Genomic DNA, 213,529 nt, shown 5'->3' with positions numbered 1-213,529 from the left:
AATCAGAAATATCTAAACTAGAGTCCGAAAATCTAGCAAAGCCAAACACCAGCAAATCAAAATTCGCTGTTGTTTTTCAATGTCCAACCTCCCACGACCGGGGGTACGCGAAGGTTGGAACCAATAATAATATTGGCACTGACATTCATCGACACACTATTGAGTTCTCAAAGAACACACGCACACACTCCTACCCACAACTACTCGTCGGGGTTTCGGTGAAGCAAGAGTTCCAACATAGCCCAAGCACACCGCCGGAAGCAAGTTCCGCACCGTGTAGCCCTGAACACATGATCAGTCAGGCGCTCAACGTCCTACCTCGTTGTCCCGGTCACTGTGTGTCCGGGTCGCCGTCCGTGTCGCTCTGACTCGAATAAAGTTACGTGCCGGGAATTACAAAGTCAAATCCGCTGGTCGGGCGGGGTTTTCGGCGTTTGTGGATACCGGCCGACACCATTGTCGGCCGGTACGGTTGCGGCCGCAAGGGATGCGACAGCAATGGGAGGGACCGAGCGGTGGCCGAGGAACACAAGGAAAGGCGTGGGCGGTTGCGTCGCGTTATGAAGGCGGCGCTGGTGCTCGTCGGCGGCTTGGTGTTGGTGACGGCCGGCGCGAATGCGACCACGTGGGCGTTGTCGTCCGGTCATCGCAGTGACGTTGCGGACGCGCCCGGCGCTCCGGTGGTGATCGTGCCGGGGGCGAGGGTGGCGCCCGACGGGACGCCGATGGCGTATCTGCGGGGGCGGCTCGATGTCGCGATCGAATTGGTGGCCGCGGGCACAGTGCGAGAGATTCTGCTGTCCGGGGACGCCGGCGGCACCTCCGGCGACGAGATCGCGTCGATGACCGCCTATCTACTGGAGCACGGGATCGATCCGGCCATCGTGCGGGCCGACGGCGCGGGGCTGTCCACTCGGCAGACCTGCGAGCGCGCACGGTCGGAGTTCGGGATCGAGCGCGGGATCATTGTCAGCCAGTATCAGCACCTGCCGCGAGCGGTGGCATTGTGCCGGGCCGCCGACATCGATACCGACGGTGTGGTCGCCTATTGCGAGTGCAGGCGGGCGACCGAGGTACGCAACAACTTCCGTGAATGGCTGGCGGCACCGAAGGCCGTCGCGGAGATGCTGTTGCGCTGAACGCCGGCTGCAGAGGAAAAGCCCAGCGCCGATGGCCTCGCCGTGCGCGACGCGAGCACCGGGGTGCCACGTCGAGGGAATCGCGATCACGTACCGTGGTGCGAGTTGTCAGCGTGCTGGCCGACGAAATGGGGTGCATCGTGAGCGGGTCCGAGCATGCCGGGCGGCTCGTGCGTTTCTGGCGGACCTTGGAGTTGTTCGGTCCGCAACTGGTACCTGAGGCCGGAGCCTGTCCTGAATCAGGCGGGCTGGTGGTGGAACTCGGTGCCGACGAGCTCGCGCCGTGGGAGAACACGAACACTTTGCCTGCGCTGAAACCTGGGCGGGTGTGGCAATTCGTGGTGTACGGCGGGCTGTTCGGGGTCGGCCGGGCGCGTGAAGCGCTGATCCGGACCTTCGGTGAGGACCAGCTCGAGGCCGATGCCCGGCGGGGCGGCACCACAGCGGCTTTCGCGGTGACCCTGACCGATGACGGAGTCGTGGTCCCAGAGTCGGCGACGCTGTCGGGTCTGGCGTGGGCGGTGAACCGGTTGCGCTCCCCCGGTCCGGCCGACAGCGGCTGGGCCGACGGGTACGAGCACGATTCCACCGCCTTCACAGCGGCTTTCGACACCCTCACACAGGAAGCGGTGCCCCCGGAACCGGATACCGAGCAGGTAGGCCCGGCGCCACGGTGGCGGGCGTTGGACGTGGCCGGTCGTGGTGTCGCGGCGTCGGTGATCGCCGCGGGCGCCGACGGGGTGATCTCACCGGGCTTGGCCGGCATGTCGGCGCTGGCTTTCGCCGAGCGGCTCACGGCCGACGACGAATTCGATGCGCCCCGGCTGACCGGACGAGACCTGCATACCTTTACCGGTGAGCTGTGCGGCGCGCTCGGGATCCGTTCCGAGTTGCGAGCCGGTGGCGTGCGGGTGGCGTGCGTGCAGGTCGCGACCCGCGATGCCGACACCACTGCAACCGAAGACCGGTTGAACAGTGGGCTCGGTGCCGACCTCGCCGAGCTGGCGGCGGCGGTGGAACGCGGCGACATCGGTGCCGCCCTGCGGGATTACCTCGCGGCGACCGAGGAACTGCCGGTCGACGAGCGCATCGACGTGCGCGAACGACAGGATGTGGTCGTCGAGGGCCTGCTCCCCCACCTGCTTCCGGACGGGCGTTGGCCCGGGGACCCGCTGGTATCGGGCCAGCAGTTCGCGGTCGATCGGGCGATGGCGCAATTGCGCGACGACGCGGGGATCTTCGCGGTGCACGGTGCGCCGGGCACCGGCACGACGACCATGCTGCGGGACCTGCTGGCCGGAATCGTGGTCGAACGAGCCGGGCAGCTGGCTGCCTTCGACGACCCGATGACGGTGTTCACCGGGATCACCGAACAGGTGCAGGTGGCGAAGAACTACACGGTCGGCGCGCATCGCCTGACACCCGCTGTCACCGGCTTCGAGGTGGTACTTGCCACCGGTAGCGACGAGACCGCGGCCGATGTGGTCGCCGAGATCCAGCACCGCGAGGCGATCGATCGCCACGTGCAGACCAACCACTTCACCGAACTCGCCGAACTCGTGAGCGGGCAACCCGCCTGGGGCCTGGTCGCCGCGGCCCTCGGCGGTACCCGCCGCACCTTCGGCGAACAGTTCTGGTTCGGTGACCGATTCGCCACCGACCGCAAGACCCAGGCGAGTTCGGGCGGGATGCTCGACATCCTCAAACACGCCGAGGCCGACCCGGATTCGCTGCCGGACTGGCAGACCGCGGTGCGCGACTTCGCGAGCCGCCGGGCCGAGGTGCGCAAGCTCGCGCAGCAACGCCAGGACGTCGCCGACGCGGTGGCCGGACTGCCCGCCATGAACGACGGCCTGCTGTCGATGTCGGCCGAGATATCCAACGCCGATGCCGCCCACGCACATTGGCGGGAACGCCACCAACTGGCCACCGAACATCTGCGCGCCGCCCAAGCCGCCCATCACCGGATCGGCAAGTTGCTGGGTGAACACGGTGGGCAGAAGCCGGGGTTCGTGGCGTCGCTGTCGACGGGATTCCGGGCGGGGCGGCGGTGGAGCGCGCGCAGTAATGAACTGCTGCGCGAACGGCACATCGCCGAGTCGGATATGCGGCGGCGCCAGACCGAGGTCGACTACACGCGTGAGCAGTGGGCCCAGGCCGCCGAGCACGGGCGCACCCTCATCCGTGACCACGTCGAGTTGACGAACCGGCGGACCGACGCACTCGACATCATCGAGCGGGCGCGCGAGAACTGGGCGCACACCATCCCGTTCGGCGATGTGGCCGGTGACGACGAACAATTCCAGCTGTGCAATCCGTGGGCCGATGAGCAGTACTGCACGGCACGGCGCGAGCTCTTCCTGTCGGCGTTGCGTCTGCACCGGGCGTTCCTGCTCAATGCCGCGCCACGTGTTCGGGACAATTTGATCGTCGCCATCGCGCTGATCCGCGGTGAGCTGGCCACGGCACCGAAACCTGAAACCGTTGCCGCGGCCTGGCAGACGCTGTTCCTCGCGGTGCCGATGGTCACCACCACGTTCACCGCGCTGCCCAGGCTGTTCGAGGGGCTGGGTCGCGAAGCGCTGGGCTGGTTGTTCGTCGACGACGCCGGCCAAGCCGCGCCGCAATCGGTGGCCGGTGGACTGTGGCGGGCGCGGCGGGCGGTGATCGTCGGTGATCACCGTCAGCTCGGACCTGCCGAGGTGCTGCCGACGTCGGCGCAGGAGGCGCTGGTGCGCCAGTTCGGACTCGAACCCGAATGGCTGCCGGATCGGGCCTCGGCTCGGCAGGCGGCTGATCGCGCGGTGCGGTTCGGAACATGGCTCGCACCGGCCGATTACGACGAACCGGTGTGGGTCGGCACGCCGCTACGGGTACATCGGCGCAGCGACCTGCCCATCTTCGAGCTGACCCACCGCATCGCCTACGACGAGGACCTGCTGGTCTTCGGTACTCCCCAGCGGACGGATTTCCCCGGCCACGATCGTTGGATCGATGTGCGATCCGCACGGGCCGAAGGGAACTGGATTCCGGGCGAGGGTGCGGCGCTCGCCGCGTTGCTCGCGCAACTGGCCGAGGACGGCATCGCCCCGACCGACATCCGGGTTGTCAGCCCGTTCCGGGATGTCGCGCGGGGCGCACGGGCGGTCGCAAACGAGGTGCTCGGGGCAGAATTCGCCGCGAGCCAGGTGGGAACCGTGCACGCGATGCGCGGCCGCTCGGCCGAGGTGGTGGTGCTCATCCTGGGTACCTCGCCCGCGGCGGGCGGATCGCGCCGCTGGGCGGCGGCCAATCCGAGCGTCCTCAATGCGGCCGTGTCGCGCGCGCGGCGGCGGGTCTACGTGATCGGCAACTACCGGTTGTGGAGCAGCCAGCGGTACTTCGACGTACTCGCCGAGCACTGGCCGGCCGACAGCGACCAGCTGGTCCAGGAAACGGTCAGCCATTAGGCAACGGCCCGGACGAAGATAACGGTTCGTCGCGCGGTCAACGATTCGATCTCGGGCCTACCGGTTGCCAGCAGTTCGGAGCAGGCTTGGCGGGGGTTCCAATGATCGGAGTCACTATGAGACCGGCCGCACTTCTCGGATCAGCTGCTTGCGCCGCGATCGGCATAGCCATCGCCCTGCCGACGCAAGCCGGCGCTGATCCGGTCACCGACCTGCTGTGCAACAGCGGGTCGAGTCAGTTCTGCCCACCGCCACCGCCTCCACCTCCGCCGGGCGGGGAATGTCACCCGTCTTACGACCCGTGTGTGCCGATCACCAGCGACGTCGACTGCGAGGGCGGCAGCGGAGACGGGCCGGTTTACGTCGGGCGGGTTCGGGTGATCGGGCCGGATGAGTACGGGCTCGATCACGACAGCGACGGGATCGGCTGCGAGACCAGCTGATACGTGCCTGATCTGTCAGGGCGAATCGAACAGTAGGGCGCCGTTGTCCACTTCGTTGCCGATGGTGTCGGCGTGGACCGAGTCCTTGGCGGAGTCCATGACGACGACCGGGCAGATGACCGAGTAGCCGGTGGCGGCGATCTCGGTGGGGTCGAAGGTGACGATGGGGGCGCCGGCTTCTACCGTGGCGCCTTCGCTTGCCAGTAGCTCGAAGCCTTCGCCCTTCAGTTTCACGGTGTCTATGCCCAGATGGACGAGGACGCCGACGCCGCTGCCGAGGATCACGAAGGCGTGCGGGTGGAGTTTGAGGATCTTGCCCGCGATCGGTGCGGTCACCATCAGGGTGCCGCGGGTGCGGTCGGGATCGATCGCGACGCCGGAGCCGACGATCTGTTCGGCGAAGACCTGGTCGGGGACATCGGAGAGGCCGATGATCTTGCCGGGCAGCGGTGCGAGCACCGGGATGCTCACAGGATGTCCTCGATGTCCTCGGCGAGGGTGTCCGCCTCGGGTCCGACGATCACCTGCACGACCGAACCGGCCTTCAGCACGCCGTGGGCGCCCGCGGCCTTGAGCGCGGCCTCATCGACCTTGGCGCCGTCGCGCACCTCGGTGCGCAAACGGGTGATACAGGCTTCGATCTCGACGATGTTCTCGGCGCCGCCCAAACCCTTGACGATCGCTGCTGCTTTGGACATCTGCGTTCTCCCTTTCCGCGGTGGTTGCCGGTTCCAGTATGGGAGCCTCGGATGTGCGCCACGTCATATTTCGCGGTTGACATCCGGCGACCACCTGGTCAAACTTACAACTGGTTATGACCGGACAGTACCCGTCGCGGTCACTGGTTCACAAGAGTTACACCGGATCGGCCACGAAGTCCGACCGGCTCGCCGAGACCGCCGGAGACCCGGCACGAAGAGGTCGACATGACTGCCGTTACGGACAGCCCCAAGAAGGAATCGAAAACGTTCGCGGGACTACAGCGCCTGGGTCGCAGCCTCATGCTGCCGATCGCGGTGCTCCCCGCGGCGGGCATCCTGCTGCGCATCGGACAGGACGACCTCCTCGGCCGCTTCTCCGCATTGGAAAGCACCGCCGCCGTGATCTCCGCGGCGGGCCAAGCCGTGTTCACCTGGTTGCCGCTGATCTTCGCGGTCGGCATCGCGATCGGCTGGGCCAAGAAGGCCGACGGATCGACGGCGCTGGCCGCGGTGGTCGGCTACATGGTGATCGACGGCGTGTTCACCGCGATGTCGCCGATCGTGCTGGCCGGCAAGACCGACCCCAAGGGTGCGCAGGCGCTGATCAACTACGGCGTACTCGGCGGCATCGTGATGGGTCTGCTCTCGGCGATGCTGTGGCAACGCTTCTACCGCACGAAGCTGCCCGACTTCCTCGGCTTCTTCAACGGCAGGCGGTTGGTGCCGATCCTGACCGCGGTCACCGGTCTTGTCGTGGGCGTCGGGATGGCGTTCCTGTATCCGGCGTTCAACTCCGCGCTCACCTGGGTGGGTCAGTCGGTGGCGGACAACTCCGTAGTCGGCGGCGGTATCTATGGCGCGGCCAACCGGCTGCTCATCCCGACCGGGTTGCACCACATCCTGAACTCCACGGTCTGGTTCCTCGTCGGTGACTACACCGACGCCTCCGGGCAGCTGGTTCGCGGCGACCTCAACCGGTTCTTCGCCGGTGACCCCTCCGCGGGCACCTTCATGACCGGCTTCTTCCCGATCATGATGTTCGCGCTGCCCGCCGCCGCCTTCGCCATCTGGCGCAATGCCCGGCCCTCGCAGAAGAAACTGGTCGGCGGGATCATGCTCTCCACCGGTCTCACCGCGTTCGTCACCGGCATCACCGAGCCGCTGGAGTTCTCGTTCATGTTCGTGGCGTGGCCGCTGTATGTGGTGCACGCGATTCTCACCGGTACCTCGCACGCACTGGTGAACGCGCTCGGAATCCATGACGGGTTCACCTTCTCCGCCGGGGCGATCGACTATCTGCTGAACTTCGGTAAGGCGACCGATGCGTGGCTGCTGATCCCGATCGGGCTCGGTTACGCGTTGATCTACTACCTGCTGTTCAGCTTCGTGATCAAGAAGTGGAACCTGCGGACACCCGGTCGTGAGGCCGAGACCGATGTCGAGACCGAGTCGCCCGACGCGGCCGAGAGCGAAGCCACGCCCGCGGTGGCCGCGACCGGCGATACTCGAAACGGGCCCGATGCCGAAACCAAGCTGGACAAGAAGCCGGAAGGTGAGTGAGCCATGGCCGAACAGGTGATCCACGGGCTCGGGGTGAGCCCCGGGGTGGTGTGCGCGCCGTGGTTGCGGTTCGGCACGCAGCTCGCGACGTCCGCGCAGGATCCGGTGGGCGGCACCGTCGAGCAGGAGCTCGCCCGGGTGAAGGACGCGCTCGGCGGGGTGGCCGACGAAATGCTGAACCGGGCGTCGCGGGTGAGCGGTGTGGCGGCAGAGATCCTTTCGATGTCGGCGACGATGGCTCGGGATCCGGGCATCGTCGCCGCAGCCGAGAAGGAACTGGCCGCGGGGATGCCGACCGCCCACGCCGTGCATCTCGCGTTCGAGGGTTTCTGCGCCAAGCTCGAGGCACTGGGCGGGTACATGGCGGAGCGGGTCACCGACCTGCGCGACATCGGTGGGCGCACCGTCGCGGTGCTGCTCGGTGAGCCGATGCCCGGTATCCCCGAGCCGGGGTATCCGTTCGTACTGGTCGCGCGGGACCTCGCGCCCGCCGATACCGCGATGCTCGGCGACAGCGATGTGGTGGGCCTGCTCACCAGTGAAGGCGGTCCGACCAGCCACACCGCGATCCTCGCGAAATCGCTCGGTCTGCCCGCGGTGGTGAACTGTCCCGACACCGATCGGCTCGTCGACGGCACGCCGGTGCTGGTGGACGGCACGACCGGGGAGGTGGTGATCGATCCGACTCCTGGCCGCCGGCAGGCCGCCGTCGAGCAGGCGGCAGCGGACAAGGCGCGCATCGCCGCGGCGAGCGGGCCGGGACACACCGCCGACGGGACGCCGGTGCATCTGCTGGTGAACATCGGCACGGTCGAGGACGCGGCGAAAGCTGGGCCGGTCGACAGCGAGGGTGTCGGGCTGTTCCGTACCGAGTTCATGTATCTCGGCAAGTCGTCGGCGCCGTCGTTGGATGAGCAAACCGCCTCCTACACATCGGTTCTCGAACAGTTCGCCGGGCGGCGCGTGGTGGTGCGCACGCTCGATGCCGGCTCGGACAAGCCGCTGCCGTTTCTGGACCTGGGGACCGAGGAGAATCCCGCGTTGGGGGTGCGTGGCCTGCGGATCGGGACGGTATTCCCGGAAACGCTCACCACTCAGCTCACGGCACTCGCTCGGGCGGGTGCGGCGACCGGTGCCGACCTGTGGGTGATGGCGCCGATGGTGGCCACCGCGGACGAGGCCGCCGGATTCGCGGCGCTGGCACGGGAGGCCGGGCTGCACAAGGTCGGGGCGATGATCGAGATTCCGGCGGCGGCGTTGCGGGCCGCCGATCTGCTCGCGCACCTGGACTTCGTCAGCATCGGCACCAACGACCTGAGCCAGTACACCTGCGCGGTCGACCGGATGGCCGGTGGCCTCGCGCAACTGCTCGATCCGTGGCAGCCGGCGGTGCTCGACCTGATCGCGATGGTCGGGGCGGCGGGTACCGCGGCGGGGAAGCCGGTGGGTGTGTGTGGTGAGGCGGCCTCGGATCCGACCCTGGCGCCGGTACTGGTAGGGCTCGGCGTGACGAGCCTGTCGATGTCGGTTCCGGCGTTGCCCGCGGTGCGGGCGGCGCTGGCCGCGGTCGATATCCAGCGATGCCAGGATGCGGCGGACGCGGCCTGTGCCGCACGGGATCCGCAGGCGGCGCGAGCGGTGGCCGCGGCGATTGTCGGTCGGGTGTGAGCGTGGGTGCCTCGGGGCGTCCGGGCGAGTCGGCAGTCCGGCGCTCGGAGACCCCACGCCGGGCGAGTGTGGGGCTCTCGGCATGGCCGGGCCGTGAGTCGGCCGGGCACACGGGTATCCGGCATCGGATGGTGTGGGTGCCGTGAACGTGGTGCGTGGGCAGGTCGTCGGAACGGTGGGCGGCGAGATCGCCGACGGGGTGGTCGAATTTGCGGACGGCCGGATCACCTGGGTGGGCCCGGCGGCGGATCATCCTCGTGTGGATCGTCTTCCGCCGGCCACGAACGAGCTCGTGCTGCCCGGCCTGCTCGACATGCACTGTCACGGCGGGGCCGGGTTCGGGTTCCCCAATGCCGACGGGGCGGGTGCGCGGATCGCGGCGGCGCATCATCGGCGGCACGGAACCACCGGGCTGATGGGGAGTTTGGTGTCGGCCCCGCCGGAAGTGCTCATCGAGCAGGCCGCGGTGCTGGCCGAGCTCGTGACCGATGGTGAACTGCTCGGAGTGCATCTCGAGGGGCCGTTCATCAACGCGACCCGGTGCGGGGCACAGGATCCCGCGGCGATCGTGCCCGGCGATCCAGCGTTGTTCGAGCGAGTGTGCGCGGCAGCTCACGGCACCGTTCGATCGATGACATTGGCGCCGGAGACCGCGCGGTTCACCGAACTGCTCGCCGCGATGCGCGGGCACGGCGTGCTGCCCAGTCTCGGACACACCGATGCCGATGCCGCGACGACATCGGCCCGCATCGCGGAAGCTGCCGGGGCACCGATCACCGCCACTCACCTGTTCAACGGGATGCCCGAACTGCACCACCGCTCCCCCGGACCCGTCGCCGCGTGCCTGGCCGCAGCGGGCCGGGGGGACATGGTGGTCGAATTGATCGCCGACGGTGTGCACCTGGCGCCGGCCACGGTGGCGATGGTGTTCGACACCGTCGGCGCCGAACAGATCGCGTTGGTCTCCGATGCGATGGCGGCGGCGGGAATGCGCGACGGCGACTATCGGCTGGGTGCGCTCGATGTGCAGGTGCACGACGGTGTCGCCCGGCTCGCGACCGGCGACGGTACTCGCGGTGCCATCGCCGGCGGCACGGCCACACTGCTCGATGTGCTCCGGTGGACGGTTCAGCATGCGGGCGTCCCGCTCGTCGACGCGGTGATCGCGGCAACCCGCACGCCCGCACGCGTGCTCGGACTGCTCGGCGAGCGGGGCAGTCTGACCGTCGGCGCCCGCGCCGATCTGCTCGTCACCGACCAGTCACTGCAGCTGCGGCGGGTGTTCGTCGCCGGAAGGGAAAGTACCTGATGGAAATCGTGATCCGGGCCGACGAACACGAGGTGGCCACGACGGTTGCCGACATCGTCGGCGGTTACGTCGACCGCGGCAATGCCGTTCTCGGGCTGGCCACCGGGTCCTCGCCGCTGGGCAGCTACCAGGAAATGGCGCGCCGCTACCGTGCGGGCGAACTGGACTTCTCGACGGCGAGCGCGTTCCTGCTCGACGAGTACGTGGGACTGCCGAGAAACCATCCGGAATCGTATTTCTCGGTGATCCGCGCCGAGTTCGTCGACCAGGTGAACCTGGATCCGGCCCGGGTGCTGAGCCCTAACGGGGAGGCAGGCGATGTCGCCGGTGAGGGCAGGCGCTACGACGCCGCGATCGCCGCGGCCGGCGGCGTGGACGTGCAGTTGCTCGGCATCGGGACCGATGGGCACATCGGGTTCAACGAGCCCGGTTCGGCGCTGACCTCGCGCACGCGGGTGAAGACGCTCACCGAGCAGACGCGCAAGGACAATGCCCGCTTCTTCGACGGCCCCGACGACGTGCCGCACCACGTGCTCACCCAGGGTTTGGGCACCATCGGTGAAGCCGGGCACCTGGTGATGATCGCGCTGGGCGCGGGCAAGGCCGACGCGATCGCGGCCGCCGCCGAGGGGCCACTGTCGGCGTTCTGCCCGGCCTCGGTCATGCAGTGGCATCCGCACGTCACCGTGGTGATCGACGAGGCGGCGGCGAGCAAGCTGAAACTGGCCGACTACTACAAGTACGCACTCGCGAACAAGCCTGCCTGGCAGTCGTTCTGAGATGACTGCGCTCGAGTTCGCGGTACAGGATGTGGCGGGCGCGCTCGACGCCCGACGGGTCGGCGCGGACCGGGTGGAATTGTGTGCGGCGCTGGGCCGTACGGGTGGGCTCACCGCGAGTATCGGGATGATCGAGGCGGCGGTGGGCACCGGGGTGGCGGTGCACGCGCTGATCCGATGCCGGGCAGGCGGGTTCGTGTACACCGATGCCGAGATCGCGGTGATGAACGCGGATGCGCGTGCCGCGGTTTCGGTCGGGGTACAGGGACTGGTGGTCGGAGCGCTCACGCCGGATCGTCTGGTCGACATCGAGGTCATGCGACGCGTCCTCGACGGTGTGCCGGTCGACGCGGTGGAACTGACCTTTCATCGCGCCATCGACCAGATCGCCGACCGGGCGGGGGCACGTGTGGAATGACCCGGGTGCTCGCTTCCGGTGGTGGTCTCACCTGCGCCGAAGGTATCGACGAACTCGCCGCGATGGTGCAGTACGCGGCCGGTCGCCTCGAGATCATGGCCGGTGGCGGAGTCGCTGTCGACGACCTCGCGGCACTACACGGAGCAGGAGTCGACGCGATTCACCTCTCGGCCCGACGGGTCATCGCAGACGACGGCGGGCCGGGCGGTGGGGGGAAGGCCGGGCACGAGCACCTCGACAGCGCGCTCGCGAGTGCGGCGGCCTCCCGGCTCCGCGCGCTGGACGAGGCGCACACCGTGCGCGGACCGGACCCGGCGTAGCGGGGACCGGTCCGCCGCAGACCGCCGTATCCTCAGCAGTTCTCGAAGTAGTGACTGAAGCGGGACGGAACCCAGTCGGCCTCGGCCTGCGCCCAGCAGATCGAGTGTGGGAAGGCCGTGTAGGTCGTCCACGAGCTGCCGTCGGTGCGGATCAGGCGCAGGTTGTCGCCCGGTGAGGTCGGCCAGTCGATCAGCGCCCATTCGCCTGCGCAGGACTGCACCCGCGCGGGGACATCGGCGAGGTAGTCGAGGCGATCGGTCAATGTGTTCGCCACAGTGGTCGGGTCGCAGTCGGTGGGTTGGGCCTGATCCTCGAACTGGATGACCACCGTGTTCGCTTTGTCGCGGTCGAGCAGGAAAAAGCTGCGTGCGGCAGTGTCGACCGGCACCGCGTCGCCCGGCGGCGACAGGGTGTATTTGTAGCAGCCGAAGGGCAGTTCGGTGTAGAGCTCGCCCCGGTCGTTGGTGGAAAGATCGTATTGACCGGTCGGCTTCGCATCGGCCGGGAAACCCGACTGTGGGCCGGTGCCGTCGCACGGGGCGAACCGGACCGCGTGCACGATGACCGAGCCCACGGGAGTGCCTGTGGTGGTCTTGGTTCGGATCACTGTCTGCGCCCATGGCTCATGATCGTCGATCGGCACACCCGGGTCCGGCGCTGGGGTGGGACCGGTTGCATCCGGCGGCATCCACGGCTGCGTCGTCGGTGAGCCGGTTGCCGCCGTCGAGCCGAGGTCCGGGTCGGTGCAGGCGGCGGTAGCGAGACCGAGCGCGATTCCGACGATGACCAGTGCTCCGCGAACCGAACGCATAAGTGATCCTCCCCCGCGCCGTTTCGACGCGATGTCAGCGAGCAGCATGTTGCCCTCACCGGTAGTTCGCCCCCACGAGCCACACCCGTTAACAACTGAATGAACAGCGCTGCAGACCCTCCGCTGCGGCTGCCCATCGGATGGCCTTCGTACGGACCGCCCGCCGCCGCGGCTGGTGGCGTATACCCATGACCAGCGTCCGGTCATCTAAGCGGCGCGCCAGAGCCACCACTGTCGGCCGGCATCGGCGCTGCGGTCAGGCGCGCTCGGCGAGAATGCGTTCGGCTTCGCCCGGGTCGCAATCGAAGGCGGTTTGTACTGCCGCGACCGCCTTTGCGTGCTCGCCTGCCGCCGCTAAGTGGTCGATCTCGGCCCACTGGTCCGACGGTGGCATTACCGACAGGTCGAGGCGGGTTTCGAGGCGTTGCCACATGCGCGCCACGGTCGGGTCGCCGGGGAGCAAGTCGGCGAGGTGAGCTTTGAAAGTGGGATGTTCGGTGCGGTACATGCCCATCCAGCTACTGCCGGGTGGGCTGGCTTCGGCGTTGGCGGTGCGGTCGGCGAGTTTGAGGATCACCGCTCGGGGATGGGCGGCGATCTTGGTGTAGGCGTCGAGGTTACGGGCCTTGCGGTCGGGGCCGACGCCGGTGACCGCCCACACCAGATCGAGAACCGCACGGCCGAAGCGTGATTCGATCTCCTCGGTGGTGACGGGAGTGTCTTCGACGACATCGTGGAGCCAGGCGGCCAGGGCGAGGTCGCCGCTGTAGCCGAAGTCGTCGAGGACAGCCCGCACCGCCGTCAGGTGTGTGGAGTAGGGACGGTCACCGAAGCGTTGGTCGCCGTGGGCCGCGATGGCGAATTCCCGTGCCTCGGTTTCGAGCTGATCGAACTCCATGCCGCACCCCCGTGCTCGATTCTGATCGTGTGGGACCGACCCTAGCCGAGGGCACCGACAGGTTTACCGGATCAGCTGTGCGCGGTCGTGATCGCGGGTTTCACGCCGGTGAGGATGCCGGTCTGGTACCGGCTCCGGTGGTAGGTGAGGTCTGTGAAACCCACCGCGCGCAGCCCTTCGGTGTAGCGCCGGATGTCGACGCCGGCGAAGGGATCACCGCCGCCGAGCAAGGGCCTCAGTACCCGCCGCAGCCACGGTGCGGGCGCCGCGTCCGCCAGCAGCACACGCCCACCCGGGCGAACCACCCGCCACATCTGCGCCAAAGCCGCCTCGCGGTGTTGTTCCGGGATGTGGTGCATGACGAAAGTGCAGGTAACGGCATCGAATTCGGCATCGGCGAAGGGCAGTTCCTGTGCGGGTCCCCGCTCGTAGCGATGGTGGGCCGCGCGGTCACGCCGACGGCTGTCCGCGATCGCGGCGGCCGACGGGTCGACTCCGACCGCTTCGCCCGCCGGCCCCACCGCGGCACCCAGTGCCCGAACGAGTTTGCCCGGACCGCAGCCGATGTCGAGGGCACGCTCGCCCGGTGACGCCCCGGCGGTGGTGACGAGTTCGGCGAGCAGGCTGCGATGCCTGCCGAGGAAGAACACGCTGGTGAACACGTTGTAGCGGCGTAGGCCGGCGATCACCAGGCCGGTGTCACCGTCGTGGACGAACATGGGGATGAGAAGCTGGTTTTCCGACATGGGTCCATGGTCGGATGCGGACAGCCGCGCGGACCAGGAGCAGAATCCGCGGATTCGTCCGTTTCCGGACGGATCCGCGAGAATTGTCCCGTGGAGGAACGATGGCCGAGCACTCCGATCGCCGGGTTCGTCGCACCAGGGACAACCTGCACCGCGCGTTGATCGAGCTGATGATCGAACGCGACTACGACCGGGTGACAGTCAGCGACATCATCGACCGCGCCGACGTCGGCCGCTCCACCTTCTACGCGCACTACCGCGACAAGGACGACCTGCTGCTGGTCAGCTGCACCGAGTTCCTGCGGCGCGAGATCACTCGCACGCCCACAGCCGGTTCACCGCTGAGCCCGCTGCGGGTGCTGTTCCATCTGGCCGCGCAATATCCGCAGGTGTACCGGCCGTTGATCGGGCCGAAAGCCGCCACCACGGTATTGCACGCCTATCAGCGCGGTGTCGCCGAGCTGATCGCCGAACTGTTCGAGGAGTTGCCCGCGCCCACCGTCGCGTTCCTGTCCTGGGGGCTGCTCGGCGTGCTCGGCACCGTCATCGATCCAGTTGCCGGGCTACCACCCGGACCGGCGTGGCAGCGGTTCGAGGCATTGGCGTTGCACGGGATCAGCCTCGGTGACGCAGGTCCGGCCACGGCGGGCGACGCAGCACCGCCAGCGCCGCGATCACCCCGGTGAGCAGGCCGATCCACTCCCCCAGCTGGGCGATTCGATTGGCGTCGACCGCGGGTGTCCAATGGGCGCGGCCTTCGTGGATCACGAACACCCCTACCGGGCGGGCCGGGCGCCCGAATCCGCCGCCGCGTGCCACGGTGATCACGGTGGCGCCGTCGGGCGTTTCCATCGGTTCGCCGAACACCACCGGCGGCTCGGCGACCACTTGCTCGAGCCGATCCCTGATCGTCATCCGTACCCCCGTTGGCGTCGACGCGGCATTGCCGTCGAAGATACGCCAGAGACCATCCCGGCTGCCATGATGAGTTCGGCAAGCCGTGACGAGAGACGAGGACTGATGAGCATGCCGCCCGAAGGTGATTCGATCCTGTCGACGACCTGGTCACGTGCGCTCCGGTTGAGTGTGCCCGTCGTGAACGCTCCGATGGGCGGTGCCGCGGGTGGTCGGCTGGCGGCGGCGGTCACCGAGGCAGGCGGGCTCGGCATGATCGGGATGGGGACCGCCGGATCCGCCGAAGCCCTGCGACGCGAGCTGGCCGCGGCCGGCGACGCCACGATCGGGATCGGGTTGGTCGACTGGGTCCGCACCCGTGAGCCCGAGCTGCTCGACACCGCGATCGCCGCCCGGCCTCGTGCCCTGTCGATCAGCTTCGGCACCGATTTCTCCTGGGTGCCGGTGGTGCAGGCGGCGGGGATCCTCGCGATCACCCAGGTCTACGACGTGCCCGGGGCACATCGGGCCCAGGATGCGGGCATCGACATCATCGTCACCCGAGGGAGCGAAGGCGGCGGCCACGGCGCCGACCGGCTCGCGCTCATGCCGCTGCTCGATGCAGTCCTCGAGATCGCCACCGTCCCGGTCCTCGCGGCGGGCGGCCTCGGCTCCGGACGGGCGCTGGCCGCGGTGCTGGCGGCCGGCGCCTCGGGGGTCTGGCTCGGCACCTGTCTGGCCGCGGCGGAGGAATCGCTGCTGTCGGAGAACGCCCGGCGCGCCATGCTGGCCGCCGACTCCACCAGCACCGTGGTCACCACTGCCTTCGACGAAGCGCTCGACCTGCCGTGGCCGCCGATCTATCCGGCCCGGGTGCTGCGCAACGAATTCACCGATCCGTGGACCCGGCCGGAAGGTGACGAGAACCCGCCGAGCAGCGAAACGCTGCGCACGGCGATCACTTCCGATGACCCGCGGATCGCTCCGGTCGATGCCGGCCAGGGCGTCGGGTTGGTCACCCATGTCGAGCCGGTCGCGCGCACGATCACCCGGCTCTGCGCCGACGCCGCCCAGCTACTGGGCTCTGCCTGAGCCTTCGCCGCCGGCATCCGGGCCAGCTCGTATGTGCGACGGTTTCGGTGAGTTTCGCGTCGAGTGCGGTGGGTTCCGAGTCCGGGCAGGATCATGGTCCGGTCACCACAGCCGGTGCGCTGGGCATACCCGATCAGTGGAATCGCTGTTGCAGAAATATGACGACCGGTCTATCTTTGACGTATGGGCGCAAAAGGAGCGGAGACGCGGGGCAACCTGATCAGGACCACCCGGTCGCTGATCGAATCGCGCGGCTACTACGGCACCGGACTGAATCAGATCGTGCAGGACAGCGGAGCACCACGCGGTTCGCTGTACTTCCATTTCCCGGGCGGCAAAGACGAGTTGGTGACAGCGGCGCTGATCGAGAGCGCGGGCGAGATGGCGCAGATCATCCGCAGCATCGAGGCCGCCGATGCCCGGGAATTCGCGCGCACGATGCTCACCGCGCTCGCAGACCAACTGGAGCGGTCGGACTGGACGATCGGCTGCCCGGTGGCCGCCGTGGCACTCGATACGGCCGCCACCAATGACGCTGTGCGGCAGGCTTGCTCGACGTCCTACCGCCTCTGGGAGGACGCGATCCGCGAACGGCTGACAGGATTCGGTCATCCCGAACCCGAACGTGTCACCACGGTGGCCCTCGCACTGATCGAAGGCGGGCTCGTACTGGCCCGCGCCCATCGTGACCGTCGGCCGTTGCAGCAGCTCGCCGACACCATCGACCTGCTCGTCTGATCCAGCCATCTCGCCGGAGCACACTCGGCGCCACAAAATATATCAACCGGTCTACTGAAAGTAGGACAACTATGGTTCACACCGACTCGATCGTTTTCGGCGCCGCCGGGTTCATCGGCCGTGCACTGGTCGCGGAACTGTTGCGCACCGGGCACACGGTCACCGCGGCGGTGCGGGCGGGCACCCAGGACCGGCTCCGCACCTGGCTCGCCGGACAAGACATCGACACCCGCGCCCTGACGATCACCACCACCGATATCGGCGAACCCGATCTCGCCCTGGGCGATACGGTCGAGGGAGTGCGTGATGTGTACAACGCTGCCGCGCTGATGAAGTTCGGCCTCGACGCCCACGTGGCGCGACGGGTGAACCTGGACGGCGCCATGCACGTGCTGGAATGGGCCGCGCGGCAACCCGATCTGCGCAGGATCGTGCACATCACCGGCTACCGCGCCGAGGCCGGACACACCGACTATCGCGCGGGCGCCTACGAAGCGTCGAAGGTCGAGGCCGACGCACTGCTGCGGAAAACGGCCGCGGCGCGCAACATTCCGTTGACGTTCGCCAACCCCGCCAGCGTCATCGGCCCCGGGCAGTTCTTCGGACTCGCCGGGGTGATCGATCCGCTCTGGCGCGGCGAGCTGCCTGTGCTGCCGGGCTCGGCCGACACCTTCCTGCCAGTCGTCGACCTGGACTACCTGGCACGGTTCACCGTGGGACTACCGACGCTGCCCGACACCGCGGGCCACTCCTACCCTGTCCTGGACCCCACCACGCCGAATCTGCCCGAACTGGTCCGGCTCGTCGCCGACCACCTACGCGTCGCCGCTCCACGATTCACGGTGCCGACCGCGCTGTTGCGACTGCTGCCGCAGGCGTTGACGAACACCGACCCCGAAACGCTGTCGTTCATCAGCAGCGACCGGTACGACACCTCGGCGAGCGAGGAAGTCGCCCAGCGGCTCGGGATCAGTCAACCGCCGGTCGACGAGCTGCTACGGACCTACGCCGATGGCATCGTCGCCAGCCGCAACGGTGCGGTCGAGGGCGCGCCGGCGGCCGGATTCCGCGACGGCACGTGGCTCAGCGGCGACCGAACGCACCCGGAGTACGTGCTGCTACACGGCCTTCCACTCAACGCCGACTCCTGGACCGACGTCACTCGACAGCTCGACGCACCGGTCCTCACACCCGACCTGCCCGGTCTCGGGCGGTCCGCGGAGTCGAACGACGGCTGGACCGACGAGCTGATGGCGCCGGTCCGCACCCGGCCGGTCCTCGTCGGGCACTCACTCGGCGCCGGGTTCGCCATCGACTTCGCGTTGCGCCACCCCGACCGCGTTTCGCGACTCGTCCTGATCGCGCCCTGGTTCTTGCAGGCCCCGGCCGCTCGGCTCACGACATCGCCGATTGCCGCCGAGGTGGTGAAACGTCTCCCCGCGTCGCGACTCGCCGCACAGCTCGACATCCCGGCCGGGCCGGCGATCACGTCAGCCGTGGCCGACCTCCGTCGACCAGGAGTAGCCCGGCGCACGTTCGCGGTACTGCGCAACGTCGGTCACGCGGACCACCGTGCCGACCTCGCCGCGAAACTCGCGCGGATCACGGTCCCTGTCGAGATCGTCATCGGCGCAAACGACGCTCTCATCGACTCGACCGAGCACCCGGTCACCACGGTTCCCGACACCGGGCACTTCCCCCAGCTGACCCACCCTGATCGAGTAGCACAGATCATCCGTGGTGTACTCCCGGCCGACACATCGCTCTCCGGCCGAGGCGAAGTCACCGCTGACTGCGGAGCGTACGCAGCCGAGCTCTGAACCTCCGACCGGCGGGGAGTCCGGGCTACGAGCAGCGTTGGCGCCTGTCCGAGCGTCGCCTTCAGCGGTCCGACTCCGAGCGGCGACGGCCGCATACCACCGGTCACGCGATATACCACCCTGAACTCACCGAACACCCGCAGCGGGCGTCATTCATCGCAGCCCTCGCGCGACCTGAGGTTCGGCCGTCGTGAGTCGAAAGCGACGTTCACTCACGCAGGTGGGACAGGCAATTCGATGCGCAGGGCGGGGTCGTTCAGCATCGCCTGACCGAGTTCGACCGTTTCCACACCGCGCCAGCGCGCGTGCCAGGTGGGCACGCCACCGGGCAGGTTCGGCCCGCGTGGGGTGGTGAGCAAGGGCAGGTCGAGGCGGGCCGAGGTGACGGTGACGTGCGCATTGGTCGGGGTATGCGACCAGACGTCGTCGACCACATCGGTGATGCGCACACCGAGCCGGTGACCGGCGGCCAAGCGGGCGTCCTGCCACAGGAACCGGACGTCGGCTTCGGTACCGACCGGGGCGATGCCGCGGGTCATCACGGTGGCACGGCCGTCGGGGGCGATGTCGTAGAGCTCCAGGGCGACAGTCGCTTCGGGCGGTCCGGACAAGGTCAGGGCGGCGGTGGCGCGACCGGCCAGGTGGACCGGCTCGGCCAACGGGTCCGAGATCGACCAGATCTCCCGGTCGGCGCCGGGCAGCAGGCCGCGGTCGGTATAGGAGCCGGTGCGCAGTTCGACTGTCGTGCGGCGGGTGTCGGCGGGCGGCCACACCGCCTCGCCGCGCCAGCCGCCGTCGAACTGGCCCACGGTGACCGGTGGGCCGGGCACCTCCACATCGGCGCCCGCCACATGCCGGTCCAGGAACGCGTAGAGCTCCGCGGCGAAGTGGGGTGTGTCGCATTTCTTGCTGCAGTCCGAGTGGCCCCATTGGCCGAACCAGGCGCGGTGTTCACCGGGGCCGCGGGCTTCCCACACTTCGAGAACCCGATCCGCGCGGGTGTTGGAATCGAGAAAGCCCTGGCCGAGGAACAGCGGGGTGGTGTTGCCGCGCAGGTCGTCGACCATGTCGCGATCCTGCCAGCCCGGGTTGGCACCGTTGTGGTCCATGGTGAGGTCCAGGTAGCCGTCGGCGCAGGCCTGGGTCATCGCGACGGCGTTGGCCTTGTACTCGTCGCTGTCGGCCCAGTGACCGGGGGTCGAAGCGATGGCCAGGTGCTCGCCGCCCGCCATGTCAGCGGGGCGGACCCCGTCCTCGGTCAGCGGTTTACCACCGAACTTCCAGGACGTGCCCTGCATGTAGAGATACGAATACGGGTCCACCACCGGTGCGAAGGCGGCCACGGCCGCCAGGCCCTTCGGCCGCTCCGCCAGCGCCATCATCCCGGTCCAGCCCTCGTAGGAGGTGCCGATCATCCCGACCCGGCCCGTCGACCACGGCCGGCTCGCCGCCCACTCCACCGCGGCAGCCACATCCGAACGCTCACCCGGACCGCCGTAATCGGGGCAACCGTTGGATCCACCGAACCCGCGCAGATCCACGATCACATACGTGTACCCGGCGTTCAACGCCCACTCGACCGGCAGGTTCTCCGTCGAGGGACCACCCTCCGGGCGCGGCACACTGAGATAGGCCAGATGCGCCCGATACGGGCTGGCCGTCAGCAGCACTGGTGTCCGCGTATCCGCCGCCATCCCGGCCGGTCGCAACACATCCGCATGCAACCGGGTGCCGTCCGGCGCATCCAGATACTCCTGCGTCCAGGTGAACTCCACGCCCACCGGCTCCGCCGACACCGGCGCCGCCATCGCGCACACCAACGCCACACCGGCCAACGCCCGCACCATCACCGAACCCCATCGCACCCGAGCACTATTACCGCTACCGGCCCCGACGTCCAGCCCCGACAACCGGGGGCACGAAAACGTCGCAGCCCTCATTCAGAACCGCAGGCACGGGCCGGCCGGTTACGAACCTTCGGATCTGGCCGACAAGTGTGTCGTTTCACGGCTTCTCGGCTCGAACCAGGGTGCGAGCGGAGTGCGCGAGGAACGGGCCGTGCTGTTGGATCTGATCGTGGAGTTGGTGGAGGCGATCGAGATGGGCGTCGACGGTGAATCCGGGGACGATCCAGATGACCTTGCGCAGGAAGTACACGACCGCACCGATGTCGTTGAACTCCATGCGTAGCCGCTCGCTGCGCAGGTCGACGATCCGCAAGCCGGCGGCCGCCGCATCAGCGGCTTCGTCGTCGGGATGGCGTTCGCGCCGAGCCTCGGGCTGCGGACCCAGGAAATATTCGACCAGTTCGAACACGCTGGCAGGTCCGACGTGCTGAGCAAGGTAGTTTCCGCCGGATCGCAGCACTCGCGCGATTTCGTGCCACCAAATGGTGGCCGGATGCCTGCTGGTAACCAGGTCGAACGCCGCGTCGGCGAACGGCAGGGGCGGCTCGTCCGGATCGGCGACGACGACCGCGCCCCGCGGGTGCAGCAGCGCGGTAGCTTCAGCGATGTTGGGTGGCCACGACTCGGTGGCAACCATGGTCGGCGGAAACATCGCGGCTCCGGCCAGGACCTCACCACCACCGGTCTGGATGTCGAGGGCGGCGGTGGCGGCCCCGAGCCGGGCACTCATCAGCCGCTGATAGCCCCACGACGGCCGCTGCTCGGTGGCCCGGCCGTCGAGCCAGGAGAAGTCCCAGCCCGCCACGGGTGCCGCAACGGCTTCGTCCAGCAATTCCTCGAATGACCGTTCCATGCGGCGCAGTGTGCCAGCCGCCGTACGGGAATATCGACCCATTTCCCGTCCCATCACACAAGCGTCTACGTGGACTCGACAGGCTGGGTCTTTGACCTACGGGCATCTGTAGCCGGACACAGACGAGTCCACCCGTTCCGCAATCGATGAAGCGATCGCGGAACGGGTGGACTCGGGTACTGCTACTGCGGACGAACTGCGGACAGAGGATCCGGGTCGGACACTCAGCCGCAGGTCACGCCACCGGTACCGATCACACGTCGTAGTAGAGCTCGAACTCGTACGGGTGCGGGCGCAGGTTCACCGGGGCGATTTCCTGGTCGCGCTTGATCTGGATCCAGGTCTCGATGAGGTCCTCGGTGAAGACGTTGCCTTCGGTGAGGTAGTCGTGGTCCGCCTCGAGGCGGTCGATGACCGTGGCCAGGCTGGTGGGGGCCTGCGGGATGTTCTTGGCCTCCTCGGGCGGCAGCTCGTAGAGGTCCTTGTCGACCGGAGCCAGCGGCTCGATCTTGTTCTTGATGCCGTCCAGGCCGGCCATCATCATGGCGGCGAAGGCCAGGTACGGGTTACCCGAGGAGTCCGGCGCGCGGAACTCGATGCGCTTGGCCTTCGGGTTGTTGCCGGTGACCGGGATGCGGACCGCGGCCGAACGGTTGCGCTGCGAGTACACCAGGTTGATGGGGGCCTCGTAGCCCGGCACCAGACGGTGGTAGGAGTTCACGGTCGGGTTGGTGAACGCCAGCAGCGACGGGGCGTGGTGCAGGATGCCGCCGATGTAGTGACGCGCCATGTCCGACAGGCCGCCGTAGCCGGCCTCGTCGTGGAACAGCGGCTTGCCGTCCTTCCACAGCGACTGGTGCACGTGCATGCCCGAGCCGTTGTCACCGAAGAGGGGCTTGGGCATGAAGGTGACCGACTTGCCGGCCTTCCACGCGGTGTTCTTCACGATGTACTTGAACAGCTGCAGGTCGTCGGCCGCGGTGAGCAGCGTGTCGAACTTGTAGTTGATCTCGGCCTGACCGGCGGTGCCGACCTCGTGGTGGCCGCGCTCGAGCACGAAACCGGCGTTCTGCAGGTTGGTCGAGATCTCGTCGCGCAGGTCGACGTAGTGGTCATAAGGCGCGACGGGGAAGTAGCCACCCTTGTTGCGGACCTTGTAGCCGAGGTTGCGGCTGCCGTCCGGGTTGAACTCCTTGCCGGTGTTCCACGAACCCGAGACGGACTCGATCTCGTAGAACGAGCCGTTCATCTCCGAGCCGTAGCGGATGCCGTCGAAGATGTAGAACTCGGCCTCGGCACCGAAGAAGGCGGTGTCGGCGATGCCGGTCGAACGCAGGTACTCCTCGGCCTTGCGCGCGATGTTGCGCGGGTCACGGGAGTAGGCCTCACGGGTGAACGGGTCGTGCACGAAGAAGTTCATGTTGAGCGTCTTCGCGGCACGGAAGGGGTCGACCCGGGCGGTGCTGTAGTCGGGAAGCAGGAGCATGTCCGACTCGTCGATCGACTGGAAGCCACGCACCGAGGAGCCGTCGAACGCCAGTCCCTCTTCGGCCAGGTCGGCGGTGAACGCCTTCGCCGGGATCGAGAAGTGCTGCTGGACACCGGGAAGGTCCGAGAAACGGATATCGACGTACTCGATGTCCTGTTCCTTGATGTACTGGATGACCTCTTCGGCCGTACTGAACGTCACTTGTTCTCCTTACGGATCGGTTCCCAGCCAGTCACGATGCATGGGTTCGTCGCGATCTGACGCTAAGGACGCGGTGTTTCCCTACAGTCAAGGCTGTGTTTCGCCAGTGTTACGCGTGCCTGAGATGAGGTGATGTCTGTCATCCGGGCGCGTCCTGCTCGTCAATTCTCCCATCCGCACCGACTCGGCCTCACGTGACCTCCACTAATGCGGTCGGGGGCGGACTCCGGGTCGGCTCTATCCTGGATCCCATGGCGCGTATTACCGGCACATGGCTCTCCGGCGAACCTGCGGACCCGGGTGGTGCGGCAACCTCGAGCTACCCCGGCGAGCTGTACGGGTTGCCGCGCGAGGGCGCGGGCTCGCTGGCCCCGACGTGGCGCCGCGTCGTGGCGTTGTTCGTGGACTGGTTCATCGCGTGCGGTATCGCGGCCGTGATCACCGGCAGCCTCGACTCGTCGTCGGTGCCGCTGCTGGTGTGGTTCGTGATCGGGGTGGGCGCGGTGACGCTGTTCGGCTTCACTCCCGGCCAGTACTTCCTGCGGCTGCGGGTGCTGCGCATCGACGCGCCCGTCGGGGTCGGGTTCGTGCGCGCGCTGGCCAAGCAGGTACTGCTGGTCTTCGTCGTGCCGGCCCTGTTCACCGACGCCGATGGCCGCGGCATGCACGACCGGGCCACCGGAACCGCGCTGGTGAACGCGCGCTGAGCCGGACGCAGCGCCGGAAATAGGTCCGGCCCGCACTCCTGGGAGCGCGGGCCGGGGGTGCCGATCGGTCAGCGGCGACGGATCGCGCGCTGCATGCCTTTCATTTTCGCGCCGGGCGGCATCGGGCCCTTCGGCATCGCGGGACCGCTGCGCGAGCTCAGGGCCGACAGCCGCCCCTCGATCTGCTCGATCCGCTTGACGTCGATGTTGCGCGGCAGCTTGGTGAGGAACTTCTGCAGGCCCTTCAGCGGGACCTGACCTTCCTCGTTGCCGACGATCACCTCGTAGATGGGGGTGTCTCCGACCAGGCGCGCGGTGCGCTTCTTCTCCTGTGCGATCAGCGACTTGACCCGCTGCGGGGAACCTTCGGCGACGAAGATCACGCCCGGCAGGCCGATGACGCGGTGCACGGCGTCGAGCTGGGTGGTCGCGGCGACGCCGTTGGCGACCCGCCACTTGCCCTGCAAATTCTCCAGCACCCACGCCGCCGCGCCCGCCTGCCCTTCGGCCTTGCGGTAGACGTTCTTCTGCACGCGGCGCCCGAAGATGATGAACGCGAACAGCACGCCCAGCAGCAGACCCAGCGGCAGCAGGAACCACTGCATGTCGAAGATCAGGCCGACCAGGAAGAAGACCACTGTGGTGGCCACGAGCGCGCCGATCATCAGCGGCAGCAGCGCCTTGTCTTCCTTGCGCTGCATGTTGAACGCCTGCCACAACTGCTGACGTCGCTCGCGTGATGCCTGCTTACGGGCCGCTTTAGCCGCGGCCTTGGCTTCCTTCGACGGCTTGCCGCCCTTGCCTCCTGCCATGTGTGTCAGCTTAGATGGCCCGCCGCGAGCGGGTCGGACCGCATGACACACCGACGTCGAATACGGCGATTCGGGCGTCTTGCCGGGCACGGTCACCGCGCAGCGAGCACAATGACCGGGATGCGCCCGAGCACCGAGAACCCGGCCCACTCCGCTGTCACCGATGGCGTCGACGACGAGGTCGCCGAACGGCTCGCAGCCGCGCTGCGCTGTGCGACGGTCTCGGTCGAGGACCCCACCCGCACCGCCGACGCGGAGTTCGCCCGCCTCGCCGACCACCTCGAGTCGTCGTTTCCGCTGGCCCACGCCGCGCTCACGCTCACCCGGTTCGGGCACAGCAGGCTCTATCGCTGGGACGGCGCCGAGCCCGGGGTGGCGGCCATCCTGCTGGCGCACCAGGACGTGGTCCCGGCCGACGACCCACAGCGCTGGACCCATCCGCCCTTCGCCGGTGTGGTCGACGCGGAATTCATCTGGGGTCGCGGCGCGATCGACGACAAGAGCCGTGTGCTCGCGCTGCTCGAGGCCGTCGAGTGGGCACTGGCGGCCGGGCTGCGTCCGCGCCACACCCTGTTCCTGGCGTTCGGTCACGACGAGGAGGTCTTCGGTGACGGCGGCGCGGTGCGGATGGCCGAGCATCTGCGCGACCAGGACGTGCGCGCCGAACTACTGCTCGACGAGGGCGGCGTGATCACCGACGGTGTCGCCGACGGCGTGGACCGACCGGTGGCCAGCATCATGCTCGGTGAGAAGGGCTATGCGACGGTGCGGCTCTCGGTCACCGAGACCGGCGGGCACTCCTCGATGCCCGGGCGCCAGACCGCGGTCGGACGGCTGGCACGTGCAGTCGCGCGGGTGCAGGACCATCCGATGCCGCTGCGGTTGACGCCGGTGATCGCCGACATGCTGGCCCGGATGCGGGTGGCGTTGCCAGCGGCGCGGCGGCGGCTGCTCGAGCTCACCGGCACGCGGCTGCTGTCCACCCTGACCGAACCCTTGCTCGCCCGGATCATGGCGGCCGGGCCGACTACCGAGGCGCTGGTGCGCACCACCACCGCGCCCACGGTGATCCGCGGCGGTGTCAAGGCCAACGTGTTGCCACAGAGCGCCGAGGCCCTGGTGAATTTCCGCATCCTGCCCGGGGATTCGGTGGCCGCCGTGCTGGCGCACTGCCGCCGGGTGATCGATGATCCCGGCGTGGCGGTCGAACTCGTTGGGCCCACCTCCGAGCCCTCTCAGTTGGACGGTCCGGGCCCGGCGTTCGACCTGATCGCCGAACTCGCCACCGGCGTGGTGCCCGGCATCGTCACCACCACCGGCATCGTGCCCGGGGCCACCGACTCCCGCCACTACGACGGTCTGGCCCGGACCCGCTGCAACTTCGCGCCGATCGTGCTCACCGCGACCGATCTCGAGCGGATCCACGGAACCGACGAGCGCATCTCACGACTGAACTACGCTCGGCTGATCGAGTTCAACCGGCGCCTGCTCGAGCGGTTCGCGGTGGCGCCCGAGCGGACAGGAACGCGGCGATGACGACCGACACCGGCGAATTCGCGGGCCATGGCGGCCGAATCGCCTGGCGCGCATGGCAACCCGACAACGCACCGCGGGCGGTGGTGGCGCTGGTACACGGCGCCGCCGAGCACTCGGGCCGCTACGAACACCTCGGTGACGCGCTGGCCGGGGCCGGTTTCGCGGTGTACGCGCTCGACCACATCGGACACGGCCGTTCCGACGGCACCTCGGCCAACATCGGTTCGATGCAGGCCGCGGCCGACAATGTGGCCACCCTGCTCGAACTCGCGAGCGCGGCCCATCCCGGTGTGCCCCGGTTCCTGCTCGGGCACTCGATGGGCAGCCTCGTGGTGCTGCACCTGGCCACCCGCGCACCGATCGACGTGGCGGGCATCGTCGTGTCGGCGCCGCCGCTCGACATTCCGCTGGGCAATCCCGTTCAGCGCATGGCCGCACCGCTACTCACCCGATGGGCGCCGAATCTCGGTGTGCTGACCTTGGATTCGGCCGCGATCAGCCGTGACCCCGAAGTGGTGCGCGCCTATGACGACGACCCGCTGGTGTTCCGCGGCAAGCTGCCCGCCCGTACCGCGGTGGAGATCCTGCAGCATGCCGCGCTGGTGAAGCAACGCCTGGGCACGCTCACCGCGCCGTTGCTGGTGCTGCACGGCAGCGCCGACGAGATCGCCGCGCCGTCGAGCGCCGATGTCATCGAACACGGCGCCGGCTCGGCCGAGGTGAGCGTGCGGCGCTACCCGGGGTTGTTCCACGAGGTGTTCAACGAACCCGAGCGCGCGCAGGTGATCGGCGACCTGACCGAATGGCTGTCCACCCATATTACCGGTCGGTAGCATTCGGGCTAGTACACTCCTGCCATGGGAAATACCTCTACCGGCGCCGTCGCCTTCATCCGTGCCTCCTGGCACAGCAACATCGTCACCAGGGCACACGAGGGCTTCGTCGCCGAGTACGCCGATCTCGGGTTCGACCCGGCGCTCATCGAGGTCTTCGACGTCCCCGGCGCCTTCGAGATCCCGCTGCACGCCCAGCGCCTGGCCCGCACCGGCCGTTACGAGGCGATCGTGGCCGCCGCGCTGGTCGTCGACGGCGGCATCTACCGGCACGACTTCGTCGCTTCCGCGGTGATCGACGGTCTGATGCGGGTGCAGCTCGACAACGACGTGCCGGTGTTCTCGGTGGTACTCACCCCGCACCACTTCCACGAGCACAGCGAACACGTGGACTACTACACCAACCACTTCGTGACGAAGGGAGCCGAGGCTGCCCGCGCGGTCGCGAACACCCTCAGCTCCCTGCAGATCCTGCCGACTTCCGAACCTGCCTAAGCGAACGCGGTCAGGCAGGCCTGCTCGCCTTCGAGCACGCCGGTGCGGAACGCCTCGAGGCGCTGATATCCGCTCGGCACCACCTTGCCGTCGACGTCGCCGGCGGCCAGTCCGTCGGCGAGCAGACCGGAGACCGCCTCGTCGAGATCGCCCGCCGACAGACGCGGATCACTGCCCGGCTCACTGAGTTTCGTGGTGAGCACGCCCGACAGGCACGCGGTGCGCAATCCGGCGGAATCGGCACCGGTCAGCGACAACCCCCGGTCCTGCTGCACCGCCAACGCGTAGCGGGAGACGAAGACCACTGCGGCGTTGTAGTCGCCGGTGACCACCGCCGACAGCGGTTCGTCTGCCTCGCTCGCGCCCTCACCGGCCAGTTCGGCCAACGCGGCCACATCGGTGCCGACGGTGTTCGCCGCCGGGCAGTAGGACACCGGCTCGGTGGTGGTGGTCGACGCGCAATCGCGGGTGACACCGGAGTAGTCGAACTCCGGGGCCTCGCGCACCGGCATCGACTTGCCCAGCTGCTGAGCCAGCGTGCGCAACGTCTCCTCGGTCACCGGGAGCTGCTGGTCGCGTTCGCCTTCTTCGAAGGTGACCGGCAGGCCCGCGCGACGGCTCTCGATCTCGGCCTCGTCGATGTCCTTGCAGGACTGGGCGCCCTGCGTGTAGCCCACCTGCACCGCGGTGATCCGCTCGAACGCCGAACCGTGCACCGCGTCGGGGTCGTTGGGATCGCGGTCGCGTACCGCTACGGTCGCGCCGAGCACCCCGTTGAGCCCATCGGTGGTGTTGAGCGTGAAGTGCCGCGAATCACCTTCTGCCACATGCCGAAGGAACACTCCGGCCAGGCAGTCGGCCTGCTGCTCCTTCACCAGGGCGTCGGTGGTGAAACCACGCAGCAGATCGGACTGGGACTGGATGGCGTGACCGTACTCGTGGGCCAGCACCATCACCACCGACATCTGCTCGTACTTGTCCACCAGCAGCGGCAGCAGCACACTGCGGTCCCAGCCGATGGTGTGGTTGAGCGGGCAGTACGCCGCGTTGATCAGCTTGTAGGTGCTGCCGAAACAGAAACTCACCGCTTCGGACTCCGGCGCCTTCGCCGACCAGGAGATGTACTTCGAAGCGGGCTTGAAGTCACCACGGAAGGTCTTGGAATACTCGGTGCGCCAGAAGTCTTCGATATCGGCGATGGCGTTCATCGCCAACGTGTCGATCGGGCCGTTGTCGGTGTTCTCGGCCTTCTTGTCGGTGTCGGGCACACCCGAGCGCGGCCCGCTGGGGCCCGAGCTGGTCGTCGCCCCCGCGACTTCCCACGGATTGTCCTGCACCGCAACCGCTTTGTCACTGGCCACGGTGGTCGCCGAACAACCCCCCACCAGCAGACCGACACTTGCCACGGCCGCGGCCACGGCCGTACCGAACCGACGTCTTCTCATGCACTGTCCTCCCCGGGAATGACTCGGACGCCGAGCGGTCCGATGTCGAGCGCTCACATGGTAATCGGCCCGGCGTCAACGGTCCATGCGCACAGTGGCCAGCACCGCGCGGTGATCGGTGCCCGGCAGGGTGAGCGTGCGCACCCGCTCGGCCACCCCACCCGCGACGAGGACATAGTCGATTCCGATCAGCGGACCCCACCGGCGATCGGCGGGATAGGTGAGCAGGATGCCGTCTCCGGTCTGGTCGGCGGCCGAGGCGAACGCGCCGTCGAGCAGGGACCGGTAGGCCGAATGACTCTGGGTGGCATTGAAATCCGCGCCGACGACCGCGGGCCCTTCGGTTGCGGCCAGGATTTCGTCGACCCGGCGCATCTCGGCCGACCACGCCGCGAAATCGATGGTCGGCGGGATGGGGTGGAATGCGAACACCGAAATCGGGCCCCGCTGTGGGTGTTCCATCGTCGCGGACACATTGCTCATGATGAAACCGTCGTATTTCACGGTGTCGCGCAACGGGTACCGGCTGTAGATACCGGTGCCACCGCCGCCCGACTGCGCCGGCTCCAAGTAGAAGTGCGGCAACCGGTCTTCCAACCCGGCCCCCCGCAACCCCGTGATCGCGTCGACGGTGAGTTCTTCGACGGTGAACACGTCGACATCGTTGTCGCGCACGGTCGCGACCACCGCTGCCGGATCCGCCTGCCCGAAGAGCAGATTCGACTGCAACACCACCAGTTCGGGCCCGTCCGCTGCCCTGGCCTCCGGAACATAGGACGGTGCCACCAACCACAACACCCCGGTCAGCACCACCCCCGCCGCTGCCGCACTGCGCCATCCGCGCGCCACGAGCAGCAACACCAACCCGACGACCGCCCCGAGCATCAACCACATCGCCCCCGACGCCAGCAACACCATCGACTGCCGCCGCCAGTCCCCGAGATGCAACACGATCCCGATCACCGCCGCGACCACCGCGCCCCACCCCAGGACGAGCAACACCCGCTCCATCCACTCACGCATCATCGGACCACCCTAAGCACCACCTCTTTCAGCACCCTTGTGGCAAGCTTGCGGATTCCCTGAGGTATGAGTCGCACGGCAGAAGGAGGTGGCCGTGTACATCGATGAATTCACCGCCCTGAGCGCGTTCGTCACGACAGTCCAGCGCGTGACTTCCTCCATCGAGTCGCGCGATTCGCAATGATGGTCCGGGTAGCATTCCGTCCATGACCGTGCGTGCGAAGATCTGCGGTATCCGCTCGACCACCGACCTGCAGATCGCCGTGGACGCGGGCGCGGACGCGGTGGGGTTCATCTCCGGAATCACGCACTTCAGCGAGGACGGGCTCAGCGCCGATGCGGCACGGCAGCTGGCCGAGGCGGTGCCACCTTTCATCAACAAGGTACTGGTGACCCATCTCGAGAATGCCTCCGAGATCATCGCTCTGGCTGATGAGATCGGCGTGGACACCATCCAGGTACACGGCCTGGTGTCGATGGAGACCCTGCGCCAGGTCAAAGCCCAGGCTCACGGCCGTACCGTCTTGCGCGCGGTGCACGTCACCGGGACGAACGCGGTCGCCGAAGCCAGGACCGTGGCAGCCAACTGCGATGCGGTACTTCTCGATTCACGCACCGAGGAACGGTTGGGCGGCACCGGCCGCACCCACGACTGGTCGATCAGTGCCCAGATCGTGTCCGAGCTGTCGGCTCTGGGATGTCCGGTGGTACTGGCAGGCGGACTGACGGCATCGAATGTCGGCGAAGCGATAGCTGCGGTGAATCCGTTCGGTGTGGACGTCAACAGTGGTGTCGAGGACAACGACGGAGACAAATCAGTACAGGACTGCGTCGGCTTTGTCGCTACCGCACACGCCATGCCCGCTGCGAATACTGTTCCATCGCCACCGCGCTGAGGACCAGTGCCGCAGCCACCACCGCACCGACGGTGACCCGGCCGTGCAGCATCGCCGCCCCGATTATCGACGCGACAACCGCCTCGTTCAATCCGATGATGCTGGCGGTGGTCGCGTCCAGAACTCGCAGCGCAGCCCAGTACAGCGCGAAACCCGGCCCCAGCAGGAACACGCCGATCACGACCATCTGAGCTGCTCCTGCCCACGTGGGCGGATCAGCCACAAGCAGGACACTGCTGAGCAGACCGGCGAAGACCAATTGCAGCCCGGCCGAGGTCGGCGTTGTACGGGAGCGCGCTTCCTTCGCGACGGTGCTCACCAGAACGGCCACACACACCGCGCTCGCCAAAGCGAGCGCGCACCCCACGATCGTGCGTAGCTGATCTCGCGCATCGCCCGGACCGGCCGAACTGGCAAGCAGGATCGCCACCGCCACCAGGCCCACCTCCAGTGCCACCACCGCACCGCCTCGGCGAGTTCCGCGCACGATCTGCGCACCGATCAGCAACAGCGGTGTGGTGAGGTGCAGCGCGACGACGATCGGCAGCGGTCCGATCCGCAACGCAGCGGCGAACAGGATCAGGTTGGCGGCTTCCAGCACCCCGAGTCGGACGTAGAGTCGCGGCGCCTCGCTGAATGTCCGCCGGGCGCTGCCACCGGTTGCCCGCGCGAAACACAACAGTGCGATCCCACCGCCGAGCGCGGCCAGCGACACGGCGGTGGGCGCCCCCTCGACGCGCGACATCGCCGCGCTGGAAACACCCCACAGGCAAGTTGCCGCGATCAGCAGCAGGACCGAAGTCACGGCCTCACCGCTTACGACAGCAGGAACGTGACCACCGGCAGCACCACGGCGGTGAAGCCCGCGAAGACGGGTGCGGCGACACGGGTTCTCGACACCGATGGAAACCGGGTGATCAGCGCGACCAGGGCGCCGAGCGCAATCAAGAAGGTGCCCCACACGACCAGCACCCGGCTACCGGCCTTCGGCAGGCTGTCGTCCATGCCGACAGCGAGTAGAGCGATGCTCAGGCCGGCCGCCGCGCACACTCCGAAGAATGCCGCCCCCGCATGGCTGTTGAGCACTATCCGGCGGTGACGCCCGCCGACGACGCTGCGGGCGTCGCTGTGGTGGGCACCGTCGGTGCGGCAGACGATCTCGAACACCCGGCCCGGATTCACCGCGCCACCGAGTGCCTGCCGAACCCGAGCCATGGCCTCGATGGCCAGTGTCGTCGCGTACGAGGTGACGAAACCTTCCGGCGATGTTCTGAATCCGCCACGCCGGGTGTGCATCGGTGTCATCTCCTGCAGGCCGAGCAGTTCGGTGAGCGAGCGGCGCATCGCCGGATCGAATACCGCCGAAGGCTCCACACTCACCACCGCTCCCACCGCGAGATGCAGACTGAGATGTCGCCAGGTGTCGGCCATCTCGCCCCGGCGGAATGCTTCTTCCTCCACTCGGTCATCGTCGCGGCCCAGCCCGGTCAGCATTCGGTCGACCGCTTGTTCCAGTGCTCGCCGGGTGCGCTTTCCGCCGACCGACACGAATTCGGGGCGGATCAGCACCGAGGAAATCGAGGCCATCGCATACATGGGCTGCGCCCGAACGTCATCGTTCAACACCGAGACAGCGAGAAACGACACGCCGCGCAAGACGCTGTCGGCGATCTCGTCGCTGGTGGTGGCCACTCCGGCCAACGCCTGCATGGCCGCGGCAGTCGCGGTGATCGAGACCGGACCGACGCGCCCCGACATGCGCCAGCCACCGGATTCGGTGTCCTGGGTGTCGCGTAGTTGGGTCACGCACCACGCCACGTCCGTATCGTCGGGTGCGGCGCCCATGACCAGCAGGGCCCGCAGTCGCCAGGCGATATCGATCGGGGCATCGAACTCCCAGGAGTCGGCTCCGTGTTGTACGGTGCGGCGCCGCAGGAGAACCGAAACCTCGTCGGCACGGGGAATCGGCTGCTCGACCGACGCCAGCGCGCAGACCACTTCGGCAGTGTTCTGCGGATTCGGCGGCACATCGTCGACCCAGCCCCAACCGGACCCACCGAGTCCGTCGGACTTCTGATTCTGTGTGAGCCAGTGCACGGCAAGGTCTATCCGCTGGTCCAAACCGGACATCGTCCCCCCGAACTATCCGTTCATACACTGCCACAACAGTTCCCGGCCGACCCTACGCTCGATCGCACCGCACAGAATTGGTGATCGGGCAACTGATCGTACCGTCACCTGCCGCTTCTCAGAGCGGCATTCCGGCTTCGATCCAGTTGTAGGCTTGGATCTTTCGGGAGGCGGGGTCGTTGACGACCTGGTTGATCAGGTCGTTGATCTGGTCGGTGGACAGGGGGTAGCCGTAGTGTTCGGCGGCGCCTGCGGAGGCCCAGAGGGAGGCGAAGAGGGCGGGGCCGCCCAGGATGTGGGTGAGGGCGGTGGCCACCTCGTCGACGGTTTCGAGGACGCCGTGGACCAGGGCGATGGCGATGTCTTCGTCGCCGGGGGTGGCGCCGGGGGCCAGGGCGCCGGATTCGACGGCGCGGCGGGCCAGCCAGTCGCGTGGGATCAGCGGGTGCGGGCCGATGGCGTCGCCGAGGTAGTAGCGCCATTCGCCGGGGTTGCCCTGGTCGAAGGCGTGGATGTAGAAGGTGCGGGTCAGCGCCCACAGGGCGATGTAGCGCAGGGCGACCTGTTCGGGGCTCAGTTCCGCATCGGGACCGTTGGCCCGGTCGTTTTCGAGCTGCCTCCAGGAGTAGGTGAACCAGACCAGTTCGGAGTTGCCGACCCAGGTGGCGGGCAGGCGGTCCGCCAGGACGGCGACGTCGGCGGCCGGACCGTCGAAACCGGGCGCGCCGGATGCTTCGGCGCGCAGGTTCTCGACGTAGCCGCGCAGGGCGTCGACGGAGGTGAACACCGCGTAGCCGAGCTGGGCGAAACGGGTCAGGTCGGCGTCGGCCGGTTCGAGCAGCAGCACCACCGGCATACCGACGCCCGGCTGCAGGCCGTCGGGCCAGAACGCTTCGGCGACAGCGAGTTCGCGCCCGGTGATCGGGTCGGAGACCTCGCTGTCGAGCAGCGGGAAGCCGAAGCCGTCGGCGATCAGGTCGTCGACGAGGGCGTTGACCTGGTCCACCGCCGGGTCACCGACGGTCGTGCCGGCGACACCCATGGTCACCAGGGTCGGGCGGTGCAGGGTGCCGGTGCGCAACTGTTCGAGGAACGCGTCGGCCGCCCGGGACAGCAGCATGCGCCGTGCCCGCAGGAACTCGCGATAGTTCTCCACCCGCCACAGCGCCGGGTCGGTCGGAATCCACTGGGAGGCCAGCACACCGGGGTTGCGCCGTTCCAGTTCCGCGAAGTAGTCGGCGGGTTCACGCTCGCCCAGCTCGGCCTCCGAACCCGGGCTCAGGAAGCAGAAGTTGGCGATCGCGTTGATCTCGTTGCGCTCGTAACCGGCATCGCGCAGCAGGGTCTTCGGGAACAGGTAGTGCACCTGCACCGGCGTGCGGTCACCGAACTGTTCGATGCCCAGCTCCGAACCGGTGCCCAAGTCGCGCGAACCGTCCACGCGGGTCAGCAGGTACAGCAGCGGATAGAACCGGGAACCGCGGGTGGCGCCGGCGAAGTCGTCGGCGCACAGGTCGAGCGAACCGCCGCGCAGCCGTTCCAGCGACGCGATGAGACCGTCGATACCGCCGCGTTCGAGCGTGTCGTAGTCCTGTTGGAGGAAGGTTTCGGTGGAGCCACTGAAGCGCCCCCACAGCGCTGAGTGCACGTACCAGTACAGCACCCGGTCGCGGTGCAGGTCGTTGTCGAAGTCGCCGCCGTTGAGGAACAGCAGCCGGGTGATGACCGGAATCGCGTAGCGCCCCATCAGGACCCGGTCGTGATCGAGCCCGAGGCGGCCCGCCACGGTGTCGAGGAAGGTGTCGACCTGGCGGGCGGTGTCGCTGAGCGCCTGCTCGAATTCCGCGGGTGTCAGCTCACCGAGCGCGTCGAAGTGCGAGCGGCCGTTGCCGACGGCGATGACGTTGCGCAGCAACCAGTCCAGGGTGAAGGTGTAGCCGTCCTTGTCCCAGCGGATCAGATGGTCGCGCAGATTGCCGCGGGCCTGCGGCCATTGCGCGCACAGGGTGGCCAGCGCCAGGTCGCCCTTGGACAGTTTGGTGCCGCCGGAGTTGACCCGGTTGAAGATGTCGACCACCTCGTCGACGGTGCGGTCGGACCCGGTGATGGTCTCGACGTTGAACTCGCGGTGGGTGATCTCGCGCAGCTTGTTCAGCCGGCTCAGGTAGATCGCCAGCGTTTCCGGTGGCTGCTCGGGGAACCGGGACAGATAGTGCATCGGTCCCTGCGCGAACAGTTCGGTGATGTCGATCCAGGTGGGACTCAGGTCGCGGCCGGGCACTTGGAACTCGAAAAGCTCACGGTCGACATCGAAATGCAGTCCGGTGAACGCGATGGGGTCGCCCTCGAAGAACGACGGTGCGGTGCCGCGCACGATCCCGTAGAGCGTGCTGATCCGCTGCTGACCGTCGAGCAGCAGCTGGCGCAGCCCCGACCCGCTCGTCGCGCCGCGTACCGCGATCTCGTCGGATCCGGTCTCCCACACCAGCAGACCACCGACCGGGTACCCCAGGTACAGCGAGCGCATGAGCCCACGGACCTGGTCCCGGTTCCAGACGTACCCGCGCTGGAATTCGGGCAACAGCACAGCACCGGAATCGATCTGGTCGAGCAAGGTGGACAGACGTGTCACGGCAGCCTTTCGATCGCGAGCTGGTAGCGGCGAACCACCCCATCGTTGCACGGATCGTACCGACAGACTCCGACATACCAGCGGCCGAACAGGACTGGCGCGCCGACGCCTCCGCTACCCTGTGCCGGCCACCGCGGCACGGAAGGCATCGGAGGCGTAGAACGGGGCCAGCCTGCGCCGCAACACGGCATCGAGATAGCCGCGCTCGTCGAGCTTTTCGAGCACCGGCGGGCCGAAACGCAGTGCCTCCTCGAGCATGTCCGCGCGGCCGACGCCGAGCTCGGCGAGCAGCTCGGCGAGCGGGGTCGAACCGTACTTGTCGAAGACGTGGTCGATGCCCTCGTCGAGCAGGGCGTGGAAGTAGTCGGTGTCGCGGAAGGTTCGCCAGAATTCGAAGGTGAGCACGACGGCGTCCTCCACATCGCCTTCGGAGACCAGGTCGCGGAACGAGCCGACCGAATCGCCCGCGTGCTTGCGCCAGGTCTCGCGGGCGGTGCCGAACAGCACCTCGTCGGCGTCGGTGCTGTTGCCGCGCAACACGAAGCGCGCACCGGTGCGGGTGAGGTGCCCGAGGCCCTGCTCGATGGCGGGCATGGCCGGTTCGGCCAACCGGGCCAGCGCCCCGCGTAGCGAACCGGCCAATCCGGCGCTTTCGACGTGGCGGCCGTCGTCGACGGCGGTGACGACCGCGCGTTGCACGGCCTCGACACAGGCGTCGACGGTGACCGGGCTGTTGAGCACCAAGCGCACCAGCCGGTGGGTGACACCCATGTCGGCGACCGCGTCGACCAGTTCGTCGAAGCGGCGGCTGTCGACCACCTCGCCGACTTCGGTCTCGTCGTTGGCGCGATGGTTGTACAACCGGTTCGCGATCTCGCCGACGAGTTCCGGGATCGCCCCCTCAACCGGAATCTGCACCGCGTATTTGTGGGCGACCGCCTTGATCTGTTCGCGCGTGACCGCCTCCGCCAGGGTCAGCTCCGCGGCCTCGCCGAGCAGGCCGTCCACTTCCTCGGTGACGAACTCGACGAACCCCGCCGACTGTAGCAGCTGCTGTTTGGTGAAGGCGACGTGTGCGTCGAGCACCCGCATCGCGACGTCCATGTGAGCGCCGTGCCCCTCGTTCTCACCCATGCCGCCCAGATTGGCACACTTCGTACCGGTAGGCGGCGGTGCGTCCGATTTCACCAGCCCGATGGCGCGACACGCCGACCGATCACCATGAACGCAGCCCACATCGCGGTGTGACGCACGCCGCTGCACGGTTTGCCGACGAGTGTGGCATACTTGGTGGCTGAGACTGGGCTGATCGCAAGTGATCGCCGTGGCTCACCTACGGAAAAGACTTTCAAAAACATGACTCAAGGCACTGTTAAGTGGTTCAACGGCGAAAAGGGCTTCGGCTTCATCGCCCAAGACGGAGGCGGCCCCGACGTCTTCGTGCATTACTCGGCCATCGGCGGCTCGGGCTTCAAGTCCCTCGAAGAGGGACAGCGAGTCGAGTTCGAGGTCGGCCAGGGCCAGAAGGGCCCTCAGGCTCAGGACGTTCGCGCCATCTGATTTCGGCGTGAACTCGAAAGGCCCCGCACCACTGGTGCGGGGCCTTTCTCATGCCTGCCCTCCGAAGACCCGCTCCACCACGGCCTTGGCGCGACGGGTGATGCGCATGTAGTTGTCGAGGAACTCGCTGCCGTCGTCGTTGGGCCAGCCGGCCACCCGCGCGACCGCGGACAACTGCTGACCGGGACCGGGCAGCTGATCGGTCGGTTTGCCGCGCACCAGCACCAGCGCGTTGCGGGCCGCGGTGGCGGTGATCCACGATTCCCGCAGCAGCGCGACATCCTCGGAGTCGAGAATGCCCTCGGCTTCGATGACGTCCAGCGTTTGCAGCGTCGAGGTGTTGTGCAGGGCGGGCACCTCGTGGGCGTGGCGCAACTGCAGCAGCTGCACGGTCCATTCGATGTCGGCCAGCCCGCCACGCCCCAGTTTGGTGTGCGTGGCCGGATTCGCCCCGCGCGGAAGCCGTTCGGAGTCGACGCGTGCCTTGATCCGGCGGATCTCGCGGACCGCGTCGCCCGACACTCCCCCGGCCGGATAACGGATGGGGTCGATGACGTGCAGGAACCGCACGCCCAGCTCCTGATCACCGGCCACCTGATGCGCGCGCAGCAACGCCTGCACTTCCCATGCCTGCGCCCACTGGGCGTAATAGGCCTGGTAGGCCGCCAGCGTGCGCACCAGGGCACCGTTGCGGCCCTCCGGACGCAACCCGGCGTCGACCTGCAGCGGCGGATCGACACTGGGCGCCCCCAGCAGCCGCTGGACCTGCTCGGCGACACCGTTGGCCCATTTCACCGCCGCGGTCTCGTCCTGGCCGGGCCGCGGGTCGCAGACGAACAGCACATCGGCGTCGGAACCGTAGCCCAGCTCCATGCCGCCGAGCCGGCCCATGCCGATCACCGCGATGTCGGCGGGCGCGGGTGCCCCGCGTTCGGCTTCGGAGGCCCGGATGACCGCGCTGAGCGCCGCCTCCAGTACCGCCACCCACACCGAGGACAGCGCCACGCACACCTTCGGCACGTCGAGCAGGCCGAGCAGATCAGCCGAGGCCACCCGGGCCAGTTCGTGCCTGCGCAGCGACCGGGCCGCGGCCACCGCGCGTTTCGGATCCCCGTAGCGCGCCGCGGCGGTCTGGATGCCGCGGGCCACATCCTCGGGTTGTGGACCCAGCAGCAGCGGCCCGCTCGGGCCGTCGGCGTACATGCGGATGGTCTCGGGGGCGTTGATCAGCAGGTCGGGCAGGTACTCCGAGGAACCGAGCACGATCATCAGGCGCTGGGCGATGGCACCCTCGTCGCGCAGTTCGCGCAGGAACCAGATCTGGTCGTCGAGACCTTCCGACACCCGCCGGTAGGCGAGCAGGCCCGCGTCCGGATTCAGCGTGTCACCGAGCCATTCGAGCAGTGTGGGCAGCAGTAGCGCCTGGATGCGGCCCTTGCGGGAGACCCCGCCGGTGAGCGCTTTCAGGTGCCCGAGCGCGTTGGCCGGGGCGGCGTAACCCAGCGCCGCGAGCTGGCGGACGGCGGCGTCGGGGCTCAGGCGCAGCGCGTCGGAATCCATCCGGGCCACCGCGTCCAACAGCGGCCGGTAGAACAACTTGGCGTGCAGCCGGCGCACCCGCACCGAGTTGCGGCGGATCTCGGCGTCGAGTACCCCCGCCGCGTCCTTGCGCCCGTCCGGACGGATGTGGGCCGCGCGAGCCAACCAGCGCATGCCCTCCTCGTCGTCGGCAGCGGGCAGGGTGTGGGTGCGCTTGAGCCGCTGCAACTGCAGGCGGTGCTCGAGCAGGCGCAGGAATTCGTAAGAGGCGGTCAGGTTGGCGGCGTCCTCGCGGCCGACGTAACCGCCCGCGGCGAGCGCGGTGAGCGCCTCCACCGTGTTGGTGACGTGCAGCGACTCGTCGACCCGTCCGTGCACCAATTGCAGGAGCTGCACGGCGAATTCGACATCGCGCAGGCTGCCCGCGCCGAGCTTGAGCTCACGCTCGCGCAGATCGGCGGGAACCAGGTCCTCGACCCGGCGGCGCATGGCCTGCACATCGGCGACGAAATCCGGGCGCTCGGACGCGGCCCAGACCATCGGCATCAGGGCATCGCGGTACTGCTTGCCCAGTTCCAGATCACCGGTCATCGGGCGGTTCTTCAACAGCGCCTGGAACTCCCAGGTGCGTGCCCACCGCTTGTAGTAGGCCAGATGCGCATCGAGGGTGCGCACCAGCGCGCCCGCTTTGCCTTCGGGGCGCAGGGCCGCGTCGACCTCGAAGAAGGCCGAGCTCGCCACGCTCATCATCTCCGCGGCCAAGCGGGTCGCGGTGGCGTCGGCGGGTTCGGCGACGAACACCACGTCGACATCGCTGACGTAATTCAGTTCGCGCGCACCGCATTTTCCCATCGCGATCACCGCCAGGCGCACCGGCACCGGACCGTTCTTGCACACCCTGGCCACCGCCACCGACAGCGCGGCGGTGAGCGCGGCGTCGGCGAGATCCGACAGGTGCCTGCCCACCACCAGATACGGCGGCACCGGCTCGTTCTCCACGGTGGAGGCCAGGTCCACCGCGGCCAGCAACATCAGCTGATCGCGATACCTGCCGCGCAGCAAGGCGATCGCCTCGGGGCCGGCGACCCCGGCCCGGAACAGCATCGGCCCCGCGTTCGGTCCGGTCTCCGGTGCCGCGTCGACCGCGTCGAGCAGGTCGGCGATCAGCTCCGCGCGATCGGGGAGCCGACCGGCGCGCAGGATCTTCCACGCCTGCGGCGCCGCCACGAGATGATCACCGAAGGTGGTGGAGGAGCCGAGCAAACCGAACAGCCTGCCGCGCACCCGGGTATCGGACCGGATCGCCGAATCCAGTTCCGCCCAGTCGTTTCCGAGCGATTCGCGCAACCGCACCAGGGTCGACAGCGCGAGATCGGCGTCGGGAGAGCGCGACAGCGCCCACAGCACGGGCACGCCGTCGACGTTGTCCCAGCCGAGCTGGTGCAGGGAGTCCGCCGCCGCCGGCTCGAGCAAACCGAGCCGGCCGACGCCGGGAACAGCGGAACGGGCAGTCGGTGGCCGGGCCATACCGTAAAAACTACAGGCTCAGGTACTCCTTGAGTTCCCACGGGGTGACCTGGCCGCGGTAGTCGGCCCACTCCCGGCGCTTGTTGCGCAGGAAGAAGTCGAACACGTGCTCACCGAGGGTTTCGGCGACCAGTTCGGAGCGTTCCATCGACTGCAGGGCCTCGTCGAGGGTGCCGGGCAGGGCGCGGAAGCCCATGGCGCGGCGTTCGGCGTCGGTGAGCGCCCAGACGTCGTCCTCGGCCTCGGGCGGCAGATCGTAGCCCTTTTCGACACCGCGCAGACCCGCGGCCAGCAGCACCGCGAAGGTCAGGTACGGGTTGCAGGCCGAGTCGGGGCTGCGGATCTCGACGCGCCGCGAGGAGGACTTGTTCGGCGTGTACATCGGCACCCGCACCAGCGCCGAGCGGTTGGACCGGCCCCACGAGGCCGCGGTGGGGGCCTCGCCGCCGTGGATCAGCCGCTTGTAGGAGTTCACCCACTGGTTGGTGATCGCACTGATCTCGGGGGCGTGCTCGAGGATGCCCGCGATGAACGAGCGGGCGGTGCCCGAGAGGTTGTTCGGGTCGTCCGGGTCGGCGAAGGCGTTGGACTCGCCTTCGAACAGGCTCATGTGGGTGTGCATGGCCGAACCGGGGTACTGGGAGAACGGTTTGGGCATGAACGTCGCGCGCACGCCCTCGTCGATCGCCACCTCCTTGATGAGGTAGCGGAAGGTCATCACGTTGTCGGCCATCGACAGGGCATCGGCGTAGCGCAGGTCGATCTCCTGCTGGCCCGGGGCGCCTTCGTGGTGGCTGAACTCGACCGAGATGCCCATCGACTCGAGCGCGTCGATGGCGTGGCGGCGGAAGTTGGGGGCCGCGTCGTGCACGGCCTGATCGAAGAAGCCGCCGTTGTCGGCCGGTGTGGGTTCGTAGCCGTCCTTGAGCAGGTTCTTCAGCAGGAAGAACTCGATCTCGGGGTGCACGTAGCAGCTGAAGCCGACGTCGGCGGCCTTGTTGAGCTGGCGGCGCAGCACGTGGCGCGGGTCGGCCCACGACGGCGAACCGTCGGGCATGGTGATGTCGCAGAACATGCGGGCCGAGTGCTGGTGGCCCTTGGAGCTGGCCCAGGGCAGCACCTGGAAGGTCGAGGGATCGGGCCGCGCGACCATGTCCGCCTCGGACACACGCGCGAAGCCCTCGATGGCCGACCCGTCGAAACCGATACCTTCCTCGAAGGCGCCTTCGAGCTCGGCGGGGGCGATGGCGACGGACTTGAGGTAGCCCAGCACGTCGGTGAACCAGAGACGCACGAAGCGGATGTCCCGCTCTTCGAGCGTCCGCAGCACGAATTCCTTCTGGCGATCCATACCGGCGAGCGTAAGCACCCGGCGTTAAATCCGTGTTACATCCGGGATCGGGTTTGCCGGGTGCTCGCCTCGTTCGCCCATCTCACCGGGCACGACCCGGCGAGAGGCGCCGCTTTCGGCTCTCAGCATATGAGACCGGGTTCGGGTGCGGCGAGCCCGACGAGGTAGTCGACCACGGCGCTGTCGAGGCAGCGGTCGCCGGCGACGAACGCCGCGGTGTGCCCGTTGCCGCGGAAGGTGATCAGGGCCGCGCCCAGCTGCTCGGCCAGATCGACACCGGCTTGATACGGCGTGGCCGGGTCACCGGTCGTGGACACGACCACGGTGGTGGGCAGACCGGGCGCCGAGATCCGGTGCGGAGTGCTGGTGTTGGGTACCGGCCACGAAGCGCACAGTTCCAACGGGGCGGCGCCGGTGCCCTTGCCGTCGTCGAGGAAGGGTGCGGCCATGCGGTATTCAGCGTCCTGGCGGGCGGCGACGGCGGGGTCGGTGACGCGCGGATCGTCGACACAGCGAATGGCGTTGAACGCGTCCTGGGTGTTGCTGTAAGTGCCGTCGGGGCGGCGATTGAGATAGCTGTCGGCCAGCTCCAGCAGGGTGTCGCCCTCACCCTCGCGCAACTCGGTCAGCCCCTGGGTGAGCTGGGGCCAGAACTGCTCGCTGTAGAGCGCCTGCTGCACACCGGTGATCGCGTCGTTGTAGCTGAGGCCACGTGGGTCGGTGGTCGCGGCGGGCGCGGTCATGAGCGGGTCGACCAGTTCCCGGAACCGGGCCACGGCCTGCGCGGGATCGGTGCCCAGCGGACAGTCCGGCCTGGTCGCGCAGTCGGCGGCGTAGGCGTCGAACACACCCTGGAAACCCGCGGCCTGGCGCAGCGATTCCTGCACCGGATCCTGCGAGGCGTCCACCGCGCCGTCGAGCACCATCGCGCGCACGTTCTGCGGGTACTTCTCGGCGTAGGCCGCGCCGAGGCGGCTGCCGTAGGAGTAGCCGAGGTAGCTCAGTTTCGCGTCACCGAGCGCCGCGCGCAGCACGTCCATGTCCTGGATCACCTCGCGAGTGCCGACGTGGGCGAGCAACTCGGCACCGGTGCGCTCGACACAACGCTGGGCGTACTCGCGGTTGTCGGCTTCGGCTTCGGCGATACCGGCCGGGGTGTTGTCCGTCGGCGGCTCGGCGCGTTCGGCGTCGGCCTGCGCCGCGGTGAGGCACTCGATCGCGGGCAGCGAAGCGCCCACCCCGCGCGGGTCGAAACCGACACGGTCGAAGTTCGCGGCCACCTGGGTGCCGTTGCCGATGGCCACCGTCGACAGGCCCGAGACCCCGGGTCCACCCGGGTTCAGCAGGAGCGAACCGATCTTGTCACCGGTGGCCGGGATCCGCGACAGCGCGATCTGGGCGGTGGGACCGTCGGGGCGGGCGTAGTCGACGGGCACGTTCACCCGCGCGCACTCGGTGTTGGGTGGCAGTCGCTGGTCCGAGCCGCCGTACCCCTGGCAGGACCCCCAGTCGACCTCCTGCTCGTAGAAGGCACTCAGGCCCGGCGGCGGCGGGGGCAACTCGGCGCGCGGCGCACGCTCGGCCGTACCGCATCCGCTGAGGAGCAGAGCGCAGATCGCTCCGAGACCGACGACGAGCCTGCCTCGCTGCACAGTGGGCCCACCCTTTCCGCGCCTCCCGGCGCAATACGATGCGCCCGAATGGGCTCGCCATCACGGTAGCCGAACCACGGGTGTGACCGATCACACCGGTCGGGCCCTTAAAACGGCTCAGCCGGAGGTGGCACACTGAAATCGTCACAAAAACCCGGGGACCCGATTACGGGCCTCGAGGAACCAGACGAAAGGGACGATGATGTCCGTATCCGATGAGCAGACCCCTGCCTACGGTGCCGCTCCCGCCACTGACCGGCCTCGCCGCAAGACCCGTGTCCAGCATCTACAGCAGATGAAGGCCGAGGGGCAACGCTGGTCGATGCTGACCGCCTACGACTACTCCTCGGCTCGGCTGTTCGAGGAAGCGGGCATTCCCGTGCTGCTGGTCGGCGATTCCGCCGCCAATGTCGTGTACGGCTACGACACCACCGTGCCGATCACCGTCGACGAACTGATTCCGCTGGTCCGCGGTGTGGTGCGCGGCGCGCCGAACGCCCTGGTCGTGGCCGACCTGCCCTTCGGCACCTACGAGTCCTCACCGCAGCAGGCCCTGGCCACCGCGACCCGGTTCATGAAGGAGGGCGGCGCGCACGCGGTGAAGCTCGAGGGCGGCGAACGAGTCGCCGAGCAGATCGCGCTGATCACCGCCGCGGGCATCCCGGTGATGGCCCACATCGGTTTCACCCCGCAGAGCGTGAACACGCTCGGCGGCTTCCGGGTGCAGGGCCGCGGCGACGCCGCCGAACAGCTCGTGGCCGATGCGCTCGCGGTGCAGGAGGCCGGGGCGTTCTCGGTGGTGATGGAGATGGTGCCCGCCGAGCTGGCCGGCCAGGTCACCGGCAAGCTCACCATCCCCACCGTCGGTATCGGCGCGGGCGCCGAATGCGACGCCCAGGTGCTGGTGTGGCAGGACATGGCCGGATACACCAGCGGCAAGACCGCGAAGTTCGTCAAGCGCTTCGGCAATGTCGGTGATGAACTGCGCTCTGCTGCCGCTGCTTTCGCGGACGAGGTGCGGCAGGGGACGTTCCCCGGGCCCGAGCACAGTTTCTGAGATCACGGTGGGGCCGGCCCGGTGATCAGCGGGCCGAGCCGGCAGCGTGTGGCGATCTTCGGTGGATGGCAAACTCGGTGGTGACTGTCGTCTACTGAGCAGAGGTGCCGATGCCACAACGACCCGCCCCTCCGGTGCTGTGATGCGTGGGCTCTACCCCGAGATCGAGCCGTTGGAGCACGGCCTGCTCGATGTCGGCGACGGTCAGTCGGTGTACTGGGAGCTCAGCGGGAATCCCGACGGCAAGCCGGTGGTGTTCGTCCACGGCGGCCCGGGCGGTGGCACCGGCCCGCTGCAGCGGCGCTTCTTCGATCCCGCGGTGTACCGGATCGTGCTGTTCGATCAGCGGGGGTGCGGAAAGTCGGTGCCCCACATCGCCGATGGGGCGAGCCTGGCCACCAACACCACCGCGCACCTGATCGCCGACATGGAGTCGCTGCGCGAGCACCTCGGCATCGACCGCTGGCAGGTGTTCGGTGGGTCGTGGGGTTCCACCCTGGGCCTGGCCTACGCCCAGGCCCACCCCCGCCGGGTCACCGAACTGGTGTTGCGTGGCATCTTCCTGTTGCGGCGCAAGGAGATCGACTGGTACTACAACGGCGCGGCGGGCAACGTCTACCCCGCCGAGTGGGCGAAGTTCCTCGCACCGGTGCCCGTCGAGGAGCGCGGTGACGACCTCGTCGAGGTGTATCACCGGCTGCTGCACTCCCCTGATCCGCAGGTCGCGCTCGACGCCGCGATCGCCTGGTCGACGTGGGAAGGGGCGACCAGTTCGCTGCTGCCGCAACCGGACCGGGTCGCCGAAACCGGTGAGGCCCGCTTCGCGCTGGCGTTCGCCCGGATCGAAAACCACTATTTCCGGCACGGCGGATTCCTCGACGAGGGACAGTTGTTGCGAGACATCGATCGGATCGCCGACATCCCCGGCGTGATCGTGCAGGGCCGCCACGACATCGTGTGCCCCGCGGTGAGCGCCTGGGATCTGCACACCGCGTGGCCGGGTTCGACCTTGCACATCGTCGAGGACGCCGGTCACAGTGCGCAGGAGCCCGGCATCACCCACCAACTGGTGGAGGCGACCGACGCGTTCGGAAAGTGAGGCTCGACCATGACGACCGAGGCCGGCCAAGCAGTTGTCACGGCACTGCGCGAGGACATCGACCGGCTCTCGGCCGCTGAACCCGAGGTACGCACCGACGCCGACGATTCGGTGCATCAGATGCGGGTGGCGACGCGCCGGCTGCGCAGTGTGCTGCGTTCCTACCGCGAGCTGTTCGACACCGGCGCGGCGGCCGACACCGTGACCGAGCTGAAATGGCTGGCCGAGTTGCTCGGGCGCGCCCGCGACGCCGAGGTCCGAGCCGCTCGGTTCGCCGACCTGCTCGCCGCCCACGCCGCGGTGCCCGCCGCGGTCACCGACACCCTGGTCGGCGCCGCACGCGCGGAATACGCCGCCGCCCACGCCGAGATCCTGACCGCGCTCGACAGCGAACGCTACCGCCGCCTGCGCGAGGTCCTGACCACCTGGCGCACCGACCCCCCGCTCGCACCGGGCGCGGCCGGTGCCGACGCGGGCGAGGCTTTCGAGCGGGTGCTGCGCCGTGACCGCAAACGCCTGCGCAAAATGGTCTTCGCCGAACCCACCGCCGCACCCGCCGAGCGGGTGGAGCTGCTGCACGATATCCGCAAGGGCGCCAAGCGTTTACGGTACTCGTGTGAAGCGGCGGGCGCCGTGCTCGGCGCCGATGCCACCGCCCTGGGCGCGCGCGCAAAACGCCTGCAATCGGTGCTGGGCGACCACCGCGACGCCGTCGAGTCGCGCGCGGCGATCACGGCTGTCGCCACGGGACCGCACGCCACGTTCTACGAAATCCTCGCCGACACCGAGGAAGCCGCCGCGGGCGCGGCCATCGCCCACTACCCGGCCGCCGCCGCATTCATCTCCGCGGCCGGCTGACCAGGCGGTCGTTCATTCAGCCGGGATAGGTGAAGGTGACCGTGCGACTCTCGGCGTCGGCCACCGTGAGCCGCACCGAGACCCGCTCCCCCTCCGGCGGTTCGCCCGCGCAGCGCCCGAGAATGGGCGGGTCCTCGACGAAGATCTCGGCGGGGCGCGAACCATCGGCGCCACGCAGGACCATCGCGGCGAAATCGGTGCCGACGCGGGGCGCGAGCAGTGTCGCCTCGGTGAGGTCGATGCAGGCACGATCCACCTTGCCCGCCACGCCGTCGGTGCGGCGCATCGTTTCGGCGGCGCCCTTCAACCCGTCCGCGACCCACTGCGGCACCTCGGTACCCGCGCAGTGTGCCAGGCAGATCTCGGTGGTGAAGCGGTCGGCCAGCCGTCGCAGCGGCGCCGTCACGTGGGCGTAGGGGGCGCCGATCGCGCTGTGGGTCAACTGGTCGGGGGCGGGGTCGTCGAGTTGGTCGAGCAGTGTGTAGCCGGCCCCGCGCAGCAGGCCGGTGGACTCCGACATCAGCACCAGCGCGGCGGGGGTGTTGACGTCGAGACCGGCCAGCATCCGGCCCACCGGCATCTCGGCCGGCCAGTCGAGGCCGAGCAACTCGGCGGTGTGGCGCATCGATTCGATCGCGCTGCGCGACGGTGGCGGCATGGTGCGCAGCAGGCCGAGACCCTTGTTTTCCACCATGATTCGCGCCGCGCACATGCCGGTGAGCAACGAGACCTGCTCGTTCCAGTCATCGGCGGCGGTGCGTGGTTCCAGCTCGAGTCGCCAGCTGTCGCCGTGGGACACCACCTCCTGAGCGGGTAGCCGCAGCGAGATCGCACCCCGGTCGAGGCCCGCCTCGATGCGCAATCTGCCGAACTCCGGCAGCGCGGCGATGGCGGGGTGCGGGGTGCCCGCGTCGGCGGCGGCCTGGACCTGCGCGTAATCGAATCGTTCGCGGGAGCGCACCAGCGCGCGCGTCACCGTGCAACGGTGTGGCACAGCGGAATCGTCGAGTTCGATCGTCCAGAGGGCGGCGGGGCGGTCGCGGCCGGGTAGCAGGCTCGCGGTGTCCTCGGACAGCACCTTCGGGTGCAGTGGGACGGTGCCGTCGGGCAGATAGTAGGTCTGCCCCCGGGTTTCGGCTTCCCGGGCGAGCGCACTGCCCGGCACGATCACGGCACCGAGATCGGCGATGGCGTAGTGCAGGGTGAACCCGGTGGGCGTGCGCTCGAGGTGCAGCGCCTGGTCGAGATCCATGGCGCCGGGCGGGTCGATGGTCACGAATTCGATATCGGTGCGGTCGACCCGGGTGCCCGCGAACGCGTCGACCGCGTCGCGGGCTTCGGAGACGGCCTCGGCCGGATAATCCGAGGCCAGTCCGAATTCGGAACGGATGGCGTCGAAGTCGACCGGCGCCGAGACGATCCGCTGATGGAGGTCCATCCTGGCAGATTAGCTGTTACTGCAGCGCCAGCATGGTGCCGTTGAGCTGATCGATGGGACCGAACACCGTGAAGGTGACCCGGCCGCCCGGTACCGCCGAGGACACGGTCGCCGCCGCGTCCAGGGCCTGCCCGAACGAGGCCGCCGACGGATGCGGCAGACCCGCGATGCCCATGCCGATCCGCGACTGGTGTACCCAGGCGGTGTCGGCGGGGCTGAGGTCGACCTGAACTCCGCCCGGCAGCGGGGTCACCGCGACCGCGCCGGCCGATCCGGCACCCAGCGAAGCGATTACCGCAGCGGCTCCGGCGATCAGTGCACCGGCGACAATGGAACGAACTACCCGCATGTAAATGTGACCTGCTTCCGCGATCGAAATGTGTTGAGCCCGCAACCCGCGGTAGCGAGCCTTGCCGACGGCCAACACTCTATGACCTCGCTCACCTTCCCGGCGGATTCCAGCACATTTTCCGCCGTCGACATGCTCGGCCCCGGCCGGACCGCCCGATGGGAGGTGCCATGGTGCCCGAGGCGCTAGCATCGCGCTGCGTGAGAAGAACTACCGCCGCCATCGCGGCAGGCACCACCGTGTTCGTCCTGTTCCTGAGCGGTTGCGGCGAGGACACCTCCGTCGCCGCCGACCCGACATCCACCACCCCTGCCGTGCAGGTCGACCCGGGCAAGGCCGCCATGTTCGTGGTGAGCTACCGCAACGCGTTCCCGAAGCTGGCGCAGGACCGCGACGACGCGGCGGTACGCGGGGTGCTCGACCACACCTGCTCCGATGTCGCGGCGGGCGTCTCCGAGGCCGACACCGTGGCCGGCGTGGTGCGGCGCACCGAGAACGGCGCCACCACCGCCACCCAAGAGGAGGCGCAGGCAATCTATGAAATGGCCGAGCTGATGTGCTGAGCCGGCGGGCGAGGCGGCGGAACCCTCACGGGGTCCGCCGCCTCGTCGCTTCCGGGCGGAGGAGCCGGCCTGTAAGCCGGATCCTGTCCCCGATTCGCATCGGGGGGCGACCATCCATCTGGACACACCGTTGCCGGGTGCCTCGAGCGGTCCACCCGCAGGCTCGGGCGAGCAGCCCTCGAACACCTGCGCAGTCGCACCGCGAAGTGCGACCTTCGACCTTGCTCCGGGCGGGGTTTACCTAGCCGCCCCGGTCACCCGGGGCGCTGGTGCGCTCTTACCGCACCGTTTCACCCTTACCGCACCTGCGTGCGGCGGTCTGTTTTCTGTGGCACTGTCCCGCGGGTCGCCCCGGGTTGCCGTTAGCAACCGCCCTGCTCTGTGGAGTCCGGACTTTCCTCGGTGCCGGGCAGCGGCGCCTGCGCGCCCGTTCCCGTCACCGCGGTCGCCCGGCCGACTCATCCGCCGCTCCATGGTACTCGGTACCGTAACCACTCATGGAACGTGTCGACGTCAGTTTCCCTTCGGGTGACCAGCAATGCGCCGCGTGGCTCTACCTGCCTGACGGCGCGCCGAGGCCGCGACCGCTGGTGATCATGGGACACGGGCTGGGGGCGACCCGCGAGATGGGGTTGGATCGGTATGCGCGACGTTTCGTCGCGGCGGGAATGGGGGTATTGGCTTTCGACTACCGGCATTTCGGCGCCAGCGAGGGTGCGCCGCGCCAACTGCTGCACATCGCCAGGCAGCGCCAGGACTGGAAGGCCGCGATCGCCTACGCGCGCAGCATCCGTGGGTTCGACGCGACCCGGATCGCGTTGTGGGGCACATCGTTCGGCGGCGGGCACGTGCTCTCGGTCGCGCCCGACGACGACTACCTCGCCGCCGTCGTGGCACAGGTGCCGTTCACCAGCGGCTGGGCCTCGGCGATGGCCAAGGGCCCGATCAGCCTCACCAAGGTGGCCACGGTCGCGGTGACCGATGTGCTGTTCGGTCCGTTGCGCCGCAAACCGATCCGCATCCGATTGGCGGGCCGCAAGCGCGCCGCCGCGCTGATGAGCGCCGCCGACGTGCCGGAGGGAAATGGCCGGCTCGCCGAGGAGAGCGTCACCTACGAGCCGAAAGTCGCGGCGCGCGTGGCCTTCTCGACCCTGTTCGACAGACCGGGCCGCCGCGCCAAGGCACTGAAGATCCCGGTGCTGTACACCATCGCCGAAAACGATTCGATCGCACCGGCCGGCCCCACCCGCAAGGCCGCAGGCCGCACCAAGCACGCGGTGGTCAAGCAGTACCCGGTGGGCCACTTCGACGTCTATTTCGACGACGTCTTCGAACAGGTGGTGCGCGACCAGACCGATTTCCTGGTCTCGATCCTGCGGCCCTGACACTGCCTCGCGGGCAATGGCCACGGCGGCGGCCGGGCTTGCCCTGAGACGACGAGGGGCGCAGCACCGGACAGTGCTGCGCCCCTCGCGGTTCAGGTGCGGATCAGATGGGCTGGAACCCCGCGCCGACACCGCCCGCCCGGTTCACCACGTCCAGGATCACCTGGATCGGCTGGAAGTAGGCGGGCGAGTGGATGGGGTTGACGCCACCGGTGCAGGGCACGTTGAAATCGATGGGGCCCAGGCCGGTGAGCCGGCCCTGGTTCATCCCGACCAGCTGGTCACCGACCACGACCGGGCCACCGGAATCACCCGGCTGCGAGCAGTACTGGTTGATGGAGGTGCCTTCGAGCTCACCCCACACCACACCGCAGCTGCGGCCGGTGGTCCGCCCGTCCGAGCACACGGTGGTGCCCGCGCCGGGCAGGCCGCCGATACCGGCCACGGTGGTCTCACCGATCGTGCGCGTGGGAATCACCTTCGACGCGTCCAGTTGCAGCACAGCGAAATCCAGGTAGGCACCGTCGTCGGAGAAGGCGACGGTACCGATCACGCCCGCGTCCAGCGCCTGCTCGGCAGCCACCCGGGCACCGGTCGGTGCGCAGTGGCCGGCGGTGAGACCGACGAGCCGGCCCGCGTTGTCGTGCCCGATCGCGGTGAGCGAACAGCCGGCGTCGTTGTCGAAGACGATGCCCGATCCGGCGCCCAGCACCACGCTCGGCTCGGCCGAGACGCTACCCGCACCGGTGGACGCGGTGAGCGCCCCCGCGATGGCCGCCGCGACCGCCGCCATCCGTAGAAACCTCATCAAGTACCTTTCTCGATGGCCGCGGGATTCCGCGCGCCCGAGAACTTTTCGGGCGTTCGGGCGCTGTCGTTACGCCGCCCTCAGCCGGGGCGACCGTACCGTGCCCGGGTGACACAAGGCCAGCTCAGAGGTAGGAGGTGTCGTTGACCAGGCGCACCGAGGCACCGCCGTCGGGATAGAACTCGGCGATACAGAGCGAGGCCAGGTCCAGGTGCAGGCGGTAGAGCAGTGACGGCCCGACACCGAGTGCCAGCTGCAGCAACGTCTTGATCGGCGTGACATGGCTGACCACCACGATGTTCTCGCCGGGATAGAGCCCGACCAGATCGCGGCGGACCCCTTCGACGCGCTCCCGCACCTGATCGAAGCTCTCCCCACCGGGCGCGGGGATCGACGGGTCGCCGAGCCAGTCGGCATGCAGGTCCGGATCCCGCTGTGCGGCTTCGGCGAAGGAGAGTCCCTCCCACTCGCCGAAGTCGGTTTCGGTGAGACCGTCGAGAATGCGCAGTGGGACGTCGAGCGCGGTGGCCGCGGCTTCGGCGGTGGCCCGGGCCCGTTGCAGTGGCGAGCTGAGCACGGCGGCGATACCGCCTTTGGTCGCGAGCATTTTCGCGGCGCGCTCGGCTTGTTCTCGGCCGAGTTCGGTCAGCGGGGGGTTGCCGCGCCCGGAGTAACGGCGTTCCACCGACAGCTCGGTCTGGCCGTGCCGCAGCAGCAGCAGTCGCGTGGGTTTGCCGATCGCGCCGGTCCAGCCGGGAGCGGCATGCGAAACCCGCTGGGACGCGGTGGGTTCCGCGGGTAGCACCGGGTCGTCGGGTGAGGACACGGGCGTGGCGATCACCTGGTCGCCCGGTGTGTGCCCGGCGGCGACGGTCTCGCGGACCATCCCCACCACGGCGCCGTCGTCCATCGCCTCGTTCGCCAGCCGGTCGGCATGGGAGTTCTCGGCGCGCGGAATCCAGGTGAAACTCACCTGGTCGAAACCGGCGACCAGGGCCCGCGCCTGTTCGGCGAGCGGGATCATCGAGGCGTGCTTGATCTTCCAGCGTCCCGACATCTGCTCGACGACAAGTTTGGAGTCCATCCGCACCGTCACCACGCGGGCCCCGAGCTCGGCGGCAGCCGCCAGACCCGCGATCAGCCCTCGGTACTCGGCCACATTGTTGGTGGCGACACCGACGTACTCCTTGCGTTCGGCGAGTACCCGAACGTGGTCGTCGGCGAAGACGACCGCGCCGTATCCGGCCGGGCCGGGGTTGCCGCGTGAGCCGCCGTCGGCTTCGACGATCACCCGCATCGGCGCACCGTCACAGGCCCGATTCCTTGGTGCGCACCATGATCGCGCCGCATTCGGGGCACCGCACCACGGCATCGGGGGCGGCCTTGGCGATGCGCTGGATCTCGCCTCGGTCGATCTCGATGCGGCAGGCACCGCAGCGGCGGGCCTGCAGCAGTGCCGCGCCGACACCGTTGGCCGTGCGCTGCTTGTCGTAGACGGCGAGCAGTTCGTCCGGGAACTGGCCGATCAGGGCTGCGCGGTCCTTCTCACAGCGCTGCTGGGCCACCTCCAGATCAGCCATCGCCTCGTCGCGCAGGCGTTCGGCGTCGTGGAGTTCCTCGTCGGCCCGGCTGAGCCGGGCACCCGCGTGATCATGGTCGGCGGCCATGGCTTCGCGCTGCTCCATCACACTGAGCAGCTCGTCCTCGAGCACCGAGCGGCGACGCTCCAGGCTGCCCAGTTCGTGCTGCAACTCGGAGAGCTGCTTGGCCGCCACAGTGCCCGCGGTGAGCATGGCGCGGTCGCGGTCCTCGCGCTTGCGGACGGCCTCGACCTCACCCTCGAGCTTGCGGATGTCGCGGTCCAGGTCGTCGATGCCGATCTCCACGGCCACGGCCGCGTCCTTGTAGCCGTTGCGTTCGGCCGCCAGCCGCGCCACCTCCTGCTGCTCGGGCAGCGCGGTGCGGCGATGCGCGATCCGCGTCAGCTCGGCATCGACAGTGGCGAGCTGCAGCAGCTTGGACTGGACCGACGGTTCGACATTCAACGCGCACGAACTCCTGAACACAGTGGACGGATGGATCGATCAACCGTACCGCGCCGCGGGAGGCGAACATGCCATGACCCGAAGACCCGGCCCGGCCCGGTCAGCCGGTGACCGTCCACGGGTCGGTGCGCAGGGTCGAGACACGGGTCGTCAGGTCGGGCAGGGACGCGATGACGACCGATTCCGCCTGCGCGCACCACGGGAACTCGGTGGCCCAGTGGGCGGCGTCGATGAGGGCGGGGCCACCGCGGCGCAGGTGTTCGTCGACGGGGTGGTGCCGCAGGTCGGAGGTGAGGTAGGCGTCGACTCCGGCACGGATGGCCGCATCGAGGTAGGAGTCGCCCGCACCGCCGCAGACCGCCACTCGCTCGACGACACGGTCCGGGTCGCCCGCGGCGCGCACGCCCCAGACGGTGCGGGGCAGGCCGGCGCCCACCCGCGCGGTGAACGCGCGCAGAGTTTCGGGCTCGGCGAGCGCACCGATACGGCCGATGCCGAGCGAGGACGGCAGCGCGGCGCGTTCGGTGACGTGGTAAGCGGGTTCCTCGTACGGGTGGGCCGCGCGCAGAGCAGCCAGTACGGCCCGGCGCGCGGACGGCGGGGCGACCACCTCCACGGCGTCCTCGGCGACGGTTTCGACCGTGCCGATCGCACCGATGGCCGGATTCGCGCCCTCGACGGGGCGGAACTGTCCGGTGCCCGCGGTGTACCAGGCGGCTTCCCGGTAGTCACCGACCGCGCCCGCGCCCGTGGTGAACAGCGCCGACATCAGCGCGGCGGTGTGGGTCTGTGGCACCTGGATGACCCACTTGTCCATGGGGGCAACAGGTTTCGGATCGAGTGGGCCGGCAACGGTGAGGCCCACAGCGGCGGCCAGGGCATCGGAGACGCCGGGGTCGGCGGAGTCGGCGTTGGTGTGCGCGGAGAACAGTGCGCAGCCCGCGCGGATCAACCGGTGCAACAGTGCGCCCTTGGGCGTATCGGCGGCGACGGTGTCGACACCGCGCAGCAGCAGCGGGTGGTGCACCACCAAAGCCTGCGCGCCCCAGCCGATCGCCTCGTCGACCACGGCGGCGGTGGCGTCGACGGCGAACAGCACCTTGGTGACCTCCTGCGCCGGATCACCGCAGACGAGGCCGACCGAATCCCATGATTCGGCCAGCTTCGGTGGGTATGCCGCGTCGAGCACGCTGATCATCTCGGCCAGGTCGGTCACACCGTCTCCTTCGTATAGCTTCGCGTAACAACGGTTTCAGTAGCGGAAGGCTCGGTCACCACAGCGTCGCTCGCAGTCCGTCGATCAACTGGTCGACCTCGGCCGCGCCCCGCACCGCTACCCGCAGGTGGTCGGGTCCGAGGCCGGGGAAGGTGTCGGCGCGGCGGACCGCGATGTGACGGTCGGCGAGGCGTTTGCGCAGCAGGGCTCCGTCGGGGACGCGCAGCAGCAGGAAGGGCCCGGCGGCGGGCGTGTGCACGTCGATCCCGAGTGCGCTCAGCCGGTCGATCATGACGGCCCGGTCGGCGGCGATCCGGTGTGCGTGCCGACGGGACTCGGCAACAGCGGCCGGTTCTGCGGTGGCGATGATCGCCTCGAGTTGCAGGGTGCCCAGTGGCCAGTGCGGACGCCCGTGCGCGAGCCGCGACAGCAATTCCGGCGCGCCGAGCAGGTAACCGCATCGCAGTCCGGCCAGCGCCCAGGTCTTGGTGAGGCTGCGCAACACCAGGATGTCGGGGGCGCGGAGCCCGGCCAGCGATTCCGGTTCGCCCGGACCGGCCGCCGCGCCGTCGCAGTCGGGCACCGGCCGAGGTTCCGAATCGGCGCGGCCAGGCTCGGGCGCCGTGGCCTTCCGGTCGTCCACCGCGGGCCCATGCCGGGTCGGCGCTGCGGCGGGCTCCGCTGAACCGCCGGAAGCCGCGGCGGCACCGAGCCCCACTCGCCGGGCGGCCGACACCACACCCTCGGGGGTGCCACCGACCACCGCATCGGCGAAGGCTTCGTCGACGACGATGATCCGGCCCGGGCGGCGTAACGCCCGGATGGTGGCTGCCGCGTGCAGGACCGAGGTGGGATTGGTCGGGTTACCGAGGACCACGAGGTCGGCTTCGTCGGGGACGAGGGCGGGATCGAGGGTGTACGGCGGTGCCAGGATCACCCGCGTCACCGGCACGCCTGCCTCGCGCAACGCCAGTTCCGGCTCGGTGAACGAGGGGTGGACGACGGCGGCCAGGCGCGGGGCCAGGCGCGGCAGCATCGCGAAGCCTTCGGCGGCGCCGGCCAGCAACAGCACCTCGTCGGGGGTGCGGCCGTGCCGGGCGGCGACGGCGGTGCGGGCGGTGCGGTCCTCGTCGGCGTCCGGGTAGCGGCCGAGGTCGGTGAGGCGGGCGGCCAGGCGCGCGCGCAACCAGGCGGGCGGGGCCACACCCTGGACGTTCACCGCGAAATCGAGCATGCCCGGGCGGGCCTCCACGTCACCGTGGTGGCGCAGCATCGCGGGGTCGATGGAGTCCTCGAACACAACTGAACACCCTACGTGGCGGCGGGTCGGCGGCTCGGGCGACAATGGGTCGCGTGGGTCCACTTCATGTCTCGTTCGTTTGTACAGGCAATATCTGCCGGTCGCCGATGGCCGCGAAGATGTTCGAAGCACATCTGTACCGCGCCGGACTCGCGAACCGGGTGCGGGTGAGCAGCGCGGGCACCGGATCGTGGCACGTCGGCGATCCCGCCGACCCGCGGACCGAGGCGACGCTGCGCCGCGCCGGGTACCCCACCGAACACGTGGCGGCCACGTTCGGCGCCGAGCATCGCGACGCCGATCTGATCGTCGTCCTGGATACCGGGCACGATCGGGAACTGGCGCATCGCGGTGTGCCCACCGAGCGGCGCCGGTTGCTGCGCAGCTTCGACCCCGCCGCCGACGGCGTGGACGTGCCCGACCCGTACTACGGCATCCAGGCCGACTTCGACCTCGTGCGCGACCAGATCGAAGCCGCGATCCCCGGCCTGCTCGACTGGGTGCGCGCCGAACTCGAGGCCCGCGAACCCGCGGATGCGCGACGCTGATGCGAAAACTCACGTTCCTGCTGCGCCCGAGCTGGCTGGTCCTGGCGCTGATCGTCGCGGCGTTCGCCTATCTGTGTTTCACCATCCTGGCGCCGTGGCAGCTGAACAAGAACTCCAGCACCGAGCACCGCAACCAGCTGATCGCCGACTCGGTGCGCGCCGATCCGGTCACCGTGGCCGAGGTGCTCGACGGCGCCGCCGGTCCGCACACCGAATGGCGAAAGGTCACCGCGACCGGCACCTTCCTACCCGATTCGACCGTGCTGGTGCGCCTGCGCCACCTCGACGGCGCCCCCGGTTACGCGGTGCTCGGGGCGTTCCGCCTCGACGACGGGCGCACCCTGCTCGTCGACCGCGGCCTGGTCGCCGCCACCGACGGCACCCGTGCGCCCGCCATCGACGAACCGCCTGCGGGCCCGCAGCGGATCGAGGCGCGGGTGCGGGCTTCCGAGGGCGTCGTCCCCGACAAGACTCCGAGTACCCAGGACGGCTATCGCCAGGTGTACACGATCGACATCGCCCAGGAATCCGACGTCCTCGACGTCGCACTCACCCCCATCCCGACGGGCACCGACATGGGCGGCTACCTGCAGCTGGCCGAAAATCAGCCCGGCGCTTTCACCCCCGTCCCACTCCCCCAGCTGGACGCCGGCCCCTACCTCTCCTACGGCCTGCAATGGCTGGCCTTCGGTGTGATGGCACCACTCGGCCTCGGCTACTTCGTCGTCGCCGAACTCCGCGCCCGCCGCCGCGACCGCGCCGACTCCGCCCCGGCCGCCCCCACGACGGCGACGCCCACCGAGCCCGCTGTGCCCACCACGCAGGCCCGCCTGGCCGACCGCTACGGCCGTAACCGCTGACCCAGCTCACCTTGCCGCGCCCAGTCGACCACTACAGCCAGACCCCGACCCGGCCCATGCGACTCGCCCCGCGACTACCGGCCACGGTTCGGCAACCACCGCGAGCGTCCGCGCTCGCGGTCGGACACTCGCCGCCGCAGCGACCGCACTCTCCAACGCTCGCACCCGAGCGACCGGTCGTAGCTCCGAAAAATCAGCGGCGGAGCACAGCCACGGCTACCGCACTCACCAACGCCCCTAGCTGAACCGCCTCCGACATCACCACCGCGCGCCGTAAGTCAGCCGCTCCCGGGGCGGGCCCATCTCCCAGCGTCGGCCGCGTCTCGACCCCGTGCCGGTACTGCGTCAACCCGCCCAACCGCACACCCAGCGCGCCGGCCATCGCCGCCTCGACCACCCCGGCGTTCGGGCTCGGGTGGGTGCCGGCATCGCGACGCCAAGCCCGCAGCGCCGCGCCCGCGCTCCCACCGACCACCGGCGCCAGCACAGCCGTGAGCAACCCGGTCACTCGGGCGGGCACCAGATTCGCCGCATCGTCGACGCGCGCCGCGGCCCAGCCGAAGCGCAGGTAGCGCTCGTTGCGGTAGCCGATCATCGCGTCGAGAGTGTTCACCGCGCGGTATCCGAGCAATCCCGGCACCCCGGCGACCGCACCCCACAGCAGGGGCGCCACGGCGGCGTCGGAGGTGTTCTCCGCGATGGATTCCAGGGCGGCACGCGCCAACCCGCCGGCCTCGAGCACGGCAGGGTCGCGGCCACACAGTGACGGCAGCAGTTCGCGGGCGCCGTCGATGTCGCCGGCGTCGAGCCGGTCGGCCATGGCGTGGCCGGCGCGGGCCAGACTGCGTCCGCCGAGTACGGCCCAGGTCGCCAGCGCGGTCGCGAGCACCCCGCCGCGCACCGCGAGGGCACCGACCGCGACGACCGACCCGACCGCCACCGCCTCGTGCACCGCTCCGGCCCGCCGATCGTCGGCATAGGTCTTGCGTTCCAATGCCGCTGCCGCCGAACCGAACCCGGCCACCGGATGCCAGCGGCGCGGATCGGCGAACACCCGGTCGAGCGCGAAACCCAGCACCAGCCCGGCCGCGGTCGATATCCCCTTCTGCACCGAGCGAGGTTAACCGGTGCGCGGAATCGTCACACTCGGCGTGGTTGTTTCGTCATCACGTCGACAACGCCCCTACACTCGGCCCCCTATCCCGGCCAGACGACCGAACGGCGATCACGATGACCGACGCACCACAGCAACTCGATCAGGCCGAACTGGCCCGCCGCTTCGAGGAACACCGCGATTACCTGCGCCGCCTCGCCTACAGCACCCTCGGCAGCCTCAGCGACGCCGAAGACGTGGTGCAGGACGCGTGGCTGCGCCTGCAACGGCACTTCGTCGCGGGAAAGGCGGGCGAGATCGACAACCTGCGCGCCTGGCTCACCACTGTCACCAGCCGCCTCGCCCTCGATCAGCTCGGTTCCGCGCGCGCCCGCCGCGAACAGTACGTCGGCGAATGGCTGCCCGAACCGCAGGTCACCGCCTGGGACGACCCGGCCGACCGGATCTCGCAGGACGAGCGGGTCACCACCGCGCTGCTGGTGGTGCTCGAATCGCTCTCACCGGCCGAGCGCACCGCCTTCGTGCTGCAGGATGTGTTCGGGATGAGCGGCCCGGAGGTCGCCGAGGTGGTCGGCCGTACCCCGGCCGCGGTCCGTCAGCTCGCCTCGCGCGCCCGCAAGCACGTGGAGAGCGGCACCCCGCGCTTTCCCGCGTCTCCGGCCGAGCAGGAGCAGGTGGTCTCGGCGTTCTCCCTGGCCTGGCGCTCCGGTGATCTGCAGTCGCTGCTCGGTGTGCTCGACGAGAACGTGGTGCTCACCGCCGACGGCGGCGGCAAGGTGCCCGCCATCCGTCAGCCCATCCGCGGCGGCGAACTCATCGGCAAGATCCTGCTCGGCTGGTACCACGCGCCGTCGGCGGCGGGCGGCTGGGGCCGGGCCGTGCTGGTCAACGGGGCCCCCGGGCTGGTCGTGTTCGACGGCGCCACGATCGGCGTGTTCTCCTTCGTCGTCGACAACAGCCGCATCGTCGCGATCAATATCGTGCGCAATCCCGACAAACTGCGTGACCTGCCCACCGATGGCGCACCGGACTGGTACATGGGCCAGTGACGGCGGGCTAGGCGCCGACCGAATACCCGTGTGCCGCGGCGACTTCGGTCGCGAGCAGCTTCCCGTCGTCGGCGGTGAGTCCGGCCGCCAGGCCCGCATCGGCGGTGCACGCGCCCCGCCAGCCGTTGTCGGCGATGGCGAGCGCGTAGGGCAGGGTCGCGTTGGTGAGCGCCACCGTGGCGGTGTGCGGCACCGCGCCGGGCATGTTCGCCACGCAGTAGAACAGTGAATCCGCCACGCGGAACGTGGGATTCGCGTGCGTGGTGGGACGCGAGGAGGCGAAGCAACCGCCCTGGTCGACAGCGATGTCGACCAGCACCGACCCCGGCCGCATCCGCGCCACCAGTTCGTCGGAGACCAGCTTCGGCGCCTTCGCGCCGGGCACCAGCACCGACCCGATCACCAGGTCGGCGGCGAGCACGGCCTTGTCGATCTCGAGCGCGTGCGAAGCGAGCGTGCCGACCCGGCCGGCGAAGCGCGCGTCGAGCTCACGCAGGCGCGCCAGGTTGGTGTCGAGCACGCACACCCGGGCGCCCATCCCCACGGCCACGCTCGCCGCGTTGGTCCCGGCGACCCCGCCGCCCAGCACCACCACGTCGGCCGGCCGCACCCCGGGCACCCCACCCAGCAGCACGCCTTGCCCGCCCAGCGGCGCCATCAGGTGATAGGCGCCCACCTGGGCGCTCAGCTTCCCGGCCACCTCACTCATCGGCGCGAGCAGCGGCAAGGAGCCGTCGGCGGCTCGCACGGTCTCGTAGGCGATCGCGGTGGTGCCCGAGGCGAGGATGGCGTCGGTGCACTCCTTCGATGCGGCCAGGTGCAGATAGGTGAACAGCACCTGATTGCGGCGCATCAGCGAATACTCTTGCGCGATCGGCTCTTTCACCTTCAGCACCAGGTCGGCGCCGGCCCAGACCTGCTCGGCGGCGGTGGCCGGGCGCGCACCGGCGGCGCGGTACTCGTCATCGGCGAAGCCCGAGCCCGCGCCCGCACCGGTCTGCACGAGCACCTCGTGCCCGTGCGCGACGAGTTCGGCGGCGCCGGCCGGGGTGAGCGCCACCCGGAACTCCTGCGGTTTGACCTCCGTCGGCACCCCGATGGTTACGCCCGTTCGCGTCATTGCGCCAGCCTAGGACCTGTGCCGGCGCGCGGCAGCCGTATCGATCGCGTGTCGAGCCGACGCCGCTTTCACCGCCCAGCGCGCCCGGCGCCGGCCGCCGACGCCATAATCACCCCATGATCATCAAGGTGACCGGATTCGCGCCGGAGATCGACGACACTGCTTGGATCGCGCCGAACGCGACCGTGATCGGCCGGGTACACCTGGCCGCCGAGGTCGGCGTCTGGTACTCGGCGGTACTCCGCGGCGATCTCGAGCAGATCACCGTCGGTGCGCGCACCAACATCCAGGACGGCTGCGTTCTGCACGCCGACCCCGGCTTCCCGCTCACCGTCGGTACCGGGGTCTCAGTGGGTCACAACGCGATTCTGCACGGTTGCACCATCGGCGACGACGTCCTGGTCGGGATGGGCGCGACGGTGCTCAACGGGGCGGTGATCGGCGCGGGCACCCTGATCGCGGCCAACGCGCTGATCCCCGAGGGCGCTCAGATTCCGCCCGGGTCGCTGGTGGCCGGTGTCCCGGGTAAGGTGCGCCGCGAACTGACCGAAGCCCAGCAAGACGGGATCAAGCTCAACGCGGCTGTTTACCTGCACAATCTCACCAACCACCGCGGCGCCGAGGTGTTGTGAACCCTCACATTGAGCAAATGACCAGTTGGGTTACCTGATAGCATTTGTCCTGCGTATCGCGTCCGGCCATGAGAGCGGCGGTCGGCGGCGGGTACGCGAGGCAGGAGGTATCACGGTGGCATACATGCACTCCGGTGTGCACCGAGCAGGGGGCAGGCTCAGCGTGGCCGATATCGCGGCCCAACCGGGCGGCATCGAGGCACTGATGTGCCGGGTTCACGAATTACGTTCCCGCGGTGTGCATTTCGCAGCCAACGCGATCGAGCAGGAGATGGTCGCGCTCGATCTTTCGCCACGGGGATAATGGGGCGATGCCTACCGTCTCGTCCATCCTCGCGCGGATACTGGAAAAGCCCGGCACCGGCGGGGAGAAGCTGCTCGACAGTGCCCTGTCGGCGTTTCTCGATTTCGGTATCAAACGCACGAGTATGGGCGAGATCGCACGGCGCGCCGGTATCAGCCCGGCCACCCTGTATCGGCGCTTCGAATCCAAGAACGACCTGGTCGAGGCGGTCAGCGTGCGCGAAGCCCAGCGCTACGTGGCCGAGATCGACGAGCGGGTGCGCGCGGTCACCGAACCCGAGGACCAGCTCGTCGAGATCTTCGTCGCCTTCGTCACCACCATCGCGGGCAATGAACTGCTGCGGCGGCTGCTGGGCACCGAACCGGAGATGATTCTGCCCCGCCTGACGACCGACGCCGGGCCGGTCCTGGCGGTGGGGCGCGGCTACCTCGCCGAGAAGCTGCGCGAACTACAAGCCAGCGCCCCGGTCCCGGAGTTCGACCCGGATCTGGTCGCCGAGATCATGGCCCGGCTGGCCTTGTCACTGGCACTGACCCCCGACGGGCTGATCCCGCTCGACGACGCCGAAGCGGGCCGCGAGTTCGCCCGGCGCACACTGCTGCCGATGGTCGGCATCCGCGGCGCTCACTGAGCCGGCACCCCGAAAGCCGCGGCCACCGCCTCGTCGATTCCCGCATCCCGCACTGCCACAACGCCTTCCACCAGCGCCCGCACCCGAGCCACGATCTCGGCAGCCGCGGCGTTCTGCGGATCGGGCAGCGGCAGGCGCGCGACGTACTGGGTGATCCAGCGGCGCCTGCCCGAATACAACCGATTGCCGCACACCGCGTCGTAGAACCGCAACCCCAGGGCCGAATTCGCCACACCCATCAGCAGATACGCCAGATCTGTCGAGGAGGCGCGGGGACCGAGATCGGTGAGCGAGATCCAGTAGCAGTCGCCGTTGACCACCGCACCGGACCGATCGAGAGCGAACCTCGGTCGTTCACTGATGTCGGGAAACACCAGCTTCGGCGCACACCACAGATGCGGACGCTGCGGAACCCAGATCTCGAACCACTTCCGCCCGCCGTCGACCACATACCGCCGACCGGAAAGCACCTGCTCGTGCGCGCGCAAATACGCTGCCGCACCGGGGTATCGGCTGAGATCGATCGGGGTGCGACGGGGTTGCAGCAGGTCATAGGGGTAGAGCACCCGGGTGCCACGATCCATGGATACCCGCCAGGGCTCCAGATCGTGGTGGGTGATCAACTGCTGCAACAGTTCCGGTTCCGGGGTGGGATCGAACTGCTCCCAGCGATCGGAGATGAACACGCGATCGGCGGTGGTCTTGATCCCCACCCGGATACGGGCGGTTTCGCCGAAGGAACGCCAGGTGCGCTCCGCGATCCGGTTCAACCACCGGTCCAGCGCGGGCCGCGACATCCGCCAGGCGTCGTCATCGTGGGGTTCGACACGCGCACCACCACGGGCCACCGATGCCCGCCCGCGCGGGTCCCGCCGCCGATCCCTCGCAGACGGTGCCGAACCGGACAACACGGCCGAGCCCGACCCCTGCTCCGGCACGGCCCCCGGGCGCTGTTCGGGCACGATCCCCGGGCCCTGTTCCGGCTCGAACCCAGGGCGTGGCCCCACTCCCTGTCGTGCGCTCGGATTCGGGGTGACCAACACACCCACCTCGACCGCGAACACCCGCCCGCCCGCTTCGACCAGGCAGCCGTCCTCTCCTGCCAGCGCATCGAACAGCGTGGCCGAGGAATTCGGTTCGGCTCCGGATTCTTCGTAGACCGACACGTACCGACAGCCGCCGGAGCCGACGGCGCGAGTAGCGATCGTGATCGCCGGTAGCACCGCGGCGGCGAAGAGTTTCGTGTCACCGAGGTCGTAGAGTTCGACCGGGGTCAGCTCGCTGGTCAGGATACGGCGCAGGTTGCTGCCGGCCTTGGTGGTGAGAAACCGGTTGGCGCACAGCAGTCCCAGCACCCCGTCGGCGGCGAGCAACCGGGGTGCGACGGCCACGAACGGGTGGGTGAGGTCGATGCGGCCGCGCAGACCGAATTTCCGGCTCAGCAGTTGGGCGGTGGTCCCGCCGAGTTGCTGGGTCCGCACGTAGGGCGGGTTGCTGATGATCAGGTCGAACGAACCGGCCCGCAGCCGAGCCGAGGCGGCGAGGAAGTCACCCGCACGGCAATCGATCTCGACGCCTTCAGCCGCCGCGCGCCCCGCTGTCTCGGTGACCGCCCGCCGGTCCAGGTCGTATCCGGTCAACCGCACCTCGACCTGCGGCGCACTCGCGGCCATCTCCCGATGCACTGCGAGCAGGAGTTCGCCGTCCCCGCACGCGGGATCGAGTACCCGCAGCTCACCACCGCCGCGCACGTGCCGCAGTGCGCGCCGCGCCAGGAACCGCGCCAGCTGGGGCGGTGTGTAGTGCCTGCCGTGCCGTTTACGCTCCTGCGCGTCGCGGGCCTGCAAAGCCATGCGCTCGATTGTGCCCCGCCCCCGGCCCGATCCGCGGCAGGCACGAACCTTTCCGTGGCACCCGGACCGGTGCGGCAAGAATTACGCCCTATCACGGGGAAGGGCCCGGATTCGCGGTGTCGGCGGGTTCCGCATGCGGGGACCCGATGCTAGATTGGTCTCAAAATGAGACTAGTTCTCCGTACCAGAGGGAGCCGCGCGATGGCGCCGACCGAGCACGACGACAACGACTTCGCCACCCTGCAGCGCCTGGCCGACGAACGCTGGACCTGTCGTCAGTTCACGCCCGAGCCGGTCGAGCGCGCGACGATCGAGCGCCTGCTCACCCTGGCCCAGCGCACCCCCTCGTGGTGCAACACCCAGCCGTGGCAGGTCGTGGTCACCGCGGGCGAAGGCACCGAACGGTTCCGCAAGGAACTCCTGAACCACATCCAGAGCTCCGGCAGCACACCGGATTTCGAGTTCCCGGCCGCCTACGAAGGGGTCTACCGCGACCGCCGCCGTGCCTGCGGATTCCAGCTCTACGACAGCGTGGGCATCGTCAAGGGCGACCGTGAGAAGACCATGCGGCAAATGGTGCGCAACTTCGAACTCTTCGACGCACCGCACGTCGCCATCGTCACCTCGGAGGCCGACCTGGGCATCTACGGCGCCATCGACTGCGGGCTCTGGCTCGAGAACTTCCTGCTCGGCGCCCAAGCCCTCGGTCTGGGCGCGGCGCCCCAAGCCGCCCTCGCCTCCTACTCCCCCTTCATCCGCGACTACTTCGCCCTTCCCGACACCCGCAAGGTCGTCTTCGGCGTCTCCTTCGGGCACCCGGATCTCTCCCACCCGATCAACACCTTCCGCACGGCGCGGGCTCCCCTCGAAGATCAGGTGAGCTGGCATACGTCCTGAGCGGATTCGGGACGGTGTAATCCTGCGATCCAGCTCGACAGGATCAGTTGTCTGACCGGAACTCGTCGAATCGCACGATCACGCCGGGGATGCCGCTTGGGGATCGATGTCGCGCGCGGTGACATCGGCACCGCATTCGTCGCAGGTCAGGTGGACGTGCGCTTCACCGGAACAGTTGTGGTGGCGATATTCGACCGGCGGGCCGCCCGGCGCCATATAGGTATCGCCCCAGTCCCGTATCGCCATCAGGATGGGGTAGACGGCGTGCCCCTTCTCGGTGAGGCGGTACTCCTCGTAGGCGCCGTCGTCGACGGGGCGTTTCGCCAGGATCTCGTGTTCGACCAGCCGGTCCAGCCGGTCACGCAAGCGGCTGCGGGAGATGCCGAGCGCACTCTGGAAAGCGTTGAAGCGGCGGACACCGGCAAAACAGTACTTGAGGATCAGCAACGTCCACCGGTCCCCGAAGATCACCAACGGCCGGGTGATCGAGCACGGCACGTCAGCAAGTTCCTCGTAGCGCACCCTGCCATTATGCGCGCCGGGTACCACCCCGGCGCCGATCCATCGACGGCCACGGCATCGGAAACACTTCGGGCCCCGGTGGCGTACCGGGGCCCGAAGCCGACAATGTCGAGTTCACATCACAGCGGGATGTTCTTGTGGTGGCTCTTACGCGCCGGTGCCGAGGCCAGGGCCGCGGCGATGGTGCTGCGGGTTCTGGCCGGGTCGATCACCTCGTCGACCACACCGATGGCGACCGCGCGTTCGACGCCGCCCGCGATCTGCTCGTGCTCGGCGGTCAAGCGGGCGTGCAGGGCCTCGCGCTCATCGTCGGGCGCGGCGGCCAGGGCCTTCTTGTGCAGGATGCCGACCGCCGCCTTGGCACCCATGACAGCGACTTCGGAACCGGGCCAGGCGTAGACGGCGGTGGCGCCGAGGGCACGGGCGTTCATGGCGATATAGGCGCCGCCGTAGATCTTGCGGGTGACCAGGGTGACGCGCGGAACCCGGGCTTCGGCGAAAGCGTGCAGCAGCTTCGCGCCGCGGCGCACCACGCCCTCGAGTTCCTGGCTGACGCCGGGCAGATAACCGGGGACATCGGTGACCACGATCAACGGGATGCCGAACGCGTCGCACAGGCGCACGAAACGGGCGGCCTTCTCGGCGCTCTCGGAGTTCAGGCAACCGCCCAGGCGCAGCGGGTTGTTGGCCAGCACGCCGACGGTGCGGCCGCCGAGGCGCCCGAGACCGGTGACCATGCTGCGCGCGTAACCGCCCTGCAGTTCCTCGAAGGAGGACTCGGTGTCGCCGTCGGGCGATTCCACGTTGTCGAGCAGTTCGTTGATGATCGGCTTCACGTCGTAGGCGCGCTTGGCCGACTCCGGCAGCATCGCCTTGAGGTCGACGTCGCCGTGCTCGGCCGCGATCAGGTCGAATTCGCCCTGTTCGGCGAACATCGAGACCAGCCGGCGGGCGCGGTGCAGCGCGTCGGGCTCGTCGTCGGCGGCGATGTGGCACACGCCGGACTTCTTGAAGTGTGTGGTGGGACCACCGAGGGTCGCCATGTCGACGTTCTCACCGGTCACCGAGCGGACGACATCGGGCCCGGTCACGAACACGCGGCCTTCGGGCGCCATGATCACGACATCGGTCAGCGCGGGACCGTAGGCGGCGCCACCGGCGGCGAAACCGAGGACCACCGAAATCTGTGGGACGAGCCCGGACGCGCGGACCATCGCCTCGAAGACCAGCCCGACCGCGTGCAAAGCCTCGACGCCCTCGGCCAGGCGCGCGCCACCGGAGTGCCACAGGCCCACGACCGGAACACCGGAGTCGATGGCGGTGTCGATCGCGTCGACGATGTGCTTGCAGCCCTCGACGCCCATCGCGCCACCCATGACGGTGGCGTCGGAGCAGTAGGCGACGGTGCGCACACCGTCGACCTCACCGATCGCGGCCAGCACACCGGAGCGGTCGCGCGGGTGCAGCGGCAGGATGGTGCCGGGGTCGAAGAATCGTTGGAGCCGACCCAGCGGGTCGCGCGGATCTGTGGTGGTGTCTTGAAACGCGGGAGCAATGATGGTCATCGCGCTCACTCCTCATAGGTAAAGAGATTGCCGCTACGGCGGCTGCTGTGGCGAACCGCCGGTGGGGGTCGAACCATTCAGTTGGCACGACCCCCACCGGGGACCGGATGTGCAGTCGGTACCGCTCGGGCGCTATGCCCGACCGAAAGCGAGCGCGACGTTGTGCCCACCGAAACCGAAGGAGTTGTTGATCGCGTACTCGATTTCCTGGCGACGGGCTTCCCCGTGCACCACATCGAGATTGATCTCCGGATCCTGGTTTTCCAGGTTCAGTGTCGGCGGAACGATGCCGTCCCTGATAGCGAGCACGGTGAGCACGGACTCGAGCGCGCCGACGGCGCCGATCGAGTGGCCCAGTGCCGACTTCGGTGCGTACACCGAAGGGTGGTTACCCACGGCCAAGTTGATCGCGTTGGACTCGGCGGTGTCGCCGATCGGGGTCGCGGTCGCGTGGGCGTTGATGTGGGTGATGTCCTGCTTGGTCAGACCGGCGGTCTGGATCGCGCGGGTCATCGCCCTGGCCGCACCGGTGCCCTCGGGATCGGGGGCGACCAGGTGGAAGCCGTCGGAGGTGATACCGGCACCCAGCAGTCGTGCGTGGATGGTGGCACCGCGCGCCTTGGCGTGTTCCTCGGTCTCGATGACCATGAGCGCACCCGCCTCGCCGAAGACGAAGCCGTCGCGATCCTTGTCGAACGGTCGCGAGGCCCCCTTCGGATCGTCGTTGCGGGTGCTCATCGCACGCATCATGGAGAAGGCCGCGATCGGCACCGAGTCGATGAAGCCCTCGACACCACCGGTGACGACGATGTCGGCGTCACCCATCACGATCATCCGCCATGCGTTGGCGATGGCCTCCGAACCCGACGAGCACGCCGAGACCGGAGTGACCACTCCCGCCCTGGCCTTCAGCTCGAGACCGACGACGGCCGAGGGACCGTTCGGCATGACCATCTGAACAGCCAGCGGCGAGATCTTGCGGTAGCCACCGTTCTTCAGCTTGTCGACCGAGTCGATCAGGGCGTCGCCGCCACCGAGACCGGTACCGATCGCGACACCCAGACGGTCGTTGTCGACCTCGGGGCTGCCCGCGTTCTTCCACACCTCACGACCGAGGACGGTCGCCAGGCGCTCGACATACGCCATGCGGCGGATCTCGACCCGGCTCAGCAGCGTGTCAGGGCTGACCTTCAGGTGACCGCCGATTCGCACCGGCAGGTCGTATTCCTCGATGAAGGAATCCTCGAGAACGTCGATTCCGCTCTCACCGTTGAGGAGTCCCTTCCACGTCGCATCGACATCACCCGCGATCGACGTGGTCGCCGCCATGGAGGTGACGACAACGTTGGGGAAATTACCGTTCAAGGTTGACGGAGCAGGAGTGGTCATGGGTACGCAGCCCTACTCGCCTGCGCTGTCGAACTTGGCTTTGAGCTCAGCGGCCACGTCGGCGTTCTCGGCCTCGAGCTTCTGGACGTAGGCGACGGAGTCACCGACGGTCTTCAGGCTGGCCAGATCCTCGTCCGGAATCTTGACGCCGTACTTGTCTTCCATCTGCACAGCGATCTCGACCATGGACAGCGAGTCGATGTCCAGGTCGTCGACGAAGGACTTCTCCAACGTCACCTCAGAGGGTTCGATACCCGTAACCTCTTCGATGATCTTGCCGAGTTCTTCGACGATCTGTTCCTGGGTCAGAGCGGCCACTTTGGTGGCTCCCTTCTTGTTTCTCATTTGTGGGGTCTTGGAACGGCCGGCGCACTTCGTCGTGCGTCGACCGCCGGAGGGAAAGCTAGCCCGAGATGGTCAGCTGGACCAACGCGGGGAGGTCTTCGGGTGTCTTGAGGGCGAGGTTGGGGGTGCCCTTCAGTTCCCGCTTGGCGATACCGACGAGGGTGCCTGCCGGTGGCAGCTCGGCCACGGCCGAGACGCCGGCCGTGCGGACGGTCTCGTTGCACAGGTCCCAGCGCACGGGCCGGGTGACCTGCGCGGCGAGCTTATCGATCGCGTCGGCGCCCGAGGTGACCGGCTTGCCGTCGAAGTTCGACAGCAGGGTCCGGATCGGGTCGCTCGGCGAGATCTGGGCGATGGCATCGGCGACAGCTGCCTGTGCCGGGGCCATGAAGGCGGTGTGGAACGCACCGGCGACGGGCAATGCGCGGACCCGTGCCTTCTCCGGCGGATTCGCGGCGAGCTCCGCCAGAGCTTCCAGTCGACCCGCCGCCACGATCTGGCCCACCGCGTTGCGGTTGGCCGCGACGAGATCGAGCTCGGCGAGCCGTGCGAGCACGGTGGCTTCGTCACCACCGAGCACCGCGGACATGCCGGTCGGTTCCTCCGCACACGCCTTGGCCATTTCCCGGCCACGGATGGCGGCCAGGCTGACCGCCTCGTCGGGCGTGATGACGCCGGCGACGGCGGCGGCGGCGAATTCACCGACCGAGTGTCCGGCGATGATGGTATCGGCCGGAACCGATTCGGGGGCGATTTCGGCGAATGCCAGCAGTGCGGCCGCGACGACGAGCGGCTGCGTCACCGCGGTGTCGACGATCTCCTCGGCCGTCGCGGTGGTACCGAGACGGACCAGGTCCAGGCCGGCGGCCTTGGACCACAGTTCGAGGCGATCAGTCGCACCGGGAAGCGCGAGCCAGGGCGCGAGCATGCCGGGTGTCTGGGACCCCTGTCCAGGGGTGAGCAACGCGATCACCCCCTAAGACAACACTGTGACCCCCGCCGCAGGAGATGTCGGCGCGAATGAAGGTTTCGGACGCGATTTGTAGGGGTCCCACAAAATCCGAGGTGGGGCGAGCCGATCGAACGACTCCCCGATCCCGTTACAGGGACTCGGGAGCGCCTGTGGTCGGCGGGGTTTCTGTGACGGGGGGTGACGATTCGTTATACGTTCGTGTCAAACGACCCACTGTTGCCGCGATCCGGAGCACATACGCGTCTCGGGGGTTCAGCGGATCACGCCCGGTGACTTCGCCGATTCGTTTGAGTCGGTACCGAACAGTATTTGGATGGACGTACAGCTGACGCGCGCACGTTTCTACTGCTCCACCACAATCGAGGTACGCGTCGAGTGTGTCCGACAACGAAGATCCGGCCGCGGCCAACGGGAGGACAAGATACTCGTTGAGCGCCGCCATCGCAGCTCTATCGCCCAACAAGGCGCGTTCGGGTAGCAATTCCGAGGCGTGAACGGGCCTTGGCGCCCCACGCCAGCCCACCACGGCCTCCATCCCGGCCAGCGCTTCGATGGCCGAGGCGTGCGCGGCGCCCAGTGTGCGCATGGTCGGGCCGATCACCACCGGGCCGTCGGAGAACACCTCGGCCAGCAGGTCCGACAGGAACGGCGAGCCGATACCCGCGTCGCCCAGGTTGCCGCTGACCACCATCACCAGCCGCGCGCCCTGCACGACCGCCAGCGCGGCCCGGCCGTGCTTGGTCGCGATGGTGTGCACCGCGCCGACCGTCGACACCCCCTGATCCAGTGGCGGTGTGCCGACCAGCACCGTGGCGGGCGCGGTGGCGTCCCAGTTCAACGTGGCGGCCCGGGAAAGCATGTCGGGGCCGGTGTCGCCGCGAACCACCGCGTCGACCACCAGCGCCTCCAGGCGGGTGTCCCAAGCGCCCCGCGACTCGGCCGCGCTGGCGTACACCGAGGCGGCCGCGAAACCGAGCTCACGCCCGTATCGCAGCACCGCCTCGGTGAGCGCCACCAGCTGACGATCGTTACGGGCCAGGGCGGGCAGCCACTGTTCGAAGAAGTCCATGGCCACCCGCACCATGTCCACGGTCTGGCGCAGCGTGAGCCGCCGCGCCAGATCCTGCGGGATCACCTGGAACGCGTCCAGGCTGAAACGGATGTCGGAGTCCGGATCCTGCAACCACTCCAGGAAGTTCACGACCGCCGTCTGCACCAGCATCTGCACGCCCGCGCGCTGCGCGGCGTCCAGATCGGCGAAGAACGGCAGCCGATCCTGCATCGACCCCACCGCCTCGGTGGACAACCTGCCCGAGAACTGCTTGACCCGCTTGAGCAGCGTGTCGGGCAGCGGATCACGGGTCTGCCGATTCGGGGACAGGGCCCCGGTCGGCAGATAGACCTCGTGCTCGCTGGTGCCCTCGGTGATCCGACGGGGCCGCGGCGGTTTGCGCTCCACAGTCCAATAGTCCGCTACGCGAGTTCCTCGCCCGCGTCCGCACTCGGCTTCGGCGCGGCGCCGACGTCGTCGATGCCGTATTTGCGCGCCGCTTCCACCGCCTTCGCCTTGTCGATCGAGCCGTCCTTGACCAGTCCGGCCAGCACCGCCACCACGATCGACTGCGCGTCGACGTTGAACACCCGGCGCGCGGCCGGGCGGGTGTCGGAGAAACCGAACCCGTCGGTGCCCAGGGTGATGTAGTCGCCGGGCACCCACTGCCGGATCTGATCGGGCACCGCGCGCATCCAGTCCGTGGCCGCCACCACCGGTCCCCGCGCCGCCGAGAGCGCCTCGGTGACGTAGGCGACGCCCGGATCGGCATCCGGATGCTTGAGTGCGGTGATCTCCTTGTCCATCGCCTCTCTGCGCAACTCACCGAAGGAGGTCACCGACCACACGTCGGCGGCCACACCCCATTCCTCGGCCAGCAACTGCTGGGCACGCAACCCGTCGGGCACGGTGACACCCGAGACCAGGATCTGCGCGCGCAGCTCGCCGTCACCACCACGCTGGTACAGGTACAGGCCCTTGAGCAGCCCGGCCACATCGAGATCGTCGGGCTCGACCGGTTGCTGATAGGGCTCGTTGTAGAGGGTGATGTAGTAGAAGATGTTCTCCCCGCCGAAGGTGCCGACCGCGGGCACCTGGGTGCCGGGCAGCGGGCTCGACGGCACCTCGCCGCCGCCGTACATCCGGCGCAGGCCGTCGCGCACGATGTGGGCGATCTCGAAGGAGAACGCCGGATCGTAGGTCACCACAGCGGGATTGGTGGAGGCCAGCAGCAGCGACTGTCCGTCGTTGTGCTGCAAGCCCTCCCCGGTCAACGTGGTCCGGCCCGCGGTGGCACCGAGCGCGAAGCCGCGTGTGAGCTGGTCGGCCGCTGCCCACAGGCCGTCGCCGGTGCGCTGGAACCCGAACATCGAGTAGAAGATGTAGAGCGGGATCATCGGCTCGCCGTGGGTGGCGTAGGAGGTGCCGACGGCGGTGAACGACGCGGTGGAACCGGCCTCGTTGATGCCCTCGTGCAGGATCTGACCGGCGGTGCTCTCCTTGTAGGCGAGCATCAGTTCCGCGTCGACCGAGGTGTAGAGCTGGCCGTTGCGGTTGTAGATCTTGAGCGTCGGGAACCAGGAGTCCATGCCGAAGGTACGCGCCTCGTCGGGGATGATCGGCACGATGCGCTTACCGATCTCGGAGTCGCGCAACAGTTCCTTCATCAACCGCACCAGCGCCATGGTGGTGGCGACCTTCTGCTTGCCCGAACCCTTGCGCACCGAGCGGTAGGCCTCGTCACCGGGCAGGTTCAGTGGCTTGGCCGCCGAACGCCGCTCGGGCAGGAATCCGCCCAGCGACTTGCGCCGGTCCAGCATGTACTCGATCGCCGAGTCGTCCATGCCGGGGTGGTAGTACGGCGGCAGGTACGGGTCCTTCTCCAGCTCGGCATCACTGATCGGGATGCGCTGCAGATCGCGGAAGTCCTTGAGGTCCTGCAACGCCAGCTTCTTCATCTGGTGGGTGGCGTTGCGGCCCTCGAAGTGCTTGCCCAGGGTGTAGCCCTTGATCGTCTTGGCCAGGATCACCGTGGGCTGGCCCTTGTGCGCCATCGCTGCCGCATAAGCCGCGTAGACCTTGCGGTAGTCGTGGCCGCCGCGCTTGAGATTCCAGATCTCGCTGTCGGACATGTTCTGCACGAGCGCTTTGGTGCGCGGGTCGCGGCCGAAGAAGTGATCGCGCACGTACGCGCCGTCGTTGGCCTTGTAGGTCTGGTAGTCACCGTCGGGCGTGGTGTTCATCAGATTCACCAGCGCACCGTCGCGATCGGCGCCCAGCAGCGCGTCCCACTCCCGCCCCCAGACCACCTTGATCACGTTCCAGCCGGCACCGCGGAAGAACGACTCCAGTTCCTGGATGATCTTGCCGTTGCCACGCACCGGGCCGTCGAGGCGCTGCAGATTGCAGTTGATCACGAAGGTGAGGTTGTCGAGCGCCTCGTTGGCGGCGACCTGGATCAGGCCGCGCGATTCCGGCTCGTCCATCTCACCGTCGCCGAGGAACGCCCACACGTGCTGATCGGAGGTGTCCTTGATGCCGCGATCGTGCAGGTAGTGGTTGAACCTGGCCTGGTAGATGGCGTTCATCGGGCCCAGGCCCATCGACACCGTCGGGAACTCCCAGAACTCCGGCATCAGCCGCGGATGCGGGTAGGACGGCAGGCCCTTGCCCAGGCCGCCGTGGCTGTACTCCTGGCGGAAACCGTCGAGGCGATCGGCGCTCAACCGGCCCTCGAGGTAGGCGCGCGCGTAGATGCCGGGCGAGGCGTGGCCCTGGATGTAGATGTGGTCGCCGCCGCCGGAGTGATCCTTGCCGCGGAAGAAGTGGTTGAAGCCGACCTCGTAGAGCGCCGCCGAGGACGCGTAGGTCGAAATGTGGCCGCCCACACCGATCCCCGGACGCTGCGCGCGGTGCACCATGATCGCGGCGTTCCACCGGATCCAGGCGCGGAAGCGGCGTTCGACTTCCTCGTCGCCGGGAAACCAGGGCTCGTTCTCGGTGGGAATCGTGTTGACGTAGTCGGTGGAGGTGAGCGCCGGAATCGACACCCGGCGTTCGCCCGCGCGTTCGAGCATCCGCAACATCAGGTACCGGGCACGACCCGGGCCTGCCTGATCGAGCATCTGATCGAAGGATTCCAGCCATTCGCTGGTTTCCTCGGGGTCGATATCGGGTAGATACGATGCCACGCCCTCGCGGATCACCCGCACGCGTCCACCGGCCGTTCTCCCTGCGGCGGAGGCGGGGTCGTTCTCGGAATTCGCTGAAGCTGCAGAGTGGATCAGGTCGGTCAAATCTGCTCCTCGTACTGGGGGGCTGAACTGCTTGTCGGCGTCGCTGTCCCCGGGCCTGCCCGCTGTGGTGTGCGGACCACCCGTCACGAAAGGTTCGGGCGCACCCCCATCCTTGCTGATAGGGCCGCCCAGGTCATCATCTCAGCAGCAAATCCACTAGATTCGGCGGCAGGATCCGAATCGTGTCAGGGAGAGGGGACGCGCAACGATGAGGCTGCCGAACGCGCGCCGACTCGGGCTGGGCTGCGCCGTCGCCGCTGTGACCGCGGGCACGATCGTCGCCGGGTGCGCCGAGCAGATTCCGGGCAACCCCACCACCGACCCCGCCGAGGTGGCCGCCTATCAGACCGCGGCGGCCGCGTCGTCCTCGGCGGCGGCGTCCTCGCGGGCCGCGGCGGCGCGCACCAAGGCGATCGAGGACAACTGCGCGCAGTTCCCCGCCACCACCGGAGCCGGCGTCACCGCCTACAACGACTTCGTCACCGCCCACGACACCAACGCCCCCGACTACGCCGCCAAGCGCGACGGCGCGGCCACCACGCTCGAGGACGCGGCGAACACCGTCGAGGCCGGCGTCGCCGCCGCGACCGATGCGCTTCCCACCGATCTGGCCGACAAGTTGACCGCCTACGTGGTCGCCGCACGGACATTGGCGGACGAAACTCGAAAGATGACTTACAGCTCACCGGTCGAAGGTCTCAACGAGGCCAGCCGGACCATCAACCAGGCACGGACCGCCGTTCACGAGGCCTGCCCGAGCCGCTGAATTCACCCCGCCGACACGCGGAACACGGTACCGATTCATCCGACCGGCTTGCGCTGCGGCCGATAACCATGTTCGCTTGCACCTATCTTATTGTCGGAAGTTTAGGGAGGACACCACCGTGGTCGCCGCGGCGGACGCGCAGAACTACGCTCAGAAGCTTGGCATTTCTCACGGCTTGGTTGTTCAGGAATTGGGCTGGGACGAGGACACCGACGACACAATGCGCGCCGAGATCGAGGAGATCACCGGCGCCGAGATGGTCGACGAAGACTCCGATGAGGTCGTCGACGCCGTCCTGTTGTGGTGGCGAGAGGGAGACGGAGATCTTGCCGACGAGCTGATGGATGCCATCAGCCCGCTGGGAGACGAAGGCTTCATCTGGGTCCTCACCCCCAAAACCGGACAACCAGGCCATGTCGATCCGAGCGAGATCGCCGAAGCCGCACCCACGGCCGGCCTGACCCAGACATCCACCATCAGCCTCGGCAACTGGACGGGCTCGCGCCTGGTCCAGCCGAAGGCACCGTCCAAACAGCGCTGAATTCGCCGTTCGCTAAGGTCTCAGCCGGACGACAACGCTCGGCTGAGACCCGACACGACGGAGGATTCGCAGTATGCCGCTAGAGGTTGGCACTCTCGCGCCGGATTTCACGCTCAAGGACCAGAACAACCAGCCCGTCACGCTGTCGGACTACCGGGGCAAGAAGAACGTCCTGCTGGTGTTCTATCCACTCGCCTTCACCGGCATCTGCCAGGGTGAGCTGTGCAAGGTGCGTGACGAGCTACCGAAGTTCCAGAACGACGACGCCGAGATCATCGCGATCTCCGTCGGTCCCCCGCCCACCCACAAGATCTGGGCAGCCGAGCAGGGCTACCTGTTCCCCCTGCTGTCCGATTTCTGGCCACACGGCGCAGTCACCCAGGCCTACGACGTCTTCAACGACAAGTCGGGCTACCCCAACCGGGGCACCTATGTCGTCGACAAGTCCGGCTACATCACTTTCGCCGAGATGAACGGGCCCGGAGAGGCCCGTGACCAGGCGGCTTGGGAGAAAGCGCTCGCCGCGCTAGATTCATAAACCGACACCGCCGGTTCCCACCGGCGGTGCCCGGGCGTATAGCTCAGCGGTAGAGCTCTGGTTTTACACACCAGCGGTCGGGGGTTCGAACCCCTCTGCGCCCACCTTCTCGTCCCGTTCGGCCAAGGCCGAGGATCGGTCAGCCTGCCAGGCGGCACCGACCGTCACGTCCCGGAGTGGTCGGCGGTGATGATCCACGCACGCGAGTCGAAGAGCACTCCGTTTTCGCTCTGGTGATCGGCGAGGATGCTCCGTACCCGCGCGCGGGTGTGCTCGGACTCCGTGGGTTCGAGACTGTCGAGGAACGCGGCGTAGCCCGTCAGACGCAGCAGGTTGTCGTAGGCGGCGGAACTGTCCGGACCGTAGTAGACCGGCTCGGCGACATCGGTGAAACCGATCTCGGTGAAACCCGCTGCTGCCAAGACGGATTCGGTGGCAGCCGGGTCGGCGAGAGAGAACGGGCCGGGGCCGGGTGCGGTTACCGTGTCAGTGCGGTCGGGGCGGAGCAGCGACACCCACTCGTTGCGGTCGCGGACTTGCCAGACCAGCATCACCAGCCGTCCCCCGGGACGAAGTGCCCGCCCGATGTTGGTGAACGCGGCGACCGGGTCGGCGAAGAACATCGTGCCGAACCTGCTGATACAGAGGTCGAACGAGGCCGGCGGGAACGGATGGGTCTGCGCGTCCGCCAACTGAAAGCTGACGTTGGCCGGCCCCTGTTCCTCGCTGATCCGCCGCGCATGCTCGACCATCACCTCCGACACGTCCACCCCGACCGCACTGCCTTCGATGGCAGCCCGAGCGGCCTCCCGCGTGGTCTGCCCGGTGCCGCAACCGACATCGAGCACCCGATCCCGGACACCCACCCGCGCGGCGGCACGAAAGTGCGCGTTGTGCCGCCGCAGTTCCGCGTCGTAATCGAACAGCTCCATCGTCACCCTCCGGCAGTTCCCTGTCATGGACACGCACCACCTTCCTCGTCCTCCATTCGGTCCGCGTTGCGGATCACCGGAATTCGCCGATGCGTAGGCTGATCGCCTACTCGGCCAGGAGGCTGACAAGCGGCAGCAGATGCAGCGCAACAACGTGGAGCGCGGGTGGCGACACGTGCTGGTGCGGCTCGGTGGAGTCCTCGGGGAACCGGCGTGACAGTGCGGTGCGCGACGACGAGGATGGGGCGATGTCGACACGGGAGTTGATCGTTCTCGGCACGGCGGGGGCGGTGCCGACCCGCAGGCGCAACCACAACGGTTATCTGCTGCGATGGGACGGCCGGGGCGTGCTGTTCGACCCCGGTGAGGGCACTCAGCGGCAGATGGCCCACGCGGGGGCGTCCGCGACCGAACTGCACTGGCTGTGTGTCACCCATTTCCACGGAGACCACTCGCTGGGCGTTCCGGGCATCGTGCAGCGACTGGGACGCGACGCGGTGCCCCACGACGTGCACGCGGTGTTTCCCGCCGAAGGTGGCGCGTACTGGGAGCGGCTGAAGTTCGCCACGAGTTATTACGGCACACCGTCCCTCGTCGAACATCCGGTGAGTGGCCCCGGGGAAACGTTGCAGGGCGACGGTTTCACGCTCACGGCGTTGCCCTTGGACCACAGCATCCCCACCTATGGTTACCGTCTCGCCGAACCGGACGGCCGCACATTTCTGCCCGAAAAGCTGCGTGAGCACGGCATCTCCGGGGCCGCGGTCCGTGAGCTGAGCGGGCCGCTGCTGGCGCAGTGTTCGATACCGCGCCCCGGCCAGAAGGTCGCCTTCGTGATGGACACCCGCCTGTGCGACAACGTCTACGAACTCGCCGACGCTGTCGACATGCTGATCATCGAGTCCACGTTCCTGGACTCCGAGACCGACCAAGCGCACGAGCGCGGACACCTGACCGCACGTCAGGCAGGCGAGGTGGCGCGGGCCTGCGGTGTGGGAACCCTCGTGCTGACCCACTTCTCCGAGCGCTACACCCCAGCCGACGACCACCTGTTCCTGGAGCAGGCAGCCTTCCCGGGCGCGTTCCTCGCCCACGACCTCGACCGCGTGCCCCTGCCCGCACGCCGCAAGGTCAGCTGAGCGCAGCCCACGCCGTTCTGCTTCCGCAGGATCGGGGGGTCACCCCACGTGGCGATGTAACCAGGTCACTTCGGCGCCGACGCAATCGGTGCCCTGGCGGAAGGCTTCGAGGTCTTCGTCCCAGGGAGTGCCGAGGGCGCGGTCGATTTCGGTGGGAAGGTCGAAAGTCGTCAGTTCGGCGGCGGCTTGCAGTAAGGCGCGTAATCGCATTTCGCCGAGCATGACGTCGCCGTTGGCTCCGGTGGAGCCGTGCCACAGGCCGAGGGCGGGGACGAAACTGTAGCGTTCGCCGTCGACGCCTTCGCTGGGGTCTTCGGTGACTTCGAAGCGCAGAACCGGCCAGGCACGCAATGATTGGGCAATCCGGGCGGCGGTGCCGACGGGGCCGATCCAGTCGCCGCTGGCGCGCAGTTGTCCGTCGGCGGGTTGCGCGGTCCAGCGCAGTTTCGCCGGCGACGACAGCGCGGTCGACAGTGCCCACTCGACGTGTGGGCACAACGCGGCGGGCGAGGAGTGGATGTAGACCACACCCGCCGTCGCGTCAGCGAACTGACTCGATGCGCGCACTAGCAACACCTCCAGCCTCGACAAGGAGCGTCTTCCCCAACGAACCCGTCGAACTGGCGTGGTGCGAGTGTAAGCGAAGTGAGCGATGTTGCGGGTGTTACCTCACTGCGTGTTATGTGTCTCTGCGATCACGGAATCACTGAATTTCGGCCACGTGGTCCTGGCCCAGTCCCCGAAATTCTCGTCGGTCAACGCGATCGTCGCCACCCCTATTTCGGGGTCGAGCCACAGGAAGGTGCCGGACTGCCCGAAGTGGCCGTAGGTGCGGGTGGAATTGCCACTTCCGGTCCAGTGCGGGGTTTTTCCGTTGCGGATTTCGAATCCCAGTCCCCAGTCGTTGGGCCGCTGGGAGCCGTATCCGGGCAGCACTCCGTCGCGGTCGGGGAATTGCACCGAGGTGGCTTCGTCATATGTTTGCCGAGATATCAATTGGGGTGTCAGCAACTCGGCGGCGAACAACGTGAGGTCACGAAGGGAGGCGTGCCCGGCGTGCCCGGCCGAGCCGTCGAGGACCGCGCTGGTCATGCCGAGTGGTTCGAATACCGCCTCGTGCAGGTACTGCGGGAATTCGATACCGGTATTGGCGGTGACGAAATCGGCGAGCAGTTCGAATCCGGCACTGGAATAGATGCGCCGGGCACCGGGCGCGGCGATGACCTCGGGGGTGGCGAAGGCGACGCCCGAGGTGTGGGCGAGCAGGTGACGCACGGTCGATCCGGGCGGGCCCGCGGGCTGGTCGAGCTCGATGGCGCCTTCTTCGACCGCCACGAGGGCGGCGTAGGCGACGAGGGGTTTGGTCACCGAAGCCAGCCGGTACACCCGTGCGGTGTCGCCGGTGGTGGCGCTCCCGTCGGTGGTGACCACGGCGGCGGCGGCATTTTTGACCGGCCAGTGCTGAACCTGCTCCAACGAACGCATATCGGCAGCGTACGAGACACGGCTACGATCGACGACACCATGAGTCCCGCACCATCGATCCACGGCGACGTGGCGGCCGGTTTCGGCCCCGTCGCCGACGCTTTTCGCCGCAACTTCACCGAGCACGGCGAGATCGGCGCCGCCGTCGCGGTCTTCGCGGGCGACGAGCCGCTGGTCGACCTGTGGGCCGGGCATCGTGATCGCCGGCGCGAGGTGGGCTGGGAGCGCGACACGATCGTGCCGGTGTTCTCCTCGTCGAAGGGAATGTCGGCCTTCACCATCGCCACCGCGGTGTCGCGGGGTCTGCTCGACTACGAGGCGCCGGTGGCGAAGTACTGGCCGGAGTTCGGTGCGCACGGCAAGGAACGGATCACTGTGCGGCAGTTGATCGACCATCAGGCCGGGTTGTCCGGGCTGGACCGGGTGGTGAAGCTGGGTGAACTCGCCGACCGGGAGCGGCTCGGCGAACTGCTCGCCGCCCAGAAACCGGCATGGGAACCGGGCACCCGCCACGGTTATCACGCGCTCACACTCGGGCTGTACCAGAGCGAACTGCTGCGCCGGGTGGATCCGGCGGGCCGCAGTCTCGGCCGGTTCTTCGCCGAGGAGATCGCGGCCCCCACCGGTGCGGACCTGTTCATCGGCTATCCCGCGGCCGAACCGATGGAGCGGGTGGCGCAGCTGTCGGCGACCAAGGGCTGGGACATCCTGCGCTACGAACGCCGTGATCTACCGCTGCGCATCGGTGGCGAGGTGTACGCCAAGCGCGGGCATTCGTATGCTGCCCTGACCAACCCGCGTCCGGGCGCACCGGCACGTGCGGCGCGCCGGGAATTCCTCGAGATCGAATGGCCGGGGATGAACGGGGTGGGCAATGCCCGCGCGCTGGCGCAGGTGTACGGCGCGGCGGCCGGACGTACCGGGGTGTTGCCGATCAGCGACACCGTACTCGACGAACTCGCCGCCGAGGCCACCGACAACGTGCCCGCCGCCGACCTGGTGCTGCACACCAAGAGCCGCTACCACCTCGGTTTCCGCAAGTCGCGCGGCACGTTCCGCTTCGGTTCGGACACACGTGCCTACGGCACCACCGGTCTCGGCGGCTCCTTCGGCTTCGCCGACCCCACCACGTCGCTGGGTTTCGGCTACACCATGAACCGGCTGGGCATGGCCATCCTCGACGACGTCCGCAGCCGCAACCTCCGCGAGGTCGTCCTGCGGTGCGCCCAGCACTAGCGCTCGCCGCCGGCCGGCGGCGGACCCGCCACACGGCGACCGCGCCGATCATCGTGAGCGCGCGGAGCGGGCCGGTCATCATGAGCGCGCGGAGCGGGCCGCCGGGGATGCGGCGGCCCGCTGCCGGCGCGATCGTGCATCAGCTTGTCGGCGGCCAGGTTTTCTGATTCCCGAGCCGCCGGTGGCACGATCACGCCGCCTCGATCGTGACGTCGAACGCGGTCAGTGCGCGGTGACGCCGGTGATCTCGTTGGGGGCCGAGGCAAGAGTGGCCGAGTTCGTGACCTTGCCCTCGTTCAGATCGACGCGGTGCACCTGCGCGGTGGCCGGGTCGGTGACGTAGGCGATGCCGTCGCGCACGAACAGCGCGGGGCGCGCGTCCTGCCATTCGAGCGGTTCCTGCCAGGTGCCGGTGACCGGGATGGAGCGGGTGACCTTGCCCGCGACCGGGTCGATGATGTGGAGCTTGCCGTCGGTGCCGAGTACCAGCGCCTCACCGGCGGGGCCACGACCCAGCGAACGGAAGGTGTAGCTGGTGCCGATGTCGACCAGGCGCAGCGTGCCGTCGGCGGTGTTCACCAGCGAGATCTGGGTGGGCCGTTCGAGTTCTGCCTCCTTGTCCTGCTTGTAGTCGCCGAGCACGATCGGGGAGACCTCGCTGCCCGCCATGTTGCCGATGCGGCCGTAGGGGGTCGGGCTGGTCACCTTGGTGATCTTGCCGTCGCGGTAGATGACGGCGCCGGTCTGGCAGCCGACCACGACGGTCTCGTCCTGGGCGGTGGCTTCGCCGTGCACTCCGGGGCAGTCCTCGTTGCGCGTGATCTCCTTGCGGTCGGTATCGAGGGCGGCCAGCCCGACCCGCGCGTCCTCGGTGCCGAGGGTGACGAGCAGGTTCCCGTTGCTCAGTTGCACGGCGACGCCGTGGTGGGCGGGGGCCTGGTAGACCTCGCCGGGCTCGCCGCTGTCGATCTTGTCGGTGTCGACGATGCTGATCTCACCGGTACCGTCGGCGAACAACACGGTCTTGCCCGCGTGCGGCACGACGTGGCCGGGCTTGGCCGCGGGGTATTCGGTGCCGGTGAACTCGGCCTTGTGGGTGTCGAAGACGCGGAAGCCGTCCTTGGTCGAGACCATCAGGTGCTCGTCGTCGCCGGCCGGGTTGATCCGGTTGAAGCCGTCGAGTTGCACCTCGCCACGCTGCTCGAGGGTGGCGCCGTCGAGGACGTAGATGCCGCCGTCGTAGGTGAGGGCGATCGGTGCGGCGCCGGGGGCGTGATCGTGGGCCGGTTCGGCTTCTTCGCTGCCGCAACCGCTCAGCGCTACCACCGAGGCGAGCGCCCCGGACATGGCCACCATGGTGGTCCGTGACCTGTGCATTTACTGCTCCATCCGTTGTGCGTGAATTACGTTGTGGGACCGGTCAAGCCGGTGACGATGGCGTCGGTGTTGGCGCGGGCCATCGCCAGGTAGGTCGCGGCGCCGCCGCCGGGTCCGGTGAGCGATTCGGTGTGCAGCCCGATCACCCGGACCTGCAGTCCGGCATGCTCGGCCAGCACCCGCGAAAGCCGGTCGGGCTGCGAGGATTCGGCGAAGATCGCGGACACGCCCGCGGCGCGGACGGCGGTGGCGAGTTCGTCGAGGTCCGAGGCGCTCGGGGAGGCCAGGGTGGTGCCGCTGGGGATCACCGCGCCGATCACCCGGAAGCCGAATCGCTGTGCCAGATAACCGAAGACGTGATGGTCGGTGACCAACTGTTTGCGTTCGGGTGGGATCGTGGCGAACCGCTCGGTCATCCACCGGTCGAGCTGGTCGAGCTCACCCAGGTAGCGGGCGGTGTTGGCGCGGACGGTGCCGGCATCGATGCCGTCGACCCGGTCGATGACTTCGGCGCTGATCGCTTCCACGGCCGTGCGTACCCGCGCCGGGTCGGTCCAGAAGTGCGGGTCGGGCCGACCCGCGGATTCATCGGAGGCGTAGTCGATCGGGTCCACCCGTTCGGCGACCGCCAGCGTCGGCACACCCGCCGAAGCCGCGGCCTGCACATGGCGGGCCACGCCTTCCTCTAGACCGAGACCGTTGTGCACGACCAGCGTGGCCCGCTCGAAATCGGCGGCCTGACGTGCGGAGATCCCGAACGAATGGGGATCTGTGCCCGGTTCCATCAGCACCGTCACTTCGGCGGCGTCACCGACCACGGCTCGGGTGAGGTCGCCGAGGATGTTGGTGGTCACCATGATGCCGGAACGCTCACCGTCGCTGGTGCAGGCGGCGATCGAGGGCACCAGTAGGGCGAGCACGATCAGCATGCCGGTCAACGCCGCTCGTCGAGCGGGTGCGCAGCCGCCTCGCCTGCCGGTTCGGCGGTCGATCAGACCGACGACGCCGTCAACCAGGCCGTGCGGGCGCCGTCCGGGCGCCGGAACAGCGGGTGTGCGCGGGCGTTGATCGGTGATGTGGCGGGCTGTCGTCGTGGCTTCGTGGTTCACAGTCCTGTCTCCACCATCAGCGAAGGCGCGATGTTCACGGGGAAGGTGCGCGCGACGCGGAGGTTGTCGTTGTAGGCGATCTCGTGGACGGCGCGGTCCCGGATGTCGTTGATGTAAGCGCGGTTCGGGTCGACGTGGATGACCGGATCACCTTCGACCGGCCCACCGGGAAGTTCCAGGCGTGAGGTCTCGGCGCCGGTTCCGGGATCGATCCCGTGCAGCACACCGTCGCGGGTGAGGACCAGCAGCGGCGAACCTTCGCCTGCCGTGTTCACCGCGACCGCGTCGGCGATCGGGAAAACCTGCCAGGTCCGCTTTCTGATGTCGAGCATCCACACTCCGTCGCGACCGGCGAGTGCGGTCAGGGTGGCGCTGCCCGGCCGGTGGGTGAACGCCGTCACGCGGTCGGCGGCGGGGTAGGCGATCTTCTCGCTGACGAACCCACCGTCGCGCTGCGCCACCACCAGGGCGCCGTCGGCGCACCCGAAGACGACTCCGCGCCTGGTCACCGCTTCTCCGCGCGGCTGCGGGCACGTTTCGGGCAGTGCCTGCCCCGCGGTCCCGTCGCGGTCGCGCACGTCCACGCGTCCCGCATCGTCGGCCACGACGAGCCGCTCGGCGTACGGCAACGCGATCCCGTCGACCCGGTGCTGCTCGCGCACCTCGCCTTCGCCCAGCGCGGCCCGGTCGAACACCACTGTGACACCGGAGTCCAGCACCACCGCGGACACAGCCTTGTCGCCGTGGGCCGCGACAACTCCAGCATCCGATTCGACCGTGCCGACCTGCCGGATCGGCGCGCTGTAGTAGTGCCGGTGGTCGTCGTGGTCGACGGTCCAGCCGCCGCTGTCCACGATCCGGAGCTGCCCACCCGCACTCGCGAAACCGAACCGTCCGTCCTCGACGAGCCGCATCGCATTCGCGTCCCGGCTCGGCGAAGCACCGTCGAGTTCGGTGACCCGCTCGGTCAGCAGATCGATCACCCGCATCTCCCCGGTTCGCGCGTCGCTCACGAGCAGCCGGGTCTGCGTCTCGCTCATTTCCTCGGCTCCGGCGACGAAGCCGTGCGGTGTCTCCTCGACCGGCGCGGGTCGCTCGGCCGGCGCGCAGCCGACCAGGGGCACCGCCGCGAGTGCCGCCACCGAGGCGGCACCGACCTTGCCGAACCGGTCCCGGACCGCCGAGGCGAGCGCGGACACGAAGAACGACGCGACCGCCACGGCGGCGATGGTGGCTCCGGCCGCCGTCCCCGCGTGCCACGAGACGATCAGCCCGGCCACGGTGGAGAACGCGCCGACCAGCGCGGCGATCAGCATCACCACCGGGATCCGGTCCGACCAGTACACCGCCGCGGCCGGTGGGGCGATGAGCAGCCCGAACACCAGCAGCGTCCCGACCACATGGAACGAGGCCACGATCGCCAACGTCAGCAGTCCGATCAGGGCCATCTGCGCCAGTTTCGGGTGCAGGCCGAGGGTGTGCGCTTTGCGCGGATCGAAGGTCGATGCGACGAATGCCCGATGCCCGAGTACCGCGATGACCAGCGCGATCGCCAGCGCGGCGACGAGATACCACAGGTCGACGGTGCGCACGGCGAGCACATCACCGAACAGGAACCCGGTCAGGTCCACGGCGAAGGACTGCGAGCGCGACACGATGATCACCCCGGCCGCGAGCATTCCCACGAACAGCAGGCCGATGGCGGTGTCGGCGGCGAATCGCTTGCCGCGCGAGAGCATCGACACGCCGAAGGCCATGGCGGTGCAACTGATCGCGGCGCCGATCACGAGGTTGCCGCCGAGCAGCGCCGCCACCGCGACGCCGGGCAGCATGCCGTGTGCCATCGCGTCGCCGAGAAATGCCATGCCACGCACCACCACCCAGGTCCCGGCGAGGGCGCACACGCAGGAAACGAGCAGCCCACCCCACATCGCTCGCTGCACGAATGCCACCTCGAACGGGGCGATCAGCCATTCCATAGCGCCGAACGATATACTGAAAATGATTATCGTTTCAAACGAGGTGAGATGCAACACACAGATGACGTGGCGATCCGGATCGATCGCCTGACGGTGAGTTACGCCGACGGCCCCGTCCTCACGGAGGTCTCGGCGGCGATCCCGCGCGGGCGGATCACCGCGATCGTGGGGCCCAACGGCTCGGGCAAATCAACTCTGCTCGGGGTACTCGCGGGCACGGTCACCGCGCAGTCCGGCGCAGTACACCGCGACACCACGCAGCGACCGGCATTCGTGGTGCAGCACAGTGCGATTCCCGCGGCGCTGCCGATGACGGTGCGCGAGGCGGTGGCGATGGGGCGCTGGGCGCACCGGGGACTGTGGCGGCGGCTCACCGCGACCGATCGCGAGATCGCGCACGCCTGCCTGGTGCGGATGGAGCTCACGGACCTGGCGGCACGGCGGCTCGACACCCTGTCGGGTGGTCAGCGGCAGCGCACACTGCTCGCGCAGGCGCTGGCGCAGCAGTCCGACCTGATGCTGCTCGACGAGCCGGCGACCGGATTGGACGCGGCATCGCGCGCCGAGATATCCCGGGCGCTGGTGGAGATCAGCGCCACGGGGGTCACGGTCGTGCAGGCGACGCACGACCTGGCCGAGGCAGCGCAGGCCGATCACTGCCTGCTGCTGCGCGACGGGCAGCTCCTCGCCGCGGGTCCACCGGGCGAGGTGCTGCGGTCGGTGGCGGACTACCAGTCGGCCTCGGTGTAGCGGATGATGCCGCGGATGTTCTTGCCCTCCAGCATGTCCCGGTAGCCCTGGTTGATCTCCTCGAGGGAGTAGCTGCGGGTGACCATGTCGTCGAGGTTGAGCTGACCGGCCTTGTAGAGCTGCAGCAGGCGCGGGGCGTCCTGGCGCGCGTTGCCGCCGCCGAAGATGCAACCCTTCACCGTCTTCTGCAGCATCGACAGCAGGAAGCTGTTCATCTTCACTTCGCCTGCGTCCATGCGGCCCATGGAGGTGACCACGAGGGTGCCGGCCTTGCCGGTGAGGATCAGGCCCTCTTCGATGTAGTCGCCGTGCATCTCGCCCATGGTGAGGATGACCTTCTCGGCCATTCGCCCCTCGGTGGCGTCCATGAGCGGCATGATCGCGGCGGCCATGCTCTCGTAGGTGTGGGTGGCGCCGAACTTCTGCGCCTGCTCACGCTTCCACGGATTCGGATCGATGGCGACGACCTTCGAGGCACCGGCGAGCACCGCGCCCTGCAGCGCGCTCATTCCGACGCCGCCGACACCGGCGATCACCACGGTCTCGCCCGGTTGCACCTGCGCCACATGGGTCGAGGACCCGAACCCGGTCGGCACACCGCAGCCCACCAGGCAGGCGACGTCGAACGGAATGGTCGGGTCGATCTTGACCACCGAGGTGTGGTGCACGGTCATGTAGGGGGTGAAGGTGCCGAGCAGACACATCGGGATGACGTTCTCGCCGCGTGCCTGGACGCGGTACGTGCCGTCGGAGATCGCCTGCCCCATCAGCAATCCCGCGCCCAGGTCACACAGCGCCATGTGTCCGGCCACGCACGCCGGACAGCGTCCGCAGGCCGGGATGAACGACAGGATCACGTGATCGCCCACGGCCAGATCGGCGGGGCAGTTCGGGCCGAGCTTGGTGATCACGCCCGCGCCCTCGTGGCCGCCCATCACCGGGAAGGCGGGCATCGGCGTCGCACCGGTGACGATGTGATGGTCGGAGTGGCACATGCCCGCCGTTTCCATCCGGATCTGCACTTCACCGGCGACGGGGTCGCCGACCTCGATCTCCTCGACCGACCACTCCTGGTCGGTGCCCCACAGGATCGCGCCCTTCGTCTTCATTCCGGTCGACCTCTCGCCAAGCTGTGCCTCGTTGTGACTGCACCCACCCTAGCGGGATTTCGGCCAAATCTGTAACACGTTCTAGAAATCTTTCGAAGATTTCTCTATCCACGCACGTCGTACGCGTGGTGGGCCAAGTCGTGCAGGAAATAGCGCCCCAGCGAGGTGACCGTGAACAGCGATCCGTCACTGCGGGCACCGCGCAGCTCGAGCCGGTCGGCGGGCACCGCGGCGAACGCGGCCGCCACCTGCTCGGCGGCGACGGACAGTTCCGCCGCGACCACCGCGGGGTCCTGCTCGCCGTAGCGTTCAGCGACCGCCGTCGCATCTTGATCCCAGTTCTCGAACTGTGGCGCGACCGCCCCGTCACCGGCGAGCATCAGCGCGAGCCGGGTGTCGAACAGCCGGCACACATCGCGCACGTGCGCGGCGTATTCGAGCACCGACCAGGTGTGCTCGTCGGGCCGCACGTGCGCGTCGGCGCGCTGCAATGCCGCCCCGATCCGCGCGGTGGCGGCGAGGGTGAGTTCGGGCAGAGCGGCATAGTCGACAGCCTGGGCGTCGTATCCGCATTCGGCGCAGGCACGGTCGAGGACCCAGGTCCAGTTCTTGGTGTCGGGAGCGATCATGTTCGCCAGCCTATGATGTCGCTATCTTGCGGGCCATCAATATCACGCCAACATCCCGCGAGATCCGGCATCACTGCATCAGCTTCTGCGCCTTCTCGAAAAGTTCCAGCGTCACCGCGTGCAGGAAGTCGCCGACCGGCTTGGGCGCCTTGCCCGCGAACGCCCGTGCGTGCGTGCCCTCGAGCACGATGCCGAGTTTGAAGCAGGCCAGCACCTCGTACCAGGTGATCGCGCTCAGGTCGCGATCGGAGAAGCCGGCGTAGTGCTCGATCATCTCCTGCGGTGTCGGCAGGCCGCCGACCGTGCCCAGGGTGCCCATCAGGCCCGCGCCGACGGTACCGGGCTCGGGGCGGGTGGCCAGTTGCCAGCCGAGATCGAGCAGCGGGTCACCGATCGTCGACATCTCCCAGTCGACCATCGCCGCCACCTGCGGGCCGTCGTAGTCGAACATCATGTTCGCCAGGTGGCAGTCGCCGTGCATGATGCCCGGCGCCCAGGTGGTGGGACGGTGCCGCTGCAACCAGTCGCCGACCTGCTCGACACCGGGGATCCGCGGGCCGGGGTAGCCCTCGTTCGCGGTGTAGGAGTCGAGTTCACGCAGCCAACGCGGCACCTGGCGCTCCAGGAAACCCTCGGGGCGGCCGTAGTCCTGCAGTCCCAGTGCGCGGTAGTCCAGCGCGCCGAGCCGGGCGATGGCCTCGACCGCCGAGAGCCCCATCTGCCTGCGAACCTCGGGGTTCTCGGCATGCAGGGCGGGTAGTTCGGTCTGCGGGTTGAAGCCGCGGATCGGCTCCATCAGGTAGAACACCGCGCCGATCACGGACTCGTCGTCGCAGGCGGCGATCACCCGCGGCGCGCGCACCCGCGTGTCGTCGAGCGCGCGGAGCAGCCGGGATTCACGGGCGATCACCTCGTTGCTCTTGGCGCGCAGATGCTGGGGGCCGCGGCGCAGCACATACTCCCGTTCGCCGCGGGTGAAGCGCAGCATGATGTTCTGGGTGCCGCCGCCGATCGCGGTGACCTCCCCGAACTCCGTGCCGGGCAAGCCCTGCTCGTCCATCCACCGCCCGATCGCCGAGAAATCGGCGATCGTCGGATCCACATCGACCGGTTGCGAAACAGCCATGTCGGACATTGTGCCCCGACACACCACGGCGTGCCCGGGAATGCCCGGCAGGGCTGCCCACGGGCCCGGCGTAGGGTTTTGGCCACGATGCGCACGCTCTTGATCGACAACTACGACTCGTTCACCTACAACCTCTATCAGCTGATCAGCGAGGTCAACGGGAGCGAGCCGACGGTCGTGCGCAATGACGAGGCCGCCGACCTCACCGAACTCGGGCTGCGAGACTTCGACAATGTGGTGATCTCCCCCGGTCCCGGACGGCCCGATCGCGGGCGCGACATGGGTGTGTCGACGGCGGTGATCGCGCGGACCGAGCTGCCGCTGCTCGGGGTGTGCCTGGGTCATCAGGGCATCGTGATCGGCGCCGGCGGCACGGTCGAGCGCGCCCCGCAGGCCCGGCACGGGTTCCTCGACCGCGTCCGCCACGACGATCGCGACCTGTTCGCCGGCCTGCCCCAGGATTTCACCGTCGTGCGCTATCACTCGCTCGCCGCCGAGCAGCCGTTGCCCGCGGTGCTGGAGGCGACCGCGTCGACGGGCGACGGCGTGATCATGGGTGTGCGCCATCGCGAGCGCCCGCAGTGGGGTGTGCAGTTCCATCCCGAATCGGTGTCGAGCGAGTTCGGGTCGGCGCTGCTGCGAAATTTCGCCGACCTCACCAAGGCCCGCACGCGCGTCACCGCGCCGCTGGTGGTGCGTGGCCCGCGAGCCTCGGCACCACCGGCCACCCCACGATTCCGGTTGCGCCACCGGGTGCTCGAGCGCGCCATCGACACCGAAGCGATCTTCCTGCGCCGCTGCGCGGAGTCGTCCACCGCGTTCTGGCTCGACAGCGAACACGTCGAGCCGGGTCTGGACCGGTTCTCCTTCCTCGGTGACGCGACCGGCCCGCACGCCGAGATCGTGCGCTACCGGGTCGGCGACGGTGCCGTCACGGTGACGGATATCGACGGCACCCGCACCGTCGCGGGCACCGTGCTCGACTACCTCCACCGTGAACTGCGTGACAGGCAGTGTGAGATCCCCCCGCTGCCTTTCGATTTCGCGGGAGGTTACGTCGGTTATCTCGGATATGAGGTGAAGGCCGACTGTGGTGCGCGCGCCGCCCATCGCTCCCCCACTCCCGACGCGCAGTGGATCTTCGCCGACCGGCTGATCGTGGTCGACCACGAAGCCGGCCGCACCCATCTGCTCGCGCTGACCGAACCGGCGACCGAACAGGCCGGCGACACCTGGCTGCGCGAGACCGCCGCCGCCCTGGCCGACCTGCCGACCTGGGAGAATCCGCCCGATCTGCCCGTTCCTGCCGACCCGGACGCCGTGCAGGCCCACCTGCTGCGCGGCCGCGACCGCTACCTCGCCGACATCGCGGTCTGCCGGCAGCGCCTGCACGCCGGGGAGTCCTACGAGATCTGTCTGACCGATGCGGCCGCCGTCGCCGCGTCCCCCGGTGACGGGCTCGCGTTCTACCGGCGGCTGCGCCGCTGCAACCCGGCCCCCTATGCCGCCTACCTGCGGTTCGACGGACTCGACGTGGCCTGCTCCTCCCCCGAGCGTTTCCTCAAGATCGACCGCGACCGGATGGTGGAGAGCAAACCGATCAAGGGCACCGCCCCGCGCGGGCGCACCGCCGCCGAGGACGAACGGTTGCGCGCCGGACTGGCCGACGACCCGAAGACCCGCGCCGAGAACCTGATGATCGTGGACCTGTTGCGCAACGATCTGGGGCGGGTCTGCGAGGTCGGTTCGGTGCACGTGCCGGAGCTGATGGCCACCGAAACCTATTCGACCCTGCACCAATTGGTGTCGACGGTGCGGGGGACGCTGCGCCCCGAGGCGGGGGTCGTCGACTGTCTGCGCGCGTGTTTTCCCGGTGGTTCGATGACCGGCGCGCCGAAGCTGCGCACCATGGAAATCCTCGATGAACTCGAAACCCAGGCCCGCGGGATCTATTCGGGCACCATCGGTTTCCTCGGGCTCGGCGGCACGGCCGACCTCAATATCGTCATCCGCACGGCCGTGCGCTATGACGACGAGTGGCGGATCGGGGCGGGCGGTGCGATCGTGCTCGATTCCGATCCCGAGGACGAATACGCGGAGATGGTGCTCAAGGCCGCGGCGACCTTCCGCGCGCTGGACGGCTGAATCTCGTCACCGCCGGGGCCGCGAACGCTTGCTCTGCTCCGGTTCCGGTGGCGGTTCCTCGCCGCCGCGTCCGGTGATCCGGCCGAGCAGCCCCACCCCCGGCAGTTTCGCCAGCGCGCCGAAGAGGTCCTCGCCGAGGGAGATCATCGCCTCGAGGCGGGGCAGCAACCGGTCGTAGGTGGCGAAGACCGGGTCGGCCAGGGCCAGCGTGCGATCGAGCCGGTCGATGGTGCTGTTGAGCCGGTCGACGGCGATCGACAGGTTCTCCACCAGGTCCGGTAGCTGGGCGGCGAGCTGCGCCGAGGCCGGAGGCAGGCGGACCGCGGTGTCGAAGGCATAACCCGCCGTCTGTTGCGCGGCGTCGATGGCCTGACCCGCCGCCGCCTGCGCGGCCCCCACCGCCGCCTGCGCCGCCGAGAACAGATCGGCGCCCGGCCCCTTGCGCAACTGCGGGGCGGGCTCCGGCTCCGGCCCGCGCCCCCGTTGCCCCCGCTTCCTCGGGTTCGTCATTCCTCCACTGTGCCCGACGACAGTCCGCCGCGCAGGGATGAGCCGTCGTGTCCCGGCAGCGGATCGATCAGTTGGCTCCGGCCAGCACGACCGGTCGGCCGTAGCGCGGTTGCACCGGCCTGTTGCTGTGCGGGAACAGCGCGCGATAGTGCTCGACGTCGGTGACCGCGACCGGCGCGGGGTCGCGCAGCACGATCCACTGGACGCCCTCCGTGCACGGCGGCGTGGTCAGCGAGCCCTCGTACCGGAACTGCGCGAACCCGGCCGGAAGGAAGGCCCTCGGGTCGACGCCGGCCACGGTCCGGGTGGCGCCGGAACGCTGCGGCAACGCCGCCAGCACGGTCTCCAACGGCGCGGCTGCCGACTGGGCGCGCAGCAGCACCGCGAGCACCGCCAGCCGACCGGACGGGTCCGCGTGCACGAAGTGCAGCTCCATCGCTTGCTCCGCGCCGTCGACGGTGTGCTCGCTCGGCAGGTGGAAGTGGAACTGAGCCAGCTCGAACCCCGATCCGTCGACCACGATCCGGTTTCGCGAGCCGGCAGCGACATTCGCCTGGATCGTGTGTCCGGTGTGCACCAGCTCGACCGACGAGATCGGGCCGTACTCGATGTCGATGTGCTCATCGGGATGCAGTTCGGTGTGGCCGGGCAGGTCGATCGGCGACTGCGCGTGCCCACTGCGGCACGTCCCGAAGCGCCTGTCCAGATCGGCCCAATGATCGGGCCCTTCCGCGTCGTAGTCCCAGTGCGCCGGCGCGGCGGCCGACCGGTCGGATCCGCCACACCCCGCCACCGCCAGCGCGGCGAGTGCGGCCAACGCCCCACGCCGGGTGAGGACGGGATCAATACGCGATTTCGACACCGGACCAGCTCCTTGTCGCCGTCGTGACGGCACCACACCGCCCGCGCCGATAGCTTTGTCCGAATTGCGCCGAATATCCTTATAGCGCAGCATATTTCGGCTACCAGCGGACAACCACGCTAAACCCGCGACACCGGCGGACACCAGAGCTGCGCCTGGGAGATGGCTCACACACACGGGCCACGCGCACCCCGTCAGCCAGCGATGACAGCACCCCCGGCACAGCTCCGAAAACCTTGTCAGACCCTCATGGCATCATGCGAGGACCATGGAACTACGCAAGGGCGCCCACACGCCGGTCCCGACATCGCTTCTGGCCGTTGTCGTTTCATGGCGCGCGCCGCACGCCGTCGACGCCCACGCGCTCCTGGTCACCGAGTCGGGCCTGGTTCGCAGCGACCGTGACTTCGTCTTCTTCAACGCCCCACGCCACGCCTCCCAGGCGGTGACGCTGGATCAGGAGCCCCTCCCGGGCACCGCCCGGCTGAGCGTCTCCCTGCCGCGCACCGAACCCGATGTCGAACGCATCGTCATCGGTGGCTCCCTCGACGACGCGACGTTCGACCGGCTCCAAGAGCTCACGCTCACCATCCACGCCGCCGACGGCCCGATCGCCCAATTCGTGATGCACGACGTCGACGACGTGCGGGCGATGATGTTCGGCGAGTTCTACCGGCGCGACGGACAGTGGCGCTTCCGCACGCTCGGTCAGGGCTGGGCCGGTGGGCTGGCGGGGCTCGCGGCCGAATTCGGCGTCACCGTGGACGAACCGGGGAACTGGCCGCTCAGCCAGGCGGGGACGGACGACGCGTTCTCCGATGCCTCCGCCCGGTCCTACCGGTCCGTCGCGGCGCCTGGAGGCGATGGATCGGTCGGCTCGTCCCGGGCCGAGGACTCCGCGACGTCAGCCGGACACGACGCAGCCGCCACTTCGTCGCGGATCGGCGTCCCCACCCCTCCACACCGGCCCGGCGGCTCACCCACCTCGCCCGAAGATTCTTCCGCGATACGCCGAGACGACGCTTCGGCACGCACCGGCATGCCCGCGCCGTCACCCGCGCCCGACGCAGCCGCTCGATCGGACCGGTCCGACCCCACCTCAGCGATGCCCCGAGACGACGCGTCCACCGCCTCATCCCACATCGACACCTCCGAGCGCTCAGCTCAACCCCGGCCCACCGACACCCGGTCGCGCGCCGAACCGGCCGACACCATCCCGTTCGAAATCCAGTCCGGCCACGACCGGCCGGGTGCCGGGCACACCAGACCCACTCGACCGCCGGTGCTCACCCGCCGCGTGATCGACGTGCCGCCCCCGCCCCCACCGGACCCGGAACTCGCCGACTGGCATGTGGATCCGGACTCCCCCGACCGCTTGCGCTGGTGGGACGGCGACGAATGGACCTCCAGCGTGCGCCCACTCGTCCGGGATCACCACGCCCACTGCACCCGCTGCGGTAATGCCCTGCGCCGCAAGCTGTTCGGTGGCCATGCGCCCTGCAAGAGCTGCGCGGACGAGACCGAGGAGTTCCTCACGCACTGGCACAACCGTGCGGTCCGGGTGCTCACCGGGCCGGGCACGCTGTCGGCGGAGTGGACCGAGACCTGGGCGGCCCTGCGCTTCCAGCGCATCGGGGAAGAGCGTGGGCGCGCGGTGTTGCACAAGGCCGGGCTGACCCAGGTGGAGCGGATGGTCGCGTTCGCCTTCGCCGACGGTGAGGTGTTCGCCGAGGAACTGGCGGCGTTCGAACACGTCGTCAGCGAGCTGGCGCTCTCGGGCGGCATCGTCGACGATCTGCGCCGCCGGATGCACCGTGGTCGCACGCTGTCGCGGTTGCGGGCCGGGGAACTGCCCACCGTCAACACCCCCGGCCTGCACCTGGACCCCGACGAGCGCGTGCACCTGGACCTGCCCGCCGTGCACGTCAGGATGCTCGCGCGCGGTCCGCGCAACACCGAGGGGCGGTTGATCGGCAGCTCGAAGAAGCTGCGTTTCGTCGGTGACGGCACCGGGATCGAACTGCCCTGGAACCGGGTGGTGTCGGTGCATCCCGAGCACGGGACCGTAGTGCTGGCGGCGACTTCGGCGCGTGGTGGCGCCACTTTCGGCGTCACCGACCCCGACTATGTGGCGGCGGCCCTGGAAGGTGCGCTGCGGGTGGCGAAACGACTGGTGCTGGCGCCGGGGCAGCGCGACAGCCGCAGCATTCCCCAGGATGTGAAGGCCCAGGTGTGGCAGCGTGACGGCGGCGCGTGCGTGGAATGCGGTGACGGCCACTACCTGGAGTTCGACCACATCATCCCGCTCAGTCGTGGTGGCGCGACGAGTGTGACGAACCTGCAGATCCTGTGCCGGGCCTGCAACCGCGCCAAGGGCGCGCGGATCTAGCCGAGGATCGCGTTCATGATCGTGCCGCCGCTGGTGGCGACCACACCACCGATCATGGCGCCGGCGATCATCTTCGGCGACTCCATGGCGCTGCCGTTCCACTTCTCCCACGCGAACTTGCCGCCGGCGACAGTGATGGCGAGCACGCCCGACAGGATCATGAACCAGGTGAGGTACTGCACCATCTGCATGATCTTGTCCGACAGCGGTGGCGCCTCCGGCGTAGGGTTTCCGACCTGCGCGAACGTCGTGACGGTGTCGGCCATCGACGTCAGAATGATGCTCATAGCCTGCTCCCCTTTTTCGCATGATGCGAACTGCGTTCCAGCGCTGTCGTATTCGAGTGTGCTCCAGGATACGGGGGCGAACCCCCAGCGCACCAACAAAACCGATCAGTTCGCTCCAGGTGGGCGTCTGCACCACCGACCCGGACCGGATAACATCAGCCACAGCAGTTCATCGCCGTTCCCCCGAGTACCGAGTGAGCAAAAATGATTCTGGCCACCGCCACCGATACCTTGGCGCAGATCGGCAATCCCACGCCGGAGGCACCGCCGCTGTCGGACAAGATCCTGCAGCTGGTCCGCTATTTCACCTGGTTCATCCTGCTGTCCGGCGTCACCGCCATCACCTATGCCGGCGGCCGGTTCGCCTGGGAGAAGTGGACCGGTGGGGGTCTGCAGTCGCCGAAGATGGTGGCGGGCGCGATGATCGGTGGCGCGGTGGCCACCAGTGCGGGCACGATCATGAACGCCATGATCTGATTCCCGCCCGCCCGGTCAGGTGTAGAGGCGGTCGATGAAGGCGTAGAGGTTGCCCAGCAGACGCCGCACCTTCGCTTCCTCGGTGAGGTCTTCGCGGTACCGGCTGCCCATCGCGGGCCGCTTCTTGTTGCGGGCGTACAGCGAGCAGGCCAGATCGGCGCACAGGTAGCTGCCGACGGTGTTGCCGCGCCGCCCCGATTCGCCGGCCTTCTTCGCCGTCATGAGGGCGACACCGCCACCGCTGTGTGTGGTGAGGCACAGCGCGCACATCTGCGGTTTGCCCGATCCGGCTTCGTGGCGCAGGGCGATGCCGAGCAACTCCCCGTCGCGCGGCACGGCGATGTAGCAGCGCCCCGCGCAGGAGGGGTCGGTCCAGCCGAGGAAGTCGAGATCTTCCCAGTGCCGTTTACCCAGGTCACGCGGCACGGACAACCGTTTCGCGTCGCCTTTCGAGCAGTTCACGAACGACGACCTGATGTCGCGTTCGGTAATGGGTTCCATGGTTTCGCACCTTTCCGTTCACCGGACAGCAAACGGTAGCCACGCTAATGATCCCCGGATTTCGAGACAACCGGATTTCCGGACCGGCCTACGCCCGGATGATGCCCGCGGTGCGGGCGGCACGGAGCCAGTCGGGGAACTCACCGAGCAGGCGGCGATACAGTTCGGCGTCGTCGACCCGGTCGATGTCGTCGAGGGCGAAGAAGCCGGCGTTGTCGACCACTCGGTCGTCGAGTTCGTCGAGGGTGCGCAGGACACCGAAGTTGGCCTTGCCGAGGCCGATGAACTGCCAGAACGCGGGCAGGTGGGCGGCCTCGCGCATCAGCGCCGCGATCTCGCGTTTCTTCGCGAAGCCGCCGTCGGTGAAGAACAACACCAGGGTCGGTTCGGTGGTCAGGGTGTCGATGACGGCGCGCATGACGGGCAGTTCGTCGTTGCGGCCGCCGATCCGGTCGTAGTCGATGCCCTGGTGGGTGCCTTTGAGGTGCAGGTAGGTCTTGGCCCACTGCTCCGCGCCCGCCACGGTGATGTCGGGCAGCTTCGCGTAGGTCAGGGCGTACAGGTAGGCCTCGAGGGTGCCGTCGTCATCGAGTTGGGTGGCGACCGGGATCATCCGTTCGACCACCCGGTGCACAGTGCCGGCGCTGTACATCTTCTGCATGCTGCCGGTCTTGTCGATCACCAGCACCACCCGCGCCCTGGTCCCGAAAGCGCTCTTGTCGATGAGGATCTTCGCGACCTCGCGCTTGCGCATGTCCAGTTTCTGCCGCTTCTCGAACGACAGCGCCGCCTCACCGGGCGCCGTCCGAACCGCCGGTGCTGCGACGGCTGCGGGTTCGTCGTCGACGCTCACTCCGTGATCGGTGACCAGATCCGCGAAGCCACCGGCGTACCCCTGCCCGACCGCACGCACCTTCCACTGTTCGCCGCGCCGATACAATTCGAGCGCGATCACCACCGACTCACGATCGAGCCCATCGATCACGAACTCGCACAACACATTCCCGGCGCGATCGGCCACCGAAGCCATCGGCGCACCGGACCCGCCGAAGGTGTCGCCGTCGTCGGCCACGGTGATCACCGCGCGAATCTGCGCGACCTCCGCGGGCACCGCCGACAGCACAACCTCGAGCGCCGCACCGTGCAACCGAACCCCCGGCGCCTGCGGCTGATTGAAGAACACGAAGTCCGCATCCGAGCGCACCCGCCCCGCCGCGTTCACCAACAGCGCCGACAGATCCGCCGCCACCCCACCCCGAACCGACAGCACCACCTCCCCCACCGCGAGCGCCGCGTTCTGCCCCTTCACCAGCGCAGCAACCACTGCCACTCCCTCATCTCACACCGAACCCGGCCGCAATGCCCCACACGATAGGCGAAAGCCGCCCCAGGCCTGCCGTTATGACGAAGCAACCCCACGCCGTGCGCCGTGCCGGAGCCTTGGGTCCGCAGACCGCATCACACGTAGACCCGGTGATGCGTGCTGGATCAAAACCTCTGGTGCGGATCAGCGGTTCGCAGGAAAGTGGGGCGGGTGGGGCTCGAACCCACGACCAGCGGATTATGAGTCCGCGGCTCTAACCGACTGAGCTACCGCCCCTGGCAGCGGGGTGCCCCGCGCGCGAGTCGCATGGTACCCGGTGGGGTGCGACGTTGACCACTTGGTGAGGTGGGGCGGCGTGGTCGGCACTCGCGTGCCGGGACGCTCGCGCTGGAGGGCTCAGACGGAGCGCAGGCGGCGGGTCAGAAGGCCGGTCTGAGCACGGCTCGGACGAACGCATCGGGTGAGTCCGCCAGCTCCGACGCGGTGCCTGCGGCGTGGACCCTGCCCTCGTGCATGATCACCATTCGGTCGGCGAAGCCGGTGCGGGCCAGTAGCTGTACCTCGTTGCTGACCACCAGGACCGCCGCTCCGGAGTCGGCATAGTCGCGCAGTGATCTCCACACCGCGTGTGCGGTTCCCATGTCGAGGGAATTGGTGGGTCCATCAGCGACGAGGACGGGCGGTGCGGGCAGCAGCGCGGCGGCGAGCGCGGCGCGCTGGATCTGGCCCGCTGAATGTTGGTGCGGGAGCAGGTTCAACGCGTCGGTCGGGTAGTACGCCGCGGCGCACGCACGCTCGATACTCCACGCACGGTGGCGCGACTCCAGCGTTCGCAACTGTGCACCCACCGTTTCGCCGGTGTCGAAGACGGTCACGCCTTCTTGCGGCACGTAGCCGATGACGTACTCACGCAGCGGCGGCCACTGCTGACCGTCGACGACCGCACCGTTGATCAGCACGCGCCCCTGGGAGCGCGCGGTGGCAGGCAAGTTTCCGGTGAGGGCGGAGGCGATCATCGTCTTGCCTGCGCCGGGCCCGCCGAGCACGGCGGTGATCCGACCGGGCGCCACAGTGAGATCGACATCCGTGAGCACCGTTCCGCTCCACCGACCGGTGTCGACGCTGACGGTGAGGCGGGACAATTCCGCGGTCATGAGCCGGCTTTCTGGACGGGGTACCGATGTTTCGGGATGTGGACGGCGGCCGGTGCCACGTCTGTCAGGTGACGACGTGGCGACCGGCCGCCGTGGTTGTGCAGCATCCGAACGGGGTACCGGCTAGCGCCTTTCGGCCTGTAGCCGTTGGGCGCGTGCGCGTTCACTGCGCTCGATACTTCCCCCTGGGTTGCTGGCTACTTTGATCACTCCGACGACCAACAACAGAACCGCAGCTATGACTGCGATGACAATGAGTCCCTGCACAGTATGAACTTAACGTGTATTCCGTTGCGGCGCAGTTTAAGTTACACTGCCGCGCCGATCGTCAAGATGGTACGGCCGAGGGCGGTGCGGTTCTCGATGACGGAATGCGCACGTTTCACCTGCTCGAGCGGGAATGTTTGCCCGACAACCACTTCCAGTTCACCTTCGGCTACCGCGGCTTGCGCGCGACGAGCCAGCGCGCGCCAGTCGGTGTCGGCACCGACCATGTCGAACAGCCCACGCACCGTGACCCCGCGGGTGACTGCCGCGTCGGTGTCACCGTCCGCGAAATCTCCGGCCGCGGAACCGTATCCGAGGAAGACGCCGCCGTCGGCCGTGGTGGCCAGGGCGCGGCCGCCGAGGTCGCCGCCCGCACCGTCGAACACGACGACCGCGCCCCCGCCGGTGATCTCGCGAACCTGCGTGTCCCAGCCGTCGGCGGAGTAGTCGACGACCGCGGTGGCACCCAATCTCTTTGCCAAGGACAGCTTTTCGGTGCCGCGTGCGGCGGCCACCACCTGCGCACCGGCCGCGATGGACAGCTGGATGAGCAGGGTGCCCAGTCCGCCGCTCGCCGCGGTGATCAGCACCCAGGTTCCCGGCCGGACGTCGGCGGCGTCGAAGACGGCGAGGGCAGTGGGGCCGTCGTGGGAAAGGGCCACGGCCCGCTCAGTGGTCACGCCGGCGTCGATCTCGACCAGATCAGCGGCTTCGGCCAGCGACTTCTCGGCATAGCCGCCGATGGGCAGGCCGCCGCCGACTCCGCTGGCCGCGGTCGGGCTGACGACGCGCTTGCCGAGCCACGAAGGGTCCACCTCGGTGCCGACGGCACCGACCACTCCGCCGATCGCACCGCCGGGGACATACGGCAGGCTCAGCGCGAAGTAGTCCCTGCCCCAGCCGCTGCGCAGCCGGGCGTCGAGGAACATCACGTCGGCCGCTTCGACGTCGACCAGCACTTCGGCCGGGCCCGGTTGCGGCACGGGCAGCTCACATACCTCGAGCACTTGCGGTCCACCGAATTCCTTGACCTGTACTGCACGCATCGCGACTCCTTGGTGGGTGTTCTCCGGTACCCACCGAGGATCCGACCTCGAGTTCACTTCAGGTCAAGGCGACAGCGACGCGGATCACACGCCGGTCGCGGGTTCTACAGTGAATCATGGCGATCTCATTCCCCCGGCTCGGTCGGCGACAGGTCGATCTCGCCGCCGTCGATCGCACTGTCGCCGCCCTGCGACTACCCGAGGCGGTCTTCACAACCTGCCACTGGCAACCCCGTGAGCTGGTGGACACCGGGCTGCGCCAATGGCTGCGCTGTTGCGGCGCGGCCATGCGCGACGACCAGGTGATCGGGATGCCGTCGCACGCGGTGGACGAGGCCTGGCACGGCTTCATCCTGTGCACCCAGCTCTACGCCCGGTTCTGCACGCGGGCCTACGGCCGGTTCCTGCACCACTTCCCCGAGGGAACAGGCGACGGCGGTCCGATGACCGAACAGCTCGGGCGCACCGTGGTCGCCTGGTCGGTGGTGGCCCGGCCGGGCGAGCAGTGCGTGCTGTGGGACCTGGACCGCCGCGTCGGGGTGCAACAGCCGTGGGGTGTGGACGCCCGGCACGTCGCCGCCGTGCAGCGGCGACTGCGCCGGGCCTGATCAGACCAGCTTCATCCGCCGCGCCGCGAACCGCACGGCCGCGGGAGCGAGGCGGTTGAGCCGGTACTGCACCCACGATTCCGGCGTCACCGGGACGATGTCGCGTCGCTCGCGCACCGCCCGCACGATCTGGGTGGCGACCTTGTCGGGGGTGTAACCACGGCGCTGGTACAGCTTGTCGAACTTGCGCTGGGCGGCGGCTTCCTTTTCCGCCGTGACACCCGAGATACGTGTGGTGGCAACGATATTGGTGTGCACGATGCCGGGGCACACGGTGGACACCGAGATGCCGCGATCAGCCAGTTCCGCGCGCAGGCAGTCCGAGAACATGAACACCGCCGACTTGCTGGTGGCATAGGCGCTCATGTCACGCTGCGGGCTGTAGGCGGCCATGCTGGACAGGTTCACGATGCTGCCGCCGAGACCACGATCGGCCATCGCCGCGCCGAAGGCCCGGCAGCCGTTGACCACACCGCCCAGATTGATCCGCATCACCCGGTCGAACTCCTCGGCGGGGGTGTCGAGGAAGCCGCCGGCCTGTCCGACACCGGCATTGTTGATCAGGATGTCGGGCACCCCGTGCGCGGCGAGCACCGTGTCGGCGTGCGCGCGCACCGCGTCCTCGTCGGACACGTCGAGCGGATACGAATGCGCCACCCCACCTTCGGCGGCGACGAGCTCGGCCGTGGCCTTGGCCGCGAGCTCGTCGACATCGGAGAGCACCAGTTCGGCGCCGAGGCGAGCGAAGGCGAGTGCGGTCTCGCGGCCGATGCCGCTGCCCGCCCCGGTGACCACCACCAGGTTGTCGTCGAATTCGCGGCGGGTGCGGCCCACTTCGGCCCGTGACAGTCCGCGCGGCACCACGGCGCCGTCGAGCGCGTCGATCAGTTCGGTGGTGGCGGTGGCCAGCATCTCCGGGTGCGAGAACGGCATCCAGTGCCCGGCGGGGACGTCGCGGCGCCACAGCCGGTCGGTCCACTTGCGTGAGTCGTCGTAGCCGGCGGGTCGCACGGCGATGTCGCGGCCGGCGACGATCAGTTGCACCGGCACCCGGGTGTGGCGTTCGCGCGGATTGAGCATGCGCTCCACGATGTTGGCGCGGTAGATGAGCAGTCCGTCGACCAGGTCACGGCGGAAGGTGGGGCCCAGTTTCACATTGGCGGCCGGCGTGTCGTTCATGATGGAAACCACCCGCGACCACAGTTTTTCGGTCCCGATGGCGTTGAAAGTAGCGCGCGGCAGGCCGGGGGTCATGAAGAAGAAGGTGTAGGCCGAGGACGCGAGCTGGGTGACCGGCTGCCACACATTGCGCGGGCTGGGCCGCGACAACCGGTCACGTACCCAGCTGGCCAGATGGTCGAGGTTCGGGCCCGAGACCGAGGTGAACGAGGCGACCCGCTCGACGGCCCGCGGTTCGCAGACGGCCTCCCAGACCTGCACCGAACCCCAGTCGTGGGCCAGCACGTGCACCGGGCGGTCGGGGCTCACCGCGTCGAGGACGGCGTAGAAGTCACCGGCGAGTTCGTCGAGGCGGAAGTCGGCGGTGCGCTGGGTGCGGGTGGAGGCGCCGTGCCCGCGGGTGTCGTAGGCGACCACATGGAACCGGGCGGCGAGCAGCGGGATCACCTTGTCCCACAGGTGATGGGTGTCGGGCCAGCCGTGCACGAGCACGACGGTGTCGGCGGCCGGATCGCCGTACTCGAAGACGGCGAGGTCGAAATCGCCGTTGCGCACGGTGCGTTGGTTGGCGACCTGGGGGTTGTCGATCGTCATGGTCTTTGAACTCCTTGTCCCGGAATCGGACTCACAGATCGAGCACCAATCGCTCACCGTGAGAACGGGATACGCAGGCGAGCATGGCACCCGCCGCGTGGTCGGCATCGGAGAGCACGCTCTCGCGATGATCGGGCACACCCGAGCGCACCCGCACCACACAGGTGCGGCAGAAGCCCTGCCTGCACGAATAGGGCTGGTCGGGGCGCGAATCGAGGATGGTGTCGAGCACGGTGCGGTCGGCGTCGACGGTGACCACCGCGCCGGTGGTGGCGAATTCGATCTCGAAGGGCACGCCGTCGACGACCGGCGGCGGTGAGAATCGTTCGAAATGCAGTTCCACCTGGGGCAACTCACGCACGGCGGCGACGATGGCCGAGGTCATCGGAGTCGGCCCGCAGGCGTAGACCGCGGTGCCCGGCCCCACTGCGGGCAGCAGGTCCGCGGCAGTGGGCAGGCCGTGCTCGTCGTCGGTGCGCACGACGACATCGGCGCCGAAGCTCTCGAGCTCGGCCAGGAACGGGATGGTGGCACGGCTGCGACCGCTGTAGACCAGCGTCCACGGCACACCCAGCCGGTGCGCGAGCCGGGCCATCGGCAGGATGGGGGTGATGCCGATACCACCGGCGACGAAGTGCAGGCGGTTCGCGGGCGAACCGTGCCCGGGCACCGCGAACGGGAAGGCATTGCGCGGGCCGCGCACCACGAACCGGCTGCCGATCGGCAGCGCGTCGTGGACCTCCGTCGAACCGCCACCACCGTTGGGGATCCGGCGCACGGCGATGCGGTAGGCGCGTGCGTCGGCGGGGTCGCCGCACAGTGAGTACTGGCGCAACCGGCCCGACGGCAGCTCCAGATCCAGGTGCGCGCCGGGCCGCCAACGCGGCAGGACCCGGCCGTCGGGTGACTCGAGGCGCAGGCTCACCACGTCCTGGTCGTGCGCTTCGATCCGGCGTTCGGTGACCACCACCGGCAAGCGGCGGTCCTCGACCCGGGTACGCAGTCCGCCCCGGTTCACCAGCGTGCTCCATCGCAGCCGGGTGGTCGCGATCGCGTCGATGATCCGGGTGCCCGGGTCGTGGCGGTACTTGCCGTAGAGGTCGGCCGGGATGCCGCGCGTGGTCACGACGCGGCCGCGCGGGCGCCGGGCGAGGCGGCCAGATAGGCGACGGCCTGGGCTGTCGAGCCGACCGACTGCGGGTTGTAACCGGGTTTGAAGGTCGACAGGGCACTACGCAGCAGCGACGGGACGCCGGGCAGGGCGCCGCGCCACATCGCGCCGAACACACCGGTGAGTAACCGCGGGTACCCGTGATCGGGCAACTGCGGGTCCTGGTGCACCAGGTAGCGCGTGCCCCGCAACAGCAGTACCAGGAAGATCGGGAAGACCAGGGTCATCGCCGCGCACCGGCGCACGTAGCCCACACCGAAGTATTCGGCCACATCGTGGGCGACGTTGCGGTGCTCCACTTCCTCGGCCCCGTGCCAGCGAAACAGGTCGGCCATGCGCGGGTCGGCACCGAACTTCTCCAGATCGGCGTTGAGGACCCAGTCGCCGAGCCAGGCGAAGAAGTGCTCGAGACAGGCGATGAAGGCGAGCCGTTCGACCAGTACCTGCCCGGTCCGGTCACCGCGCGGGCCGAGGGTGGTGCGGAACAGGTATTCCATCAGGCGTTCGTACGGACCGGTGTCGATGCCGTGCTCGGCGAGCACGTCGACGAGCACTTTGGCGTGGGTTTCCGCGTGCATGGATTCCTGCCCGATGAAGCCGAGCATGTCCTCACGCAGCTTGTCGTCACGGACGAAGGGCAGGGCTTCCCGGTAGGTCGCGATGAACATCCGCTCGCCCTCGGGCAGCAGCATGTTCAACGCGCTGATCAGGTGGCCGGCGAGCGGTTCGGCGGGCATCCATTGCAGAGCCACACCGGACCAGTCGAAAGCGACATTGCGCGCGTGCAGGGCGACCGTGCCCGGATCGACGTCCGGGTGTTCGGTGCCGCCGCGAAGTAGCTTCATCGGTACTCCTCGATCGACCGTGTGCGGGGACGCGACGATGCGTCCCGCTCGGTAGCCCGATGATACAACTATCCATTACGAGAAGTAACACCTAAAATTGCCAGCTCGCTTGCCCTAGGATCGCCAGCGCGACGGGCGCGGCCACCAGCACCCCGCACATCACGGCATTGACAGCCTTGTGCTCGACCAGCACCCCGACGTACTCGCGCAACAGGGCGCTGGGCAGGTAGTAGCGGGCGGTCGGCGCACCCACGGCTTGCGCGTCGAGCCCCAGCGAGCGGGCGAGCAGGGCCGTGCGCAGGACATGGAAATTGCTGGTCACCAGCAGGATTCGGCGGTCGATGCCACGCCCGGCCAGCAGTTCCCGGCTGAAGAGCAGATTCTCCCGAGTGGTCGTCGAGCGGTCTTCCTGCAGGATCTCGTCCTCGCGCACGCCGTGCTCCACGAGGTAGGCCGCCATGGCCCGGCTCTCCGCGATCTTCTCGTCGGAACCCTTGCCGCCGCTGGTCACCAGCAACGGCGGCAGTCCGTACGCGTGATCGGTGCGCCAGATACCCAGGGCCCGGTCGAGGCGGCTCGCCAGCAGCGGCGGCACCCGGTCCCCCAGCAGGCCCGAGCCGTGCACGACGATCGCGGCGACGTTGTCGGTGCGGGTGGTCCAGTCATAGACCAGCGAATAACCCAGGAACGCGACCAGCACGAAACCCAGATAGGCGGCCACCAGGACCACCGCCAGCAACACCACCCCCAACACTGCCCACTCCGCGACCACCGCGGCGACCAGCAGGACGTAGGGAACCAGCAGGGCAACGCCGAGCCCGAACGACAACACATTCGCCAACCGGAGACCTTCCCGCCGCAGCATCACCACGCCGTTGAGCATCAGCAGGCAGGCCAGCGCCAGCACCAGCAGTGGCGACAGCACCAAGGTCACCAGGACGAGCGCTTCCACCCCCGCCCCCTCGGCGCCGGAGCCGACCAGCGCGCCGCCCACGCACAGCAAACCGAGCAACAGCAGCACACCGTTGCTGAATCGGCGACGCTCCTGCCGGAATCGCAGCGCGAACACCCCGAGCACAACTACACCTATCGCCAGCAAGATCACCTGCCCCACCGTAGCCGCTGGAATTGCGATGCCGACCGGCCTGGATGCGGAATCACCTTACAGATCGCTGTGTCGTAGCTAACACATTCTCAGGTAGGCTCGATATACGCGGATAGAACCCGCTCAACAGCCAGGATGCTGATACAGCGGCACTCTCGTCCGCGGCCGCCGACCGGTAACTGGCCGGATGCAGAAGGAAGGAGGTGAGCATTTATGTTTATCGATTTCTTGCAGTGGTTGGCTACTGCGATCTTTGAATTCTTCGTCTGATCCGAATGTCGGACTGTGATGGCGCCCACCTAGGTGGACGCCATCATTGCGTATACGGCCCACACCCGAGCTGTTTCCCCTGCCGATCACCGGGTAGTCGCCAACCAACAGCGCCCACCCACCCAGGAGGAGCACACCATGCCTCAGCAAGCGTGGAGCGACAAACGCGAGCGGCAGTACAAGGACGTCAAGAAGTCCGAGCTCAAACGGGGCCACGGGGAGGACCGTGCCGAGGAGATCGCCGCGCGCACGGTGAACAAGACCCGCGCCCAGCACGGCGAGACGAAGGGCTCGAGCAAGTCGTCGGGCTCCGCGCAGAAGCGCGGCGGTCAGCGCGCTCAGGGCAGTGGCGGTAAGACCCGCGACGAACTCTACGAAGAAGCGCGCAAACGCAATATCGATGGCCGTTCGAAGATGAACAAGCAGGAATTGGCGCACGCCCTCGGTCGTGACTGACCCACCCACTGCGAAAGGTTCGCCATGCAGATCGGTTTCAAATTGGCGGCCGAGGCTTTCGATCCGAACGAGCTGGTGCGCCAGGCGGTTCGGGCCGAGTCCGTCGGCTTCGATTTCCTCGAGATGAGCGACCACTTTCACCCTTGGCTGGACAATCAGGGCCATTCGCCGTTCGTGTGGACGGTGCTCGGCACGATCGCGGCCCGCACCGATCGGATCGGCCTGGCCACCGGCGTGACCTGCCCGATCATTCGCTACCACCCGGCGATCATCGCTCAGGCCGCTGCTACTACCGCGTTGCTGTCCGACGGCAGGTTCACCCTCGGCATCGGTTCCGGTGAGCGGCTCAACGAGCACATCGTGGCCGAGGAGTTCCCGCCGATCCGCACCCGGCAGAAGATGCTGCGCGAGGCGCTCGAGATCATCCGGCTGCTGTGGCGCGGCGGTTATCGCAACTACGACGGGCGGTTCCTGTCGATCTCGGATGCCCGGGTGTTCGATCTCCCGGAAACCCTGCCGGACATCGCGGTGGCGGCGGCCGGGCCGAGTGCCGCCAAGATCGCCGCCGAACTCGGTGACGGGCTGTTCGCCCTGGAACCGGATCCGAGCGTGGTGCGCGACTATCAGCAGGCGGGTGGGGCCGGCCCGCGCTACGCCGAAGTGGGTGTGGCCTTCGCCGAGACCGAGCAGGCCGGTGCCGAGGCCGCGTGGTCGACGAACCGGTGGATGACCGGCGGCGCGAAGGTGATGACCGAGTTGCCCAATCCGGTGAACTTCGACGCCGCCTCCAGCAAGGTGCGGGTCGAGGACATGCAGCAAGCGCTGGTGTGCGGCAATGATCCGAAGCGGTTCGCCGACGCGGTGCGCCAGGCGGCCGATGCCGGCTACGACCGTGTCGTGTTGATGAACGCGGGACCCGACATCGACGCGTTCCTGGATTTCTACGGCAGCGACGTCATGCCGCTGGTGCGTTCCCAGATCTGACGGGAGGCCCGGATGGTCATGCGCGTGGGCACTTCCGGTTGGCAGTACCGCGACTGGCGCGGGGTGCTGTATCCGCCGGAAGTGCCGGTGCGGCGGTGGCTCGAGCACTACGCGGGCGCGTTCGCGACGGTCGAGTCGAACAATGCGTTCTACCGGTTGCCGAGCCGGGAGACCTTCACCGCGTGGCGGGAACGCACACCCGCAGACTTCGTCGTCGCGGTGAAGGCCAGCCGGTATCTGACCCATATCAAGCGGTTGCGGGACCCGGCCGAACCGGTGCAGCGGCTGCTCGAGCGGGCCGAGGGTCTCGGTGATCGGCTGGGCCCGGTCCTGCTCCAGCTGCCACCGACCTTGCGCGCCGATGCCGCGCTGCTCGACGAGTGCCTGCGCTGCTTTCCCGCCTCGGTGCGGGTGGCGGTGGAGCCCCGCCACGAATCGTGGTGGACCGACGAGATCCGGCACGTGCTGGAAAGGCGATCGGCCGCCCTGGCCTGGGCTGATCGGGATTCGCGCCCGGTCACCCCGCAGTGGCGGACCGCCGACTGGGCCTATCTGCGCCTGCACGCCGGCCGGGCGTCGCCGCCGCCGCACTACGGGCGGCAGGCGTTGCGCGGTTGGGCGCAGCGCCTGCTCGACACCTGGTCCGCCGATGCCGACAGCTACGTCTATTTCAACAATGACCCCGGCGGCGCGGCGGTCCGCGACGCGATCACCTTCGCCCACCTGGCCGCGCACGCGGGCGCCGATGTGAGTCGTGTGCCCGACCCTCACCCCGCGGTGGCGTCATGACCAAGTATCCCGGCGCCGGCGAATACCTTCCGAACACCGACGACCTGGCCGAGGTGCGCGCCGCCGCCGCGCACTGCCACGGCTGCGACCTCTACCGCGACGCCACCCAGACCGTCTTCGGCGCGGGTTCACCGCACGCGAGCACCGTCCTCATCGGTGAACAGCCCGGCAACGACGAGGACCTAGACGGTCATCCGTTCGTCGGCCCGGCCGGCCACCTGCTCGACCGCGCGCTCGACGACATCGGCATCGACCGCGCCACGCTGTATCTCACCAACGCGGTGAAGCATTTCCGGTTCGAGCAGCGCGGCAAACGGCGCATCCACCAGCAGCCCCGCCGCACCGAGATCGTCGCCTGCGCACCATGGTTGACCACCGAGATCGACCTGGTGGCACCCGAACTCGTGATCTGTCTCGGCGCGATCGCCACGCAGGCGGTGCTCGGCCCGAAGGCCAAGGTCACCGAATTGCGCGGCCGCACCACCGAAGCAGAGCACTACCGGGTGGGCGCGACAGTCCATCCGTCCTCGGTCCTGCGTGCGCCAGATCGCACGCAGGCCTACCGTGAATTCGTCGACGACCTGACCCGACTGTTCGAAGCCGGGTGAACTCCGAGATCACCAGCCGGGGTCGGTGTCCATCGGCACGTTGATCCAGCTCGGCCGGGCCGGGTCCAGCTCCAGGTGCTGAGTGCGCAGTCCGCTCTCGTTCAGCAACGGCCGCAGCGGGATTCCGCTGGGGAAGTTGCCCGCGAACACGTCGACGCGCAGCCGATGACCGGGCAACAGCACGCCGTCGGTGGCGCGGATGCCGATTTCGATCGTGGTCGGCTCTCCCGGCACGACGGGCTGACGGGTGTCGAGGGTGAGGAACGGGTACGGGTCGGTGTAGTCGCCGTTGGGTGAGCGGGTCGACTTGCTGTCGTCGACCGCGCGCAGCGAGGCCATCAGCTGACCCTGGGTCCACACCGTCGAACGACCGTCGGGGGCGACATCGTTGACCGTCACGGTCCAGTAGCCGTCGGTCGCGTCGAGCACGGTGTTGAGGTGTGCGGCGATGGCACCGGAGATCCTCGTCGGCTCGGTCACCGGCGCGGTGGTGAAGGTGAGCGCGGCGCCCTCACTGATCCGGGCATCCTTGGCGCACACATCGGGCAACGGAATCAGACCGGCCGTGCCCTGGGCCGCGTCCCGCGAACAGATGGTGGTCAGGCTGGGGTCCACCGAGACGCGTTGTGCCGCACCGGGCTCGGTGACCAGGCTGCCGTCGAAGCGGGCGCCCGGCGCGGTGCCCGACGACGCGGGGTCCAGATACATCCGGCGGTACTCCATGCCGGGGCGCGGGAACGCGACGTCGGTGGTCCACTGCTCACTGCCCTGCTGCCACAGGGTGACCGGGTCGTAGCGGTCGATGCCGTTGTCGATCCCCTTGAGCCACTTGTCGAACCACGCGCGCTGCAACGATTCCAGCGGTGCGGGCGCGCCCGGCTGACCCAGTCCCGAGCTCAGGGTGACGTGGTAGACGTCGCCCATGATGAGCTTCTTCTGTTCGGCGGGCACGTCCACCGCGTTGTAGATACGCGGGGTGGAGTAGGTGAAGATGTCGTGCCAGCCGCCGTAGAGGAAGGTGGGCACCTGGACCTGCTCCGGGTCGCCCACCCAGGCGGTGCGCAGTGGGCTCTCGTCGTCGAGGATCGCCGCCATCTCCGGCGGGATCTGCTCGACGGTGGGGGTGGTCAGGGCGGCGATGAGCACGTTGAAGAAGGTGAACGGGTCACGGACCCGGTCGGCGAGCCAGATCCAGTCGAACTTGCCGTTCAGGATCGACACCAGGTCGGGCAGCAGTTTGGCGCCGTCCACGGCGAGCAGCCAGGCCGGGATGAAGCCGATGCCGAGGGCACCGCCGGGTGCGGCGACGTCGCGGATCAGGTCGCTACCGGGCACGATCGGGAAGATCGCTTTGAGCGCTTCGGGCTTGCGCTGCGCGGTGTGGAGCTGGTTGATGCCCGAATAGGAGATGCCGCTCATCCCGATCTTGCCGTCCGACCAGGTCTGCTCGGCGGCCCAGTCGACGACCTCCACGCCGTCGAGTTGCTCGCGTTCACCGAACACCTGCCAGGTGCCCTGGGAGAAGCCGGTGCCGCGCACGTCGACGACCACCTGGGTGTAACCACCGCGGATCAGGTTGCGGTCGACGCCGAAGGTGCGGGCGGCGCCGCCGGGCAGCGCCTTCATCATGTCGCTGAGGCTGCTGAAGCCGAACGGCGAGAAGTCCAGGTTCTGCAGCACCGGCAGCAGGGTGTCGGCCAGGCCGGGCACCGCGAGCGCCGAGTCGGCGATGTTGGAGACCAGCTTGGTGTAGGGCGTCATGTTGACGATCGTGGGCGTCGGCTCGCTGATCGGCTGACCGTCGGCTCCGGCGGGGTGATAGACGTTGGCTTTCAATACCGTGCCGTCGCTCATCGTGATGGGCACGTCCCACTCGATGAAGACGTTCGGGTACTGCTGCGGGCCGTTGTGGGTGGCCGCGAACTGCGCGTCGAGCCCCTCGGCGGCCGGTGTCGCGAGCCCGGCCGGTGCGGATGCGACCGCACCGGCCAGCATCACCACGGATGCGACCAGCGCGGCCAGTCGCCCTCGATGTTTGATCATGCTTCGGTTCAACCCTCCACCATCGGGAACCATGACGTTCCCGTACCGGGAAGTAACGTAGCCTGCGTCACGGTCGATCGCAAGAACATGTTCTCCACCACCCTCGAACGGCGCCGCTCCGCACACCTGTCGGCTCACCTGACAGAATCGGCACTGTGACAGCGCCCGGACTCGACGCCGACGGTCGCCGATACCGCGGCGCCGCACCCGGGCAGCGTCAGCAGGATCGCCGCGCGCGGCTGGTCGAGGCGGCCACCGAGGTCTTCGGCACCGAGGGCTACCGGACCAGCACGGTCACCACCATCTGCGCGGCGGCCGGCGTCGGCAAGCGGTACTTCTACGAATCCTTCACCGACAGTGAGGACCTGCTGCTGGAAGTCCACCGGGAGACCGCCGCGCGGTTGATCGAGGCGATCCATCTGGGCGCCCGCGACGCCGAAGCCGACATCGACACCCAGGTGCGCGTCGCCCTCACCGCCTACTTCCAGCTCATCCTCGACGACCCCCGGGTTCCACGGATCGCGTTCTTCGAGATCCTCGGCGTGAGTCAGGCCGTCGACCGCGCCTACCACGAGGTGCTCGACGCCCTGGTCGACATCTGCCTGGCCCTGATCGCCCCGCACGTCGACCTCGAGACCCATCCCGCCGTGAGCGTGCGCACGGTGCTGTTCGGCCTGGTCGGCGCGATCGTGATCATCGCCCAGAAATGGGTGCTCGACGACTACCGCCAGCCGCTGACCGACGTGGTGGACAGCGCCTGCCTGGTGGTCGGCGCCGTGCTGGCCAGGATCGGTCCCGACGCCGCCTGACCGCGCCGGGGCGAGGTTGCCGCGCAGCGATCGAGACATATCGCCGATACCGGATCGACCGCCCGGTGGGCCCCGCTACCGTGGACCCACCACGCCAACCATAAGGAGGTCCGCATGCCGGAAACCGTCCGCGGAGTCGTCGCCCGAGCGAAGAACGCGCCGGTGGAAACGGTCGACATCGTAATTCCCGACCCGGGAGCCCACGATGTGGTCGTTCGAGTACAGGCGTGCGGGGTCTGCCACACCGACCTGCACTACCGCGAGGGCGGCATCAACGACGAGTTCCCGTTCCTGCTCGGCCACGAGGCCGCCGGAGTGGTGGAAACCGTCGGGTCGGCGGTGACCCATGTGTCCGAAGGCGATTTCGTCGTCCTCAACTGGCGCGCGGTCTGCGGCGAATGCCGGGCCTGCCGCCGCGGACGCCCCTGGTACTGCTTCGACACCCACAACGCCAGTACCCCGATGACGCTCACCGACGGCACCGCGCTCACCCCGGCCCTGGGCATCGGCGCGTTCGCCGACAAAACCCTCGTACACGAGAAACAGTGCACCAAGGTCGATCCCGAGACCGACCCCGCGGTCGCCGGACTCCTCGGTTGCGGCGTGATGGCCGGCATCGGCGCGGCGATCAACACCGGCGCGGTCTCGCGCGGTGACAGTGTCGCGGTGATCGGCTGCGGCGGTGTCGGCGACGCCGCGATCGCCGGTGCGCGACTGGCCGGCGCGGGCACCATCATCGCGATCGACCGCGACCCCCGGAAATTGGAGTGGGCCAAGGATTTTGGTGCCACCCACACCATCGACGCGAGCACCGCGGACGTGGTCGAGCAGATCAAGGAACTCACCGACGGGTTCGGCGCCGATGTGGTGATCGACGCGGTCGGCAGGCCCGAAACCTGGAAGCAGGCGTTCTACGGCCGCGACCTCGCCGGCACTGTGGTCCTCGTCGGCGTGCCGACCCCCGACATGACCCTGGACATGCCGCTCATCGACCTGTTCTCGCACGGCGGTGCACTCAAGTCGTCCTGGTACGGCGACTGCCTGCCCGAACGCGACTTCCCGATGCTCGTCGACCTGTACCGCCAGGGCAGGCTCCCGCTGGACCGCTTCGTCACCGAGCGCATCGGCCTCGACGACGTCGAGGAGTCCTTCGCCGCCATGGGCGCCGGTCAGGTGCTGCGTTCGGTGGTGCAGCGATGAGCGCGCGCATCGAACGCGTCGTCACCGCGGGCACTTTCAGCCTCGACGGCGGCACCTGGGACGTGGACAACAATGTCTGGCTCATCGGTGACGACTCCGAGGTCCTCGTCGTCGACGCCGCCCACGACGCCGACGCCATCACCGCCGCCGTCGGCAACCGGCACGTCACCGCCATCCTGTGCACGCACGGCCACAACGACCACGTCACCGTCGCACCGGAACTCGCCACGCGCCTCGACGCCCCGATCCTGCTGCACCCCGCCGACGACCCCCTGTGGCAGATGACCCACCCGGCGGTCGGCTACCGCTCGCTCGACGGCACCGACCGGATCACGGTGGCCGGCCTCGACATCGACCTACTGCACACCCCCGGCCACTCCCCCGGCTCGGTCTCGCTGCACGTACCCGACCTGTCGGCCCTGTTCACCGGCGACACCCTGTTCGCGGGCGGCCCCGGCGCCACCGGCCGCTCCTTCTCCGACTTCGACACCATCATCGATTCGATCCGCGACCGCCTCCTCACCCTCCCGGAGGACACCACGGTCCACACCGGCCACGGCGACACCACCACCATCGGCACCGAAAAACCCGCCCTCGCCGACTGGATCGCCCGGGGGCACTGAGAAACACCCGAAAGAGGTCATGATGTCGGACCGGAGCATGCAGATCAGCGCGCTCGCCGTGTATTTCGCGGTGATGATCGCGATCGGCTTCTACGCCTACCGCAAAACAGTCGATCACGAGGGCTACATGCTCGCGGGCCGTCGGCTCCCGGCCTGGGCAGCCGCCCTGAGCGCCGGCGCCTCCGACATGTCGGGCTGGCTGATCATGGGGTTGCCCGGTGCCATCTACGCGGCCGGGCTCATCGAAGCCTGGATCGCCGTGGGTCTCACCATCGGCGCCTTCCTGAACTGGAAGTTCATCGCGCCCCGGCTGCGCGCCTACACCGAAGTCGCCAACAACTCGATCACCATCCCGAGTTTCTTCGAGAACCGGTTGCGCGACGATTCGCGACTGTTGCGCATCGCCTCCGGCGTCATCGTCCTGGTGTTCTTCACCTTCTATGTCTCCTCGATGATGGTCGCCGGCGGTGAGTTCTTCAGGCTGGCGTTCGGCACCTCCTACATCACCGGACTGCTGATCGTGGCCGTGGTGACCTTGGCCTACACCCTGATCGGCGGGTTCCTCGGAGCATCGCTGACCGACGTGGTGCAGGGCGTGATGATGTTGCTGGCCCTGCTCACCGTGCCCGTGGTGGCGATGTTCGCGGTGGGCGGGTTCGGCGAGACCACCGACGCGATCCGCGAGGTCGATCCGAGCCGGTTGTCCTGGCTCGGGGGCGGATCACTCACCGCCGCGACGATCATGGGCATCATCTCGGCCGCCGCGTGGGGACTCGGCTACTTCGGGCAGCCACACATCATCGTGCGGTTCATGGCCATGCGCGGTGCGGCCTCGGCCAAACCGGCCCGGCGGGTGGGCATGACCTGGATGATCGTGTCACTGTTCGGCGCGGTCGCCTGTGGTCTGGTCGGGATCGCCTACTTCCAGCGCACCGCCAACGAACTGGACAACCCCGAGAACGTCGTGCTGGCCCTGTCGCAGCTGCTGTTGCCCCCGCTGGTCGTGGGTTTCGTGTTCGCGGCGGTGCTGGCGGCGATCATGAGCACCGTGTCGAGCCAGTTGCTCGTCAGTTCGTCGGCGTTCGTCGAAGACCTCTACAAGGTGCTCGGACGTGACAGTTCCCAGCGCACCCTGCTGCTGCTCGGGCGGCTGTGCGTGCTGATCGTCGCGCTGATCGCCGGTCTGCTCGCCGTCAACCCGAGCGGGACGATCCTCGAGCTCGTCGCCTTCGCGTGGGCAGGGTTCGGTGCCTCCTTCGGACCGGCCGTGGTGCTGTGCCTGTTCTGGCGCAAGCTCACCAACTGGGGTGCGCTGGCCGGCATGGTCACCGGCGCCGCCACGGTCGTGCTGTGGGCGGCGTACGGGCCCGACATCTACGGCGTCAGCCTGTACGAGATCGTGCCGGGCTTCTTCGCCAACGTCATCGTCTCGATTGCCGTCAGCTTGCTGACCTACCGGCCGAACCAGGAGATCGACGACGAATTCGACCGTGCGGTGGAGTTGTCCAAAGCCACCTAAGATCGAACGGATAGCTCCTCGTTCGAACGGAACTGCCATGCACGCGTCACCGCTCTACTACCTGGTCAGTCCCGCGGGCCACCCCAACTACGGGGACGAACTCATCACCGCCGGTTGGCTGCGGTATCTCGCCGAGACCGCACCGGAGGCGACGGTGTGGGTAGACACCCATTCACCGGGACCGGCACAGGTACTGCTCGGCGACCTCCACCCACGGGTGCGGTTCACCGACACCCTGTGGCGGTTGTGCTGGGAAGCCCCGTCCGAGGACCCGTGGCAGGTGGCGGCCTGGGTAGCCCGCGCCGTGGGCGACCCGGGCATGGCGCCGCGGTGGGATCGCGGCATCGACCTACTCGGCCGGGCCGAGGTGTTCCACCTGCTCGGCGGGGGCTACATCAACCGGATCTGGCCACGGCACATCGGTCTGCCGGCCGGCGTCGAGGCGGCGGCCCACCGGTCCGGTGCCCGCAGCGTGGCCACCGGTCTCGGCCTGTTCCCCGAGTCGCCCGGCACCGCGGAACTACTGCGCGCGCTCACCGCGCGGTTCGACATCGTCGACGTCCGCGACCAGGCCTCCGCCGAACTGTTCGGGGCGGCGGCCGGAGTCGACGACGTGTTCCTCGCCGAACCGCCCGTCCGCGCATCCGAGGAAGCGCCCGAGGTCATGCTCTGCGTGCAGAGCGACCTGCTCGAGGTCGACATCGCCGCGCTGGCCTCCGCGGTGCTGCGGATCCTGCGCGCCTGGGAGATCTCGCCCGAACAGGTGGGTGTGGTCGAGGCCATTCCGGGTGTCGACCGGGTGGTGTTCGACCTCATCGACCACCAACTGCCCGGCGCCCGCTTCTACTCGTTCGCCGAGGTCTGGGAACACGGTTTGCCGGTGTCGGCCACCCAGACCTGGCTCACCACCCGATTCCACATGCACGCGGTCGCGGCGATGAACGGTGCCGCCGGTGTCGCGATCCCGATCAGCACCGACTTCTACGGCACCAAACACCGCTCCCTGGTCGAACTCGGTTCGGGCTGGACAATATTGGACGACCTGAGCACAACACCGCAACGACCCACGGGCGCCGGATTCGATCCCGCCGTCGTGGCAGCGTCGCGAGCGGCGAAACGCACACTGGCCGAATCGATCTACTCCCCCGCCGAATCCCCTGTCGCCCCGACGAAGCCGCGCGGTAGATGGTCCGACGCCACCGAACGACTCAGCGCCGCGTTCTGGTCCAGCTCCACCCGCTGACCTCTCCCCGCACATCGATCTCGATCCCGTGTCCAGGTGGCTGTTCCGACCACGCTCGGCAAGTCCACGCAGTGCCTCGAGGCGATACGTCCGCGGCAACACGATCATCGGATCACCCATGCGAGACCAACGGCGATTGCCTACAGTGAATCTCTCGACGATCGGTGGTCCATGAATTCCTCCTTTGTCTCCACGGCGCTGCCCCCCGCCCTGGCCGTGATCATGTTCGGCCTCGGCCTGTCGCTGACCACCGCCGACTTCACCCGGGTGGCGCGGGCCCCGAAAGCGGTCGCAATCGCCTTGGCCTGCCAGGTGATCCTGCTGCCGGTGGTGGCGTTCGCGCTGGTGAAACTGTTCGCGCTGCCGCCGCTGCTTGCGGTCGGCATGATGCTGCTCGCCGCCTCACCGGGCGGCGCGACCGCCAACCTGTTCAGTCACCTGTTCCGTGGTGATGTGGCGCTCAATGTGTCGCTGACAGCGGTCAATTCGCTGCTGTGCGTGGTGACGGTGCCGCTGGTCACCAACTTCGCCGTCAACCACTTCGCCCGTGACGAAGCCAGCCAACTGGGCTTGCAGTTCGGCAAGACGATGCAGGTGATCGCCGTGGTGCTGATCCCGGTCCTGATCGGCATGCTCGTGCGCCGCCGCTCGCCCGGATTCGCGGCCAGAATGGATCTACCGGTCCGCATCGCCTCGATCGCGATCCTGGCCGCGATCGTGATCGTCACCATGATCGCCGACCGCGCGGCCCTGAGCGGCTACGTCCTCGACGTCGGCGCGATCACCACCGTGTTCTGCCTGATCAGCCTCAGCACCGGCTACCTCGTCCCCCGAGCCTTCGGCATCCCCACACCCCAGGCGATCGCGTCATCGATGGAAATCGGCGTCCACAACAGCGCCATCGCGATCACCCTCGCCATCACCGTCCTCGACAACCCCCGCATCGCCGTCCCCGCCGCGGTCTACGCGGTCCTGATGACACCCCTCGCCACCCTCTTCGGCGCCGCCATCAGCCGGAAATCCCGCGCGACCCCACGAGACCCAGCCTTACCATCCCCCAGCGCAGCGGTACCGCCCTCGCCCACACCGTGACCGGTCACCCTTCGCCCGGCATCCCGGCGACGGAGTTCGCGAATTACGCCCAACGGTGGACGGCGCCGCGATCCGCATCACCTACTGGCTCGCGCCTGGACGCCGCGCCATCCTGTTGACCGTGTTCCGAAAGACGAGGCTGCGGCTGAGCCTACAAAGCCCTCCACCTGCATACGCTGGTAGAGGGCTTGTTCGCGCTCCCCCATCTGGACTGCAAACAAGAACCTGCCGATCTAGATCCTGTGCTTCCCAACGTTTTTCAAATTTGCCCAGAACCGCCTGTCACGGTGAAGAGCGTGCGCAGCGTGTCCGCAGTGAATTCGTCCATCGGATAGAACAATTCGATGGCCAATTCCGCGAGCGTGACATCCGAGGGTGCCCCGAAGGTGACCATGGTGCTGAACATGCGTAGCTCGCCCACCGGGGTGGCGATGCGCAGCGGCACCGCGAACGGCGTCGGCGGACCGGGATCGGGTTCGGTGTGCGCTGGGACCGGGTACTGCGAGACCTCGTCGTAGAGCGCGCGCAGAATCGGGTCGCCTGTCGCCCGCACCTGCTGGAGCAGCCGTTCGAGCAGGAGTTCCCGGACCTGACCGTGGTTGATCATGTGTGTGGCGGCATCGGGCGGGCCGGGGTGCAGGGCCAGGCGGTAGACGTTGGGCCGTTCCATCAGCTGCTCGTCGACCTCGTTCGAGAACAGGCCCATCGCGCGATTGGTGGCAACGACATTCCAGTACCGGTCCACCGCGACCGCCGGATAGGGTTCGTGCGCGGTCAGCATGGTGTCCAGCGCGGCCCGGGCAGCGGCGAGATGGGCGTCATCCAGGCTGCTCTCTCGATACTCCGGTGCGAAACCACCCGCGAGCAACAACGTATTGCGTTCGCGCAGTGGGACTTCCAGAACATCACAGAGTTTTAGCACCATGGCCCGGCTGGGCTGGGCCTTCCCCGTCTCGACGCAGGACAGATGTCGTGCCGAACTGTCGGCGGCCAGTGCCAGCTCCAGCTGACTCAGCCGCCGCCGCTGCCGCCAATCTCTCAGCAGTGTGCCGACGGGGGATTCCTGCATCGAACGCGTCACTCGGCCACGCTATCGGTCCCGGGCGACCGGGTGCCATGACCTCGGAGGTCATTGAGACAACGACCGGCCGCTGGCAACGTCGACGTCATGACCACGATGACCACCTTTGAATCAGGCCCCGGCCTGCGCACCGCGTTGCGGGTAGACGGCTGGAGCACCGGCGTCTTCGGCACCTTTCTGCTGGCCACGGCGCCGTTATTGCGCGATCCGCTCGGATTGCCGACCTCCTGGTCGATCCCCTTCGGCGTCGGCATGCTGGGCGGCGCCGCTGCACTGCTCCTCATCGCGCGCCACCCGCGGCTACCGTCTCGTCTGGCTGCCGCCGTCATCGCGGTCAACGCGCTGTCGGCGGTGTTCATGGTCGAGCTCGCTGTCATCAACCTGATTCCGCTGACGAATTGGGGCCGGGTATTCCTGCTCGCGGGCGCAACGTTCGTCGCGAGTTTCGCCGCGCTCGAGTTCGCGGGCCTGCGTCGCCGGGGACCGGTGACGTCGTGACTGACGAAACCGCCATCCTCACCCTGCTCCGCACGCAGATGGACGCCTGGGCCGCAGGTGACGGCACCGCATTCGCCGCCACGTTCACCCCCGACGCCGACTTCGTATCGGTTATCGGGGAACGCATCCAGGGCCGGACCGAACTCGCCACCGTCATGCAGGAGGGCTTCGACGGGTTCATGAGGGGCACCCGCATGGCCGAACCCGAAACCACCACGCTGCGCTTCCCGGCGCCGAATGTCGCGGTGCTGGTCACCGTGGGCGATCGCCCCATGCTCCCGGGCACTACCGCGCCACCCGATACCCGGTCCGTCCAAACCCGAGTCGCGATGCGCCACAACGGAACCTGGCTGTTCACCACCTTCCAGAACACCCGGATCAGCCAGTTCCCGCAGTGAGTAAGGTACGCCCCGATTTCAGGATGTTTGCCAACGCCTGCCGCTGTCCGGCCTACACCCTCGGGTGTACGCCCAGTGGACATGCGGATTACGACTTTCCGAGATTGAAGCGTTCGGCGAATCGTGACAGTTCGTCGTATTGTTCGTTCGGTTCCGGCGCCGTGGCACTGACGACAACGCGGGTGACGCCTTGTGCGGCAAAGGCTTCGAGCCGCTCGTCGGTCATGTCGATCCCGCTCCAGCGCGTGTATTCGAGGTCATCCGGGTCCCGCCCGGACTCCTGCGCGGTCGAACGCGCCAGTTTCCACTGCGCCGCACGTTCCTGAGGGACCAGCGCCCCTCCCGGGAAATACCCGTCACCACGCAACCCGGCCCTACGTGCGGCGGCAGGACTCGATCCACCGACGTGGATGGGTAGCGTTGCGCTCTGGTAGGGCTTGGGAAATTGCACGAGGTTGTCGAAAGAGAAGAATTCGCCCCGGAAACTGACGCCCTCCTCGGTGCCGGACCACAGCAAACGCAGTACGTCAATCGCTTCGTCAGCACGTCGTCCGCGGGTACGGAAATCGACACCCGTCGCCGCAGCTTCCTCCGGTAAGGTGCCCAATCCTACCGTCAGCAACCGCATCCGGCCCTTGGACAACGTATCGATGGTCGCCAACCGCTTGGCGAGTACCACCGGATGCCGATACGGCAACAACAACACGCCAGTGCCGAGCAGGAGCCGTTCGGTCGCCGCAGCGACATACGCGAGAGTGTCGAGCGGGTCGAGGAACGGCAGGGTGGGTGGGACCTCGAAGTTGTGGAGCTTCGCTCCGGGATACAGGACAAGATGCTCGGGAAGGTACAGACCCTCGAATCCACACGCCTCCGCATGGCGCGCGTAGGCGACAATTCGATCCGGATCGTCACCGAAGTGGGCGCTGCTGTAGCTGACTGCGAACCTCATACCCGATCCTTCCGACGGACTGCTGTCCCGCCGCTCAGCGCAATAGTTGTCTGAGTCGACAACCCCGGCCCGAGTCATGAAATTCCCGCTCCGGGACAGAGACCAGCGCGAGTGTCGGTTCGCCCTGGGTGCACTGCTCACAGGCATCGCATGCATCGGATGCGAGTGCCGGCCTCAGCTCGCCTGCGAACAGACTCGACGCAGCGCAGACCACGGGTGCCGTGATCACCCCGCGGGTGTGATGCGGCCGCTGCTGCTTTCGTCGGTCCAGTCGAAGACCTCGACATGCAGATCGATTCCGAGTCGGCGCTGATCTTGCGAGTCAACCACTGCCGTGGAAACGCCGCCGCGACCAACTCCTCACCAGAGTCCCCCTGCTGGTTCAGGCTGCGCTGTTTGGGCCGGATTTCTTGGCGTACTCTCGATCGCTGCCCATATACGAAACCAGGTCAGACACAGTGACCGTGCCTGACCTGGTGGTTGCGCTCCCCCATCTGGACTCGAACTAGAAACCTGCCGTTTGAATTCCGTTGCACCCCAACGGTTCGCATCGATTCCCAATAGAACCTATCACTTGCGGATTCGCCGTTGAAGGTGTTCTCGTTGTATCCCAACCGATCCCGCTACTTCTCGCTGAATCCGTGTTGTTTCCGTGTTGTGGGTCGAGTCGGCGTGTGCCGGACGGCCATGTCGAGTGGGCGTACCTGCAAGCTCGGACCAGCGCAGGCCAACCTGCCACCTACTCGTGCAGCAGTCCCTGATGCGCCAGTTGGCGTTGCCGCTATCCGCTTGTCATATGCTGTTGACGACATATAGCATGAGGTCATGGGTGAACTGTTCGCCATCGAGATCGAGCCCGAAGTGCGCGACTGGCTTCAAGCACTACCAGCCAAGCACTTCCTCAAGGTTGACGAATACGTCGGCCTCCTCGCCGAACGCGCAGAGACCCTCGGCGAACCCTTCGCTCGATACCTCGGCGACGGAGTTCGCGAGTTACGTCCAACGTTGGACGGCGCCGCGATCCGCATCACCTACTGGCTCGCACCAGGACGTCGCGTCGTCCTGTTGACCGTGTTCCGCAAGACCAAGATGCGCGAAGACATCGAAGTCAAACGGGCGAAACTGGCACAACAAACCTGCCAAGCCGAACACGAACCCGCCCATCAAGAATTCGTCCGCACGATCGAGAGAGGAGAACTGGACCGATGAGCCACGCCCGCTGGAAGACCCTCCGGGAACGTCAAATAACCGAGGGCCACACCGAACCCGCCGACGTTGCCGAGGCCCGCCGTGAGATCCAACTCTCCATGGCACTTGCTCAAGCCGTCTTCGACCGCCGGACCGAACTCGGTCTCACGCAAGCCGAGCTCGGCGAACGTGCGGGCCTGACCCAAGCGAAGATCTCGCGCATCGAAGGCTCCGACACCGTCCCTACCTTGCCCCTGCTTGCAAAACTCGCCGATGCCCTCGACGCCACGCTCAACATCGCCCTCGATGCCGACGAAACCCAGGTGAGCTTCACCAGTCACCACACCGACGCCGCCTGAGCCCACCACAGCCACGCTAGGTTCATCGGTCTGAACCGCACCGGTGAGTCCGGAGACCTATCAGTGTGACAACCCGGCCGCTTGCTGGGTTGGGTGTTGAGCGTAGTGGGCGGCCTCCATCTCCGCCGGTGGGATATCGCCGCAGTAGCGATAGCGGCGGCGGTGGTTGAACCAGTCGACCCATTCCGCGGTGGCGAATTCGACGTGATCGACCGTGCGCCACGGGCCGCGGGATTTGATCAGCTCGGTCTTGTAGAGGCCGTTGATCGTCTCGGCGAGGGCGTTGTCGTAGCTCGATCCCACGGCGCCGACGCTGGGCTGGATCCCGACCTCCGCGAGGCGTTCACTGAATGCTATGGACGTGTATTGAGAGCCCCTATCTGGTGTACAACATCTTTCACGTCCCATCCGTCACATTCGCGGGTCCAGATCGCGTGCTCGATCGCGTCGAGGACCAGCGCTGTGGTCATCGATGTGGACGTTCGCCAGCCCAGGATCCGTCGCGCATAGGCGTCGATCACGAAGGCCACGTACACCCAGCCGGACCAGGTCGACACGTAGGTGATGTCGGCGACCCACAGCCGGTTCGGCGCGAACCGCCGCTGCACCAGATCCGCCGGCCGGTCAGCGGCCGGATCCGCGACGGTCGTGCGTTTGGTGCTGCCGCGGGCCACTCCGCGCAGGCCGAGCTCACGCATCAACCGTTCGACGGTGCAACGGGCCAACCGATGGCCTTCCCGGTTCAGTTGCAGCCATACTTTCCGGACGCCGTAGACGCCGAAGTTCTCGCGATGGACCCGTGCGATCTGAAGCTTCAGCTGTTCGTCGCGCTGCTCCCGCTTGCTGGCTTTGCGGTTGCGGTGTTCGTAATAGGTTGAAGCGGAAAGGTTTACGCCGAGCTCACCGAGCGTGGCGCAGATCGACTCGACACCCCACCGCAGGCCGTCGCTTGCGCGGCGGCCCTGATGTTCGGTGACGAACCTGCAGATCAGCGTTGTGGCCGGTCTATCTCGGCGGCGAAGAAAGCCGACGCTGCTTTCAGGATCGCGTTGGCGCGCTTGAGTTCTGCGTTCTCGCGCCGCAACCGCTTCAACTCTGCCGACTCGTCGCTGGTCGTCCCGGCCCGGGCGCCGGCATCGACCTGGTCTTGGCAGACCCACTTACGCACGGTTTCGGCGGTGCCGACACCGAGCAGGTCGGCGACCGCGCCGATCGCGGCCCATTCCGACTCATACTGGTCGCGAACCTCCGCGACCATGCGGACCGCCCGCTCACGCAGCTCTGGCGGATACTTCTTCGAACTCACGGACTTCATCCTTCCTCAGAAGATGAAGTCTCCCGACCCGCCGGGGCGATTCAGGTTTCAGGTCTGCGCGTCTGGGAAGCCTCGACCTCGCGCCTGGACGCCCATATCAAGCGCATCGCGCTCAACGGTCACCGCGAGAAGGCGCGCCGTCAGCGAGTCATCCTGTCAGAAATGATGGGGATGGCCGTCCGGCATGACGCGATCGACCGCAACCCCGTCCGTGAGGTCGCTGACCTGCCGCGCAAGTGCGCCAAGCCCCGTTCCGCCGACATGGCGACTCTTGCCCAATTGCGAGCTCAGCTCGCCGATTGGGTCGATGGCGCTCCACTCGACGGATCGGCGGGCTATACGTATGGACCCAAGCGCAACCAACGAGTCCTCGATGTCGTCGACGTCGAACTCGGTACCGGTCCACGCCCGGGCGAAACCCTGACGCTCCGCTGGTCCGACGTCGACCTCGAATCACAGCCCCCGCGAATCACCTTCGCCGGCACCATCGTTCGCCTCAAAGGTAACGGCCTGATCCGCCAACCGCGAACGAAGACCGATTCGGGCTATCGGACCGTGTTGATCCCGCCATTCGTCGTCGAGACCCTGCGCCGTGTTCTATCCGAAGCAGTTCCCAACGATCTCGACTTGGTGTTCCCCAACCGCGACGGAGGCATCTGGGATCCGCACAACTTCAACCGCTTGTGGAAGCAGGCCCGAGGCGAGAAGTTCGCCTGGATCACCGCCAAGACCTTCCGTAAGACCGTTGCCACAATGATCGCTACCGCGCACAGTCCCGAGGATGCGGCCCGCCAACTCGGCCACTCGGGCGACGCGGTGACCCGCCGCCACTACATCGATCAACCGACTCAGGCCCCCGATTTCACGGAGACTTTGGAGCGGCTGAAACGATGAAAGTGTGACGTTTCCGTGTCATGATGACCCCGAAAAGCAGAAAACCAGGGTCAAACGATGACGTTTGCCCTGGTAGATGCTCCCCCATCTGGACTCGAACCAGAAACCTGCCGATTAACAGTCGGCTGCTCTGCCAATTGAGCTATAGGGGACTGCCCTGAACGGTGAGATTCAGGCGGTCTGCTTTGGCGGGCTGACCGAGATGAAACTTTAGCGCATCGGATCGCTGGTTCCCAAATCGGGCTGTTACCTGCGGACATGCCGGCGGATAACGATGTGGGGGCGGTGGGTGGCCGGATCGACATAGGTGGGGCGGGTCGGGCAGGATGGAGCGCGCACACAGACGTGGGAGGAGCTCCAGGAGATGCTGCGGTTGATCATCGGCGTAGCGGCCGGGTATGTGCTGGGCACGAAGGCCGGGCGCGCGCGCTACGAGCAGATCAGTGCGGCGACGCGGGCCGTCACGGGGAGCCCGGTGACGAAGAAGCTGGTTTCGGTGAGCCGGCAGAAGTTGTCGGACAAGTTGAGCACGCAACCGAAGCTCGAGCCGATGGAGCCGCTCGACGAGCGCACCACAGTGCTGATTCCGCACGACCAGTTGCGCCGCTGAGCTGAGAACGGCCGGCGTGGTGCGGCGTCGTCAGGCGCCGGCCGCGTAGCCCTCGTTGCCCATCGCCTGCGCGGCGAGGCTCTTGCGGTACTGCTCCAGGGCCACCAGGTCGCCGAACAGGGCCATGTAGGTGTCGGGTTCCTCGCTGGCCGAGAGACGTTGGAGTTTGGATTTCAGTTCGGCGATCTGGCGGCCGACCCAGGCTTCCTGGGTGCGGGCGAGGATGCCGGTGATGAAGCGAGGGATGTCGTTCTGGGTGCGCACGGGCAGTTGCTCGTTGGCCAGTTCGGAGACCAGGGCGCGGATCATCAGGTCGTCGGTGTGGTCGGCGACGGCGGCCACCCATTCGGCGCCGCTGAGCCCGGCCGCGGTGCCGCCGGCTTTGGCGATCATGATGCGCACCGCGATGTAGGCGGGGTGGGTGAACGCGGCGGTGTCGATGGCGTCGAAGGACGCGCCCGCGATGCCGGGGTATTGCAGTGCGGCACTGAGGGATTGACGTTGCGCGAACAGCACGGGATCGTTCGGGGCCGGCCGCACCGAGGAGTCGCTCTCGGGACGTGGCGCGGGTATCGCGGCGGCGCCGGTCTTCAGCGTGGATGAGCCGTTGGTGCCCATGCGGTTCTTCTTGGCTTCCTCGCCGACCCGGCGCACCACGAGCTGGATGTCGTCCCAGCCGACCCAGCCGGCCAGTTTGGTGGCGTAACCCTTGCGGGTGGCGTTGTCCTTGATCTGGGCGACCACGGGCACCGTGCGGCGCAGCGCCTCCACGCGCCCTTCGACGTCGTCGAGGTTGTGTTCGGCGAGCAGGCCACGGATCACGAACTCGTAGAGGGGGGTTCGCCGGGCGACGAGGTCGCGGACGGCGGCGTCACCGGAATGCTGACGCAGCTCGCACGGGTCCTGCCCGTCGGGGGCCACGGCGATGTAGGTCTGCCCGGCGAGTCGCTGATCCCCGCTGAAGGCTTTCAGGGCGGCGGCCTGGCCGGCGGCGTCACCGTCGAAGGTGTAGATGATCTCGCCGCGCCAGAAGTTGTCGTCCATCAACAGCCTGCGCAGCACCTGCAGGTGCTCTTCGCCGAAGGCGGTGCCGCAGGAGGCGACGGCGGTCTTCACACCGGCCAGGTGCATCGCCATGACATCGGTGTAGCCCTCCACGACCACGGCCTGATGCCCCTTGGCGATCTCGCGTTTGGCGTGGTCGAGACCGAACAACACCTGAGACTTCTTGTACAGCAAGGTGTCCGGCGTGTTGACGTACTTGCCGGGCATGGTGTCGTCGTCGTAGAGCTTGCGGGCGCCGAAGCCGATCACTTCGCCGCCGAGGTTGCGGATGGGCCACAGCAGCCTGCGGTGGAACCGGTCGATCGGACCACGCTTGCCCTGTTTGGACAGCCCGGCCGCTTCCAGCTCCTTGAACTCGAAGCCCTGGCGCAGCAGATGTTTGGTGAGCACGTCCCAGCCGGCGGGCGCGTAACCACAGCCGAACTGCTGGGCGACCGCGGCGTCGAAGTTGCGTTCGGTGAGGTACCGCCGGGCCGCTTCGGCCTCGGGTTCGCGCAGCTGGGCCACATAGAACTCGTGCGCGGCGGCGTTGGCGGCGACCAGGCGCGAGCGGGTGCCCCGGTCGCGCTGGATCGAGGTGCCGCCGCCCTCGTAGTTGATCTGGTAGCCGACGCGGTCGGCCATCTGCTCGACGGCCTCGACGAAACCGATGTGTTCCATCTGCTGCAGGAACTTGTAGACGTCGCCGCCCTCACCGCAGCCGAAGCAGTGGAACAGGCCGTGGTTGGGCCGCACATGGAACGACGGTGACTTCTCGTCGTGGAACGGGCACAGACCCTTGATCGAGTCGGCGCCCGCGCGCTTGAGCGCCACGTACTCACCGACTACATCTTCGATCCGGACACGCTCACGGATCGCCGCGATATCGCGATCTGGGATTCGTCCGGCCACGACAGGCAGTCTAGTCGGGTCCGGTCAGCGGCAGTCCAGCGAGGCGGCGAGCCGTTCGAAGCGGCTCTCGGTGTAGGACGCGATCTGATCGATCACCACGCGCACGCGGGCGACGTCGTCGGTGGCGGTGTTCCACCAGGGCAGCATCTGGTCGTCGAGGTGGGCGGGCGCGGTGGTGAGCAGCCGGTCGGCGACGGCCTGGACCCGCTCACGTTGGGTGAGCTGGCGGGCCAGGTGGTCGCGGTCGGAGCGCACGTACCGCAGGGCGACGGTCTTGAGCACGGCGACCTCGGCGGCGACGGTGGGCGGCACGATCAGGTCGGCCTCGTAGCGGATGAGCGGACCCGGCCCGGCGTGGTCCTGGGTGGCCACGATCGCGGCGGTGGCGAAGCGGCCGACGAGTTCGCTGGTGAGGCGCTTGAGCGCCACCGAGGCGGCGAAGGTGCCGTCGTAGGTGGCGGCCTGGGCCACCACGTCGAGTTCGGACAGTCGTTGCGCGGCGGCGGCGAGGGCGTCGACGGACTGGTCGGGGTGCTGGCCGTGACCCTGCTCGGCGAGGGCGGCCTGCTCGGTGGGGTCGGCCAGGGCGCGCAGGTCGATCCGGCCGACGATCACGCCGTCCTCCACGTCGTGCACCGAGTAGGCGACGTCGTCGGACCAGTCCATGATCTGGCATTCCAGGCTCTGCCTGCCTTCCGGGGCGTCCTTGCGCACCCAGGCCAGCCGCTCGAGGTCGTCATCGTAGGCACCGAACTTGGTGCCGGAACCGCTTCGGCCCCAGGGGTATTTGAGGGTGGCGTCCAGGGCGGCGCGAGTGATGTTGAGCCCGAAGCTTTCTCCCGACGCGTCGAGGATCTTGGGTTCGAGACGGGTGAGGATCCGCAGGTTCTGCGCGTTGCCCTCGAAACCACCGTAGGCGTCGGCGAATTCGTCGAGTGCTCGTTCACCGTTGTGGCCGTAGGGCGGGTGGCCGATGTCGTGGGCCAGCCCGGCCAGGTCGACGAGGTCGGGGTCGGCGCCGACACCGTCGGCGATGCTGCGCCCGATCTGGGCCACCTCGAGCGAATGGGTGAGCCGGGTGCGCGGGGTGTCACCCTCGCGGGGCCCCATCACCTGGGTTTTGTCGGCCAGGCGGCGCAGGGCGGCCGAGTGCAGGACGCGGGCGCGGTCACGGGAGAACTCGCTGCGATGACCCTTGCCCGTGGGACCCGGCAAAGCGGTTTTGCGCGGTTCGTGGACCATGCGTTCCCGGTCGTGCGGGGAGTAGGTATCGGTCATTGTCCCGCCTCGTAAGGAAAGTCTGCCGAGAAATGAGTGAGCTGATACCACAGCAGCGCACCGGTTTCGCGGGCGATGCCGTGGAATTGGGACTCCCTCGTGTAGACGGCCGGTCCGGTGCGGGTGGGTGCGGTCCACGCGTGCAGACCGGCGTCACGTGCCATGGTCCTGGTCCGCAGTGAATGCCACGGGTCGCTGACGAGTACGGCCGATGACAAACCGCGCGCGTGCATGGCGGTGGCGACGGCGTCGACGCTGTGCAGGGTGTCGGACCCGGTCTCCAAGGCGAGGATGTCTTCACCGGGCACGCCGTTGTCCTCCAGATACCGTTTGCCCGAGGCGGCTTCGGTGTAGAGGTCGCCCTCCTGTTTGCCGCCGACGGTGATCACGCGCGGCGCCACCCCGGCCTCGTAGAGGCGCCACGCCTGGTAGAGCCGGGCCTCGAACACCGAGGACGGGGTGCCCGAGTACTGGGCTGCGCCCAGGACCACGATCGCGTCGGCGGTGTTGTAGTCGTCGATCCGGGCCACCTGCCACACCCGGAAGGCCGTGCCGAGCACCAGCACCAGGCCCATCAACACCGCGCCCGCGATCAGGCGGGTGAGCCAGCGCGAGACCGACGACACGAATCCACGCCGACGCTGCGCCTGCGGAGCTGGAACGGTCGTTCGCGGGTAACCCGATCTCATCCTGATCAGTCTGCCAGGTCGTAACCGGAGCCGAGGAGGCCAGCGGTCACCACCTGATTCCGGTCCGGTGAACGATCGACCGCGAAATCGGCCGCCGACCAGGGTAGCGAGGAGCCCGAGCGGCCACGACGTGGACTTGCACGGCTACACCCGCCACTGTTCGCCCGAGGACCCGCAGTACGCGATCAAGAGCGACGAGACCGACCACATCGCCGTGCACAGGGGCGGCGCACTGACGAAGCTGCCGTGAGCATCGTCGACCAGGTGCGGGCGGTCGTGGTCACCATCCCGGCCGGCCGGGTCGCCACCTACGGCGACATCGGCGCGCGGATCGGGGTGGGACCGCGCCAGGTCGGGCGGGTGATGAGTCTGCTCGGCGACGACGTCCCGTGGTGGCGGGTGGCCTATGCCGACGGGCGACCCGCCACCTGCCACGACGGCGGCGCTCGCGCACTGCTGGCCGCCGAAGGTACCCCCCTGCGCGGCGACCGGATCGATCTGCGCCGGGCCAGGACGGTGTTGCCCTGACCGGATCACCAGCCGCGTGCGCGCCATTCGGCCAGCTGGGCGCGTTCGGCGCCGAGCGTGGTGTCGGCGCCGTGGCCCGGGTAGACGGCGGTGTCGTCGGGGAAGCGGTCGAACAGTTTGGTGGTGACGTCGGTGAACAGGGTGTCGAAGTCGGCGGGGCTGTGGGTCTTGCCGACGCCGCCGGGGAACAGTGAGTCGCCGGTGAACAGGTGGGTTCGGCGGGCGCCGTCGACGAGGGCGAGCGCGATCGAACCGGGGGTGTGACCGCGCAGGTGGATCACCTCGAGGACCAGCTCGCCGAGGGGGACGGTGTCGCCGTCGGCGAGCAGGCGGTCGGGAGCGACGGGGAGCGCGCCGGCGTCGAGCGGATGGGCGGCGGTCGGGGCGCCGACGGCGGTGGTGACCTCGGTCAGGGCCTGCCAGTGGTCGGGGTGCTGGTGGGTGGTGACGATCAGCTCGACCTGGCCCGGCGCTTCCTGCGTGGCCAGCTCGAGCAGGCGAGGCGCCTCGTTGGCGGCGTCGATGAGCACGACGGCGCCGGTGGCGGTGCTCTGCACCAGGTAGGTGTTGTTGTTCATCGGGCCGACGGCGATCTTGATGATGCGGGCGCCGGGCACCTCGCGCTGCTGGGCGTCCCCGCCGGGAGTGAGCTGACCGGTGTAGAGGCGATCGACTGTGATCATGCGCCGATCGTAGAAGCCACGCGCCGACCCCTCGTACCCGCACACCCCGGCGCGCGGCGTTAGATTCGACCCATGCCGCTGACGAGGATGCGTTCGATTCCGGCCCGGCGGCTCGCCGCGGCCGCCCTGCTGGGTGCGATGCTCGCCGTGCTGTGCGCACCGGGCGCCGTGGCCGAGCCACCGTCGCGGATGGGCCCGCGGGTGGTCGACTCCGCCGAAGTGCTCAGCGTGGCAGACGAAGCCCGGGTGCTCGACGCGGTCGACACGTTGGCGCGCGAGCACCAGGTGAAGCTGTGGGTCGTCTATGTGCGCGATTTCGCGTCGATGGCGCCGCGGGAATGGGCGGCACGCACCGCCGATCTGTCCGGTTTCAGTGACCGTGACCTGCTGCTCGCGGTAGCTGTCGAGGATCGCGGGTACTGGTTGCACGGTGACCTTCCCACCGGTGTCAGCGACAGCGAGCTCGATTCGCTGCTGGCCCGCACGGTCGAACCCGATCTGAGCCAGAGCAAGTGGGCTCAGGCCGCGGTCGACACCGCCACGGGCATCGGGGCGGCGATGGGCGCGGGCGGGGCATCGTGGGGTGTGCTGCTGTTGATCGCACTCGCCGTCGTGGTGGCCGCCGGTGCGCTGGTGTTGTTCTCCCGCATGCGTCGCCGCGCGCGCGAACGGGCCGAGCTCGCCTCGGCGCGTGACGTCGACCCCACCGATTCGGCGGCGCTGGCGCGGCTGTCGCTGCCGACCCTGCACGCGCTGTCGAGGGAACGACTCGTCGAGATCGATGACGCGGTGCGCACCAGCGCCGAGGAATTGGCACTGGCCACCGCAGAATTCGGCGAAACAGCGGTGACGCCGTTTCGCGCCGCGCTCGACGGTGCACGGGCGGCCACGGCGAAGGCGTTCACCATTCGCCAGCAACTCGACGACGCCATTCCCGAAACACCCGACCAGCAGCGTGGCATGCTCATCGACCTGATCACCACCACCGGTCAGGCCGACAGCGAACTCGACCGCCAGGTCGCCGATTTCGACGCGATGCGTGATCTGCTCATCGACGCACCCGCCCGGCTCGACGCCCTCACCCGCGACATCGTGGAGCTCACCGCACGCCTGCCCGGTTCCGAAACCGAACTGGCCCGGCTGCATACGGCCTACCCGGATTCGGTGCTGGCGCCGGTGCGCGACAACGTGCGGATGGCGCGGGAGCGAATCGAGTTCGCTCAGGCCGGGGTCGACGACGCGCACGACGCCATGACACAACCGGTCGGGCAGCAGGGTGGTGCGGTGTCGGCGATCCGTGCGGCCGAGGGCGCGCTCGGTCAGGCGCGCACACTGCTCGACGCGGTGGACCAGGCCGCGACCAATATCCAGCAGGCCCGTGACGGTCTGCCCGCGGCCCTGGACGAATTGCGCGGCGACCTCATCGCGGCCACGGCCCTCACCGATTACGGCGGCTCCGAGCTCAGCGGTGCCATCGCCACCGCCACCGCCGTCCTGAAGACCGCCACCGACAGCGACCCGCTCGGCGCGTTCCACGACGTCGTCAACGCCGACGCCACGCTCGACCGGGCCATCGCGGCCGCCTCGGATCGCAAACTCGCCGTGGAGGATCTGCGGCGCAGGCTGGAGCGCACCCTCACCGACGCGGCCGCGCGGATCGACGCCGCGTCCTCGTTCGTCTCCACCCGGCGCGGCGGTGTGGACGCCGGCGCTCGGACGCGGCTCTCGGAGGCGCAACGTCATCTCGACGAGGCCCGCGAGCTGGCCGGACCCGACCCGGCCGGTGCCCTCAGGAGCGCTCAGACCGCGGCCGAGCTCGGCGGGCGGGCACTACAGCAGGCGCAGGCCAGTGTGCGGACCTGGGAGAACAGGCAGCCGATGCGGGTTGTTGGTTCACCGACCGGCGCGGTGCTGGGCGGAATCATGCTCGACGGGTTGCTGCGCGGTGCGATGCGCGGTGGTGGGGGCGGGTTCCGTCCGGGTTCGTTCGGTGGTTCGGCGGGGTCGCGGCGGGTGAGCCGTGGCGGACGATTCTGAAGGGTGGCCGTCGTCCCGGGGTGGAACGACGAAACCAGGCTTCACGCCGGGGCGCCGTAGTCGGATGACCGGACCGCGTGCGAGCCGTGATCAGGCGGTGGCGGCCTCGGCGGCGGCGGACCACCAGTTCAGTTCCGCGGTGACAGCCGAGAGCAGTTCGGTGACTCGGGTGTCACCGCCCAGTCCGGCGAGGGTGAGCCGGCCGAGATAGGTGTAGACGAGGAAGGTGGCCGCGGCCGTCGCTCCCTTCGACGGGCGGGGATGGGCGGCGAGGTACACGATTTCGTAGTCGTCGAGAAGCAGCCCGGTGGGCGCGCGGAAGTGCGGGACCGTGCCGGTGTTGGTGACGGCGAGGTGGCCGGCGATCGAGTGGATGCGGCCGGGGCCGTAGAAGTCCGGGAGGTGCAGCACGGACTGTTCCACGACGCCGTCGGCCAGGTCGTTGTGCAGGCTGTTGCCGATGCGGCGGGCCAGGTCGATGAGGTCGCCGGTGTCGGCGGTGTTGGTGGCGAAGGCGGCCAGGCCGGTGAGGTTCGTGCCGGACTCCGCGGCGATCGGCGGGTCGAGGCGCCTGCGCAGGTCGACCGGGTAGACACAGCCCACCCGCTCGGCACCGTCGAGCACCGCGAACGCGCGCAGCACAGCCGCGGTGACCAACCCGTTGACGCTCACCGCGTGCGCGCGGGCCAGCTCGACCACCCGGGCGGTCTCGATCGGATCCAGTTGGGCTCGCACCGGCCGCGACAGTGTGGCGGGTGCGGGCTCGCCGGGTACCGCGCCGACCGCACCGGCGACCGCCGGCGGCCGGGTGACCGCTTCCAACCCCGAACGTGGGCCCCGCACGATTCCCCGCTGCGCCAGCAGGGTTTCCAGCGACACCGGGTACTCCCGCGCACCGGCGGTGATCTTCCCGGTCTCCACATAGTCGGTGTAATAGCCCCACAGCCGCGCGAACAGCTCGACGCAATGCCCGGCATCGGCAACGCTGTGGTGCACGAACAACGTGACCCGCGCCCGATCATCTTCGGCGAGAACCACATCCAGATACCCCAGCTGACCGGCCGGGTCCACCGATTCCGCCGGCACCGGCACCTCGTCGGGATCCCCGAAACTCACCCAGGCACCGACCGGCTCGATATCGCCGGGACGCAACAGAATTCCGCTCCCGTCAGCGCCCTCCACGATGCGGCACACCAGAATCGGAAACGCCCGCTGCAACGCCGCGAAAGCGGCCCCCAGAGCCGCGGCATCGAGTTCCCCACGCACCGTCACCGACCGCCCGGTGAACGTGGCATGCCGCACAAATCGTTGTTCCGACGGATCCAGCACCCGCACCACATCATCCGGTTCCCACAACACAACCGAAATCGTGAAGCACACGCCACCCCAACGCAAACCGCCCACGCACCGGTGTGATCAACCTGGCTCGCTCGAAGATCATCAGGCTCTGGTGGTGATCTCCACTCGGGCGATGTTCACACCATCGCCTGGTGAACCGATGTCCAGCTCGGGTGGACACGCGAGAGGCCCGCACCGGTGGGGTGCGGGCCTCTGGTGGCGGGTCAGGCGCCGATCAGGCGGGCGGCGAGGTAGGACTCGACCTTGTCGAGGGCGATGCGTTCTTGGGCCATCGAGTCGCGTTCGCGGATGGTGACGGCTTGGTCGTCGAGGGTGTCGAAGTCGACCGTGATGCAGAACGGGGTGCCGATTTCGTCCTGGCGGCGGTAGCGGCGGCCGATTGCGCCGGCATCGTCGAAGTCGACGTTCCAGTTGCGGCGCAGCTGGGCGGCCAGATCCTTCGCCTTGGGCGTGAGGTCGGCATTGCGCGACAGCGGCAGCACCGCGGCCTTCACCGGCGACAGGCGCGGGTCCAGGCGCAGGCTGATCCGCTCCTCGGTGGTGCCCTTGGCGGTGGGCACCTGGTCGACGGTGTACGCGTCGACCAGGAACGCCATCAGCGAACGGGTCAGACCCGCCGCGGGCTCGATGACGTAGGGGATGTAGCGCTCGCCGGAGGCCTGGTCGAAGTAGCTCAGGTCGGTGCCGGAGTGCTCCGAATGCGTCTTGAGGTCGTAGTCGGTGCGGTTGGCGATGCCCTCGAGCTCGCCCCATTCGCTGCCCTGGAAGCGGAAGCGGTACTCGATGTCGGTGGTGCCGGCCGAGTAGTGCGACAGCTTTTCCGCGGGATGCTCGAACAGGCGCAGGTTCTCCGGGTCGATGCCCAGGTCGGTGTACCAGGCCAGCCGGGTGTCGATCCAGTACTTGTGCCATTCGGCGTCGTCGCCCGGCTTGACGAAGAACTCCATCTCCATCTGCTCGAACTCACGCGTGCGGAAGATGAAGTTGCCCGGCGTGATCTCGTTGCGGAAGCTCTTGCCGATCTGGGCGATGCCGAACGGCGGCTTCTTGCGCGCGGTGGTCTCGACGTTCTTGTAGTTGACGAAGATGCCCTGCGCGGTCTCGGGACGCAGGTAGTGCAGGCCCTCTTCGTCGTCGACCGGGCCGAGGAAGGTCTTGAGCAGGCCGGAGAAGTTTCGCGGCTCGGTCCAGTTGCCGGGCTGGCCGGTGTCGGGATCGTTGATGTCGGCCAGGCCGTTGGCCGGCGGGCGGCCGTGCTTCTCCTCGTAGGCTTCGAGCAGGTGGTCGGCCCGGTAACGCTTGTGCGTGTACAGCGACTCGACCAGCGGGTCGGAGAAGGTGGCGACGTGACCCGAGGCCTCCCAGACCTGGCGGGGCAGGATCACCGAGGAATCCAGGCCGACGACATCGTCGCGGCTGGTGACCATGGTGCGCCACCACTGTCGCTTGATGTTGTCCTTCAGTTCGACGCCCAGTGGACCGTAGTCCCACGCCGATTTGGTGCCTCCGTAGATCTCACCGCACGGGTACACCAGACCCCGGCGCTTGGCGAGGTTGGCAACGGTGTCCACCTTCGACTTGGGTGCCACGCGAGATTTCTCCATCCAGTGCGAGTCGGATTGTCGGGTACGCCTTACATTCGAAAGGTACGGCGTACCGAACATGTTTCGTCCAGCGTATCGGGCCGTGTCCAGCGCGATTTCAGCAGCCGACCGATGGCCGCGCGCGCCGCATTCGACATGCGCACTTCTGCATGTCAAAATGGTATCGGTTTCCATTAAGGAGTTGGTTGATGACCACCGATGCCACGGCTGCGCACCCGCACAACCCGTATCGCTCCCCTGCCCCCGCAGCCGTGCCCTCGCGCACCGTGCTCGAGGACGCCGGGGAACTGCTCCGGGCACTGGCCGCCCCGGTGCGGATCGCGATCGTGCTGCAATTGCGCGAGTCGCCGCGTTGCGTGCACGAGCTGGTCGACGCGCTGGGAGTCACCCAGCCACTCGTCAGCCAGCACCTGCGCATTCTCAAGTCGGCGGGCGTCGTACACGGCGAACGGTCGGGGCGCGAAGTGCTCTACGAACTCGTCGACGACCATCTGGCACATATCGTGGTCGATGCCGTCGCCCATGCCGAGGAAGGGTAATTCGTGGCAGACAATCCAGCCGGCAAGCAGGTCGGGATCCGCAGCACTCGTCAGCGCAGCGCGATCTCGGCCCTGCTCAGTGACACCGACGAGTTCCGTTCGGCCCAGGAGCTGCACGACGAACTCCGCAAACGCGGCGAGGGCATCGGCCTGACCACGGTCTACCGCACCCTGCAGTCGCTGTCGGACGCCGGCATGGTCGACGTCCTGCGCACCGACACCGGCGAATCCGTCTACCGCCAGTGCTCGAGCGGCCACCACCATCACCTGGTGTGCAGGCACTGCGGGCGCACCGTCGAGGTCGAGGGCCCGACGGTCGAGGCATGGGCCGAGGAGATCGCCGGTGAGCACGGGTTCACCCAGGTGAGCCACACCCTCGAAATCTTCGGCGCCTGCCGCGATTGCGTACGCGCCCGCGCCGAAAGCACCGCCGACGCGGGCGCCTCGGTGTGATCGGCTTCGAGCAGCCCGCTGAGGCGTAGTCACTTCACCGGCTGGTCGCTCCGGTTCCTCCGCGCTCGAGGGAAACGGACCGTCCGCCGGATGGGCGATCGTCGCCGAGATCTCTCACCGGCCTCAGCCCCGAAAAGTGCTCCCCACGAATCCTTTTCGTGGGGAGCACTTTTGGGTTGCGTGGTCAGGCGGGAACGGCTGCCGGTTCCCGGGTGAGGGCGCCTGCCCGGCGCGAGCGCAAGGCGGCGAAGGCGAGCAGGGCGATGGCGGCTGTGGACCAGGCGAGCAGGACCGTGAAGGGAGCCAAGGCCCCCGCGCCGTTGAAGTAGGCGACCGAGCGGAGCAGGGACGCGGCGGCACCGGGCGGGACGAGCTGACCGAGGGCGCCCCACGGCTGGGGCAACAGTTCCGGTGCCGAAGTGGCGGCCGAGAACGGGTTGCCGATCAGGAGCATGGTGAGGGCGCCGAGGGCGAGGCCGGGACGACCGAGCGCGGCGGCCAGGCCGACGATGGTGGCCGAAACAGTGAACGCGGCCAGGGCGGCGACGGCGGCGAGTTCGAGGAATGAGCCGGGCACGATCGAGAGCCAGGTGTGGAAGATCAGGGTGCTGAGCAGCCCGCCCACGATCCCGAAGGTGGCCAGGCCGGTGAGCCGGGCGCCTGGGCCCGGGATCAACAGGGTGAGCAGCACGCCCGCGGCGATGCCCGACATCACCAGTGGCAGCACCATCGAGCCGAAACCCGCGCCGCGTGGATCGTCGGGGTCGGTGGCGACCACGTCCTGCACCGGGGCGGCGGGGGCACCGGCGAGTTGCTGGGCCAGCGCGGTGAGTTGACCCGCCACCGCGGGCGAGGCGGCCGAGGCGACGAGGACTTGCGGCGCACCGGCGCCGGTGACGATCGCGCCGTAGACCTCGTTGTCGGTGAGCGCGGTGCGGGCCGCATCCGCGTCGGCGACCGTGGTGAAGGCGAATGCATCAGGACTGCGCTGCTGTAGTTGCTGGGTGACCTGCGTGGCCTGCGGGCCCGCGACGGCGATGGGCAGGTCACGCGGAGCGAGGTTGACGGCGGGCCAGGCGAAAGCGATCAGCAGCAGTGCTTGCAGCACGGTGGCCGCGAGTCCCAGAGCGACCGCTCGGCGGGTGATCGTCATGACATTCTCCCTCAAAGCGAATGTTCGTTCTTTTTGATGGTTCTACGGTCGCACCGGCCGACGAACTTGTCAAGAACGGATATTCGTTTTATTTTGAAGCATGCCCCGAGTCACCGAAGAACACCTGGAACGCCGCAGGCAGCAGATCATCGACGCCGCGCAGCTGTGCTTCGCCCGCAAGGGTTTCCACGAGACCTCCATGCAGGACGTGTTCGCCGAATCGGGCATGTCCGCCGGAGCCGTGTACCGGTACTTCACCAGCAAGAACGACATCATCGCGGCGATGGTCGCCCGCACGATGGGGCCGTTGCGGATCGGACTGACCGAGATCATCCGCCGCGATGTCGCCCCCACCCCGGCCGAAGTGGTGCACCTACTGACCAGCGAGGTGATCGCCCGCAGCGGACCCGAGGGACCGCTACGGCTGGCACCGCAGGTGTGGGCACTGGCCGTGGTGCAGCCCGACGCGGGCATCCCCGTGCGCGACGGCGTCCTGGCCATGCGGGATCTGTGGGTCGAGTACGGCGCGCGAATCCAGGCACTGGGCTGGCTGCCCGCCGACGCCGACCTCGAGGTCTTCGCCAAGACGATTCTCGGATTGCTCCCCGGTTTCATCCTCCAGCACCTACTGCTCGACGACGTCACCCCGGAGGACTTCGTTCGGGGCGTGGAGATGATGTGGCCGGTCACCCTCGACCGGCCACCGGCGTCATGAGTGTTGGAAAGATCACTGTTGAGAGCTGACGGGAACGGGTAGGTTCGGCTGCGGCACATCGATCCGACCAGGGAGTTCCTGTGGCAATACTCCGACGAAACCTTCGCTCGCGCGCCCTGGCGGGCCTGGCGACGGTCACCGTGGCCGCCGCACTTCCCGCGGCGATGACAGGCACGGCCCACGCCCGGATGATCGGCGCGTTCGACGTGGGCGGCGCCATCGAGGTCGAGTACGACCAGGTCGGCGGCGGCGTGCTCGGCGATCCCACCTCCCCTGAATCCGACGCCACCGCCGGCGGCAAATACCAGACCTTCGCCAACAACGCCGCGATCTACTGGCACCCCGACACCGACGCCAACACCGTCGCCGGACAGATCCGCGACAAGTTCGCCGCACTCGGCAACGAATCCGGCGCCCTCGGCTACCCGACCACCCGCGAGCAGACCACCCCTGCGGGCACCGGCCGCTACAACCACTTCCAGCACGGCTCGATCTACTGGTCCGTGGGCACCGGCGCCCATCAGATCAGCGGGCCGATCCGGGAAAAGTGGGGTGCGCTGGGCTGGGAGTCGAGCCCGCTGGGTTACCCGCTCACCGACGTGGCGCAGGCGGGCAAAGCCGACGGCCAGTTCACCATGTTCCCCACCGGCGCCATCTACTGGTCGTCGAAGACCGGCGCGCACGCGGTGTGGGGCAGCATCCACGCCGACTGGATCCGCGCGGGCGCCGAGAACGGCCGCTACGGCTACCCCACCAGCGATGAATACGACTACCAGGGCGGCAAGGCCCAGGACTTCCAGGGTGGCAAGATCACCTGGAACCCGAGCAGCTGACAGCTATGGCGCCGACCATCTGACAACTACGGCGCGAGCAATCCCTGGCGGGCCCGGCTCGCGCCCGACAGTGCCAGCAGCAGCATCGTGGTGAGGGCCTGATCGTCGAGGCCCTCGGCCGGGAACGTGTAGCGCAGGATCACATCACCCAGTTTGCCGCGCCCGATCAGGGTGACCGAGCCGAACTGGATCTCGTTGTTGCGTTCGGCGACCCGCTTGTGCAGCTGTGGCTTCAGCGGTCGATCCCAGGCCAGCACGCTGGTCAGCGACAGCACCGTCAGGCCGGGCGCGAGCGTGACGGCGCGGATCGAGCACAGCGCCCCGTCGTACTCGAAGCCCAGCGAGCCGTCGGCATCGACGCGCACGTCGAGGTCCTGCATCTGCAGACAGGCACCGGTGCGGGCCTGCAGATCGATTTCGGGCGTGACCGCCGCGTTCATGTCGGCTCCGTCGTTCGGTTCATCGCTCATTTGGTGCCGCCGAAGCGACGATCGCGCCTGGCGTATTCCAGGCACGCGTCCCACAGGTTACGCCGATCGAAGTCGGGGAAAAGCGTGTCCTGGTAAACGAATTCGGCGTAGGCAGCCTGCCAGATGAGGAAATTGGAGCTGCGGAACTCGCCGGAAGGGCGCAGGAACAGGTCGACATCGGGCATATCGGGTTCATCGAGGTACTTGGCGACAGTGGCCTCGTCGACCTTGTCCGGGTCGATCTCCCCCGCCGCGACCCGCCGGGCGATTTCACGTGCGGCATCGGCGATCTCGGCGCGGCCGCCGTAATTGACGCACATGGTCAGCGTCATCACGTCGTTGTCCTTGGTGAGCTCCTCGGCCACCTCGAGCTCTTTGATCACGCTGCGCCACAGGCGAGGCCGGCGACCGGCCCAGCGCACCCGCACCCCCATCTCGTGCATCTCGTCGCGGCGGCGGCGGATCACGTCGCGGTTGAAGCCCATCAGGAAGCGCACCTCGTCGGGGCTGCGCCGCCAGTTCTCGGTGGAGAAGGCATAGGCCGAGAGCCACTTCACCCCGATCTCGATGCAGCCTTCCACCGAGTCCATCAGCACGGCCTCGCCGCGTTCGTGGCCGGCGGTGCGTGGCAGTCCGCGCTCCTGCGCCCAGCGCCCGTTACCGTCCATCACCAGCGCGACATGATTGGGCACCAGCTCTGCCGGGATCTCGGGCGGACGGGCCCCGGAGGGGTGTTGCGACGGCGGGCGGACAGTGCGGGCCGACCTGTTCCCAGCGGCGGAGTCACGGCGGAGGATCACGGCAACCATCCTGCCTGATCGCCCCACGATGCCCGCACGGGCTCCACCGCCGAAGCCTGATCGCCCCCACGAGACCCACACGGGCTCCACCGCCGAAGCCTGATCGCCCCACGAGACCCACACGGGCTCCACCGCCGCCACCTGAACACCAGCCGCAGCGCATCAGAGGCTCCAGCGCCGCAAGCGTGACTCGCCGCCTTCCATACACGAGTACCGACCCCAGTCGGCCGCCGCGAGTACCGGTCGGTCGGTAACCTTCGGGTCGCTCGCCGCCACATCGAGGCGGCTGGCCCCCTCCGCAGGCGATCTGAGTCAGCCCGTGTGACCGGCCACCGCGACATCGGACTGACTACTCGACGACTCGACGCGGGTGCGTTCGATCAGCGGCAGCGTGCGCAGTTGGCGTTCCAGGTGCCACTGCAGGTGGGCGGCCACCAGACCGCTGGCCTGGCGGCGGATGTGGTCGGGGACGCCGCCGACGTAGGCCCACTCCCCCTTCAGCAGGGCCATGAGCAGTTCGAGCACACCGGTGGCCGGGGTGTTCGCCCCCGGTGGGCGGCAGTGCACACAGACCGCGCCACCGGCGGCCACGTGGAAGGCGCGGTGCGGGCCGGGGGTGGCGCAGCGGGCGCATTCGTCGAGCGCGGGTGCCCATCCGGCGAAACCCATGGCGCGCAGCAGGTAGGCGTCGAGGATCAGTTCGTGTGGGCGCTGCTTGGCGGCGATGGCGCGCAGCGCGCCGGCGGTGAGCGTGTGCAGTTTCGGGGCCGGTGCGCGTTCTTCGCCCGCCAGACGCTCGGCGGTTTCGAGGATCGCGCAGGCGGTGGTGTAGCGGCCGTAATCGTCGATGATGTCGGCGGCGAAAGCCTCGACCGTGGTGACCTGGGTGACGATGTCGAGTGTGCGTCCGGGATGCAGTTGCACGTCGATGTAGGCGAACGGCTCGAGCCGGGCACCGAACTTCGACTTGGTGCGCCGCACCCCCTTGGCCACCGCGCGCACCAGACCGTGTTGCCTGGTCAACAGCGTGACGATGCGATCGGCCTCGCCCAGCTTGTGCTGGCGGACCACCACCGCCTCGTCCCGATACAACCGCACGCGGCAAGTCTTGCACGTCGGCCCGACACCGCCGGCACGGACACGGTCGCCGGGCGGCGGTCGGCGGTCGGGATCCCGCACCGAATGTGGACGTGTGACCAGTATCGCGTTACCGTCGAGTAGTTCACCAGCAGAGACGGAGCTCACATGTCCGCGCCCGACCGTGCCGCACCGGATTCCACGGCCGACCTCGGCCTCACCGAACTGTCCGCGGCGATCGCCGCGGGCACGGTCTCCTCGGTCGCGGCCGTCACCGCCGCGCTCGACCGGATCGAGGCTACCCAGCCCACGCTCAACGCCTTCCGGGTCGTGCGCCGCGAAACCGCCCTGCGCGAGGCCGCCGACGCCGACGCGCGTCTGGCCGCGGGCACCCGGTTGCCGCTGCTGGGCGTACCGATCGCGGTCAAAGACGACACCGATGTCGCCGGCGAGATCACCGCCTTCGGATGTGGCGGCGAATTCGCGCCGAAAACCGACGACGCCGAAGCGGTGCGCCGATTGCGCGCGGCCGGTGCGGTGATCGTGGGCAAGGCCAACACCTGTGAGCTGGGCCAGCTGCCGTTCACCAGCGGCGCCGCGTTCGGCCACTCCCGCAATCCCTGGGACCGCACCCGCACTCCCGGTGGGTCCTCGGGCGGGTCGGCCGCCGCGGTGGCCGCCGGACTGGTGCCGGCCGCACTGGGCTCCGACGGCGCGGGATCGGTGCGGATTCCCGCGGCGTGGACCCATCTGGTGGGGATCAAACCGCAGCGTGGCCGCATCTCCACCTGGCCGTTGGCCGAGGCGTTCCACGGGCTCACCGTCAACGGGCCGCTCGCGCGCACCGTGCGCGACGCCGCACTGCTACTCGATGTGGCCGCCGGGCCGCACAGCGGCGACCGGCACACCCCCGCACCCATCGACGCCCGCGCGGCGCTCGGGCGCGATCCGGGCAAGCTGCGAATCGCACTGTCGCTGCGCATTCCGTTCACCGCGTCGAAGACCGCGCTCGACCCCCGGATCGCGGCGGCGGTACACGCGATGGCCGCCACCCTGCGCACGCTCGGCCACACGGTCACCGTGGCCGACCTGCACTACGGAGTGCTGATCGGCGCGTCGTTCCTGCCGCGTTCGCTGGCCGGGATCAGCGCCGTGCACCGCGGCATGCCCGGTGCGGTCGTCGACCCGCGCACCACGGCCAACGCGCGCGCCGGGCGACTGCTGGGCGGCCCGGTGCTGGCCGCTGCGCGGCGCGCGGAGCCGTTGCTGCAGAAGAGGATCGGCGCCTTCTTCGACGACTACGACCTGGTACTGGCACCGACCACCGCCACGCTGCCGCCACCGGCCGAACAGATCGACGGCATCGGTGTCCGCGCCACCAACAGCCTGATCACCGCCGCCTGCCCCTACACCTGGCCGTGGAACGTGCTGGGCTGGCCGAGCGTGAACGTCCCGGCCGGTTTCACCGACGACGGGCTGCCGATCGGCGCGCAACTGATGGGCACCGCGAACACCGAACCGCTGCTGATCTCGGTGGCCGCCCAGCTCGAGTCGGAGCTGCGCTGGGATCTGCGCCGCCCACGACCGTGGTGGTGAACCCGCTCACCGGTTCGGTTCGCGCCAGCCTTCCAGCTCGCTCTTGGTACCCGCCGGACACCCGTCCTGACCGGACCGGCGCGGATACATCACCAGGCAGCGCTGTGGACCGCCCCCGCCGACGGCCGTGGTGACGAGCACCGCGATCGACGATCCGTCGGCGACCCGCTGGGTGGAGAACCCGAGCGTGCCGGTGACACCGCGATAGTCGTTCTCCCGCAACTGCACCGCGATCGCGGTCCGGTTCGGCGGCTGATCGCCGAGCACGCCGCGACTGCTGCGCACCGCCTGCAGGAACAGGCCGCTCACGTCGAAGGCCAGGCCGGTGCGATCCCCCGCCCAGGTCGGCTGGTAGTCGTCGAGGCCGGGGTAGGTGCGCAGGTCTTCGATCAGGCGGGCCAGCTCCGCGCACAACTGTTCGTGTTCGAAGGGCACCGGCTGGTCGCCGAGCCGGCCGACACCGCGCACGCAATCGGCGCCGCCGAGCATCACCGGGGCGGCCTTGGCGACGTAGCGCACGGTCAGGTTGGCCGGCAGTGCTGCGGTGGCCTTCGGGTCGGTGATCAGCCGGGTCACCGCGTCGTTGCCCAGGATCGCCGGACCGTCGCCGCTGAGGCAGCCGCGGCTCACGGCTTTGGCGAAGGTCGGGAAGTCGTCGTTGCGGCCGGCGAAGAACAGCAGGGTGGAGCGGTCGAAGTCCGCGGTCTCACACGGTGCGGGGAAACGGTAGAGCTGCTGTTGTTCGCGCCAGCTCGCACTCTGCTGGGGTACACCGCGGGCGGCGAGCTCAGCCTGCAGGTCGCTGACCAGGGTGGTCACGTACAGGTCGTCGGCGGCTTCGGGATGATAGATCCGCACCTTTTCGTAGCGGGGTGTGCCGTCGAGGTTGCGCGCGCCCTGGACGTAGTCGCCGATCAGCCGTGCCTGCACCGTATTGCTCGGCGCCGCTTGGAAATACAGCGGTGAGGCCTGGTCGAGACCGTCGGCCGACAACGTGGTCGCGACCGCGGGCACCCCCAGCTCGCCGAGACGGGTGATGGCCCGGCGGGTTTCCTCGGTGCTGCGGTCGATCCCGATCACGCCCAGCACGCTGGGGTCATCGGCGATCAGCGGTCGCAACCGATGCTCGACCACCGAACGCGCGTGCCGCATATCGGTTCCGCCGTTGGCGACGATGACGCGCAGCAGGGGTTCGGACTCGTCGGAGGCCAGCAGGGCCCGGCGCTGCTGCACGGCCAGCCCCGCCAGCTCCTCGACCTGAGCGTGCGGGTAGCGCACGTTGGTGTCGAGGTAACTGAGTCCGGCGAAATACACCAGTGAGACCAGCGGCCGCTTCGGGTTGTTCTCGCGCGCGTGCCCGGCAGCTTTGTTGAGGCGGAACACTTCTCGCTGAATCGCGGTGAGTTCGGGGTCGTCGGTGAAGGTCTGCGCCACGTTGTCGCTGTAGCCCACGCATTCGCCGTCGACCATGCCGACGCCCACCCCGGCGGTCCACGGCCACTGCGCGCACGGCGCCCCACGCAGGGGCGGGAAGTAGATCAGGGCGGCGCCGACGGCCAGCGCGATCGGGATCAGCACACACAAGCCGACGAACCAGCTGCGCGCGGCCATCGGCGGGGCGGGCGGCAGGGCCTGGCCGCGGAACCGCGGGTCACCGATCTGCGGTGGCGTGTCGTTGGGCAGGAAGGCCCGCAGCGGCAGGAACCACGCGTCGGTCTGGCGATGGGTGCGGCGGTTGTCGATCTCGCGCAACCAGATCTGCAACGGGTCCGGCGGTTGCGCGCTCGGCTGATCGGCCAGGCCCTCGAGGCAGCGCAGGGTTCGCAGATCACTGATGTGGGACAGTTCGCCCACCTCGCGGTGCGGACCTTCGTCGCGGAAGGCCACCACCACCAGCGGATCGAAAAGGCCGGTCTCGTTACGGATCTCGTTGATCCAGGTGAGAATGCGCGCACCGTCGCCGCCCTCGGCCAGGCCACCGAGCAGCGCCACCGGATAGGCGGTGCGCCGCCAGCTCGACGGGCGCCAGATCCGGCGGCGATAGGCGTCGCGCAGGTCTTCCAGGAAGGCGTGCACCAGCAGTTTGGCGACCTGCTCCTCGTTCTCGTCCACCCGGTGCGACGCGGTCAGGCGCGCCGCGAAACCCAGGAAACTGCCCGACAATTCGGGTGCGAGGTAACGCTGGTGCAGAAACCAGCGCGACACTTTCGACATGCCCGGAATGCGCCCGGACACCCACAGCCACAATCGCAGCACCGGCCACAGTGCGAGCACACCGAAGACCACCCGCGAAATGGTGTCGCCGGCAACGCCTTCGGCGGCATCGGAGCGGCTGGCCGGTGAACCACTGCGCAACAGGGTGGGCAGCCGGCGGCGCAGTTCGTCGGGCGCCTCGGACTCATCGCTGGTGACGCGTTGCCTGGTGAGCCAGTCGGCGGTGCGGTAGCGCGGGAACTTGATCGCACCCATCGCCGTGTCGTCGGTGGCGAAACCGGCCACCAGGTGCTGGATGATGGGCAGGCAGTGACCGGGGATCTCCTGGTCGTCGGCGTGCGGTCCGGCGTTGAACGCGTTGACATCCGGGGTGAGCGCGGTCGGCGGCAGATCCGGGGCGTGCAGATCGATCTTGGCGCGTGGGGTGGCCCGCCTGCCGCCGGATTCACCGAGCCAGCTGTAGAGGTCGGTGACCAGGGCGGTGTGGCCGCCCACGCCGACCAACTCGACGATCGGCCGTGGCAGGGTCCGCCTGCCGTGCACCAAGGTGCGCCACACGCCCGGGCGGGTATCGGGAATCTCCAAGGCCCGCAGCAACTCCAACAGCTTGCCGACATCATTGGTATCGGGCACTTGCACGGCCTCCCCGGACGATCCACGAGCACGCCGAGAACTCCGGCGCGTTCGCCGAACGATACCCCGACCGGCCGCCCGTCAACCGGTCAAAAGCCCAGCTTCCCCAGCTGTTTCGGATCGCGCTGCCAGTCCTTGGCCACCTTCACGTGCAGATTCAGGTAGATCCGGGTACCGAGAATGTGCTCGATCTGCTTGCGGGCATTGGTGCCCACCTCCTTGAGGCGCGACCCGTTCTTGCCGATGATGATCGCCTTCTGGCTCGGCCGCTCCACATAGAGCAGGGCGTGCACCTCGAGCATGTCCTCGTTGGCCTCGTAGGGCTCGATCTCCTCGATCACCACGGCCAGTGAGTGCGGCAGTTCATCGCGCACACCCTCGAGCGCGGCCTCGCGGATCAGCTCGGCCATGAGGGTTTCCTCCGGCTCGTCGGTGATCTCGCCGTCGGGGTAGAACGCCGGGCCCGCGGGCATCTGCGCGGCGATCACGTCGACGAGCACCTCGACCTGTTCACCCTTGACCGCCGACACCGGCACCACCTCGGCGTCGGGACCGAGCAGCTTCGACAACGCCATCAGCTGGTGGGCGATCGCGTCACGGCCCACCTTGTCGATCTTGGTGACCACGCCGAGGATCTTGGTCTTGGGCGCCATCAGCTTGATCTGCTCGACGATCCAGCGGTCACCGGGGCCGATCTTCTCGTCGGCCGGGATGCACAGCGCGATCAGGTCGACCTCGGAATAGGTGTCACGCACGAGGTCGTTGAGCCGCTGACCCAGCAGGGTGCGCGGGCGGTGCAGACCGGGGGTGTCGACCAGGATCAGCTGGGCGTCGTCGCGGTGCACGATGCCGCGGATGGTGTGGCGGGTGGTCTGCGGGCGCGACGAGGTGATCGCGATCTTGGTCCCGACCAGCGCGTTGGTGAGCGTCGACTTGCCGGTGTTCGGGCGGCCGACGAAACAGACGAACCCGGAACGGAACTCCTTACCCGAATCAGCCACCGTGCACCTCGCTCAGCACGGCGCCGGTGCGGTCGGTGCGGATGATCGCCGCCGCGGGCGAGACCTCACGAACGGCGTCGACACCCGCGTCCGGCGCGTCACCACCGACGACCACGGCCGCCTCGAAGCCCTCGGCACCGCTCGAGATGGCGGCGGCCACGGCGGCCTGCAACGCGGTCAGGCGCAGCGCGGTCAGGGTCACCTCGCCGGCGGCGTAGGTGCGGCCGTCGGTGTCGCGCACCGCGGCGCCGCTCGCACCACCGGTGCGGCCCAGCGCGCCACGCGCCAGCACCAGCAGTTTGTTGTCCTCGGCGTCCAGTTCACTCATCGGTGTCTCCATTGTTCTCGGACCTGCCCACGCGCACCTGATCGGTGTCGTCGGCCGCCTCGTCGGTCGTGCCCTTACCGGGCTTGTCTGTGTTGTCGGCTTGCTCGGCCGCGCGGCGCACCAGCACGGTGTTGACCCGCATGCGGCCGCGGGCATCGGCGCCACCCTCGCCGCGCAGCACCAGCCCGTACACGGTCACCTTGGAGCCGGGCAGCGGGACGCGGCCCAGCTCGTGGGCCAGCAGACCACCGACGGTGTCGACGTCGTCGTCGGTGAGCTCGAGGCCGTAGAGCTCGCCCAGGTCTTCCACCGACAACCGCGCCGAGACCCGGTAGCGGCCCTCGCCCAGGTCCTCCACCGGCGGCGTCTCGTCGGTGTCGTATTCGTCGGCGATCTCCCCGACGATCTCCTCGAGCACATCTTCGATGGTGACCAGCCCGGCGATGCCGCCGTACTCGTCGACGAGCAGGGCCATGTGATTGCGGCGGCGTTGCATCTCGTCGAGCAGCGCGTCCAGCGGCTTGGAATCGGGGATGAAGATCGCCGGGCGCATCACATCGCGCACCGACACCCGGCGGCTGCGATCGGCATAGGGCACGAGGTCTTTGAGGTACACCACGCCGCGCACGTCGTCGACGTTCTCGCCGATCACCGGAATCCGGGAGTGCCCCGACCGCACCGCCAGCGACATCGCCTGGGCGGCGGTCTTGTCGTTCTCGATCCACACCATCTCGGTGCGCGGGACCATCACCGCGCGGGCCGCGGTGTCACCGAGCTCGAACACCGACTGGATCATCCGGCGTTCGTCGTCGGCCACCACCCCGCGCTCGCGGGCCATGTCGACCACCTCACGCAGTTCGATCTCGGAGGCGAACGGACCGTTGCGGAAACCCTTACCGGGAGTGATGGCATTGCCCAGCAGGATCAGCAACCTGCTCACCGGGCTCAGCACCGCGCCGATGATCTGCATCGGCACCGCGGCGGCCAGCGCGATCGAATACGCGTGCTGGCGGCCCAGCGTGCGCGGGCCGACCCCGATCACCACGTAGGAGACCACCACCATCAGGGCTGCGGTGACCAGCAGCGCCGTGCCCGCCGACCACAGTTCGAGGGCCGCCGCGGCCAGCAGCACGGTGGCGCTGATCTCGCACAGAATGCGCAACAGCACCATCAGGTTCACATACCGCGGACGGTCGTCGACGATCGTGCGCAGCCGCGCGGCACCGGAACGATCCTCGCGGACCATGTCGTCGAGCCGCGCGCGCGAGACCGTGTTCAGCGCCGAATCGACACCGGCGAACACCCCGCCGAGGCCGATCAACCCGATCGTCAGCAGGATCTGGATCAACGAACTCACGCGGGGCCCAGCGCGTCACCCGGCGCGGTGAATCCTGCCTTACCCAGGAGGCGGGCGTCGCGTTCGGCCAGCTCGGCACGGCGCTGCTCCTCGCGCAGGCTCACATACCACTCCTCGAGCAGCTGGGCCTGCAACGCGAACATCTCCTTCTCCTCCTCCGGCTCGGCATGGTCGTAGCCGAGCAGGTGGAGCACGCCGTGCACGGTGAGCAGCGCCAGCTCGTGATCGAGCGAATGACCGGCCTTCTGCGACTGGCCCATCGCGAACTCCGGGCACAGCACGATGTCACCGAGCATCGACGGGCCGGGTTCGGGGCTGTCGGGGCGCCCGCCCGGCTCGAGTTCGTCCATGGGGAACGACATCACATCGGTGGGGCCGGGCAGGTCCATCCAGCGCACATGCAGATCGGCCATGGTGTCGAGATCGACGAGCACCATCGACAGTTCGGCGGCCGGATGCACGTCCATCCGGCCGATCACGAAACGTGCGACGCTGACCAGGTCTTCTTCGGGAATGTCCATACCCGATTCGTTGGCGATCTCGATACTCACCTGTTCAGGGTACGGTGCCCCCCACCAGCGGTGTTCACGGCCCGCCGGGGCCGTGAACACACGCGCTGGGTCGCCGAATTCACCGCCGGTCGCCGCCGCGACCCGCCGCTCGGCGCTGGGCCCGATTACCCGGGTAGTGCGGGCCGGGGACCGCGCGGGTGTCGGACTCGAAGCGGTCGTAGGCGTCGACGATGTCGGAGACCAACCGGTGGCGCACCACATCGGAGCTGGTGAGTTCCGAGAAGTGGATGTCGTCGATATCGGTGAGGATCTCCGCGGCCGCCCGCAGCCCCGAGCGCTGCCCGTTGGGCAGGTCGACCTGCGAGATGTCACCGGTGACCACCATCTTCGAACCGAAGCCCAGACGGGTGAGGAACATCTTCATCTGCTCGGCGGTGGTGTTCTGCGCCTCGTCGAGGATGATGAACGAATCGTTGAGACTGCGTCCGCGCATGTACGCCAGCGGCGCGACCTCGATCACCCCGGAAGCCAGCAGCTTCGGGATGGCTTCGGGATCCATCATGTCGTGCAGCGCGTCGTAGAGCGGCCGCAGATACGGGTCGATCTTGTCGTTGAGCGTGCCGGGCAGGAAGCCCAGCCGCTCACCGGCTTCGACCGCGGGCCTGGTCAGGATGATGCGGGTCACCTGCTTGGTCTGCAGGGCCTGCACCGCCTTGGCCATCGCCAGGTAGGTCTTGCCGGTACCGGCCGGGCCGATGCCGAACACGATGGTGTTGGCATCGATCGCGTCGACATAACGCTTCTGGTTCAGTGTCTTGGGCCGGATGGTCTTGCCGCGCCGCGACAGGATGTCCAGACTCAGCACCTCGGCCGGCGACTCGGACACACCCGAGTCGGTGAGCATCGACACGGTGTGCCGGACCGCTTCCGGTGTGATCACCCGATTGCGGCCGGTCAGCGCCACGAGCTGCTCGATGACCCGCTCGGCCAGCGCCACATCGCCGGCCTTGCCGGTGATGGTGACCGTGCTACCGCGCACATGGATGTCCGCGGACAGCAGCGTCTCGAGCTGACGCAAGTTCTGATCGGCCGAGCCGAGGAAGGGAAAAACGGAGTCCGGGGCGAGTTCGATGCTCGAACGCACGGTTCGCGCCGCGGGGGTGGCGCCGCTACCGTCGGTGCCGACGCCGGTTACTGGGATGGTGGGATCGCCGATCTCGCCTGTTTTCTTCAAAAGTGGCTATAGCCTGCTTCCGGTCTCGACCTGGTGTTCGATGATTCCAGTTTACCGCCGCACACCGACACCGCACAGCGGTTAAAAACACGCTCGTGGTACAAGCCACTACGGGCTCACCAACGCGAGGTCAACGCCCCCAGCGCGCCGAGCGCGACCGCGGCCGCGGTGGAGGTGCGCAGCACCGTCGGGCCGAGCAGCACGATCTCGGCGCCCGCGGCCGCCAGGGCGGCCAGTTCGGTGTCGTCCAGGCCGCCTTCCGGGCCGACGATCAGCACCACTTCACCGGCCTGCGCCAGGGGTAGTTCGGTGAACTTGCCCGCACCGGACTCGTGCAGCGCTGCCACGACCGCACCGTCGGCCTTCGCTTTGCGCACGAGTTCGACCAGATCGCTGGTGCGGCACAGATCGGCCACCTCGGGAATGTAGGCACGCCGGGACTGCCGGGCCGCCGACTTGGCCGCGGCCCGCCACTTCTCGATACCTTTGGCCGCCTTGGCTGCCCAGTTCGCGACACATCGCTGGGCCTGCCACGGCACGATCAGATCCGCGCCCGCCTCGGTCATCAGTTCGACCGCCAGTTCCGAACGGTCCGACTTCGGCAGGGCTTGTACGACCGTCACCCGCGGGGTGGGCGGCGCGGCGATGCGCCGTTCGCGCACCGCGAGTTCGAGTCGATCCTTCTGGGCCGCGACGACCTCGGAATCGGCGAGCACACCGTGCCCGTCGGACAGGGTGATCGGCTCGCCGACCCTGATCCGCCGCACGGTCGCCGCGTGGCGGCCCTCCGGACCGTCCAGTACCGCGACCGCACCCGGCTCGGGCACCTCGTCGAGGTAGAAGACCGTCGCGGCCATCGCGGGTCAGCGTCCGCTGAAGGAGGCGCGCAGCCGGGCGAACAGGCCGCTGTTGTGCTCGGACTGCGACGACATCACCTCGGCGCGATCCTTGTCACGCATGACCTTGAACTTGCGCAGCAGGTCGGTCTGCTTACCGTCGAGCTTGGTCGGCACGACGATGTCGAGGTGGGCGAGCAGATCACCACGCGCGCCGGAGCGCAGCCTGGGCATGCCGTGTCCGCGCAGCTGGATGACCTCGCCGGGCTGTGTTCCCGCGGCGATGGTGAGCTCGGTGGGACCGTCGAGGATGGTGTCGACGACCACGGTCGTGCCCAGGATCGCGTCGACCATCGGCACCCGCACGGTGCAGTGCAGGTCGTCGCCGTCCCGGACGAACGTGTCGTGCGGTTGCTCGACGACCTCGACGTAGAGGTCACCGGCATGGCCGCCACCGGGGCCGACCTCACCCTGGGCAGCCAGGCGCACCCGCATACCGCTGGCGACACCGGCCGGAATCGGCGCGGCGATCTCACGACGCGCGCGCACCCGACCGTCGCCACCACACTTGTGGCAGGGATCGGGGATGGTCTCGCCCGCGCCGCGGCAGGTCGGGCAGGGGCGCGAGGTGAGCACCTGACCGAGGAACGAACGCTGCACCGACTGCACCTCGCCCGCACCGTCACAGGTCTCGCAGCGCACCGGCTTGGAGTTGCCGTTGGTGCCCGCGCCGTGACAGATGTCGCAGAGGATGGCGGTGTCGACGGTGAGGTGCTTGGTGACCCCCACCGCGCATTCGGCCAGGCTCAGTCGTGTGCGGATCAGCGAGTCGGCGCCCGGCTGCACCCGGCCGCGCGGCTTGCGCGCACCGCCGGCCTGGCCGCCCATTCCGCCGAAGAACGCCTCGAAGACGTCGCCGAGGCCACCGAAACCCGCGCCGCTGAATCCCGCGCCACCGCCGCCACCGCCGTTTTCGAGCGGGTCGCCACCGAGGTCGACGATCCGGCGCTTCTCCGGATCGGTCAGCACCTCGTAGGCGGTGGAGACTTCCTTGAACTTGGCCTGTGCGGCCTCGTCCGGGTTCACGTCGGGGTGCAGTTCGCGAGCCAGCTTGCGGTAGGCGCGCTTGAGCTCCTGATCACTGGCGTTCTTGCCGACGCCGAGCAGTCCGTAGTAATCCCGTGCCACTTGAGTTCTCTAGTCCTTGGTCGCTGTGGTCCAGCCGAGCGCCGGGCGCATCCTTTAGTCGAATCCACTCAACTTTACCGGCCGAAGTACCGACCCTAACAGTCCGGGTCGGGCCGATCCCGAGTCGGCCGTCACCTTTCGGCCAGTACCTCGCCGATGTAGCGGGCCACGGTCGCCACCGACGCCATGGTGCCCGGGTAGTCCATCCGGGTCGGTCCGAGCACACCCATGCCACCCAGTACCGCGCCCGCCGCACCGTAGCCGGTCGACACCACCGAGGTGCCGCGCATCTGCTCGACCTGCGTTTCCTCGCCGATCTGCACCATCACCTGACCCGGCTGCTGGGCGGCGGCGAGCAGCTTGAGCACGATCACCTGTTCCTCGAGCGCTTCGAGCACGGTGCGCAGTGAACCGGGGAAACCGAAGTCGGCGACATTGCGGGTGAGGTTGGCGGTACCGCCGAGGACGAGGCGTTCCTCGGGATGCTCCACCAGGGTTTCGACCAGCACGGTCGACACCCGGACCAGCACGTCCCGGATCTTGGCGGGCGCGCGCTCGGGCAGCCCGGCCACCGAAGCGCTGGCCACCGACAACAGTTTGCCGTCCATCGCCCCGCCGAGCAGTGCGCGCACCGCGGCCAGATCATCTTCGGAGATCACCTCGCCGAGGTCGACGATGCGCTGGTCGACGCGCCCGGTGTCGGTGATCACCACCAGCAGCAGGCGTGCGGGGTTGAGCGCGACGACCTCGATGTGGCGCACGATCGATGCCGAGACCGTGGGATATTGCACGACCGCGACCTGGCGGGTGAGCTGGGCCAGCAGGCGCACACCGCGGCGCAGCACGTCGTCGAGGTCCACGCCGGATTCGAGGAATTCCATGATCGCGCGCCGTTCGGCGCCGGAGAGCGGTTTCACCTCGGCGATCCGGTCGACGAACTCGCGGTAGCCCTTGTCGGTGGGGACACGGCCCGAACTGGTGTGTGGCTGGGCGATGTAGCCCTCGGCTTCCAGCACGGCCATGTCGTTGCGGACCGTCGCGCTGGAGACGCCCAGGTTGTGCCGTTCCACCAGCGACTTCGAGCCGATCGGTTCCTTGGTGGCGACGTAGTCCGCGACGATTGCTCGCAGGACCTCGAATCGCCGATCTTCGGTGCTCGAAGCCATCGACCCCACCTCCTCGCTCGTGCCGGGTACTTCATCGTCCCGCGTGCTTTCGCACAGACTCCCACGCGGGCGCTCGGAGCGTCTTGTTGTCCAGTCTAATTGTCCTGTCCCGGCTCGCCCCGTCCACACGGGTTCACGACCGGGCTCGGTGTGCAGCGAAAGTTCTCCACAGCCCCGAGTTGTCCACAGGGCGCTGTTCGGGTCTTGTCCGACTTTTTCCGCGGCCGTACGTTCGGCTCTGAGCAAGGGATTCACCAGCATTTTCCGGGTGTCTTCGGCGGGCGGGAAGGGATAGACCATGCGGCAGAACGGGATCGGCGAGACAGGGCGCGGTGCGGGTGGTGCGGTATTCGTCAGCCCAGCCGAATTCGTCGGCATCGACCGGGCATGTACGGAGTTCCTCGACGTCATCGACCGGGTGCGGACGCTGTCGGCGCAGATCGGCGATCAGGCGCACTGGGGTCTGGGCGAAGGCGATGCCCGGTTGATATCGGGTCCAGCGCTGGTGGCGCGATTGCGGGCGACGGCGAGCGGGCACGAGAACAGCATCGGTGTGGCGATGGACGCCCACGAACGGATCGTCGCGGATCTTCGACGGGCCCATCGGATCGTGCGGGATCGGATGACGGCCGCCGATGCCGAGTGGGCCGGTCGGTTCCGTGACTCCGCCGCGGGAGCGCATGATCGGCTCGCGTCATGGTCGCAGTGAGCGCGGACGCGGGGGTCGACGTACCGGGTGGCGGTGAGAACACCCGATCGTGGCGGCACCGGGAGATCGCCGCGGCCTTCGCTCCGCTCGATGTCACCGTGGCATTCGGGCAGGCGGACGATTTCGAGCGGCTCGCCCGGTACTGGGAAACCGGGTTGCGGGCGTTCGACCGGGCGATCGGGGAAACCCTGGCCGAGGCTTGGTCAGGTGTCGGCGCGAGCGCGGCGGCAGCGGCGATCAGTACCTATCTCACGCAGGCGCGTGAGCTGGCGGTCGTGCTCGACGAGCTGCCGGGCATCGTCCGAGCCGCCGCCGAGGCGATCGTTTCGGCGAAGTACGCGATCCCGCAGATGAGCGAGGTCTCGGGCGGGCCGGTGTGGTCGGCTGACGAGATGTCCACGCACAGTGCGATATCTGCTGCGCAGGAGGACGCGCAGGTGGCGATGCACCAGCGGTATGTGGTGCCGTTCGGCGCGCTGTACGGACAGATCCCTGTGATACCGATACCGAGTCCCTTTTTCGGACCCGATTCGGACAGCACTGATCACCGGCATCTCACCGAAACGGCCGGAGTGGAAGGGACGGCCGGGATGGCTCACGGTTGGCCTTTGTCGGCCGCAGTCGCAGAGATGGTCGAGGTACCGAGTCCGGCGCAGACAGCTTTTGATCGGGTATCGGGTGATGGCACTGCCCTGGTGGCGAGCGAGGTGCCTGTCGCCGGCGCGGAAAGGGGCGAACAGTCAGGTTTCGGCGCCGGCGCAGGCGAAAAAGGTCGCGACCCCGACCTGGACGAGCGGATGGGTTCGGAGATGGACGCCGCAGACGACTCGTCATCTCGCCTGGGGGCTGACGAAGAGCGGGACGCTGCAAACCCGAATGGCTCGGCGAGCGAGGCCCGGTCAGTGGCTGGAGATTCCGTGTCCGCACCAGAAGAACTCGGCGTCGATACGAGCCGGCCAGGCACAAACGGGCCGGACACCAGCGACCCGACCGAACCCAGCCCGACTGAACCCAGCCCGACCGAGCCGAGCCCAAACGAACCCGGCACGACCGAGCTGAACGGCAGCGAGACCGACTCGGCCGGACCTGAGCCGACCGGGCCGAGCACCAGCGAACATGGCATGACCGGCCCGCTGGCGGAGAAGCAGGTTGTGGCGACTGGCGAGGCGGTCCGGTCAGCGGCTGATGGCGTGGCGGTGACGAATCCGGCGTTCAGCGCTCTGTCGAATTCCGGGCCGCTCACTCCGCCGCTCAGCGGTGCGGCAATGCCGCCGTCCGTAGTAATGCCAGCCGTCGAACCGGCTGTCGCTCCGTCGATCGGTGACGATGGGCGGCGTCACGCCGGGGCCCCCGAACCCTCGGCGATCGGTGCGGGCCGACCGACCTCACCGGGCTCACACCCCGAGCCGTTCGTACGTCCCGGGCCACGGGAGCCGGCTGTCGGTGCGAGCGTCCCCGGTACGGCGAATCCGATGGCCACCAGTGTGGCTACGGCGAGTCAACCGGTGCGCCCGAATGATCGGCACTTCCCGTGCGCTATGGGGCCGGCCGCGCCCCGTTCCGCCGATGCGGACAGCGAGCACGAACTCCCGGCCTACTTGATCACCCGGGAGAACACGGACGCGCTGCTGGGCCGACCGCTACCGGCGATCACGGGTGGTGCGATCGGTGGCGACAGGCCCGGCGAGCAGCACGTACCGGCGACTCGGTGCTGACGTGATGTCAGCGAGTCGGCGAGCCGGGCGACGGCCACCCGAAACGGGCGGCCGGGACCGGGTCAGAGCCGGGGTGCGGCGCCGACGCGAGCCGGCGAGTGGGGGGCACCCACTTCTTTGCCCGCGAGTGCGTCCAGACCCAGCATCGCCAGCAGCGATACGCAGTCGTCTGCGTCGTTGGAATGCGACGCGACCGTCCGTGCGGCTACCGCGCACTGACGGGCGGTCTCCGCCTTCTCGGCAGAGCGCGCTTCAGCGAACTCGCTCTGCTCGTGGACGAGGGTGATGTGCCGTTCGGTGGACATATAGCTCCCTAGGATCGACCCGAAGCTTACGCCCCCAATCGTTATCTTCGGCCGCGAACCCACCGGGAATTCGCTCCACATACCCCGGTGCGCCGCCCCCTCCTGCCAATGTGCATCAGGCCACAACAAGCCTGTGACCGGGCGATCTCCGGGCCGGACGTGAGCCCGCCCACCACGCGGAAAATCAGGTCACGAGCCGGCATCACGAACGGCGCGTTGCAGCCGCAGCTGACCGATCTCAGCGACGTTCTTCAGCAGTTCGGCGTTCACCGAGCCGGACAGGTGCGCGTCCGTCAACCGGCTTCCGCCGACCATGGACAGGCGGAGACCGCGTCGAGGTCGGCGTCGTCGAGACCGCCCAGCAGAACGAGCCACTCCTGCCGCAACCTGGGCAGCAGCTCGATGGTGCGAGTCGGCGGCCGAGGGCGGTCAGGCCAGGAGGTCGCGGACGATGCCGTCGGCCAGCAGGCGACCGCGGTCGGTGAGGACGAGGTGGTCGCCGGTGATGTGGGCCAGGCCGTCGGCGAGGACGCGGTCTAGCGCGGGGCGGGCCGAGGGGGCCAGGTCGGCGACGGGCAGGCCGGTGCGCAGTCGCACGGTGAGCATGAGGCGTTCGGTGTAGCGCTCGTCGTCGGTGAGGGCTTCCCAGCCGGCGGCGGGCAGGCCACCGAGGGCGACGCGGTCGGCGTAGCGGGCCGGGTGCTTCACATTCCACCAGCGAACGCCGCCGACATGGCTGTGCGCACCGGGTCCGGCGCCGAGCCAGTCGCCGCCGTCCCAGTAGCCGAGATTGTGGCGGCAGCGCGCGGAATCGTCGGCGGCCCAATTGGACACCTCGTACCAGGTGAGACCGGCGGCGGCGAGGCGGGCATCGATGCGTTCGTAGCGGGCGGCGAGGACATCGTCGTCGGGTGCGGGCAGTTCACCACGGCGGACCTTGCGCGCCAGCGCGGTGCCGTCTTCGACGATCAGGGAGTAGGCGGACACATGATCCACACCGGCGGCCAGCACCGCGTCCAGGCTCGCGTCGAGATCAGCATCGGTCTCACCGGGTGTGCCGTAGATGAGGTCGAGGTTGACGTGCTCGAAGCCCGCAGCGCGCGCTTCTTTCGCGGCGGCGACCGCGCGCCCCGGCGTGTGCGTGCGGTCGAGCACCTTCAACACGTGCTGCGCGGCCGACTGCATGCCGAGCGAAATCCTGGTGTAGCCCGCCGCGCGCAGCCGCTCGAAGAACTCCGGCGACGTCGATTCCGGGTTGGATTCGGTGGTCACTTCGGCATCGGTGGTGAGAGTGAAGTTCGCCCGCACCGCGTCGAGCACGGCCGCCAATCCGTCGCCGCCGAGCAACGACGGGGTGCCACCGCCGACGAAGATCGTCGAGACCTCGGGCGTCGAGCTGGGCAACGCGCCGAACTCGGTCGCCGCGGTCGCGAGCTCGCCACGCAGGGCTTCCAGCCACGACTGCGGCGACGCGGAGGTGCCCAGCTCCCCCGCGGTATAGGTGTTGAAGTCGCAGTACCCGCACCGGGTGGCACAGAACGGCACGTGCACGTACACCCCGAACGCGCCGCCCCCGAAGTCACGCAGCACCGGCCGATCGGCGTCGGCCGGTGTCAGGCGGAAAGCCCCGGGAGCTGCGCTGGTAGTCACCCCACCAGTCTGCCGGGCCCGGGTGCGTCGCTCCGCACGGCCCCTGCACCGGCCGACGCCGGCGCCCGAGCAGCGCGGCGGGTCCGGTCAGTCCCCGACCACCGGGGTGTTCTGGTTGGCGGTCAGCACCCAGACGCCGTCTTCCTTGGTCATCACGTACATGGGCGTGCCCTGCCCCGAGAGCTCGCCGTCCAGGGTGAAGTAGCTCTGCCGGATCTTCACGGCGGCGACGTCGGGCCGCAGGAACAGCACGTGTTCGATCTCGTAGGTCGCCTTGCCGTGTGTGGTGGCGCCGGGCAACACCTGGGCGGTGAATTCGGCGATGGCGGGGCGCCCGTACAGGCGCTTGCCGTGGCCGGTGGTCCACACCGCGTCTTCCCGGAAGACGCCGATGAACTCGTCGATCAACTCGTTGTCCTGCGCATGGGCGATGGTCGCCACAACGGCGCGGATGGCGGTGATTTCGCTGTCGATCTCGGTGGGTGTCCGGCCTGTCACGGTCACGTCGTTGCTCATGCGGCCACTGTGCGCGCTCCACCGCACTTCAGGTCAATGTGCCGGAGCTCACAATCCGATCGCGATAAGAATAATGAGCCACTTCCGCGAGCGCGATTATGACACCCGTCACAGAACGCGACGGCCGTCCAGGGGATTTCCCGCAAAAGTGCGGGAAATATCTCTTTGCGGTCGGAACGCCTGCCCTGACATGGCACAATAGCCACATGCACGCAACCGGAGTACGACTCGTGGCCCGTCGCCACGTCGACTTCCAGCGTGTCTGCAGCGCCTGCTGTCGACCCGGGTTCCACCGGTAGCGCAGCGGCTTCCATGCCCGGGGCATCCCCCGGTGCCATCGACTTTCATCGGCCCGCTGACCACCTGACGCGAGCCAGCCCCTCGCGCCTTCAGCACGGATGTTCACCCACCCCGCAGGAGCGACCCCACATGACGTCGAGCACCGACGCCGGTTCGACCGAACAGTCGACAGCGCAGGCCCGTCCCGAGCGCCCGGCCACCGAACGCCGAGTTCGGCCCGACCGCCCGCGCAGCGAAGGCGCGGTCGCCCCGCGCGAACGCACCGGCAAGCCCGTCCGCCGCCGGTCCGAAGGCCAATGGGCCCTCGGCTACCGCGAGCCCCTCAACGCGAACGAACAGTCCAAGAAGGACGACAACCCGCTCAATGTGCGGGCCAGGATCGAGAACATCTACGCCAAGGGCGGCTTCGACTCGATCGACAAGGCCGATTTACGCGGTCGCTTCCGCTGGTGGGGTCTCTACACCCAGCGCGAAGAGGGCTACGACGGCACCTGGACCGATGACGACAACGTCGATCTCCTCGAAGCCAAGTACTTCATGATGCGCGTGCGCTGCGACGCCGGCGCGCTCAACGCCGCCCAGCTGCGCACCATCGGCCAGCTCTCCACCGAGTTCGGACGCGACACCGCCGACCTGTCCGACCGCGAGAACGTGCAGTACCACTGGATCGAGGTCGAGAACGTCCCCGAGATCTGGCGCCGGCTCGAAGCGGTGGGCCTGCACACCACCGAGGCCTGCGGCGACTGCCCGCGCGTGATCCTCGGTTCGCCGCTGGCCGGTGAGTCGCTCGACGAGATCCTCGACCCCACGCCGGCGATCGACGAGATCGTCAAGCGCTACATCGGGAAGAAGGAGTACTCCAACCTTCCCCGCAAGTTCAAGACCGCGATCTCGGGCCAGCAGGATGTGGTGCACGAGATCAACGACGTCGCCTTCGTCGGCGTGAACCACCCCGAGCACGGCCCCGGCCTGGATCTGTGGGTCGGTGGCGGGTTGTCGACCAACCCGATGCTGGCCAAGCGGGTCGGCGCCTGGATACCGCTCGACGAGGTGCCTGATGTCTGGGAAGCCGTGGTGTCGCTGTTCCGCGACTACGGTTACCGCCGCCTGCGTGCCAAGGCCCGGCTGAAGTTCCTGATCAAGGACTGGGGCATCGAGAAGTTCCGTCAGGTGCTCGAAGACGAGTACCTGAAGCGCAAACTGATCGACGGTCCCGCGCCGGAGCTGCCGGAAAAGCCCATCGACCACATCGGTGTGCAGAAGCTGCGCAACGGTCTCAACGCCGTCGGCTTCTCCCCCATCGCCGGTCGCGTGTCGGGCACCATCTTGAGCCAGGTCGCCGACGCCGCCGAGAAGTACGGTTCGGACCGGATCCGGTTCACCCCGTACCAGAAGCTGATCGTGCTCGACGTCGCCGACGATCAGGTCGACGCGCTGATCGACGAGCTCGAACCGCTCGGCCTGCAGGCCCGTCCGTCGATCTGGCGACGAAACCTGCTCGCCTGCAGTGGGATCGAGTTCTGCAAGCTGTCGTTCGTCGAGACCCGCAAGCGCTCCCAGGCGCTGGCGCCCGAACTCGAGCAGCGCCTGGCCGACATCAATGCCGAACTCGATGTGCCGATCACCATCAACATCAACGGCTGCCCGAACTCGTGCGGCCGGTCCCAGATCGCCGACATCGGCTTCAAGGGCCAGCTCGTCGACGACGGCACCGGGAATCAGGTGGAGGGCTTCCAGGTTCACCTGGGTGGCAGCCTCGGCCTGGACAGCGGGTTCGGCCGAAAGCTGCGCCAGCACAAGGTGACCAGCGTCGAGCTCGGCGATTACATCGACCGTGTCGTCCGCAATTTCGTCAAGAACCGTGAAGCCGGTGAGCGTTTCGCGGTCTGGGCGGTTCGTGCCGACGAAGCCGACCTGCGTTAGTCGATGAGGAGACCCCCACTGTGACAACGAATCTCGCGGCCAAACTGTCCGAAGACGAACTGCGCGCCCTCGCCGAGCAGGGCGCGGCCGAACTCGGTCCCGACGCCTCGGCCGCCGACCTGATCGCCTGGACCGACCGCAATTTCGGCAACGGCTACATCGTCGCGTCCAACATGCAGGACGGCGTGCTGGTGCACCTGGCCGCCCAGACCCGCCCGGGTGTGGACGTGCTGTTCCTCGACACCGGCTACCACTTCGCCGAAACCATGGGCACCAGGGACGCGGTCGAGGCCGTGTACGGCGTGAACGTGGTGAACGTGCGCCCCGAGCACAGCGTCGCCGAGCAGGACGAACTGCTGGGCAAGGACCTGTTCACCCGCGATGCCGCCGAATGCTGCCGGCTGCGCAAGGTGGTCCCGCTGAAGAAGTCGCTGAGCGGCTACAACGCCTGGATCACCGGCATTCGCCGGGTGGAGGCGCCCACCCGCGCCAACGCACCGCTGATCTCGTTCGACGAAGCTTTCGGCCTGGTGAAGATCAACCCGATCGCACCGTGGTCCGACGACGAGATGCAGGCCTACATCGAAGCCAACGGCATCCTCGTCAATCCCCTGGTGGAGGAGGGTTACCCGTCCATCGGCTGCGCACCGTGCACGCGCAAGCCCGAGCCGGGGTCCGATCCGCGCAGCGGCCGCTGGGCCGGCCTCGCCAAGACCGAATGCGGATTGCACACCGCCTGACCGAGTCAGGGCCCGGAGGCGGCAGCTTGCGTCACCACGCAGGGCCCCTCGGGCAGGCAGATAGGACACAGCATGACCATCACCACCACCGGGAGTGAGCCTGTGAGTACCGACACCACCGAACGCGACCTCGGCCTGACCGAGTTCGACACCCTCGCGGCGCTGGAGTCCGAGGCCATCCACATCTTCCGTGAGGTCGCGGGCGAGTTCGAACGTCCGGTGATCCTGTTCTCCGGCGGCAAGGACTCCACGGTGCTGCTGCACCTGGCGCTCAAGGCGTTCTGGCCCGCGCCGCTGCCGTTCACGCTGCTGCACGTCGACACCGGGCACAATCTCGACGAGGTACTCGCCTTCCGCGACAAGGTGGTCGAGAAGTACGGTCTGCGCCTGCATGTCGCCTCGGTGGAGGAGTACCTGGCCGACGGCCGCCTCACCGAGCGTCCCGACGGTATCCGCAACCCGTTGCAGACCGTGCCGCTGCTCGACGCCATCACCGAGCACCGCTTCGACGCGGTCTTCGGCGGCGGTCGCCGCGACGAGGAGCGGTCGCGCGCCAAGGAGCGGATCTTCTCCCTGCGCAACGCCTTCGGCCAGTGGGATCCCAAGCGTCAGCGTCCCGAGCTGTGGAACCTCTACAACGGCAAGCACGCACCGGGTGAGCACGTGCGTGTGTTCCCGCTGAGCAACTGGACCGAACTCGACATCTGGCGCTACATCGCCCGCGAGGACATCGACCTGGCGTCGATCTACTACGCCCACGAGCGCCCGGTCTACCAGCGCGACGGCATGTGGATGACGCCCGGGGTGTGGGGTGGCCCGAACGAGAACGAAGTGCTCGAGACCCGGTCGGTGCGCTACCGCACCGTCGGCGACGGTTCCACCACCGGCGCCATCATCTCCGACGCCGCCGACAACCAGGCCATCCTGGCCGAGGTCGCCGCGTCCCGGCTCACCGAACGTGGCGCCACCCGTGGCGACGACCGCGTTTCCGAAGCCGCCATGGAAGACCGCAAGCGAGAGGGTTATTTCTGATATGTCCGACCTATTGAGGCTGGCCACCGCCGGTTCTGTCGACGACGGTAAGTCCACCCTGGTCGGACGGCTGCTCTACGACACCAAGTCCGTGCTGGCCGATCAGATCGACGCCGTCACCCGCGCCTCGGTCGACCGGGGTCTGTCGACTCCCGACCTGTCGCTGCTCGTCGACGGCCTGCGTGCCGAACGTGAGCAGGGCATCACCATCGACGTGGCCTACCGCTACTTCGCCACACCGAAGCGGTCGTTCGTGCTCGCCGACACCCCGGGGCACGTGCAGTACACGCGCAACACCGTGTCGGGCGCGTCCACCGCGCAGCTGGTGATCCTGCTGGTCGACGCGCGCAAGGGCGTCATCGAGCAGACCCGGCGGCACGCCGCCGTGCTGGCGCTGCTCGGGGTGCCCAAGCTGGTGCTGGCCGTGAACAAGATCGATCTGGTCGACGACCCGGCGACGGTGTTCGACACGATCTCGGCCGAGTTCAATCTGCTCACGGCCAAGCTCGGCTGGGCCGACGAGGACGTGCTGGAGATTCCGGTCTCGGCACTGCACGGTGACAACATCGCCAGCCGCTCGGACAACACCCCGTACTACAACGGGCCCTCGCTGATCGAGCACCTGGAGTCGGTGCCGGTCGACGCGGATTCGACCGGCACGCACGCGCTCGGGCTGCGTTTTCCCGTGCAGTACGTGATCCGTCCGCGCACCGCCGAGTACCCGGATTACCGTGGTTACGCGGGGCAGATCGCGGCCGGTTCGGTGTCGCCCGGTGACGAGATCGTGGTGCTGCCCTCGGGCATCCGCACCACCGTCGAACGCATCGACACCCCCGACGGTGAACTGGCGGTTGCCCAGGTGGGACGCAGTGTGACGCTGGTCCTGGCCGACGAGGTCGACATCTCGCGCGGCGACATCATCGCCTCCCCCGCCGACGCGCCGGAGCCGGTCGACACCTTCGAGGCGACCGTCTGCTGGCTCGGCGACAAGGCGCTGCGTCCCGGCGCGCGGCTGCTGCTCAAGCACGGCGCCAAGACCACGCAGGCCATCGTCGGCTCACTGGTGGAGCGGCTCGACGAGCAGACGCTCACCGCGCAGCCGAGCCCGGAGGCGTTGGAGCTCAACGACATCGGCCGGGTGTCGCTGCGGTTGGCCGAGCCGATTCCGGCCGACGATTACCGCACCAACCGCTACACCGGCTCGTTCCTGCTGATCGATCCCGCTGGTGGCAACACCCTCGCGGCCGGCCTGGTCGGCGACGTGCTGACCTCGGTCGAGGTCGGTACCGCGGTCTGATGTATCGCACGCTCGCCCCGCTGCGCGGCGCCCCTGTGGTGCCGCGCGGCGGTGGTGGGCCCGCGTTGATCGCGGTGGCACACGGCAGCCGCGACCCACGCTCGGCGGCGACGATGACGGCGGTGGTCGCCGATGTCGCTGCCGCTCGGCCCGATCGCACGGTGCGGTTGGCCTTTCTCGATCTCAGCGCGCCCTCGGTCGACCAGGTGGTCGACGAGCTGGCCGCGCAGGGACATACCGACGTGATCGTGGTTCCACTGTTGCTGGGCAACGCTTTTCACGCGCGGGTCGATCTGCCCGCGCTACTGGCCGAAGCGGGTCGCCGGCATCCGCGGATGCGGCTCGAGCAGACCGACGTGCTCGGTCGTGATGCCTTACTGATCGAAGCGCTGTGGGACCGGGTGGTCGCAGCTGTCGCCATCGGTGGGCACGGTGCCGCCACTGCCGGTCCCCTGGCCGGCTTGCCCAATGCGCACCCGAGTAGAGCTGCTGGGCAAGGCAATCCGATGGCAGACCACACTCGAGCGACCAGGCTCGCCGAAAACGTCGAGGCGGATGGGCTCGTCGGAGCCACCGTGGAATCGCTGGGCATTGTGGTGGCAGCCGTGGGCTCACGCCAGGCGGCAGCGAACGTGCGCACCGCCGCGGTAGCTCGCCGGCTCTCGGCAGCGACCGGCATTCGCACCGAATTGTGCTTCGCGACAGTCGAACCCGGAATCACCACGGCGATGGAAAGATTGCGTGCGCGTGGCGCCGCACATCTCGTGGTCGCGCCGTGGTTCCTCGCGCCCGGATTGCTCACCGACCGCCTCCTGGCCGCGGCACCCGAGGTCGTCCACGCCGACGTCATCGGTGCACATCCCGCACTCACCGAGGTGATCTGGGCGCGCTATGACAGCGCGACCGCGACGGAACTCGAACTCTCCGCCTGAGCGGACGGACACCGGGGTGTCGTGCGACCACACCCACCGCACGGGCGAGGCACACCGAGCAGCAGCGAACCACCAGAACCGACCGGAAGCAGAGGTCGACTTCGGTGAGGTGACCGTCGAGCCGGCCGGTGATTTGAAGGCCGCCGTGGTGAAGGCTCCCGGGACGAGCAGGGCCAGAATCGAATCCGAGCGGCGCGACCACTTCGTCCCCGTCCCGCGGGTCGAGTCCGTCGAGGGACTCGATGCGAAGGTCGAGCAATGGGACAGCGAGGATCTGGCCCGGCGGATCGGGGCGCGGGCGCGCACGATCGGCGCGCATTTCGCGTTGGAGGCGCCGACGCTGAAACGGCTGACCTGTGTGCTGGTCAGTGACCGATACTGTCCAGTTCGGCCACATCCTCGTCGGAGAGGAGGAGGCCGGCTCCGGCGATGTTCTCGTGCAGGTGAGCGGTGGACGAAGTGCCGGGGATGAGCAGGATGTTCGGCGAGCGCTGCATCAGCCAAGCCAGCGCGACCGACATGGGCGTCGCCGCCAGTCGGTTCGCGACCTGTGAGAGAGCCTCGGACTGCAGCGGCGTGAAGCCTCCCAGTGGGAAGAACGGCACGTAGGCGATGCCCTCGGCGGCGAGGTGGTCTACGAGGTCGTCGTCGTGGCGGTGGGCGAGGTTGTACATGTTCTGCACGCACACGATCGGGGCGATGCTGCGCGCCTGGGCGACCTGTGTGCCGGTGACGTTGCTGACACCGAGGTGGCGGATGAGGCCCTCTTGCTGAAGGCCGACAAGCGTCTCGAATGCTTCGGTGATCGAGCCAGGCTGGGGGCCTCGAGCGTCGCCCATGCGCATGTTGACCAGGTCGAGGGTCTCGACTCCGAGGGACTGGAGGTTCTCATGGACCTGCTTGCGCAGCTCTTCGGGGCGCCGGGCGGTGGGCCAGCCGCCCTGGGCGTCGCGAGTGGCACCCACCTTGGTGGCGATGAACAGCGGTTCCGGGTAGGGGTGCAGCGCTTCGCGGATCAGCTCGTTCGTGATGCGCGGTCCGTAGGCGTCGCTGGTGTCGATGTGGGTGATCCCGAGGCTCATCGCCTCGCGCAGCACAGCCAGGGCGCCGTCGTGATCGGCGGGCGGGCCCATGACCCACGGGCCGGCGAGTTGCATCGCGCCGTAGCCGAACCGGGTGACGGGCGAGTCACCCAGCGTCCAGGTTCCGCCGGGAAGAGGTGCGGAGGGCGTGTTCATCGTGGTGGCCTTTCCTTCATACCAGGGGTGGTGTCTCCAGCCCCCTGGCACCAGTATTGGAGAGGAACTTCCTGTCGGGAAGTAGGCACTTTGGAGTGCGTAACAACCCAGAAGGAGAGAGGCGAGATCAGTGGCAACGACGAAGGCCGACAAAACGGCGCAAGCCAAGGCGGAGTACAACGCGTTCCTGGCGGTGTGCCCCAGCCGACAGCTCCTCGACCGGATCTCGGACAAATGGGTCGTGCTGATCCTGTGTGCACTGGGTGGTGACACATCCGAACAGTCCGGTGCATCGCACACTCCGAAGGCGATGCGCTACTCCGAGCTGGCCCGGGTACTGGTCGGCGTCAGCCAGAAGATGCTGACCCAGACCCTGCGGGCGCTCGAACGCGACGGCTTGCTCATCCGCACCGTGACACCCACGGTCCCTGTCACCGTCACCTACGAGCTGACCGACCTCGGCCTCTCCCTCCACCACCTGACACGCGGGCTCAGGCAGTGGGCCCAGACCCATATGGAACAAGTCCTCGCCCATCGCGAGAGCCACGACGCACGAGCCTCCTAGCATGGCAGCGTTCCCCGTCTCCGCCACCGGCCCGGCGTGTGTGCAGCGGGTGTGGGTCGAGTCGAGCCCGCATTCGCCGATCGCGCGCCGCGACCGGGCCTATGACCGGAAGAACAAGCGCGCTCACCGCTCCAGTGGTGGTCGTCGAACCAGCCGAGGTGGCCGACACGGTCGAACAGCTCGCCATTCATCTCAGTGCGCCAGGAGGATAGATGACCACTCCGGAATCTTTGCCACCGCTGCCCGCTCACCCGCCGACCTGGAAATTCGACTACCCGGTCTTCCACGCCGAGACTCGGTCACAGTGGCGGAACTGGCTGCAGCACAACCACGCGTCGGTCCGCGGTGTGGGGCTGTGCTCCTGGCGCAACACCACCGGCCTGCCGCGCTGCCCGTATCCCGAAGCTGTCGAGGAGGCCATCTGCTTCGGCTGGATCGACTCCACCAGCACCATCCTCGACGAACAACGCGGCTTGCAACTGTTCACGCCGCGTCGGCCCAAAAGTCCTTGGACTCGACTCAACCGCGAACGCGCAGCCGATATGGAGAAGCGTGGCCACATGACCGACGCTGGTCGCCAGGCCATTGCTACCGCGAAATCCAGCGGCTGGTGGACACTTTCCGACCAAGTCGAAGACCTCGAGGAACCAGGTGACTTGAAGGCCGCGCTGGACCGGGACCCGCGGGCTCGAAGCAACTGGGACGGCTTCCCGCCCAGCGCCCGCAAACAGATGCTGTGGTGGATCGTCAGTGCTGCTCGGGACGCAACGCGAGCAGGTCGGATCGCCCATATCGTCACCGACGCCCGCAACGGCGTACGTACGCGCGGTTGACGATCGTCCCGGTTGCCGGGCAACTGGAAGTCGATGAACGGACGCTGAGCACACAGTGCGCCGTTGAGCGATTCAGATCACACTAACGGCCCTTTCCTAGATACCCCAGGGGGGTATATATTCGGGACAACGCACTGGAACTCGGAGAGGCGAAACCATGACCACCAACGCCAACCACGTCGACCACCAGGAAATCCACACAAACCACGGCGAGCTCGCCCCCGCCGGTGAACATCACGGCCGGCACCCTGCCCACGCCGTGAACCCGGACCACGCTGCGCACCGCGACCACACCGGCCACGGCAACCATGGCGAAGCAGTGCCCCACGACCACGTCCTGCACATCGACCACACCGGCCGAGCTGGAAACCAAAGCGACGGCGCTCAGGCCGGGCATGCACACGGGGCGCACAGTGAGCACGGCGCCGGGCTACCAGGTGGGCTGCAGATCACCCAGGACGGGTACACGCTCGATCTCGATACCGCGATCGCCGAGCCGGGTGGAATCGACTTCCGCTTCCGGATTCTCGGGCCCGACGGGGTGGCGGTGACCGAGTTCGATCCGATTCATGATCGCGAGTTGCATCTGATCGTGGCGCGCCGGGAATTGACCGGGTTCTGGCATGTGCACCCGCGCCGGGAGGACGACGGGACCTGGGCGATCCGGCTGGAGCTGCCCGAGGCAGGCATCTACCGGGTGTTCACCGATATCGCACCACGCGCGCTCGGTCGCACGATCACGCTCGGCGCGGATCTGGCTGTCGCCGGGCACTACGCACCCGAGCGGGTGCCGCCGGTGAACCGGCTCGCTGAAGTCGACGGCTACACCATCACCGTCGACGGTGATCTGCGCGCCGACGGTGACCTGCTCACCCTCACCGTGCACAAGGACGGCGTTGCGGTCACCGACCTGCAGCCCTACCTCGCGGCCTTCGGTCACCTGGTGGTCCTGCGGGCGGGCGACCTCGCCTATGTCCATGTGCACCCCAACGGTGAGCCCGGTGACGGCGTCACCCCGGCCGGCCCCGAAATCTCTTTCCACACGGCCGTTCCCGGGCCGGGTACTTACCGATTGTTCCTCGATTTCCGGCACAACGACGTGGTCCGCACCGCGGCATTCACCCTCACCGCCGCACCACGCACCTCAGGACACACATCGCAGCACTGAACGACTCCGGGGACACGCTGGAGTCCGTGTGCGCCCCTGTGGCGAACATCTTGATATCTACCGCACTCCAGGTTTCGAGGTTCGGGGCCCGCCTGAGCGGCGACCGCAGGGCCGCTGCGCACCGGTTCCACCGAGTTCTGATCCGGGCAGCCGGGCCTGTCAGCTGTTGTCGCGCACCAGTTCTCTGCCCAGCGCGACCAGTTCGGCTCTTACCTCGGCAGGACCGAGCACCTCGACATCGGCGCCCCAGCCCGCCAGCTGCCTGGCGACCATTTTGGCCGTGTCGGCGGTGATCTCGGCCAGCATCCGGCCGTCCTCGGCGGGCCCGAGCAACGTGCAGTTGCGGCCTTGTTGATCCGCCAGGATCGGCGCCAGCGACGGCGACACCGCGACGGTGGCCGCGACCGCCGATCTGCGTCGCTCCATCTCGGTGACGATGCGCGACCACTCTGCTTGCAGATCGAAGTCCGCTGGGCGCTCGGCGTTCTCGTCGAGGGCGGTGACCGCCGTGATCCGGTCCAGCCGGAAGGTGCGTTTGCCGCGTTCGGTACCGGCCAGCAGGTACCAGACTGTTTCCTTCTCCACCAGCCCCCATGGATCGAGGGTGCGGGTGGTGCGCTTGCCCCCGCGCAGGTAATCGATGCGGACACGGCGCCGGTCCACCACCGCACGCCGCAGGGTATCGAGCACCTCGGGTGGACGAGGGTCGGGCCGGCCCCAACGGGCCGGGTCGACTACCACCGCGTCGGCCGCCGCCGCGGCATCGGCGCGGAAAGTGTGCGGCAGCGCTCGAACCAGTTTGCGCAGTGCAGACTTCAGCTCCGGTGCGGCCGCGGCGGCCGGTCCGGCCAACAGGAACAGCGCCCTGGTCTCGCCCGCGGTGAGACCGGACAGGTCGGTGCGGGCACCGCCCACCAGCGACCAGCCACCGCCCCGGCCGGCCTGCGGGTACACCGGAATGCCCGCAGCCGACAACGCCTCCAGGTCACGGCGAGCCGTCGCCACCGACACCTCGAGTTCAGCGGCGACCTGCGCTGCCGTCACCCGGCCGCGCGCCTGCATCAACAACAAGGTGGCCACCAATCTGTCCGCTCGCATACCCGTCATTCTGCCCAACAAAGTGCTCATTCGGTGAGCACTTCAACTGGCATCGTTGCCCTCGACACCGATTCACGACGAAGGAGCAGACATGCTGCGCGGAATGGCCACCACCACCTACTACGCCGACGACCTGACCGCCGCCAAGGACTGGTACAGCGAATTCCTCGGCATCGCGCCGTACTACGAGGTACCGGGCGGCTACTACGAGTTCCGGTTCGGGCCGATGCAGGCCGAACTCGGCATCATCAACCGGGCTTTCGCACCGGCGGGTGCCCGCAACGCACCCGGCGGCGGTGGCCTCGTGTTCTGGCACGTCGATGATCTCGAAGCCGCCGTGGCCAGGTTGCTCGAGCTCGGCGCCACCGTATACGAACCGATCACCGAGCGCGGTGACGGAGAAGGATTCGTGACGGCGGCGGTGCTCGACCCGTTCGGCAACGTCCTCGGCATCATGTCGAATCCCCACTTCGTCGCCATGACCTCGGGCCGCGAGTCCGCGGCGAGCGCGTAGCCACTCAGCGAGCCGACCGGCATTTCGAGGCGATCGCGACGCCGTCCTCGCGGTCGCCGGTCACCTCGTGAACGGACGAGCGTCACGAGGTCCACGGCGACGGCCGAGGTTGCCGTGGACCGCCGGGTGCGCGGTGGGGCAAAGCGCTCGGGAGACGGCGCTGGTCCGCGCGGTTCTCGGGCCGCGGCCGTCAGCGCCGGGAGCCGCCACCACCGGCACCGCCACCGGATCCGCCGGACGAGGAACCGCCGGAAGAGGAACCGCCCGACGAGGAGTCGCTGCCACCGGATCTGCCGCCCCGGCTGGACGATGCTCCACCGGACGAATATCCGCCGGAGGATCTTCCGCTCGACGCCGAGTCGCTGCCGGAAGATGTCCCACCGGAGGTGCTGCCACCGGAGCGGCCTGCGCCACCGGCCCCACTCGAGGTGCCGCCACCCCAACCACCACCACCGGAAACACTGCCGCCGGACGTACCACCTGAGTTGCCGCCGCCGGATGCACCACCCCCGCCGGACGTACCACCCGACGCACCGCCCCCGCCGGACACACCGCCTGAATTACCACCGCCGGACGCACCACCACCCGACGCACCGCCGCCGCCGGACGCACCACCTGAAGCTGCTCCGCCGGACGCACCACCACCAGAAGCACCACCGCCGGACGCACCACCCGACGCACCGCCACCGGACGCACCGCCACCCGACGCACCACCACCCGACGCACCACCACCCGACGCACCACCACCCGACGCACCACCACCCGACGCACCACCACCCGACGCATCGCCACCGGACGCGGCGCCGTCGGAACCATCGCCCGAAGTCCCGCCGCCCACACCACTGTCCGGCGCACCACCGGCGCCCGACCCACCACCCGCCGAACCACCGTCGGTTCCACCACCGGTTGCCGGCGCGCCATCGGCAGGGGCTGAACCCGTGTCGTCTCCGGCGGGCGTGCCACCGGTGTCCGGCTCAGGGGAGCCGTCTGTCGACCCGGTACCGGCATCCGGAGCGGAAGTATCGGGAGCGCCCGGCACCGTCGGAACCTCGGGAACCGAGGGGTCGCCGGGAATCGACGGATCAGCAGGTACCGACGGATCGCCCGGAATCGATGGATCATCGGGGTTCGGACCGGGAGACGTGATCGGTCCACCGTCGGGGAGGTCCGGAGTGCCGGGGTCGGTGGGTGTGTCCTGTGGCGGGGACGCCGGGTACTCGAACGGGAGGGGGTTGATGAAGCGGGCCGGGTCGCCGTAGCTCGTGCGCGCGGGCACCAGGCAGTCGTTGCGTGTTTCCGGCTGAGCACTGCGCTCCCCGCCGTTGTACGTTTTGCCCGCCGTGTGCGCGGGCCCGGCGGCCGAAGCACCGACGATCCGCTCGTAAGCGGTGCGTGCAGCGGCGGCACCGGCGACGCGCACGACCGCACCGGTGCGGCGGTCGATGGTCTCGAGCAGCCCGCCCGCCTGTGCGGTGAGCAGATCAGCGCTCATGTCGTAGAGCAGTGCGTCGGCTGGGGCACCGAGCGCGGGGAAGCGTTTGTGCATCGGCGTCAGGTCGGGGTCGAAGGGGCTGCCGAAGACCGTCATGGCCGACATGGCGAGCGCCGAAACCACAGCCGCACTGGAGAACACCGCGACCTGCGGCACCGTGGCACCGCTGGGTTGGGTGGGCGCGAAGGTGCGGGCGGCCAGCCCGGCCGCGCCTGCGGCGACCACTTGTCCGGGGTCGGCGACGGTGACCAGCGGTACCCCGAGTTCGGCGAGGGTGCGGGCGACCTCGGGCGGGCGGGCGGCCCCACCGATGAGCACGATGCTCGACAGGTCGGCCAGGCGCAGGCCGGCCGCGGCCACGCTCTTGCTGACCAGGGGGAAGGTGTCGCGGATGTGTTCGGCGCGCAGGGCGTCGAGATCGACCATCGAGGTGAGGGTCTGGCCCGCGCGCCCGGAGCGCGGTTCACCCGCGTAGCGCGCGACCATCTCTCCCAGCGGCTTGCCACCGAAGTCGTTGGACCGCACCGGTGGTGCGACCATCGGGTGGTGCGGCCAGTCGGGGCCGACGCGTAAGACCGCGAGGTCGAGACTGTTGGCGCCGAGGTCGTAGACGAGTACGAAGCCGGGCGACAAGGGGCCCTGTTCGATCTCGAGCCATTCGGCCGCGGCCACCGGTTCGGGTACGAGCAGGACCTGACCGGCTCCGGCGAGGTGCAGTGCCTGACCGAGCAGGGCGACCTGCTTGTCGGAGTAGGTGGCCGGGTAGGTCAGCACGACACCCGCGGGTGGATCGGCCAGCTCGATCAGCCCGGTGACCACCGCGGCGATCAGGTTGGTGGCGGAGAACAGGCGTCCGCCGATCACCATCGGCTCCGGTTCGCGGCTCAGGTCCGCGAAATCGGTGATCGCCGAGGCGAAGTCGTTGATCGCGCCGATACGTGGCCGGCCCGCTTCGTCGAATGTGAGGGCGGTGCGCCGTGTGCGCACTTTCGGTTTGGCCGGATCATCGGCTACCACCGCCGAAATCGCATTGACCGTACCGATACTCAAGCCCAGACCTCTGGTCATGTTTTTGCTATCCCGTCAACGCACCGTGACCACGCCCAGCACGCAAGCGCACCATGTGGCCGCGGTCGTCTTCCAAACAGCTCGCCTAGATTAACTGGGCAATCCCCGAATTGCTGCATGATTGATACGAAACACGTGACCTCGAGGGCCAATTGGCCCATCACCGCAGGTCGGACCGCATACAGACGACCGTCCAGTCCCCTGAACGTTCCTTCCGTACATCACAGACTCCGAGAGCCAGCTACCCACGAGTAATCGTTACGGACGCCCGGCGAATCACATTCTTACGGTTTGTTTTAACGGCAATGGACACACTTACCGACCAGTAATCAATTCTTCAACCGACGACATGATTCCACTCACCACGAAAAGCAAAGCCCCACATTTGTATGCCCCCCGTAAACGCCGAATGCCCGCCACGTCCAAAGACGTGGCGGGCATTCGAACAAACAGACAATCAGCCGCGAGTGAGCAGCCGCTTCAACGAACTCTCCGGCGCGGGCACCGCGGCACCACCCGCACGCGCCTGCGGACGGCGGGCACGCACCAGCCGGTCGAAGTCCCGCGCGTCGCGTACCGGCTCACGCAGTGCGCCACTGTTGAAGTCAGCGGCGAGCTGCTGCACGGTCTCCTGCGCACAGGACTTGTTGGTGCCGATGAAACCGGTGGGGCCACGCTTGATCCAGCCGGTCACATACGTACCGGGCACGACCTCACCACCGGGAGCGGTGAGCACCCGGCCCGCCTCGTTCGGGATCACGCCGCGCGCGTCGTCGAAGGGCAGGTCCTTGGTCGGCACCCCTCGGTAGCCGACCGAGGTGAGCACGACACCGGCCTCGAGCTCTTCGGTCTCCCCGGTCGGGGCCGCACTGGTGCGTCCCTCGGCGTCGCTGACCAGTTCGTTGCGCTCGACCCGCACCCCGGTGACCTCGTCGGTGCCCAGGATCTCCACGGGCGAGGACAGGTACCGGAACACGATGCGCTTGCGTTCGCCGAACGGACGCTCGGCGACGCTGTGCAGCAACCGCAGCTTCTGCTCGACCTTGAACGGCAGTTCGGGTGTGATCGGCGGCAGTTCGCCCTCGATCGCGATGTCGACATCGGCGGCCAGCAGGCCGACGAACTCGGGCACCGTGAACGCCGACTCCGCCGGACCACGACGGCCGAGGATGACGACCTCTTCGATCTTGCTCTCGCGCAGTGCGCGCAGCGCATAGGGCGCGATGTCGGTATCGCTCAGCGTCGCCGGATCGACGGTCAGGATCCGGGCCACGTCGAGGGCGACGTTGCCGTTGCCGACGATGACCACTCGCTTCTGGTTCAGATCGAAACGGTCCTCGGCATGGTCGGGGTGGCCGTTGTACCAGGCGACGAAGTCGGTGGCCGACACATTGCCGGGCAGCCCCTCACCGGGGATGTTCAGCTTGCGATCCGCGGAGGCACCGACGGCGTAGACCACGCTGTGGAAGTGCTCGAGCAGCTCGGCATGGGTGATGTGAGTGCCGATCTCGACATTGAGGTAGGTGCCGAAGTCGTCCTGCTTCGACATCACGTCGAACAGGTCGGCCACCTTGCGGGTGTGCTTGTGATCGGGCGCGACGCCGAGCCGGGCCAGACCATAGGCCTGCGGCAACCGGTCGAACATCGTGACCTCGACCCGCGGCTGGGTGAGCAGCTCGTCGGCGGCGTACATCGCCGAGGGGCCCGACCCGACGATGGCGACCCGCAGCGGCGAACGCTGCGTGTCGATCGTCGGTGGCATCACCGGCGCGGCCAGCGTGGGCCGGTCGCGTTGCACGCGGTAGAAGTCGGCGTTGATCTCGATGAACGGCTTCTGCTCTTCGGTCAGCTTCTTCGACGAAGTGATCGCGTCGACCGGGCACGCGGTGGCACAGGCACCACAGTCCACGCACGCGGCCGGGTCGACGTAGAGCATTTCCGCGACGCGGAAGTCCGGCTCATCCGGGGTCGGATGAATGCAGTTGACCGGGCATGCGTAGACGCACGAGGCGTCGCTACAGCATGACTGGGTGACAACGTATGGCATGTATCTATCGTCTCAGGCAGCGGACTTGGCGGAGCGCTTGGGCTCCGAGCGGTAACGGCTGGACGGTCCATCGATACCGAGCAGCTTCCAGACCTTGCGGGCGATCGGGTTCATCAGCCCGATCTCCTCGGCCAGAGCGCGCACGTCGACGTAGTAGTCGGCGAAGGTCCGCTTGGCTTCCTTGGAACCGTAGAACAGTTCCTTGCGCACCTCGGTGGGCATGTCGAACTTCTTGAAGAAGGTCTTGGGCGGCGTCGCGATCGCGCGGCCGAGCACGAACATCACGATCGGCATGGCGATCGAGAGCACGGCCTTGTTGAACGCGGGCTGGGCCGGGACGTTCTTCTTCAGGAACTCGTGGGCGAAGGAGATGTGGCGAGCTTCCTCGGCCACGTGGATCGCCATCACGCCGCGCATGATCGGGTGAATGTCATCGCCCGAGCGCAGGATGTCCTTCTGGATGTGGTCGATCGGCTCTTCGCCGGCGAGCACGGCCATGAAGAAGAAGTTCGGCAGGAAGGCGCCGGCGGGGGCGGCCAGGTGGCGCAGCGAGCGCACGAGCGGGTTCATGCCCGGCACGTCGGCGACGCGGTTCACCATCTCCTGGAACATCAGAGTGTGGTTGTGCTCTTCGATCATCTCGTGTGAGCAGTACCGGAACTCCGGGTCGTTGTTCTTCAGGTTGAAGATGTGCTGCATCATGCCGACGATCAGGATGGCCTCGAACTGCAGGCCGACCTTGGCGACGTTGGCCTGGCGGACCTTGCCGATCTCGATCTTGGTGTCCAGCGGCAGGGCCTGGTACCAGGGGTGCCGCCCGATCGGGTCGGCCGAGGTGACCAGCACCCAGCGTTCGGGCTTGTAGTCCGGATCGAACTCCGGGTTGTCCCAGTCGATGTCCTCGAACGGGTCGAAGTGGCGATTCACCGACGCCTCGGACAGCATCAGCAACTTCTCGGCGTACGCCTGAGCCTCGGCGACTACAGGATCGACGTCAGGGGTGGTGGGCGCAGACATCGTCGTCACTGCCTCTCCTCAAGGGACGTTTACTGTTTCCAATAGTTACACCTACGAGGGGTCACGTCAACTCCATCTACCCAGGAAATGCCCGGCTCGGGCGCGGCGAAACTGTGCCCGGATAAGCTACTCACCAGTAAAAATGCCTCTACCTGTGACACCGTGTACTGCACAGCCGATGCCGGGCACCGGTGAGCGCTGGAAAATACTTCGGCGGCGAGCGCGTCATTCCGCGCCGAGGAACCGGCGGTACCGGTTATCCTGCGCCGACGCGGCCGCCCCGCCCAGACGACGACCGGGCTCCGCGACAGCTACCGCGGAGCCCGATCGATGCCGATGTGGCTAGGTGAGCGGGAGGTCCGGGATACGGGTGGCCCGCGCGTAGACCGTCTCCCCCTCGTTCAGGTGCAGTGCCGCCGCGTCACCACGGGTCACCTGGGCGGCGAACTTGTCGCCGGTCGCGGCATTGCGCAACTCCAGGCGCACCTCGAACCCCAAGCGCACGATGCGCTCCACCGTGGCCCTGGTGACCCCGGCCGAATCCGCCGTACCCTCGTGCGCGGCCAACGCCATGCTCGGATCGCGCCCGATCCGGATGTCGTGCGGGCGCACCAGATGGCCGTTGAGCCGGGCCACCGCGCCGAGGAACGACATCACGAACTCGTTGGCCGGCCGGTCGTAGACGTCCTCGGGCGAACCGATCTGCTCGATGCGCCCCTTGTTCATCACCGCGATCCGGTCGGCCACATCGAGGGCCTCCTCCTGATCGTGGGTGACCAGCACGGTGGTCACGTGGACCTCCTCGTGCAACCGGCGCAGCCATTGACGCAGATCGGTGCGGACCTTCGCGTCCAGGGCGCCGAACGGCTCGTCGAGCAACAGCACCTGCGGATCGACGGCCAGCGCGCGCGCCAGCGCCATCCGCTGACGCTGACCACCGGAGAGCTGCGCCGGGTAACGGTGCTGGAAACCGTCGAGACCGACGATGCCGAGCAACTCGTCGACGCGCTTGTCGATCTCCTTCTTCGGCCGCTTGCGAATGGACAGGCCGAAAGCCACGTTGTCGCGCACGGTCATGTGCTTGAACGCGGCATAGTGCTGGAACACGAAACCGATGTCGCGCTTCTGCGGCGGCACGTGGGTGACGTCGTTGCCCGCGATCACCACCACCCCCGAATCCAGCGATTCCAGACCGGCGATCGACCGCAACAGCGTCGACTTGCCCGAACCGGACGGGCCGAGCAGCGCGGTCAGCTCCCCGGAAGGGATATCGATGCTGACGTCGTCGAGAGCGGCGAAGGAACCGTAGTTCTTGCGCGCGTTGGTCACGGTGATCATTCGGTGCCCCGCTTGCGTTCGAGAAGAGTCATCAGGAGGAGTACGACCAGGGCCATGCCCATCAGCAGCGTCGCCGCGCTGTAGGCGCCGAAGGTGTTGTGGTCGTCGATGTAGCGGCCGTGCACCAGCAGGGTCAGGGTCTGCGATTTGCCGGGCAGTGCGGTCGAGACCATGATCACCGCGCCGAACTCGCCCAGCGCGCGAGCCACGGTGAGCACCACACCATAGGTGAGGCCCCAGCGGATCGCGGGCAGGGTGATCCGCCAGAACGTCTGCCAGCCGGAGGCGCCGAGGGTGGCCGCGGCCTGCTCCTGATCGTCACCGATCTCGTGCAACACCGGTTCCACCTCGCGCACCACGAACGGCAACGTGACGAAGATGGTGGCCAGGACCATACCGGGCAGGCTGAAGATCACCTGGAAGCCGAGGTCGCTCAGCCCGCCGAACCAGCCACCCGCGCCCCACAGCAGGATCAGCGCCACACCGACAACGACCGGCGAGGCGGCGAAGGGCAGGTCGACGATGCCCTGCACCAGGCTGCGGCCCGGGAACTTGCTGCGCACCAGCGCCAGCGCGGTGACCACACCGAAGACCACGTTCAACGGCACGACGATGGCCACGATGATCATCGACACCTGGAACGCCGAGATCGCCGCGGGTGTGGTGACCGAGTCGTAGAACGCGCCGATCCCGCGTTCGAAGGTGCGGAACAGAATGATGGACAGCGGCAGTACCAGCAGCGCGAACAGGTAACCCAGCGCGACGGTGCGCAACGAGATCCGGGTGAACGGCGACAGCTTCATCGGGCGGCCTCTTCTTTACGCGCGGTGCGCTCGGCGAGCAGACGCAGCACCAGCAGCGTGACGAAGGCGATCATCAGCAGCGCCACCGACACCGCGGCCGCGCTCACCGGCCGGTCGACCTCGATCTGCTGCTGGATGTACTGCGAGGTCACCTGGGTCTCGCGCGGGATGTTGCCGCCGATCAGCACCACCGAACCGTATTCGCCGATCGCCCGGGCGAAGGCCAGGCCGCCGCCGGAGATGATCGCCGGTGCCAACGTGGGCAACACGATGCGGCGAAAGGTGATCCAGTTGTTCGCACCCAGCGACAGCGCGGCCTGTTCGACCTCACGGTCCACCTCGATCAGCACCGGCTGCACCGAGCGCACCACGAACGGCAGGGTCACGAAAGCCAGCGCCACGATCAGGCCGGGCTGGGTGGCGTTGAGCTGGATGTCGACCGGGCTGTTGGGGCCGTAGAGCGACAGCAGCACGATGGAGGCCACGATCGTCGGCAGCGCGAACGGCAGATCGATCAGCGCGTTGACAATGCCCTTGCCGGGGAACTCGTCGCGCACCAGCACCCAGGCGATGAGGGTGCCCATCACGAGGTTGAGCAGCGCCACGACCACCGACACACCGATCGTCACCCGCAGCGAGTCCAGCGCCGCCGGCGCGGTGACCGCTGCCCAGAACCCCGACCAGCCGTGCTCGAAGGAGCTGACGGTGAGCGCAGCCAGCGGCAGCAGCACGATGACACTGAGCCACAGCACCGCGGTGGCGATGCCGAGCGGGCCCACCGAGCCGGTGACGCGCAACCACGACCAGCGACGGCCCGGCGGCTTCGGTTTTTCGGGTTCGACGGCGGCGCCGGCGGCAGGGGTGTCCCCGGTCGCGGCGGGCCCAACGCTGTGAGTCACAGTTGTCCAGTATCGCGTGTGTGCTGGGTCACGACTTACCTGGTCGCCTGGTCGTAGACGGCGGCGATCTTGCCGGTGCCCTGGGTGAACAGGTCCTCGTCGACAACTTTCCAGCCGCCGAGGTCGTCGATGGTCCACAGGGTGGCCGGTTCCGGGAAGTCGGCGGCGAACTCCGCGGCGACCGCCGGGTCGACCGGCCGGAAGCCGGCGCGCGCCCAGGCCCGCTGCCCCTCGGTGGTGAACAGGAAGTCGCGGAAGGCGATGGCCTTGGACAGGTTCTCGGCGTTGTTGGTCACCGCCACCGGATTCTCGATCCTGATCGTCACCGGCGGATTCACGTGTTCGATCGGGTCGCCGTTGCGTTCGGCGAAGATCGCCTCGTTCTCATAGCTGAGCAGCACGTCGCCGGTGCCCTGCAAGAAGGTTTCGGTGGCTTCGCGCCCCGACTTCGGCTGCACCTCGACGTGCTCGGAGATCAGCTGCGACAGATAGTCCAACCCGGCCTGCGGGTTCTTGCCACCCTCGCTCTTGGCGGCGTAGGGCGCGAGCAGGTTCCACTTGGCCGAACCGGAGCTGAACGGGTTGGGGGTGACCACCTCCACACCCGGCTTCAGCAAGTCGTCCCAGTCCCTGATGTCCTTGGGGTTGCCCTCGCGCACCACCAGCGTCACGACCGAGCCGAACGCGACGCCCTTGGTGGCATCGGCGTTCCAGTTCTCGGCGACCACACCCGCCTCGACGAGCCGGGTCATGTCGGGCTCGACGGAGAAGTTCACCACGTCGGCGCGGGCACCGTCTCTGACCTTGCGGGACTGGTCGCCAGAGGCGCCGTAGGACGGGCGGACCGCGACCTCGTCACCGGCCTCGGTCTTGTTGAACTCGGGCACGACCTCGTCGAAACCGGGCTTGGGCACGGCGTAGGCGTAGAGGGTGATGGTGCCACCGCTGCCATCGGCCACCACCACGCTGTCGTCGGTCGAGTCGCTGACGCCGCCACCGCAGGCGGTCAGGGTCGCCGCCACCACCGCGGTGAGGGTGGCCAGGGCAACGGCGCGACGCGGCGAACCGATCCGGGTGCTGCGAGACATCGGGAAGAACCTTTCGGGAAGACCTGTCGCGCAACATCTCTGGTTGCCGCAGGAAGTGCTCTTGGCGTCGGTGGCGCGCCTGGGCTCGGGGACCCGCGGGGAACGGACTACGACTGCGAAAAGGAAAGCGCGCGCCAGTCTACTGGGCACCGACGCGCAGGCGTGTCCGGTGGATGGTCACCGACAGAGGATGTCGGCGACGGCGAGATTGCCGACAGCGATCAACGCCAGCTCATGGCGGATCTGCGGGGCGACACTCGACGACACGGGCAGACTCTAGCAGATTGCGACGCACCGCCCGGATCGGCGGCGGCGCACCGTCACCGGGTGAAGAACCAGGCGATGACGACGAGGACGAGCAGGGCGATGAGCGCGAGCTGAACGCGTGAGCGTGGCATCAGCGTGCACCACTGCCGACGGTCGGGCGCGCGGGCGCGGCGACCGCTACCGGCACTTCGGTGTGGTCGTCGCGGCCCAGGGCGCGGAAGAGCGCCCGCAGGGCGCGGTCGAGCAGGTAGGCGATGGCGAAGCTGATCGGGACCATGCCGACCAGGACGACGAGGAACTGGGGAATGAAGGGCAGTCCGGCTACCCACAGTTCGAAGCCGTCCCACCATCCTGCGATGCGTTGCACGCCGACCACCCTAGTCGGTCACGGTGAACGCCCCGCCACGGCCGGTGACCGGCGGATCGCCCGTCGTGGTGGACGGGTCACGCGTCGCCGGTGATGATGGGTCGATGGACCTTTCCAGTGCGCACAGCCTGCCGATTCTGCGTCCGGTCTCCAGTGGTCGTCGCGGCGCCTTTCCGCCGATCGACGACTACGCGTTCCTGTCCGACTGCGAGACGAACTGCCTGATCGCCACCAGCGGCTCGGTGGAGTGGATGTGTGTGCCGCGTCCGGACTCCCCCAGTGTGTTCGGCGCGATCCTGGACCGCAGCGCCGGGCACTTCCGGATCGGCCCGTACGGCATCAATGTGCCCGCCGCCCGGCGGTACCTGCCGGGCGGGATGATCCTGGAAACCACCTGGCAGACCGAGACCGGCTGGCTGATCGTGCGCGACGCCCTGGTGCTCGGGCCGTGGCACAACAACAACCAGCGTTCCAAGACCCATCGCCGCACCCCGATGGACTGGGATGCCGCCCACATCCTGCTGCGCATGGTCCGGTGTGTGAGCGGCACCGTGGAATTGGAGATGAGCTGTCAGCCCTCCTTCGACTACCACCAGGGCGGCGCGCGCTGGGAGTACACCGGCAAAGTCTATGAAGAGGCCACCGCCCGGGCCTGGAACGATCCCGATTCCGGGCCGTCACTGGTGCTCACCACCGATCTGCGCCTCGGCCTCGAGGGCAGGGAGGCGCGGGCGCGCACCAGGATGGCCGAGGGCGAACAGGCTTTCGTGGCGCTGACCTGGTCGGAGTTGCCCGCACCGGCGACTTTCGACGAGGCCGCGCACAAGATGTGGGAGACCACCGAATGCTGGCGCCGCTGGATCACCCTCGGCGATTTCCCGGACCACCCGTGGCGCAACTACCTGCAGCGCAGCGCGCTCACCCTCAAAGGCCTCACCTACGCGCCCACCGGCGCGTTGCTCGCCGCCGCCACCACTTCGTTGCCGGAGACACCGGGCGGGGAACGGAACTGGGACTACCGCTACACCTGGGTGCGCGACGCGAGTTTCGCGCTGTGGGGCCTGTACACCCTCGGCCTCGACCGTGAGGCCAACGACTTCTTCGCCTTCCTCGACGACGTCACCACCGACGACGACGGTAACGCGCTGCCCCTGCAGGTGCTCTACGGCATCGGCGGCGAACGCACCATCACCGAATACCAGCTGCCCAACCTGTCCGGCTACGACGGCGCCACACCGGTCCGCGTCGGCAACGCCGCATACGACCAGAACCAGCACGACATCTGGGGCACCATGCTCGACGCGGTGTACCTGCACGTGAAGTCGCGCGGGCAGGTACCGGAAACGCTGTGGCCGCTGCTCGAACGCACCGTGAACGCGGCCATCGCCAACTGGCGCGAACCCGATCGCGGCATCTGGGAGGTGCGCGGCGAACCGCAGCACTTCACCTCGTCGAAGGTGATGTGCTGGGTGGCGCTGGACCGCGGCGCCCGCCTGGCCCAGTTGCACGGACAGCACAATCGGGCGGCCGAATGGTTCGAGATCGCCGAGGAGATCCGGGCCGACGTGCTCGCCCACGGTGTCGACCAGGACGGCGTGTTCACCCAGACCTACGGCGGTGACACCCTCGACGCCTCACTGCTGCTGGTGGTCCTGACCCGCTTCCTGCCACCCGAGGACGAGCGGGTGCGGGCCACCGTGCTCGCCATCGCGAACCGGCTCACGGTCAACGGCCTGGTGCTGCGCTACCACACCGACACCACCGACGACGGCCTGGCGGGCGAGGAGGGCACCTTCACCATCTGCTCGTTCTGGCTGGTCTCGGCGCTGGTCGAGATCGGTGAGCTCGAACGCGCCACCCACCTGTGCGAGCGGCTGCTCGGCCTGGCCAGCCCGCTGCGTCTCTACGCCGAGGAGATCGACTCGAGCACCGGACGTCACCTGGGCAACTTCCCGCAGGCGTTCACCCATCTGGCGCTGATCAACGCGGTGACCCATGTGATCCGCGCCGAGGACTCACACCACGCCGGCCAGTTCCAGCCCGCGCACCCCCCGACGCATCGATCGTGAGCGGTCAGTAGGCGAGTCGTTCGGCGCGCTGACGCAGCGCGGCCACCGTGCGCAGGCCCGCATCGATCTCGGTGATGCGCAGCTCACGGTGGTCGCCGTAGCGCAGACCCGCCTCCTCGGCGGCGCGCAGCGCGTCGTCGGCGGTGCGCGCGACCTCGCCGGCGAGGTCGGTGTAGTGGTCGCGCAGCACCCGTTGCAGTGCGCGCAGCCGGTTGCGGGATTCCTTGCCCACCTGGAAGATCACGTCGTCGGCGAGCCGGCCCACGGCCACCTTGGCCTCGGCTTGCCTGCGCTGCTTGCGGTTTCGGCGGTCGTCCCACAACGCGTTCACACCCAGCAGCACACCGGCCCCGGCGGAGTACCAGTTGACCAGCCCCATGCCGAGCAGGCTGGTGGCCAGGCCCACCATGAGGATGCCGCCGTAGGAACCACGCAGGGCCGAGAGCACCTGCTGGCCGATACCGGCGTGCGCGCTTTCCAGCGTCTCCAGCGACTGCACCGGTTCGAGGACTTCGCCGGGGTTGGTCAGGCGCAGCTCGGGCAGCGGCGGGGTGCGATTGTGCGGTGGAAACTTCGCCGCGACCTGCTCGGAGAGTTCGACGGCGCGATAGTGCGCCATCACGAAGTTCTCCTCGACGGCCTCGCAGATCCGCGCGTCGAGTTCGGAGGCGAACTCGGCCCACTTGATGACCGGATCGGTGCGCGAGATCTCGGCTTCGGCCTCGCGGACCAGGGTCCGCAGCCGGTGCCGCAGATCGTGTTCGATGTCGGCGCTGAGCTCGGCACTGCCGTCGACCAGGGTCACCTGCCAGGTGGCGGTGCGCTGGCGCAGCTGGTCGGCCTCGGCTCTGGCGGCGGCCAGGCGCTGGGTGATCTCGGCGCGCTTGCGCGGGTCACGCAGGGCCTCGGCCTCGGCCCGCAGGGTGACGGTGAGCTGGTCGGTGACCATGGCGATGTCTCGCACCGCAGCCGCTATCGCGACCGCATCGGCCTGGGTCACCACGGTTTCGATCAGGTGGTCGATGAGCTGGGGCACCCCGGACTCGATGTCACGCTGCTGATCCCCGGTCTCGGTGGCCTGCCGGTGCAGCACCGCCGACACCGGGGCCACGGCGAAGTTCAGGCCGGCGGCGTCGAGCAGGACGCGATTGCGCCGCTGGGTCGCCGACCAGTGCGGATTGCGGTCGATCCTGGTGAGCACGCACACCACCGCGGGGCAGACCCGCTCGACCCGGCGCAGGTAGTCCAGCTGGGCTTCGGTCAGTTCGGCGGCGGAATCGGCGGCGTAGAGCACCACGTCGGCGGCCGCGATCATCGACCAGGCGACCTTGTCGTGGGTGGTGGCCCCCGGCGCGTCCATCATCACCAGTCCGTCGGCCAGCAGTGGGCTCGGCTCGGCGAATTCGGCCCGCAGCACACCGAGGGAGGTCAGTGCCGGACCCGGATTCAGCGGGTCCACCGGTACCCGTTCGACCCGGCCGCGCTGGCCCGACTTCACCAGTGTGGCGCCCGGCGATGACCCGTATTCGACGATCACCGGGACGCTCGGCTTTCCGTCGGTCGCGCTGACCGGGCTCCCGACCATGCTGTTGACCAGCGTGCTCATCCCGGCCTGCGGTTCACCGACGACCACCACGCGCACCCGCGGATCGCTGAGCCGGGCGCGGACCATGCCCAGGCGGGCATCGAGGTCGTCACGGCCGCCCGAGCGGACCAGCTGCCGCAGTTCGTCGACGAGCGACACGACCGGGGCCATCACATCAGGATGCTTCACCGTCGCGGCCTGTAGTCCGGCTGCGGCAGACAACCCGTTCCTCACTCTCGTTTCGTGTACCCGGCCCCGGGCGCGGGACTAGACGAAGTCGTACCCATGGTGTTCGGCGGGAAACACCGTGGACAGCTCGGCGCCACCCACACCCGAATCGAACAAACCGGCCGAGGCGCCATAGTAGCCGCCGTCGAAAGCGAATTCGGCAGCGATCGGCTTGATCTCCACAGCCGAGGGCTGCACCGGGGCGATCGTCGGCTGCACAGTGGCCGCCGGCGGCGGGGTGTCGATGGTGGGGACATCGACGGTGGCCGTGGGCTGCTTGGTCGGCGCCGTCGGCTGCTCGACGGGCATCGTCGCGGTCGGCTGGGTCGCAGTCGGTTGTGTGGCGGTCGGCTGAGTCTCTGTCGGTTGGGTGTTGGTCGGCTGGGTCTCTGTCGGCTGAGTGTCTGTCGGGGTGGGCACATCCACGGTGGGTGTCGGGGTACTCGGAGTTGTCGCCTCACCGGTGCCGGTACCCGGCTGAGTGGTGGCGCCGTCGTCGGGGACGGTGGGTGTGACAGGGACCGTGACACCGGTGGTCGGGGTGGTGATCTCGGGCACGAGCGGCACGGTGGCGGTGGGCAGCGGCACCGTCGAGGGGGTGGTGAGGTCCACGGTCGGCGCGGTGGTCGGCTCGGTGACCGACGGTGTCGTCGGCTGCGTGGCCGGGGTGGTGGCCGACGGCTCGGGCAGCACCACCGGCTCGGCCGGCGTGGTCGGGCGGAACAGGTCGGGCACCGCCGCGGCGGGTGCGGTCAGCGGCGAAGCCCCCGACCCGGGACCGTCGAGCACGTTCGCGATCGGGGTCGACGCCGCATCGGGCTGGATGGTCGTCTGCAGCGGTGTGTTCACCACCGGGCTGACGGCCACGGGAGCGACCGGCGCCACGGGCACAGGAGCGGTGGCTACCGGGGCCGGCGCGGGGGCGGGCGGAGCGGTGGCGATGGGCGCGACGGGGGCCGGGGCGGCGACCACAGGTGCGGGGGCACCGGACAAGCCGGCCGAAGGACCGGGCAACGTGGCGCCGGCGCTCGGCGCACCGGTCGAAGGCCCGGGCAGCGCCGATGAACCGGCCACACCGCCACTGCCCGCCGACGGACCGGCCGCACCGACACCACTCGCCGGGGAACCGGTCAGCGCGGGCCCTGTGCCCGCCGCTCCGGCACCTGCGGTCGTCGAGCCGTCGGCAGCGACGCCTGTGGTCGAAGCCCCGGGCACAGCGGCGCCGTTGCTCGCGGCATCACCGGTCGGGGCACCGGGACCCGCCGGTGCGGCGGGGCCGTTGCCGAGTCCGGCGCCTCCGTTCGTGTCACCGGGGATCCGGATTCCGTCGCTGAGCCACTGGCTGTAGTCGTCGAGTTCGTCACCGACCTTGCCGACCTGCAGATCCACCTTCATCTGCGAGGTGAACCACACGCCGTCCAGGCCCGCGTGCATGTCGACCTGCCACTCGGAGGTCACCATGGCGCCGACACCGTCGAAGAACCCGTCCAGGTCGCCGATGCCGTCGAACAGGCCGCCCTGCCCGCCGCCGCCCGCGACCGGGCCGGACGCGCCGGGAAGGCCGTCGAGGCCGGAGTTGCCGAACCCGTTATCGGCACCGAAACCGGGCAGCCCGGCGCCGTGGCCCGGAAGACCGTCGAAGCCGGGGATCCCCGCCCCGGGCAGCCCGTCGAATCCCGGGATGCCACCGGGCAACCCGTCGTAGCCGGGGATACCGATGCCGTCGCCCGGCAGACCACCGAAGCCGGGCAGATCGATACCGCTACCGGGGCCGTCGGACTCCGGTGTTCCGAAGCCGTCGTCGCCGTGGCCGAAGCCCGGCCGGGCCGGGCCGTAGGAGGGAATGCCGATGCCGTTCGAGTCGTCGTCGGTACCGGGGATACGCATTTCGCGTTCGCCGTCGGAGCCGGGAATCTCGGGACGCCCGCCGCTTTCGGCCGACCGCGCGACCATCGTGACCTCGTTGTCGAAGGACGTCTGCCCACCGAAGGGCAGGTGCGGGGTCAGCGGGCCGGGCTGGGGTTCGGCGGGCAGGTCGGGGAAAGTCATGACCGGGCTGGGTGCGTCCGGGCTCGGATCGGCGGGCAGGGTCTGCGACGACCAACCGGCGTAACGACTGTCGGCACTGCTGGTGCCCTGCTCGGGTGCGGTCCCGTTGGCCGCGACCAGCGCGCCACCGGTGACATAGGCGCCCGCCCGCGCTACCCGGGCGACGCCGTTGGCCACCCGGTAGGCCGTGTCGGAGCCCTCCTCGCGCGCATCACCGTCGTCCAAAGGCAGATCACGGGTCATTCTGGCTCCAACACTCGCACCGCGGAATCCCCTCACCACGATCGAGGTGAAGTGAGGATCATCCAACACTATTTCCGGAAGTCCGAACTGTCATTCGCACAGAACGGTCGGCCCCACCTTATGGCCGGCAACACCTTTCGGCGAGACGGTGGAACCAGGGGCATCGGATCCCCACAGAACTCTAACGATTGCTCAATCAAGCGTGAAGATCGCCCACTTAACGTCGGAACTCGCCGACCGATGGAGTCGGCGGAACCGAACTTCAGGAGCAATCGACCATGACCTCATTCTCCGGCCGTATCCGCACCGTCTCGCTGCTCGGCGGCGTCGCACTGCTCACCGGCACCGCCGCGGGAGTCGCCTCGGCCACCCCCGGTGAGACCCCCGGGTTGGGTGACCCCAGCCGGACAATCGTGCTGTGCGTGCCACCCCGCGACGGAGCTGCCCCCGGCGCGCTCACCGAGTCCCAACGGGTCGTCCTCGACGCGCCGGGAGCAGTTTCCGGCATCGACTTCAGACCTGCCGCGCCCGCCCTGCCCGGTGCCGACGCGGTCGGCGAGTGCACGGGGATCGATGCCGACTCGGTCGAAACCGGGCCCGCACAGCCGACCGCACCGGCACAGCAGGTGGTCGTTCACCCGCCGCGCCCGCGCTGACCAGCAATGACAGCCGATCACACTAGGGTGAGCCGATGACTGGAGAGCAGATCTTGGTCGTCGACGACGAGGTCCGCGTGCTTTCCTCGCTGCGCCGTGGCCTGGAATTGTCCGGCTTCGACGTCCTCACAGCGAGCGACGGCGCCCAGGCCCTCACCCTGGTGCGATCCGCGGCACCCGATGCCATGGTGCTCGATGTGAACATGCCCGAGCTCGACGGCGTCGGCGTGGTGACCGCGCTGCGCGCGCTGGGCAACGACATTCCCATCTGTGTGCTCAGCGCACGCAGCGCGGTCACCGACCGGATCGCCGCGCTGGAACGCGGCGCCGACGACTACCTCACCAAACCGTTCGACCTGGGTGAGCTCGTCGCCCGGTTGCGCGCGCTGCTGCGGCGCAGGCCGACGACCGGCGCGCCCCCCGGGGAGACGATCCAGGTCGGGGCGGTGGTGATCGATCCGGCGGGTCATCGGGTGCGCGCGGACGGGCGGTCGGTCGAACTCACCAAGCGCGAGTTCGAACTGCTTGCGGTGCTGGCCCGCAACGCCGGTATCGTGCTCGACCGCGAGCAGATCCTGGCCACGGTCTGGGGCTACGACTTCGCCACCGACACGAACGTGGTCGACGTGTTCGTGTCGTACCTGCGCCGCAAACTCGAGGCGAATGGTGTTGCACGAGTGGTCCATACGGTGCGCGGTGTCGGTTTCGTGTTGCGGGATCAGCCGTGAAGCACACCACCGGGTCGTGGTCGTTGCGCACGCGGGTGGCGCTGGTCTCGGCGGTAGTGGCTGCGCTGGTGACGATCACCCTCGGCTTCACCTACGCGGCCTTGCTGGAGGTGGCGGGCGCGCGGCAGTTCGATCAAACCGTATCGACGATGCGCGTCGAGGTGGCCGACTCCGATACCCGACTTCCGGTACCGATCGAGACCGCCCCGGACATGGCGCCCACCCAACCACTGGACCCGGCGCTGACCGATGTGCGGGGAGCGCCGGGCCTGGTCGTCCGGTTGAGTCCGGATCGCGCCCTCGTCGACGCGGCGATCGGCCGCAGTCAGCTGATCGGTCTCGGCGTCGGTGTGGCCGGCGTGCTCGTCGCGGCCTGCTTGGGTTGGGTACTGGCCGGTTTCGCCGCACGCCCCCTGCGCAGGCTGGCCGGCGCCACCCACGAGATCGACACGCTCGACGCGCTGCCACCGCTGTCGGGACGTGGTGTCCGGGAGGCCGAGGAACTTTCCGAGGCGATCAACCGCATGCTGGCGCGGCTCGAGACCGCGCACAGCGAAACGAACCAGGCACTGACCAGTGCCCGCGATTTCGCCGCGGTGTGCGCACACGAACTGCGCACCCCGCTCACGGCGATGCGCACCGACCTGCAGGTACTCGCCGGCGGCGAACTACCCGCCGACCAGCGCGCGGGCGTGCTCACCGAAGTGCTCGCCGCCGAACGTCAGGTCGAGCACACCCTCACCGACCTCGAACGGCTCGCAGTCGGCGAGCTGACCGACCGCAGCGCCTTCGAGCCGTTCGAGCTCTGCGAAACCCTGGACCGTGCGGTGCAGAACGCGAGACGCACCCAACCCGCAGTGGCCATCGCGCTCACCGAGTGCGATCCGATACCGATGTCCGGGCTGCCCGGCGGAATCATGCTGGTGGTGACCAACGCGGTCGGCAACGCGGTCGAGCACGGGCACGCCACCGAGATCACCGTGAGCGCCCGAACCGACGACGACGGCGTTCGTATCGTCATCGACGACAATGGCACCGGCATCCCGCAACACCTGTCGCGCACCGCATTCGAGCGCTTCGCCAAACGACCCGGCTCCCCCGGCTCGGGGCTCGGCCTGGCGCTGGTACGTCAGCAAGCCGAATTACACGGCGGCACAGCAGAACTCACTCACAGCCCGCTCGGCGGCACGCGACTGATCGTGCGCGTCGCCGCCGAGCCGGGCTGAGAGCTATTTACCCTTCGGCTTGTCCGAGGCGGCGTCCGAGGACAGCGCGGCCACGAAGGCTTCCTGCGGCACGTCGACCCGGCCGATGGTCTTCATGCGCTTCTTGCCCTCCTTCTGCTTCTCGAGCAGCTTGCGCTTACGGCTGATGTCGCCGCCGTAGCACTTGGCGAGCACATCCTTGCGGATGGCGCGGATGTTCTCACGCGCGATGATCTTCGAACCGATCGCCGCCTGGATGGGCACCTCGAACTGCTGACGCGGAATGAGTTCACGCAGCTTGGTGGTCATCTTGTGGCCGTAGGCCTGGGCCGCGTCACGGTGCACGATGGCGCTGAACGCGTCGACCGCCTCACCCTGGAGCAGGATGTCGACCTTCACCAGGTCGGCCTGCTGCTCACCCGACTCCTCGTAGTCGAGGCTGGCGTAGCCGCGGGTGCGCGACTTGAGCGAGTCGAAGAAGTCGAAGATGATCTCGGCCATCGGCATCGTGTAGCGCAGCTCCACGCGCGACTCCGACAGGTAGTCCATGCCGCCGAGCTCACCGCGGCGGGCCTGGCACAGCTCCATGATGGAACCGATGAATTCGCTCGGCGAGATCACCGTGCACTTCACGATCGGCTCGAACACCGAGCGGGACTTGCCCTCGGGCCAGTACGAGGGATTGGTGACGATGTGCTCGGTGCTGTCTTCCATCTCCACCCGGTACACCACGTTCGGCGCGGTGGAGATGAGGTCGAGGCCGAACTCGCGCTGCAGACGTTCGCGGGTGATCTCCATGTGCAGCAGACCGAGGAAGCCGCAGCGGAAACCGAAGCCCAGCGCCACCGAGGTCTCCGGCTCATAGGTCAGCGCGGCATCGTTGAGCTGCAACTTGTCCAGTGCGTCGCGCAGGTCCGGGTAGTCCGAGCCGTCGACCGGGTACAGACCCGAGTAGACCATCGGGCGCGGTTCCCGGTAGCCGACGAGCGGGGTGGCGGCGCCGTTGCGGGCGCTGGTCACCGTGTCACCGACCTTCGACTGGCGCACGTCCTTCACCCCGGTGATGAGGTAACCCACCTCGCCGACCCCCAGGCCCCGCGTGGGTTTGGGTTCGGGCGAGACGATGCCCACCTCGAGCAGCTCGTGGGTCGCGCCGGTCGACATCATCTTGATCTTCTCGCGCGGAGTGATCTTGCCGTCCACCACGCGGATGTAGGTGATCACACCGCGGTAGGTGTCATAGACCGAGTCGAAGATCATCGCGCGCGCCGGGGCGTCGGAGTCACCCACCGGGGCGGGCACCGTCTTGATCACCTCGTCGAGCAGCTCGGTGACGCCGACGCCGGTCTTGCCCGAGACCCGCAGCACATCCTCGGGCTCGCACCCGACGATATGAGCCAGCTCGGCGGCGTAACGGTCGGGGTCGGCCGCGGGCAGGTCGATCTTGTTCAGCACCGGGATGATCGTCAGATCCTTCTCCAACGCCAGGTACAGGTTGGCCAGGGTCTGCGCTTCGATGCCCTGGGCGGCGTCGACCAGCAGGATCGCGCCCTCACAGGCCTCGAGCGCACGCGACACCTCGTAGGTGAAGTCGACGTGGCCCGGGGTGTCGATCAGGTGCATCACATACTCGTCGCGACCGGACTCGGTCTCGATCGTCCAGGGCAACCGCACGTTCTGCGCCTTGATCGTGATGCCGCGCTCGCGCTCGATGTCCATCCTGTCCAGGTACTGGGCGCGCATGGCGCGGTCCTCGACCACACCGGTCAGCTGCAACATCCGATCGGCCAGGGTGGACTTGCCATGGTCGATGTGGGCGATGATGCAGAAGTTCCGGATCCGGGACGGATCGGTGAACGTCGTGTCGGCAAAACTGGAAGCCACTCCACTCCTCGAGGGGTATCGGCGAACTCGCGTTCATCGTCCCATGACGGGATCGGCGGCTTCGTCACCGGTGCACTGTTGTGCGAGTCACCGTTATATTCCAAGCATGGCCAGCAGTTGGAACACTCTCGGCAAGCAGCTCGGCGTGATCGCCAAGGAGCAGGGGCCGAAGATCGTGCGCAAGCAGGGCCCGCGGCTGCTCGAGAAGCTGGTGGGGGCGCTGGGGACCAAGCCGGGCCCGGCCGTGGCGGTCCGCCCGACCGCCTCGACGCCGGTACCCACCGCGCATCGTGCCCGCCAGATCGTGTACTGCCCGCAGCTGGACGGGCGCGCCGATCCCGGCGAGGTGGTGTGGACGTGGGTGCCCTACGAAGAGGACCCCACCAACGGTAAGGACCGCCCGGTCCTCGTGGTCGGTCGCGACCGCAGGACGCTGCTCGGGCTGATGCTGTCGTCGAAACCCGAACGCGCGCACGACCGCAACTGGGTCGGCATCGGCTCGGGACCATGGGATCACGCGGGCCGGGCCAGCTGGGTGCGGCTGGACCGGGTGCTCGATGTGCCCGAGGACGGTATCCGGCGCGAGGGCGCGATCGTGGAGCGCCGCACCTTCGACCTGGTCGCGCACCGCCTGGTCGCCGAATACAGCTGGAGCTGAATCGACGAGTGAACCCCCGATCCGGCGTGGCCGGGCCGGGGGTCGGTGTCGAATCGGGGCCTAGCTCAGCACATCCCTGGACCGGCCGAAGATCGAGCCGTAGACCAGCGCGCCCAGCACGCCGCCGATCAGCGGGAACACGAAGAATGCCCACACCTGCCCCATCGCACCGTCCTGATAGGGGGCGACGGCGAGGCTGCGGGCCGGGTTGACCGAGGTGTTGTCGACCGGGATCGAGATCAGGTGGATCACGGCGAGCGTGACACCGATCGACAAGCCGGCCATCGGGACATCGGAGATGCGGTCGGTCGAGGCGAGCACGACGAACACCAGCACCGCGGTGAGCATCACCTCGATGATGATCATCGCCGCCATCCCGTACCCGCCCTGCACCACCACCTCTCCCAGCGGGCCGGTGGCCGCCGACGGACTGTGATCACCCCACCCGTTGGCTGCCAGTCCGTCGACGGACCGGTCGTAGGCGGGCAGATTCTTGGCCACCGCGAACAACACCAGGCCGGCCAGCAGACCACCGACGAGCTGGGCGATCCAGTAGCCCACCGCCGAAAGCGGCGTGACCCGGCCGAGCAGCAACTGCCCGAGCGTCACCGCGGGATTGACGTGACACCCCGAGATCGGCCCGATGGAGTAGACGAGGAACATCAGCGTCAGACCGAAGGCCAGTGCGACGCCGAGCGCGCCCACCCGGTCACCGGCGATGACCGCGGTGCCCACCCCACCTATGACCAGAAGGAAGGTGCCCAGACCTTCCGCGGCCCATTTCTTGGGTTCGGGTACGACTTCGGGTTCCGTGAGTTCCTGTGCAGTGAGCGACACCAGCGACCACCTCTCCGGGAGAATGATCCCCGCGGCGAGCGGGGTCCGCACGAGCGAACTGGACGTTACGCCTGGTAGACACCCAGTACAATGATCTCAGGGTCGGTCACGGCGTGTGAGAACAAACCGCTTCGGCAGCTCGCGGCCTTCATCGCGGCGACCGGTGTGACGCCGGACGGCGGGGTAGGGGCGATTTCGCGGCGCGCCCCCGAGCTGGTAACCTCGACCTTCGGCGCGGTGTTACCCGTAGTTCAGCACCATCTGCTGCATCGTGGGCGCGCGCCCAACGAGCTTTCAAGGCATACCACCCAGCGACAGGAAACCAGAGGATACAGGCGTGGCCAACATCAAGTCCCAGATGAAGCGGATCCGTACCAACGAGGAAGCGCGTCAGCGCAACCAGTCGGTCAAGTCCGCGCTGCGCACCGCGATCCGCACCTTCCGTGAAGCTGCTGCCAGCGGTGACAAGGAAAAGGCTGCCGCGCAGCTGCAGTTCGCGAGCCGCAAGCTCGACAAGGCCGCGTCCAAGGGCGTCATCCACGCCAACCAGGCGGCCAACAAGAAGTCCGCGCTCGCGCTGGCTCTGAACAAGATCTGATCCACCCGGGTCCTGTACCCGGTTCACACTTCGCAAGACGCAGCCGCCGTGGCCTCGATGACCACGGCGGCTTTTGTCGTCGGCTACCATTCCGCGCATGTTGACGGTGTACGCGAATCAAACGGTGGTACGAGGCGAAGACCTGGCCGAGGTGGTCCGCGCCGCGGAGATCCTGGGACTCGGCCTCAAGATCGAGAACGTGATGGTGCCCGACGAGGACGGCAACTATGTCGCCGCGTGGATCGTCACCCGTGAGGACGAGGTCCCCCTCTACGACGAGTGGGAAGGCCGCTACGAGGATCTCGAAGAGGACGAGGAGGCGCTGGCCGTCATCGGCGAGTGAGCCCGCTCAGTTCACACAAGGGATCCGGCCCGAGGTGACATCGCTGCGAACCGGGTCGCCCACGTCGGGCGCACTCGTCGTGGACGGCCCGGACCGCCCACCCGAGGACCACACCGCGGGCGCTTCGGTGCGCTGCGTGAGCCGCCGGGTCGAGGTGGCCGGGGCCGTGGTGGTCAGGGGCGTGCCGAACGCGGCGGCGATCTCGCGGCGGATCGCCACGGGGTCGACGATGTTCACGTGCTGGCCGTTGATCATGGCGTAACGCAGCACCGGCAGGGTCCGGAATTCGATCTGCGGGTCCTCGGCGCTGCCGAGCGTGCGAACGAACTCGGTCATGTCCCAGCCGTCGGAGAGCACGATATTGCGGTGCGCCACATCCATCAGCGCCGAGAGCTTACCCGGATCGGTGAGGGTTCCCGCCTGACGCAGCTGCCACGCCACCGAAGTGAGGAACGCCTGCTGGCGGTGGGTGCGATCCAGATCGCCGTGCTCTAGTCCGTGCCGTTGCCGCACGAACGCCAGCGCCTGCGCCGGGTCGAGATGCTGGCGGCCCGCCGGGAAGTCCGCGCCGGAGAACTCCAGGTCGCGCACCGGATTGTTCAGGCACACCTGCACGCCGCCGAGCGCCGCGGCCAGATCGTAGAAGCCGGCCAGGGTGACCTCGGCGAACCGGTCGATCGGCACCCCGGTCAGCTCACGCACCGCCGCGACGATCGAGGCGCGACCGGCTTCGCGACTCTGCTGCTCGAGCTGCCGGCGGTCGGTGACCCCACGGGCGATCAGCTGCTCCTGCACCGCCGCCTTCTTCAAACCGTAGGCTTCCTTGATCTTGGCGTGGGTGTAGCCGGGGATGCCACGAACCCGGACATAGTCGTCGCGTGGGATCGACACCGCGACGATCTTGTCCAGGTCGGCCGGAATATGCACCAGGATCAAGGTATTGGCGTTGTAGCCACCCTCGTCGCCGTCACCGGCGTGCAGTTGCTCGAGAATCCGGCGGGGCAGTTCCTCGCCGTTCTGGTCACGGCGGGTGTCCAGGCCGATCAGCAGGATGTTGAGGTCACCGCCGAGCGAGTGTGGCGCGTCCTCACCCAGGGCGTCCGAACGCAGGAACCCCGCGTCGAAACTGCCCGCGGTGGCCCATCCGTAGGCGGTGACAGCCACGATCGCCGCCGACAACCCCGCGGTGAACCACTTGATCAGCGTTCGCGCCGCACGCCGCAGGGAACCCCGGGCGCGTCGATGTCGTCCGCGCTCGCCGGCCGCAGCACTGGTCGGCTCATCCATGTCACGATCAACTCTGCCAGCTGCGATAGCGGACAGACATCGCGATTCGGTCCCGATTGGGTGGTGGCGAACCGGGTACTCCCGGTGCTTCGGTTGGAATCAGCTGGGGTCAGCTGGGGTCAGCTGGGAACAAGCCCGGCCGAACAATGCCTCTGCTTCAGCAGCCAGCGCGACGGGCCCGGGAGTCAGCTGGGGCCAGCTGGGGAGTTGGCCGGGCGCGACTCGGGTGCTGCGCGCGTTCTCGGGTCAGCCGGAAGCCCGGCCTGGGGTCAGCCCGCGGCGCGGAGGTCGAGAATGCGTGACAACGCGTGTTCGACGGCGTAGGTGGCGTCCGCCGCGCCGCCCTTGACGTCGGCGTTGAGGGTGGCGACCACACCCAGGGCGGTGCCGATCGTGGCCGGGTTCCAGCCCCGGGCCTGGGCCTGGGCCTTCTTCACCTTCCACGGCGGCATACCGAGTTGCTGGGCGAGTTTGAACGGGTCACCGCGTCCCGCCGAACCGACTTTGGCGATGGTGTGCACCGAGTCGGCCAGAGCATCGGCGAGCAGCACGTGCGGTACACCCCGATCAGTGGCCCAGCGCAGGGCTTCCATCGCCGCGGGCCGGTCACCGCTGACGGCGAGTTCGGCGACATCGAAACCGGTCACCTCGGCCCGGCCGGAGTAGTAACGGCGAATCGCCGTCACGTCGACCTTGCCGCCGGTGTCGGACACCAGTTGTGAACAGGCGGCGGCCAATTCGCGCAGATCGAAGCCGACGGACTCGATGAGGACCTGCATCGCCTCACCGCCCACCTTGACACCGGCGGCCCGGAATTCCCCGCGCACGAACTCCATGCGTTCGGCGGGCTTGGTGAGTTTCGCGCATTCGTGCACGATCGCGCCCCGCTTCTGCAGCGTGGGCACCAGCGCTTTGGCGCGGCCACCACCGGAGTGCAGCACCATCAGCACCACGCCGTCCGGCGGGTCGGCGGCGGCCTCGGTGATCACCGCGACCGCGTCCTTGCCCGCCTCGGCCGCTGATTCGAGCACGATCACCCGATCCTCGGCGAACAGCGACGGGCTCAACAGTTCCGCCAGTTCGGCAGTGCTCGCGTCACCGGCACGCAGCCGGTCGATGGGCACAGCGTCCGGATCGGGCACACCGGCACGGACCTCACTCATCACCCGCGCCACCGCGCGTTCGACCAGCAGCTCCTCGTCACCGAGAACCAGATGCACCGCGGCAGGGCGTTCGCTCACGAGGCGATCCTACGTAGGCGCACCGACAGTGGCCCGGCCCGCCCTTCGGCCTCCTTCCGCGCCCACATCAATCGGCCTACCCTGGGTTTCATGCCTGTCGATATCCCCGCACCGAACTGGGCGCCTACCTCGTGCACTCTGCCCAGCACCGACGTCCCGCTGCGTTTGGCCGAGTTCGATCAGCTCTTCGCCCAGTCGGTACGTTCGGCCGCCCGCCCCGATCCGGCGGTCCTCGAACTCACTCTCGCCCCCGAAGCCGAAGCGACCGCCCGCGACCTGACGGCTCGGGAATCGAACTGCTGCTCGTTCTTCGTCTTCTCCTTCGCGGCTCGCCCAGACGGCGTGGTGCTGCGCATCGAGGTCCCCACCGACCGGGTGGACATCCTGCAGGCCATCGCCGAGCGGGTACACCTGCACGACGACGACGCGAAGTAGCGGTACGCAGGTCGGCGACCGTACCGAAGACCACCACGTCACCGTGATGATCGGTACGCGCGATCGTGGTGCCGAGCGCCGCCAGCGCGGTGACGACACTCGCATGCGGGTGCCCGAAACTGTTGTCCGCGCCCGCGCTCACCAATGCCAGCCGCGGACCGACCGCGCGCAGGAACTCCGGAGTGGTGGTACGTGAACCGTGGTGCGGCACTTTGAGAATGTCGGTTCGAATATCTCTGCCGCGCATCACCTCTCCCTGCGCTTGCGCCTCGATGTCACCGGTGAACAGCACCGTCCCCACCGGCGTCCGAGCCCGCACCACCAGTGATCGATCATTGGCGCCCTCCGCCCCCACCGACGCCGACCGCCCCGGAGCAAGAACGGTCAGCTCGACACTCCCGAAACTCAGCACCTGCCCCGCAGACAATTCCAGCAACGGAATCCCCGCTGCCTCCGCGGCATCGATCACCTCCACCACTCCCCCGCTCCTGCCCGCATCATCATGGGTTTCCGAGTGTCCGGCACCGACCTCCGCCCGCGGATGTTCGCGGCCACTGGTGGATATCCCGGGGCAGGAGGCGAGCAGTTCCACTGATCGCCCAACGGACATCGTCGGCGGAGTGAATGGCAGCACGGGTGTGGTAACAGTCGGCACGCGCCGGGCGACAGTCGGCACGCCTGGGCCATCAGTCGGCACCCCTGGGGCAACAGTCGGCACCCCTGGGCCATCAGTCGGCACCCCTGGGGCAACAGTCACCACGCCTGGGGCAACAGTCACCACGCCTGGGGCAACAGTCACCACGCCTGGGGCAACAGTCGGCACACCTGAGCCATCAGTCAGCACCCCTGGGCCATCAGTCACCACGCCTGGGGCAACAGTCGGCACCCCTGGGCCATCAGTCACCACGCCTGGGCCATCAGTCACCACGCCTGGGGCAACAGTCACCACGCCTGGGGCAACAGTCGGCACACCTGAGCCATCAGTCAGCACCCCTGGGCCATCGGTCACCACGCCTGGGGTGACAGTCGGCGCCCCTGGGGCAACAGTCGGTGCGGGGTTGACCGGTCGGCCCGTGTTGGTCGGTCGGTGCAGTGGTGTTGCAGTCGGGCAGCGGCCGCCGGTAGTGGGACGGAGTTCTCCCGGGGCGGTGGCGATGGCGTCGACAGTGCGGCCGCGGATCGCCCCGGAAAGGCCGCCGATGTGGTCGGCGTGGGGGTGAGTGAGGACGAGCAGCGGGACGTGGGTGATCCGGAGACGGTCCAGGCAGCGGCGGATCGAGCGGGGATCGGGACCGGTGTCGATGACCACCGCGGAGCCGGGGCCGACCGCCAGCGCGAGGCCGTCACCCTGGCCGACATCGCACATCGCCAGCACCCAACCGGCGGGTGGCCACTCGGGCTGCCAGAGCCGCGTCGGCACGAGCACCAGCGCGATGCCCAGCACCGCCACGGTGAGTAGCCGGCGAGGCCGTGGCCAGCGCAGCACCGCCACCAGCAGGATCACGATCGCGGCGGTGATCAGGCCACCTACGAGACCGGATCGCACCGTCACCGTGGCGCCGGGGATGGCGGCGAGATGGTCGGCCACTCCGAGCAACCACCACAGCGGCGGCCGCGCGCACCACAACACCCACACCGCCGCGTCGATCCACACGCAGGCCAGAACCGCGCCTACCGCACCGATCACGGTGATCACCCCGACCACGGGTGCCACCAGAGCGTTTGCCACGATCGCCACCGAGCTCACCCGCCCCGACAATGCGACCATCAGCGGCAGCGTGACGACGAAGGCGCCCGCCGAGACCGCCACGATCTCGGCGGGAGCACGCCACCATCCCCGCGCTCGCAACCAATCCGCCCAGCTCGGCGCGAGCAGGATCAGCCCCGCCGTGGCGACCACCGACAGGGCGAACCCCGCACTCACCGCCAATTGCGGTGCGACAGCGAGCAATCCGATCACCGCCGCGCACAAGGCCGGCAGGGCCTGTTTGCGCCGACCGGTGAGCAGTGCCAACACCGTCACCGATCCCATCGCTGCTGCCCGGAGAACGCTGGGGTCGGGACGGGCGAGAACAATGAACACGACAACCGCCCCCACCGCAGCTGCGGCGCTGGTCCGCGGTCCGGCGGTGAGCACCCGTGTCAGGGCGAGCAGAGCGGTCAGCAGAATGGTGAAGTTCGCACCGCTCACCACGCACAGATGCTGGAGCCCGGCGATTTCGAACGAGTCCCGTACGTCCGTGGACAGCGCGCTGGTGTCACCGACTACCAGTGCGGGCAGCAGTCCCGCCGCAGCGGGTGGCAGCGCCCGCGCGGCGGCTTCTGACAGATCACCGCGCACGTCGGCGGCCAGTCGCTGCCACCACGGCGGCACTCCGATGGGCTCCGGTGCCGAGATCGCCCGGAGGGCGGCCACGGTCAGGTCTGACCGGGTCGGTTCCATCACCTTCGCCCGCAACCGAACCACCTGGCCAGGGATCAGTTCCGCCCATTGCTCTCCGGCCGCGAGGATGATGAGCGCACCACCGGCCCGTACTCGGCTCGGTCTGCTCTCGAACTCCTGCAAACTCGCCCGGACCACCCACCGCCGCTGCTCACCGAACGAACCGGCCCGAATCTGCTTGGCGTCGTCGTCGATCACCGCCACCACGGTGGCGGTGCGCCCGAAGAAATCTCGTAACGGGTGCGCCTGCACGTGGTGCTCGCGCCACGCGGCCGCCGCCGCGAACCCCGCCGTGAGCACCATGGTCGCCAATGCCGCGACGGCCACCACCCGCCACCGTTCCCGCCGGTGCGCAGCGGCCCACAACAGCACGACCCACGAACCGATCGCCACCACCACCGCGGCGACAGCTATCGCCACCCCCGCCAACCATCCGAGTGTCAAAGCGACCAGGGTGGCCGCCCAGCACCCCAGCGCCGCCGGCACCAACCGCATATCGAGAACCTGGTGTTCGGGTTGGTCCTGCTCGATCGCATCGGCACTGTGCACGGTCCTCATCCGTGGACCATCCGAATACCGTCGCCTGACCGCACGAGTACAGATCGGCCCCCACGCCACCACTTCCGGCGCTGCTCGAATCCCGCGACAAGGCGATCAGCTCTGCCGGGATCACCAGAGAAGGTCACGTGGTGACCAGGTCACGCAGCCGAGCCAGCCGGGCCGGACCGATGCCGTCCACTTCGCTGAGCTGAGTCACCTCGGTGAACCGGCCGTTCGTGGCGCGCCAGGCGAGGATCGCTTTCGCGGTGACCGGTCCGACGCCCGGCAGCGCGTCGAGTTCGGCTTCGGTCGCGGTGTTCAGGTCGACGCGGCCGGCGCCACCGGTGATGTTGGTATCCGGACCGGCGCCGACCGAATTCCGGCCCGGCCCGGAGCCGGCGGCGCTGATCATGGCACTACCCAGTCGGGGCTGCCCTGATTGCGGGTCGGAAGCCCCGACAACGACCTGGTCGCCGTCGGTGAGCCGTTGCGCGAGATTCAAGCCGACCAGATCGGCCCCAGCCCTGGCTCCACCGGCGATCTCGATGGCATCGGCGACACGGGCCCCGCCGGGCACCCGGTGCAGCCCTGCCCGCTCGACCAAACCGACCACGCTGACGACGAGTTCGATGTTCTCGCTCGGGCCCGAATTGGCCACCGCGGCGACCACGGCGGTCGGATCCGAGCGCGGAGTGGGAGCTTCGGCCCGCACCGCGGGTACCGACGGCACCGACTGCGCCACCGGCCGATCGCGGACCACCATCACCGCCGTCAACACCATCGCGACCAGTCCCACCACCCCCAGTGCCAGCGCGCCACGCCGGCCCGGATCCAGCCGAGCCTGCCGAAACCGAGCCGGTACCAGTGAATTCCGGCCACGCGCATCGGCTCCATCATCGAGCCAGCCAGGCTTTCCCACCTGTCCTGGCGGTACCTCCCCCACCGGAAGCTCATCATCGCCCCAGCGCCCCGCGCCGACTCTGGCGTGCTGATCGGTCATCACAGCGCCGTCGCCCGCCTCCTCTCGCTCCAGTGCGTTCGACCGTGGTGCGTCGTGCACCGCCAGCCCGCCCAGCCGCTGCCGTACCCGCTCGTGCTCTTCGTGTCGTGACATGGCAGCGACGCTAAATCACCACAGAAGTCCGAAACCCCTAGCAACCAGCGCTTTCAACTAACCTGTGGATAACCTCGCCCCTGTGGACAACTCCGCCTGATCGGCTCGTCGGCCGCGAAATCCAGCAGACGCACCGAATACGGTGCGCCCATGGCCGATTCCCTGTACGCAGATACCCATGACCCTGGCGCATCGATTTCGCGACTTCGCCATTCGAGAGGCCCGAGACAACTCGCCGCTCTACCACCGGCGTGCGCTCGAGATCGCGGACGATCCAGCGGTTTTGGCGTTGATAGCCCAATTGCCCACGGACAAACAACAACCCAACCTGGTGCTGGCAGCCGCACGCATACATGGAGTGGATGCGCCGTCCTACGGCGAGTTCCGCGAGCAGCTCTGCCGGAACTGGGCTGCCATCTCGGCGACCGCATTGGCTCGCCGCACACAGACCAACGAGGTCGGGCGCATGGCGGCGCTGCTGCCCGCCCTGGCCGAACTGCCAGGCCCGCTCTCGCTCATCGAGGTGGGGGCCTCCGCGGGATTGTGCCTGTATCCGGACCGTTTCAGCTATCGATACGGCGAGGTCGCGCTGGACCCGCCGGACGGCGAATCACCGGTGTTGTTGGCGTGCCAGATGACCGGGCCGGTGCCCATTCCGGCGGCAATGCCCCGAGTGGTGCATCGCGCAGGCGTGGACTTACACCCGCTCGATGCCACCGACCGGGGAGACCGAGACTGGTTGACCGCGCTGATCTGGCCGGGGCAAGACCACCGTGTGGCGAGATTGCGCGCCGCCTGCGACATCGCGGCAACGGACCCGCCGAGGCTGGTGACCGGCGATCTGACTCAGCGGGTCACCGAACTCGTGTCCGCCGCTCCCACCGACAGCACGGTGGTGATCTTCCACAGTGCGGTGCTGGCCTACCTGCCGATCAGCGCACGGCACGAGTTCCGGGCGATGGTGCGGGGGTTACCGTGCAGGTGGATTTCACAGGAAGGGGCGGGGGTGCTTCCGTGGCTGATCGGCGCGCTCCCCGAAGTGGATTCGGGGAGCGCTCGGATGGTGGTGGCGATGGACGAGGTGCCGCTCGCGTATGCCGGTCCGCACGGGCAGACGCTGGACTGGTTCGGATAGGAACAGGACGGGCAACCTCAGAGCCGGCGCATGACCGAGACCACCTTGCCGATGACTGTCGCTTCGTCGCCGTCGATCACCGAGTAGGCGGGGTTGCACGGTTCGAGACGGATGTGGCCGTTGCGGCGGCGGTACACCTTGACGGTGGCCTCGTCGCCGATCATGGCGGCGACGATGTCACCGGAGTTCGCCTCGCGCTGGCTGCGGACCACCACGAGGTCGCCGTCGCAGATGGCAGCATCGATCATCGAGTCGCCCCGCACACGCAGACCGAAAACCTCACCGCGACCGACCAGTTCACGCGGCAGGGTGAGGACGTCGTCGGTGTGCTGGTCGGCGGTGATCGGGGCGCCTGCCGCGATGTCGCCGACAACGGGCACCGTGACCGCGGAATCGGAGTCGGGGCCGGATGCGCCGCGCAGGAACATGCGCACGTCGATGGGCCGGGTCATCGAGGCGCTGCGGCGCAGGAAACCGTCGTCCTCGAGCGCTCTGAGGTGTTTGGACACCGTGGAGGTGGAACGCAGACCCACCGCGTCGGCTATCTCTCTGGCACTGGGCGGGTAGCCGTGGGCGAGCACCGAATCCCTGATCACGGCGAGGATGTGTTGTCTGCGCGGGGGCAGGTTCGCGGTGTCGAGGTAGTCGAGGTCGTCGTATGCGGTCACCGGTGCATCGTAGAGCCCGGTTCAGCGACACTCGCCGGGCAGCACCACCACACCGAGCGCGCCCACACCCAGATGCACACCGAGGGTGGGCCCGAATTCGACGACGTGCAGTTCGGCCACCTCGCGCGCTTGCTCACGCACCTGCGCCGCAATGGTTTCCGCCACTTCGGGCGCGCCAAGATGCTGGATACCCAGCGTCGCCCCGCCGTCGCCTGCCGCCTCCACCGCGGCGGCGACCAGCTTGCTGTACGCGCGCGATCGGGTCCGCACCTTCTCGCGCAGTTCGAGCTTGCCTTCTACCAACTGCAGCAGCGGTTTCGACACCAGCTCGCTGCCGAAGAACGCCGCTGCGCTGCTCAGTCTGCCGCCTTTGCGCAGTTGCTCGGTGCGGTTGACCAGGATGAAGGTGCGAGCGCGGGCGGCCGCGCTCACGGCGCACTCGTAGACCACGTCCAGTGCCTGCCCCGCTCGTGCCCGGCGGGCGGCAGCGAGGACAGGCAGTCCCGTCGCCAACCCGGCACCGAGCGAATCGACCAGGCGCACCTGATCTTCGCCACCCATGTCCTGCACGGCCTGCCGCCCGGCCTCCCAGGTCGCCGACAGTCGGCGCGACAGGTGCACGGCCACCACACCGTCACCACCGCTGCGGGCCATGGCCCGTTCGTAGACTTCGCGCAGTTCGCCCGGCGAGGCCGCCGAGGTCGTGACGGAGTCCGCGCTGTAGTCGATCTCGACCGGTTCGACACCCTCACGGATCTGCCGGTCGCCGACGAGCACATGCAGCGGCACCACTTCGATGCCGAGGTCGGCGACGAGGTCGGCGGACAACCCGGCCGCCGAATCGGTGACCACCACAACGGCCACGGACTACCGGACCTCCTGCAGCGCCTTGGTCATCGCCGTGGCGACCGCCGTGTGCCCGGCCCAGCCCCAGTGGATGCCGTCCGGGTTCGCCGAGTCCGACTCGATGTCATCGCGCACGGCGGCACCGAGGTCGACCAGCGGCACCGAGGTACGTCCCGACCACGCCTGCAACGCCTTCACCGCGCGGGCCCGCCCCCGGTGCACGCGACCGTAGGCCGCACACCGGTGCACAGACGGCAGAACCGCCACCACGGGCAACTCCGGACGCAGATGTGCCAGGGCCGCACGCGACTGCTCGAGGTAGTCGACGCTCACCCGCGGCGGAAGGGCAACGGGGCGACCGAGTTTCGACAGTTTCGGCTGCAACCAGTTGTAGGAGGCACGCACACCGCGACGCAACCGGGGCGGCCGGATGTAGCGGATCATCTCCCGCAGCGCGGTGGGCAGCGGAGAGGGCAGCGTGTCCATGCCGCCGACCGCGAAGACCACCGCGCCGGCGCGCGGGACCGCGGCCCACACCCGCGGGTCACCGATCAGCGCCCAGTAGGCGTCGCGGCAGGTCCACCCGATCCGGGCGACGAGTTCGACATCCCAATCCAGTTCGGCCGCCACCAGGTTCGGCCAGATCCGTGGATCATCTGCGGGCAGGCCGCCCTTCGGGCCGAAGTAGGCCAGGGAGTCCGCGATCACCAGCAACACCGGTCGCGGCGACGCCGGTTCCACTGTTGCCGATCCCGCCTGGGGCTCGATCGACGCGCTGTCGGCTTCGGCCACGGTGAACGAGTCCGCCTGTGTGACAGCGTTGTCGACGAGAGTGGCGGTGGCATCAGGTTTCGCGTCGCCGATCCCGGGCACGGCCGGCGCAGGAGCGAGTCCAGTGGGGGCGGCAGCCGACTCCGTATCGGGCGCGGTGCTCCCGGAGGTAGCTGCCTGTGCGTCGCTGACCCCATACTCCACCGTCGACGCATCGGGCATTGTAGGTGCGGCCACAGCCGCATCGGGCGTGGCCTGCTCGACGGGATGGGCCACCGGAGGCGTGGAGTCAGGGCTGGAAATCACGGAGGTGACTGCGCTGTGCACGGCAGCCGACGGCGCAGCCGCAGAGGTACTCGCGTCCAGAACGGCAGCGGCCGCCGAGTCGGACTCCTGCACGGGCGGCACTTTTGCGCCGGCAGCCGCGCTATCAGCGTCCGACACGGTCGAATCCGATGTGACACCCGAAGTCCCCGCGCCGACGGACGCCGTGCGGGCAACGTCCACACCGCTGGTAGCCGCGCCGACACCGTCCACACCGTCAGCAACCGCGCCGACCCTTTTCACGCCGTCAGCAACCGCGCCGACACTGTCCACGCCGCTCACAGCCGCACCGACACTGTCCACACCGTCAGTAACCGCGCCGACACTGTCAGCGTCCACGCCCTCAGCAGCCGCATCGACACTGTCCACGCCGTCGGCAACCGCCGGCGCGACGGCATCAGCATCGCCGGATACCGCTTCGGCATCGGAATCGCCTGCCGCCGAACCGGATCCGATGGCGACGGCCGGCGAGTCGATCGGCGCGGCAGGGATCACGGCCGGTTCGGGGGGCGGGCCGAACAGGGCATCGGGCAGCGATCGGGTGCTGCGCGCGGTGACACGTTTGAAGAGTTCGTCCGGTACCGAACGGATCGGCTCCTCACGCTCGGGGCGCTGGGGCCGGGCCGGTGGCGGGCCGAACAGCGCGTCCGGCAATTGCCGTCCGGGCTTGGCCGTCACCTGCTCGAACAGTTCGTCCGGTACCGATCGGACGGGCTCTTCAGAGGACATCGGGAGCTACCTTCGCCGCTGCGTTCCAAACATCGAGGCGCCAGCCGGGCCGATCGACATCCGGGCCGTGGCTGGACAACTGCACCCAGCTGGTATTGGCCAAACCGCCGAGGGCGGGCCAATTCTCCGGAGGCAGATCCAGCAACGCGGCTGTCAGGGCCGCGATCAGCCCGCCGTGCGCAACCAGGATGATAGTCCGACCGGGCCAATCCTGCCGGTCGTTGTACAGTTCGCGCACCACCGGCAGCGAGCGCGCCCCCACCTCGAGCTTGCTCTCGCCACCGGGAGGTGTGTACGTGGCGTCCAGGCGCCACTGCACGCGCGCACCGGGGTAGTCGGCGTCGACTTCGAGGTGGGTCAAGCCCTCCCAGTCGCCCAGGCTGGTCTCCCGCAGCCGCTGATCGGTGACGACCGGCAGATCGCTGAGGTCGCCGAGTGCCTGCGCGGTCTCCTTGGCACGACGCAGATCGGATGCGTGGATGGCGATGGCGTTACGCGAAACCAGTTCGCGCGCAGCTTCTTTGGCCTGTTGACGACCGAGCTCGGTGAGGTCGGTGTCGATCTGGCCCTGCATCCGGTCGGCGGCGTTCCATTCGGTCTGCCCGTGCCGCAGCAGGATCAGCGTGCGCACATGGGCGTACTTGCTCACTCGCTGTCTGCCTCTGCCTGCGCGTCGTCGTCGGCGGCCGGAGCAGTAGGTGCGGCGATGCCGTCGACGGGGACCGTCGGGCAGTCGCGCCACAGGCGCTCGAGTGCGTAGAAATTGCGCTCGTCGTTGTGCTGGATGTGGACGACGACGTCGACGTAGTCGAGCAGTGCCCAACGGCCCTCACGGGTTCCCTCGCGACGCACCGGCTTGTGCCCGGCTTCGCGCAGCTTGTCCTCGACGTTGTCGACGATCGCGGTGACCTGGCGCTCGTTGGGCGCGGAGGCGATCACGAAGCAGTCGGTGATCACCAGCTGTTCGGACACGTCGAGGACGACTACATCGGTGGCGAGCTTGTCGTCGGCCGCGAGTGCGGCGACTCTGGCGATCTCGACCGCTTCGGCGGTGGCGCTCATGCCTTACCTTCCGTTCCTGCGGGCACGTAGAGGTGCCGCTTCGATATGTACTGCACCACGCCATCGGGGACGAGGTACCAGACCGGCCGACCCTCCGCGGCGCGGCGGCGGCATTCGCTCGACGAGATGGCCAGCGCGGGGATCTCGATCATCGTGACGGCATCGGCGGGAAGATCCCGCAGATGCTCCTCGAGATGGTCGGTGTTCAGCTCGTACCCCGGACGGCTCACCCCGACGAACTTCGCCAGTTCGAACAGTTCGGTCCAATCCTGCCATGTCAGGATGTTGGCCAACGCGTCCGCACCGGTGATGAAGTACAGCTCGGCATCGGGATGGGCGCTCTGCATCTCACGCAGGGTGTCGACGGTGTAGGTGACCTTGTTGCGTTCGATGTCGGCGCGGCTGACCGAGAACCGCGGATTGGACGCGGTGGCGACGACGGTCATCAGGTAGCGGTCCTCGGCCGGGCTGACCTCTTTGCCGACCTTCTGCCAAGGCTGACCGGTGGGTACGAAGATCACTTCGTCGAGGTGGAAGCGGTTCGCGACCTCACTCGCCGCGACGAGGTGGCCGTGGTGGATGGGATCGAAGGTTCCGCCCATCACGCCGAGTTTGCGTCGCGGCCGAGCTGTCTCGTGCATGGGGTCCGAGCTTAACGGGCCGACCACCACTGCGGCGGACCGGACCGCTCCATGCCCGCGTGACCCGGGCCGGACCCAGAGGCCTGGGCACACATCTGGGCGAGCTGGGCACGGGTCCGGCGCAGCTCCTGGGTGACGTGAGCCGCCGGGTCGGCGGCGACATGCCGGTGCAGTTCGGCCAGCAGTACATCCAGCGTCATCCACCACGGTCCCCGTGTCCGGCCCCGCGGCCCGCGCAGCTGCAACCAGGCGGCCGCGCGCAGGCAGCGGGCCCGCGCCACGATCTTGCCCTGTTCACCCCACAGGGCCGCGGCCCGCAGATAACCGCCAAGGGCCTCGGGTTCCTGTCCGCAGCACTCGCGGGCGACCGCCGCCGACCACACCAGGTCGGCGTGGCGGTGACGATCGGCGGTCGGGGACGCGAGCAGTCGCGCGGCCTCGGTGAACTGCCAGGCGGCCTGACGGTAGCGACCCAGGTGGTTCAGCGATTCCGCGTACTCGGCGCGGACCTGCGCGAGCTCACCGGGTGGGTAGTTGCTGTGCCCGCCCAGCAGCGGGCGGTCGAACGCGCTCACCGCCTCCGCGTGCTCGCCGGCCCGATGCCACGCGCGCCCCGCGACGATCCACAGATGCGCCGAGTCCGCCGCCGAAATCGGGTGCCAGCAGGTGGCGGCCGATACGGCGGCACGGGCGAGGTCCGGGTCGCGTCGTGGTTGCGCCGCGATCGCGGTGACCAATTGGGTACGCATCGCCGCGAGTTCACGGTCGCCGAGCGCACCGAGACCGATGACCAGCGCACGCCGCAACTGTTCCTCCGCCGCGACCGGAGCGTCGGCCAGCCGGGCGGCCGCCAACCTCGCCAATCGTCGTGCAGCGTGGGCGCCCGCGCCCGGTGTGAATTGCCGTGCAGGCGATGTCTGTCGATCGGATCGCTCGTCGTCACGCGACGCCCCTGCCAGCATGGCGATGATCTTGGTCGTGCGTACCTGTGACGGGCTTAACGTCTGCTGAAGTGGTCCACCTCGGCCCACCCGGGGGCCCTCATCAGACGGGCAGCAACCGCGAGACCACCTCGGTCAGTTGGCGAGCCGATCGGCATTCGTGCATCTCGATCACCGATGCGTAGTCGTGGGCCGCTGAATCACCGGTCCCCCACAGCTTTTTCGGCTCCGGGTTCAGCCAGTGGGCGTGGCGGGCGGTCTCGGCCAGTTCACGCAGGGTGTCCAGGCGAGGGTTGCGGTAGTTGGTGCGCCCGTCCCCGAGGACCAGCAGGGAGCTGCGGCTGGTGACGGCGTCGGCGAAATTGTCGGCGAAGCTGGTGAAAGCCTGGCCGTAGTCGGAGTGGCCGTCGGCGTCGATGATGCGGGATTCGGTGAAGATCCTGGTCAGCACGTCGTCGAGGCCGGCATGTGGGTCGAAGAATCCGGTGACCTCGTCGGTACGGTCGACGAAGGCGAAGATCCGTACCCGGGAGAACTGTTCGCGCAGTGCGCTCACCAGCAACAGGGTGAAATTGCTGAACCCGGCCACCGAACCCGAGATATCGCACAGCAGAACCAGTTCCGGGCGACCCGGGCGGGGTTTGCGGTTCACCAGGTCGATCGGGACACCGCCGGTGGACATCGAGGCGCGCAAGGTCTTGCGCAGGTCGATCTCACCGCGGCGGGAGCGTTTGCGCCGCACCGCCAGTCGTGCGGCGAGGATGCGGGCCAAGCGCTGGGTCCCGCGACGCAGTTCGGCCAGCTCACGCTCGGAGGCGCGCAGAAAGTCGGCGTCCTCGGCTTGGCGGGCCACCCCGTAGGAGGCGACCCGGTCGCGGCCGATCTGTTCGGCGACGCGCCGGTTGGTCTCGGCTTCCACACTGGCCCGGAACCCGGCGATCCGTTCACGCGCGAGCCGCCGCGCGACCTCGGTATCGCGGTCACCGGCATCCGGCGGCAGGGCCAGCCCCGCGAGCACCCGCGAGAGCAAGGTCTGGGGCGCGAGATCTTTCATGGCTTGATAGGCGGAGAACGAAGGTCCGCGGGCCGACTGGTACTGCCCGAGCTGCTCGACCACCTGCCCGGCCAGCAGTTGCAGCTGGGTGTCGCTCTCCTCGCTCGCGAGCAGTTCGGCGAGCTGTTCGCGCAGGGCGGCCATGTCCACCTGGCCTTCGGGCGTGCGCGGCAGCTCCGGTGTTTCGGCGCTGCGCTGCCCCACCGCGACGGGAAACCACAGGTCGAACAGTCCGTCGAAGGTGGCGCGGTGAGTGGGCCTACGCAGCAGCGCACACGCCAGCCCTTCTCGCACCGCTTCGCGGTCGAGCAGGTCGAGCACGGTGAGCACCCGGCCCGCGTCGACGGTTTCCGACGGCCCGACCGGTACCCCACGGGCCCGCAGCGCCGTCACGAAACCGGCGAGGTGGCCGCCGAGGCCGTGGGGTGGCGGCGCGGTCATGATCAGCTCAGTTTCAGCTCGGCCAGTGCCCGCTGATGGTCGCTGCGGTGCTTGAGTACCACGCCGAGGGTGGCGCGCACAGTGGCGTCGTCGAGGTCCTCGGCGCCCAACGCGAGCAGGGTGTTGCCCCAGTCGATCGATTCCGCCACCGAGGGAAACTTCTTGAGCTGCATCCCGCGCAGCACGTGCACGATCCGCACCAGCTGCTCGGCGACCGTTGCCGAGAGCTGCGGTACCCGGCTGGCCAGGATGCGGCGCTCGAGGTCTTCGTCGGGGAAGTCCAGGTGCAGGTACAGGCAGCGGCGCTTGAGCGCCTCCGACAGTTCCCTGGTCGCGTTGGAGGTGAGTACCACGAACGGCTTGCGGGTGGCGGTGATGGTCCCGAGCTCGGGGACGGTGACCGCGAAGTCGCTGAGCACCTCCAGCAGCAGGCCCTCGATCTCGACGTCGGCCTTGTCGGTCTCGTCGATCAGCAGCACCGTCGGCTCGGTGCGGCGGATCGCGGTGAGCAGCGGGCGCGAGAGCAGGAATTCCTCGGTGAAGACGTCGGCTTTTGTTTCGGCCCAGTCGTTTTCGCTCGACGCCTGGATCCGCAGGATCTGCTTGGCGTGGTTCCACTCGTAGAGTGCGCGGGCCTCGTCGACGCCCTCGTAGCACTGCAACCGGACCAGTTCGGCGCCGGCGACCTCGGCCACCGCGCGCGACAGCTCGGTCTTGCCGACACCGGCCGGACCCTCGATGAGCAATGGTTTACCCAGCCGGTCGGCCAGGAACACCGAGGTGGCGGTGGCCTTGTCGGCCAGGTAGCCGGTGGTGGCGAGCCGTTCGACGACATCGTCGACGGAGGTGAAGATCGGATCCTGTACCAGCGTCACGACTACACCGGCCGAGTCTGGCCGTCGCCCCACACGATCCACTTGGTGGAGGTGAGTTCGGGCAGTGCCATCGGGCCGCGGGCATGCAGTTTCTGGGTGGAGATGCCGATCTCGGCGCCGAACCCGAACTGCTCGCCGTCGGTGAACGCGGTCGAGGCGTTCACCATCACCGCGGCCGCATCGACCCGGCCGGTGAACTCGCGCGCGGCCGCCAGGTCGGCGGTGACGATGGCCTCGGTGTGGCCGGTACCCCAGGTGTTGATGTGCTCGACGGCGGCATCGAGATCGTCGACCACCTTCAGCGCGATGTCGAGGGTGAGGTACTCCTCGCCCCAGTCGGCGTCGGTGGCCGGGACCTGGCCGGGCAGGTCACCGTGGATGGTGACACCCGCGTCCTCGAGCGCCTTGCTCAGTCGCGGCAGCGCGGCCTCGGCGACGGCGGCGTCGATCAGGACGGTCTCGGCGGCATTGCAGACGCTGGGGCGGCGGGTCTTGGCATTGAGCACGATGGCCTCGGCCATGTCCAGGTCGGCGGCCGAGTGCACGTAGACATGGCAGTTGCCGGTGCCGGTTTCGATGGTGGGCACCTGCGCGTCGCGGACGACGGCGTTGATCAGGCCCGCGCCGCCGCGCGGAATCACCACGTCGACCAGGCCGCGCGCCTGGATCAGGTGGGTGACGCTGGAACGGTCGTGGCTGGGCAGCAGCTGCACCGCGTCGGCCGGGACGCCTTGGGCCACGAGGGCTTCGCGCAGCACTTCGACGAGAGTGGCGTTGGAGTTCGCGGCCGAGGACGAGCCGCGCAGCAGCGCCGCGTTACCCGATTTGAGCGCGAGACCGAACGCGTCGACGGTGACATTGGGACGAGCTTCGTAGACCATGCCGACCACGCCGAGCGGCACGCGGGTCTGCCGGATCTCGAGACCGTTGGGCAGCGTGGAGCCGCGCACCACGACGCCGACCGGGTCGGGCAGCCCGGCGACCTGCCGCAGTCCCGACGCGATCCCATCGATGCGGGCTTTGGTGAGACGCAGCCGGTCGAGCAGGTTCGCCTCGGTGCCCGCGGCCTGCGCGGTCGCGATGTCCTCGGCATTGGCCGCGAGAATCCGATCGGCGGCGGCGAGCAGGGCGTCGGCCGCCGCGTGCAGTGCGTCGTTCTTCTGCGCCGTGGTCAGCTGAGCCAGCACCCGGGACGCGACGCGAGCCCTGCGGGCGGCGTCGTGCACCGCGGCGCGGATGTCGAGCTCGGGGGTCACTTCTACCGTCATGGGTATCAGCGTACGCAGTGCGGTCGAGCCGTTTGCCGCCACCCGCACCCCGGAATACGGCTCCGACCGGCGGCGGGACAGAGTTGTCCACAGGGTCTTGCGCCGCACACGAAGTCGTTCATCGAGCACTGCTCCGAACCCACGCCAGGCTCGCGCAGCCCGACCGCCCGGCCCGCCGATCAGCTTCGCGACCTCCCGAAACCGGACGAATCTCATCCGCCACGGTGGCTCGGACCCGGCCGCGGTCGCGCGGTCGCAACTAGGTTGGCCGGTATGAATTCCGATGCGCCGACCGTGGTCGTGCTGGGCAGCGTCAACATGGATCTGGTGACCAGCACCGAGCGCAGGCCGACGCGGGGTGAGACCGTGCTGGGGTCCGGGTTCGCGACGGTTCCCGGCGGGAAGGGCGCGAATCAGGCGATCGCGGCGGCACGGTCGGGTGCGCGGGTCCGATTCCTCGGGGCGACCGGCGACGACGCGTTCGGGGAGACGCTGCGTACCACCCTGTCGGAGGCAGGCGTCGACATCACCTTGCTGCGCCGCGTCGACGGTGCCAGCGGAGTCGCGACCATCGTCGTCGACGAATCCGGGGACAACAGCATCATCGTGGTCACGGGCGCCAACGGGCGCATGACCGAACTGACGCCCACCGAACTCGCGACGATCGCGGCGGCCGACATTCTGCTGTGCCAGTTGGAGATTCCGGTCGACACCGTGGTCGAGGCCGCCCGCCGTGCCCGTGCGTCGGGCACTGTCGTCGCGCTGAACCCGTCGCCGGTCCGGCCACTTCCGGGCGAACTCTGGGCGGCCGTGGACGTCGCGATCGTGAACACCCTGGAGTTCGAACAGTTTCGCACCGAGCTGGCACAGGTACCGCACGTGGTGCGCACGCTGGGCGAGGAGGGAGCGTTGTATCGCGGCGCCGACGGGACCGAGCTCGCCGTGGCCGGGCTACCCGTCGACGTGGTCGACACGACCGGTGCGGGTGACGCCTTCACCGGCGCACTGCTCGCCACCTGGCGGCAGGGCGTCGACACGGCCGTGAAATGGGCGAACATCGCTGGAGCCTTGGCCACGACACGACCCGGCGCGAGCGCCTCCATTCCCGGCTGGGAAGAGATCGAGACGATCCGCCGCTCTTCATGAGCGGAGGCCCGACGCTGCCGACCGCCTCGGCCCGCGACCGACGCGAAGGCGACGGGGCCTGCGCGTCCGAGCATCGCCGCCGCACCCAGCGATGCTGCGGCACCACGTCGTCATCGGCTTCTGTACCGCCCGTCGAACTTGTCGGTGGGGCAAGGCACCATGGGGCGCATGACCACAGCGGCAGGCAACGATGTGCTCGACCTGACGGCTCCTGACCTGCGCGATCGAGCCGAGGAGCTGCTCACCGAGCTGGCCGGCCCCGACGCGCGGTTGCGGGAGGATCAGTGGATCGCGATCGAGGCGCTGGTGGTGCAGCGCAAGCGCGCGCTGGTGGTGCAGCGCACCGGCTGGGGTAAATCGGCGGTGTACTTCATCGCCGCGAAGCTGTTGCGCCGGGCGGGGCGCGGTCCCACGGTGATCGTGTCGCCGCTGCTCGCGCTGATGCGCAACCAGGTGGCCGCCGCCGAACGGGCGGGTGTGGTGGCCGCGACGATCAACTCGGGCAACGTCACCGAATGGGACGAGATCCATCAGCGGGTGGCCGACGGTGAGGTCGACGTGCTGCTCGTGAGCCCGGAACGGCTGAACAACCCGGACTTCCGCGATCAGGTGCTGCCGCGCTTGGCCGCCGACGCCGGGCTGGTCGTCATCGACGAGGCGCACTGCGTGTCGGACTGGGGCCACGACTTCCGGCCCGACTACCGGCGCATCCGCACCCTGATCGCCGATCTCGGGTCCGAGGTGCCCGTGCTGGCGACCACGGCCACCGCCAACGACCGGGTGGTCACCGATGTGGCCGGGCAGATCGGTACCGACACGCTGGTGTTGCGTGGCACCCTCGACCGCGAGTCGCTGCACCTGTCGGTGGTCCGGTTCGACGATGCGGTGCAACGCACGGCCTGGCTCGGCGCGCAACTGAACCGGATGCCCGGCTCCGGCATCATCTACTGCCTCACCGTGGCGGCGGCCAACGATCTGGCCGACGTGCTGAATTCGCACGGCCACACCGTGGCCGCCTACACCGGTCAAACCGATCCGGCCGAACGGGAGGCGCTGGAAACGGCGTTGCTGGACAACGAGGTGAAGGCGCTGATCGCGACGTCGGCGCTCGGGATGGGGTTCGACAAGCCCGACCTGGGGTTCGTGGTGCACGTCGGGGCGCCGTCCTCGCCGATCGCCTACTACCAGCAGGTGGGGCGCGCCGGGCGCGGCACCGCGCGTGCCGAGGTCGTGCTGCTGCCCGGGCCCGAGGACGCGCGAATCTGGAGTTACTTCGCTTCCGTGGCCTTCCCCCGCGAGCACATCGTGCGCTCGGTGCTCGACGCGCTCGACACCGACCGGCCGATGTCGACAGTGGCGCTCGAACCACTGGTCGAGTTGAACCGGTCGCGGCTGGAAATGGTGCTCAAGGTGCTCGATGTCGACGGTGCGGTGCGGCGGGTACGCGGCGGCTGGCTCTCGACCGGGCAGCACTGGACTTACGACACCGAACGCTACGAGCGTCTGGCCGAGGCCCGCGCGACCGAGCAGCAGGCGATGATCGACTACCAGTCGACGTCGACGTGCCGGATGGCCTTCCTGCGCCGCCAGCTCGACGATCCCGGGCTCGAGGGACTCGCGACCGCGGAGGCCGACTGCGGGCGCTGCGACAACTGCACCGGCACCAGCCCCGACACCACCGTCGACGCCGACGCCGTGGCCGCCACCCGAGCCCGCCTCGACCGGCCAGGGCTCGATCTGGCACCACGTAAACAGTGGCCCAGTGGCATGGCGAAGTTGGGAATCCCGTTGTCGGGCAAGATCACCGGCGGTGCCGAGACCGGCCGAGTCCTCGGCCGACTCACCGACCTGGGTTGGGGTCAGCGCCTGCGCGCCCTGCTCGACGGCCCCGACGCCCCCGTCCCCGATGCCGTGTTCGATGCCTGCGTCGCAGTGCTGCGCGACTGGAACTGGACCACCCGCCCGAGCGCGGTGCTGGCCCTGGAATCACCCCGCTACCCCCAGCTGACCACCAGCCTCGCGGCCCGCCTGGCCCAGATCGGCAAGCTCGACAACCTCGGCACCCTGCACAACCGCCCCGACCGCCCCCCGGTCTCGGCCGCGAACTCGGCCCACCGAGTAGCCGGCCTCTTCGACTCCTGGGAAATTCCCGACCTCGCGGACGTGCACGGCCCGATCCTGCTGGTCGACACCCTCACCGACACCGGCTGGACGATGACCGTAGCCGCCCACGCCCTGCGCACCAGCGGCGCCGACGCCGTCCTCCCCTTCGCCCTGGCAACCCCCACCTGACCGGACAAAGCCCAACGTCATCCCGCACCACCGGCTCCACACGACCGCACCCGAGCCCGGCCCCGCCGCGCAGCAGCGCTTCGCGGCCGACCCGCCACCCTGCGCTCGAAACGCACCTGGCAACGCGAGCCTCGAACACAGGCCCACCACCCTGGACCCACAAACCCCAGGCACCAGCACGGAAAACCAACCCCGCACAACCCGCCCCCGAAGAGGGTCCCGCCGCGAAGCAGCGCTTCGCGGCCGAGCTGCCAGCCAGCGCTCAAAACGCACCCACGCAACGC

At 68.4% G+C, this 213,529-nt stretch carries 194 protein-coding genes, 3 tRNA genes, 1 other RNA gene and 2 pseudogenes; 86 read left to right on the top strand and 114 right to left on the bottom strand.

Going from position 1 to position 213,529, the window contains the following annotated elements:
• Nucleotides 1-515 precede the first annotated feature (515 nt).
• The 3 genes from ACFO5K_RS01000 (at nt 516) to ACFO5K_RS00990 (ending at nt 5,031) form a co-directional block, all read left to right on the top strand.
• Entirely contained in the window at nt 516-1,139 is a 624-nt protein-coding gene (locus ACFO5K_RS01000; protein ID WP_378555170.1) for a SanA/YdcF family protein, read from the top strand.
• A 98-nt stretch (nt 1,140-1,237) separates the two neighbouring features.
• Nucleotides 1,238-4,588, top strand: coding sequence for a DEAD/DEAH box helicase (locus tag ACFO5K_RS00995; RefSeq protein WP_378555169.1), 3,351 nt, complete (start codon nt 1,238-1,240; stop codon nt 4,586-4,588).
• A gap of 305 nt (nt 4,589-4,893) precedes the next feature.
• Nucleotides 4,894-5,031, top strand: a complete 138-nt coding sequence (locus tag ACFO5K_RS00990; protein ID WP_378555168.1) for a hypothetical protein — start codon at nt 4,894-4,896, stop codon at nt 5,029-5,031.
• A 15-nt stretch (nt 5,032-5,046) separates the two neighbouring features.
• On the opposite strand, the gene ACFO5K_RS00985 is transcribed toward ACFO5K_RS00990, so the two are convergent.
• A complete protein-coding gene (locus tag ACFO5K_RS00985; RefSeq protein WP_378555167.1) occupies nt 5,047-5,502 on the bottom strand; it encodes a PTS sugar transporter subunit IIA in 456 nt (151 codons plus the stop codon).
• Nucleotides 5,499-5,729 carry a glucose PTS transporter subunit EIIB gene (locus ACFO5K_RS00980; protein WP_378555166.1) on the bottom strand — a complete coding sequence of 77 codons (231 nt, stop codon included), beginning with the start codon at nt 5,727-5,729 and terminating at the stop codon, nt 5,499-5,501. The genes ACFO5K_RS00985 and ACFO5K_RS00980 overlap by 4 nt, the downstream gene beginning before the upstream one ends.
• Nucleotides 5,730-5,957: 228 nt before the next feature.
• On the opposite strand from ACFO5K_RS00980, the gene ACFO5K_RS00975 reads away from it, so the two are divergent.
• The 5 genes and pseudogenes from ACFO5K_RS00975 to ACFO5K_RS00955 all read left to right on the top strand — a co-directional run bounded on the left by ACFO5K_RS00975 (nt 5,958) and on the right by ACFO5K_RS00955 (nt 11,786).
• Nucleotides 5,958-7,292, top strand: a complete 1,335-nt coding sequence (locus tag ACFO5K_RS00975; RefSeq protein ID WP_378555165.1) for a PTS transporter subunit EIIC — start codon at nt 5,958-5,960, stop codon at nt 7,290-7,292.
• A gap of 3 nt (nt 7,293-7,295) precedes the next feature.
• Nucleotides 7,296-8,960 carry a phosphoenolpyruvate--protein phosphotransferase gene (gene ptsP / locus ACFO5K_RS00970; protein ID WP_378555164.1) on the top strand — a complete coding sequence of 555 codons (1,665 nt, stop codon included), beginning with the start codon at nt 7,296-7,298 and terminating at the stop codon, nt 8,958-8,960.
• Nucleotides 8,961-9,102: 142 nt separating this feature from the next.
• Nucleotides 9,103-10,269: an N-acetylglucosamine-6-phosphate deacetylase gene (locus tag ACFO5K_RS00965; protein ID WP_378555163.1), complete on the top strand. Its 1,167-nt coding sequence runs from the start codon at nt 9,103-9,105 to the stop codon at nt 10,267-10,269.
• The gene (gene nagB / locus ACFO5K_RS00960; protein ID WP_378555162.1) at nt 10,269-11,048 is read left to right on the top strand and encodes a glucosamine-6-phosphate deaminase; all 780 of its coding nucleotides are present in this window, start codon (nt 10,269-10,271) and stop codon (nt 11,046-11,048) included. The genes ACFO5K_RS00965 and nagB overlap by 1 nt, the downstream gene beginning before the upstream one ends.
• Nucleotide 11,049: 1 nt before the next feature.
• A pseudogene (locus ACFO5K_RS00955) lies at nt 11,050-11,786 on the top strand (copper homeostasis protein CutC).
• A 32-nt stretch (nt 11,787-11,818) separates the two neighbouring features.
• Here the strand turns inward: ACFO5K_RS00955 and ACFO5K_RS00950 are convergent.
• From ACFO5K_RS00950 to ACFO5K_RS00940, 3 genes are all read right to left on the bottom strand, one after another.
• On the bottom strand, nt 11,819-12,598 hold the full coding sequence (locus tag ACFO5K_RS00950; RefSeq protein ID WP_378555161.1) for a hypothetical protein: 780 nt from the start codon (nt 12,596-12,598) through the stop codon (nt 11,819-11,821).
• Nucleotides 12,599-12,854: 256 nt separating this feature from the next.
• Nucleotides 12,855-13,496, bottom strand: coding sequence for an HD domain-containing protein (locus ACFO5K_RS00945; protein ID WP_378555160.1), 642 nt, complete (start codon nt 13,494-13,496; stop codon nt 12,855-12,857).
• Between the two features lie 71 nt (nt 13,497-13,567).
• The gene (locus ACFO5K_RS00940) at nt 13,568-14,242 is read right to left on the bottom strand and encodes a methyltransferase domain-containing protein (RefSeq protein WP_378555159.1); all 675 of its coding nucleotides are present in this window, start codon (nt 14,240-14,242) and stop codon (nt 13,568-13,570) included.
• A 101-nt stretch (nt 14,243-14,343) separates the two neighbouring features.
• Between ACFO5K_RS00940 and ACFO5K_RS00935 the strand changes: the two genes are divergently transcribed.
• Nucleotides 14,344-14,928, top strand: coding sequence for a TetR/AcrR family transcriptional regulator (locus tag ACFO5K_RS00935; RefSeq protein WP_378555158.1), 585 nt, complete (start codon nt 14,344-14,346; stop codon nt 14,926-14,928).
• Here the strand turns inward: ACFO5K_RS00935 and ACFO5K_RS00930 are convergent.
• Nucleotides 14,858-15,157 carry a hypothetical protein gene (locus ACFO5K_RS00930; RefSeq protein ID WP_378555157.1) on the bottom strand — a complete coding sequence of 100 codons (300 nt, stop codon included), beginning with the start codon at nt 15,155-15,157 and terminating at the stop codon, nt 14,858-14,860. The genes ACFO5K_RS00935 and ACFO5K_RS00930 overlap by 71 nt on opposite strands.
• Nucleotides 15,158-15,289: 132 nt before the next feature.
• Between ACFO5K_RS00930 and ACFO5K_RS00925 the strand changes: the two genes are divergently transcribed.
• The 3 genes from ACFO5K_RS00925 to ACFO5K_RS00915 all read left to right on the top strand — a co-directional run bounded on the left by ACFO5K_RS00925 (nt 15,290) and on the right by ACFO5K_RS00915 (nt 18,786).
• Nucleotides 15,290-16,228 (top strand): NAD(P)H-dependent flavin oxidoreductase, encoded by a 939-nt coding sequence (locus tag ACFO5K_RS00925; protein WP_378555185.1) that lies wholly within the window; start codon nt 15,290-15,292, stop codon nt 16,226-16,228.
• Between the two features lie 183 nt (nt 16,229-16,411).
• Nucleotides 16,412-16,966: a TetR/AcrR family transcriptional regulator gene (locus ACFO5K_RS00920; RefSeq protein WP_378555156.1), complete on the top strand. Its 555-nt coding sequence runs from the start codon at nt 16,412-16,414 to the stop codon at nt 16,964-16,966.
• A 71-nt stretch (nt 16,967-17,037) separates the two neighbouring features.
• Entirely contained in the window at nt 17,038-18,786 is a 1,749-nt protein-coding gene (locus tag ACFO5K_RS00915) for an alpha/beta fold hydrolase (protein ID WP_378555155.1), read from the top strand.
• 212 nt (nt 18,787-18,998) lie between these two features.
• Here ACFO5K_RS00915 and ACFO5K_RS00910 read toward each other — a convergent pair whose 3' ends face one another.
• The 3 genes from ACFO5K_RS00910 to glnA (ACFO5K_RS00900) all read right to left on the bottom strand — a co-directional run bounded on the left by ACFO5K_RS00910 (nt 18,999) and on the right by glnA (ACFO5K_RS00900) (nt 23,236).
• Entirely contained in the window at nt 18,999-20,651 is a 1,653-nt protein-coding gene (locus ACFO5K_RS00910; protein WP_378555154.1) for a CocE/NonD family hydrolase, read from the bottom strand.
• Between the two features lie 139 nt (nt 20,652-20,790).
• Complete coding sequence (locus tag ACFO5K_RS00905; protein WP_378555153.1) at nt 20,791-21,546, bottom strand: class I SAM-dependent methyltransferase; 756 nt, start codon at nt 21,544-21,546, stop codon at nt 20,791-20,793.
• Nucleotides 21,547-21,799: 253 nt separating this feature from the next.
• Nucleotides 21,800-23,236 (bottom strand): type I glutamate--ammonia ligase, encoded by a 1,437-nt coding sequence (gene glnA, locus ACFO5K_RS00900; protein WP_378555152.1) that lies wholly within the window; start codon nt 23,234-23,236, stop codon nt 21,800-21,802.
• A 251-nt stretch (nt 23,237-23,487) separates the two neighbouring features.
• On the opposite strand from glnA (ACFO5K_RS00900), the gene ACFO5K_RS00895 reads away from it, so the two are divergent.
• Nucleotides 23,488-23,943 (top strand): RDD family protein, encoded by a 456-nt coding sequence (locus tag ACFO5K_RS00895; RefSeq protein WP_378555151.1) that lies wholly within the window; start codon nt 23,488-23,490, stop codon nt 23,941-23,943.
• 68 nt (nt 23,944-24,011) lie between these two features.
• Here the strand turns inward: ACFO5K_RS00895 and ACFO5K_RS00890 are convergent, their stop codons facing one another.
• Nucleotides 24,012-24,755: a DUF4191 domain-containing protein gene (locus ACFO5K_RS00890; RefSeq protein ID WP_378555150.1), complete on the bottom strand. Its 744-nt coding sequence runs from the start codon at nt 24,753-24,755 to the stop codon at nt 24,012-24,014.
• Nucleotides 24,756-24,875: 120 nt separating this feature from the next.
• Here ACFO5K_RS00890 and ACFO5K_RS00885 point away from each other — a divergent pair, with 120 nt between their 5' ends.
• From ACFO5K_RS00885 to ACFO5K_RS00875, 3 genes are read left to right on the top strand one after another with little or no spacing between them, the layout of a single operon-like run.
• A complete protein-coding gene (locus ACFO5K_RS00885) occupies nt 24,876-26,291 on the top strand; it encodes a M20/M25/M40 family metallo-hydrolase (RefSeq protein ID WP_378555149.1) in 1,416 nt (471 codons plus the stop codon).
• Nucleotides 26,288-27,124 (top strand): alpha/beta hydrolase, encoded by an 837-nt coding sequence (locus ACFO5K_RS00880; RefSeq protein ID WP_378555148.1) that lies wholly within the window; start codon nt 26,288-26,290, stop codon nt 27,122-27,124. The genes ACFO5K_RS00885 and ACFO5K_RS00880 overlap by 4 nt, the downstream gene beginning before the upstream one ends.
• A gap of 24 nt (nt 27,125-27,148) precedes the next feature.
• A complete protein-coding gene (locus ACFO5K_RS00875; RefSeq protein ID WP_378555147.1) occupies nt 27,149-27,619 on the top strand; it encodes a 6,7-dimethyl-8-ribityllumazine synthase in 471 nt (156 codons plus the stop codon).
• Here the strand turns inward: ACFO5K_RS00875 and ACFO5K_RS00870 are convergent.
• Entirely contained in the window at nt 27,616-29,064 is a 1,449-nt protein-coding gene (locus ACFO5K_RS00870) for a metallopeptidase (protein ID WP_378555146.1), read from the bottom strand. The two genes, ACFO5K_RS00875 and ACFO5K_RS00870, sit on opposite strands and share 4 nt — an antisense overlap.
• Before the next feature lie 75 nt (nt 29,065-29,139).
• Nucleotides 29,140-30,090 carry an endonuclease/exonuclease/phosphatase family protein gene (locus ACFO5K_RS00865; RefSeq protein WP_378555145.1) on the bottom strand — a complete coding sequence of 317 codons (951 nt, stop codon included), beginning with the start codon at nt 30,088-30,090 and terminating at the stop codon, nt 29,140-29,142.
• 203 nt (nt 30,091-30,293) lie between these two features.
• Here ACFO5K_RS00865 and ACFO5K_RS00860 point away from each other — a divergent pair, with 203 nt between their 5' ends.
• Nucleotides 30,294-30,983 (top strand): phosphoribosylanthranilate isomerase, encoded by a 690-nt coding sequence (locus ACFO5K_RS00860; RefSeq protein ID WP_378555144.1) that lies wholly within the window; start codon nt 30,294-30,296, stop codon nt 30,981-30,983.
• Here the strand turns inward: ACFO5K_RS00860 and ACFO5K_RS00855 are convergent.
• The 4 genes from ACFO5K_RS00855 to ACFO5K_RS00840 form a co-directional block, all read right to left on the bottom strand.
• Nucleotides 30,931-31,788: an EamA family transporter gene (locus tag ACFO5K_RS00855; protein ID WP_378555143.1), complete on the bottom strand. Its 858-nt coding sequence runs from the start codon at nt 31,786-31,788 to the stop codon at nt 30,931-30,933. The genes ACFO5K_RS00860 and ACFO5K_RS00855 overlap by 53 nt on opposite strands.
• 11 nt (nt 31,789-31,799) lie before the next feature.
• Complete coding sequence (locus tag ACFO5K_RS00850; RefSeq protein WP_378555142.1) at nt 31,800-33,113, bottom strand: hypothetical protein; 1,314 nt, start codon at nt 33,111-33,113, stop codon at nt 31,800-31,802.
• Nucleotides 33,114-33,231: 118 nt separating this feature from the next.
• Nucleotides 33,232-35,745 (bottom strand): GmrSD restriction endonuclease domain-containing protein, encoded by a 2,514-nt coding sequence (locus tag ACFO5K_RS00845; protein ID WP_378555141.1) that lies wholly within the window; start codon nt 35,743-35,745, stop codon nt 33,232-33,234.
• A gap of 114 nt (nt 35,746-35,859) precedes the next feature.
• On the bottom strand, nt 35,860-36,879 hold the full coding sequence (locus tag ACFO5K_RS00840) for a hypothetical protein (protein ID WP_378555140.1): 1,020 nt from the start codon (nt 36,877-36,879) through the stop codon (nt 35,860-35,862).
• A 222-nt stretch (nt 36,880-37,101) separates the two neighbouring features.
• Between ACFO5K_RS00840 and ACFO5K_RS00835 the strand changes: the two genes are divergently transcribed.
• The gene (locus tag ACFO5K_RS00835) at nt 37,102-37,305 is read left to right on the top strand and encodes a cold-shock protein (protein WP_056821080.1); all 204 of its coding nucleotides are present in this window, start codon (nt 37,102-37,104) and stop codon (nt 37,303-37,305) included.
• A 48-nt stretch (nt 37,306-37,353) separates the two neighbouring features.
• Here the strand turns inward: ACFO5K_RS00835 and ACFO5K_RS00830 are convergent, their stop codons facing one another.
• The 3 genes from ACFO5K_RS00830 to ACFO5K_RS00820 all read right to left on the bottom strand — a co-directional run bounded on the left by ACFO5K_RS00830 (nt 37,354) and on the right by ACFO5K_RS00820 (nt 43,374).
• The gene (locus tag ACFO5K_RS00830; protein WP_378555139.1) at nt 37,354-40,371 is read right to left on the bottom strand and encodes a bifunctional [glutamine synthetase] adenylyltransferase/[glutamine synthetase]-adenylyl-L-tyrosine phosphorylase; all 3,018 of its coding nucleotides are present in this window, start codon (nt 40,369-40,371) and stop codon (nt 37,354-37,356) included.
• A gap of 10 nt (nt 40,372-40,381) precedes the next feature.
• Complete coding sequence (gene glnA, locus ACFO5K_RS00825; protein ID WP_378555138.1) at nt 40,382-41,722, bottom strand: type I glutamate--ammonia ligase; 1,341 nt, start codon at nt 41,720-41,722, stop codon at nt 40,382-40,384.
• 122 nt (nt 41,723-41,844) lie between these two features.
• Nucleotides 41,845-43,374: an alpha/beta hydrolase gene (locus tag ACFO5K_RS00820; RefSeq protein WP_378555137.1), complete on the bottom strand. Its 1,530-nt coding sequence runs from the start codon at nt 43,372-43,374 to the stop codon at nt 41,845-41,847.
• Between the two features lie 202 nt (nt 43,375-43,576).
• On the opposite strand from ACFO5K_RS00820, the gene panB reads away from it, so the two are divergent.
• From panB to ACFO5K_RS00805, 3 genes are all read left to right on the top strand, one after another.
• Nucleotides 43,577-44,431 (top strand): 3-methyl-2-oxobutanoate hydroxymethyltransferase, encoded by an 855-nt coding sequence (panB, locus tag ACFO5K_RS00815; RefSeq protein ID WP_378555136.1) that lies wholly within the window; start codon nt 43,577-43,579, stop codon nt 44,429-44,431.
• A 142-nt stretch (nt 44,432-44,573) separates the two neighbouring features.
• Nucleotides 44,574-45,530: a prolyl aminopeptidase gene (pip, locus tag ACFO5K_RS00810; protein WP_378555135.1), complete on the top strand. Its 957-nt coding sequence runs from the start codon at nt 44,574-44,576 to the stop codon at nt 45,528-45,530.
• Between the two features lie 9 nt (nt 45,531-45,539).
• Complete coding sequence (locus ACFO5K_RS00805) at nt 45,540-46,388, top strand: CHAD domain-containing protein (RefSeq protein WP_378555134.1); 849 nt, start codon at nt 45,540-45,542, stop codon at nt 46,386-46,388.
• Between the two features lie 16 nt (nt 46,389-46,404).
• On the opposite strand, the gene ACFO5K_RS00800 is transcribed toward ACFO5K_RS00805, so the two are convergent.
• Nucleotides 46,405-47,826: an RNB domain-containing ribonuclease gene (locus ACFO5K_RS00800; RefSeq protein WP_378555133.1), complete on the bottom strand. Its 1,422-nt coding sequence runs from the start codon at nt 47,824-47,826 to the stop codon at nt 46,405-46,407.
• 16 nt (nt 47,827-47,842) lie between these two features.
• Nucleotides 47,843-48,175 (bottom strand): hypothetical protein, encoded by a 333-nt coding sequence (locus ACFO5K_RS00795; protein ID WP_378555132.1) that lies wholly within the window; start codon nt 48,173-48,175, stop codon nt 47,843-47,845.
• A 200-nt stretch (nt 48,176-48,375) separates the two neighbouring features.
• Between ACFO5K_RS00795 and ACFO5K_RS00790 the strand changes: the two genes are divergently transcribed.
• Nucleotides 48,376-48,738: a hypothetical protein gene (locus ACFO5K_RS00790; protein WP_378555131.1), complete on the top strand. Its 363-nt coding sequence runs from the start codon at nt 48,376-48,378 to the stop codon at nt 48,736-48,738.
• Nucleotides 48,739-48,794: 56 nt separating this feature from the next.
• Here ACFO5K_RS00790 and rnpB read toward each other — a convergent pair.
• Nucleotides 48,795-49,199, bottom strand: an RNA gene (gene rnpB / locus ACFO5K_RS00785) — RNase P RNA component class A.
• 36 nt (nt 49,200-49,235) lie between these two features.
• On the opposite strand from rnpB, the gene ACFO5K_RS00780 reads away from it, so the two are divergent.
• Nucleotides 49,236-50,123, top strand: coding sequence for an alpha/beta hydrolase (locus ACFO5K_RS00780; RefSeq protein ID WP_378555130.1), 888 nt, complete (start codon nt 49,236-49,238; stop codon nt 50,121-50,123).
• 103 nt (nt 50,124-50,226) lie between these two features.
• On the opposite strand, the gene ACFO5K_RS00775 is transcribed toward ACFO5K_RS00780, so the two are convergent.
• From ACFO5K_RS00775 to ACFO5K_RS00755, 5 genes are all read right to left on the bottom strand, one after another.
• Nucleotides 50,227-50,931 (bottom strand): S1 family peptidase, encoded by a 705-nt coding sequence (locus ACFO5K_RS00775; protein WP_378555129.1) that lies wholly within the window; start codon nt 50,929-50,931, stop codon nt 50,227-50,229.
• A 124-nt stretch (nt 50,932-51,055) separates the two neighbouring features.
• Nucleotides 51,056-52,228 carry a bifunctional RNase H/acid phosphatase gene (locus tag ACFO5K_RS00770; RefSeq protein WP_378555128.1) on the bottom strand — a complete coding sequence of 391 codons (1,173 nt, stop codon included), beginning with the start codon at nt 52,226-52,228 and terminating at the stop codon, nt 51,056-51,058.
• A 10-nt stretch (nt 52,229-52,238) separates the two neighbouring features.
• The gene (locus ACFO5K_RS00765; protein WP_378555127.1) at nt 52,239-52,976 is read right to left on the bottom strand and encodes a zinc ribbon domain-containing protein; all 738 of its coding nucleotides are present in this window, start codon (nt 52,974-52,976) and stop codon (nt 52,239-52,241) included.
• Nucleotides 52,977-53,076: 100 nt separating this feature from the next.
• Complete coding sequence (locus tag ACFO5K_RS00760) at nt 53,077-54,174, bottom strand: Nif3-like dinuclear metal center hexameric protein (RefSeq protein WP_378555184.1); 1,098 nt, start codon at nt 54,172-54,174, stop codon at nt 53,077-53,079.
• 73 nt (nt 54,175-54,247) lie between these two features.
• Nucleotides 54,248-55,465: a pyridoxal phosphate-dependent aminotransferase gene (locus ACFO5K_RS00755; RefSeq protein ID WP_378555183.1), complete on the bottom strand. Its 1,218-nt coding sequence runs from the start codon at nt 55,463-55,465 to the stop codon at nt 54,248-54,250.
• A 71-nt stretch (nt 55,466-55,536) separates the two neighbouring features.
• Here ACFO5K_RS00755 and ACFO5K_RS00750 point away from each other — a divergent pair, with 71 nt between their 5' ends.
• Both ACFO5K_RS00750 and ACFO5K_RS00745 read left to right on the top strand, forming a co-directional pair.
• Nucleotides 55,537-56,040, top strand: a complete 504-nt coding sequence (locus tag ACFO5K_RS00750; RefSeq protein WP_378555126.1) for a low molecular weight protein-tyrosine-phosphatase — start codon at nt 55,537-55,539, stop codon at nt 56,038-56,040.
• On the top strand, nt 56,040-56,900 hold the full coding sequence (locus ACFO5K_RS00745) for an SURF1 family cytochrome oxidase biogenesis protein (protein WP_378555125.1): 861 nt from the start codon (nt 56,040-56,042) through the stop codon (nt 56,898-56,900). Before ACFO5K_RS00750 ends, ACFO5K_RS00745 begins: the two co-directional genes overlap by 1 nt.
• 193 nt (nt 56,901-57,093) lie before the next feature.
• Here ACFO5K_RS00745 and ACFO5K_RS00740 read toward each other — a convergent pair whose 3' ends face one another.
• Entirely contained in the window at nt 57,094-58,011 is a 918-nt protein-coding gene (locus tag ACFO5K_RS00740; RefSeq protein WP_378555124.1) for a cobalamin biosynthesis protein, read from the bottom strand.
• A gap of 119 nt (nt 58,012-58,130) precedes the next feature.
• Here ACFO5K_RS00740 and sigJ point away from each other — a divergent pair, with 119 nt between their 5' ends.
• Nucleotides 58,131-59,063: an RNA polymerase sigma factor SigJ gene (gene sigJ, locus ACFO5K_RS00735; RefSeq protein ID WP_378555123.1), complete on the top strand. Its 933-nt coding sequence runs from the start codon at nt 58,131-58,133 to the stop codon at nt 59,061-59,063.
• A 7-nt stretch (nt 59,064-59,070) separates the two neighbouring features.
• Here the strand turns inward: sigJ and ald are convergent, their stop codons facing one another.
• Complete coding sequence (ald, locus tag ACFO5K_RS00730) at nt 59,071-60,183, bottom strand: alanine dehydrogenase (RefSeq protein WP_378555122.1); 1,113 nt, start codon at nt 60,181-60,183, stop codon at nt 59,071-59,073.
• Between the two features lie 116 nt (nt 60,184-60,299).
• Here ald and ACFO5K_RS00725 point away from each other — a divergent pair, with 116 nt between their 5' ends.
• The 3 genes from ACFO5K_RS00725 to ACFO5K_RS00715 all read left to right on the top strand — a co-directional run bounded on the left by ACFO5K_RS00725 (nt 60,300) and on the right by ACFO5K_RS00715 (nt 61,750).
• The gene (locus ACFO5K_RS00725) at nt 60,300-60,815 is read left to right on the top strand and encodes a gamma carbonic anhydrase family protein (protein ID WP_378555121.1); all 516 of its coding nucleotides are present in this window, start codon (nt 60,300-60,302) and stop codon (nt 60,813-60,815) included.
• 124 nt (nt 60,816-60,939) lie between these two features.
• Nucleotides 60,940-61,119, top strand: coding sequence for a hypothetical protein (locus ACFO5K_RS00720; protein ID WP_378555182.1), 180 nt, complete (start codon nt 60,940-60,942; stop codon nt 61,117-61,119).
• Nucleotides 61,120-61,126: 7 nt separating this feature from the next.
• Nucleotides 61,127-61,750 carry a TetR/AcrR family transcriptional regulator gene (locus tag ACFO5K_RS00715; RefSeq protein ID WP_378555120.1) on the top strand — a complete coding sequence of 208 codons (624 nt, stop codon included), beginning with the start codon at nt 61,127-61,129 and terminating at the stop codon, nt 61,748-61,750.
• On the opposite strand, the gene ACFO5K_RS00710 is transcribed toward ACFO5K_RS00715, so the two are convergent.
• The gene (locus ACFO5K_RS00710; protein WP_378555119.1) at nt 61,744-63,603 is read right to left on the bottom strand and encodes an Eco57I restriction-modification methylase domain-containing protein; all 1,860 of its coding nucleotides are present in this window, start codon (nt 63,601-63,603) and stop codon (nt 61,744-61,746) included. The two genes, ACFO5K_RS00715 and ACFO5K_RS00710, sit on opposite strands and share 7 nt — an antisense overlap.
• A gap of 201 nt (nt 63,604-63,804) precedes the next feature.
• Between ACFO5K_RS00710 and ACFO5K_RS00705 the strand changes: the two genes are divergently transcribed.
• A complete protein-coding gene (locus ACFO5K_RS00705) occupies nt 63,805-64,500 on the top strand; it encodes a nitroreductase (RefSeq protein ID WP_378555118.1) in 696 nt (231 codons plus the stop codon).
• A gap of 78 nt (nt 64,501-64,578) precedes the next feature.
• On the opposite strand, the gene ACFO5K_RS00700 is transcribed toward ACFO5K_RS00705, so the two are convergent.
• The 7 genes from ACFO5K_RS00700 to aceE form a co-directional block, all read right to left on the bottom strand.
• On the bottom strand, nt 64,579-65,022 hold the full coding sequence (locus ACFO5K_RS00700) for a winged helix-turn-helix transcriptional regulator (protein ID WP_378555117.1): 444 nt from the start codon (nt 65,020-65,022) through the stop codon (nt 64,579-64,581).
• A gap of 119 nt (nt 65,023-65,141) precedes the next feature.
• On the bottom strand, nt 65,142-66,587 hold the full coding sequence (locus ACFO5K_RS00695) for an acyl-CoA carboxylase subunit beta (RefSeq protein ID WP_378555116.1): 1,446 nt from the start codon (nt 66,585-66,587) through the stop codon (nt 65,142-65,144).
• Between the two features lie 132 nt (nt 66,588-66,719).
• The gene (locus ACFO5K_RS00690; protein WP_378555115.1) at nt 66,720-67,976 is read right to left on the bottom strand and encodes a KasA/KasB family beta-ketoacyl-ACP synthase; all 1,257 of its coding nucleotides are present in this window, start codon (nt 67,974-67,976) and stop codon (nt 66,720-66,722) included.
• Between the two features lie 12 nt (nt 67,977-67,988).
• Nucleotides 67,989-68,321 (bottom strand): meromycolate extension acyl carrier protein AcpM, encoded by a 333-nt coding sequence (gene acpM, locus ACFO5K_RS00685; protein WP_378555114.1) that lies wholly within the window; start codon nt 68,319-68,321, stop codon nt 67,989-67,991.
• 58 nt (nt 68,322-68,379) lie between these two features.
• Nucleotides 68,380-69,294, bottom strand: a complete 915-nt coding sequence (locus ACFO5K_RS00680; RefSeq protein WP_378555113.1) for an ACP S-malonyltransferase — start codon at nt 69,292-69,294, stop codon at nt 68,380-68,382.
• Nucleotides 69,295-69,421: 127 nt separating this feature from the next.
• Nucleotides 69,422-70,723, bottom strand: a complete 1,302-nt coding sequence (locus ACFO5K_RS00675; protein WP_378555181.1) for a PucR family transcriptional regulator — start codon at nt 70,721-70,723, stop codon at nt 69,422-69,424.
• 44 nt (nt 70,724-70,767) lie between these two features.
• Nucleotides 70,768-73,641: a pyruvate dehydrogenase (acetyl-transferring), homodimeric type gene (gene aceE, locus ACFO5K_RS00670; RefSeq protein WP_378555112.1), complete on the bottom strand. Its 2,874-nt coding sequence runs from the start codon at nt 73,639-73,641 to the stop codon at nt 70,768-70,770.
• 208 nt (nt 73,642-73,849) lie between these two features.
• On the opposite strand from aceE, the gene ACFO5K_RS00665 reads away from it, so the two are divergent.
• From ACFO5K_RS00665 to ACFO5K_RS00650, 4 genes are all read left to right on the top strand, one after another.
• Nucleotides 73,850-74,407, top strand: coding sequence for a hypothetical protein (locus tag ACFO5K_RS00665; protein ID WP_378555111.1), 558 nt, complete (start codon nt 73,850-73,852; stop codon nt 74,405-74,407).
• Between the two features lie 118 nt (nt 74,408-74,525).
• Nucleotides 74,526-74,948, top strand: a complete 423-nt coding sequence (locus ACFO5K_RS00660) for a DUF3052 domain-containing protein (protein ID WP_378555110.1) — start codon at nt 74,526-74,528, stop codon at nt 74,946-74,948.
• A gap of 73 nt (nt 74,949-75,021) precedes the next feature.
• Nucleotides 75,022-75,486 carry a peroxiredoxin gene (locus ACFO5K_RS00655; RefSeq protein ID WP_378555109.1) on the top strand — a complete coding sequence of 155 codons (465 nt, stop codon included), beginning with the start codon at nt 75,022-75,024 and terminating at the stop codon, nt 75,484-75,486.
• 32 nt (nt 75,487-75,518) lie between these two features.
• Nucleotides 75,519-75,590: transfer RNA gene (locus ACFO5K_RS00650), tRNA-Val, on the top strand.
• A 60-nt stretch (nt 75,591-75,650) separates the two neighbouring features.
• Here ACFO5K_RS00650 and ACFO5K_RS00645 read toward each other — a convergent pair.
• Complete coding sequence (locus ACFO5K_RS00645; RefSeq protein WP_378555108.1) at nt 75,651-76,418, bottom strand: class I SAM-dependent methyltransferase; 768 nt, start codon at nt 76,416-76,418, stop codon at nt 75,651-75,653.
• A 248-nt stretch (nt 76,419-76,666) separates the two neighbouring features.
• On the opposite strand from ACFO5K_RS00645, the gene ACFO5K_RS00640 reads away from it, so the two are divergent.
• Complete coding sequence (locus ACFO5K_RS00640) at nt 76,667-77,557, top strand: ribonuclease Z (protein WP_378555107.1); 891 nt, start codon at nt 76,667-76,669, stop codon at nt 77,555-77,557.
• A gap of 39 nt (nt 77,558-77,596) precedes the next feature.
• Here ACFO5K_RS00640 and ACFO5K_RS00635 read toward each other — a convergent pair whose 3' ends face one another.
• Nucleotides 77,597-78,124: a DUF3145 domain-containing protein gene (locus ACFO5K_RS00635; protein ID WP_378555106.1), complete on the bottom strand. Its 528-nt coding sequence runs from the start codon at nt 78,122-78,124 to the stop codon at nt 77,597-77,599.
• 102 nt (nt 78,125-78,226) lie between these two features.
• The gene (locus ACFO5K_RS00630; RefSeq protein ID WP_378555105.1) at nt 78,227-79,042 is read right to left on the bottom strand and encodes a serine hydrolase domain-containing protein; all 816 of its coding nucleotides are present in this window, start codon (nt 79,040-79,042) and stop codon (nt 78,227-78,229) included.
• 39 nt (nt 79,043-79,081) lie between these two features.
• Between ACFO5K_RS00630 and ACFO5K_RS00625 the strand changes: the two genes are divergently transcribed.
• Nucleotides 79,082-80,278 (top strand): serine hydrolase domain-containing protein, encoded by a 1,197-nt coding sequence (locus tag ACFO5K_RS00625; protein ID WP_378555104.1) that lies wholly within the window; start codon nt 79,082-79,084, stop codon nt 80,276-80,278.
• A gap of 222 nt (nt 80,279-80,500) precedes the next feature.
• Here ACFO5K_RS00625 and aztD read toward each other — a convergent pair whose 3' ends face one another.
• From aztD to aztB, 3 genes are all read right to left on the bottom strand, one after another.
• On the bottom strand, nt 80,501-81,655 hold the full coding sequence (gene aztD / locus ACFO5K_RS00620) for a zinc metallochaperone AztD (protein ID WP_378555103.1): 1,155 nt from the start codon (nt 81,653-81,655) through the stop codon (nt 80,501-80,503).
• 26 nt (nt 81,656-81,681) lie between these two features.
• Nucleotides 81,682-82,584, bottom strand: coding sequence for a zinc ABC transporter substrate-binding protein AztC (gene aztC, locus ACFO5K_RS00615; protein WP_378555180.1), 903 nt, complete (start codon nt 82,582-82,584; stop codon nt 81,682-81,684).
• Nucleotides 82,585-82,760: 176 nt separating this feature from the next.
• Entirely contained in the window at nt 82,761-84,743 is a 1,983-nt protein-coding gene (aztB, locus tag ACFO5K_RS00610) for a zinc ABC transporter permease AztB (protein ID WP_378555102.1), read from the bottom strand.
• A 48-nt stretch (nt 84,744-84,791) separates the two neighbouring features.
• Between aztB and aztA the strand changes: the two genes are divergently transcribed.
• Nucleotides 84,792-85,493 (top strand): zinc ABC transporter ATP-binding protein AztA, encoded by a 702-nt coding sequence (gene aztA, locus ACFO5K_RS00605; RefSeq protein ID WP_378555101.1) that lies wholly within the window; start codon nt 84,792-84,794, stop codon nt 85,491-85,493.
• Here the strand turns inward: aztA and ACFO5K_RS00600 are convergent.
• The 3 genes from ACFO5K_RS00600 to ACFO5K_RS00590 form a co-directional block, all read right to left on the bottom strand.
• Nucleotides 85,472-86,602 carry an NDMA-dependent alcohol dehydrogenase gene (locus tag ACFO5K_RS00600; protein WP_378555100.1) on the bottom strand — a complete coding sequence of 377 codons (1,131 nt, stop codon included), beginning with the start codon at nt 86,600-86,602 and terminating at the stop codon, nt 85,472-85,474. The two genes, aztA and ACFO5K_RS00600, sit on opposite strands and share 22 nt — an antisense overlap.
• A 104-nt stretch (nt 86,603-86,706) precedes the next feature.
• Nucleotides 86,707-87,231 carry a DinB family protein gene (locus ACFO5K_RS00595; RefSeq protein ID WP_378555099.1) on the bottom strand — a complete coding sequence of 175 codons (525 nt, stop codon included), beginning with the start codon at nt 87,229-87,231 and terminating at the stop codon, nt 86,707-86,709.
• Between the two features lie 70 nt (nt 87,232-87,301).
• Nucleotides 87,302-88,366 carry a phosphotransferase family protein gene (locus tag ACFO5K_RS00590; protein ID WP_378555098.1) on the bottom strand — a complete coding sequence of 355 codons (1,065 nt, stop codon included), beginning with the start codon at nt 88,364-88,366 and terminating at the stop codon, nt 87,302-87,304.
• A 78-nt stretch (nt 88,367-88,444) separates the two neighbouring features.
• Here ACFO5K_RS00590 and pabB point away from each other — a divergent pair, with 78 nt between their 5' ends.
• Entirely contained in the window at nt 88,445-90,502 is a 2,058-nt protein-coding gene (gene pabB / locus ACFO5K_RS00585; protein WP_378555097.1) for an aminodeoxychorismate synthase component I, read from the top strand.
• Between the two features lie 6 nt (nt 90,503-90,508).
• On the opposite strand, the gene ACFO5K_RS00580 is transcribed toward pabB, so the two are convergent.
• Nucleotides 90,509-91,012, bottom strand: coding sequence for a hypothetical protein (locus ACFO5K_RS00580; protein ID WP_378555096.1), 504 nt, complete (start codon nt 91,010-91,012; stop codon nt 90,509-90,511).
• Between the two features lie 67 nt (nt 91,013-91,079).
• Entirely contained in the window at nt 91,080-91,874 is a 795-nt protein-coding gene (locus ACFO5K_RS00575; protein WP_378555095.1) for a carbonic anhydrase, read from the bottom strand.
• A 268-nt stretch (nt 91,875-92,142) separates the two neighbouring features.
• On the opposite strand from ACFO5K_RS00575, the gene ACFO5K_RS00570 reads away from it, so the two are divergent.
• Nucleotides 92,143-94,263: a TerD family protein gene (locus ACFO5K_RS00570; protein WP_378555094.1), complete on the top strand. Its 2,121-nt coding sequence runs from the start codon at nt 92,143-92,145 to the stop codon at nt 94,261-94,263.
• On the opposite strand, the gene ACFO5K_RS00565 is transcribed toward ACFO5K_RS00570, so the two are convergent.
• Nucleotides 94,260-94,550, bottom strand: a complete 291-nt coding sequence (locus ACFO5K_RS00565; RefSeq protein ID WP_019045975.1) for a hypothetical protein — start codon at nt 94,548-94,550, stop codon at nt 94,260-94,262. The genes ACFO5K_RS00570 and ACFO5K_RS00565 overlap by 4 nt on opposite strands.
• Nucleotides 94,551-94,754: 204 nt before the next feature.
• Between ACFO5K_RS00565 and ACFO5K_RS00560 the strand changes: the two genes are divergently transcribed.
• Complete coding sequence (locus ACFO5K_RS00560) at nt 94,755-95,027, top strand: hypothetical protein (protein ID WP_378555093.1); 273 nt, start codon at nt 94,755-94,757, stop codon at nt 95,025-95,027.
• A 15-nt stretch (nt 95,028-95,042) separates the two neighbouring features.
• Here ACFO5K_RS00560 and ACFO5K_RS00555 read toward each other — a convergent pair whose 3' ends face one another.
• The 5 genes from ACFO5K_RS00555 to ACFO5K_RS00535 form a co-directional block, all read right to left on the bottom strand.
• A complete protein-coding gene (locus tag ACFO5K_RS00555) occupies nt 95,043-95,528 on the bottom strand; it encodes an FBP domain-containing protein (protein WP_378555092.1) in 486 nt (161 codons plus the stop codon).
• Between the two features lie 88 nt (nt 95,529-95,616).
• Entirely contained in the window at nt 95,617-96,852 is a 1,236-nt protein-coding gene (locus tag ACFO5K_RS00550; RefSeq protein ID WP_378555179.1) for a vWA domain-containing protein, read from the bottom strand.
• A 202-nt stretch (nt 96,853-97,054) separates the two neighbouring features.
• Nucleotides 97,055-97,128, bottom strand: a tRNA-Ile gene (locus ACFO5K_RS00545).
• A 143-nt stretch (nt 97,129-97,271) separates the two neighbouring features.
• Complete coding sequence (locus tag ACFO5K_RS00540; RefSeq protein ID WP_378555091.1) at nt 97,272-98,006, bottom strand: ATP-binding cassette domain-containing protein; 735 nt, start codon at nt 98,004-98,006, stop codon at nt 97,272-97,274.
• A gap of 308 nt (nt 98,007-98,314) precedes the next feature.
• The gene (locus ACFO5K_RS00535) at nt 98,315-99,319 is read right to left on the bottom strand and encodes a zinc-binding dehydrogenase (protein ID WP_378555090.1); all 1,005 of its coding nucleotides are present in this window, start codon (nt 99,317-99,319) and stop codon (nt 98,315-98,317) included.
• Between the two features lie 116 nt (nt 99,320-99,435).
• Between ACFO5K_RS00535 and ACFO5K_RS00530 the strand changes: the two genes are divergently transcribed.
• Nucleotides 99,436-99,927, top strand: a complete 492-nt coding sequence (locus ACFO5K_RS00530; RefSeq protein ID WP_378555089.1) for a hypothetical protein — start codon at nt 99,436-99,438, stop codon at nt 99,925-99,927.
• Here the strand turns inward: ACFO5K_RS00530 and ACFO5K_RS00525 are convergent, their stop codons facing one another.
• The 4 genes from ACFO5K_RS00525 to ACFO5K_RS00510 all read right to left on the bottom strand — a co-directional run bounded on the left by ACFO5K_RS00525 (nt 99,928) and on the right by ACFO5K_RS00510 (nt 104,821).
• On the bottom strand, nt 99,928-101,700 hold the full coding sequence (locus tag ACFO5K_RS00525) for an SDR family oxidoreductase (RefSeq protein ID WP_378555088.1): 1,773 nt from the start codon (nt 101,698-101,700) through the stop codon (nt 99,928-99,930).
• 31 nt (nt 101,701-101,731) lie between these two features.
• Complete coding sequence (locus ACFO5K_RS00520) at nt 101,732-102,826, bottom strand: PDR/VanB family oxidoreductase (protein ID WP_378555087.1); 1,095 nt, start codon at nt 102,824-102,826, stop codon at nt 101,732-101,734.
• Nucleotides 102,823-103,716 carry a metal-dependent hydrolase gene (locus ACFO5K_RS00515; RefSeq protein ID WP_378555086.1) on the bottom strand — a complete coding sequence of 298 codons (894 nt, stop codon included), beginning with the start codon at nt 103,714-103,716 and terminating at the stop codon, nt 102,823-102,825. The genes ACFO5K_RS00520 and ACFO5K_RS00515 overlap by 4 nt, the downstream gene beginning before the upstream one ends.
• Nucleotides 103,717-103,807: 91 nt before the next feature.
• The gene (locus ACFO5K_RS00510) at nt 103,808-104,821 is read right to left on the bottom strand and encodes a YdcF family protein (protein ID WP_378555085.1); all 1,014 of its coding nucleotides are present in this window, start codon (nt 104,819-104,821) and stop codon (nt 103,808-103,810) included.
• Nucleotides 104,822-105,229: 408 nt separating this feature from the next.
• Here ACFO5K_RS00510 and ACFO5K_RS00505 point away from each other — a divergent pair, with 408 nt between their 5' ends.
• The 4 genes from ACFO5K_RS00505 to ACFO5K_RS00490 are packed head-to-tail and all read left to right on the top strand — an operon-like array spanning nt 105,230 to nt 107,928.
• Nucleotides 105,230-105,547 (top strand): plasmid stabilization protein, encoded by a 318-nt coding sequence (locus ACFO5K_RS00505; protein ID WP_378555084.1) that lies wholly within the window; start codon nt 105,230-105,232, stop codon nt 105,545-105,547.
• 24 nt (nt 105,548-105,571) lie between these two features.
• Complete coding sequence (locus tag ACFO5K_RS00500; protein ID WP_378555083.1) at nt 105,572-106,531, top strand: TIGR03557 family F420-dependent LLM class oxidoreductase; 960 nt, start codon at nt 105,572-105,574, stop codon at nt 106,529-106,531.
• Between the two features lie 12 nt (nt 106,532-106,543).
• The gene (locus tag ACFO5K_RS00495) at nt 106,544-107,320 is read left to right on the top strand and encodes a DUF72 domain-containing protein (protein ID WP_378555082.1); all 777 of its coding nucleotides are present in this window, start codon (nt 106,544-106,546) and stop codon (nt 107,318-107,320) included.
• A complete protein-coding gene (locus ACFO5K_RS00490; RefSeq protein WP_378555081.1) occupies nt 107,317-107,928 on the top strand; it encodes a UdgX family uracil-DNA binding protein in 612 nt (203 codons plus the stop codon). The genes ACFO5K_RS00495 and ACFO5K_RS00490 overlap by 4 nt, the downstream gene beginning before the upstream one ends.
• A 9-nt stretch (nt 107,929-107,937) precedes the next feature.
• Here the strand turns inward: ACFO5K_RS00490 and ACFO5K_RS00485 are convergent, their stop codons facing one another.
• Complete coding sequence (locus tag ACFO5K_RS00485; RefSeq protein WP_378555080.1) at nt 107,938-109,971, bottom strand: CocE/NonD family hydrolase; 2,034 nt, start codon at nt 109,969-109,971, stop codon at nt 107,938-107,940.
• A 155-nt stretch (nt 109,972-110,126) separates the two neighbouring features.
• On the opposite strand from ACFO5K_RS00485, the gene ACFO5K_RS00480 reads away from it, so the two are divergent.
• The 6 genes from ACFO5K_RS00480 (at nt 110,127) to ACFO5K_RS00455 (ending at nt 116,457) form a co-directional block, all read left to right on the top strand.
• Nucleotides 110,127-110,780: a TetR/AcrR family transcriptional regulator gene (locus ACFO5K_RS00480; protein WP_378555079.1), complete on the top strand. Its 654-nt coding sequence runs from the start codon at nt 110,127-110,129 to the stop codon at nt 110,778-110,780.
• 114 nt (nt 110,781-110,894) lie between these two features.
• Nucleotides 110,895-111,980 (top strand): S-(hydroxymethyl)mycothiol dehydrogenase, encoded by a 1,086-nt coding sequence (locus ACFO5K_RS00475; RefSeq protein ID WP_378555078.1) that lies wholly within the window; start codon nt 110,895-110,897, stop codon nt 111,978-111,980.
• Nucleotides 111,977-112,603 carry an MBL fold metallo-hydrolase gene (locus ACFO5K_RS00470; RefSeq protein WP_378555077.1) on the top strand — a complete coding sequence of 209 codons (627 nt, stop codon included), beginning with the start codon at nt 111,977-111,979 and terminating at the stop codon, nt 112,601-112,603. The genes ACFO5K_RS00475 and ACFO5K_RS00470 overlap by 4 nt, the downstream gene beginning before the upstream one ends.
• Nucleotides 112,604-112,625: 22 nt before the next feature.
• Nucleotides 112,626-114,122, top strand: coding sequence for a sodium/proline symporter PutP (putP, locus tag ACFO5K_RS00465; RefSeq protein ID WP_378555076.1), 1,497 nt, complete (start codon nt 112,626-112,628; stop codon nt 114,120-114,122).
• A 37-nt stretch (nt 114,123-114,159) separates the two neighbouring features.
• Complete coding sequence (locus tag ACFO5K_RS00460; protein WP_378555075.1) at nt 114,160-115,365, top strand: polysaccharide pyruvyl transferase family protein; 1,206 nt, start codon at nt 114,160-114,162, stop codon at nt 115,363-115,365.
• A gap of 171 nt (nt 115,366-115,536) precedes the next feature.
• Entirely contained in the window at nt 115,537-116,457 is a 921-nt protein-coding gene (locus ACFO5K_RS00455) for a bile acid:sodium symporter family protein (protein ID WP_378555074.1), read from the top strand.
• Nucleotides 116,458-116,716: 259 nt separating this feature from the next.
• Here the strand turns inward: ACFO5K_RS00455 and ACFO5K_RS00450 are convergent, their stop codons facing one another.
• Nucleotides 116,717-117,538, bottom strand: coding sequence for a helix-turn-helix domain-containing protein (locus ACFO5K_RS00450; protein ID WP_449289673.1), 822 nt, complete (start codon nt 117,536-117,538; stop codon nt 116,717-116,719).
• 87 nt (nt 117,539-117,625) lie between these two features.
• On the opposite strand from ACFO5K_RS00450, the gene ACFO5K_RS00445 reads away from it, so the two are divergent.
• Both ACFO5K_RS00445 and ACFO5K_RS00440 read left to right on the top strand, forming a co-directional pair.
• Nucleotides 117,626-118,036, top strand: coding sequence for a hypothetical protein (locus ACFO5K_RS00445; protein ID WP_378555073.1), 411 nt, complete (start codon nt 117,626-117,628; stop codon nt 118,034-118,036).
• Complete coding sequence (locus ACFO5K_RS00440) at nt 118,033-118,434, top strand: SgcJ/EcaC family oxidoreductase (RefSeq protein WP_378555072.1); 402 nt, start codon at nt 118,033-118,035, stop codon at nt 118,432-118,434. The genes ACFO5K_RS00445 and ACFO5K_RS00440 overlap by 4 nt, the downstream gene beginning before the upstream one ends.
• A gap of 88 nt (nt 118,435-118,522) precedes the next feature.
• Here the strand turns inward: ACFO5K_RS00440 and ACFO5K_RS00435 are convergent, their stop codons facing one another.
• A complete protein-coding gene (locus ACFO5K_RS00435; protein ID WP_378555071.1) occupies nt 118,523-119,383 on the bottom strand; it encodes an LLM class F420-dependent oxidoreductase in 861 nt (286 codons plus the stop codon).
• 825 nt (nt 119,384-120,208) lie between these two features.
• Between ACFO5K_RS00435 and ACFO5K_RS00430 the strand changes: the two genes are divergently transcribed.
• Both ACFO5K_RS00430 and ACFO5K_RS00425 read left to right on the top strand, forming a co-directional pair.
• Complete coding sequence (locus ACFO5K_RS00430; protein WP_378555070.1) at nt 120,209-120,592, top strand: type II toxin-antitoxin system RelE/ParE family toxin; 384 nt, start codon at nt 120,209-120,211, stop codon at nt 120,590-120,592.
• Nucleotides 120,589-120,930, top strand: a complete 342-nt coding sequence (locus tag ACFO5K_RS00425) for a helix-turn-helix domain-containing protein (protein ID WP_378555069.1) — start codon at nt 120,589-120,591, stop codon at nt 120,928-120,930. Before ACFO5K_RS00430 ends, ACFO5K_RS00425 begins: the two co-directional genes overlap by 4 nt.
• Nucleotides 120,931-120,990: 60 nt before the next feature.
• Here ACFO5K_RS00425 and ACFO5K_RS00420 read toward each other — a convergent pair.
• A pseudogene (locus tag ACFO5K_RS00420) lies at nt 120,991-122,188 on the bottom strand (IS3 family transposase).
• Here ACFO5K_RS00420 and ACFO5K_RS00415 point away from each other — a divergent pair.
• On the top strand, nt 122,078-123,139 hold the full coding sequence (locus ACFO5K_RS00415) for a tyrosine-type recombinase/integrase (RefSeq protein ID WP_378555068.1): 1,062 nt from the start codon (nt 122,078-122,080) through the stop codon (nt 123,137-123,139). The pseudogene ACFO5K_RS00420 and the gene ACFO5K_RS00415 sit on opposite strands and share 111 nt — an antisense overlap.
• A gap of 79 nt (nt 123,140-123,218) precedes the next feature.
• Here the strand turns inward: ACFO5K_RS00415 and ACFO5K_RS00410 are convergent.
• Nucleotides 123,219-123,291 (bottom strand) — tRNA-Asn (locus ACFO5K_RS00410).
• 212 nt (nt 123,292-123,503) lie between these two features.
• On the opposite strand from ACFO5K_RS00410, the gene ACFO5K_RS00405 reads away from it, so the two are divergent.
• Complete coding sequence (locus tag ACFO5K_RS00405) at nt 123,504-123,749, top strand: hypothetical protein (protein ID WP_378555067.1); 246 nt, start codon at nt 123,504-123,506, stop codon at nt 123,747-123,749.
• A 30-nt stretch (nt 123,750-123,779) separates the two neighbouring features.
• Here ACFO5K_RS00405 and dnaG read toward each other — a convergent pair whose 3' ends face one another.
• The 3 genes from dnaG to ACFO5K_RS00390 are packed head-to-tail and all read right to left on the bottom strand — an operon-like array spanning nt 123,780 to nt 127,558.
• Nucleotides 123,780-125,705 (bottom strand): DNA primase, encoded by a 1,926-nt coding sequence (gene dnaG / locus ACFO5K_RS00400; RefSeq protein ID WP_378555066.1) that lies wholly within the window; start codon nt 125,703-125,705, stop codon nt 123,780-123,782.
• Nucleotides 125,706-125,729: 24 nt separating this feature from the next.
• On the bottom strand, nt 125,730-126,983 hold the full coding sequence (locus ACFO5K_RS00395) for a deoxyguanosinetriphosphate triphosphohydrolase (RefSeq protein ID WP_378555065.1): 1,254 nt from the start codon (nt 126,981-126,983) through the stop codon (nt 125,730-125,732).
• A complete protein-coding gene (locus ACFO5K_RS00390) occupies nt 126,980-127,558 on the bottom strand; it encodes a YdcF family protein (protein ID WP_378555177.1) in 579 nt (192 codons plus the stop codon). The genes ACFO5K_RS00395 and ACFO5K_RS00390 overlap by 4 nt, the downstream gene beginning before the upstream one ends.
• Nucleotides 127,559-127,802: 244 nt before the next feature.
• Here ACFO5K_RS00390 and ACFO5K_RS00385 point away from each other — a divergent pair, with 244 nt between their 5' ends.
• Both ACFO5K_RS00385 and ACFO5K_RS00380 read left to right on the top strand, forming a co-directional pair.
• Entirely contained in the window at nt 127,803-127,922 is a 120-nt protein-coding gene (locus ACFO5K_RS00385; RefSeq protein ID WP_378555064.1) for a hypervirulence associated TUDOR domain-containing protein, read from the top strand.
• On the top strand, nt 127,919-128,200 hold the full coding sequence (locus ACFO5K_RS00380) for an MGMT family protein (RefSeq protein WP_378555063.1): 282 nt from the start codon (nt 127,919-127,921) through the stop codon (nt 128,198-128,200). Before ACFO5K_RS00385 ends, ACFO5K_RS00380 begins: the two co-directional genes overlap by 4 nt.
• A 5-nt stretch (nt 128,201-128,205) precedes the next feature.
• Here the strand turns inward: ACFO5K_RS00380 and ACFO5K_RS00375 are convergent, their stop codons facing one another.
• The gene (locus ACFO5K_RS00375; RefSeq protein WP_378555062.1) at nt 128,206-128,883 is read right to left on the bottom strand and encodes an MBL fold metallo-hydrolase; all 678 of its coding nucleotides are present in this window, start codon (nt 128,881-128,883) and stop codon (nt 128,206-128,208) included.
• 72 nt (nt 128,884-128,955) lie between these two features.
• Here ACFO5K_RS00375 and ACFO5K_RS00370 point away from each other — a divergent pair, with 72 nt between their 5' ends.
• Nucleotides 128,956-130,920, top strand: a complete 1,965-nt coding sequence (locus ACFO5K_RS00370; RefSeq protein WP_378555061.1) for a TPM domain-containing protein — start codon at nt 128,956-128,958, stop codon at nt 130,918-130,920.
• Nucleotides 130,921-131,010: 90 nt separating this feature from the next.
• On the opposite strand, the gene ACFO5K_RS00365 is transcribed toward ACFO5K_RS00370, so the two are convergent.
• On the bottom strand, nt 131,011-132,279 hold the full coding sequence (locus tag ACFO5K_RS00365) for a phthiocerol/phthiodiolone dimycocerosyl transferase family protein (RefSeq protein ID WP_378555060.1): 1,269 nt from the start codon (nt 132,277-132,279) through the stop codon (nt 131,011-131,013).
• A gap of 203 nt (nt 132,280-132,482) precedes the next feature.
• On the bottom strand, nt 132,483-133,883 hold the full coding sequence (locus tag ACFO5K_RS00360; protein WP_378555059.1) for a glycine--tRNA ligase: 1,401 nt from the start codon (nt 133,881-133,883) through the stop codon (nt 132,483-132,485).
• Nucleotides 133,884-134,071: 188 nt separating this feature from the next.
• On the opposite strand from ACFO5K_RS00360, the gene ACFO5K_RS00355 reads away from it, so the two are divergent.
• Nucleotides 134,072-134,422, top strand: a complete 351-nt coding sequence (locus ACFO5K_RS00355) for an ArsR/SmtB family transcription factor (protein ID WP_378555058.1) — start codon at nt 134,072-134,074, stop codon at nt 134,420-134,422.
• 3 nt (nt 134,423-134,425) lie between these two features.
• Entirely contained in the window at nt 134,426-134,875 is a 450-nt protein-coding gene (locus ACFO5K_RS00350; protein ID WP_378555057.1) for a Fur family transcriptional regulator, read from the top strand.
• A 184-nt stretch (nt 134,876-135,059) separates the two neighbouring features.
• On the opposite strand, the gene ACFO5K_RS00345 is transcribed toward ACFO5K_RS00350, so the two are convergent.
• Nucleotides 135,060-136,028, bottom strand: a complete 969-nt coding sequence (locus tag ACFO5K_RS00345) for a hypothetical protein (protein ID WP_378555056.1) — start codon at nt 136,026-136,028, stop codon at nt 135,060-135,062.
• 100 nt (nt 136,029-136,128) lie between these two features.
• Between ACFO5K_RS00345 and ACFO5K_RS00340 the strand changes: the two genes are divergently transcribed.
• Nucleotides 136,129-136,743 carry a TetR/AcrR family transcriptional regulator gene (locus ACFO5K_RS00340; RefSeq protein WP_378555055.1) on the top strand — a complete coding sequence of 205 codons (615 nt, stop codon included), beginning with the start codon at nt 136,129-136,131 and terminating at the stop codon, nt 136,741-136,743.
• Nucleotides 136,744-136,823: 80 nt separating this feature from the next.
• On the top strand, nt 136,824-137,576 hold the full coding sequence (locus tag ACFO5K_RS00335; RefSeq protein ID WP_378555054.1) for an LGFP repeat-containing protein: 753 nt from the start codon (nt 136,824-136,826) through the stop codon (nt 137,574-137,576).
• 26 nt (nt 137,577-137,602) lie between these two features.
• On the opposite strand, the gene ACFO5K_RS00330 is transcribed toward ACFO5K_RS00335, so the two are convergent.
• The 3 genes from ACFO5K_RS00330 to recO all read right to left on the bottom strand — a co-directional run bounded on the left by ACFO5K_RS00330 (nt 137,603) and on the right by recO (nt 139,944).
• The gene (locus ACFO5K_RS00330) at nt 137,603-137,956 is read right to left on the bottom strand and encodes a YbjN domain-containing protein (protein WP_378555176.1); all 354 of its coding nucleotides are present in this window, start codon (nt 137,954-137,956) and stop codon (nt 137,603-137,605) included.
• Nucleotides 137,957-138,042: 86 nt separating this feature from the next.
• Nucleotides 138,043-138,855: an isoprenyl transferase gene (locus ACFO5K_RS00325; RefSeq protein WP_378555175.1), complete on the bottom strand. Its 813-nt coding sequence runs from the start codon at nt 138,853-138,855 to the stop codon at nt 138,043-138,045.
• A gap of 303 nt (nt 138,856-139,158) precedes the next feature.
• On the bottom strand, nt 139,159-139,944 hold the full coding sequence (recO, locus tag ACFO5K_RS00320) for a DNA repair protein RecO (RefSeq protein WP_378555053.1): 786 nt from the start codon (nt 139,942-139,944) through the stop codon (nt 139,159-139,161).
• Nucleotides 139,945-140,091: 147 nt separating this feature from the next.
• Between recO and ACFO5K_RS00315 the strand changes: the two genes are divergently transcribed.
• Nucleotides 140,092-141,519 (top strand): amidase, encoded by a 1,428-nt coding sequence (locus tag ACFO5K_RS00315; RefSeq protein ID WP_378555052.1) that lies wholly within the window; start codon nt 140,092-140,094, stop codon nt 141,517-141,519.
• 6 nt (nt 141,520-141,525) lie between these two features.
• Here the strand turns inward: ACFO5K_RS00315 and ACFO5K_RS00310 are convergent, their stop codons facing one another.
• The 9 genes from ACFO5K_RS00310 to hrcA all read right to left on the bottom strand — a co-directional run bounded on the left by ACFO5K_RS00310 (nt 141,526) and on the right by hrcA (nt 151,988).
• Nucleotides 141,526-144,366, bottom strand: coding sequence for a hypothetical protein (locus ACFO5K_RS00310; protein WP_378555051.1), 2,841 nt, complete (start codon nt 144,364-144,366; stop codon nt 141,526-141,528).
• 89 nt (nt 144,367-144,455) lie between these two features.
• Nucleotides 144,456-145,367 carry a GTPase Era gene (era, locus tag ACFO5K_RS00305; RefSeq protein ID WP_378555050.1) on the bottom strand — a complete coding sequence of 304 codons (912 nt, stop codon included), beginning with the start codon at nt 145,365-145,367 and terminating at the stop codon, nt 144,456-144,458.
• A complete protein-coding gene (locus ACFO5K_RS00300; RefSeq protein ID WP_378555049.1) occupies nt 145,360-145,695 on the bottom strand; it encodes a cytidine deaminase in 336 nt (111 codons plus the stop codon). Before ACFO5K_RS00300 ends, era begins: the two co-directional genes overlap by 8 nt.
• Nucleotides 145,688-147,052, bottom strand: a complete 1,365-nt coding sequence (locus ACFO5K_RS00295; protein WP_378555048.1) for a hemolysin family protein — start codon at nt 147,050-147,052, stop codon at nt 145,688-145,690. The genes ACFO5K_RS00300 and ACFO5K_RS00295 overlap by 8 nt, the downstream gene beginning before the upstream one ends.
• Entirely contained in the window at nt 147,049-147,603 is a 555-nt protein-coding gene (ybeY, locus tag ACFO5K_RS00290; protein WP_378555047.1) for an rRNA maturation RNase YbeY, read from the bottom strand. The genes ACFO5K_RS00295 and ybeY overlap by 4 nt, the downstream gene beginning before the upstream one ends.
• A 79-nt stretch (nt 147,604-147,682) precedes the next feature.
• Nucleotides 147,683-148,765, bottom strand: a complete 1,083-nt coding sequence (locus tag ACFO5K_RS00285) for a PhoH family protein (protein WP_378555174.1) — start codon at nt 148,763-148,765, stop codon at nt 147,683-147,685.
• Nucleotides 148,766-148,914: 149 nt separating this feature from the next.
• On the bottom strand, nt 148,915-149,655 hold the full coding sequence (locus tag ACFO5K_RS00280) for a 16S rRNA (uracil(1498)-N(3))-methyltransferase (protein ID WP_378555046.1): 741 nt from the start codon (nt 149,653-149,655) through the stop codon (nt 148,915-148,917).
• A 6-nt stretch (nt 149,656-149,661) separates the two neighbouring features.
• Nucleotides 149,662-150,822, bottom strand: a complete 1,161-nt coding sequence (dnaJ, locus tag ACFO5K_RS00275) for a molecular chaperone DnaJ (protein ID WP_378555045.1) — start codon at nt 150,820-150,822, stop codon at nt 149,662-149,664.
• 131 nt (nt 150,823-150,953) lie between these two features.
• Nucleotides 150,954-151,988, bottom strand: coding sequence for a heat-inducible transcriptional repressor HrcA (gene hrcA / locus ACFO5K_RS00270; protein ID WP_378555044.1), 1,035 nt, complete (start codon nt 151,986-151,988; stop codon nt 150,954-150,956).
• Nucleotides 151,989-152,286: 298 nt separating this feature from the next.
• Between hrcA and ACFO5K_RS00265 the strand changes: the two genes are divergently transcribed.
• Both ACFO5K_RS00265 and ACFO5K_RS00260 read left to right on the top strand, forming a co-directional pair.
• A complete protein-coding gene (locus ACFO5K_RS00265) occupies nt 152,287-152,697 on the top strand; it encodes a hypothetical protein (protein ID WP_378555043.1) in 411 nt (136 codons plus the stop codon).
• Nucleotides 152,685-154,412: a hypothetical protein gene (locus ACFO5K_RS00260; protein ID WP_378555042.1), complete on the top strand. Its 1,728-nt coding sequence runs from the start codon at nt 152,685-152,687 to the stop codon at nt 154,410-154,412. Before ACFO5K_RS00265 ends, ACFO5K_RS00260 begins: the two co-directional genes overlap by 13 nt.
• Nucleotides 154,413-154,474: 62 nt before the next feature.
• On the opposite strand, the gene ACFO5K_RS00255 is transcribed toward ACFO5K_RS00260, so the two are convergent.
• From ACFO5K_RS00255 to ACFO5K_RS00245, 3 genes are all read right to left on the bottom strand, one after another.
• The gene (locus ACFO5K_RS00255; RefSeq protein WP_378555041.1) at nt 154,475-154,717 is read right to left on the bottom strand and encodes a hypothetical protein; all 243 of its coding nucleotides are present in this window, start codon (nt 154,715-154,717) and stop codon (nt 154,475-154,477) included.
• A 429-nt stretch (nt 154,718-155,146) separates the two neighbouring features.
• Nucleotides 155,147-156,334: a radical SAM family heme chaperone HemW gene (hemW, locus tag ACFO5K_RS00250; RefSeq protein ID WP_378555173.1), complete on the bottom strand. Its 1,188-nt coding sequence runs from the start codon at nt 156,332-156,334 to the stop codon at nt 155,147-155,149.
• 120 nt (nt 156,335-156,454) lie between these two features.
• Entirely contained in the window at nt 156,455-156,883 is a 429-nt protein-coding gene (locus tag ACFO5K_RS00245) for an SgcJ/EcaC family oxidoreductase (RefSeq protein ID WP_378555040.1), read from the bottom strand.
• A 429-nt stretch (nt 156,884-157,312) separates the two neighbouring features.
• Between ACFO5K_RS00245 and ACFO5K_RS00240 the strand changes: the two genes are divergently transcribed.
• The 5 genes from ACFO5K_RS00240 (at nt 157,313) to ACFO5K_RS00220 (ending at nt 163,107) form a co-directional block, all read left to right on the top strand.
• A complete protein-coding gene (locus ACFO5K_RS00240) occupies nt 157,313-159,106 on the top strand; it encodes a nitrite/sulfite reductase (protein WP_378555039.1) in 1,794 nt (597 codons plus the stop codon).
• Between the two features lie 20 nt (nt 159,107-159,126).
• Nucleotides 159,127-159,846, top strand: a complete 720-nt coding sequence (locus ACFO5K_RS00235; protein WP_378555038.1) for a phosphoadenylyl-sulfate reductase — start codon at nt 159,127-159,129, stop codon at nt 159,844-159,846.
• Between the two features lie 72 nt (nt 159,847-159,918).
• On the top strand, nt 159,919-160,878 hold the full coding sequence (cysD, locus tag ACFO5K_RS00230; protein WP_378555037.1) for a sulfate adenylyltransferase subunit CysD: 960 nt from the start codon (nt 159,919-159,921) through the stop codon (nt 160,876-160,878).
• Nucleotide 160,879: 1 nt separating this feature from the next.
• Nucleotides 160,880-162,175, top strand: coding sequence for a sulfate adenylyltransferase subunit 1 (locus tag ACFO5K_RS00225; protein ID WP_378555036.1), 1,296 nt, complete (start codon nt 160,880-160,882; stop codon nt 162,173-162,175).
• Between the two features lie 113 nt (nt 162,176-162,288).
• Nucleotides 162,289-163,107: a sirohydrochlorin chelatase gene (locus ACFO5K_RS00220; protein ID WP_449289674.1), complete on the top strand. Its 819-nt coding sequence runs from the start codon at nt 162,289-162,291 to the stop codon at nt 163,105-163,107.
• Nucleotides 163,108-163,472: 365 nt separating this feature from the next.
• On the opposite strand, the gene ACFO5K_RS00215 is transcribed toward ACFO5K_RS00220, so the two are convergent.
• The gene (locus tag ACFO5K_RS00215) at nt 163,473-164,345 is read right to left on the bottom strand and encodes an aldo/keto reductase family oxidoreductase (protein ID WP_378555034.1); all 873 of its coding nucleotides are present in this window, start codon (nt 164,343-164,345) and stop codon (nt 163,473-163,475) included.
• Nucleotides 164,346-164,475: 130 nt separating this feature from the next.
• Here ACFO5K_RS00215 and ACFO5K_RS00210 point away from each other — a divergent pair, with 130 nt between their 5' ends.
• From ACFO5K_RS00210 to ACFO5K_RS00200, 3 genes are all read left to right on the top strand, one after another.
• Entirely contained in the window at nt 164,476-164,910 is a 435-nt protein-coding gene (locus ACFO5K_RS00210; RefSeq protein ID WP_378555033.1) for a winged helix-turn-helix transcriptional regulator, read from the top strand.
• A 212-nt stretch (nt 164,911-165,122) separates the two neighbouring features.
• Nucleotides 165,123-165,743: a YdeI/OmpD-associated family protein gene (locus ACFO5K_RS00205; RefSeq protein WP_378555032.1), complete on the top strand. Its 621-nt coding sequence runs from the start codon at nt 165,123-165,125 to the stop codon at nt 165,741-165,743.
• Between the two features lie 157 nt (nt 165,744-165,900).
• Nucleotides 165,901-166,911, top strand: coding sequence for a hypothetical protein (locus tag ACFO5K_RS00200; RefSeq protein WP_378555031.1), 1,011 nt, complete (start codon nt 165,901-165,903; stop codon nt 166,909-166,911).
• A gap of 159 nt (nt 166,912-167,070) precedes the next feature.
• Here the strand turns inward: ACFO5K_RS00200 and ACFO5K_RS00195 are convergent, their stop codons facing one another.
• Nucleotides 167,071-168,009 (bottom strand): helix-turn-helix transcriptional regulator, encoded by a 939-nt coding sequence (locus ACFO5K_RS00195; protein ID WP_378555030.1) that lies wholly within the window; start codon nt 168,007-168,009, stop codon nt 167,071-167,073.
• 91 nt (nt 168,010-168,100) lie between these two features.
• Here ACFO5K_RS00195 and ACFO5K_RS00190 point away from each other — a divergent pair, with 91 nt between their 5' ends.
• On the top strand, nt 168,101-168,523 hold the full coding sequence (locus ACFO5K_RS00190) for a VOC family protein (protein WP_378555029.1): 423 nt from the start codon (nt 168,101-168,103) through the stop codon (nt 168,521-168,523).
• A 190-nt stretch (nt 168,524-168,713) separates the two neighbouring features.
• Here the strand turns inward: ACFO5K_RS00190 and ACFO5K_RS00185 are convergent, their stop codons facing one another.
• The 9 genes from ACFO5K_RS00185 to ACFO5K_RS00145 all read right to left on the bottom strand — a co-directional run bounded on the left by ACFO5K_RS00185 (nt 168,714) and on the right by ACFO5K_RS00145 (nt 178,909).
• Nucleotides 168,714-171,083 (bottom strand): Hsp70 family protein, encoded by a 2,370-nt coding sequence (locus ACFO5K_RS00185; RefSeq protein ID WP_378555028.1) that lies wholly within the window; start codon nt 171,081-171,083, stop codon nt 168,714-168,716.
• A 457-nt stretch (nt 171,084-171,540) separates the two neighbouring features.
• The gene (locus ACFO5K_RS00180; RefSeq protein WP_378555027.1) at nt 171,541-173,130 is read right to left on the bottom strand and encodes an FAD-dependent oxidoreductase; all 1,590 of its coding nucleotides are present in this window, start codon (nt 173,128-173,130) and stop codon (nt 171,541-171,543) included.
• A 12-nt stretch (nt 173,131-173,142) separates the two neighbouring features.
• The gene (locus tag ACFO5K_RS00175) at nt 173,143-174,156 is read right to left on the bottom strand and encodes an AurF N-oxygenase family protein (RefSeq protein ID WP_378555026.1); all 1,014 of its coding nucleotides are present in this window, start codon (nt 174,154-174,156) and stop codon (nt 173,143-173,145) included.
• Between the two features lie 333 nt (nt 174,157-174,489).
• Nucleotides 174,490-175,485: a sulfate/molybdate ABC transporter ATP-binding protein gene (locus tag ACFO5K_RS00170; RefSeq protein WP_378555025.1), complete on the bottom strand. Its 996-nt coding sequence runs from the start codon at nt 175,483-175,485 to the stop codon at nt 174,490-174,492.
• Nucleotides 175,482-176,288, bottom strand: coding sequence for a sulfate ABC transporter permease subunit CysW (cysW, locus tag ACFO5K_RS00165; protein ID WP_378555024.1), 807 nt, complete (start codon nt 176,286-176,288; stop codon nt 175,482-175,484). The genes ACFO5K_RS00170 and cysW overlap by 4 nt, the downstream gene beginning before the upstream one ends.
• Nucleotides 176,285-177,085, bottom strand: coding sequence for a sulfate ABC transporter permease subunit CysT (gene cysT, locus ACFO5K_RS00160; RefSeq protein ID WP_378555172.1), 801 nt, complete (start codon nt 177,083-177,085; stop codon nt 176,285-176,287). Before cysT ends, cysW begins: the two co-directional genes overlap by 4 nt.
• Before the next feature lie 137 nt (nt 177,086-177,222).
• Complete coding sequence (locus ACFO5K_RS00155) at nt 177,223-178,275, bottom strand: sulfate ABC transporter substrate-binding protein (RefSeq protein WP_378555023.1); 1,053 nt, start codon at nt 178,273-178,275, stop codon at nt 177,223-177,225.
• A gap of 177 nt (nt 178,276-178,452) precedes the next feature.
• The gene (locus ACFO5K_RS00150; RefSeq protein ID WP_019045829.1) at nt 178,453-178,542 is read right to left on the bottom strand and encodes an Ms4533A family Cys-rich leader peptide; all 90 of its coding nucleotides are present in this window, start codon (nt 178,540-178,542) and stop codon (nt 178,453-178,455) included.
• A gap of 130 nt (nt 178,543-178,672) precedes the next feature.
• Complete coding sequence (locus tag ACFO5K_RS00145; RefSeq protein WP_378555022.1) at nt 178,673-178,909, bottom strand: hypothetical protein; 237 nt, start codon at nt 178,907-178,909, stop codon at nt 178,673-178,675.
• Between the two features lie 104 nt (nt 178,910-179,013).
• Between ACFO5K_RS00145 and ACFO5K_RS00140 the strand changes: the two genes are divergently transcribed.
• On the top strand, nt 179,014-180,978 hold the full coding sequence (locus ACFO5K_RS00140; RefSeq protein ID WP_378555021.1) for a glycoside hydrolase family 15 protein: 1,965 nt from the start codon (nt 179,014-179,016) through the stop codon (nt 180,976-180,978).
• Nucleotides 180,979-180,982: 4 nt separating this feature from the next.
• Here the strand turns inward: ACFO5K_RS00140 and ACFO5K_RS00135 are convergent, their stop codons facing one another.
• Together ACFO5K_RS00135 and ACFO5K_RS00130 are read right to left on the bottom strand one after the other, a co-directional pair.
• Nucleotides 180,983-182,785 carry a hypothetical protein gene (locus ACFO5K_RS00135; RefSeq protein WP_378555020.1) on the bottom strand — a complete coding sequence of 601 codons (1,803 nt, stop codon included), beginning with the start codon at nt 182,783-182,785 and terminating at the stop codon, nt 180,983-180,985.
• Nucleotides 182,786-182,830: 45 nt separating this feature from the next.
• Nucleotides 182,831-185,083 carry a hypothetical protein gene (locus ACFO5K_RS00130; protein WP_378555019.1) on the bottom strand — a complete coding sequence of 751 codons (2,253 nt, stop codon included), beginning with the start codon at nt 185,081-185,083 and terminating at the stop codon, nt 182,831-182,833.
• Nucleotides 185,084-185,361: 278 nt separating this feature from the next.
• Here ACFO5K_RS00130 and ACFO5K_RS00125 point away from each other — a divergent pair, with 278 nt between their 5' ends.
• The 3 genes from ACFO5K_RS00125 to ACFO5K_RS00115 are packed head-to-tail and all read left to right on the top strand — an operon-like array spanning nt 185,362 to nt 187,693.
• Complete coding sequence (locus ACFO5K_RS00125) at nt 185,362-185,739, top strand: hypothetical protein (protein WP_378555018.1); 378 nt, start codon at nt 185,362-185,364, stop codon at nt 185,737-185,739.
• A 35-nt stretch (nt 185,740-185,774) separates the two neighbouring features.
• A complete protein-coding gene (locus ACFO5K_RS00120) occupies nt 185,775-186,467 on the top strand; it encodes a response regulator transcription factor (protein WP_378555017.1) in 693 nt (230 codons plus the stop codon).
• Entirely contained in the window at nt 186,464-187,693 is a 1,230-nt protein-coding gene (locus ACFO5K_RS00115) for a sensor histidine kinase (RefSeq protein WP_378555016.1), read from the top strand. Before ACFO5K_RS00120 ends, ACFO5K_RS00115 begins: the two co-directional genes overlap by 4 nt.
• Before the next feature lie 3 nt (nt 187,694-187,696).
• Here the strand turns inward: ACFO5K_RS00115 and lepA are convergent, their stop codons facing one another.
• Complete coding sequence (gene lepA, locus ACFO5K_RS00110; protein ID WP_378555015.1) at nt 187,697-189,556, bottom strand: translation elongation factor 4; 1,860 nt, start codon at nt 189,554-189,556, stop codon at nt 187,697-187,699.
• Between the two features lie 106 nt (nt 189,557-189,662).
• Between lepA and ACFO5K_RS00105 the strand changes: the two genes are divergently transcribed.
• Complete coding sequence (locus ACFO5K_RS00105; protein WP_378555014.1) at nt 189,663-190,214, top strand: type II toxin-antitoxin system PemK/MazF family toxin; 552 nt, start codon at nt 189,663-189,665, stop codon at nt 190,212-190,214.
• 60 nt (nt 190,215-190,274) lie between these two features.
• Here ACFO5K_RS00105 and ACFO5K_RS00100 read toward each other — a convergent pair whose 3' ends face one another.
• A complete protein-coding gene (locus ACFO5K_RS00100) occupies nt 190,275-191,051 on the bottom strand; it encodes an aquaporin (protein ID WP_378555013.1) in 777 nt (258 codons plus the stop codon).
• A gap of 337 nt (nt 191,052-191,388) precedes the next feature.
• Between ACFO5K_RS00100 and rpsT the strand changes: the two genes are divergently transcribed.
• Together rpsT and ACFO5K_RS00090 are read left to right on the top strand one after the other, a co-directional pair.
• Nucleotides 191,389-191,649 (top strand): 30S ribosomal protein S20, encoded by a 261-nt coding sequence (rpsT, locus tag ACFO5K_RS00095; RefSeq protein ID WP_378555012.1) that lies wholly within the window; start codon nt 191,389-191,391, stop codon nt 191,647-191,649.
• Between the two features lie 97 nt (nt 191,650-191,746).
• Complete coding sequence (locus tag ACFO5K_RS00090; RefSeq protein ID WP_378555011.1) at nt 191,747-191,992, top strand: hypothetical protein; 246 nt, start codon at nt 191,747-191,749, stop codon at nt 191,990-191,992.
• Between the two features lie 6 nt (nt 191,993-191,998).
• Here the strand turns inward: ACFO5K_RS00090 and ACFO5K_RS00085 are convergent, their stop codons facing one another.
• The 4 genes from ACFO5K_RS00085 to ACFO5K_RS00070 form a co-directional block, all read right to left on the bottom strand.
• Complete coding sequence (locus ACFO5K_RS00085; RefSeq protein ID WP_378555010.1) at nt 191,999-193,279, bottom strand: LCP family protein; 1,281 nt, start codon at nt 193,277-193,279, stop codon at nt 191,999-192,001.
• Nucleotides 193,280-193,548: 269 nt separating this feature from the next.
• Nucleotides 193,549-194,520, bottom strand: coding sequence for a DNA polymerase III subunit delta (gene holA, locus ACFO5K_RS00080; protein ID WP_378555009.1), 972 nt, complete (start codon nt 194,518-194,520; stop codon nt 193,549-193,551).
• Nucleotides 194,521-194,758: 238 nt separating this feature from the next.
• Nucleotides 194,759-197,956, bottom strand: coding sequence for a ComEC/Rec2 family competence protein (locus tag ACFO5K_RS00075; RefSeq protein WP_378555008.1), 3,198 nt, complete (start codon nt 197,954-197,956; stop codon nt 194,759-194,761).
• Nucleotides 197,957-198,080: 124 nt separating this feature from the next.
• Nucleotides 198,081-199,052, bottom strand: a complete 972-nt coding sequence (locus ACFO5K_RS00070) for a helix-hairpin-helix domain-containing protein (RefSeq protein WP_378555007.1) — start codon at nt 199,050-199,052, stop codon at nt 198,081-198,083.
• A gap of 178 nt (nt 199,053-199,230) precedes the next feature.
• Here ACFO5K_RS00070 and ACFO5K_RS00065 point away from each other — a divergent pair, with 178 nt between their 5' ends.
• Nucleotides 199,231-200,187, top strand: coding sequence for a DUF2332 domain-containing protein (locus tag ACFO5K_RS00065; RefSeq protein WP_378555006.1), 957 nt, complete (start codon nt 199,231-199,233; stop codon nt 200,185-200,187).
• 17 nt (nt 200,188-200,204) lie between these two features.
• Here ACFO5K_RS00065 and lexA read toward each other — a convergent pair whose 3' ends face one another.
• From lexA to ACFO5K_RS00015, 10 genes are all read right to left on the bottom strand, one after another.
• Nucleotides 200,205-200,855, bottom strand: a complete 651-nt coding sequence (gene lexA / locus ACFO5K_RS00060) for a transcriptional repressor LexA (protein WP_378555005.1) — start codon at nt 200,853-200,855, stop codon at nt 200,205-200,207.
• Nucleotides 200,856-200,876: 21 nt separating this feature from the next.
• Complete coding sequence (locus tag ACFO5K_RS00055) at nt 200,877-201,719, bottom strand: DegV family protein (RefSeq protein ID WP_378555004.1); 843 nt, start codon at nt 201,717-201,719, stop codon at nt 200,877-200,879.
• Nucleotides 201,720-201,722: 3 nt separating this feature from the next.
• The gene (gene octT, locus ACFO5K_RS00050; RefSeq protein WP_378555171.1) at nt 201,723-202,442 is read right to left on the bottom strand and encodes a diglucosylglycerate octanoyltransferase; all 720 of its coding nucleotides are present in this window, start codon (nt 202,440-202,442) and stop codon (nt 201,723-201,725) included.
• A gap of 1,072 nt (nt 202,443-203,514) precedes the next feature.
• Entirely contained in the window at nt 203,515-204,174 is a 660-nt protein-coding gene (locus tag ACFO5K_RS00045) for a histidine phosphatase family protein (RefSeq protein ID WP_378555003.1), read from the bottom strand.
• Nucleotides 204,171-204,587 carry a ribosome silencing factor gene (gene rsfS / locus ACFO5K_RS00040; protein ID WP_378555002.1) on the bottom strand — a complete coding sequence of 139 codons (417 nt, stop codon included), beginning with the start codon at nt 204,585-204,587 and terminating at the stop codon, nt 204,171-204,173. The genes ACFO5K_RS00045 and rsfS overlap by 4 nt, the downstream gene beginning before the upstream one ends.
• Nucleotides 204,584-205,228, bottom strand: a complete 645-nt coding sequence (gene nadD / locus ACFO5K_RS00035; protein WP_378555001.1) for a nicotinate-nucleotide adenylyltransferase — start codon at nt 205,226-205,228, stop codon at nt 204,584-204,586. The genes rsfS and nadD overlap by 4 nt, the downstream gene beginning before the upstream one ends.
• Before the next feature lie 11 nt (nt 205,229-205,239).
• Nucleotides 205,240-206,091, bottom strand: coding sequence for a hypothetical protein (locus ACFO5K_RS00030; RefSeq protein ID WP_378555000.1), 852 nt, complete (start codon nt 206,089-206,091; stop codon nt 205,240-205,242).
• Between the two features lie 181 nt (nt 206,092-206,272).
• Nucleotides 206,273-207,664: a vWA domain-containing protein gene (locus tag ACFO5K_RS00025; RefSeq protein ID WP_378554999.1), complete on the bottom strand. Its 1,392-nt coding sequence runs from the start codon at nt 207,662-207,664 to the stop codon at nt 206,273-206,275.
• A gap of 2 nt (nt 207,665-207,666) precedes the next feature.
• Nucleotides 207,667-208,539 carry an AAA family ATPase gene (locus tag ACFO5K_RS00020; protein WP_378554998.1) on the bottom strand — a complete coding sequence of 291 codons (873 nt, stop codon included), beginning with the start codon at nt 208,537-208,539 and terminating at the stop codon, nt 207,667-207,669.
• A 2-nt stretch (nt 208,540-208,541) separates the two neighbouring features.
• The gene (locus ACFO5K_RS00015; protein WP_378554997.1) at nt 208,542-209,807 is read right to left on the bottom strand and encodes a glutamate-5-semialdehyde dehydrogenase; all 1,266 of its coding nucleotides are present in this window, start codon (nt 209,805-209,807) and stop codon (nt 208,542-208,544) included.
• A gap of 273 nt (nt 209,808-210,080) precedes the next feature.
• On the opposite strand from ACFO5K_RS00015, the gene ACFO5K_RS00010 reads away from it, so the two are divergent.
• Nucleotides 210,081-210,953 carry a ribokinase gene (locus ACFO5K_RS00010; RefSeq protein ID WP_378554996.1) on the top strand — a complete coding sequence of 291 codons (873 nt, stop codon included), beginning with the start codon at nt 210,081-210,083 and terminating at the stop codon, nt 210,951-210,953.
• A 168-nt stretch (nt 210,954-211,121) separates the two neighbouring features.
• The gene (locus ACFO5K_RS00005) at nt 211,122-213,245 is read left to right on the top strand and encodes a RecQ family ATP-dependent DNA helicase (RefSeq protein WP_378554995.1); all 2,124 of its coding nucleotides are present in this window, start codon (nt 211,122-211,124) and stop codon (nt 213,243-213,245) included.
• Nucleotides 213,246-213,529 lie beyond the last annotated feature (284 nt).

It is taken from the genome of Nocardia halotolerans (genome assembly GCF_042650145.1).
GTDB lineage: Bacteria > Actinomycetota > Actinomycetes > Mycobacteriales > Mycobacteriaceae > Nocardia > Nocardia halotolerans.
This window is presented reverse-complemented; position numbering and strand designations above follow the sequence as displayed.

Excerpts from the sequence above, each read along its gene's own strand:
- ACFO5K_RS00980 (WP_378555166.1), bottom strand. The coding sequence starts at position 5,729 with ATGTCCAAAGCAGCAGCGATCGTCAAGGGTTTGGGCGGCGCCGAGAAC.
- ACFO5K_RS00975 (WP_378555165.1), top strand. The coding sequence starts at position 5,958 with ATGACTGCCGTTACGGACAGCCCCAAGAAGGAATCGAAAACGTTCGCG.
- ptsP (WP_378555164.1), top strand. The coding sequence starts at position 7,296 with ATGGCCGAACAGGTGATCCACGGGCTCGGGGTGAGCCCCGGGGTGGTG.
- nagB (WP_378555162.1), top strand. The coding sequence starts at position 10,269 with ATGGAAATCGTGATCCGGGCCGACGAACACGAGGTGGCCACGACGGTT.
- ACFO5K_RS00950 (WP_378555161.1), bottom strand. The coding sequence starts at position 12,598 with ATGCGTTCGGTTCGCGGAGCACTGGTCATCGTCGGAATCGCGCTCGGT.
- ACFO5K_RS00945 (WP_378555160.1), bottom strand. The coding sequence starts at position 13,496 with ATGGAGTTCGATCAGCTCGAAACCGAGGCACGGGAATTCGCCATCGCG.
- ACFO5K_RS00940 (WP_378555159.1), bottom strand. The coding sequence starts at position 14,242 with ATGTCGGAAAACCAGCTTCTCATCCCCATGTTCGTCCACGACGGTGAC.
- ACFO5K_RS00935 (WP_378555158.1), top strand. The coding sequence starts at position 14,344 with ATGGCCGAGCACTCCGATCGCCGGGTTCGTCGCACCAGGGACAACCTG.
- ACFO5K_RS00930 (WP_378555157.1), bottom strand. The coding sequence starts at position 15,157 with ATGACGATCAGGGATCGGCTCGAGCAAGTGGTCGCCGAGCCGCCGGTG.
- ACFO5K_RS00920 (WP_378555156.1), top strand. The coding sequence starts at position 16,412 with ATGGGCGCAAAAGGAGCGGAGACGCGGGGCAACCTGATCAGGACCACC.
- ACFO5K_RS00915 (WP_378555155.1), top strand. The coding sequence starts at position 17,038 with ATGGTTCACACCGACTCGATCGTTTTCGGCGCCGCCGGGTTCATCGGC.
- ACFO5K_RS00905 (WP_378555153.1), bottom strand. The coding sequence starts at position 21,546 with ATGGAACGGTCATTCGAGGAATTGCTGGACGAAGCCGTTGCGGCACCC.
- ACFO5K_RS00895 (WP_378555151.1), top strand. The coding sequence starts at position 23,488 with ATGGCGCGTATTACCGGCACATGGCTCTCCGGCGAACCTGCGGACCCG.
- ACFO5K_RS00890 (WP_378555150.1), bottom strand. The coding sequence starts at position 24,755 with ATGGCAGGAGGCAAGGGCGGCAAGCCGTCGAAGGAAGCCAAGGCCGCG.
- ACFO5K_RS00885 (WP_378555149.1), top strand. The coding sequence starts at position 24,876 with ATGCGCCCGAGCACCGAGAACCCGGCCCACTCCGCTGTCACCGATGGC.
- ACFO5K_RS00880 (WP_378555148.1), top strand. The coding sequence starts at position 26,288 with ATGACGACCGACACCGGCGAATTCGCGGGCCATGGCGGCCGAATCGCC.
- ACFO5K_RS00875 (WP_378555147.1), top strand. The coding sequence starts at position 27,149 with ATGGGAAATACCTCTACCGGCGCCGTCGCCTTCATCCGTGCCTCCTGG.
- ACFO5K_RS00870 (WP_378555146.1), bottom strand. The coding sequence starts at position 29,064 with ATGAGAAGACGTCGGTTCGGTACGGCCGTGGCCGCGGCCGTGGCAAGT.
- ACFO5K_RS00865 (WP_378555145.1), bottom strand. The coding sequence starts at position 30,090 with ATGATGCGTGAGTGGATGGAGCGGGTGTTGCTCGTCCTGGGGTGGGGC.
- ACFO5K_RS00860 (WP_378555144.1), top strand. The coding sequence starts at position 30,294 with ATGACCGTGCGTGCGAAGATCTGCGGTATCCGCTCGACCACCGACCTG.
- ACFO5K_RS00850 (WP_378555142.1), bottom strand. The coding sequence starts at position 33,113 with ATGTCCGGTTTGGACCAGCGGATAGACCTTGCCGTGCACTGGCTCACA.
- ACFO5K_RS00840 (WP_378555140.1), bottom strand. The coding sequence starts at position 36,879 with ATGGGTGAGAACGAGGGGCACGGCGCTCACATGGACGTCGCGATGCGG.
- ACFO5K_RS00835 (WP_056821080.1), top strand. The coding sequence starts at position 37,102 with ATGACTCAAGGCACTGTTAAGTGGTTCAACGGCGAAAAGGGCTTCGGC.
- ACFO5K_RS00830 (WP_378555139.1), bottom strand. The coding sequence starts at position 40,371 with ATGGCCCGGCCACCGACTGCCCGTTCCGCTGTTCCCGGCGTCGGCCGG.
- glnA (WP_378555138.1), bottom strand. The coding sequence starts at position 41,722 with ATGGATCGCCAGAAGGAATTCGTGCTGCGGACGCTCGAAGAGCGGGAC.
- panB (WP_378555136.1), top strand. The coding sequence starts at position 43,577 with ATGTCCGTATCCGATGAGCAGACCCCTGCCTACGGTGCCGCTCCCGCC.
- pip (WP_378555135.1), top strand. The coding sequence starts at position 44,574 with ATGCGTGGGCTCTACCCCGAGATCGAGCCGTTGGAGCACGGCCTGCTC.
- ACFO5K_RS00805 (WP_378555134.1), top strand. The coding sequence starts at position 45,540 with ATGACGACCGAGGCCGGCCAAGCAGTTGTCACGGCACTGCGCGAGGAC.
- ACFO5K_RS00800 (WP_378555133.1), bottom strand. The coding sequence starts at position 47,826 with ATGGACCTCCATCAGCGGATCGTCTCGGCGCCGGTCGACTTCGACGCC.
- ACFO5K_RS00795 (WP_378555132.1), bottom strand. The coding sequence starts at position 48,175 with ATGCGGGTAGTTCGTTCCATTGTCGCCGGTGCACTGATCGCCGGAGCC.
- ACFO5K_RS00780 (WP_378555130.1), top strand. The coding sequence starts at position 49,236 with ATGGAACGTGTCGACGTCAGTTTCCCTTCGGGTGACCAGCAATGCGCC.
- ACFO5K_RS00775 (WP_378555129.1), bottom strand. The coding sequence starts at position 50,931 with ATGAGGTTTCTACGGATGGCGGCGGTCGCGGCGGCCATCGCGGGGGCG.
- ACFO5K_RS00770 (WP_378555128.1), bottom strand. The coding sequence starts at position 52,228 with ATGCGGGTGATCGTCGAAGCCGACGGCGGCTCACGCGGCAACCCCGGC.
- ACFO5K_RS00760 (WP_378555184.1), bottom strand. The coding sequence starts at position 54,174 with ATGATCAGCGTGCTCGACGCGGCATACCCACCGAAGCTGGCCGAATCA.
- ACFO5K_RS00755 (WP_378555183.1), bottom strand. The coding sequence starts at position 55,465 with ATGCTGCGCCACCACGGTGACGTGGAGGCCCGCCCGGGCATGCTCGAT.
- ACFO5K_RS00750 (WP_378555126.1), top strand. The coding sequence starts at position 55,537 with ATGGGTCGCGTGGGTCCACTTCATGTCTCGTTCGTTTGTACAGGCAAT.
- ACFO5K_RS00745 (WP_378555125.1), top strand. The coding sequence starts at position 56,040 with ATGCGAAAACTCACGTTCCTGCTGCGCCCGAGCTGGCTGGTCCTGGCG.
- sigJ (WP_378555123.1), top strand. The coding sequence starts at position 58,131 with ATGACCGACGCACCACAGCAACTCGATCAGGCCGAACTGGCCCGCCGC.
- ald (WP_378555122.1), bottom strand. The coding sequence starts at position 60,183 with ATGACGCGAACGGGCGTAACCATCGGGGTGCCGACGGAGGTCAAACCG.
- ACFO5K_RS00725 (WP_378555121.1), top strand. The coding sequence starts at position 60,300 with ATGATCATCAAGGTGACCGGATTCGCGCCGGAGATCGACGACACTGCT.
- ACFO5K_RS00720 (WP_378555182.1), top strand. The coding sequence starts at position 60,940 with ATGCACTCCGGTGTGCACCGAGCAGGGGGCAGGCTCAGCGTGGCCGAT.
- ACFO5K_RS00715 (WP_378555120.1), top strand. The coding sequence starts at position 61,127 with ATGCCTACCGTCTCGTCCATCCTCGCGCGGATACTGGAAAAGCCCGGC.
- ACFO5K_RS00710 (WP_378555119.1), bottom strand. The coding sequence starts at position 63,603 with ATGGCTTTGCAGGCCCGCGACGCGCAGGAGCGTAAACGGCACGGCAGG.
- ACFO5K_RS00705 (WP_378555118.1), top strand. The coding sequence starts at position 63,805 with ATGGCGCCGACCGAGCACGACGACAACGACTTCGCCACCCTGCAGCGC.
- ACFO5K_RS00695 (WP_378555116.1), bottom strand. The coding sequence starts at position 66,587 with ATGACCATCATTGCTCCCGCGTTTCAAGACACCACCACAGATCCGCGC.
- ACFO5K_RS00690 (WP_378555115.1), bottom strand. The coding sequence starts at position 67,976 with ATGACCACTCCTGCTCCGTCAACCTTGAACGGTAATTTCCCCAACGTT.
- acpM (WP_378555114.1), bottom strand. The coding sequence starts at position 68,321 with ATGAGAAACAAGAAGGGAGCCACCAAAGTGGCCGCTCTGACCCAGGAA.
- ACFO5K_RS00665 (WP_378555111.1), top strand. The coding sequence starts at position 73,850 with ATGAGGCTGCCGAACGCGCGCCGACTCGGGCTGGGCTGCGCCGTCGCC.
- ACFO5K_RS00655 (WP_378555109.1), top strand. The coding sequence starts at position 75,022 with ATGCCGCTAGAGGTTGGCACTCTCGCGCCGGATTTCACGCTCAAGGAC.
- ACFO5K_RS00645 (WP_378555108.1), bottom strand. The coding sequence starts at position 76,418 with ATGGAGCTGTTCGATTACGACGCGGAACTGCGGCGGCACAACGCGCAC.
- ACFO5K_RS00640 (WP_378555107.1), top strand. The coding sequence starts at position 76,667 with ATGTCGACACGGGAGTTGATCGTTCTCGGCACGGCGGGGGCGGTGCCG.
- ACFO5K_RS00630 (WP_378555105.1), bottom strand. The coding sequence starts at position 79,042 with ATGCGTTCGTTGGAGCAGGTTCAGCACTGGCCGGTCAAAAATGCCGCC.
- ACFO5K_RS00625 (WP_378555104.1), top strand. The coding sequence starts at position 79,082 with ATGAGTCCCGCACCATCGATCCACGGCGACGTGGCGGCCGGTTTCGGC.
- aztD (WP_378555103.1), bottom strand. The coding sequence starts at position 81,655 with ATGCACAGGTCACGGACCACCATGGTGGCCATGTCCGGGGCGCTCGCC.
- aztC (WP_378555180.1), bottom strand. The coding sequence starts at position 82,584 with ATGCTGATCGTGCTCGCCCTACTGGTGCCCTCGATCGCCGCCTGCACC.
- aztB (WP_378555102.1), bottom strand. The coding sequence starts at position 84,743 with ATGGAATGGCTGATCGCCCCGTTCGAGGTGGCATTCGTGCAGCGAGCG.
- aztA (WP_378555101.1), top strand. The coding sequence starts at position 84,792 with ATGCAACACACAGATGACGTGGCGATCCGGATCGATCGCCTGACGGTG.
- ACFO5K_RS00600 (WP_378555100.1), bottom strand. The coding sequence starts at position 86,602 with ATGAAGACGAAGGGCGCGATCCTGTGGGGCACCGACCAGGAGTGGTCG.
- ACFO5K_RS00595 (WP_378555099.1), bottom strand. The coding sequence starts at position 87,231 with ATGATCGCTCCCGACACCAAGAACTGGACCTGGGTCCTCGACCGTGCC.
- ACFO5K_RS00590 (WP_378555098.1), bottom strand. The coding sequence starts at position 88,366 with ATGTCCGACATGGCTGTTTCGCAACCGGTCGATGTGGATCCGACGATC.
- pabB (WP_378555097.1), top strand. The coding sequence starts at position 88,445 with ATGCGCACGCTCTTGATCGACAACTACGACTCGTTCACCTACAACCTC.
- ACFO5K_RS00580 (WP_378555096.1), bottom strand. The coding sequence starts at position 91,012 with ATGACGAACCCGAGGAAGCGGGGGCAACGGGGGCGCGGGCCGGAGCCG.
- ACFO5K_RS00570 (WP_378555094.1), top strand. The coding sequence starts at position 92,143 with ATGGAACTACGCAAGGGCGCCCACACGCCGGTCCCGACATCGCTTCTG.
- ACFO5K_RS00565 (WP_019045975.1), bottom strand. The coding sequence starts at position 94,550 with ATGAGCATCATTCTGACGTCGATGGCCGACACCGTCACGACGTTCGCG.
- ACFO5K_RS00560 (WP_378555093.1), top strand. The coding sequence starts at position 94,755 with ATGATTCTGGCCACCGCCACCGATACCTTGGCGCAGATCGGCAATCCC.
- ACFO5K_RS00555 (WP_378555092.1), bottom strand. The coding sequence starts at position 95,528 with ATGGAACCCATTACCGAACGCGACATCAGGTCGTCGTTCGTGAACTGC.
- ACFO5K_RS00540 (WP_378555091.1), bottom strand. The coding sequence starts at position 98,006 with ATGACCGCGGAATTGTCCCGCCTCACCGTCAGCGTCGACACCGGTCGG.
- ACFO5K_RS00535 (WP_378555090.1), bottom strand. The coding sequence starts at position 99,319 with ATGCGTGCAGTACAGGTCAAGGAATTCGGTGGACCGCAAGTGCTCGAG.
- ACFO5K_RS00530 (WP_378555089.1), top strand. The coding sequence starts at position 99,436 with ATGGCGATCTCATTCCCCCGGCTCGGTCGGCGACAGGTCGATCTCGCC.
- ACFO5K_RS00525 (WP_378555088.1), bottom strand. The coding sequence starts at position 101,700 with ATGACGATCGACAACCCCCAGGTCGCCAACCAACGCACCGTGCGCAAC.
- ACFO5K_RS00515 (WP_378555086.1), bottom strand. The coding sequence starts at position 103,716 with ATGAAGCTACTTCGCGGCGGCACCGAACACCCGGACGTCGATCCGGGC.
- ACFO5K_RS00505 (WP_378555084.1), top strand. The coding sequence starts at position 105,230 with ATGCCTCAGCAAGCGTGGAGCGACAAACGCGAGCGGCAGTACAAGGAC.
- ACFO5K_RS00500 (WP_378555083.1), top strand. The coding sequence starts at position 105,572 with ATGCAGATCGGTTTCAAATTGGCGGCCGAGGCTTTCGATCCGAACGAG.
- ACFO5K_RS00495 (WP_378555082.1), top strand. The coding sequence starts at position 106,544 with ATGGTCATGCGCGTGGGCACTTCCGGTTGGCAGTACCGCGACTGGCGC.
- ACFO5K_RS00490 (WP_378555081.1), top strand. The coding sequence starts at position 107,317 with ATGACCAAGTATCCCGGCGCCGGCGAATACCTTCCGAACACCGACGAC.
- ACFO5K_RS00485 (WP_378555080.1), bottom strand. The coding sequence starts at position 109,971 with ATGATCAAACATCGAGGGCGACTGGCCGCGCTGGTCGCATCCGTGGTG.
- ACFO5K_RS00475 (WP_378555078.1), top strand. The coding sequence starts at position 110,895 with ATGCCGGAAACCGTCCGCGGAGTCGTCGCCCGAGCGAAGAACGCGCCG.
- ACFO5K_RS00470 (WP_378555077.1), top strand. The coding sequence starts at position 111,977 with ATGAGCGCGCGCATCGAACGCGTCGTCACCGCGGGCACTTTCAGCCTC.
- putP (WP_378555076.1), top strand. The coding sequence starts at position 112,626 with ATGTCGGACCGGAGCATGCAGATCAGCGCGCTCGCCGTGTATTTCGCG.
- ACFO5K_RS00460 (WP_378555075.1), top strand. The coding sequence starts at position 114,160 with ATGCACGCGTCACCGCTCTACTACCTGGTCAGTCCCGCGGGCCACCCC.
- ACFO5K_RS00455 (WP_378555074.1), top strand. The coding sequence starts at position 115,537 with ATGAATTCCTCCTTTGTCTCCACGGCGCTGCCCCCCGCCCTGGCCGTG.
- ACFO5K_RS00445 (WP_378555073.1), top strand. The coding sequence starts at position 117,626 with ATGACCACGATGACCACCTTTGAATCAGGCCCCGGCCTGCGCACCGCG.
- ACFO5K_RS00435 (WP_378555071.1), bottom strand. The coding sequence starts at position 119,383 with ATGAGGTTCGCAGTCAGCTACAGCAGCGCCCACTTCGGTGACGATCCG.
- ACFO5K_RS00430 (WP_378555070.1), top strand. The coding sequence starts at position 120,209 with ATGGGTGAACTGTTCGCCATCGAGATCGAGCCCGAAGTGCGCGACTGG.
- ACFO5K_RS00425 (WP_378555069.1), top strand. The coding sequence starts at position 120,589 with ATGAGCCACGCCCGCTGGAAGACCCTCCGGGAACGTCAAATAACCGAG.
- ACFO5K_RS00405 (WP_378555067.1), top strand. The coding sequence starts at position 123,504 with ATGCTGCGGTTGATCATCGGCGTAGCGGCCGGGTATGTGCTGGGCACG.
- ACFO5K_RS00395 (WP_378555065.1), bottom strand. The coding sequence starts at position 126,983 with ATGACCGATACCTACTCCCCGCACGACCGGGAACGCATGGTCCACGAA.
- ACFO5K_RS00390 (WP_378555177.1), bottom strand. The coding sequence starts at position 127,558 with ATGGGCCTGGTGCTGGTGCTCGGCACGGCCTTCCGGGTGTGGCAGGTG.
- ACFO5K_RS00375 (WP_378555062.1), bottom strand. The coding sequence starts at position 128,883 with ATGATCACAGTCGATCGCCTCTACACCGGTCAGCTCACTCCCGGCGGG.
- ACFO5K_RS00370 (WP_378555061.1), top strand. The coding sequence starts at position 128,956 with ATGCCGCTGACGAGGATGCGTTCGATTCCGGCCCGGCGGCTCGCCGCG.
- ACFO5K_RS00360 (WP_378555059.1), bottom strand. The coding sequence starts at position 133,883 with ATGGAGAAATCTCGCGTGGCACCCAAGTCGAAGGTGGACACCGTTGCC.
- ACFO5K_RS00355 (WP_378555058.1), top strand. The coding sequence starts at position 134,072 with ATGACCACCGATGCCACGGCTGCGCACCCGCACAACCCGTATCGCTCC.
- ACFO5K_RS00345 (WP_378555056.1), bottom strand. The coding sequence starts at position 136,028 with ATGACGATCACCCGCCGAGCGGTCGCTCTGGGACTCGCGGCCACCGTG.
- ACFO5K_RS00340 (WP_378555055.1), top strand. The coding sequence starts at position 136,129 with ATGCCCCGAGTCACCGAAGAACACCTGGAACGCCGCAGGCAGCAGATC.
- ACFO5K_RS00330 (WP_378555176.1), bottom strand. The coding sequence starts at position 137,956 with ATGCAGGACCTCGACGTGCGCGTCGATGCCGACGGCTCGCTGGGCTTC.
- ACFO5K_RS00325 (WP_378555175.1), bottom strand. The coding sequence starts at position 138,855 with ATGGTTGCCGTGATCCTCCGCCGTGACTCCGCCGCTGGGAACAGGTCG.
- ACFO5K_RS00315 (WP_378555052.1), top strand. The coding sequence starts at position 140,092 with ATGTCCGCGCCCGACCGTGCCGCACCGGATTCCACGGCCGACCTCGGC.
- ACFO5K_RS00300 (WP_378555049.1), bottom strand. The coding sequence starts at position 145,695 with ATGAGTGAACTGGACGCCGAGGACAACAAACTGCTGGTGCTGGCGCGT.
- ACFO5K_RS00280 (WP_378555046.1), bottom strand. The coding sequence starts at position 149,655 with ATGGCCGCGACGGTCTTCTACCTCGACGAGGTGCCCGAGCCGGGTGCG.
- hrcA (WP_378555044.1), bottom strand. The coding sequence starts at position 151,988 with ATGGCTTCGAGCACCGAAGATCGGCGATTCGAGGTCCTGCGAGCAATC.
- ACFO5K_RS00265 (WP_378555043.1), top strand. The coding sequence starts at position 152,287 with ATGCGGCAGAACGGGATCGGCGAGACAGGGCGCGGTGCGGGTGGTGCG.
- ACFO5K_RS00260 (WP_378555042.1), top strand. The coding sequence starts at position 152,685 with ATGGTCGCAGTGAGCGCGGACGCGGGGGTCGACGTACCGGGTGGCGGT.
- ACFO5K_RS00255 (WP_378555041.1), bottom strand. The coding sequence starts at position 154,717 with ATGTCCACCGAACGGCACATCACCCTCGTCCACGAGCAGAGCGAGTTC.
- ACFO5K_RS00245 (WP_378555040.1), bottom strand. The coding sequence starts at position 156,883 with ATGAGCAACGACGTGACCGTGACAGGCCGGACACCCACCGAGATCGAC.
- ACFO5K_RS00240 (WP_378555039.1), top strand. The coding sequence starts at position 157,313 with ATGACGTCGAGCACCGACGCCGGTTCGACCGAACAGTCGACAGCGCAG.
- cysD (WP_378555037.1), top strand. The coding sequence starts at position 159,919 with ATGACCATCACCACCACCGGGAGTGAGCCTGTGAGTACCGACACCACC.
- ACFO5K_RS00225 (WP_378555036.1), top strand. The coding sequence starts at position 160,880 with ATGTCCGACCTATTGAGGCTGGCCACCGCCGGTTCTGTCGACGACGGT.
- ACFO5K_RS00220 (WP_449289674.1), top strand. The coding sequence starts at position 162,289 with ATGACGGCGGTGGTCGCCGATGTCGCTGCCGCTCGGCCCGATCGCACG.
- ACFO5K_RS00215 (WP_378555034.1), bottom strand. The coding sequence starts at position 164,345 with ATGAACACGCCCTCCGCACCTCTTCCCGGCGGAACCTGGACGCTGGGT.
- ACFO5K_RS00205 (WP_378555032.1), top strand. The coding sequence starts at position 165,123 with ATGACCACTCCGGAATCTTTGCCACCGCTGCCCGCTCACCCGCCGACC.
- ACFO5K_RS00200 (WP_378555031.1), top strand. The coding sequence starts at position 165,901 with ATGACCACCAACGCCAACCACGTCGACCACCAGGAAATCCACACAAAC.
- ACFO5K_RS00195 (WP_378555030.1), bottom strand. The coding sequence starts at position 168,009 with ATGCGAGCGGACAGATTGGTGGCCACCTTGTTGTTGATGCAGGCGCGC.
- ACFO5K_RS00190 (WP_378555029.1), top strand. The coding sequence starts at position 168,101 with ATGCTGCGCGGAATGGCCACCACCACCTACTACGCCGACGACCTGACC.
- ACFO5K_RS00185 (WP_378555028.1), bottom strand. The coding sequence starts at position 171,083 with ATGACCAGAGGTCTGGGCTTGAGTATCGGTACGGTCAATGCGATTTCG.
- ACFO5K_RS00180 (WP_378555027.1), bottom strand. The coding sequence starts at position 173,130 with ATGCCATACGTTGTCACCCAGTCATGCTGTAGCGACGCCTCGTGCGTC.
- ACFO5K_RS00170 (WP_378555025.1), bottom strand. The coding sequence starts at position 175,485 with ATGATCACCGTGACCAACGCGCGCAAGAACTACGGTTCCTTCGCCGCT.
- cysW (WP_378555024.1), bottom strand. The coding sequence starts at position 176,288 with ATGAAGCTGTCGCCGTTCACCCGGATCTCGTTGCGCACCGTCGCGCTG.
- ACFO5K_RS00155 (WP_378555023.1), bottom strand. The coding sequence starts at position 178,275 with ATGTCTCGCAGCACCCGGATCGGTTCGCCGCGTCGCGCCGTTGCCCTG.
- ACFO5K_RS00140 (WP_378555021.1), top strand. The coding sequence starts at position 179,014 with ATGGACCTTTCCAGTGCGCACAGCCTGCCGATTCTGCGTCCGGTCTCC.
- ACFO5K_RS00130 (WP_378555019.1), bottom strand. The coding sequence starts at position 185,083 with ATGACCCGTGATCTGCCTTTGGACGACGGTGATGCGCGCGAGGAGGGC.
- ACFO5K_RS00125 (WP_378555018.1), top strand. The coding sequence starts at position 185,362 with ATGACCTCATTCTCCGGCCGTATCCGCACCGTCTCGCTGCTCGGCGGC.
- ACFO5K_RS00120 (WP_378555017.1), top strand. The coding sequence starts at position 185,775 with ATGACTGGAGAGCAGATCTTGGTCGTCGACGACGAGGTCCGCGTGCTT.
- ACFO5K_RS00105 (WP_378555014.1), top strand. The coding sequence starts at position 189,663 with ATGGCCAGCAGTTGGAACACTCTCGGCAAGCAGCTCGGCGTGATCGCC.
- ACFO5K_RS00090 (WP_378555011.1), top strand. The coding sequence starts at position 191,747 with ATGTTGACGGTGTACGCGAATCAAACGGTGGTACGAGGCGAAGACCTG.
- ACFO5K_RS00085 (WP_378555010.1), bottom strand. The coding sequence starts at position 193,279 with ATGGATGAGCCGACCAGTGCTGCGGCCGGCGAGCGCGGACGACATCGA.
- ACFO5K_RS00075 (WP_378555008.1), bottom strand. The coding sequence starts at position 197,956 with ATGAGGACCGTGCACAGTGCCGATGCGATCGAGCAGGACCAACCCGAA.
- ACFO5K_RS00070 (WP_378555007.1), bottom strand. The coding sequence starts at position 199,052 with ATGTCACGACACGAAGAGCACGAGCGGGTACGGCAGCGGCTGGGCGGG.
- ACFO5K_RS00065 (WP_378555006.1), top strand. The coding sequence starts at position 199,231 with ATGACCCTGGCGCATCGATTTCGCGACTTCGCCATTCGAGAGGCCCGA.
- rsfS (WP_378555002.1), bottom strand. The coding sequence starts at position 204,587 with ATGAGCGCCACCGCCGAAGCGGTCGAGATCGCCAGAGTCGCCGCACTC.
- nadD (WP_378555001.1), bottom strand. The coding sequence starts at position 205,228 with ATGCACGAGACAGCTCGGCCGCGACGCAAACTCGGCGTGATGGGCGGA.
- ACFO5K_RS00025 (WP_378554999.1), bottom strand. The coding sequence starts at position 207,664 with ATGACCGCGCCGCCACCCCACGGCCTCGGCGGCCACCTCGCCGGTTTC.
- ACFO5K_RS00015 (WP_378554997.1), bottom strand. The coding sequence starts at position 209,807 with ATGACGGTAGAAGTGACCCCCGAGCTCGACATCCGCGCCGCGGTGCAC.
- ACFO5K_RS00010 (WP_378554996.1), top strand. The coding sequence starts at position 210,081 with ATGAATTCCGATGCGCCGACCGTGGTCGTGCTGGGCAGCGTCAACATG.
- ACFO5K_RS00005 (WP_378554995.1), top strand. The coding sequence starts at position 211,122 with ATGACCACAGCGGCAGGCAACGATGTGCTCGACCTGACGGCTCCTGAC.